Origin of the sequence: Pseudonocardia sp. HH130630-07 (genome assembly GCF_001698125.1) — a bacterium.
In the GTDB taxonomy this organism is placed as follows: domain Bacteria; phylum Actinomycetota; class Actinomycetes; order Mycobacteriales; family Pseudonocardiaceae; genus Pseudonocardia.
This window is the reverse complement of record NZ_CP013854.1, coordinates 57672-286229: the sequence shown is the minus strand read 5'-3', so window position 1 is coordinate 286229 and position 228558 is coordinate 57672. Positions and strand designations below refer to the sequence as shown.

At 74.6% G+C, this 228558-nt stretch carries 218 protein-coding genes, 8 tRNA genes and 3 pseudogenes (2 of these 229 running past the window's edge); 156 read left to right on the top strand and 73 right to left on the bottom strand.

The features are described from left to right. The 3 genes from AFB00_RS01415 to AFB00_RS01405 form a co-directional block, all read right to left on the bottom strand. Positions 1 to 18, bottom strand: partial view of an adenosylcobinamide-GDP ribazoletransferase gene (locus AFB00_RS01415; RefSeq protein WP_068795693.1) — the 5' end (the start) only. 807 nt of this gene lie to the left of the window's left edge; only the first 18 of its 825 coding nucleotides appear in the window; its start codon is at positions 16 to 18; its stop codon lies off the left edge, out of view. Further along, a complete protein-coding gene (locus tag AFB00_RS34465) occupies positions 15 to 1850 on the bottom strand; it encodes a bifunctional adenosylcobinamide kinase/adenosylcobinamide-phosphate guanylyltransferase (protein WP_231974155.1) in 1836 nt (611 codons plus the stop codon). The genes AFB00_RS01415 and AFB00_RS34465 overlap by 4 nt, the downstream gene beginning before the upstream one ends. Before the next feature lie 105 nt (positions 1851 to 1955). Next, the gene (locus AFB00_RS01405; protein WP_068795691.1) at positions 1956 to 2621 is read right to left on the bottom strand and encodes a DUF3043 domain-containing protein; all 666 of its coding nucleotides are present in this window, start codon (positions 2619 to 2621) and stop codon (positions 1956 to 1958) included. A gap of 38 nt (positions 2622 to 2659) precedes the next feature. On the opposite strand from AFB00_RS01405, the gene AFB00_RS01400 reads away from it, so the two are divergent. The 3 genes from AFB00_RS01400 (at position 2660) to AFB00_RS01390 (ending at position 5340) form a co-directional block, all read left to right on the top strand. Beyond that, positions 2660 to 3787: a glycerate kinase family protein gene (locus AFB00_RS01400; protein ID WP_068795690.1), complete on the top strand. Its 1128-nt coding sequence runs from the start codon at positions 2660 to 2662 to the stop codon at positions 3785 to 3787. A 121-nt stretch (positions 3788 to 3908) separates the two neighbouring features. Beyond that, positions 3909 to 4268 carry a HesB/IscA family protein gene (locus AFB00_RS01395; RefSeq protein WP_068795689.1) on the top strand — a complete coding sequence of 120 codons (360 nt, stop codon included), beginning with the start codon at positions 3909 to 3911 and terminating at the stop codon, positions 4266 to 4268. Between the two features lie 136 nt (positions 4269 to 4404). Further along, on the top strand, positions 4405 to 5340 hold the full coding sequence (locus tag AFB00_RS01390) for a carbohydrate kinase family protein (protein ID WP_197519871.1): 936 nt from the start codon (positions 4405 to 4407) through the stop codon (positions 5338 to 5340). Positions 5341 to 5428: 88 nt separating this feature from the next. On the opposite strand, the gene asnB is transcribed toward AFB00_RS01390, so the two are convergent. Next, positions 5429 to 7375 (bottom strand): asparagine synthase (glutamine-hydrolyzing), encoded by a 1947-nt coding sequence (gene asnB, locus AFB00_RS01385; RefSeq protein ID WP_068795687.1) that lies wholly within the window; start codon positions 7373 to 7375, stop codon positions 5429 to 5431. A 296-nt stretch (positions 7376 to 7671) separates the two neighbouring features. Between asnB and ctaC the strand changes: the two genes are divergently transcribed. Together ctaC and AFB00_RS01375 are read left to right on the top strand one after the other, a co-directional pair. Then, positions 7672 to 8622 (top strand): aa3-type cytochrome oxidase subunit II, encoded by a 951-nt coding sequence (ctaC, locus tag AFB00_RS01380; protein WP_068795686.1) that lies wholly within the window; start codon positions 7672 to 7674, stop codon positions 8620 to 8622. Positions 8623 to 8639: 17 nt separating this feature from the next. After that, on the top strand, positions 8640 to 9038 hold the full coding sequence (locus tag AFB00_RS01375; RefSeq protein ID WP_068795685.1) for a cytochrome c oxidase subunit 4: 399 nt from the start codon (positions 8640 to 8642) through the stop codon (positions 9036 to 9038). Between the two features lie 59 nt (positions 9039 to 9097). On the opposite strand, the gene AFB00_RS01370 is transcribed toward AFB00_RS01375, so the two are convergent. After that, positions 9098 to 10000 carry an NAD-dependent epimerase/dehydratase family protein gene (locus AFB00_RS01370; RefSeq protein ID WP_068795684.1) on the bottom strand — a complete coding sequence of 301 codons (903 nt, stop codon included), beginning with the start codon at positions 9998 to 10000 and terminating at the stop codon, positions 9098 to 9100. Positions 10001 to 10083: 83 nt separating this feature from the next. On the opposite strand from AFB00_RS01370, the gene AFB00_RS01365 reads away from it, so the two are divergent. Further along, a complete protein-coding gene (locus AFB00_RS01365) occupies positions 10084 to 10656 on the top strand; it encodes a TetR/AcrR family transcriptional regulator (RefSeq protein WP_068795683.1) in 573 nt (190 codons plus the stop codon). On the opposite strand, the gene AFB00_RS01360 is transcribed toward AFB00_RS01365, so the two are convergent. Beyond that, positions 10657 to 11814 (bottom strand): acyl-CoA dehydrogenase family protein, encoded by a 1158-nt coding sequence (locus AFB00_RS01360; protein ID WP_068795682.1) that lies wholly within the window; start codon positions 11812 to 11814, stop codon positions 10657 to 10659. 175 nt (positions 11815 to 11989) lie between these two features. Between AFB00_RS01360 and AFB00_RS01355 the strand changes: the two genes are divergently transcribed. Both AFB00_RS01355 and AFB00_RS01350 read left to right on the top strand, forming a co-directional pair. Next, the gene (locus AFB00_RS01355) at positions 11990 to 13450 is read left to right on the top strand and encodes a sensor histidine kinase (RefSeq protein ID WP_083275172.1); all 1461 of its coding nucleotides are present in this window, start codon (positions 11990 to 11992) and stop codon (positions 13448 to 13450) included. Positions 13451 to 13470: 20 nt separating this feature from the next. Further along, positions 13471 to 14112 (top strand): response regulator transcription factor, encoded by a 642-nt coding sequence (locus AFB00_RS01350; RefSeq protein ID WP_060714539.1) that lies wholly within the window; start codon positions 13471 to 13473, stop codon positions 14110 to 14112. Positions 14113 to 14124: 12 nt separating this feature from the next. On the opposite strand, the gene AFB00_RS01345 is transcribed toward AFB00_RS01350, so the two are convergent. Continuing rightward, complete coding sequence (locus AFB00_RS01345) at positions 14125 to 15015, bottom strand: S1 family peptidase (RefSeq protein WP_068795681.1); 891 nt, start codon at positions 15013 to 15015, stop codon at positions 14125 to 14127. A 42-nt stretch (positions 15016 to 15057) separates the two neighbouring features. Continuing rightward, positions 15058 to 16863 (bottom strand): NHL domain-containing thioredoxin family protein, encoded by a 1806-nt coding sequence (locus AFB00_RS01340; protein ID WP_068799904.1) that lies wholly within the window; start codon positions 16861 to 16863, stop codon positions 15058 to 15060. 72 nt (positions 16864 to 16935) lie between these two features. Here AFB00_RS01340 and AFB00_RS01335 point away from each other — a divergent pair, with 72 nt between their 5' ends. The 3 genes from AFB00_RS01335 (at position 16936) to AFB00_RS01325 (ending at position 19565) form a co-directional block, all read left to right on the top strand. Next, positions 16936 to 17742, top strand: a complete 807-nt coding sequence (locus AFB00_RS01335; RefSeq protein WP_068799903.1) for an Fpg/Nei family DNA glycosylase — start codon at positions 16936 to 16938, stop codon at positions 17740 to 17742. A 151-nt stretch (positions 17743 to 17893) separates the two neighbouring features. Further along, positions 17894 to 18964, top strand: a complete 1071-nt coding sequence (locus AFB00_RS01330) for a DICT sensory domain-containing protein (RefSeq protein ID WP_197519714.1) — start codon at positions 17894 to 17896, stop codon at positions 18962 to 18964. Positions 18965 to 18998: 34 nt separating this feature from the next. Continuing rightward, positions 18999 to 19565, top strand: coding sequence for a hypothetical protein (locus AFB00_RS01325; RefSeq protein ID WP_156819322.1), 567 nt, complete (start codon positions 18999 to 19001; stop codon positions 19563 to 19565). Between the two features lie 91 nt (positions 19566 to 19656). Here the strand turns inward: AFB00_RS01325 and AFB00_RS01320 are convergent, their stop codons facing one another. Together AFB00_RS01320 and pgi are read right to left on the bottom strand one after the other, a co-directional pair. Next, positions 19657 to 20343 (bottom strand): phosphatase PAP2 family protein, encoded by a 687-nt coding sequence (locus tag AFB00_RS01320; protein ID WP_068795678.1) that lies wholly within the window; start codon positions 20341 to 20343, stop codon positions 19657 to 19659. A 43-nt stretch (positions 20344 to 20386) separates the two neighbouring features. Then, positions 20387 to 22072: a glucose-6-phosphate isomerase gene (gene pgi / locus AFB00_RS01315; protein ID WP_068799902.1), complete on the bottom strand. Its 1686-nt coding sequence runs from the start codon at positions 22070 to 22072 to the stop codon at positions 20387 to 20389. 507 nt (positions 22073 to 22579) lie between these two features. Here pgi and AFB00_RS01310 point away from each other — a divergent pair. The 3 genes from AFB00_RS01310 to AFB00_RS01300 all read left to right on the top strand — a co-directional run bounded on the left by AFB00_RS01310 (position 22580) and on the right by AFB00_RS01300 (position 24452). After that, on the top strand, positions 22580 to 23047 hold the full coding sequence (locus AFB00_RS01310; RefSeq protein WP_068795677.1) for a DoxX family protein: 468 nt from the start codon (positions 22580 to 22582) through the stop codon (positions 23045 to 23047). Positions 23048 to 23142: 95 nt separating this feature from the next. Further along, the gene (locus AFB00_RS01305; RefSeq protein ID WP_068795676.1) at positions 23143 to 24018 is read left to right on the top strand and encodes a HipA family kinase; all 876 of its coding nucleotides are present in this window, start codon (positions 23143 to 23145) and stop codon (positions 24016 to 24018) included. Next, complete coding sequence (locus AFB00_RS01300; RefSeq protein WP_068795675.1) at positions 24015 to 24452, top strand: DUF3037 domain-containing protein; 438 nt, start codon at positions 24015 to 24017, stop codon at positions 24450 to 24452. Before AFB00_RS01305 ends, AFB00_RS01300 begins: the two co-directional genes overlap by 4 nt. A gap of 38 nt (positions 24453 to 24490) precedes the next feature. On the opposite strand, the gene AFB00_RS01295 is transcribed toward AFB00_RS01300, so the two are convergent. Next, positions 24491 to 24964 (bottom strand): SRPBCC family protein, encoded by a 474-nt coding sequence (locus AFB00_RS01295; protein WP_083275171.1) that lies wholly within the window; start codon positions 24962 to 24964, stop codon positions 24491 to 24493. A 286-nt stretch (positions 24965 to 25250) separates the two neighbouring features. Between AFB00_RS01295 and AFB00_RS01290 the strand changes: the two genes are divergently transcribed. Further along, complete coding sequence (locus AFB00_RS01290; RefSeq protein WP_068795674.1) at positions 25251 to 25733, top strand: DUF6069 family protein; 483 nt, start codon at positions 25251 to 25253, stop codon at positions 25731 to 25733. 9 nt (positions 25734 to 25742) lie between these two features. On the opposite strand, the gene AFB00_RS01285 is transcribed toward AFB00_RS01290, so the two are convergent. Beyond that, on the bottom strand, positions 25743 to 27083 hold the full coding sequence (locus AFB00_RS01285; protein WP_231974154.1) for a cytochrome P450: 1341 nt from the start codon (positions 27081 to 27083) through the stop codon (positions 25743 to 25745). A gap of 118 nt (positions 27084 to 27201) precedes the next feature. Between AFB00_RS01285 and AFB00_RS01280 the strand changes: the two genes are divergently transcribed. Beyond that, positions 27202 to 28083, top strand: coding sequence for a metallophosphoesterase family protein (locus AFB00_RS01280; protein WP_068795673.1), 882 nt, complete (start codon positions 27202 to 27204; stop codon positions 28081 to 28083). Between the two features lie 57 nt (positions 28084 to 28140). After that, positions 28141 to 29469 (top strand): FAD-dependent oxidoreductase, encoded by a 1329-nt coding sequence (locus AFB00_RS01275; RefSeq protein WP_231974153.1) that lies wholly within the window; start codon positions 28141 to 28143, stop codon positions 29467 to 29469. Positions 29470 to 29564: 95 nt separating this feature from the next. Here the strand turns inward: AFB00_RS01275 and AFB00_RS01270 are convergent, their stop codons facing one another. The 3 genes from AFB00_RS01270 to AFB00_RS01260 form a co-directional block, all read right to left on the bottom strand. Further along, positions 29565 to 29852, bottom strand: a complete 288-nt coding sequence (locus tag AFB00_RS01270; protein WP_156819321.1) for a hypothetical protein — start codon at positions 29850 to 29852, stop codon at positions 29565 to 29567. 28 nt (positions 29853 to 29880) lie between these two features. Then, positions 29881 to 30132: a type B 50S ribosomal protein L31 gene (locus tag AFB00_RS01265; RefSeq protein ID WP_068795671.1), complete on the bottom strand. Its 252-nt coding sequence runs from the start codon at positions 30130 to 30132 to the stop codon at positions 29881 to 29883. Positions 30133 to 30208: 76 nt separating this feature from the next. After that, positions 30209 to 30700 (bottom strand): pyridoxamine 5'-phosphate oxidase family protein, encoded by a 492-nt coding sequence (locus AFB00_RS01260; RefSeq protein ID WP_068795670.1) that lies wholly within the window; start codon positions 30698 to 30700, stop codon positions 30209 to 30211. A 64-nt stretch (positions 30701 to 30764) separates the two neighbouring features. Here AFB00_RS01260 and AFB00_RS01255 point away from each other — a divergent pair, with 64 nt between their 5' ends. Beyond that, positions 30765 to 31586 (top strand): SDR family oxidoreductase, encoded by an 822-nt coding sequence (locus AFB00_RS01255; protein WP_068795669.1) that lies wholly within the window; start codon positions 30765 to 30767, stop codon positions 31584 to 31586. A 10-nt stretch (positions 31587 to 31596) separates the two neighbouring features. Here AFB00_RS01255 and AFB00_RS01250 read toward each other — a convergent pair whose 3' ends face one another. The 10 genes from AFB00_RS01250 to AFB00_RS01205 form a co-directional block, all read right to left on the bottom strand. Beyond that, complete coding sequence (locus tag AFB00_RS01250; RefSeq protein ID WP_068795668.1) at positions 31597 to 32016, bottom strand: NUDIX hydrolase; 420 nt, start codon at positions 32014 to 32016, stop codon at positions 31597 to 31599. Positions 32017 to 32069: 53 nt separating this feature from the next. After that, positions 32070 to 32145: transfer RNA gene (locus tag AFB00_RS01245), tRNA-Gly, on the bottom strand. Positions 32146 to 32214: 69 nt separating this feature from the next. Next, positions 32215 to 32658, bottom strand: a complete 444-nt coding sequence (locus AFB00_RS01240) for a hypothetical protein (protein ID WP_068795667.1) — start codon at positions 32656 to 32658, stop codon at positions 32215 to 32217. Positions 32659 to 33243: 585 nt separating this feature from the next. Further along, positions 33244 to 33318, bottom strand: a tRNA-Val gene (locus AFB00_RS01235). 1 nt (position 33319) lies between these two features. Continuing rightward, positions 33320 to 33391, bottom strand: a tRNA-Cys gene (locus tag AFB00_RS01230). A 32-nt stretch (positions 33392 to 33423) separates the two neighbouring features. After that, a tRNA-Gly gene (locus tag AFB00_RS01225) sits at positions 33424 to 33496 on the bottom strand. 167 nt (positions 33497 to 33663) lie between these two features. Then, a tRNA-Val gene (locus AFB00_RS01220) sits at positions 33664 to 33738 on the bottom strand. Between the two features lies 1 nt (position 33739). Beyond that, positions 33740 to 33811: transfer RNA gene (locus AFB00_RS01215), tRNA-Cys, on the bottom strand. Positions 33812 to 33861: 50 nt separating this feature from the next. Then, positions 33862 to 33934: transfer RNA gene (locus AFB00_RS01210), tRNA-Gly, on the bottom strand. A gap of 152 nt (positions 33935 to 34086) precedes the next feature. Then, the gene (locus AFB00_RS01205; RefSeq protein WP_068795666.1) at positions 34087 to 34515 is read right to left on the bottom strand and encodes an SsgA family sporulation/cell division regulator; all 429 of its coding nucleotides are present in this window, start codon (positions 34513 to 34515) and stop codon (positions 34087 to 34089) included. Positions 34516 to 34913: 398 nt separating this feature from the next. Here AFB00_RS01205 and AFB00_RS01200 point away from each other — a divergent pair, with 398 nt between their 5' ends. The 9 genes and pseudogenes from AFB00_RS01200 to AFB00_RS01160 all read left to right on the top strand — a co-directional run bounded on the left by AFB00_RS01200 (position 34914) and on the right by AFB00_RS01160 (position 41719). Further along, entirely contained in the window at positions 34914 to 35468 is a 555-nt protein-coding gene (locus AFB00_RS01200; RefSeq protein ID WP_231974152.1) for an RNA polymerase sigma factor, read from the top strand. Positions 35469 to 35494: 26 nt separating this feature from the next. Further along, positions 35495 to 36340: an anti-sigma factor gene (locus AFB00_RS01195; protein WP_068795664.1), complete on the top strand. Its 846-nt coding sequence runs from the start codon at positions 35495 to 35497 to the stop codon at positions 36338 to 36340. Between the two features lie 80 nt (positions 36341 to 36420). Then, entirely contained in the window at positions 36421 to 36891 is a 471-nt protein-coding gene (locus AFB00_RS01190; protein ID WP_068795663.1) for a TIGR02611 family protein, read from the top strand. A gap of 67 nt (positions 36892 to 36958) precedes the next feature. Then, a tRNA-Val gene (locus AFB00_RS01185) sits at positions 36959 to 37030 on the top strand. A 99-nt stretch (positions 37031 to 37129) separates the two neighbouring features. After that, a complete protein-coding gene (locus tag AFB00_RS01180) occupies positions 37130 to 37783 on the top strand; it encodes a hypothetical protein (protein WP_068795662.1) in 654 nt (217 codons plus the stop codon). 646 nt (positions 37784 to 38429) lie between these two features. Further along, positions 38430 to 39223: pseudogene (locus AFB00_RS35915) on the top strand (transporter substrate-binding domain-containing protein). Continuing rightward, the gene (locus AFB00_RS01170; RefSeq protein ID WP_068795661.1) at positions 39224 to 39892 is read left to right on the top strand and encodes an amino acid ABC transporter permease; all 669 of its coding nucleotides are present in this window, start codon (positions 39224 to 39226) and stop codon (positions 39890 to 39892) included. Beyond that, positions 39889 to 40635 carry an amino acid ABC transporter ATP-binding protein gene (locus AFB00_RS01165; protein ID WP_068795660.1) on the top strand — a complete coding sequence of 249 codons (747 nt, stop codon included), beginning with the start codon at positions 39889 to 39891 and terminating at the stop codon, positions 40633 to 40635. Before AFB00_RS01170 ends, AFB00_RS01165 begins: the two co-directional genes overlap by 4 nt. Positions 40636 to 41245: 610 nt before the next feature. Beyond that, positions 41246 to 41719 (top strand): NUDIX domain-containing protein, encoded by a 474-nt coding sequence (locus tag AFB00_RS01160; RefSeq protein ID WP_068795659.1) that lies wholly within the window; start codon positions 41246 to 41248, stop codon positions 41717 to 41719. Here the strand turns inward: AFB00_RS01160 and AFB00_RS01155 are convergent. Beyond that, positions 41707 to 42267 (bottom strand): HD domain-containing protein, encoded by a 561-nt coding sequence (locus tag AFB00_RS01155; protein WP_068795658.1) that lies wholly within the window; start codon positions 42265 to 42267, stop codon positions 41707 to 41709. The two genes, AFB00_RS01160 and AFB00_RS01155, sit on opposite strands and share 13 nt — an antisense overlap. 43 nt (positions 42268 to 42310) lie before the next feature. Between AFB00_RS01155 and AFB00_RS01150 the strand changes: the two genes are divergently transcribed. From AFB00_RS01150 to AFB00_RS01140, 3 genes are all read left to right on the top strand, one after another. Next, complete coding sequence (locus tag AFB00_RS01150) at positions 42311 to 42847, top strand: GNAT family N-acetyltransferase (protein ID WP_231974149.1); 537 nt, start codon at positions 42311 to 42313, stop codon at positions 42845 to 42847. 117 nt (positions 42848 to 42964) lie between these two features. Next, positions 42965 to 43402, top strand: a complete 438-nt coding sequence (locus AFB00_RS01145; RefSeq protein ID WP_231974148.1) for a YdeI/OmpD-associated family protein — start codon at positions 42965 to 42967, stop codon at positions 43400 to 43402. Positions 43403 to 43418: 16 nt separating this feature from the next. Next, complete coding sequence (locus AFB00_RS01140; protein ID WP_068795657.1) at positions 43419 to 43916, top strand: HIT family protein; 498 nt, start codon at positions 43419 to 43421, stop codon at positions 43914 to 43916. Here AFB00_RS01140 and AFB00_RS01135 read toward each other — a convergent pair. After that, the gene (locus AFB00_RS01135; protein WP_068795656.1) at positions 43895 to 44842 is read right to left on the bottom strand and encodes an AraC family transcriptional regulator; all 948 of its coding nucleotides are present in this window, start codon (positions 44840 to 44842) and stop codon (positions 43895 to 43897) included. The genes AFB00_RS01140 and AFB00_RS01135 overlap by 22 nt on opposite strands. 73 nt (positions 44843 to 44915) lie before the next feature. Here AFB00_RS01135 and AFB00_RS35710 point away from each other — a divergent pair, with 73 nt between their 5' ends. Both AFB00_RS35710 and AFB00_RS35705 read left to right on the top strand, forming a co-directional pair. Then, positions 44916 to 45386 carry an SDR family NAD(P)-dependent oxidoreductase gene (locus AFB00_RS35710; RefSeq protein ID WP_335726554.1) on the top strand — a complete coding sequence of 157 codons (471 nt, stop codon included), beginning with the start codon at positions 44916 to 44918 and terminating at the stop codon, positions 45384 to 45386. Beyond that, positions 45374 to 45949: a hypothetical protein gene (locus AFB00_RS35705; RefSeq protein ID WP_335726553.1), complete on the top strand. Its 576-nt coding sequence runs from the start codon at positions 45374 to 45376 to the stop codon at positions 45947 to 45949. Before AFB00_RS35710 ends, AFB00_RS35705 begins: the two co-directional genes overlap by 13 nt. 74 nt (positions 45950 to 46023) lie before the next feature. Here the strand turns inward: AFB00_RS35705 and map are convergent, their stop codons facing one another. Next, positions 46024 to 46827 (bottom strand): type I methionyl aminopeptidase, encoded by an 804-nt coding sequence (gene map, locus AFB00_RS01125; protein WP_068795655.1) that lies wholly within the window; start codon positions 46825 to 46827, stop codon positions 46024 to 46026. Between the two features lie 72 nt (positions 46828 to 46899). On the opposite strand from map, the gene AFB00_RS01120 reads away from it, so the two are divergent. Further along, positions 46900 to 47508 carry a phosphotransferase-like protein gene (locus AFB00_RS01120; RefSeq protein ID WP_068795654.1) on the top strand — a complete coding sequence of 203 codons (609 nt, stop codon included), beginning with the start codon at positions 46900 to 46902 and terminating at the stop codon, positions 47506 to 47508. 6 nt (positions 47509 to 47514) lie between these two features. On the opposite strand, the gene AFB00_RS01115 is transcribed toward AFB00_RS01120, so the two are convergent. Then, a complete protein-coding gene (locus AFB00_RS01115; RefSeq protein WP_197519712.1) occupies positions 47515 to 48093 on the bottom strand; it encodes an AAA family ATPase in 579 nt (192 codons plus the stop codon). Positions 48094 to 48125: 32 nt separating this feature from the next. Here AFB00_RS01115 and AFB00_RS01110 point away from each other — a divergent pair, with 32 nt between their 5' ends. Together AFB00_RS01110 and AFB00_RS01105 are read left to right on the top strand one after the other, a co-directional pair. Beyond that, positions 48126 to 48515 (top strand): GNAT family N-acetyltransferase, encoded by a 390-nt coding sequence (locus AFB00_RS01110; RefSeq protein ID WP_068795653.1) that lies wholly within the window; start codon positions 48126 to 48128, stop codon positions 48513 to 48515. A gap of 82 nt (positions 48516 to 48597) precedes the next feature. Beyond that, the gene (locus AFB00_RS01105) at positions 48598 to 49218 is read left to right on the top strand and encodes a GyrI-like domain-containing protein (RefSeq protein WP_068795652.1); all 621 of its coding nucleotides are present in this window, start codon (positions 48598 to 48600) and stop codon (positions 49216 to 49218) included. Here AFB00_RS01105 and AFB00_RS01100 read toward each other — a convergent pair. Further along, the gene (locus tag AFB00_RS01100; protein ID WP_068795651.1) at positions 49208 to 49594 is read right to left on the bottom strand and encodes a winged helix-turn-helix transcriptional regulator; all 387 of its coding nucleotides are present in this window, start codon (positions 49592 to 49594) and stop codon (positions 49208 to 49210) included. The two genes, AFB00_RS01105 and AFB00_RS01100, sit on opposite strands and share 11 nt — an antisense overlap. 78 nt (positions 49595 to 49672) lie before the next feature. Between AFB00_RS01100 and AFB00_RS01095 the strand changes: the two genes are divergently transcribed. Then, entirely contained in the window at positions 49673 to 50083 is a 411-nt protein-coding gene (locus AFB00_RS01095) for a RidA family protein (protein ID WP_068795650.1), read from the top strand. A 13-nt stretch (positions 50084 to 50096) separates the two neighbouring features. On the opposite strand, the gene AFB00_RS01090 is transcribed toward AFB00_RS01095, so the two are convergent. Continuing rightward, the gene (locus tag AFB00_RS01090) at positions 50097 to 51134 is read right to left on the bottom strand and encodes a YdcF family protein (protein WP_083275166.1); all 1038 of its coding nucleotides are present in this window, start codon (positions 51132 to 51134) and stop codon (positions 50097 to 50099) included. 302 nt (positions 51135 to 51436) lie between these two features. Here AFB00_RS01090 and AFB00_RS01085 point away from each other — a divergent pair, with 302 nt between their 5' ends. Then, the gene (locus tag AFB00_RS01085) at positions 51437 to 53929 is read left to right on the top strand and encodes an ATP-binding cassette domain-containing protein (RefSeq protein WP_068795649.1); all 2493 of its coding nucleotides are present in this window, start codon (positions 51437 to 51439) and stop codon (positions 53927 to 53929) included. Here the strand turns inward: AFB00_RS01085 and AFB00_RS01080 are convergent. Next, the gene (locus AFB00_RS01080; protein WP_083275165.1) at positions 53914 to 54903 is read right to left on the bottom strand and encodes a phosphotransferase; all 990 of its coding nucleotides are present in this window, start codon (positions 54901 to 54903) and stop codon (positions 53914 to 53916) included. The genes AFB00_RS01085 and AFB00_RS01080 overlap by 16 nt on opposite strands. A 61-nt stretch (positions 54904 to 54964) precedes the next feature. Continuing rightward, positions 54965 to 55216: a hypothetical protein gene (locus tag AFB00_RS33795; protein WP_068795648.1), complete on the bottom strand. Its 252-nt coding sequence runs from the start codon at positions 55214 to 55216 to the stop codon at positions 54965 to 54967. Between the two features lie 129 nt (positions 55217 to 55345). On the opposite strand from AFB00_RS33795, the gene AFB00_RS33790 reads away from it, so the two are divergent. The 5 genes from AFB00_RS33790 (at position 55346) to AFB00_RS01050 (ending at position 60319) form a co-directional block, all read left to right on the top strand. Next, complete coding sequence (locus tag AFB00_RS33790; RefSeq protein WP_068795647.1) at positions 55346 to 56008, top strand: GOLPH3/VPS74 family protein; 663 nt, start codon at positions 55346 to 55348, stop codon at positions 56006 to 56008. Positions 56009 to 56177: 169 nt separating this feature from the next. Next, positions 56178 to 57332, top strand: coding sequence for a sensor histidine kinase (locus AFB00_RS01065; protein WP_083275163.1), 1155 nt, complete (start codon positions 56178 to 56180; stop codon positions 57330 to 57332). Next, entirely contained in the window at positions 57329 to 58036 is a 708-nt protein-coding gene (locus AFB00_RS01060; RefSeq protein ID WP_068795646.1) for a response regulator, read from the top strand. The genes AFB00_RS01065 and AFB00_RS01060 overlap by 4 nt, the downstream gene beginning before the upstream one ends. Before the next feature lie 46 nt (positions 58037 to 58082). Continuing rightward, positions 58083 to 59183, top strand: coding sequence for a DUF3500 domain-containing protein (locus tag AFB00_RS01055; protein ID WP_231974147.1), 1101 nt, complete (start codon positions 58083 to 58085; stop codon positions 59181 to 59183). Beyond that, entirely contained in the window at positions 59180 to 60319 is a 1140-nt protein-coding gene (locus AFB00_RS01050; protein WP_068795645.1) for a DUF3500 domain-containing protein, read from the top strand. The genes AFB00_RS01055 and AFB00_RS01050 overlap by 4 nt, the downstream gene beginning before the upstream one ends. A 1-nt stretch (position 60320) precedes the next feature. Here the strand turns inward: AFB00_RS01050 and AFB00_RS01045 are convergent, their stop codons facing one another. From AFB00_RS01045 to AFB00_RS01035, 3 genes are all read right to left on the bottom strand, one after another. Then, positions 60321 to 60821, bottom strand: coding sequence for an Lrp/AsnC family transcriptional regulator (locus AFB00_RS01045; protein ID WP_156819320.1), 501 nt, complete (start codon positions 60819 to 60821; stop codon positions 60321 to 60323). Between the two features lie 38 nt (positions 60822 to 60859). Further along, on the bottom strand, positions 60860 to 62122 hold the full coding sequence (locus tag AFB00_RS01040; protein ID WP_068799890.1) for an FAD-dependent oxidoreductase: 1263 nt from the start codon (positions 62120 to 62122) through the stop codon (positions 60860 to 60862). Between the two features lie 134 nt (positions 62123 to 62256). After that, positions 62257 to 63081 (bottom strand): SAM-dependent methyltransferase, encoded by an 825-nt coding sequence (locus tag AFB00_RS01035; protein WP_068795644.1) that lies wholly within the window; start codon positions 63079 to 63081, stop codon positions 62257 to 62259. A gap of 273 nt (positions 63082 to 63354) precedes the next feature. Between AFB00_RS01035 and AFB00_RS01030 the strand changes: the two genes are divergently transcribed. The 3 genes from AFB00_RS01030 (at position 63355) to AFB00_RS01020 (ending at position 65934) form a co-directional block, all read left to right on the top strand. After that, complete coding sequence (locus tag AFB00_RS01030; protein ID WP_068799889.1) at positions 63355 to 64248, top strand: helix-turn-helix domain-containing protein; 894 nt, start codon at positions 63355 to 63357, stop codon at positions 64246 to 64248. Between the two features lie 260 nt (positions 64249 to 64508). Beyond that, positions 64509 to 64736, top strand: a complete 228-nt coding sequence (locus tag AFB00_RS01025) for a DUF397 domain-containing protein (protein ID WP_068795643.1) — start codon at positions 64509 to 64511, stop codon at positions 64734 to 64736. Positions 64737 to 64881: 145 nt separating this feature from the next. Beyond that, a complete protein-coding gene (locus AFB00_RS01020) occupies positions 64882 to 65934 on the top strand; it encodes a class I SAM-dependent methyltransferase (protein WP_068795642.1) in 1053 nt (350 codons plus the stop codon). 8 nt (positions 65935 to 65942) lie between these two features. Here the strand turns inward: AFB00_RS01020 and AFB00_RS01015 are convergent, their stop codons facing one another. Further along, positions 65943 to 66848, bottom strand: coding sequence for an ABC transporter substrate-binding protein (locus AFB00_RS01015; RefSeq protein ID WP_068795641.1), 906 nt, complete (start codon positions 66846 to 66848; stop codon positions 65943 to 65945). 134 nt (positions 66849 to 66982) lie between these two features. Here AFB00_RS01015 and AFB00_RS34450 point away from each other — a divergent pair, with 134 nt between their 5' ends. The 6 genes from AFB00_RS34450 (at position 66983) to AFB00_RS00995 (ending at position 71747) form a co-directional block, all read left to right on the top strand. After that, on the top strand, positions 66983 to 67150 hold the full coding sequence (locus AFB00_RS34450; RefSeq protein ID WP_231974146.1) for a hypothetical protein: 168 nt from the start codon (positions 66983 to 66985) through the stop codon (positions 67148 to 67150). Then, the gene (locus AFB00_RS01010; RefSeq protein WP_231974145.1) at positions 67147 to 67743 is read left to right on the top strand and encodes a phytanoyl-CoA dioxygenase family protein; all 597 of its coding nucleotides are present in this window, start codon (positions 67147 to 67149) and stop codon (positions 67741 to 67743) included. Before AFB00_RS34450 ends, AFB00_RS01010 begins: the two co-directional genes overlap by 4 nt. Continuing rightward, positions 67722 to 68330, top strand: coding sequence for an AraC family transcriptional regulator (locus AFB00_RS31195; protein WP_335726552.1), 609 nt, complete (start codon positions 67722 to 67724; stop codon positions 68328 to 68330). The genes AFB00_RS01010 and AFB00_RS31195 overlap by 22 nt, the downstream gene beginning before the upstream one ends. Next, positions 68219 to 68626: a VOC family protein gene (locus AFB00_RS01005; RefSeq protein WP_231974520.1), complete on the top strand. Its 408-nt coding sequence runs from the start codon at positions 68219 to 68221 to the stop codon at positions 68624 to 68626. The genes AFB00_RS31195 and AFB00_RS01005 overlap by 112 nt, the downstream gene beginning before the upstream one ends. A gap of 51 nt (positions 68627 to 68677) precedes the next feature. Beyond that, the gene (locus AFB00_RS01000) at positions 68678 to 69298 is read left to right on the top strand and encodes an L-threonylcarbamoyladenylate synthase (RefSeq protein ID WP_068795639.1); all 621 of its coding nucleotides are present in this window, start codon (positions 68678 to 68680) and stop codon (positions 69296 to 69298) included. Between the two features lie 262 nt (positions 69299 to 69560). Next, complete coding sequence (locus AFB00_RS00995; RefSeq protein ID WP_068795638.1) at positions 69561 to 71747, top strand: hypothetical protein; 2187 nt, start codon at positions 69561 to 69563, stop codon at positions 71745 to 71747. A 9-nt stretch (positions 71748 to 71756) separates the two neighbouring features. Here the strand turns inward: AFB00_RS00995 and AFB00_RS00990 are convergent, their stop codons facing one another. Next, the gene (locus tag AFB00_RS00990; RefSeq protein WP_068795637.1) at positions 71757 to 72746 is read right to left on the bottom strand and encodes a pseudouridine synthase; all 990 of its coding nucleotides are present in this window, start codon (positions 72744 to 72746) and stop codon (positions 71757 to 71759) included. Positions 72747 to 72784: 38 nt separating this feature from the next. On the opposite strand from AFB00_RS00990, the gene AFB00_RS00985 reads away from it, so the two are divergent. The 6 genes from AFB00_RS00985 (at position 72785) to AFB00_RS00960 (ending at position 78888) form a co-directional block, all read left to right on the top strand. Then, entirely contained in the window at positions 72785 to 73405 is a 621-nt protein-coding gene (locus AFB00_RS00985) for a LysE family translocator (RefSeq protein WP_068795636.1), read from the top strand. A 3-nt stretch (positions 73406 to 73408) separates the two neighbouring features. Next, positions 73409 to 74194, top strand: coding sequence for a hypothetical protein (locus AFB00_RS00980; protein WP_068795635.1), 786 nt, complete (start codon positions 73409 to 73411; stop codon positions 74192 to 74194). Positions 74195 to 74275: 81 nt separating this feature from the next. Next, complete coding sequence (locus AFB00_RS00975) at positions 74276 to 75796, top strand: GntP family permease (RefSeq protein WP_068795634.1); 1521 nt, start codon at positions 74276 to 74278, stop codon at positions 75794 to 75796. Positions 75797 to 75809: 13 nt separating this feature from the next. Continuing rightward, on the top strand, positions 75810 to 77054 hold the full coding sequence (locus tag AFB00_RS00970) for a CaiB/BaiF CoA transferase family protein (RefSeq protein WP_068795633.1): 1245 nt from the start codon (positions 75810 to 75812) through the stop codon (positions 77052 to 77054). After that, on the top strand, positions 77055 to 77975 hold the full coding sequence (locus AFB00_RS00965) for a hydroxymethylglutaryl-CoA lyase (protein ID WP_068795632.1): 921 nt from the start codon (positions 77055 to 77057) through the stop codon (positions 77973 to 77975). A gap of 64 nt (positions 77976 to 78039) precedes the next feature. Continuing rightward, positions 78040 to 78888 carry a MerR family transcriptional regulator gene (locus AFB00_RS00960; protein WP_068795631.1) on the top strand — a complete coding sequence of 283 codons (849 nt, stop codon included), beginning with the start codon at positions 78040 to 78042 and terminating at the stop codon, positions 78886 to 78888. A 16-nt stretch (positions 78889 to 78904) separates the two neighbouring features. Here the strand turns inward: AFB00_RS00960 and AFB00_RS00955 are convergent, their stop codons facing one another. After that, positions 78905 to 79996 (bottom strand): Gfo/Idh/MocA family protein, encoded by a 1092-nt coding sequence (locus tag AFB00_RS00955; RefSeq protein ID WP_068795630.1) that lies wholly within the window; start codon positions 79994 to 79996, stop codon positions 78905 to 78907. Between the two features lie 54 nt (positions 79997 to 80050). Beyond that, a complete protein-coding gene (locus AFB00_RS00950; RefSeq protein ID WP_068795629.1) occupies positions 80051 to 81022 on the bottom strand; it encodes an aldo/keto reductase in 972 nt (323 codons plus the stop codon). A gap of 89 nt (positions 81023 to 81111) precedes the next feature. On the opposite strand from AFB00_RS00950, the gene AFB00_RS00945 reads away from it, so the two are divergent. Beyond that, positions 81112 to 81636, top strand: coding sequence for a MarR family winged helix-turn-helix transcriptional regulator (locus AFB00_RS00945; protein WP_068795628.1), 525 nt, complete (start codon positions 81112 to 81114; stop codon positions 81634 to 81636). A gap of 71 nt (positions 81637 to 81707) precedes the next feature. Continuing rightward, complete coding sequence (locus AFB00_RS35635) at positions 81708 to 82901, top strand: glycosyltransferase family 4 protein (RefSeq protein ID WP_083275159.1); 1194 nt, start codon at positions 81708 to 81710, stop codon at positions 82899 to 82901. Positions 82902 to 82919: 18 nt separating this feature from the next. Here AFB00_RS35635 and AFB00_RS00935 read toward each other — a convergent pair whose 3' ends face one another. Continuing rightward, complete coding sequence (locus AFB00_RS00935; RefSeq protein WP_068795627.1) at positions 82920 to 84755, bottom strand: AMP-dependent synthetase/ligase; 1836 nt, start codon at positions 84753 to 84755, stop codon at positions 82920 to 82922. Positions 84756 to 84933: 178 nt separating this feature from the next. Here AFB00_RS00935 and AFB00_RS00930 point away from each other — a divergent pair, with 178 nt between their 5' ends. The 10 genes from AFB00_RS00930 (at position 84934) to AFB00_RS00885 (ending at position 94162) form a co-directional block, all read left to right on the top strand. After that, entirely contained in the window at positions 84934 to 85338 is a 405-nt protein-coding gene (locus AFB00_RS00930) for a polyketide cyclase / dehydrase and lipid transport (protein WP_068799888.1), read from the top strand. 3 nt (positions 85339 to 85341) lie between these two features. After that, the gene (locus AFB00_RS00925) at positions 85342 to 86136 is read left to right on the top strand and encodes a metallophosphoesterase family protein (protein WP_068795626.1); all 795 of its coding nucleotides are present in this window, start codon (positions 85342 to 85344) and stop codon (positions 86134 to 86136) included. A gap of 20 nt (positions 86137 to 86156) precedes the next feature. Then, positions 86157 to 86594 (top strand): SRPBCC family protein, encoded by a 438-nt coding sequence (locus tag AFB00_RS00920; RefSeq protein ID WP_068795625.1) that lies wholly within the window; start codon positions 86157 to 86159, stop codon positions 86592 to 86594. A 71-nt stretch (positions 86595 to 86665) separates the two neighbouring features. Then, on the top strand, positions 86666 to 87913 hold the full coding sequence (locus AFB00_RS00915; protein ID WP_197519710.1) for an ArsA family ATPase: 1248 nt from the start codon (positions 86666 to 86668) through the stop codon (positions 87911 to 87913). Then, positions 87910 to 88296, top strand: a complete 387-nt coding sequence (locus AFB00_RS00910) for a hypothetical protein (protein WP_068795624.1) — start codon at positions 87910 to 87912, stop codon at positions 88294 to 88296. The genes AFB00_RS00915 and AFB00_RS00910 overlap by 4 nt, the downstream gene beginning before the upstream one ends. After that, positions 88293 to 89270: an ROK family glucokinase gene (locus tag AFB00_RS00905; protein WP_083275158.1), complete on the top strand. Its 978-nt coding sequence runs from the start codon at positions 88293 to 88295 to the stop codon at positions 89268 to 89270. The genes AFB00_RS00910 and AFB00_RS00905 overlap by 4 nt, the downstream gene beginning before the upstream one ends. A gap of 275 nt (positions 89271 to 89545) precedes the next feature. Then, positions 89546 to 90592: an ABC transporter permease gene (locus AFB00_RS00900; protein ID WP_197519709.1), complete on the top strand. Its 1047-nt coding sequence runs from the start codon at positions 89546 to 89548 to the stop codon at positions 90590 to 90592. Next, positions 90589 to 91479, top strand: coding sequence for a carbohydrate ABC transporter permease (locus tag AFB00_RS00895; RefSeq protein ID WP_068795623.1), 891 nt, complete (start codon positions 90589 to 90591; stop codon positions 91477 to 91479). Before AFB00_RS00900 ends, AFB00_RS00895 begins: the two co-directional genes overlap by 4 nt. Further along, positions 91476 to 93107 carry a hypothetical protein gene (locus AFB00_RS00890; protein WP_156819317.1) on the top strand — a complete coding sequence of 544 codons (1632 nt, stop codon included), beginning with the start codon at positions 91476 to 91478 and terminating at the stop codon, positions 93105 to 93107. The genes AFB00_RS00895 and AFB00_RS00890 overlap by 4 nt, the downstream gene beginning before the upstream one ends. Beyond that, positions 93104 to 94162: a glycoside hydrolase family 130 protein gene (locus AFB00_RS00885; protein WP_068795621.1), complete on the top strand. Its 1059-nt coding sequence runs from the start codon at positions 93104 to 93106 to the stop codon at positions 94160 to 94162. Before AFB00_RS00890 ends, AFB00_RS00885 begins: the two co-directional genes overlap by 4 nt. 11 nt (positions 94163 to 94173) lie before the next feature. On the opposite strand, the gene AFB00_RS00880 is transcribed toward AFB00_RS00885, so the two are convergent. Then, positions 94174 to 94638, bottom strand: coding sequence for a hypothetical protein (locus AFB00_RS00880; protein WP_068795620.1), 465 nt, complete (start codon positions 94636 to 94638; stop codon positions 94174 to 94176). Positions 94639 to 94766: 128 nt separating this feature from the next. Between AFB00_RS00880 and AFB00_RS00875 the strand changes: the two genes are divergently transcribed. From AFB00_RS00875 to AFB00_RS00865, 3 genes are all read left to right on the top strand, one after another. After that, the gene (locus AFB00_RS00875; protein WP_068795619.1) at positions 94767 to 95522 is read left to right on the top strand and encodes a lysophospholipid acyltransferase family protein; all 756 of its coding nucleotides are present in this window, start codon (positions 94767 to 94769) and stop codon (positions 95520 to 95522) included. A 166-nt stretch (positions 95523 to 95688) separates the two neighbouring features. Then, positions 95689 to 96207 (top strand): polyadenylate-specific 3'-exoribonuclease AS, encoded by a 519-nt coding sequence (locus tag AFB00_RS00870; RefSeq protein ID WP_068795618.1) that lies wholly within the window; start codon positions 95689 to 95691, stop codon positions 96205 to 96207. Positions 96208 to 96217: 10 nt separating this feature from the next. Beyond that, complete coding sequence (locus AFB00_RS00865) at positions 96218 to 97624, top strand: class II 3-deoxy-7-phosphoheptulonate synthase (RefSeq protein ID WP_068795617.1); 1407 nt, start codon at positions 96218 to 96220, stop codon at positions 97622 to 97624. A gap of 6 nt (positions 97625 to 97630) precedes the next feature. On the opposite strand, the gene AFB00_RS00860 is transcribed toward AFB00_RS00865, so the two are convergent. After that, on the bottom strand, positions 97631 to 98659 hold the full coding sequence (locus AFB00_RS00860; RefSeq protein ID WP_068795616.1) for a LacI family DNA-binding transcriptional regulator: 1029 nt from the start codon (positions 98657 to 98659) through the stop codon (positions 97631 to 97633). Positions 98660 to 98762: 103 nt separating this feature from the next. Here AFB00_RS00860 and AFB00_RS00855 point away from each other — a divergent pair, with 103 nt between their 5' ends. Beyond that, positions 98763 to 99623 carry a ribokinase gene (locus AFB00_RS00855; RefSeq protein WP_068795615.1) on the top strand — a complete coding sequence of 287 codons (861 nt, stop codon included), beginning with the start codon at positions 98763 to 98765 and terminating at the stop codon, positions 99621 to 99623. Here AFB00_RS00855 and pknB read toward each other — a convergent pair. Beyond that, positions 99620 to 101467, bottom strand: a complete 1848-nt coding sequence (gene pknB, locus AFB00_RS00850) for a Stk1 family PASTA domain-containing Ser/Thr kinase (RefSeq protein ID WP_231974144.1) — start codon at positions 101465 to 101467, stop codon at positions 99620 to 99622. The genes AFB00_RS00855 and pknB overlap by 4 nt on opposite strands. A 163-nt stretch (positions 101468 to 101630) precedes the next feature. Here pknB and AFB00_RS34445 point away from each other — a divergent pair, with 163 nt between their 5' ends. Beyond that, on the top strand, positions 101631 to 101984 hold the full coding sequence (locus AFB00_RS34445; RefSeq protein WP_068795613.1) for an Rv2175c family DNA-binding protein: 354 nt from the start codon (positions 101631 to 101633) through the stop codon (positions 101982 to 101984). On the opposite strand, the gene AFB00_RS00840 is transcribed toward AFB00_RS34445, so the two are convergent. From AFB00_RS00840 to AFB00_RS00825, 4 genes are all read right to left on the bottom strand, one after another. Continuing rightward, the gene (locus AFB00_RS00840; RefSeq protein WP_068795612.1) at positions 101953 to 102984 is read right to left on the bottom strand and encodes a phytoene/squalene synthase family protein; all 1032 of its coding nucleotides are present in this window, start codon (positions 102982 to 102984) and stop codon (positions 101953 to 101955) included. The two genes, AFB00_RS34445 and AFB00_RS00840, sit on opposite strands and share 32 nt — an antisense overlap. Then, positions 102965 to 104569, bottom strand: a complete 1605-nt coding sequence (gene mptB / locus AFB00_RS00835; RefSeq protein ID WP_083275157.1) for a polyprenol phosphomannose-dependent alpha 1,6 mannosyltransferase MptB — start codon at positions 104567 to 104569, stop codon at positions 102965 to 102967. The genes AFB00_RS00840 and mptB overlap by 20 nt, the downstream gene beginning before the upstream one ends. Positions 104570 to 104690: 121 nt before the next feature. Further along, on the bottom strand, positions 104691 to 106259 hold the full coding sequence (crtI, locus tag AFB00_RS00830) for a phytoene desaturase family protein (RefSeq protein WP_068795611.1): 1569 nt from the start codon (positions 106257 to 106259) through the stop codon (positions 104691 to 104693). Beyond that, complete coding sequence (locus AFB00_RS00825) at positions 106256 to 107332, bottom strand: polyprenyl synthetase family protein (RefSeq protein ID WP_068799883.1); 1077 nt, start codon at positions 107330 to 107332, stop codon at positions 106256 to 106258. Before AFB00_RS00825 ends, crtI begins: the two co-directional genes overlap by 4 nt. A 238-nt stretch (positions 107333 to 107570) precedes the next feature. On the opposite strand from AFB00_RS00825, the gene AFB00_RS00820 reads away from it, so the two are divergent. Further along, positions 107571 to 108485 (top strand): methylenetetrahydrofolate reductase, encoded by a 915-nt coding sequence (locus tag AFB00_RS00820; RefSeq protein ID WP_197519707.1) that lies wholly within the window; start codon positions 107571 to 107573, stop codon positions 108483 to 108485. Positions 108486 to 108506: 21 nt separating this feature from the next. Here the strand turns inward: AFB00_RS00820 and AFB00_RS00815 are convergent, their stop codons facing one another. Together AFB00_RS00815 and AFB00_RS00810 are read right to left on the bottom strand one after the other, a co-directional pair. Continuing rightward, positions 108507 to 109193: a DUF3153 domain-containing protein gene (locus tag AFB00_RS00815; RefSeq protein ID WP_068795609.1), complete on the bottom strand. Its 687-nt coding sequence runs from the start codon at positions 109191 to 109193 to the stop codon at positions 108507 to 108509. 38 nt (positions 109194 to 109231) lie between these two features. Continuing rightward, entirely contained in the window at positions 109232 to 109855 is a 624-nt protein-coding gene (locus AFB00_RS00810) for a GNAT family N-acetyltransferase (RefSeq protein ID WP_068799882.1), read from the bottom strand. Positions 109856 to 110210: 355 nt separating this feature from the next. On the opposite strand from AFB00_RS00810, the gene AFB00_RS00805 reads away from it, so the two are divergent. Both AFB00_RS00805 and AFB00_RS00800 read left to right on the top strand, forming a co-directional pair. Further along, positions 110211 to 110477, top strand: a complete 267-nt coding sequence (locus AFB00_RS00805; protein WP_231974143.1) for a hypothetical protein — start codon at positions 110211 to 110213, stop codon at positions 110475 to 110477. A gap of 15 nt (positions 110478 to 110492) precedes the next feature. Beyond that, entirely contained in the window at positions 110493 to 111086 is a 594-nt protein-coding gene (locus AFB00_RS00800; RefSeq protein ID WP_231974142.1) for an SAV_6107 family HEPN domain-containing protein, read from the top strand. A gap of 3 nt (positions 111087 to 111089) precedes the next feature. On the opposite strand, the gene AFB00_RS00795 is transcribed toward AFB00_RS00800, so the two are convergent. Further along, positions 111090 to 111935, bottom strand: coding sequence for a ParA family protein (locus AFB00_RS00795; RefSeq protein ID WP_068795607.1), 846 nt, complete (start codon positions 111933 to 111935; stop codon positions 111090 to 111092). A gap of 140 nt (positions 111936 to 112075) precedes the next feature. Here AFB00_RS00795 and AFB00_RS00790 point away from each other — a divergent pair, with 140 nt between their 5' ends. Continuing rightward, the gene (locus AFB00_RS00790; protein ID WP_068799880.1) at positions 112076 to 112834 is read left to right on the top strand and encodes a class I SAM-dependent methyltransferase; all 759 of its coding nucleotides are present in this window, start codon (positions 112076 to 112078) and stop codon (positions 112832 to 112834) included. A 333-nt stretch (positions 112835 to 113167) separates the two neighbouring features. Further along, positions 113168 to 113578, top strand: coding sequence for a DUF3040 domain-containing protein (locus AFB00_RS00785; protein WP_068795606.1), 411 nt, complete (start codon positions 113168 to 113170; stop codon positions 113576 to 113578). A 246-nt stretch (positions 113579 to 113824) separates the two neighbouring features. On the opposite strand, the gene AFB00_RS00780 is transcribed toward AFB00_RS00785, so the two are convergent. Genes AFB00_RS00780 through AFB00_RS00770 form a run of 3 tightly spaced genes read right to left on the bottom strand, consistent with a single transcriptional unit; the run spans position 113825 to position 118435 of the window. Then, a complete protein-coding gene (locus AFB00_RS00780) occupies positions 113825 to 116137 on the bottom strand; it encodes a transglutaminase TgpA family protein (RefSeq protein WP_068795605.1) in 2313 nt (770 codons plus the stop codon). Next, the gene (locus AFB00_RS00775) at positions 116134 to 117453 is read right to left on the bottom strand and encodes a DUF58 domain-containing protein (RefSeq protein WP_083275155.1); all 1320 of its coding nucleotides are present in this window, start codon (positions 117451 to 117453) and stop codon (positions 116134 to 116136) included. Before AFB00_RS00775 ends, AFB00_RS00780 begins: the two co-directional genes overlap by 4 nt. 1 nt (position 117454) lies before the next feature. Continuing rightward, positions 117455 to 118435 carry an AAA family ATPase gene (locus AFB00_RS00770; protein WP_156819771.1) on the bottom strand — a complete coding sequence of 327 codons (981 nt, stop codon included), beginning with the start codon at positions 118433 to 118435 and terminating at the stop codon, positions 117455 to 117457. Between the two features lie 937 nt (positions 118436 to 119372). On the opposite strand from AFB00_RS00770, the gene mraZ reads away from it, so the two are divergent. The 9 genes from mraZ (at position 119373) to ftsW (ending at position 130953) form a co-directional block, all read left to right on the top strand. After that, a complete protein-coding gene (gene mraZ / locus AFB00_RS00765; protein WP_068799877.1) occupies positions 119373 to 119804 on the top strand; it encodes a division/cell wall cluster transcriptional repressor MraZ in 432 nt (143 codons plus the stop codon). Between the two features lie 348 nt (positions 119805 to 120152). Further along, a complete protein-coding gene (gene rsmH, locus AFB00_RS00760; RefSeq protein WP_068795604.1) occupies positions 120153 to 121151 on the top strand; it encodes a 16S rRNA (cytosine(1402)-N(4))-methyltransferase RsmH in 999 nt (332 codons plus the stop codon). Next, positions 121148 to 121789, top strand: a complete 642-nt coding sequence (locus AFB00_RS32855) for a hypothetical protein (RefSeq protein ID WP_068795603.1) — start codon at positions 121148 to 121150, stop codon at positions 121787 to 121789. The genes rsmH and AFB00_RS32855 overlap by 4 nt, the downstream gene beginning before the upstream one ends. Further along, positions 121789 to 123630 carry a peptidoglycan D,D-transpeptidase FtsI family protein gene (locus AFB00_RS00750; protein ID WP_156819315.1) on the top strand — a complete coding sequence of 614 codons (1842 nt, stop codon included), beginning with the start codon at positions 121789 to 121791 and terminating at the stop codon, positions 123628 to 123630. The genes AFB00_RS32855 and AFB00_RS00750 overlap by 1 nt, the downstream gene beginning before the upstream one ends. A gap of 332 nt (positions 123631 to 123962) precedes the next feature. After that, a complete protein-coding gene (locus AFB00_RS00745; RefSeq protein ID WP_068799875.1) occupies positions 123963 to 125573 on the top strand; it encodes a UDP-N-acetylmuramoyl-L-alanyl-D-glutamate--2,6-diaminopimelate ligase in 1611 nt (536 codons plus the stop codon). Between the two features lie 55 nt (positions 125574 to 125628). Next, positions 125629 to 127140 carry a UDP-N-acetylmuramoyl-tripeptide--D-alanyl-D-alanine ligase gene (locus AFB00_RS00740; protein WP_068795602.1) on the top strand — a complete coding sequence of 504 codons (1512 nt, stop codon included), beginning with the start codon at positions 125629 to 125631 and terminating at the stop codon, positions 127138 to 127140. Then, positions 127137 to 128207, top strand: a complete 1071-nt coding sequence (mraY, locus tag AFB00_RS00735; protein ID WP_068795601.1) for a phospho-N-acetylmuramoyl-pentapeptide-transferase — start codon at positions 127137 to 127139, stop codon at positions 128205 to 128207. Before AFB00_RS00740 ends, mraY begins: the two co-directional genes overlap by 4 nt. Then, entirely contained in the window at positions 128180 to 129673 is a 1494-nt protein-coding gene (gene murD / locus AFB00_RS00730; RefSeq protein WP_068795600.1) for a UDP-N-acetylmuramoyl-L-alanine--D-glutamate ligase, read from the top strand. Before mraY ends, murD begins: the two co-directional genes overlap by 28 nt. After that, positions 129670 to 130953, top strand: coding sequence for a putative lipid II flippase FtsW (ftsW, locus tag AFB00_RS00725; protein WP_068795599.1), 1284 nt, complete (start codon positions 129670 to 129672; stop codon positions 130951 to 130953). Before murD ends, ftsW begins: the two co-directional genes overlap by 4 nt. On the opposite strand, the gene AFB00_RS35570 is transcribed toward ftsW, so the two are convergent. Continuing rightward, entirely contained in the window at positions 130933 to 133320 is a 2388-nt protein-coding gene (locus AFB00_RS35570; RefSeq protein WP_261340661.1) for a hypothetical protein, read from the bottom strand. The genes ftsW and AFB00_RS35570 overlap by 21 nt on opposite strands. Between AFB00_RS35570 and murG the strand changes: the two genes are divergently transcribed. From murG to dnaE, 17 genes are all read left to right on the top strand, one after another. After that, complete coding sequence (murG, locus tag AFB00_RS34435; RefSeq protein ID WP_442965839.1) at positions 133312 to 134520, top strand: undecaprenyldiphospho-muramoylpentapeptide beta-N-acetylglucosaminyltransferase; 1209 nt, start codon at positions 133312 to 133314, stop codon at positions 134518 to 134520. The two genes, AFB00_RS35570 and murG, sit on opposite strands and share 9 nt — an antisense overlap. Beyond that, positions 134517 to 135950, top strand: a complete 1434-nt coding sequence (gene murC / locus AFB00_RS00710; protein ID WP_068795597.1) for a UDP-N-acetylmuramate--L-alanine ligase — start codon at positions 134517 to 134519, stop codon at positions 135948 to 135950. Before murG ends, murC begins: the two co-directional genes overlap by 4 nt. Before the next feature lie 81 nt (positions 135951 to 136031). After that, positions 136032 to 136958, top strand: a complete 927-nt coding sequence (locus AFB00_RS00705; RefSeq protein ID WP_083275154.1) for a cell division protein FtsQ/DivIB — start codon at positions 136032 to 136034, stop codon at positions 136956 to 136958. 304 nt (positions 136959 to 137262) lie between these two features. Beyond that, the gene (ftsZ, locus tag AFB00_RS00700; RefSeq protein WP_068795596.1) at positions 137263 to 138654 is read left to right on the top strand and encodes a cell division protein FtsZ; all 1392 of its coding nucleotides are present in this window, start codon (positions 137263 to 137265) and stop codon (positions 138652 to 138654) included. 51 nt (positions 138655 to 138705) lie between these two features. Further along, on the top strand, positions 138706 to 139449 hold the full coding sequence (gene pgeF / locus AFB00_RS00695; RefSeq protein WP_068799872.1) for a peptidoglycan editing factor PgeF: 744 nt from the start codon (positions 138706 to 138708) through the stop codon (positions 139447 to 139449). 4 nt (positions 139450 to 139453) lie between these two features. Next, positions 139454 to 140197, top strand: coding sequence for a YggS family pyridoxal phosphate-dependent enzyme (locus tag AFB00_RS00690; RefSeq protein ID WP_068799871.1), 744 nt, complete (start codon positions 139454 to 139456; stop codon positions 140195 to 140197). Positions 140198 to 140300: 103 nt separating this feature from the next. Next, complete coding sequence (locus tag AFB00_RS00685) at positions 140301 to 141050, top strand: cell division protein SepF (protein ID WP_068795595.1); 750 nt, start codon at positions 140301 to 140303, stop codon at positions 141048 to 141050. A 3-nt stretch (positions 141051 to 141053) separates the two neighbouring features. Next, positions 141054 to 141350 carry a YggT family protein gene (locus AFB00_RS00680; RefSeq protein WP_068795594.1) on the top strand — a complete coding sequence of 99 codons (297 nt, stop codon included), beginning with the start codon at positions 141054 to 141056 and terminating at the stop codon, positions 141348 to 141350. A gap of 47 nt (positions 141351 to 141397) precedes the next feature. Next, positions 141398 to 142258, top strand: a complete 861-nt coding sequence (wag31, locus tag AFB00_RS00675; RefSeq protein WP_068795593.1) for a DivIVA-like cell division protein Wag31 — start codon at positions 141398 to 141400, stop codon at positions 142256 to 142258. An 82-nt stretch (positions 142259 to 142340) separates the two neighbouring features. Continuing rightward, positions 142341 to 143639, top strand: a complete 1299-nt coding sequence (locus AFB00_RS00670; RefSeq protein ID WP_068795592.1) for a hypothetical protein — start codon at positions 142341 to 142343, stop codon at positions 143637 to 143639. Positions 143640 to 143915: 276 nt separating this feature from the next. Then, positions 143916 to 147125 (top strand): isoleucine--tRNA ligase, encoded by a 3210-nt coding sequence (gene ileS, locus AFB00_RS00665; RefSeq protein ID WP_068799870.1) that lies wholly within the window; start codon positions 143916 to 143918, stop codon positions 147123 to 147125. A gap of 42 nt (positions 147126 to 147167) precedes the next feature. Next, positions 147168 to 147971, top strand: a complete 804-nt coding sequence (locus tag AFB00_RS00660) for a class I SAM-dependent methyltransferase (protein WP_068795591.1) — start codon at positions 147168 to 147170, stop codon at positions 147969 to 147971. 13 nt (positions 147972 to 147984) lie between these two features. Next, positions 147985 to 149466 carry a potassium/proton antiporter gene (locus AFB00_RS00655; protein WP_068795590.1) on the top strand — a complete coding sequence of 494 codons (1482 nt, stop codon included), beginning with the start codon at positions 147985 to 147987 and terminating at the stop codon, positions 149464 to 149466. A 26-nt stretch (positions 149467 to 149492) separates the two neighbouring features. Further along, complete coding sequence (lspA, locus tag AFB00_RS00650) at positions 149493 to 150017, top strand: signal peptidase II (RefSeq protein ID WP_231974141.1); 525 nt, start codon at positions 149493 to 149495, stop codon at positions 150015 to 150017. Positions 150018 to 150019: 2 nt separating this feature from the next. Beyond that, positions 150020 to 150952: an RluA family pseudouridine synthase gene (locus tag AFB00_RS00645; RefSeq protein ID WP_068795588.1), complete on the top strand. Its 933-nt coding sequence runs from the start codon at positions 150020 to 150022 to the stop codon at positions 150950 to 150952. Between the two features lie 28 nt (positions 150953 to 150980). Then, the gene (locus AFB00_RS00640; RefSeq protein ID WP_068795587.1) at positions 150981 to 151706 is read left to right on the top strand and encodes a hypothetical protein; all 726 of its coding nucleotides are present in this window, start codon (positions 150981 to 150983) and stop codon (positions 151704 to 151706) included. A gap of 683 nt (positions 151707 to 152389) precedes the next feature. Next, positions 152390 to 155941, top strand: a complete 3552-nt coding sequence (gene dnaE, locus AFB00_RS00635) for a DNA polymerase III subunit alpha (protein ID WP_068795586.1) — start codon at positions 152390 to 152392, stop codon at positions 155939 to 155941. Positions 155942 to 156016: 75 nt separating this feature from the next. Here dnaE and AFB00_RS00630 read toward each other — a convergent pair whose 3' ends face one another. After that, positions 156017 to 156946, bottom strand: coding sequence for a PaaX family transcriptional regulator (locus AFB00_RS00630; protein ID WP_068795585.1), 930 nt, complete (start codon positions 156944 to 156946; stop codon positions 156017 to 156019). Positions 156947 to 157126: 180 nt separating this feature from the next. Between AFB00_RS00630 and AFB00_RS00625 the strand changes: the two genes are divergently transcribed. The 7 genes from AFB00_RS00625 to bsaP all read left to right on the top strand — a co-directional run bounded on the left by AFB00_RS00625 (position 157127) and on the right by bsaP (position 164641). Continuing rightward, positions 157127 to 158455: an adenosylmethionine--8-amino-7-oxononanoate transaminase gene (locus AFB00_RS00625; protein ID WP_083275153.1), complete on the top strand. Its 1329-nt coding sequence runs from the start codon at positions 157127 to 157129 to the stop codon at positions 158453 to 158455. Positions 158456 to 158709: 254 nt separating this feature from the next. Further along, positions 158710 to 161025: a SulP family inorganic anion transporter gene (locus AFB00_RS00620; protein WP_068795584.1), complete on the top strand. Its 2316-nt coding sequence runs from the start codon at positions 158710 to 158712 to the stop codon at positions 161023 to 161025. Positions 161026 to 161075: 50 nt separating this feature from the next. Beyond that, on the top strand, positions 161076 to 161468 hold the full coding sequence (gene trxA / locus AFB00_RS00615) for a thioredoxin (RefSeq protein ID WP_068795583.1): 393 nt from the start codon (positions 161076 to 161078) through the stop codon (positions 161466 to 161468). Between the two features lie 80 nt (positions 161469 to 161548). Beyond that, positions 161549 to 162721: an 8-amino-7-oxononanoate synthase gene (locus AFB00_RS00610; RefSeq protein ID WP_083275921.1), complete on the top strand. Its 1173-nt coding sequence runs from the start codon at positions 161549 to 161551 to the stop codon at positions 162719 to 162721. Next, a complete protein-coding gene (bioD, locus tag AFB00_RS00605; RefSeq protein WP_068795582.1) occupies positions 162718 to 163431 on the top strand; it encodes a dethiobiotin synthase in 714 nt (237 codons plus the stop codon). Before AFB00_RS00610 ends, bioD begins: the two co-directional genes overlap by 4 nt. Next, a complete protein-coding gene (bioB, locus tag AFB00_RS00600; RefSeq protein WP_068795581.1) occupies positions 163428 to 164435 on the top strand; it encodes a biotin synthase BioB in 1008 nt (335 codons plus the stop codon). Before bioD ends, bioB begins: the two co-directional genes overlap by 4 nt. Continuing rightward, positions 164432 to 164641, top strand: a complete 210-nt coding sequence (gene bsaP, locus AFB00_RS00595) for a biotin synthase auxiliary protein BsaP (RefSeq protein WP_068795580.1) — start codon at positions 164432 to 164434, stop codon at positions 164639 to 164641. Before bioB ends, bsaP begins: the two co-directional genes overlap by 4 nt. A 12-nt stretch (positions 164642 to 164653) precedes the next feature. On the opposite strand, the gene AFB00_RS00590 is transcribed toward bsaP, so the two are convergent. Then, positions 164654 to 165691, bottom strand: a complete 1038-nt coding sequence (locus AFB00_RS00590; protein WP_068795579.1) for a zinc-dependent alcohol dehydrogenase family protein — start codon at positions 165689 to 165691, stop codon at positions 164654 to 164656. 255 nt (positions 165692 to 165946) lie between these two features. Between AFB00_RS00590 and AFB00_RS00585 the strand changes: the two genes are divergently transcribed. Continuing rightward, positions 165947 to 166456, top strand: a complete 510-nt coding sequence (locus tag AFB00_RS00585) for a type II toxin-antitoxin system PemK/MazF family toxin (protein ID WP_068795578.1) — start codon at positions 165947 to 165949, stop codon at positions 166454 to 166456. A 136-nt stretch (positions 166457 to 166592) separates the two neighbouring features. After that, positions 166593 to 168230, top strand: a complete 1638-nt coding sequence (locus tag AFB00_RS00580; RefSeq protein WP_083275152.1) for an ABC-F family ATP-binding cassette domain-containing protein — start codon at positions 166593 to 166595, stop codon at positions 168228 to 168230. Between the two features lie 6 nt (positions 168231 to 168236). On the opposite strand, the gene AFB00_RS00575 is transcribed toward AFB00_RS00580, so the two are convergent. Both AFB00_RS00575 and AFB00_RS00570 read right to left on the bottom strand, forming a co-directional pair. Continuing rightward, positions 168237 to 168914 carry an LON peptidase substrate-binding domain-containing protein gene (locus tag AFB00_RS00575; protein ID WP_083275920.1) on the bottom strand — a complete coding sequence of 226 codons (678 nt, stop codon included), beginning with the start codon at positions 168912 to 168914 and terminating at the stop codon, positions 168237 to 168239. A 19-nt stretch (positions 168915 to 168933) separates the two neighbouring features. After that, positions 168934 to 169635 carry an NUDIX hydrolase gene (locus tag AFB00_RS00570; protein WP_068799867.1) on the bottom strand — a complete coding sequence of 234 codons (702 nt, stop codon included), beginning with the start codon at positions 169633 to 169635 and terminating at the stop codon, positions 168934 to 168936. Between the two features lie 276 nt (positions 169636 to 169911). On the opposite strand from AFB00_RS00570, the gene nadA reads away from it, so the two are divergent. From nadA to nadC, 3 genes and pseudogenes are all read left to right on the top strand, one after another. Further along, the gene (gene nadA, locus AFB00_RS00565; RefSeq protein WP_068795576.1) at positions 169912 to 170910 is read left to right on the top strand and encodes a quinolinate synthase NadA; all 999 of its coding nucleotides are present in this window, start codon (positions 169912 to 169914) and stop codon (positions 170908 to 170910) included. Further along, positions 170907 to 172500, top strand: a pseudogene (locus AFB00_RS00560) (L-aspartate oxidase). Before nadA ends, AFB00_RS00560 begins: the two are co-directional and overlap by 4 nt. Then, positions 172497 to 173420 (top strand): carboxylating nicotinate-nucleotide diphosphorylase, encoded by a 924-nt coding sequence (gene nadC, locus AFB00_RS00555; protein WP_083275150.1) that lies wholly within the window; start codon positions 172497 to 172499, stop codon positions 173418 to 173420. Before AFB00_RS00560 ends, nadC begins: the two are co-directional and overlap by 4 nt. On the opposite strand, the gene AFB00_RS00550 is transcribed toward nadC, so the two are convergent. Continuing rightward, positions 173374 to 174615: a winged helix DNA-binding domain-containing protein gene (locus tag AFB00_RS00550; RefSeq protein WP_197519706.1), complete on the bottom strand. Its 1242-nt coding sequence runs from the start codon at positions 174613 to 174615 to the stop codon at positions 173374 to 173376. The two genes, nadC and AFB00_RS00550, sit on opposite strands and share 47 nt — an antisense overlap. 89 nt (positions 174616 to 174704) lie before the next feature. Here AFB00_RS00550 and hisD point away from each other — a divergent pair, with 89 nt between their 5' ends. From hisD to hisB, 3 genes are read left to right on the top strand one after another with little or no spacing between them, the layout of a single operon-like run. Next, on the top strand, positions 174705 to 176048 hold the full coding sequence (gene hisD / locus AFB00_RS00545) for a histidinol dehydrogenase (RefSeq protein WP_068795574.1): 1344 nt from the start codon (positions 174705 to 174707) through the stop codon (positions 176046 to 176048). Continuing rightward, positions 176045 to 177166: a histidinol-phosphate transaminase gene (locus AFB00_RS00540; protein WP_068795573.1), complete on the top strand. Its 1122-nt coding sequence runs from the start codon at positions 176045 to 176047 to the stop codon at positions 177164 to 177166. Before hisD ends, AFB00_RS00540 begins: the two co-directional genes overlap by 4 nt. Continuing rightward, on the top strand, positions 177163 to 177762 hold the full coding sequence (hisB, locus tag AFB00_RS00535; RefSeq protein ID WP_068795572.1) for an imidazoleglycerol-phosphate dehydratase HisB: 600 nt from the start codon (positions 177163 to 177165) through the stop codon (positions 177760 to 177762). Before AFB00_RS00540 ends, hisB begins: the two co-directional genes overlap by 4 nt. Here the strand turns inward: hisB and AFB00_RS00530 are convergent. After that, on the bottom strand, positions 177759 to 178421 hold the full coding sequence (locus tag AFB00_RS00530; protein WP_083275149.1) for a response regulator transcription factor: 663 nt from the start codon (positions 178419 to 178421) through the stop codon (positions 177759 to 177761). The two genes, hisB and AFB00_RS00530, sit on opposite strands and share 4 nt — an antisense overlap. Next, positions 178412 to 179605 carry a sensor histidine kinase gene (locus tag AFB00_RS00525; RefSeq protein WP_068795571.1) on the bottom strand — a complete coding sequence of 398 codons (1194 nt, stop codon included), beginning with the start codon at positions 179603 to 179605 and terminating at the stop codon, positions 178412 to 178414. The genes AFB00_RS00530 and AFB00_RS00525 overlap by 10 nt, the downstream gene beginning before the upstream one ends. A gap of 109 nt (positions 179606 to 179714) precedes the next feature. Between AFB00_RS00525 and AFB00_RS00520 the strand changes: the two genes are divergently transcribed. The 6 genes from AFB00_RS00520 to hisI are packed head-to-tail and all read left to right on the top strand — an operon-like array spanning position 179715 to position 185441. Further along, positions 179715 to 180527 (top strand): ABC transporter ATP-binding protein, encoded by an 813-nt coding sequence (locus AFB00_RS00520; RefSeq protein ID WP_068795570.1) that lies wholly within the window; start codon positions 179715 to 179717, stop codon positions 180525 to 180527. Further along, positions 180524 to 182866, top strand: a complete 2343-nt coding sequence (locus AFB00_RS00515) for an ABC transporter permease (RefSeq protein WP_083275148.1) — start codon at positions 180524 to 180526, stop codon at positions 182864 to 182866. Before AFB00_RS00520 ends, AFB00_RS00515 begins: the two co-directional genes overlap by 4 nt. Position 182867: 1 nt before the next feature. Further along, entirely contained in the window at positions 182868 to 183500 is a 633-nt protein-coding gene (gene hisH, locus AFB00_RS00510) for an imidazole glycerol phosphate synthase subunit HisH (protein ID WP_068795569.1), read from the top strand. Positions 183501 to 183559: 59 nt separating this feature from the next. Further along, positions 183560 to 184309 (top strand): bifunctional 1-(5-phosphoribosyl)-5-((5-phosphoribosylamino)methylideneamino)imidazole-4-carboxamide isomerase/phosphoribosylanthranilate isomerase PriA, encoded by a 750-nt coding sequence (gene priA, locus AFB00_RS00505; RefSeq protein ID WP_068795568.1) that lies wholly within the window; start codon positions 183560 to 183562, stop codon positions 184307 to 184309. After that, the gene (gene hisF / locus AFB00_RS00500) at positions 184309 to 185082 is read left to right on the top strand and encodes an imidazole glycerol phosphate synthase subunit HisF (RefSeq protein ID WP_068795567.1); all 774 of its coding nucleotides are present in this window, start codon (positions 184309 to 184311) and stop codon (positions 185080 to 185082) included. The genes priA and hisF overlap by 1 nt, the downstream gene beginning before the upstream one ends. Beyond that, positions 185079 to 185441, top strand: coding sequence for a phosphoribosyl-AMP cyclohydrolase (gene hisI / locus AFB00_RS00495; RefSeq protein ID WP_068795566.1), 363 nt, complete (start codon positions 185079 to 185081; stop codon positions 185439 to 185441). Before hisF ends, hisI begins: the two co-directional genes overlap by 4 nt. Before the next feature lie 7 nt (positions 185442 to 185448). On the opposite strand, the gene AFB00_RS00490 is transcribed toward hisI, so the two are convergent. Both AFB00_RS00490 and AFB00_RS00485 read right to left on the bottom strand, forming a co-directional pair. Continuing rightward, positions 185449 to 186372 (bottom strand): oxygenase MpaB family protein, encoded by a 924-nt coding sequence (locus tag AFB00_RS00490; RefSeq protein ID WP_068799862.1) that lies wholly within the window; start codon positions 186370 to 186372, stop codon positions 185449 to 185451. Next, on the bottom strand, positions 186372 to 187325 hold the full coding sequence (locus AFB00_RS00485; protein WP_068795565.1) for a hypothetical protein: 954 nt from the start codon (positions 187323 to 187325) through the stop codon (positions 186372 to 186374). Before AFB00_RS00485 ends, AFB00_RS00490 begins: the two co-directional genes overlap by 1 nt. Positions 187326 to 187433: 108 nt before the next feature. Here AFB00_RS00485 and AFB00_RS00480 point away from each other — a divergent pair, with 108 nt between their 5' ends. Both AFB00_RS00480 and AFB00_RS00475 read left to right on the top strand, forming a co-directional pair. Then, a complete protein-coding gene (locus AFB00_RS00480; protein ID WP_068795564.1) occupies positions 187434 to 188753 on the top strand; it encodes a sensor histidine kinase in 1320 nt (439 codons plus the stop codon). Continuing rightward, positions 188750 to 189406: a response regulator transcription factor gene (locus tag AFB00_RS00475; RefSeq protein WP_068795563.1), complete on the top strand. Its 657-nt coding sequence runs from the start codon at positions 188750 to 188752 to the stop codon at positions 189404 to 189406. The genes AFB00_RS00480 and AFB00_RS00475 overlap by 4 nt, the downstream gene beginning before the upstream one ends. Here AFB00_RS00475 and AFB00_RS00470 read toward each other — a convergent pair. Then, positions 189364 to 190023, bottom strand: a complete 660-nt coding sequence (locus AFB00_RS00470; RefSeq protein WP_068799861.1) for a TetR/AcrR family transcriptional regulator — start codon at positions 190021 to 190023, stop codon at positions 189364 to 189366. The two genes, AFB00_RS00475 and AFB00_RS00470, sit on opposite strands and share 43 nt — an antisense overlap. A 48-nt stretch (positions 190024 to 190071) precedes the next feature. Here AFB00_RS00470 and AFB00_RS00465 point away from each other — a divergent pair, with 48 nt between their 5' ends. From AFB00_RS00465 to AFB00_RS00440, 6 genes are all read left to right on the top strand, one after another. Next, positions 190072 to 191649 carry an anthranilate synthase component I gene (locus tag AFB00_RS00465; protein WP_068799860.1) on the top strand — a complete coding sequence of 526 codons (1578 nt, stop codon included), beginning with the start codon at positions 190072 to 190074 and terminating at the stop codon, positions 191647 to 191649. Positions 191650 to 191741: 92 nt separating this feature from the next. Beyond that, positions 191742 to 192362, top strand: a complete 621-nt coding sequence (locus tag AFB00_RS00460) for a Trp biosynthesis-associated membrane protein (RefSeq protein WP_197519705.1) — start codon at positions 191742 to 191744, stop codon at positions 192360 to 192362. A 1-nt stretch (position 192363) separates the two neighbouring features. Beyond that, the gene (trpC, locus tag AFB00_RS00455; protein ID WP_231974139.1) at positions 192364 to 193269 is read left to right on the top strand and encodes an indole-3-glycerol phosphate synthase TrpC; all 906 of its coding nucleotides are present in this window, start codon (positions 192364 to 192366) and stop codon (positions 193267 to 193269) included. A 3-nt stretch (positions 193270 to 193272) separates the two neighbouring features. Then, positions 193273 to 194268, top strand: coding sequence for a prolipoprotein diacylglyceryl transferase (gene lgt / locus AFB00_RS00450; protein ID WP_083275147.1), 996 nt, complete (start codon positions 193273 to 193275; stop codon positions 194266 to 194268). Beyond that, positions 194265 to 194909 (top strand): DUF2461 domain-containing protein, encoded by a 645-nt coding sequence (locus AFB00_RS00445; RefSeq protein WP_068795561.1) that lies wholly within the window; start codon positions 194265 to 194267, stop codon positions 194907 to 194909. Before lgt ends, AFB00_RS00445 begins: the two co-directional genes overlap by 4 nt. Before the next feature lie 108 nt (positions 194910 to 195017). Continuing rightward, complete coding sequence (locus AFB00_RS00440; protein ID WP_083275146.1) at positions 195018 to 196040, top strand: M20/M25/M40 family metallo-hydrolase; 1023 nt, start codon at positions 195018 to 195020, stop codon at positions 196038 to 196040. Positions 196041 to 196062: 22 nt separating this feature from the next. Here the strand turns inward: AFB00_RS00440 and AFB00_RS00435 are convergent, their stop codons facing one another. Further along, the gene (locus tag AFB00_RS00435) at positions 196063 to 196425 is read right to left on the bottom strand and encodes a VanZ family protein (protein ID WP_231974138.1); all 363 of its coding nucleotides are present in this window, start codon (positions 196423 to 196425) and stop codon (positions 196063 to 196065) included. Positions 196426 to 196541: 116 nt separating this feature from the next. On the opposite strand from AFB00_RS00435, the gene pyk reads away from it, so the two are divergent. The 14 genes and pseudogenes from pyk (at position 196542) to AFB00_RS00365 (ending at position 208037) form a co-directional block, all read left to right on the top strand. Then, positions 196542 to 197966 (top strand): pyruvate kinase, encoded by a 1425-nt coding sequence (pyk, locus tag AFB00_RS00430; RefSeq protein WP_068795559.1) that lies wholly within the window; start codon positions 196542 to 196544, stop codon positions 197964 to 197966. A 22-nt stretch (positions 197967 to 197988) separates the two neighbouring features. Next, on the top strand, positions 197989 to 198885 hold the full coding sequence (locus AFB00_RS00425) for an acyl-CoA thioesterase (RefSeq protein ID WP_068795558.1): 897 nt from the start codon (positions 197989 to 197991) through the stop codon (positions 198883 to 198885). A 59-nt stretch (positions 198886 to 198944) separates the two neighbouring features. Beyond that, the gene (locus tag AFB00_RS00420; protein WP_068795557.1) at positions 198945 to 200255 is read left to right on the top strand and encodes an O-acetylhomoserine aminocarboxypropyltransferase/cysteine synthase family protein; all 1311 of its coding nucleotides are present in this window, start codon (positions 198945 to 198947) and stop codon (positions 200253 to 200255) included. After that, positions 200252 to 200731, top strand: a complete 480-nt coding sequence (locus AFB00_RS00415; RefSeq protein WP_068795556.1) for a CoA-binding protein — start codon at positions 200252 to 200254, stop codon at positions 200729 to 200731. Before AFB00_RS00420 ends, AFB00_RS00415 begins: the two co-directional genes overlap by 4 nt. 463 nt (positions 200732 to 201194) lie before the next feature. Continuing rightward, complete coding sequence (locus tag AFB00_RS00410) at positions 201195 to 201968, top strand: hypothetical protein (RefSeq protein WP_156819313.1); 774 nt, start codon at positions 201195 to 201197, stop codon at positions 201966 to 201968. Continuing rightward, positions 201961 to 203265 (top strand): SRPBCC family protein, encoded by a 1305-nt coding sequence (locus AFB00_RS00405; protein WP_068795554.1) that lies wholly within the window; start codon positions 201961 to 201963, stop codon positions 203263 to 203265. Before AFB00_RS00410 ends, AFB00_RS00405 begins: the two co-directional genes overlap by 8 nt. Positions 203266 to 203320: 55 nt before the next feature. Beyond that, on the top strand, positions 203321 to 203698 hold the full coding sequence (gene gvpJ, locus AFB00_RS00400; RefSeq protein ID WP_068795553.1) for a gas vesicle protein GvpJ: 378 nt from the start codon (positions 203321 to 203323) through the stop codon (positions 203696 to 203698). Next, positions 203695 to 204465, top strand: coding sequence for a GvpL/GvpF family gas vesicle protein (locus tag AFB00_RS00395; protein WP_068795552.1), 771 nt, complete (start codon positions 203695 to 203697; stop codon positions 204463 to 204465). The genes gvpJ and AFB00_RS00395 overlap by 4 nt, the downstream gene beginning before the upstream one ends. A 1-nt stretch (position 204466) precedes the next feature. Next, a complete protein-coding gene (locus AFB00_RS00390) occupies positions 204467 to 204709 on the top strand; it encodes a gas vesicle protein GvpG (protein ID WP_068795551.1) in 243 nt (80 codons plus the stop codon). Continuing rightward, complete coding sequence (locus AFB00_RS34430) at positions 204702 to 206066, top strand: gas vesicle protein GvpO (RefSeq protein ID WP_156819312.1); 1365 nt, start codon at positions 204702 to 204704, stop codon at positions 206064 to 206066. Before AFB00_RS00390 ends, AFB00_RS34430 begins: the two co-directional genes overlap by 8 nt. Positions 206067 to 206106: 40 nt before the next feature. Continuing rightward, a pseudogene (locus AFB00_RS33775) lies at positions 206107 to 206490 on the top strand (gas vesicle protein); the annotation flags it as partial. Between the two features lie 205 nt (positions 206491 to 206695). Beyond that, a complete protein-coding gene (locus tag AFB00_RS00375; protein ID WP_068795549.1) occupies positions 206696 to 207472 on the top strand; it encodes a GvpL/GvpF family gas vesicle protein in 777 nt (258 codons plus the stop codon). After that, entirely contained in the window at positions 207469 to 207729 is a 261-nt protein-coding gene (locus AFB00_RS34425) for a gas vesicle protein (RefSeq protein WP_068795548.1), read from the top strand. The genes AFB00_RS00375 and AFB00_RS34425 overlap by 4 nt, the downstream gene beginning before the upstream one ends. Beyond that, positions 207726 to 208037: a gas vesicle protein K gene (locus AFB00_RS00365; RefSeq protein WP_068795547.1), complete on the top strand. Its 312-nt coding sequence runs from the start codon at positions 207726 to 207728 to the stop codon at positions 208035 to 208037. The genes AFB00_RS34425 and AFB00_RS00365 overlap by 4 nt, the downstream gene beginning before the upstream one ends. A 3-nt stretch (positions 208038 to 208040) precedes the next feature. On the opposite strand, the gene AFB00_RS00360 is transcribed toward AFB00_RS00365, so the two are convergent. After that, positions 208041 to 208253: a hypothetical protein gene (locus tag AFB00_RS00360; protein ID WP_068795546.1), complete on the bottom strand. Its 213-nt coding sequence runs from the start codon at positions 208251 to 208253 to the stop codon at positions 208041 to 208043. A 161-nt stretch (positions 208254 to 208414) separates the two neighbouring features. Between AFB00_RS00360 and AFB00_RS00355 the strand changes: the two genes are divergently transcribed. Further along, a complete protein-coding gene (locus AFB00_RS00355; protein WP_068795545.1) occupies positions 208415 to 209401 on the top strand; it encodes a malate dehydrogenase in 987 nt (328 codons plus the stop codon). Between the two features lie 583 nt (positions 209402 to 209984). On the opposite strand, the gene treZ is transcribed toward AFB00_RS00355, so the two are convergent. The 4 genes from treZ to AFB00_RS00335 all read right to left on the bottom strand — a co-directional run bounded on the left by treZ (position 209985) and on the right by AFB00_RS00335 (position 217010). After that, complete coding sequence (gene treZ, locus AFB00_RS00350; RefSeq protein WP_068795544.1) at positions 209985 to 211730, bottom strand: malto-oligosyltrehalose trehalohydrolase; 1746 nt, start codon at positions 211728 to 211730, stop codon at positions 209985 to 209987. 87 nt (positions 211731 to 211817) lie between these two features. Continuing rightward, entirely contained in the window at positions 211818 to 214196 is a 2379-nt protein-coding gene (gene treY, locus AFB00_RS00345; protein WP_068795543.1) for a malto-oligosyltrehalose synthase, read from the bottom strand. A gap of 11 nt (positions 214197 to 214207) precedes the next feature. Beyond that, positions 214208 to 216376 (bottom strand): glycogen debranching protein GlgX, encoded by a 2169-nt coding sequence (gene glgX / locus AFB00_RS00340; protein ID WP_068795542.1) that lies wholly within the window; start codon positions 216374 to 216376, stop codon positions 214208 to 214210. A gap of 166 nt (positions 216377 to 216542) precedes the next feature. Beyond that, a complete protein-coding gene (locus tag AFB00_RS00335; protein ID WP_068795541.1) occupies positions 216543 to 217010 on the bottom strand; it encodes a PPOX class F420-dependent oxidoreductase in 468 nt (155 codons plus the stop codon). Positions 217011 to 217066: 56 nt separating this feature from the next. Between AFB00_RS00335 and AFB00_RS00330 the strand changes: the two genes are divergently transcribed. The 3 genes from AFB00_RS00330 (at position 217067) to AFB00_RS00315 (ending at position 219873) form a co-directional block, all read left to right on the top strand. Beyond that, complete coding sequence (locus AFB00_RS00330; RefSeq protein WP_068799857.1) at positions 217067 to 217516, top strand: HIT family protein; 450 nt, start codon at positions 217067 to 217069, stop codon at positions 217514 to 217516. A gap of 1 nt (position 217517) precedes the next feature. Beyond that, positions 217518 to 218114 (top strand): histidine phosphatase family protein, encoded by a 597-nt coding sequence (locus AFB00_RS00325; RefSeq protein ID WP_068795540.1) that lies wholly within the window; start codon positions 217518 to 217520, stop codon positions 218112 to 218114. Between the two features lie 451 nt (positions 218115 to 218565). Beyond that, positions 218566 to 219873: a GGDEF domain-containing protein gene (locus AFB00_RS00315; protein ID WP_156819311.1), complete on the top strand. Its 1308-nt coding sequence runs from the start codon at positions 218566 to 218568 to the stop codon at positions 219871 to 219873. 40 nt (positions 219874 to 219913) lie between these two features. Here AFB00_RS00315 and AFB00_RS00310 read toward each other — a convergent pair whose 3' ends face one another. Further along, a complete protein-coding gene (locus tag AFB00_RS00310) occupies positions 219914 to 221269 on the bottom strand; it encodes a GGDEF domain-containing protein (protein WP_083275144.1) in 1356 nt (451 codons plus the stop codon). Positions 221270 to 221443: 174 nt separating this feature from the next. Between AFB00_RS00310 and AFB00_RS00305 the strand changes: the two genes are divergently transcribed. From AFB00_RS00305 to AFB00_RS00290, 4 genes are all read left to right on the top strand, one after another. Continuing rightward, complete coding sequence (locus tag AFB00_RS00305; RefSeq protein ID WP_068795538.1) at positions 221444 to 222796, top strand: IS1380 family transposase; 1353 nt, start codon at positions 221444 to 221446, stop codon at positions 222794 to 222796. Positions 222797 to 223582: 786 nt separating this feature from the next. Beyond that, positions 223583 to 225529 (top strand): 1-deoxy-D-xylulose-5-phosphate synthase, encoded by a 1947-nt coding sequence (gene dxs / locus AFB00_RS00300; protein ID WP_068795537.1) that lies wholly within the window; start codon positions 223583 to 223585, stop codon positions 225527 to 225529. Next, a complete protein-coding gene (locus AFB00_RS00295; RefSeq protein WP_068795536.1) occupies positions 225529 to 226218 on the top strand; it encodes a response regulator transcription factor in 690 nt (229 codons plus the stop codon). Before dxs ends, AFB00_RS00295 begins: the two co-directional genes overlap by 1 nt. A gap of 4 nt (positions 226219 to 226222) precedes the next feature. Then, positions 226223 to 227380, top strand: coding sequence for a sensor histidine kinase (locus AFB00_RS00290; RefSeq protein ID WP_068795535.1), 1158 nt, complete (start codon positions 226223 to 226225; stop codon positions 227378 to 227380). A 10-nt stretch (positions 227381 to 227390) separates the two neighbouring features. Here AFB00_RS00290 and AFB00_RS00285 read toward each other — a convergent pair whose 3' ends face one another. Then, on the bottom strand, positions 227391 to 228558 hold the 3' portion of the coding sequence (locus AFB00_RS00285) for an HRDC domain-containing protein (protein WP_231974517.1). 8 nt of this gene lie beyond the right edge of the window; 1168 of the gene's 1176 nt are visible here — the last part of the coding sequence; its start codon lies beyond the right edge, outside the window; the stop codon is at positions 227391 to 227393.

Sequence of the window (228558 nt, the reverse complement as noted above, 5' to 3'; positions counted from 1 at the left end):
GGGCCGGTCCGCGGTCACGATCCGGTGCCGGCCGCCACCCCGCCGGGCGCGACCCCGGTGTCGGCCGCGGTACCGGTCTCGGCGAGCAGCCGGGCCGCCGACGCCAGCAGCGGCAGCACGGCGACCGCCGCGGTGCCGTCCTCGGTGCGCACCGCGAGATCGAGCACCGGGGTGAGCGACAGGTGCTCGACGACCAGCGCGGCCGCCGGCTCCGAGGACGGCTGGGCGAGCAGCCACCACTCCTTGGCACCCGGAGCGAGCTCCTCGGCCAGCATCGCCGCCGTGACGACGGCGAGGCCGTCGAGCACGGCGGGGACCTTCCGTTCGGCGGCCCGGGCGAGGAACCCGGCGAGTACGACGAGATCGGTGCCCCCGACGGTCCGCAGCAGTGCCAGCGGGTCGCGCACGTGCGGGCGGGCCCGGCGCAGCGCGTCGCGGATCACGACGGCCTTGCGCATCCAGGCCCGGTCGTCGATCCCCGACGCCCGCCCGACGACGGCCACCGGCTCGGTCCCGGTCAGGGCCGCGACCAGGGTGGCGGCCGGCGTGGTGACCCCGACCGAGAGCGTGGCCGGGACGAGGAGATCGGCCCCGGCCTCGATCTCGGAGTCGGCGAGCCGGGCACCGGCCCGCCACGCGGCGTCGACCTCGTCGGGGGTGAGGGCGTCCTCGCGGTCGATCCGGCCGCTGGTCCCGGTGACGGTGTAGCCGGACTCGGCGCCGTCCGCCGGGCGTTCCAGTCCGACGTCGACGGTCCGGACCGCGGCCCCGGCGGCGCGGGCCGCGACGGTGACCGGCAGGCGTCCGGCGGCCGCGGCGCTCGCCCGGGCCGCGGAGACCCCGGCCGGGTAGGCGGAGACCCCGGACGCGGTGACCCCGTGGTCGGCCGCGACGAGCACGACCCGGGCGTCGAGCGGCGGGCGCGGCGGGCAGGTGCCCTGGCAGGCCGCGAGCCACACGCCGAGCTCACCGAGCCGGCCGAGCCCCCCGGTGGGGACGGCGAGCCCCTCGACCAGTGCGACGGCCTCCCGGCGGGTCCGCGGATCGGGCCGTCCGACGGCGGCCACCTCGATCGGGTCGCCCGCAGCGGCGGTGCCGGCGGCCGGCCCGGCGGCGCGGACGGGCGCCGCCGGTGCGGGTGTCGCGTCGGCGGCCGGGGCGGGCCCGGCGGCCGGCTCCGCCGCGGCCGTCGCCCCGGTCCCGGTGGCGGTCCGCGGCGTCGCGCCGTTGCGGGCGGCCGCGGGGACGACGGTGGGGGCGGCGTCGGCGGGCGTGGCGCTCCCGGTGGGCGTGGTGGCTCCGGTGGGCGTGGCCGCCCCGGCCGGGAGGGTGAGGGCCCGGCCCGCGACCACGAGGACCACGGTCCCGCAGACCGCGGCGACGGCGGCGTTCAGCTCGCCCAGCCGGTCCCGGAACATCCGCCCGGCCCGTGACTCGGGCACGACCCCGAGCCCCGTCTCCGCCGACACCAGCACCACCGGACCCCGGGCCGCCGCGACGGCCGCGACCAGGGCGGCGACGAGGTCGTCCACCTCGGGCAGGTCCCCGGTCCGCTCCCAGGCACCGGCGTCGTCGAGCACTCCGGTCAGCCAGGTGCCGAGATCGTCGACCAGTACCGGCCCGGTACCGGCGAGCGCGGCCACGAGCTGCGGTCCCGAACCGATCTCCTCGGTCGTCCAGTCCGCGGGCCGCCGGGCCGCGTGGGCGGCGATCCGGGCGTCCCACTCGGCGTCACCGGCGGTGCGCCGGCCGGTCGCGAGGTAGCGGACCGGGGTGCCGCCGCCGAGGAGTTCCTCCGCGTACCGGGACTTGCCGGATCGGGTCCCACCGAGGACGAGCGTCGCGTTCACACCGCCCATCGTGTCGCACGCCCCACCGGCGCCGTCCGGAAGGTGCTCGAAACCCGGCGCCGCGGCGGTCGCCGGGCCCCGGTACCGGGACCCGGCACCGCCGGATCAGACCGTGGCGCCGCGCTTCACCCGCGGCTTCGGCACCCGCATCCGGCGGGGCTGGGTGGCCCGGGAGAAGGCGTACCAGCCGGTCGGGAGGCCCTTGATCTCCTCGTCCGGGAACTTGGCCCGCGCCCGGCGCAGCACCTGCATCCCCAGCAGCGTGCCCTCCACGATCATGACGAGCAGCATCAGGAACGTGAACAGCGTGACGTACTGCTGGATCACCGGGTTCTGCAGCAGCGCGCCGACGAGTACGAGGGCCGCCAGCGGCAGGAACAGGCCGATGACGTGCGGCCGGGAGTCGACGACGTCGCGCACGTGCGCGCGCACCTTGCCGCGGTCGCGGGGCAGGAGCACCCGGTCGTCGCCGGCGTCCATCCGGCGGCGCCGCTCGGCCGCCTTCGCCCGCCGCTCGTCCTTCGACGGGCGGTTGGCCCTGGCCAGCTTCGACGCCTCCCGCTGGGTACGGGGCGGGGGCGGCGCGGGGCCACGACGCTTGCCCTCGGCGTCACGGCGCTTCGGCGTCGCCCGGCCCTTGCCGGCGGTGGTGCGGGCGCCCGGACGACCGCCGGTGCCCTCCTCCGTGCCCTCCGCGTCCGTGCCCGCCGAGACGTCGACCGCCGACGGGGCGGCCGGGTCGGAACTCTCGGAACGGCGCAGGAACCTCACAGGTGGTCACACTACGGGCCGCGGCTAACCTCACCCGCATGCGGATCGTGGTGGCTCCCGACTCCTTCGGCGGAACGCTCAGCGCACGGGAGGCCGCCGAGGCGATCGCAGCCGGGTGGCGCCGGGCGGTCCCCGGCGACGACGTGCGGATCGTCCCCCTCGCCGACGGCGGGACCGGCTTCGCCGAGGTGCTGCACACCGCGCTCGGCGGGACCGTGCACACCCGCGAGGTGGTCGGCCCGCTCGGCGACCCGGTCACCGGCTCCTGGCTGGAGGTCGACGGCACCGCCTACCTGGAGTGCGCCGCCGCCTGCGGGCTGCACCACGTCGGGCGCGCGGACCGGGTACCCGGCGCGGCCCGCAGCGCGACCTCCTACGGCGTCGGCCAGCTGCTCGCCGACGCCCGGTCCGCGGGGGTCCGGCGGATCGTCGTCGGGCTGGGCGGGTCGGCCACGACCGACGGCGGCGCCGGGATGCTCGCGGCGCTGGGCCTGGTCCCGGTCGACGAGGACGGTCTCGAACTCCCGTACGGCGGGGCGGCGCTGGCGACCTGCGCCCGGCTCGACGGGGACGCCGACCTCGGCGGGATCGAGATCGTGGCCGCCTCCGACGTCGACAACCCGCTGCTCGGCCCGCACGGCGCCGCGGCCGTGTTCGGGCCGCAGAAGGGCGCCGACGACGCCGCCGTCGCGGAGCTGGACGCGGCGCTCGGCGTCTTCGCCGGCGTCCTCGCGACGTTCGCCGGGCGGGAGGTCCGTGACGAGGCGGCGGCGGGTGCGGCCGGCGGGCTGGGCGCGGCCCTGCTGGCCCTCGGCGCCGGCGTCGTGTCCGGCGCCGGGCTGGTGCGCGAGCTGGTCGGACTGGACACCGAGCTGGACGCGGCCGCGGCCGGCGGGGGCCCGGCGATCACGGGGGAGGGGAGCTTCGACTGGCAGTCGCTGCGCGGCAAGCTCATCACCGCGGTCGCGCGCGGTGCCGCCGACCGGGGCATCCCGTGTGTCGTGCTGGCCGGTCAGGTGAGCGTCGGCCGCCGTGAGGCGGCCGCGGCCGGCGTCGACTCGGCGCACGGGGTCGCCGACGAGTTCGGGCTGGAGGCCTCGATGGCCGACCCCGCCGGGACGCTGGCCGAGCTGGCCGCCACGGTCGCGCCGCGCTGGGGCCGGTGACGCGGGCCACCCGCCCGCGCGCCGAACGGGGGATCACCGGGACCCCGTCCGGCCCGGAGCGTCGTAGGATGGGCCTCGTCCGCCGGGAATGCGGCGGAACACGCACGTCGTTGGGAGAGTCATGACCGTTGATAACGCTGCGACCACGGAGCAGACCCACGGCGTGGAGCTGTCCGACGCCGCGGCCGTCAAGGCGCGCACCCTGCTGGAGCAGGAGGGCCGCGACGACATGCACCTGCGCATCGCCGTCCAGCCCGGTGGCTGTGCAGGCCTGCGCTACCAGCTGTTCTTCGACGACCGCTCGCTGGACGGCGACCTGTTCCGCGACTTCCACGGCCTGAAGGTGGGCGTGGACCGGATGAGCGCGCCGTACCTGCAGGGCGCCACGATCGACTTCGTCGACACCATCGAGAAGCAGGGCTTCACGATCGACAACCCGAACGCCGGGGGCTCCTGCGCCTGCGGTGACTCGTTCAACTGATCTCCGGTTCCCCGCAGGTCGGAGTCCCGGGCGGGCCTCGTACTGATCATTCCGGTCGGTACGGGGCCCGTTCGTGTGTCGTAGGGTGCCTGTCGTGCCTATTGCCGTGACGGGATCCATCGCCTCCGACCACCTGATGCACTTCCCCGGGAAGTTCTCCGAGCAGATCCTCGCCGAGCAGCTCGACCGCATCTCGGTGAGCTTCCTCGTGGACGACCTGACGGTCCGCCGGGGCGGGGTCGCCGGGAACATCGCGTTCGCGCTCGGGGTGCTCGGTCAGAACCCGGTCCTCATCGGCGCGGTCGGCGCGGACTTCGCCGAGTACCGCGCGGTGCTCGACGCCCGCGGTGTCGACACCTCCGGCGTGCAGGTCCACGACGACGTGCACACCGCCCGCTTCGTGTGCACCACCGACGACGAGATGCGGCAGATCGCGTCGTTCTACACCGGTGCGATGGCCAAGTCGTCGGAGATCGAGCTGGCGCCGGTCGCCGAGCGGGTCGGCGGGTTCGACCTCGTGCTGATCGGGGCGAGCGACCCGGACGCGATGATCCGGCACACCGAGGAGTGCCGGGACAAGGGCTACCCGTTCCTGGCCGACCCGTCCCAGCAGCTGGCCCGGATGGAGGGCCCCGAGGTCCGGCGGCTGATCGAGGGTGCGACCTACCTCGTCACCAACGACTACGAGTACGAGCTGCTGCTGCGCAAGTCCGGCTGGACGGCCGAGGAGGTCGCGGCGAAGGTCGGCACCCGGATCACCACCTACGGGGAGAAGGGCGCGGTGATCGTGGAGTCGGACGGCACCGAGACCTGGATCGACGTCGTCCCGCCGACCGAGCTCGTCGACCCCACCGGCGTCGGCGACGCGTGGCGTGCCGGCTTCCTCACGGCGCTGGGTGGCGGTCTCTCCCTGGAGCGGTCCGCCCAGCTGGGCGCGCTCATCGCGACCTACGTGCTGGAGTCCGACGGCCCGCAGGAGTGGACCTGGGACGCCGAGGCCGCCCTGACCCGCCTGCGCGACGCCTTCGGTGACACCGCCGCCGACGAGATCCGCACCGTCCTCCCGGCCTGACCCGGCCCACCCCGCTCGTCCCACTCATGGAGCTTCGGCCTCGTCCGGCGAGGCCGAAGCTCCATGAGTGCGTCCGGGGCCGGGTGGGTCAGATCTTGACCGGGTAGGTCGGGGTCGGCACGTCCGGGACGATGCGCTTCTCCACGAAGATCCCGTGCCAGATCAGGAACACCAGCACCGCCCAGATGCGGCGGGAGTGGTCGACCGGGCCCTCCCGGTGTGCGTCCAGCATCCGGTGCACGGCCTGCAGGTCGATCAGGTGGCCGGCACCCGAGTTCTGCAGGATGTCGCGCGCCCAGGCGTACATCTCGTCGCGCAGCCAGTGCCGGATCGGGACCGGGAAGCCCAGCTTCGGCCGGTTGAGCACGTGCGGCGGGATGATCCCCTCGCAGGCCCGGCGCAGCGCGTACTTGGTGGTGCCGTTCGCGCCGTGGGTGATCTTCTGCGACTGCGGCAGCGACGACGCGATGTCGAAGACCTCGGGGTCCAGGAACGGCACCCGCAGCTCCAGCGAGTGCGCCATCGTCATCTTGTCCGCCTTGACCAGGATGTCGCCGCGCAGCCAGGTGAACAGGTCCACGTGCTGCATCCGGGCGACCTGGTCCCAGTCGTGGCTGGCGAAGTAGTGCGGCGCCGTGACGTCCTGGTGCGAGATGCGCGGGTCGTAGCCGCGCAGCACCTCGTGCAGCTGGTCGTCCCGGAAGATCCGGGCGTTGCCGTAGTAGCGCTGCTCCAGCGAGAGCGAGCCGCGGCGGAGCAGGTCCTTGCCGCGCATGCCCTCCGGCATCCGGCGCGACGCCCGGCGCATGATCGGCTTGAGCGTGCCCGGCACCTTCTCGAACGGCGCCAGCGACAGCGGCTCGCGGTAGATGGAGTAGCCGCCGAAGAGCTCGTCGGCGCCCTCCCCGGAGAGCACCACCTTCACGTGCTCGCGGGCCTCGCGGGCGATGAACCACAGCGGGACCAGCGCCGGGTCGGCGACCGGGTCGTCCAGGTACCAGACGATGAGCGGCAGCGCCTCCATCATCTCGTCCGGCTTGACCGTGCGGACCACGTGCCGCACGCCGATGGCGGCGGCCGACTCCGCCGCCACGTCGACCTCGGAGTAGCCCTCCCGCTCGAACCCGGTGGTGAAGGTGATCAGGTTCGGGTTGTGCTCCTTGGCCAGCGCCGCGATCGCGGTCGAGTCGATGCCGCCGGAGAGGAAGGCGCCGACCGTGACGTCCGCGCGCATGTGCTTGGCCACCGAGTCGCGCAGCACGTCGGCGATCTCGCCGTGCACGATCGCCTCGGCCTCGGCGCTGGCCGGCGCGTGCGACGGCAGCGAGATGAACTTCGGCGTGAAGTAGCGCTGGTGCAGCGGTTCGGCCCCGGGCCGGACGGTGACGTGCGTCCCCGACTCCACGCGCGAGATCATCCGGTGCAGCGACAGCGGCTCCGGGACGTACTGCAGCGTCAGGTAGTGCTGCAGCGCGGCCGGCTCCAGGTCCATGCCCAGACCGAGCCCGCCGGCCATCTCCAGGATGGCCTTCTTCTCGCTGGCGAACACGGTGCCCGCCGCGGTGGTGGCGAGGAACAGTGGCTTGATGCCGAACGGGTCGCGGGCGACGAACAGCTCGCGCTCGACGGCGTCCCAGATCGCGAACGCGAACATGCCGCGCAGCCGCTGCACGGCGTCGGGGCCCCAGTAGTGGAAGGCCGCGACGATCACCTCGCCGTCGCCCTCGGTGGCGAACGCGGCGTCGTAGGTCTCGATCAGCTCCTCGCGGAGCTCGGGGTAGTTGTAGACCTCCCCGTTGAAGACGATGGTGTACCGCGTGTCCTCACCCGGCACCGGTCCCCAGTGCAGGGGCTGGTGCGAGTGGTCCACGTCGATGATGGACAGCCGGTTGAACCCGAGCACGAGGTCGTGGTCGTTCCACGTCGCGCTCTCGTCGGGCCCGCGGTGCCGCGCACAGCGCAGCGCGTCGGCGATCGGCTCGACCCGGGTCGCGGCGTCCGCCCCGGCGGTCAGCATTCCCAGCAGTCCGCACACAACGGCCAGTATGACGAGTCATCCGGACGGGGCTCGCGCGCCCCGGTGCGAAACCGACTTTGTCCTGCGAGACTGCCGGTTTCGCACCGCTGCGGCCGGTCCGCGACGGCCCCGGCACCCGAACCCCGGGGGGCGCACGGCGCCGGGGGTTCGTCTAGTCTCTACGCGAGGTCGAAGACGGTGCTCCGTTCGAGTGGTGCGCGGTCGTTGTCGGCCGTCCCGTGGTGACCGGCGGAGCTAGGAAGAACGTGCAGGCAGTGCGGCTGACGCAGGACGAGACAGGAAGGCGGCACGCAGTGGCCCGAACCGAAGGCCGCTCCCGGCTCGCCCGGGCGGCGAAGCTGGGCGTGGTGGGCGTGCTGGCGGTGCCGGCGCTGACCGGCTGCTCGGTCGAGGAGGTCCTCCGTTTCGGCTGGCCGGTCGGGGTCACTCCCGAGGCCGAGGCGATGCGGAACCTCTGGACCTGGTCGGCCGTCGCGGCGCTCGTCGTGGGCGTCATCACCTGGGCCGTGATGTTCTGGTCGATGATCTTCCACCGCAGGCGCAAGGACGACGACGGCTCGCTGCCGCGCCAGACGCAGTACAACCTGCCGGTCGAGATCATCTTCACCGCGATCCCGGCGGTGATCGTCGCCGTGCTGTTCGGCTTCACCGTCAACGTGCAGAACTACGTCGACAAGGCCGAGGCGAGTGCCGGTGGCCCCGCCGACCTGCGCGTCGACATCGTCGGGTTCCAGTGGAACTGGGAGTTCTCCTACCCGGACGAGACCGGCGCCGACGGCAACCGGATCTCCACGCTGGGTGACAGCGAGACGATCCCGATCATGGTCCTGCCGACCGACCGGTCGATCGAGTTCACCCAGCGCTCCCCGGACGTGATCCACTCCTTCTACGTCCCGGAGTTCCTCTTCAAGCGCGACGTGTTCCCGTTCCCGGAGCGCAACGAGCAGGACAACACCTACGTGATCGACCGGATCGACCGTGAGGGCGCGTTCGTCGGGCGGTGCGCCGAGCTCTGCGGCTCCTACCACTCGCAGATGAACTTCGAGGTGCGTGCCCTCGAGCCCGCGCTGTTCGACCGCTACATCCAGCTCCGCAAGGAGACGAACCCGCAGACCGGCCAGCCGAACACGACCGGTGAGGCGCTGCAGGCGCTGAACTGCGGTGAGTGGTGCGCGCCCGAGGCCGTCAGCACCAAGCCGTTCTCGACCGACCGCGGCCAGCTGGCCGCGCAGGTCACGGGCTGAGGGAGGACAGGACCACCATGAAGATCGAGTCCCGGATCTTCGAGATCTGCACCGGCTTCTTCATCCTGTGCGCGCTCGCCTACATGTTCATCGCCGGCGAGGTCGTCGGGGTCACCGCGCTGTGGCTCACCGCCGGGCTGTCGCTGATCGTCGGCACCTACTTCCGGTTCGTCTCCCGGCGGCTCGAGGAGCGTCCGGAGGACAACCCCGACGCCGAGGTCTCCGACGGCGCCGGTGAGGTCGGCTTCTTCTCCCCGGGCAGCTACTGGCCGCTCGGCCTGGCCGCGGCCGCCGCGTTCACCGGTGTCGGCCTGGCGTTCTTCTACGCCTGGATGATCGTGGTCGGCGGCACCCTGGTCCTGATCGCCGTGGGCGGTCTGGTCTTCGAGTACCACCGGGGTCCGGCCCACCACTGACCCGGCGCGACGACGGCCCCGCTCCTCGACGAGGAGCGGGGCCGTTCGCCGTCCGGGGCTCAGCGGGCGGCCGGGACGGTGAAGTAGTGCCGCCCGAGGTCATCGAGCAGCCCCGGCCCGGCCGGTTCCCAGCCGAGCAGCTGCCGGGTCCGCTCGCTGCGGGCGATCACGTCGAGCCCGGCGAACGCCCCCAGCCAGCCGAAGTGCTCCGGCTCGACCGACCGCACCGGGACGTCCAGGTACCGGCCGATCACGCCGGCGATCTCCCGCATCGCCACCCCCTGCTCGGCGGCGGCGTGCAGCACCGTCCCGGCCGGTGCGGACTCGCAGCCGAGCCGGAACAGCCGGGCCGCGTCCGTGACGTGCACGGCGGGCCAGTGGTTCCCGCCGTCACCGACGTGCCCCGCGACCCCGGTCCGGCGCGCGACGTCGACGAACGTCGAGATCAGGCCGTGGTCGCCCGCGCCGTGCACGGTCGGTGCCAGCCGCACGCTCACCGTGCGCACCCCGGAGGCCGCCAGGCCGAGCACCTCCTGCTCGGTCCGCATCCGCCCGGTCGTCCCGGAGTCCGTGAACGGAGCGTCGGTCTCCTCGACGGCGACCCCGCCGGAGTGCCCGGCCAGCCCGGACGCGACGACCAGCGGCCGCCCGGTCCCGGCCAGCGGTGCCGCCAGCGCGGTGATCGCCGCCCGGTCGGCGGCCACGGCCGCCGGGAAGTCGCCGCCGAACGCCACGTCGTGCTTGAAGGCGAGATGGACGACGCCGTCGGACCGGCCGGCGGCGTCGGACAGGAGGTCGAGGTCGTCCAGCGAACCCCGGACGACCGCGGCACCGGTCGCGGCCAGCGCCGCGGCCGAGGCGTCGGACCGGGCGAGCCCGGACACCCGGTGCCCGGCGCCGAGCAGCTCCGGGACGACCGCGGAGCCGACCCAGCCGGTCGCTCCCGTGACGAGGACGTGCATGGCGTGCCCTTCGTTTGATGTCATCTGGTGACATCAACCGTAGCACGATGATGGCACCTGGTGTCATCACGTAGGGTCGGCACATGCCTCGATGGGAGCCCGACTCGCCCGGCCGGCTGTACGAGGCCGCGCTGGACCTGTTCTCCGAGCGCGGCTACGACGCCACGACGGTGGAGGAGATCGCCTCCCGGGCCGGGGTCACCAAGCGGACGTTCTTCCGGCACTACGCGGACAAGCGCGAGGTGCTCTTCGGGGGGCCCGGGGAGGCGTTCGTCGGTCTCTTCACCGCCGAACTGGCCGCGGCGGACCCCGCCGAGTCGCCCGCGTCGGCACTGCTCGGGACCCTGGACCGGGTGGCCTCGCGGTTCGCCGGACGGCACGAACCGTCCCGGCGCAGGCAGCGGGTCCTCGCGGCGAACGCGTCGCTGCGCGAGCGGGAGCTGGTCAAGATGGCGACCGTGGCGGAGGCGCTCGGCGCCGGCCTGCGCGAGCGCGGGGTCGGCGAGCCGGGCGCCGCGGTCGCGGCCGAGACCGCGGTCGCGGTGTTCCGGACGGCGTTCGTCCGCTGGGTCGGGCCACCGCGGGAGGAGCGCGATCTCGCCGCGCACGTCGGCGAGGTGGCCGGAGCGCTCCGCGCGGTGCTGGGGGAGCGGTGATCAGTCCCGGGCGGCGCTGCCCAGCGCGTCCCTGGCGATGATGACCTGCTGGATCTGGCTGGTCCCCTCGTAGATGCGGAACAGCCGGGCGTCGCGGAAGAACCGTTCCACCGCGACCCCGCGCATGTAGCCGGCGCCGCCGTGCACCTGCACCGCGCGGTCGGCGACCCGCCCGACCATCTCCGAGCAGAAGTACTTGGCCGCGGCCGGGCCGGAGACCCGGTCGCTGCCGTCGTCGAAGCTGCGGGCGGCGTCGAGGACCAGTCCGCGCCCGGCCCTGGCGTCGGTCACCGAGTCCGCGACGAGGCCCTGCACGAGCTGGAACCGGGCGATCGGCCGGCCGCCCTGCTCCCGGGTGCGGGCGTACCCGACGGTCTCGTGGACCAGCCGGTCGGCCATCCCGACACAGACCGCCCCGATGTGCAGCCGCCCGTGGGCCAGGCACTTCGCCGCGATCCGGAACCCCTGGTCCACGCCCTCCTCGCCGCCGACGAGGTGCCTGGCGGGGACCCGGACGTCGTCGAGGTGCACGTCGGCGGTCCAGGCGCCGAACTGCCCCATCTTGTGGTCCTTCGGCCCGATCGACAGGCCCGGGGTGTCCCGGGGGACCAGGAACGTCGAGATGCCGCGGTTGCCGGGTGCGTCCGGGTCGGTCCGGGCGAACACCATGACGACGTCGGCGACGGGGGAGTTGGTGATGTAGCGCTTGGAGCCGTTGAGCACCCAGTCCTCGCCGTCGCGGACCGCCCGGGTGGTCAGCGACGACGGGTCCGACCCGGCCTCGGCCTCGGTCAGCCCGAACGACGCCGTCACCTCGCCGGAGGCCAGCCGGGGCAGCCACTCGGACTTCTGCTCGTCCGTGCCGCCCTCTAGCAGGACGTGCCCGGCGATGCCGTTGTTGGTGCCGAACAGCGACCGCAGTGCCGGCGTGGTCCAGCCCAGCTCGAAGGCCAGCCGCACCTCCTCGGACGCGGTCAGGCCCAGCCCGCCGTACTGCTCGGGGATGGTGAAGCCGTAGAGGCCCATCTCCTTGCACTGGGCGACGATGCGCTCGGGGACGGCGTCCTCGGCGTCGATCGTCTCCTCCAGCGGTACGACCTCGCTGCGGACGAAGTCCCGCACGGACTCCAGGACGTCGGTCAGGTCGGAGGGATCCACCGGGCGTGCTCCTCACCTCGTCGTGATCCGGTGCTACCGGCGGGTAGCCCGGGGGTCAGCTCACCACGCCGGGACCGCCGGCGCGAGATCGGTGCCCGGATTCACCCGGGTCCGGCCGCCACCGGTGCCGGACTATCCTCGGACCCGGGACCACCGACCCGGAAGGCCGACCGTGATGCCGGAGCAGCCGCGCACCGCCGGGGACCGGCCGGTGCGGACACCCCCCGACGACGCAGCGGGCACCCCGCTGGATCCGCACCTCGTCCGGGCGATGGAGGGCTGGGGGCACGGCGCGCTGCGCGAGTACGTGCTGCGCAACGGGGCGCCACCCCCGCAGGTCGCCATCGGGTCGACGGGCTGGCCGTACGGCTGGCCGGGGCGGACCCGGCTCGGTGCCCAGATGGCGTACCTGCTCACCGGGCTCCCGCTGGCCATCGTGTGCGGTGTCGTCGTCCTCGTCGGGCTGGTCCTGGGCGCCGGGACGTTCGTGGTCTGGATCGGGCTCCCGATCACCGTCGGCACGCTGGCCGCCGCGCGCGGGTTCGCCGAGTTCGAGCGGCGGGCGACCGAGGCCGCGACCGGGCGCCCGCTGCCGCCGCACCACTACCGCCCGAACCGCGGCCGGCGGTTGATGGGCCGGTTGTTCCGCGCGCTGGCCGACCCGCAGAGCTGGCGCGACGTCGCACACGCCGTGGCGGCGCTGCCGCTGCGGGCGGTCACCGCCGCCGTCGCACTCGCCTGGTCGGTCACCGGGCTCGGCGGCCTGTTCTACGTCTTCTGGCAGTGGTCGCTGCCGCGCGGCGAGGACGTCTGGACGCTCTTCGAGTCGGTCACCGGCATCCACTCCACGGCCGGCGACATCGCGCTCAACACCGGTCTCGGCGTGCTCCTGCTGGTGACGCTGCCGACGGTGGTCCGCTGGCTGACCGACGTCCGGGCGCTGCTCGCCCGTGGCCTGCTCACGAACCAGACCGCGGCGCTGCGGGCCAGGGCGCAGGCGCTGGCGTCGGGTCGCCGCGCGGCCGTCGCCGCGGAGGCGCAGACGCTGCGCCGGCTGGAGCGCGACATCCACGACGGCCCGCAGCAGCGGCTGGTGCGGCTGGGCATGGACCTCGAGGCGGCCGTCCGCCGGCTCGACGACGCCCCGGAGAAGGCCCGTCCGCTGCTGCACGAGGCGCTGGAGCAGAGCCGCGAGGCGCTGTCGGAGCTGCGGGCGCTGTCCCGCGGGATCGCCCCGCCGATCCTCGCCGACCGGGGACTCGGTCCCGCGCTGGCGGCTGCGGCCGGGCGCAGCCCGGTCCCGGTCGACCTGGACGTCGGGCTCGATCCCGGCTCCCGGCTGCCCGCGCTGGTGGAGAACACCGCGTACTTCGTGGTGTCCGAGGCGCTGACCAACATCGCCAAGCACGCGGAGGCGTCGACGGCGACGGTCACCGTGACCGTCGACGACACCCTGCTGCGGATCGTGGTGACCGACGACGGCCGCGGCGGGGCCCACCTGGGGAAGGGGCACGGTCTGGCCGGGCTCGCGGACCGGCTGGAGATCGTCGAGGGCCGGCTGGACGTCCGCAGCCCGGCCGGCGGTCCCACCGAGCTGACCGCGGAGGTACCGGTCGCCGGGCTGGGCGAGGCGTGACCGAGGATGGCTCCATGACGATGCGCGTGGTGCTCGCGGAGGACTCGATGCTGCTGCGCGAGGGCCTCGTCCGGTTGCTGGAGGAGGCCGGGGCGACCGTCGTGTCGGCCGTCGGTGACGGTGAGGCGCTGGTCGCGACGGTGGCCGAGCACGAACCGGAGGTCGCCGTCGTCGACGTGCGGATGCCGCCGTCGTTCACCGACGAGGGGCTGCGGGCCGCGCTGGAGATCCGGCGGTCGCACCCCGGCGTCGGGATCCTGGTGCTGTCGCAGTACGTCGAGGAGTCCTACGCGACCGACCTGCTGGAGGCCGGTGGCGGGGTCGGCTACCTGCTCAAGGACCGGGTGTCCAAACTGGCGGACCTGTCCGACGCGCTGACCCGGGTGGCGGCGGGGGGCACGGTCCTGGACCCGGAGGTGGTGTCGGCACTGCTGACCAACCGCCGTCGCCGGGACCCGCTGGCGGTGCTGTCCCCGCGCGAGCGGGAGGTGCTGGAGCTGATGGCGCAGGGCCGCACCAACACCGCGATCGGGCGGCTGATGGTGATCACCCAGGGCGCGGTCGAGAAGCACATCTCGTCGATCTTCACCAAGCTCGGGCTGCCCCCGTCGTCGGACGACCACCGCCGGGTCATGGCGGTGCTCGCCTGGCTGGAGAGCTGAGCCGGGGCGGCGTCAGGGGAACCGGCCGGTCCGCCCGGCCGCGTCGAGCAGCCGGGTCAGCCCGGCCGCGTAGGTCGCGACCCGGGCGTGGAAGTCGGGGACGGCCGGGTCCGGGTCCGGGCCCCAGGCGTTGACCCCGGCGAGCCGCCCGCCGACGACGACCGGGGCCCCGCTGTCGGTGGGGCGGTGCGGGGCCATCGGCGTCCCCGGCCCCGGCGCGGCCGTGCCCGCGGTACAGAGGTAGTCCGCCGGGTCGTAGCTCCACCCGTGGGCCACCGGCGGGACGACGCTGCGGGCGTCGCGGGCGGCTGCGGTGCAGACGGCGTCGTCGAGCACGACCTCCGGGGACTGCCAGAGCACCGGTTCGTCCTGCGGGGACACCCGCCAGCCGAGGTAGCGTGCCGGGCTGCCGGCCGGCGGTCCGGTCCCGGCCATCGGCAGCGGGGCGACTCCGGCCGGCGAGTCCAGCAGCACCAGGCCGATGTCCGGGGGTGAGGTGCGGGGCCGGACGAGGCCGGTGAGGACGCCGTCGCCGCCGGCCGGGACGCCGTCCGGCGGGGTCCACAGGTCCGCCACTCCGACCTCGGTCCCGGCCCCGGTGCGCAGATCGGCCCGGCCCACGAGCACGACCATCGCGGACGGCTCGCGCCGGGCCACGCAGTGCCCGGCGGTGACCACGGCGCGCGGGGCCACGAGCGTCCCGGCACACTGCTTGACCGGCGGGCCGCCGCCGTCGGGCCGGTCGGCGAGCGCCACCACCCACGGCGCGTCGGCGGCGCGGACCGGGCCGTTCCCGGGCACCGGCGGCGGGACCGGACGGGGCCGGTAGGTCCAGACAGCGAGCCCGCCCACCAGCACGACGACGGCGAGCACGGCGAGCGGCCACCGGCGGCGTCGGGCCATGCGGACGGGTATACCCGCCGGACGCCTGCCGGGCAACGGGTGTCAGACCGAGCGCAGGTCCAGCTCCAGCGCCTGCGGTCCGTCCGCCTCGACCAGCACCGGGATCCCCCAGTCCTGCTGGTACCGGTGACACGCCGCGAAGGTGTCCCCGGCGTCGTCGCAGGCCGCCGCGGCCACGGCGATCTGCAGCACGCCGGAGCCGACCGCCGGGTCGAGGCGCAGCACCCGCCGCAGCCCGGTCGCCGTCCCCGATCCGGCGAGCAGCAGCTCGGGCGGGTCCGCGGTGACGGTGAGCGACGTCGGATCGCCGAACCGGTCGTCGAGGTGCTGGCCGGTAGGCGGCACGAACCCGATCCGCAGCTCCGGTTCGGCCCCCAGCTCCAGCGGGGTGCGGCGGACCGCGTGGGCGGCCCCCGAGACCAGCGTCCCGGCCGGGACCGGGATGCGCACCAGCCGGTGCGCCGCGGACTCGACGACGATCAGGGTGTCACCGGCGGCACCGCCGGCGCGGTCCAGGAGCAGGTCCGACGGCTCGGCCAGCCCGTCGGCCAGTGTGGACACCGTGTCCGACGACGGGTCGTAGCGCCGGATCGCCCCGTTGTAGGTGTCGGCGACGGCGACCGAGCCGTCGGGCAGGACGGCCACGCCCAGCGGGTGCTGGAGCAGCGCCTGCGCGGCCGGGCCGTCCCGGTGCCCGAACTCGAACAGCCCCTGCCCGGTGGCGGTGGCGACCTGCGCCCCGGCCCCGGGGTCGGTCCGCACCCGGCGGAGGGCCGACACCTCGGAGTCGGCGACCCAGAGCGTGCCGTCCGGGCCGGTCGCCACTCCCGAGGGCTGGGCGAGGAACGCCTCGCCGAACGCCCCGTCGCGCAGGCCCTCGGTCGTCGTCCCGGCCAGGACCGTGGCCTCGCCGGTGTCCGGGTCGACGGTCCAGAGCTGGTGCGACCCGGCCATGGCGACGACGACCCGCCCCTCCCACGTCGCGAGGTCCCACGGCGAGGACAGCGCGTGGCCGACCGACCCCGGCTCGACGCGTTCGCGCAGCTGGGACCCGGTGCCGGCGAGGGTGCGCACGGCGCCGTCCGGCCAGGAGACCCGGCGGACCGTGTGGTTCGCGGTGTCGGCGACCAGCACCGTCCGGTCGTCGAGCACCAGCACGCCCTGGGGCTCGGCGAACCGGGCGGCCGGTGCCGGTCCGTCGGTCGCGCCGCGCTCGCCGCTGCCGATCCGGCGGATCTCGGTGACGAGGTCGGGACCCAGCTCGACGAGCTGGTGGTGTGCGGTGTCCGACACCAGGAACGTCCCGCCGGGCAGGGCGGCGACCTTGCCGGGGAACCGGAGCGCGGTGTCCGGCGCGGGCGGGGCGACGTAGGGCCCGCTGCCGCGGCGCAACCGGTCACCGCCCGCGGCGATCAGCTCCCGGACCAGCGCGGCCAGGCCGGGCCCGTGCCCCTCACCCGCCATCCGGGCGACGACGACGCCGTCCGGGTCGATCACCGCGAGCGTCGGCCAGGCCCGGGCACCGTAGGCGTCCCAGGTGGTCAGCTCGGGATCGTCGAGGACGGGGTGCTCGACGCCGTAGCGTTCGACGGCGGCCTCGACGGCTGCCGGGTCCGCCTCGTGCACGAACTTGGGGGAGTGCACGCCGATGACGGTCAGCACGCCGTCCGGGCCGCCGAACTCCCGCTCGACCTCCCGCAGCTCGTCGAGCGCGTGCAGGCAGTTCACGCAGCAGAAGGTCCAGAAGTCCAGCACCACGATCCGGCCGCGCAGCTCCGCCAGCGTGAGATCCCGGCCGCCGGTGTTGAGCCATCGCCGTCCGCGCAGCTCGGGCGCGCGCACCCGCATCCTCTCGTCCACACAGACGTCCAACGTCCCGTCCCCGCGCGGGTGTTCCGGGGCCGGGCCAGACTGACCGGCATGCCCGAACTTCCCGAGGTGGAGAACGCACGGACGGTGCTGGCACAGGCCACCGGACGTGTCATCGCCGAGATCGACGACCGCGACGACTGGGTGTGCCGGCCGCACCGTCCCGGCGACATCGCCACCGCGCTCGAGGGCGGGACGCTCACCACGGCGCGCCGGATCGGCAAGACGATGTGGTGCGACACCCGGACCGCCGACGGGGCCGACGGCCCAGCGCTCGGCGTGCACCTGGGCATGGGCGGGCGGATCGTCGTCACGGACTCCGGGGGCGAGCGGATCGGCGGTGGCCCGGCCCGCCCGGACCGGCAGCCGCGCAAGACCGAGTGGGACCGGTTCACCGTCGCCTTCGCCGACGGCGGCGAGTTCCGGCTGTTCGACAAGCGCCGGCTGGGCCGGATCCGGCTCGACCCGGATCTCTCGGGGCTCGGCCCGGACGCCGAGAACATGAAGCCGGCCGAGTTCCGGGACCGGCTGGCGGCCGGCCGCTCGGCGGTGAAGGCGCGGTTGCTGGACCAGTCGGTGCTCGCCGGCGTCGGGAACCTGCTGGCCGACGAGACCCTGTGGCAGGCCCGGATCGATCCGCGGACCCCGGTCCGCGACCTGACCCGGACCGATCTCGACCGGCTGCACCGCAACCTGGACCGGGCCCTGGAGCGCGCGATCGCGAACGGCGGGGTGCACACCGGCGAGGTGATCGAGCACCGTCACCCCGGTGGGCACTGCCCGCGCTGCGGGACCGAGATGGTGCACGGGACCGTCGGCGGCCGGTCGACGTGGTGGTGCCCGAAGGAACAGGAGTGATCGTGTGCCGGGTGATCTTGTGCTGATCCCGTGACGTGCCCGTGACCCGCTGATCTCCGGTATATCCACCCCCTGTGTTCGATCGACTACGGCGAGTCCGCGATACTGCCTCGCAGCGATCCCGAAGGAGGGAGGCGATATGCCGGAACGGGTGTCCGTGAGCAAGCGGCTGTTGGTGGCGCTCTCGCACGCGATCGAGCGCTTCGCGCTGGCCGGCGCGGACGACCAGCCGACGCTCGTCATCGCGATGTTCCAGCGCCTGAGCTACTTCGAGCGCGAGGTCGAGATGTACCGGCGGATCGCCGGGCAGGGCACGGTGACGGTGGTGGGGCTGGTCGAGGACCTGCCGCCCGCGCTCCCGCCGGGGATCGACCACGTGCTGCTCGACGAGACCGATCCGCTCGCCCGCGAGTGGAGCGTCACCGTGCTCAGCCCCCGGTCCGGCGCCTGCCTGGTCGCGCTGGACACCGAGACCGTCTTCGAGGACTCGCCGACGCTGGAGGCGGGCCGCCGGTTCGAGGGATCGTGGTCCTTCCGCCGGGAGGACGCATACCACGAGGTCCTGCGGCTGCGGCGGGCCATGGCCGGGCGCACCGCGACGTCCACGCTGGACCGGATCGACGAGGTCCTCCGCGCGGTCGTCGCCAGCCCGCACGACGGCGGCGACTCCCGGCTGGAGGCGTCGATGCGCTTCGTCACCGACCAGATGGAGCGCGCGCTGCGCGGCGAGGCGCGCAACGACCGGCAGCTCGACGACGCGCGCGAGGACGACCGCGACCGCGCGACCGGCGCCCGTACCCCGGCGTTCCTGCACCGGTGGACCGCCGGTGGCACCAGCGGGACGCTGCCGATGGGTCTGCTCGGGCTCCGGGTGCCGGAGATCGAGAGCATGCGCCGGTCGCTGGGCATGCGGGCCGAGTACGCCGCGCTGGAGGCCATCGGGCAGAGCCTGCGCCAGGTACTGCCCCAGCGGGCCGACCGCGCGATCCGGATCGGCGCGGGCGACTTCCTGCTGCTGTTCCCGGCCCGGCACGCCGCCGACCTGGCCCGATACCACGACCAGGTGCAGGGCCACCTGCGCCGGTGCGAGACGCGCTACCCGTTCGTCCCGCTGCACGGCACGGCCGCGGCGGCGGTGACCCGGAACCGGCCGCTCCCGGTGGACGAGGTCATGTCCGCCGCCCGGTACAGCGCACCCCAGCACCTGCCGATCCTCGCCTGACCGGCCCGGCGGCGGGGTGGTGCACAATCACCCGATGCCGGACGAGTCGGACACCGCCCTGCTGTACGTCGACCGCGGACTCGTGCGCGCCGACCAGGGCCCGCCCGACCGGGCGGCGCAGCAACGGGCGCACTCCAGGGCCCGGCTGCTCCGGGCGCTGCGGTGGTCGCTGCCGATGACGGTGCTCCTGGTCGCGCTCGTCCTGCTGCTGCCGGGCCCGGCCGGTACCGGTCTGCTGGTCGCGGCGCCCCTGCTGGTGCTCCTGGTGGCGCTGGCGGTCCTCGTCGCGGCGCGCTCCGCCCGGACCGCGCAGGCGGTCGCGGGGCTGCCGGTGCCGATCGAGATCACCGGCCGGATCGCCCCGTCGATGCGCTCGATACTGGCGATGAGCCGGGCGATCGGGGCGCAGCCGGTCCTGCGCCGCTCCCGCACGGCCGCCGAGGGCGTGGTCCTCGTCCGCCGCTGGTCCGCCTCGGCGGAGGGGCTGCGGGAGGCGTGGCTGCGGGGCGACGTCGCCGCCTGGCACGAACACGCCCTCTCCCTGGCCGCCGCCGGCGAACGCGCGGAGCGGGTCCGCGCCGAGGTGGAGACGGGCCACTGACCCGCCCCGGTCCCACTCATGGAGCTTCAGCCCGGTGCCGCCGGGCCGAAGCTCCATGAGTGGCGGAGCCGCGGCACGCCCCCGGTGCGACTCATGGAGCTTCGGCCTCGTGAGGCGAGGCCGAAGCTCCATGAGTGGAACCGGGGGAGGGGGGCGGGGCGGCGAGCAACAGGAGGGTCAGGCCGGTGAATGCCAGACCGGCGCCCAGGGCCCAGCCGGCCAGGACGTCGGACAGCCAGTGCACGCCCAGGTAGATCCGGGTGAAGCCGACGGCCGCGACCCACACCGCCGCGCACGCCACCAGGGTGGTCCGGCCGCGACGGGCGAGGAACGGCCACAGCGCGAGCACCACACCGGTCCAGACCGCCGCCACCATCGTCGCGTGCCCGGACGGCAGCGACTCGTTCGCCACCGACATGAACTGCAGCTCCTCCGGCGGGCGGGCCCGGTCCAGCACCCGCTTGAGCCCGCTGAAGACCAGGCTCGCGACCAGCGGCAGCGCGGCCAGGTACAGCCCCCGCGCCCGGTGCCCGCGCCAGGCGAGCACGGCCCCGGTGACGAGCGCGACCACCGCGCTGCCCGCGGTGTTGCCGATCTCGGTGACGACCAGGGCCGCGCCCACCGGGCCCGGTTCCCGCTCGGCGGCGAACCCGGCCGCGGTCGACAGGTCCCGGTGCAGCCCGCCGCTGCCGCCGATCAGCAGCAGCGAGACCGCGGTGACCAGGAGCAGGGCGGCGACGATCCCCGTCGTCCGCGGGTCGGGCCGGTGATCGTCCACCGGACCAGTGTGCCCGGCCGTGCCCGCGGACGCCGGGGCGTGCTCAGCGGCCGCGCCAGGCCCGGTACCGCGCCACCAGCGCCGCGGTGGACGCGTCCAGACCGGCCTCGGCGGCGTCCGGCGGGTCGGCCGCGTAGAGCGCCGGGCCGAACTGCCGGGCCATGACCTTGCCGAGCTCGACGCCCCACTGGTCGAACGAGTCGACGCCCCAGATCACGCCCTCGACGAACGTGACGTGCTCGTAGAACGCGACGAGCTGGCCCAGCACCGCCGGGGTGAGCCGCTCCGCGAGGATGGTCGACGACGGCCGGTTCCCGGGCATCACCTTGTGCGGCACGATGCCGGCCGGCGTGCCCTCGTCGGCGATCTCCCCGGCCGTGCGCCCGAAGGCCAGCGCGGCGGTCTGGGCGAACAGGTTCGCCATGAACAGGTCGTGCATGTCCGCCGGCCCCTCGCCGGGCAGGTCGTGGTGCGGGCGGGCGAAGCCGATGAAGTCGGCGGGCACGATCCGGGTGCCCTGGTGCAGCAGCTGGTAGAACGCGTGCTGGCCGTTGGTGCCCGGCTCGCCCCAGAAGATCTCGCCGGTCGTCGTGGTCACGCCGGTGCCGTCGCCGCGGACGGACTTGCCGTTGGACTCCATCGTCAGCTGCTGCAGGTAGGCGGGCAGCCGGTGCAGGTACTGGGAGTAGGGCAGGACCGCGCGGGTCTCGGTACCGAAGAAGTTGGAGTACCAGACGCCCAGCAGGCCGGCGATCACCGGCAGGTTCTGCTCCAGCGGGGTCTCGCGGAAGTGCACGTCCATGGCGTGCATGCCGGAGAGGAACCCGGCGAAGTGCTCCCGTCCGATCGCGCACATGAGGGACAGGCCGATCGCGGAGTCGACCGAGTAGCGGCCGCCGACCCAGTCCCAGAAACCGAACATGTTGTCGGTGGAGATGCCGAACTCGGCGACCTTCTCGGCGTTGGTCGACACCGCCGCGAAGTGCCGCGCGATGGCCGCGGTGTCGGTCGTGCCCAGCCCGTCGAGCAGCCAGGTCCGCGCGTTGCGGGCGTTGGTCAGCGTCTCCTGGGTGGTGAAGGTCTTCGACGAGACGACGAACAGCGTCGTCGCCGGGTCGAGGTCACGGGTCTTCTCGTACAGGTCGGTCGGGTCGATGTTGGACACGAACCGGCATTCCAGGTCGCGCTGCGCGTAGTCGCGCAACGCCTCGTAGGCCATGACCGGCCCCAGGTCGGACCCGCCGATCCCGATGTTGACGACGGTCCGGATCCGCTCCCCGGTGAACCCGGTCCAGCCGCCGGAGCGCACCGCGTCGGTGAACGCGCCCATCCGGTCGAGGACGGCGTGCACGTCGGCCACGACGTCCTGCCCGTCGACGACCAGCGAGGCCTCCCGCGGCAGGCGCAGCGCGGTGTGCAGGACGGCCCGGTCCTCGGAGGTGTTGACGTGCTCGCCGGTGAACATCGCCTCGGTGCGCTCCGGGAGCCCGGCGGCCCTGGCCAGCCCGGCCAGCAGGCCGATCGTCTCCCGGGTGATGCGGTGCTTGGAGTAGTCGAGGACGAGATCCGCACCGACGGCGGTCAGCGCGGCCGCCCGGTCCGGATCGGACTCGAACAGCGCACGGAGATGGCGCGGTTCGACCTCCGCCGCGTGCTCGGTCAGCGCCGTCCACTCGGGGGTCGCGGTGATGTCTCTGCCGGTGACGTTCGTGTCGGACACGGTGCGCATCATTCCGCAGTACGGCGCCCGGCGTCATGCGACATCGTGTCCCGTCGCCCGCGTCCGGGCCGGAGGGACGGCCGCCGGGCGGCTGCGCCGCACGGGGGAACCGTTCGTCGCGTCCGGCGGCGCACGGGACGAACGGTGTGTCGCGACCGTTGGACAGCCCGTCCCGGGAGACGTTCCGTGACGTGCTGTCCCATTACCCGGGACGGCTGCTCCGGTCGGGTGTCCGGTGTCGACGTTCCGCCACGGAACGTGTCGATGAGCTGGGCGGACGCGTCGCGGGGCGGACCGCTCGCCCGGTCGTGCCGCGAGACGGGCCGGTCGTGGCGCGCGGACGCGACAGGGACACGGTCCGGTGTGAGCCGAGCGACTCTCATCGCGGCGTGGAGTCATCTTATCGCTCAGAGTCGCTGAACCGGGTGGAGGAACGGCCTGGTGCTCCTAGGGTCATGTGCATTGCGTGGTGAGGGGCTCACCCGAAGTGATCATGCTCGTGACGGAGGAACCACCGTGTACCGCTCCCTGACCGGAACCCCGCGGGACGTCGTGCTGCTCGCCGGCCGCATCCTGCTCGCCTACATCCTGATCATGCACGCCTGGAAGAAGATCGACGCGGGACTGTTCGACACCGCGGCGGTGTTCGCCGGCTTCGGCATCCCGCTGGCGATCGCGGCCGCGTCGTTCACGATCGTCGTCGAGGTGGTGGCGTCGACGTCGCTGCTGCTCGGCCTGCGCATGGTCGTGCCGGCCGGTCTGATGACCTTCGTCATGGCCGGGGCCATCTTCTTCGTGCACGGCCAGAACGGCCTGTTCATGGCGGACAACGGCTGGGCGCTGGTCGGTGTGATCATCTGTGGGCTGCTCGCGTTCATGGCCGCCGGGCCGGGCCGCTTCAGCGTGGACGCCGTGCTGGCCCGGGGCGCCGAGCGCCGGATGGAGCAGACCCAGTCGATCCCGCGGCAGACGATCTCGGTCTGACCCACGGGCGGTCGCGCGACCACGGCCCGCACCCGGTACCCCGGGTGCGGGCCGTCCGCGTCCCGGCCGCCGGACCGCCCGGATAACCTCCCCGGGTGTCGTCCCCACCGGGGTGGGACGGGCGCGCGCTGCGCCACGTCACCGCCATCCGCTACGTGACCCCGCTGCGCGAGGGCGGTTCACTGCCCGGCCTGATGGAGGCCGACGACCTCGGCAGCTACGCGGTCAAGTTCACCGGCGCCGGCCAGGGTCCCGCGGTGCTCGCGAACGAGATCGTCGCCGGGGAGCTGGCCAGGGGGCTCGGACTGCCGGTCCCCGAGCTCGCGACGATCGACGTCGACCCGGCGCTCGCCCGCACCGAGCCGGACCAGGAGGTGCAGGAGCTGCTCGCCGCCTCGGCCGGGCTGAACCTGGCCGTGGACTTCCTCCCGGGGGCGCTCGACCTCGATCCGCTCGCGTTCGACGTCGGCCCGGAGTTCGCCGGACGGGTGCTCTGGTTCGACGCGCTGGTGGGCAACGTCGACCGGTCCTGGCGGAACGCGAACATGCTGCTCTGGCACCGGAGCCCGTACCTGATCGACCACGGCGCGACGCTCACGTTCGCCCACGACTGGGCCGCGGCGGAGCGTTTCGGGACCCGCCCGTTCGACGCGGGCGACCACGTCCTGCTCGGCGCCCGCCCGGACCTCGACGCCGCCGACGAGCTGCTGGCCCCGCTGGTCACCGCCGACCTGCTCGCCGGGGTGCTGGCCCTGGTCCCCGACGCCTGGCTGACGGCCGGACGCGGCCCCGGCCTGGACTCGCCCGCCGCCGCCCGGGACGCCTACGTCGCGGCGCTGCTGGAGCGGGTGCGCCGGCGCCCGGAGTGGCTGCCCGCGGTCCGGGAGCAGGTCGCGGCCGGGCGCGAACGCCCGGTGCAGCGGGCCCCGCGGCACCCGTCCTGGCTGCGGATCGGCGGTGCAGGCCGGTGAGCGGGCGGGTGGTCTACGAGTACGCGCTGCTGCAGGTGGTCCCGCGGATCGACCGCGGCGAGTGCGTCAACGCCGGTGTGCTGCTGCACTGCCGGCGGCTCGACGTCCTCGCCGTCCGGGTGCACCTCGACCGGGCCCGGCTCGCCGCGCTCGACCCGCACTGCGACGCCGACGCGGTCGACGACGCGCTCGCCACGATCGCGGCCGTCGCGGGCGTGCCGGAGCCGCCGCGCTCGGACCGGCACGCGACCGGGGCGCTGGCGGCCCGCGGTCCGGGGGCGGGGGAGGACATCGGCCGGCGGTTCCGGCGGCTCACCACCGCGCGGAGCACGGTCGTCCGCCCCGGTCCGGTGCACACCGGGCTGACGGCGGACCCGCGCTCCGAGGCCGACCGGCTGCTGACCCGGCTGGTCCTGCCACCGGCGCCGCGCTGAGCCGCGGGCGGCCCCCGGCGCGCGGGGGCCGCCGGGGATCAGGACGCCGCGCGCCCGGCCTTCTCGATGGAGTCGGCCAGCTGCTCCTCGGTCAGCAGCGGCAGCAGCCCGCGGAAGCCCTGGTCGGTCACCGCACTCCAGTCGTAGACCTGGGTGACCCGGGTGCCGGAGCCCTCGGGCTCCAGGTGCCAGGTGTAGGAGTGGCCCTCGACCCGGGTCTCGCCGAGCTTGTCGGTGTACCCGTCGATCGGGTGCAGGTTCGGCGCCCAGCCGATGACCCGGTCCGGCTCGTAGGCGGTGATGGTGTTGTTGATCTTGTAGTCGCCGAGCAGGTCGTTCGCCATGTTCATGACGAACGTGTCGCCGACGCCCGAGACCGTGCCGGCCCCCTCGACCCCACGCAGCATCGACGAACCGTCGATCTCCTGGTGCCGCCCCGGGTCGGACAGCAGCGCGAACATCTGCGACGGCGTCGCGTCCACGCTGCGGGTCACGGTGATGGTGTCGCTCACGGAAGGCCTCCTGACCGATGGTCGCCGCCCGCTCGCCGGACGTGACGACGGGCGCTCCGCGCCGGATCCTGCACCACCCGGTCGTGTCCTGCACGCCGGATGGTCTGACCTGCTATGACACCGGACCGGACGGACCACCCGTGCGGTGGACTTCTCCGGCGCGGCCGGTTCCCGTGGTGGACGCGCGTGGCGTAGCGTCCCGGGTACACCGGGTGATCACCGCTGCGTGCCGGTGGGGCACGGTGCGGTGCCGCCCGTGACGGCGGCGAGAACGGGGGATCCGACGATGTCCGAGGCCGACGACCGGACCCGGGAGCTGGGCCGCAGCGCCCGGCCCGCACGCGGCTCGACGGTGCAGGCGAGCCGGCTGTGGGCCGGCGGTGTCGCCACCGCCGTGATCGCCGCGCTGATCGCGCTGGTCGGCTTCCTCATCGTGCGGGTGCTGCTGCAGATCCCGTACCTCGCGCCGATCCGTCCGGACACCGTCGGCGGCTGGGACGGTGCGGTCCAGCTGGCGATCGTCGCCGCGCTGGCCGCACTCGCCGCGACCGGGCTGGCCTGGCTCCTGCTGCTGGCGGTGCCCAGTCCGATGGCCTACTTCGGCTGGATCGCCGGGCTGCTCACCGCCGTCGCCACGGTCTACCCGCTGGCGTTCTCCACCGACCCGATGACCGTGCGGATCGCCACCGCGGTCATCCACCTGGTGATCGGTACGTCGATCATCAGCCTGGTGACGACGACCGTCACCAGCTCCTCGACCCGCGGCTGAGGGCCGGCCTCAGGCGGTGGCGGGGACGCGGGCGTCGCCGAGCCGGACCGGCAGCCGCCGGTAGCCGCGCAGCACCCGGGTGCCACGCAGCTCGGCGGGCCCGTCCGAGCGCAGCCCGGGATACCGGTCGAACAGCGCGCGGAGGCCGACCTCGCCCTCCATCCGGGCCAGCGCGGCGCCGAGGCAGTAGTGGATGCCCTGGCTGAACGCGACGTGGCGGTCCGCGCCGTCGCGGCCGACGTCGAACCGGTCGGGCTCGGGGAACACCGCGGGATCGCGGTTGGCGCCGCCGAGATGGGTGAGCACCAGCGCGCCGCGCGGGACGCGGTACCCGCACACCTCGGTGTCGCGTGCGGCCATCCGCCCGGTGCGCTGCACGGGGGAGTCGAACCGCAGGACCTCGTCGACGGCGTTCGGCCACAGCGCCGGCTCGCTCTGCAGCCGGTCGAGCTGCTCCGGGTGGGCCAGCAGCAGCTTGGTGCCGTTGCCGATGAGGTTGACCGTGGTCTCGAAGCCGGCGGCGAGCAGGAGCAGGGCGAGCGAGAGCAGTTCGTCGTGGGTGAGCCGGCCCTCCTCGGAGTCGTAGGCGTGCACCAGCGAGGACAGGATGCTGTCGTTCGGGTGCGCGCGCAGGTGCTCGAAGTGCCCGGACATCCAGTCCGCCATCGCGTCGATGTCGGACTCCGAGCGCCGGAACGTCGAGTAGGGCAGCCCCATGTCCAGCGAGTACGCGCCGCCCTCGCCCCACTGCAGGAACTGCTCGCGCATCCCGACCGGTGCGCCCAGCATCTCGGCGATCACCGTCGCCGGGAGCAGCGCGGCGTAGTCGGCGATGACGTCGGCCCGCCGGTCGCCGCCGGTCCTGGTCTCCATCTCGTCGAGCAGCGCCGCCGCGACCTCCTCCGTGCGCGTGCGCAGCCGGGAGATGGCCTTCGCGCTGAACGAGCGGGTGACCAGCTTGCGGATCCGGTTGTGGTCCGGCGGGTCGATCGAGAGCAGCGACGGGGGCTCGGCGGGCCCGAGCGGCCAGCTCCCGCCCGCCCTGAGCAGCGCGGTGAGCAGACCGGGGGCGTTCTCCGGCATCCGCATCCCGACGCAGAAGTCGGGGCTGCGCAGCACCGCGGTCGCGATCTCGTGGTCCACCGTGGTGTGGCTGAGCGAGGACCGGACCAGCCGGCCCTGCGCCCGGATCTCCTCGTAGGCGGGGTAGGGGTCGCGCACCGCGTCCGGGTGCACGATCAGCTGCGCGCCGAGGTCGCCCTTCCTCGACTGCCGGGACACCTCCCGCCGTACGGCGCCGTGCCGCAGCATCCACCGGATCCAGCGCCGTGCGCCGCGTGTCCCCGCCATGTCGACCTCCCGCGTCGTCGTCCGCCCCCGAACCTACTCCGGGTAACCTACCGCCGGTAACCAACTTTCGGCCATCCCTGGGGCGGTGCCCGTCCGGCGGGCGGGTACTACTGGTGAGGTGTCCGCCCCCGACGGCCCGCGCCTGCTCGCGGTCAGCGACCTGCACGTGCGTCACGCCGAGAACCGTGAGATCGCCGACGCGCTGGTGCTGGGCCACCCGGGCGACTGGCTGATCGTCGCCGGCGACGTCGACGAGCGGATCGACAGCGTGATCACCACGCTCGCCGCGCTGCGGTCCCGGTTCGCGGTCGTGCTGTGGGTGCCCGGCAACCACGAGCTCTGGACCAGGGCGAAGAACGCCAGGGCCGAGGACCCCGACAGCCGTGAACAGCTGGCCGGGGTCGCCCGCTACGACGAGCTCGTCCGGCGCTGCCGCGAGATCGACGTGCGGACCCCGGAGGACGACTACCCGGTGTGGGAGGGCGCGGGTGGCCCGGTGGTGGTCGCTCCGCTGTTCGTGCCCTACGACTACTCGTTCCTGCCCGCCGGGACCTCGACGCCCGAGGAGGGACTGGCCGCCGCGCACGCCGCCGGGGTGGTGTGCACCGACGAGTACCTGCTGCACCCCGACCCGTACCCGAGCCGGCCGGCCTGGAGCGCGGACCGGGTGGCGACGACGAGGGCCCGGCTCGACGCGATCGACCCGGCGCTGCCGACGGTGCTGGTGAACCACTGGCCGCTCGTCCGCACGCCGTGCGACGTGCTCTGGTACCCGGAGTTCGCGCTCTGGTGCGGGACGACGGCCACCGCGGACTGGCACCTCCGCTACCGGGCCCGCGCCGTCGTGCACGGTCACCTGCACATCCCCCGCACCGTCGTGGTCAACGAGGTCCCGTTCGTCGAGGTGTCGCTGGGCTACCCGCGCGAGTGGCGACGGCACTCCGAACGGCTCGGCTCCCACTTCCCGGACGAGTTGCCGCGCACGGTGTTAGGGAGCTAACACTAAGGTAAGGCTTACCTTCATATAGCCTCGGGGGTCGTCGACCCGAGGAGAACGATGACTGCGCTGCGCGTGGCGGTGGTGGGTGCCGGACCGGCCGGGATCTACGCCGCCGACACCCTGCTCAAGTCCGACGCCGACGTCGCCGTCGACCTGTTCGAGAAGCTCCCCGCCCCGTTCGGGCTGGTGCGCTACGGAGTGGCGCCGGACCACCCGCGGATCAAGCAGATCGTGCACGCCCTGCACCGGGTGCTCGACAACCCGGCCGTGCGGTTGTTCGGCAACGTTCACTACGGCACCGACATCACCCTTGCGGACCTGCGCGAGCACTACGACGGCGTGATCGTCGCGACCGGCTGCGAGCGGGACCGGGACCTGGAGGTCCCGGGCATCGACCTGCCCGGCAGCCACGGCGCCGCCGAGTTCGTGCGGTGGTACGACGGTCACCCCGACGTCGGCCGCGAGTGGGCGCTCGACGCGTCGTCGGTCGCCGTGATCGGCGCCGGCAACGTCGCGCTCGACGTCGCGCGGGTGCTCGCGAAGTCCGCCGAGGACATGAGCAGCACCGAGATCCCCGACTCGGTGCATGCCGGTCTGGCCGTGAACCCCGCCACCGACGTGCACGTGTTCGCCCGGCGCGGGCTCGCCCAGGCGAAGTTCAGCCCGATGGAGCTGCGCGAGCTCGACCACGTGCCGGGTCTCGAGGTGATCGTCGACCCGGAGGACGTCGAGTTCGACGACGGCTCGATGGAGCAGATCCGCGCCACCAAGCACGTCCAGATGGTCGTCAAGATCATGCAGGACTGGGCGCTGCGTGACCGTCGCGGCGACCCGCGCCGGGTCCACCTGCACTTCTTCGCCCGGCCGGACCGGGTGCTGGGCACCGACCGCGTCGAGGGGCTGCGGGTCGAGCGCACCGAGTACACCGGCGACGGGAACGTCCGCGGCACCGGCGTGTTCACCGAGTACCCGGTCGGCGCGGTGTACCGGGCCGTCGGCTACACCGGATCCGAGCTGGCCGAGCTGCCGTTCGACGCGGCCCGCGGGGTCGTCCCGCACCGGGCGGGCCGGGTCGACGGGATGCCCGGCGTGTACGCCGTCGGCTGGATCAAGCGTGGCCCGGTCGGCCTGATCGGGCACACGAAGGGGTGCGCGCTGGAGACCGTCGGGAGCCTGCTGGCCGACGCGCCGGACCTGCCCCGGGCCTCGCAGCGCGACCCCGGGGCCGTGCCCTCGGTGCTCGACGCCCGCGGCGTCGCGTTCACGACCTGGGACGGCTGGCTCGCCCTCGACAAGCACGAGCGCGGCCTCGGCGAGGAGCGCGGCCGGGAGCGGACGAAGGTCGTCCCGCGCGAGGAGATGGTGGGGGTCAGCCGCGCCGGCTGACCCCCGACGACCACCCGGCAGCGACGACGCCGGGACACCGGGACGGGCGGTCGCGGAGATCCGTGGCCGCCCGTCCGTCCGCGGTCGGATCGGGGTCAGGCCGGCGGCAGCGACCGTGGCGGGCGACCGTCGACGGGGCGCCGCCGCCCGGCGGTGCGGCGCGGCACGAACAGCCACCACAGGATCCAGACGCCGGGGCCGCTGGTCAGCAGGATCGCCGTGGCCAGCCAGCCGTCCCGCCAGAACAGCCCGGAGACGACCCAGCCGATGATCCAGACGACCATCGCGACCAGCCGGATCCGGATCCGCCTGCCGTGCTCGACCGCGAGCGGTTCGCGCAGGTCGGTGACGACCTGCACCGGTTCGCGACGGCGTCGGCGCACCGCACCGACGCTACGCCGCGCCCCGGGCTCAGCGCTGCCGCTCGCCGAACCGCCTGCGGAACTTCTCGACCTGGCCCGCGGCGTCGAGCACCCGGCTGTTGCCGGTCCAGAACGGGTGCGACGCCGAGGTCATGTCGACCTTGATCAGCGGGTAGGTGCGGCCGTCGGTCCACTCGACGGTCTCGGACGAGGTCTCGGTCGACCGGGTCAGGAACTGGTCCCCGGTCGAGGCGTCCCGGTAGACGACCGGGCCGTACGGGGGATGGATTCCGGGCTTCACGGGCTTCCTCCTGCGTGGTCGGTACCGCACGAGTCTAAACGACAACGATTGCGATTTGCAGAAGGTGGATTCCGGGTCAGCGCTTGCGGATCGTCTCCTCGGCGCCCGACCCGCGCCACACGGTGACGTCGAGGTGTCCGTCCCGGCGCCGGACGCAGGAACCGCCGAGGATCTCGGCGACCGGGAAGAAGCCGAACGGCTGCCCGCGCACGTCCAGCCCGACCCGGTCGAACAGCATGTCGGCGAACCGGCGGTGCAGCTCCGGGTCCCGGACGTCACGGACCCGGCCCCACAGCTTGGCGTCCCCGTCGGAGACGAACCGGTCCGTGGTCGCGGTGTGCAGGGTGAACCGCGGGTCCCGGCGGAGGTCGTCGAACTTGCGGGTGCCGGGCATGCCCCCGACGACGAGCTCGCCCTCGAACAGGCGCGGCTCCAGCGGGCAGATCCGCGGGAAGCCGTCGGCGCGCAGCGTTCCGAGCAGGCAGAGCTCGTCGTTCGCGGCGTGCCGGCTCCGGAAGACGCCGGCGACGACCGGCGCGGCGGCGGCGAACTCGTTCCACGTCGTCATGGCGGGTGATGGTAGGCGCGGAAACCCCTCGCGCCGGCATCGTCGCTCCCGTTGGGTACGCGGTATGGACCTGCGCCGTGATCCTCTCCCGCTGCGTGGCCGGACCGCGCTCGTCACCGGTGGCGGCCGTCGCGGGGGCATCGGGCACGCCACGGCGTGCCGGCTCGCGGCGTACGGCGCGAGCGTGGTCGTGCACCACTTCGCCCCGCACGACGCGACCCAGGACTGGGGGGCCGACGACGTCTCCGCCGCCGTCGGCGAGGTCCGCGACCACCTGGCGGCCGACGGGGCGGTGGTCGCCGACCTGCACGCCGATCTCGCCGACCCGGCCGAACTGGCCCGGGTGGTCGAGCGGGCCGGGGAGCTGGCCGGCCCGCTCGACGTGCTCGTCGCGAACCAGGCGCTGTCGGGCTCGGACGGGCCGCTGGGGGAGCTGGGCGACGAGCTGGACCGGCACTGGGCGGTCGACGCGCGGGCGTCGATCCTGCTCGCCCAGGCCTACGCGAACGCCCACGACGACGCCCGCCCCGGCGGCACCCTGGTGATGCTCACGTCGGGCCAGGCGCTGGGGCCGATGCCGGGGGAGGTCGCCTACGCGGCGGCGAAGGCGGCCGTCGCCGGGATCACGCTCACCCTCGCCGACCAGCTGGCCGACCGCCGGATCCGGGTCAACACGGTCAATCCGGGCCCGGTGGACACCGGCTACCTGGGCGCGGCGGCGTTCCGGGCGATGGCGGAGATGTTCCCGTTCGGCCGGTTCGGTGAGCCCGACGACCCGGCCCGGCTGATCGCCTGGCTCTGCACCGACGAGGCGTACTGGATCACCGGCCGGGTGCTCGACTCCGAAGGCGGGTTCGCCCGGCACCGCAACGGATGGCGGCCCTGAGTCAGCGCAGTCAGAGCAGAGCGTGGCCGTCGTGTGCCCGCGAGGCCGGTGGCCCGCCGGCGAGCGCGTCGGTCACCCGGGCGGCGAGGACCGGCGGCATCCGGCGCACCGCCTCCTCCGGGGTGATCCACTCGACGGCGCTGGTCTCCTCCCGGGGACCGGGCGTGCCGCCGACCGGTGAGCACCGGTAGACGAGGACGACGACGTCGCGCAGCAGGTTCTTGTAGACGCCGGTCAACCGCTCCACCCGGACGTCGAGCCCGGTCTCCTCATGGATCTCGCGGGCCACGCCGTCCTCGAACCGTTCGCCGGCCTCCAGGATCCCGCCGGGGGGTTCCCACCGGCCGTCGTCGCGGCGGCGGGCGGCGAGGACACGGCCGTCGGGGGAGACGACCACGCCGACCACCGCGACCGGGTGGACTCGCTGCACGCCCCCATCATGCGCGAGAGCCCCGGCCGGTGTGGCCGGGGCTCTCGACGACGTGGAGCGGACGACGGGACTCGAACCCGCGACGCTCACCTTGGCAAGGTGATGCGCTACCAGCTGCGCTACGTCCGCAGTCGCACCGTTCGGTGCGTGCGGGAGGACGCTATCGCATCGGGGCCCGACCGTCGGTGACCGGGCCGGTCACCGCAGCGACCAGGTCCCGTCCGCCTCGACGACCACCATGAGTCGCCCACCGTCGTCGGGCAGCATGACGGTCCCGGTGTAGTCACCGATCTCGTTCACGACGAGGTCGCTGTCGCTACTGCTGACGGCCCAGACCGCGAAGTTGCCCGTTCCGTCGTGGGTGAGGGTCGCGACGTCGGCCGGATCGTCGATCAGAAGTACCTGGTCACCGGTACCGTCGACAGGTGGCGCGGCCACCTGGCGGGCGGTGTCGACCCCGCCGACGGTCAGCGTCCAGTCGGCGTCGGCGTTGATCTGCAGCCGGGTGAGCGGCGTCGTGGCGGACGCCCCGGACAGCCCGTAGAACGTGGACCCCGAGTAGCGGCCGATCTCGTTCACCAGGAGGGCCTCGTCGGCCTTCACCACGACGTTGCCCGAACACTGCGGGCACTCGAAGGCCACGACGGCGATGTCCCGCGGGACATCGAGCCGGACGACTTGGTCGCCGGTTCCCTGGAAGTTCTGGGGGGCGGGCTCGGGTGCGGGTGCGGGTGGTCGTGTCCGGAGCGGTGGTGCCCGGTGCGGCCGGTGCGGCGGCTGCGGTCCCGGCCGCCTCCGTTCCCTGAGCGGGCACGGCCCGGCCGCCGGACGACGTGGCCACGAGCACCCCGGCCACGGCCAGCACCAGTACCAGGGAGCCGGTGACCGGGAGGCCCCATCGAGGAAGTGGCGAGCGGTGCGCGGACACCGGAGCAGGCGACGGTCCTTGCTGTGGGAGCTCCCACCACGGAGCCGGACCGGACGGTGGCCGGCGTTGCACCGGAACCACCGGGTACGCCGGTCGGCGTCGTTCGCGTTGCGGCGGAACGGTCATGGCACTCCTCCGATCGTCGGGCTCACCGTGGCGATCGAGGGGCGACGGGACCGTCGTTAGCCGCCGTCAGCCGGGATCGGCAGAACTGATGACGCACGACGTCGAGGATCTGAGCTCACGGCCCCGGAACGACGGAATCCCCGGCCCGCTGTGCGGACCGGGGATTCCGGTGGTGGTGCGCGATACTGGGATTGAACCAGTGACCCCTACCGTGTCAAGGTAGTGCTCTCCCGCTGAGCTAATCGCGCGAGGCGGCGGCGGGAATCGAACCCGCGTACAGGGCTTTGCAGGCCCTTGCCTAAGCCACTCGGCCACGCCGCCGGATGCCCGGCTCGTGAACGAGGGCCCGGCAGAGCGGACGACGGGACTCGAACCCGCGACCCTCACCTTGGCAAGGTGATGCGCTACCAGCTGCGCTACGTCCGCATTCCGTACCGTTCCCGGAGTGTTCCCACCCGTTCCCGGTGCGTTGGGAGAACAGTAGCGTACGGTCCGTGGTCCCCGACGAGGGGGGTCCATGATCCGTTGCGCTGCACGGACGGGGCCCGGAACGACGGAATCCCGGCCCGCTGCGCGGACCGGGATTCCGGTGGTGGTGCGCGATACTGGGATTGAACCAGTGACCCCTACCGTGTCAAGGTAGTGCTCTCCCGCTGAGCTAATCGCGCGAGGCGGAGGCGGGAATCGAACCCGCGTACAGGGCTTTGCAGGCCCTTGCCTAAGCCACTCGGCCACTCCGCCAGAGCCTGACCGGCCCTGCTGGAAGTCCTCGGCTCAGGTCCGATCCTCCGAGCGGACGACGGGACTCGAACCCGCGACCCTCACCTTGGCAAGGTGATGCGCTACCAGCTGCGCTACGTCCGCACGAGCACCGCGATCCGGACTGACGCTCGCCCGCGGTGCGATGAGAGAACACTAGCACCCGCCCCGGGGGCGGAGTCGTCCGCCCCCATCTCCACCACCGGATGTCCTCTCACCTGCGGAGATCAACTCCGCCCGGCGGTGGTGTGGCCGGATCAGTCCCGGGCGGTGGTGTCGAGCAGGTCGGAGAGGGCGGCGTCGAAGTCGAGCCAGGAGTACTCGGACGCGGCCGGGACGGCGTCGTAGGTCGCCTGCAGGAACTCCGACAGGGACTGGGCCGAGGTGGTGAACAGGGCGTGGCCCGACGGGGAGGTCAGCTCCAGCTCGATCCGGGACGGGTCCTCGCTCATCGGCTGCACCCGGACGTCGCCGGTGCCGGCCGAGTCGATCAGGCCGTCGGCGAGCAGGTCGCGGGCGAAGACCCAGTCGACGGTGCTGTCGTGCCCGGTCCGGAACGAGGCCTGCACCGCGTAGGGGTCGCGGCTCGAGTAGGACAGCTCGACCTTCACGGGTACGACCGGCGCGTCCGGAGCGATGAGCTCGAACATGGCCGTCGCCCGGATCGTCTTGGACTCGTCGCGCATCGGTCATCCTCTTTCTGGGGGGCGTTGCGTGGGGCGTCAGTCGGGAGAACGAGCCAGCAGGCCTCGGGGTGACGGGTTCGATCCGCATCAACATGGATCACCGGTCCGACGACCCCCGATCGAGTCACAGCGGTGTAACTCGCTGCGCCGGTCGGGCGGCCGAACGGGCCGTCGGCGATCCTTGTGTGTGAGCTGACCGACGCTCGGCGACTACTCTCGTCGGGACCCGAACCGATCGGGTGCAGGCGTCGAACGATATGAACGTGAGGACAACGCTGGTGGCAGGTATCGCCGACCCACCGGACCGACCTGAGCCCGGGCCGGCCGGTGACGGCTCTGTGCGTCGCCGGTTCCCGCGGCGGGACGACTCCGCCGACGCGCGGATCGTGCAACGGATCGTGAGTGGGGACTCCACCGCCCTGGGTGATCTGTACGACCGCTTCGGGCGACAGGCCTACTCGCTGGCGCGACGGATCTGCGTGGACGAGGGCCTGGCCGAGGACGTCGTGCAGGAGGTCTTCCTGGCCTTCTGGCGCGACCCGTCGCGCTTCGACCCCGAGCGCGGGAAGTTCGGTACCTGGCTGCTGACCCTCGTGCACCACAAGTCGGTCGACGCCGTCCGGCGGGAGAGCGCGATCCGCCGCCGCACCGTCCCGGCCAGCGACGACGAGACCGAGTGGAACGCCCCGGCCGGGCCCGGCGCCGACGAGGGCGCACTCGGCGCCGTCGTCGCCGGTCACGTGCGGGAGGCGCTGGGTGAACTGCCCGCCGAGCAGCGTCAGGTCCTCGCGCTGGCGTACTACGGCGGCTACACCCAGCGCGAGGTCGCCGCGATGACCGGGGTGCCGCTGGGCACCGTGAAGTCCCGGATGTTCACCGGGGTGGCTCGGCTCCGGAACCTGCTGGGGCCGCTGATGGAAGCCGGTGGAGAGCCGGCGGGAGGCATGACGTGAACGGGAACGAGGGGAGGCACTGCCCTATGAACGAGCAGACGGTCGGCTGGGCGCTGCACGCCCTCGAGCCTGACGAGGAGTTCGAGGTGATCGAGCATCTGGACACGTGTGCCGAGTGCCGGGCACTGGTCGACGACGTGTCCGGAGTCACGGCCGAGCTGGCGGCTGCGTTGCCCCAGCACGAGCCGCCGCCCGGTCTGCGGGACGCGATCCTCGAGGAGGCCCGGCGCACGCCGCAGCAGACCCCGCAGCAGACGGGGTCCCGGCGGCCCGCGCCGGAGAAGGCCGACGCCCCGGCCCCGCCTCCCGCACGCACCGACCGGCCGCTGCGCAGCGTGCCCGGCGGCGCCGCCGGGGCGCCCGCACGCCGGCGCGGACCGGCCCGGGTGCTGATGACGGCCGCGGCCGCCGCCGCGGCGGTCGTCGTGATCGCCGGTGGTGGGGTCATGGTCGGGCAGCTGGGCGAGATGCGTGCCGAGCGGGACGCGAGCGTCGCCCAGGCGCAGCAGATGCAGGACGCGCTGGGCGCGATCGCCCGTCCGGGCACGACGCACGCCTTCCTCGCCGCACCGGCGGACCCGGCCCGGCCGGTGGCCGCGGTCGTCGTCGGGGCGGGGGAGCGGGAGATCGTGCCGATGGGTCTGGCGCCCAACTCGACCGAGGACCAGACCTACGTCCTGTGGGGCATCGAGGGTGACGCCGCCCCGAAGGCCGTCGGAACGTTCGACGTCCGGACGGGATCTGCGGGTCCGATGTCCGTACCATCGGCCGAGAGCGGGACGTTCGGGACATACGCCGTGTCGCTCGAGAACGGTCGGCAGGCGCCCGCGTCGCCGTCGGCAGTAGTCGCGACTGGGCAGGTGGGGACCTGAGTACGACCGAGCAGAACGACACCGGTGCACCGGCGGCGGCCGCCCCTGCGCCCCGGCGGCGCCGGTACTCGGCGTTGCGCATGTGGTTCCGCAAGACCAAGGTGCGCTACCGGGTGTTCCGCGCCGGTGTGGCGCGCAACCCGGTGCTGGACCTGACCTACCGGATCACGGCCGGGGTGCTGGGCACCGCGATCGTCATCATCGGGATCATCGCGCTGCCCGCCCCCGGGCCCGGCTGGGCGATCATCTTCCTCGGCCTCGGGGTGCTCGCGGCCGAGTTCAGCTGGGCCAAGCGGCTGCTGCACTGGGTCCGGGTCCGGTACGACGCCTGGGTCGACTGGATGGGCCGGCAGACCCGCGTGGTCCAGCTACTGGTGATGACGGCGATCCTCGGCACCGTCGCGGTGTGTGCGTGGGCCATGGGGGTCTTCGAGACCGTCGGCGGCTGGGTCGGGATCGAGTGGGCATGGCTGAAGTCGCCGCTGCTGCCGATGCTGCAGCCGCCTCCGCCGCCGGCCGGGATCCCGGGGTCGTCGGTGGTCACGCCGTAATCGTGATCATGGGGACCCCGGTGTGGGGTGGCGGGGCCGGGCTGTGTAGTGTTCGGGACACCGCTGAGGGCGATTAGCTCAGGGGGAGAGCGCTTCGTTCACACCGAAGAGGTCACTGGTTCGATCCCAGTATCGCCCACAGTTTCACGAAGAGGCCCGGTCGCCGACCGGGCCTTTTCTCGTGTGCGCGTCTCCACGAGCGGTACGAGGACTGCCGATCCGGGTCTAGCCTCCACCGGTGGAGGAGCGAGCCGGCACCGAGTTCGGTGCGGACGAGTTGGCTGCCCGGTGGGGACACTCGCTCTCCCCGGCCGCGGTGGCCGGGCGCCTCGCCGGGGTGCGAACGCCGTGGTGTGTCGCGGCCGGCTGGGCGATCGAGCTGTTCACCGGCCGGTCGCGCCCGCACGGCGACATCGAGATCGCCGTGCCCGGCGCTGGCCACGCCGAGGTGATCGCCCGGTTCGAGGACTGCGAGCTGGACGCGCCGATCGACGGTCGGGTGTGGCGGTGCGCGACCCCCGAGGAGTTCGCCTCGACCCATCAGACGTGGGTGCGCGACCCGGTCACCGACCACTACCTCGTCGACGTCTTCCGCGAGCCGCACGACGGCGACACCTGGATCTGCCGGCGGGACGACCGGATCCGGCGGCCGTACACGGAGGTCGTCCACCGGACCGCCGGCGGCGTGCCGTTCCTCGTGGCCGAGGTGGTACTGCTCTTCAAGGCGAAGGCAGCCCGGGAGAAGGACGAGATCGACTTCGCCGCCGCGCTGCCGTTGCTGGGGGCCGAGCAGCGCGCGACCCTCGCCGGGTGGCTGCGGCTGGTGCATCCGGGTCATCCCTGGATCTCCCGACTCGACTCCGACGGCGTCACCCGCGGATGTCACCGGTGAGGTGTGGTGGGCGCTCCCGCGCAGAGGTCCGGCGTGACGCGCCCCGCACGGAAGGTGCGGCACGCCGGAGCCGGGCCCGGGATGGCCGTGCGGGTGTGCGGCCGGACCGTCCGGCGCGGATATCGTCGGTTTCCGCGGGCTCGGTCGACGACGCCGTGCAGGACCGGCCTCGGTGACCGGCGTAGAAGAGAAGGAATGCGGCGCGCATCGTGCGCGGTCTGCGCCGAGATGCCCGTGAGCGGGCCCCGAGAGCCGATCCGGCCCCCTGACGTGCACCTCGGCGCAGCCGACCGCGCAGGTCCGGTGTCCGGCCCCGGCGATCGCGGCGGGCCTCGTCGCCGTGGTCGTCGTGGCGTCGGAGCCCGACCGGTCGCACCACCCACCCGCTGCTGTCGGCTCCGGGCGACAGGCCGGGAGCGTCGATCTTGACATGGTCAGGTGGTCGATTAGCCTGACACCTCCTCGGTCGGCCTCGGTGGGACACATGGTGCGGGTAGTGCGGGTCGTGCTCACGGCGTTGCCGTGGAGCCGTCGTCACGTCGACCTCTGCCGTACCCAGGCTGCGCTCTGTAGCTGAGCTGCCGGCTTCGTCGGTGTCCATCCGCCCCCGTCCCTCTCCGGCCTGAACGGCCGGTCTCTGCGGTCCATGCACATCCCGGACCGCCTTCCGAAGGAGACATCCGTGCGTCGCACGTTCCTCACCGCAGCCGTCGCGCTGCTGGCTTCCCTGTCGATCGTCGCCTGCAGCGGCGGCGGTGCCGACTCGTCCACCCTGCGGGTCGGCACGGAGGGCACCTACAGCCCGTTCAGCTTCCAGGGGCCCGACGGCGAGCTCACCGGGTACGACATCGAGGTCGTGCAGGCGGTCGGGGTGAAGCTGGGCAAGGAGGTCGAGTTCGTCCAGACGCCGTTCGACTCGATCTTCGCGGGCTCGAGGCGCAGCGCTTCGACATCATCGCCAACCAGGTGACGGTCAACGACGCCCGCAAGGCCAAGTACGACCTCTCGGAGCCCTACACGGTCTCGGAGGGCGTGATCGTCACCCGCGCCGACGACACCGCCATCACCGACCTCGCGGCGCTCAGGGGCAGGACCACCGCCCAGTCCTCGACGAGCAACTGGGCCGAGGTCGCCCGCAACGCCGGTGCGAACGTCGAGGCGGTCGAAGGCTTCGTGCAGGCCGTGCAGCTGCTGAAGCAGGGCCGGGTCGACGCGCTGGTCAACGACACCCTCGCGGTCGGCGAGTACCAGAAGACCACGGGCGACCCCGGCATCAAGGTCGCCGGCACCACCGGTGACACCAGTGAGCAGGCGATGGCGCTGCTGAAGGACAGCCCCCTCACCCCGCAGGTGAACACGGCGCTCGACCAGCTGCGCGCGGACGGCACCCTGACGAGGATCTCGGAGAAGTACTTCGGCTCCGACGTGAGCGGGAAGTAGGTGGATCCCGCCACCTGGGAGCTGATCGCGCGGAACCTGTGGCCGATGCTGACGGCCACGGTCACCCAGACCATCCCGCTGACGGCGATCAGCTTCGTGTTCGGGCTGGTGATCGCGCTGTTCGTCGCGCTCGCCCGGCTGTCGAGCATCAAGCCGCTCTCGTGGCTCGCCCGCGTCTACATCTCCCTGATCCGCGGCACGCCGCTGCTCGTGCAGCTGTTCATCGTGTTCTACGCACTGCCGCAGCTCGGGGTCACGATCGACCCGTTCCCGTCGGCGGTGTTCGCGTTCAGCCTCAACGTCGGCGGCTATGCGGCCGAAGTGATCAGGGCGGCGATCCTGAGCATCCCGAAGGGGCAGTGGGAGGCGGCCGAGACCATCGGCATGGGCTACTCCAGGACCCTGCAGCGGGTGATCCTCCCGCAGGCCGCACGCACCGCCGTCCCGCCGCTGTCGAACACGCTGATCTCCCTGGTCAAGGACACGTCGCTGGCGTCGACGATCCTGGTCACGGAGCTGCTGCGGGTGGCCCAGCTGGCGGCCGCGCCGACGTTCGACTTCTTCGCCCTCTACGGGGTGGCGGCCGTCTACTACTGGGTTGTCTGCCTGGTCCTGTCGTTCGCGCAGGTCAGGCTGGAAGGCCGACTCGAGAGGTACGTGGCGCGATGACCGACGGCGGAAAGACCGACCTGCTGACGGTGCAGGGCGTGCGCAAGGCGTTCGGCACGCTCGAGGTGCTCGAGGACATCGCGTTCGACGTGCCCGCGGGCACGGTGACGGCCGTGATCGGGCCGTCGGGCTCGGGCAAGACGACAGTCCTGCGCACCCTCAACGCCCTCGACCGCGCCGACGCCGGCGTGATCGGCATCGGGGACGTCTCGATCGATTTCGGGGAGCCGGTCGAGCGAGCCGCGCTGGCCCGCTTCCGCGCCCAGAGCGCGATGGTGTTCCAGTCGCACAACCTGTTCCCGCACAAGACGGTGCTGCAGAACGTGATCGAGGGCCCCGTCGTCGTGCAGAAGCGCGCGAAGGCCGAGGCGATCGAGGACGCGAGGAGCCTGCTCACGCAGGTCGGGCTGGCGGAGAAGGCCGACCAGTACCCGTACCAGCTCTCGGGCGGGCAGCAGCAGCGCGTCGGCATCGCCCGCGCGCTGGCGCTGCGACCCGAGCTGATGCTGTTCGACGAGCCGACGTCGGCACTGGACCCGGAGCTCGTCGGGGACGTCCTGCGGGTGATCAAGGACCTGGCCGCCGAGGGCTGGACGATGGTGATCGTCACCCACGAGATCCGTTTCGCCCAGCAGGTGGCCGACCAGGTGCTGTTCATCGAGGGCGGCGTCGTCCTCGAGTCGGGCCCGCCCGGCCAGGTGCTGGGGGCGCCGTCGCAGCCGCGCACGCGGCAGTTCCTGTAGCGCATCCTGGACCCGATCTGACGGGGCGGCGGTCCGGGCGCTGATCGGACGGACACTGCTGGTGCACCCGGGTTATTCCTGGACCCCCGCTGTCCTGCGACGGCGTCGCCCGCGGATCCCGCCCGGGAGGTGCGGCTGCGCAGCCGAGGCAGCGCACCGTGCGGACATCGACCCACCGTCGGGCGTGGCACCCGGTGCAGGTTCCGCGACGGAGTCGATGACGTCGCACGCAGCTCTTGGTGAACACGTGCCAGACGATGGCGCGATCCCCGGGACCGCTTTACCGCGGGCACGGACATTCCAGGACGTCCTGGAGTCCGGGGGAACGTCCTCTGGTTTCGGTCGTCCGATTTCTCCGTCGTCGTAGTGTTCGGCTCGTCACAAGAGCGACGTACTCGTCTACGCCGGAACCTTCCTCGTCGAACAACACGACGTGGCCGAGGAGTTGCTCGTCAACGGGCACGTGCACGGTGCCCCGGCCGGGAAGTCCCCGGTCATGCACCTTCGTCGGGTACCCGGGGGACGGATATGGAGGCATTAATGCGGTCCTTCGACGATGTATGGGGCACCGGAATTCCCATCGACGAGTGACCGTGCGCCATCCTGGGGTATGGCCCGTATCGATTACCTGTATGACCCCGACGCCCCGGCGGCGAACAGTGTCGTGCCGTCCACCACCGTCGCCGTCCGCGACGGCCGAGGCCGGTTGCTCGTGATCCACAAGATCGACAACGACAAGTGGGCCCTGCCCGGCGGCGGCATGGAACTCGGCGAGTCCATCTCCGACGCCGCCGTCCGTGAGGTCGCCGAGGAGACGGGACTGACGGTGGAGATCACCGGGTTGGTCGGCATCGACACCGATCCGGGCCACGTCATGGCCTACGACGACGGCGAGGTCCGGCAGGAGGTCTCGGTCTGCTTCCACGCACGTCCCACCGGGGGAACGCTGCGCGAGGACGGGACCGAGACGAGGGCCGTGCGGTGGATCGAGCCCACCGGCCTCGCCGAGCTCACGGTCCACCCGTCGATGCGCCGCCGGATCGACGACGCCCTGGGCGGCGGCAGCACGCCTCAGATCCGCTGAGGACCCGCCAGCCGTGTCGCGGTGGCGGTGACCGCACGCTCGATCGAGCCGCGGGCCGCGAGCATCGCCCGAGCGACGACGGAATCCGGTTCGTAGCGTTCCAGGATCTCGTCGAGCCGCTCGGTGTGGGTCATCCGACGGCCGTCCGGTCCGGTCGTCATGTCGGCGGTCCAGAGTGCGTCGGTCACGGGTGAGCTCTCGTCCTCCCAGCGGGCGAGCCGGTCGGTGAGGCCGCGTTCGGCGATCTCGTAGGAGGCCGCCGAGTGGTGCGCGACCAGTGCACACAGCCGGTGCGGGTAGCCGCGCCGGGCGAGATGTTCTGCGCCGTCGATCTGGTGGCTGCCGGTGGCGCGCACGCCGGGGGCGTATCCGACGTCGTGCAGCCACGCGGCGACGACGAGCAGGTCACGGTCCTGTTCGGCGACCGCGGGGGCCAGCTCCCGGGCCCGCTCCGCCACCGCCTGCACGTGGATCCAGCGGCGGCCGAGCGGTTCGAGGAGCGGCCCGGCGAGGTGCCGGGCCTCCTCGGTGGTCGGTGTCCGCGGCATCGCCGAGGACTCTATGCCCGTTCGGCGTGGGACCGTTGCGATCGTGGCCGATGATGTGACGCCGGGCGGTGGAATCGTCCTGGGGACTCCCCGGCTGCTGCTCCGGCCGTGGCGGGTGACCGAGGCCGCCGTGCAGCGTGAGCTGTGGGCCGAGCGGGACCCACGGGTCCCGCCGCACCGCCGCATCGATGCCGACGGGCGCCCCACGGTCGCCGAGATCGAGGAGTCGATCCGGCTCTCCCCGGTGTGGTCGACCGGGCTTCCGGCCATCGAGCGGCGGTCCGCCCATGACGTCGTCGGCTACTGCGGTCTGATCGACAGCGAGGAGACGCCGGACGGGGAGCCGGAGCTGGCGTTCGAACTGTTGCGGCGGGTGTGGGGCCGGGGCTACGCCACCGAGGCCGGGCTGGCGATCCTGGAGCGGGCACGGTCGTCCGGGCACCGACGGCTGTGGGCGACGGTGTGGGGCTGGAACGTCGCCTCCTGCCGGGTGCTGGACAAGCTCGGGTTCGTCGAGACCGGGCGGAGAGAGGCCCACGTGGTTCACGGGGCGAACCTGGTCTTCTCGAGACGGCTCTGACGCTGTCGCCGGACCTCCGGGCGCGGAACGCCCGTCGACAGCGGTCCGGGCACGACGGTGCCGTCGGCGCGGCCATGGCGATACGGTATCCGGATCCGGGGCGGAAGGATGCTGACGATGATCCGTTTCAGGACGACGGTCGAGCTGGGTGGGAAGACGGCGACCGGCTTCCGGGTGCCCGGCTCGGTGATCGAGGAGCTGGCCGCGGGGCGGAGGCCGCCTGTGCGCGTGCACATCGCCGGGCACGTCTACCGCAGCACCGTCGCCGTCTACGGCGGTGTCCACATGCTCCCGCTCAGCGCGGTGAACCGGGAGTCCGCAGGGTGCGCAGCCGGTGACGAGGTCGAGGTCGGCCTCGAGCTCGACACCGGGGAACGAACCGTCGTCGTCCCCGACGACCTGGCCGCGGCGTTGGACGATGCGGGTCTGCGCGGTGTGTTCGACGGTCTGTCGCCCAGCAGGCGCCGGGCCCGGGCGGACGATGTCGTGACGGCCAGACTGGCGCAGACCCGGCGGCGGCGCATCGCGCGGATCGTCGAGGATCTGGGCTCGTGACACGGGATCGACCGGCGTGACCGGCTACCGCGCGTTCGACTTCGACGCCTACGCCCGGCGCGTCCGGCACGGCCCGTGCTTCGTCTGCGCGACGCGCGACGGACACCCCGACTACGTGCACGAGATCCTCCACGACGACGCCGACACGATCGCCTTCCTGGTCCGCTACCCGAGGTTGCTCGGACACTGCCTCGTCGCACCGAAACGGCACGTCGAGGACTGGGTGCACGAGCTGGACGAGTCGGAGTTCGTCGCGTTCCAGCTCGTCGTCCGGCGGATCGCGCGGGCGGTCGCGGCCGCGCTGCCGACCGAGCGGACGTACGCGCTGAGTCTCGGCAGCATGCAGGGCAACGCGCACGTGCACTGGCACGTCGCCCCGCTCCCGCCGGGCGTACCGTACGCCGAGCAGCAGTTCCACGCCCTCATGCTGGAGAACGGGGTGCTCGATCTGCCTCCGGGCTCGCACGCGCAGGTGGGGGAGCGGATCCGTCGTCAGCTCCGCGGATCCGGGTGAGCCGGTGCCGCGCGGACCCGGTCGCGGTAGTGCGCGGGAGCCTCACCGACGACGCGTTTGAACGCCGTGCTGAACGCGCTCTCCGACGCGTAGCCGAGCGTCGAGGCGAGGGCGCGGATCCCGGTGTCCCGGTCGCGCAGCGCCCGCCGGGCCAGCAGCATCCGCCAGCGGGCCAGGTAGGCCAGCGGCGGCATCCCGGCGGCGGCGCGGAACCGGTCGGCGAACGTCGTCCGGGACATCGCGGCCGCGGCGGCCAGCTCGTCGAGCCCCCATGCGCGGCCCGGTTCGGCGTGCATCCGGGACACGGCGGGCCGCAGACCCGGGTCGGTCAGCAGCCGCAGCCAGCCGGACGGCAGCCGGGCCTGCTCGGCGTAGGTACGCAGGACCTCCAGCGCCAGCAGGTGCCCGCGCTGCCGGATCGCGAACGCCGAACCCATCCGCCCGGCCGTCAGCTCGTCGACCACCCGGTCCAGCTCGTGGCGCAGCGTCGCCGCGGTGGGGGCCGACGCCCGCACCACCCCGGCCGGCGGCAGCGCCGGGAGGAGCAGGGCCCGCCCGGCGTCGTCGAGATCGATACGGCCGCCGATCAGCACGTTCCCGGCGCCGGCCCGTTCGGCACCCGCCGACAGCAGGAAGCGGGAGCCGAGCCCGTCGGTGATCGTGACGCGCGGACCCGTGCCGGTACCGCCGCGCAGCCGTAACCAGGAACGTTCGTTGAGGACGGCGACGTCACCGGGGCCGAGGTGCAGCGGCGGGCCGAGGCCGTCGGTGGTCAGCTCGACCCGGCCGGTGACCGAGGCGATGAGCTTCGTCGACTCCTGCAGCGGTTCGCGCATCTCCCAGCGGCCGCGCAGGGCGAAACCGTCGGAGAGCACGCCGCGGACCTCGACCAGGTCGAGAGCCTGGGAGAGCTGGTCGTCGGGCACCTCCGTACTCTCGCGCACGGATACCGGACCGGCAATGATTCCGCGTTCGGTGCAGCGGCCCGACGATGGACGCATGACGAACGAACAGCATCCGATGGGCTCCGGCTTCACCGCGGCGTCGACCGCGGATGAGGTACTGGCCGGCGTCGACCTGACGGGACGCCACGTCGTCGTGACGGGCGGGCACACCGGCCTCGGCGGGGAGACGACCAGGGCACTCGCCGGTGCGGGCGCCTCGGTCACCGTGGGAGCGCGCAGCCCCGAGCGGGCGGAGGAACTGCTGGCGGGTGTCGACGGCGTCGGGATCGACCGGCTGGACCTGGCCGATCCCGCGTCGGTCGAGGCCTTCGCCGGGCGCTACCTGGCGTCGGGACGGCCGCTGCACGTACTGGTCAACAACGCCGGCGTGATGGGCGGCCCGCTGGTCCACGACGCGCGCGGCCACGAGTCGCACCTCGCCGTCAACCATCTCGGGCACGCCCGGCTCACCCGTGCGCTCCTGCCCGCGCTCCTCGCCGCGGGGGAGCCCGGGTGGTCACCCTGACCTCCGGCGGGCACCGGCTGTCCGACATCCGGTGGGAGGACCCGGACTTCGCACGGGGTGGCTACGACGATCTGGGCCTCGTCGGCTACGGCCAGTCCAAGACCGCGAACATCCTGTTCACCGTGGAGCTGGACCGGCGCTACGCCGGCCGCGGGATCCGGGCCTTCGCGGTGCACCCGGGCGTCATCGCGGTCACCGGCCTCGGCCCGTTGCGTGCTCCGGGCGAACCGCTCGCCGGCGACGACGGGACGGTCCGTGCGTGGCGTTCCGCGGGACTGTTCGACGACGGGGGCGCGGCCGTCGTCGACCCCGCGAACGGCACGAAGACGATCCAGCAGGGCGCCTCGACCACGGTGTTCGCGGCCACCAGCCCGCTGCTCGACGGCCGCGGCGGGCTCTACCTGGCCGACAACGACGTCGCCCCGATCGACCCGGACGCCCTCGCCGACCCGATGGCGTCGGCGGACGTCGCCCCGCACGCGGTGGACCCCGGATCGGCCCGTCGCCTGTGGGAGATCACCGAGCGGATGCTGGACGACGACCGGGCGGAGGTAATTGGTTAAAAAGCCTTGTGAGCATTACTCGGGCCGGCTGGGTTCGGCGTCGGCGATCCCGTGCACCGATGCCGGGGGAGTCGTCAGTGCGCCGCCCGGACGCGGGCGGGCAGTGTGAGGATCTCCGGGCCGTCGGCGGTGACGGCGACGGTGTGCTCGATGTGGGCGGCGCGGGTCCAGTCGACGGTCCGCAGCGTCCAGCCGTCGGGGTCCTCGACGTAGGCGTCGGTGCCACCGGCGATGAGCATCGGCTCCAGCGCGAGGACCAGGCCCGGGCGCAACCGGAGGCCGCGGCCGGGGCGCCCCTCGTTGGCGACGTGCGGCGCCTCGTGCATCTCGCGCCCGATGCCGTGCCCGCCGTGGTTCTCCATGAGTCCGTACCCGGCGCCGCGGGCGACCCGGCCGATCGCGTGCCCGATGTCGCCGAGGCGGGCGCCGGGCACGGCGGCGGCGATGCCGGCGTCGAGCGCGGCCCGGGTGGTGGCGATCAGGTCCTCGTCACGGCGGGTCACCCCGGGTTCCGGGTGCTCGCCGACGACGAAGGAGACGGCCGCGTCGCTGCTCCACCCGTGCAGGCGGGCCCCGGTGTCGACCGAGAGCAGGTCGCCCGCGGCGAGTACGTGGTCGCCCGGGATGCCGTGCACGATGGCGTCGTTGACGCTGATGCAGGCCACCGCAGGGAAGGGTGTCGACGCCGGGCCCGGCCGGTAGCCGAGGAACAACGCCTCGGCGCCGGCGGCGGCGATGACGTCGGCGGCGACCGTGTCCAGGTCCTTCAGGCGGACGCCGGCCACCGCGGCCTCCCGGACGGCGGCCAGCGCGGCGGCGGTGACCGCACCGGCCGCGCGCATCAGCTCGATCTCGGCCGGGGTCTTCAGTTCGATCACCGGTGACGCTCCTCGGATTGGGATAACTATCCCGGTATTAGTATCACGGTCGATCGACGGGCGGGGGAGCGGATGGGGATCGCGATCGTCGTCAACGGGCCGTCGTCGGTGGGGAAGTCGACGCTCGTGTCGGGCCTGCAGGGCCGGTCGGCGGTCCCGCTCCTGCGGTTCGGGGTGGACGAGCTGTACCGGATGGTCCCGGCCGGCTGGGCGGGCGGGGAGCCGGATGCCCGGCACGGGGAGCGGGGGTTCCGCTACCTGCCGGACCCGGCGCACGGGCCCGGCGCCCGGCGCATCGTGAACGGTCCCGACGCCATGGCGATGCTCCGGGCGCACCACGCCGGTGTGCTCGGGATGCTGCGCGCCGGGCACCACGTCGTCGTCGACGGGCAGGCGTACGAACCGTCGCTGGACGCGGAGTTCCGCCGGGCCCTCTCGGGGGCGGCCGGGTGCGGGGTGGAGTCCAGTGTGGTCGAGCTGCGGGCGTCGGGGGAGACGCTGGCGGACCGGCAGGCGCGGCACGACCACCCGGCTGGCCTGGCGCTCGGGAACGCCGCACGGGCGGGCGCGTTCACCGCGCCGGATCTCCTGCTGGACACGAGTGGCCTGTCGGCCGACACCGTCCTCGACCGGGTGTGGGACCGGCTGGTGTCCCGGCACCCGGTCCTGCGTCCGGCCTGAACCCGCTCAGCCGGGTTCCGCGCCGACCGCGCGCCGGAGCGGACCGGCCAGCCAGTCCCGGACCTCGGGACCCGACCGCAGGCGCACGACGGGGAGGTCCGGATCCTCCGACCGCGCCCGGGTGACGTGCTCCGCCGGTGAACGGCGCGTCGACACCGCCCAGCGCACGATGTGCTCCCGATCGGTGAGGACCTGCCACAGCGGCGGCTCGATGTTGCCGTTCCAGAGGACCTCCCGGCGGACCCGGCGGCGCACGGTGCGGCGCACGACGCGCGGGAACGTCGTCGTCCAGAACGGCGGGTCGAGCCACACCAGCAGGTCCGCCCGCCGGGTGATGAGGGGCCGGGCGGTGGAGTACTGCCACTCGGTGACCCACGACGCCCGGGCCACCAGGTCCCGGACGTCGTCGAGGAACTCCGCCCGGCGCCGCCAGCCCGGTCCGTGGTGCAGGGCGTCGAGCTCGGTGTGCGGGACACCGGTGATCCTGGCGATCGCCCGCGCCGTGGTCGTCTTCCCCGATCCGGAGACCCCGGCGACCGTGATCCGGTACGGCCGCCGCGGCAGGGGGCTGTCGTGAGCGAGCACCGGCGGACCCTAACCGGCCCTACCCTCGCGCCATGGCGATCACCTACGAGTGGCGGGGCACCCTCGACGATACGTCCCTCGGTGAGCTGTTCACCGAGGCCGGCCATGCGACCGGTGGGACCGGCCGGGTCGCACGCCTGCACCGGCACAGCCTGGGCTGGGTCTGCGCCCGGGACGAGAGCGGGCTCGTCGGCTTCGTCAACGTCGCCTGGGACGGCGGGACGCACGCGTTCCTGCTCGACCCGGTGGTGCGGCCCGCGCGACGGCACGCCGGGATCGGCTCGGAGCTGGTGGGGGCCGCCGTGCGGGGTGCCGCCGCGGCGGGCTGCGCGTGGCTGCACGTCGACTTCGCCGAGGACCTGCGGCCGTTCTACCGCTCCTGCGGGTTCCGGCCGACGGAGGCGGGACTCGTGGCGCTGTGAGCGCCCGCGGAAAACCACTGAGCGACGGTCTGTCCTTTCTGTACCGTTCGTCCCTCATCGCGCGACCGAGGAGACCGAAACCATGGCGGGGTACGACGTCAAGAAGGACCACCCGGAGCTCTACGCCCCGAAGCCGGGTCGGATGGGCACCGTGCAGGTGCCGGAGTTCCGGTTCCTGCAGGTCGACGGGCACGGTGACCCGAACACCACGCAGGCCTACGCCGACGCCGTCGCCACGCTGTACGCGGTGTCCTACGCCGTGCGTGCGGTCGCCGGGCGCGAGCTGGACCGGGTGCACACGGTCGCTCCGCTCGAGGGGCTCTGGAGCGCCGCCGATCCCGAGGTGTTCGCCACGCGGGACAAGGCGCGGTGGGACTGGACGATGATGATCGGCCAGCCCGAGTGGATCACCGACGCGATCGTCGAGGAGGGCGTGGCCGCCGCCGCGAAGAAGGGGGTGGCCGCGCTCGACGGGCTGCGGTTCGCCCGCTACGCCGAGGGGCTCAGCGTCCAGGTGCTGCACCTGGGCTCCTACGACGACGAGGGGCCGGTCCTCGCCGAGATGCACGACGTCTACCTGCCCGGCAACGGCTACACGTGGAACGGCCGGCACCACGAGATCTACCTGTCCGACCCGCGCCGGACGGCGCCGGAGAAGCTGCGGACCGTGCTGCGTCAGCCGGTCCGGCCGGTCACCGGCTGAGCTCGGCCGCCTCGGCGGCGTCGAACCGGTCCCGTGCCCGTTCGATCCGCGGCATGGCCGTGCCGGCCCACGCGAGCAGCACCTCGACCGGGTGCCGGAGCGTCTTGCCCAGGGCGGTGATCCGGTACTCGACGGCGACCGGCCGCGAGCTGAGCAGGACGCGCTCGACGATCCCGTTGCGTTCGAGCCTGCGCAGCGTGGCGGTCAGGGACTTCTGGGTCACCACCGGGATCGCCCGCCGCAGCTCGTTGAACCGGCAGGGGCGTTCGCACAGCTCGTTGAGCACGGCCAGCGACCACTTGTCGAGGATCTGGTCGAGCAGCTCGCGGTGGGGCGGGGTGACCACGAGCGGGCTCGCGGCAGCGGTATCCGGCACGACACCTAGTCTCGTTGAAGTGTCCTCGATCCACCAGGTATCAGTGAGATACCTGTTCGATCCAGCCGAGGAGACACCATGGCCGTCCACCGCCTCACCCCCGACGGGCTGCTGCAGCCGACCCCGTACCACCACGTCGCCGTCGGCACCGGGACCCGGCACGTCCACGTCAGCGGGCAGATCGCCCGCCGGGCCGACGGGACGCCGGTGGCACCCGGTGACCTCGCCGGGCAGGTCGCCCACGCGTTGCGGAACACCGCGACCGGGCTGGCCGGCGCCGGCGCGACGTTCGACGACGTGCTGCGGCTGACCTTCTACGTCACCGGGTGGACGCCGGACCGGATCACCGAGTTCATGGCCGGGGTCGAGCAGGTCGCCGGGGAGATCGGCCTGCCGGTGCCGATGCCGCCCGCGTCCCTGATCGGTGTCGAGGTCCTCTTCGAGCCGGACGTGCTCGTGGAGGTCGAGGCCACCGCCGTCCTCGACTGAGCGCTTCCGGTCCTCAGGCGAACGCCACCAGCGCCGCGGGCAGCGGGACCGCGACGACCGCCAGCAGGACCGCGTTCGCCACCCGGTGCTCGCGCAGGATCGCGACGAACTCGCGCAGCACCGCGCTGGGCCAGTAGTAGCCGGCGGTCGGTGCGCCGACCGCCTGGGCGTCGATCCCGAGCCGCCGCGCCAGCATCGCGGCCCGGAAGGCGTGGTAGTTGCTGGTGACCATGAGCCCGGGGCCGGGCCCGCCCTCGGCCCGGACCAGCGCGTCGGTGAACCGCAGGTTCTCCTCGGTGTTGCGCGAGGCCGTCTCCGCACGTGCCGTCGCGGGATCGGCACCGTGCTCCAGAGCCCAGCGGCGCATCGCCTCGCCCTCGGCGAGGTGCTCGTCGCTGCCCTTGCCGCCGGACAGGACGAGCATCCGGGCGTCCCGGCGCCGGAACTCGGCGAGCCCGGTGCGGATCCGGGACGCCAGCAGCGGCGGCACCGTGCTGCCGTGCAGGCCGGAGCCGAGCACCACCACCCAGCCGGCGGGGCGGTCGCGGACCAGCCGGGCGTAGAGCTTGGCGTAGCCGAGGAAGGCGACGAACTGGAACGCGAGCACGTAGGCGCCGAGCGCGCAGACCAGCCACAGCGCCTTGAGCCAGATCGGGCCCGCGACCAGTACCGGGACCGCCGCCACCAGCAGGACGACCACCAGCAGCCCGGCGAGCAGGGACAGCGAGTTGCCCAGGCTGGCCCGCTCCCGTCGCAGCATGACGATGCCGTTGAGGATCAGGAACACCGCGAACACCAGCGCGAGCAGCGGTGAGGTGACGGTGACCAGCGCGATGAGCCCGAAGACCGGGTTGGCCCCGGCGACCCCCGGAGCGGCGACGACGTTCCCGAGCAGCAGTGCCGCGCCGAGCAGCCAGTAGGCGTTGCTCAGCCGCCGCGGCTCGCGCCGTACCCGCCGTAGGACCAGCACGATCCCGACGACGGTCAGGACGAGCGGCGCGACGACGAGCAGCAGGACGAGGGCGGCGACCGACAGGGCGGGGAAGGACACGCCGCCATCCTCTCCCGGCCACGTTCGGTAGCCGGAAGGACACGGAACGTCCTACCCGATCGTGCGGCCACGACCGGTCGTCCTGTGGCACCATCGCCGCCGTGACCAGCGGCGACGACCGGTGCCGGCGGGCCCCGCGCGACCGGTCAGGAATCGAGAAGCCCTCTCCGGTGATGCCGCCCTAGCGTGATCGCCGTGGCCGAGACCGCGGTCGACGTGGCCCGGACAGGCGCACGCGAAACGTTCTCGGTACGCCGTACGATGAAAGCGACGACCATCCCGCACCTCACCACGGAGAGTCGATGAGCACCTCTTCCTCCACCTCGCACGCCGCCGACACCCACGACCTCATCCGGGTGCACGGCGCGCGCGAGAACAACCTGTGTGACGTCAGCGTCGAGATCCCGAAGCGCCGGCTCACCGTCTTCACCGGGGTGTCCGGGTCGGGGAAGAGCTCGCTGGTGTTCGCGACGATCGCCGCCGAGTCCCAGCGGATGATCAACGAGACCTACAGCACCTTCGTCCAGGGGTTCATGCCGACGCTGGCCTGGCCGGACGTCGACCTGCTCGACGGCCTGACCACGGCGATCATCGTCGACCAGGAGCGGATGGGCGGCGACGTCCGCTCCACGGTCGGGACCGCCACCGACGTCGGGGCGCTGTTGCGGATCCTGTTCAGCCGGGTCGGGCAGCCGCACGTCGGCTCGGCGAAGGCGTTCTCGTTCAACGTCGCGTCGATCAGCGGGTCCGGCGCGGTGACGGTGGAGAAGCACGGCCGGCAGGTCAAGGAGCGGCGGGACTTCGAGATCGTCGGCGGGGCGTGCCCGCGCTGCGAGGGCCGCGGTGCCGTCTCCGACTTCGACCTGACCGCGCTGTTCGACGAGACCAAGTCGATCGTCGAGGGCGCGCTGACCATCCCGAACTACTCGGTCGACGGCTGGTACGGCCGGATCTTCGCCGGCTCCGGGTTCTTCCCCGGTGACAAGCCGATCAACACGTTCACCAAGCCGCAGATGGACGCCCTGCTCCACAAGGAGCCGACCCGGATCAAGGTCGACGGCATCAACGTCACCTTCGAGGGACTGATCCCGCGGATCCAGAAGTCCTTCCTGAGCAAGGACCGGGAGGCGATGCAGCCGCACATCCGTGCGTTCGTGGACCGGGCCATCGTGTTCCGGACCTGCCCGGACTGCGAGGGCACCCGGCTCTCCGAGCTGGCCCGGTCCTCGCGGATCGACGGCGTGAACATCGCCGAGGCGTGCGCGATGCAGATCTCGGACCTGGCCGGGTGGATCCGGGAGCTGGACGAACCGTCCGGAGACGGAGCGCAGCGGAGCTCGACCCTCGGCGCCGGAGACGGAGCGCAGCGGAGCTCGACCCTCGGCGCCGGAGACGGAGCGCAGCGGAGCTCGGCCGTGAGCGGAGTCTCGCCGCTGCTCGCCTCGCTGCGGGAGACCCTGGACTCGTTCGTCGAGATCGGGCTCGGCTACCTCTCGCTGGACCGCCCGTCCGGCTCGCTGTCCGGCGGCGAGGCCCAGCGCACCAAGATGATCCGGCACCTCGGCTCGTCGCTGACCGACGTCACCTACGTGTTCGACGAGCCCACCATCGGCCTGCACCCGCACGACATCACGCGGATGAACGACCTGCTGCTGCGGTTGCGGGACAAGGGCAACACCGTGCTCGTCGTCGAGCACAAGCCGGAGACGATCGTGATCGGCGACCACGTCGTCGACCTGGGTCCCGGGGCCGGGAGCGACGGCGGCCAGGTGGTCTACGAGGGCACGGTCGAGGGCCTGCGGGCCAGCGGGACCCGCACCGGGCGGCACCTCGACGACCGGGCGTCGCTGAAGGTGGACCTGCGGACCCCGACCGGTGCGCTGGAGGTGCGCGGGGCGAGCAGCCACAACCTGCGCGACGTCGACGTCGACATCCCGCTCGGCGTGCTGACGGTCGTCACCGGGGTGGCGGGATCGGGCAAGAGCTCGCTGATCCACGGCTCGGTCGCGGGCCGCGACGGCGTCGTCGTGGTCGACCAGGGCGCGATCAAGGGATCACGGCGCAGCAACCCGGCCACCTACACCGGGCTGCTGGAGCCGATCCGCAAGGCGTTCGCGAAGGCCAACGGGGTCAAGCCCGCCCTGTTCAGTGCGAACTCGGCGGGGGCCTGCCCGAACTGCAACGGCGCCGGGGTGATCTACACCGACCTGGCGATGATGGCGGGCGTCGCGACGACCTGCGAGGTGTGCGAGGGCCGCCGGTTCGACTCCTCGGTGCTGGAGTACCGCCTCGGGACCGGCGACGAGGCCAGGGACATCAGCGAGGTGCTGGCGATGTCGGTGGCCGAGGCCGAGAAGTTCTTCGGCGCCGGGGACACCCGGGTCCCGGCCGCGCACCGGATCCTGGAGCGGCTCGCCGACGTCGGCCTCGGTTACGTCAAGCTCGGCCAGCCGCTGACCACCCTGTCCGGCGGTGAGCGGCAGCGGCTCAAGCTCGCCGTCAACATGGGGGAGTCGGGTGGGATCTACGTCCTCGACGAGCCGACCACGGGGCTGCACCTGGCCGACGTCGAGCAGCTGCTCGCCCTGCTGGACCGGCTGGTCGACGGGGGGAAGTCGGTGATCGTCATCGAGCACCACCAGGCGGTGATGGCGCACGCGGACCGGATCATCGACCTGGGCCCCGGCGCCGGGCACGACGGTGGCCGGGTGGTGTTCGAGGGGACCCCGGCCGAGCTGGTCGCCTCCCGGGCCACCCTCACCGGCGAGCACCTCGCGGCCTATGTCGGCGGCTGAGACCCGGCCGCGAGGTCGGCGACCGTCTGCAGCAACCCCTCCCAGGCGGTCCGGCCGTCGGCGTCGTCGGCGTGCGGGGCGCGGAACCAGCGCAGGAACTCCCCGAGATCGGCCAACCGCCAGCGCAGCCGGTACAGCTCCAGGGCGTACGGGTCCGGCTCGGTGCCGGTCAGCGCGGTGTAGGCCGACAGGTCCCCGCCGACGACGGCGAGGTCCCGCTCCGGCACACCGAGACCGACCGTGTCCCAGTCGATCAGCAGGAAACCCTCGGGGGTGCCGAGCAGGTTGCCGGGGTGCGGCTCGCCGTGCGTCACCACCGTCGCCCGGCCCGAGTGCGCCAGCCGGTGGGCCAGTGCGTCGGCCTCGGCCAGCCGGGCCCGGATCGCACCCGCGTGCGTGACGACGGCCTGGCGTGCCGGTTCGGAGTACGGCCCGCCGCTCCACGAGACCTCCTGCTGCGCGAGCGCCCCGTCGATCACCGCCCGGTCCGGGACCTCGGGCACGTGGACCGGGACACCGGCCGGCGGGGACGCGGCGTGCAGCCGGGCGAGCAGCCCCAGCACGTCGTCCCGGTCGGACCGGCCGAGCTCGGTGAAGAAGTCGTGGTGGACGCCGTCGACGTGGGCGAACAGGGTCAGCGCCCAGCGGCCGTCCAGATCGGAGACCGGCTCGCCGTCCAGCGCCGGTTCCGCGGCGACGACGAAGGACAGGCCCGCGGCGCGCAGCGCCGACGCGGTGCCCACGGCGGCCCGGTAACCGGCGAGCGCCGTCGCCGGTGTCGGCCCGCACTGCGGCTTGTCGGCGAGGTCGGAGACCTTCACGAACCAGCGGCGGCCGTCGGCCCCGGTCGTCTCCCAGTGGTAGTCGCCGAAACCGACCGGGCGGTAGTGCAGCTCACCGGCCCGGACGCCGTGGTGGGCCGACAGCGCGGCGCGGACGTCGGCGTCGGTGAGGTCGGTGGGGCGGTGCTCCATGCGGGGGAGGATCTCGCGGGCGGGCGCCGAGGTCGAGCCCGATTCGGGCGCGGTGCCCGGTTCAGCGACGCAGTGCGTCCCGGATCTCCTGCAGTACCTCGGTCTGGTCGCGGACTGCGCCGATCAGGGCGGTGATCTGGTCGTCGCCGTGGCGCATCTCCTGGTAGAGGGCGCTGATGGCGTACGCGGTCGCGGCGGTGTGCCCGTCGGTCGCCTCGGCGTAGTCCCGGGCCCGGTCCGCGGACTCCAGCAGCTGCAGGGCGTGTTCGATGACGTGCTGACCGCTCTCGCGGTGGCTCTGCGGTTCGGGCATGCCCGGATGGTAATCATCCGGGTGACGAGTGGCGCCCCGACTTCCGTCGTGCATCGGACGACCTTCGCCGGGTGTGCGCCCACCGCGTCGTGGGCGAGGCTCGGTCCCGCAGGCGGCGGGGGAGGGTCCATGGACGACGATCGGGGCGCGCAGCCGGAGCGGGTGACGCTGCCGGAGCGGGTCGCCCTGGTGCTGCTCGACCCGGGCACCGGGCGGTTCGTCGTCGACCGCCAGCGCACCGAGCGCGCGTTCGCCGGGGCGGTGCTGCTCGATCTCGCCGCCCGCGGATGGCTGGAGACCGACGGCTACCGCCATCCCCGGCTGCGGCTGGTCGCGGGCGCCGGTGTGGACGTCGTGGCCGCCCGGGCGACCCGGCTGCCGGTCGGCTGGTTCCGCGCCCGGCGGGGGGTGACCCGGCTGGTCCCGGGACTGCGGTCGGCGGTGCTGGAGTCGCTCGTCGCGGGCGGGTACGTCGAGCGGGAGCCCCGCGGCCTCCTGCGCCCGGCCCGGTGGTGGCCCGACACCGGCCTGCGCGACACGCTGCGGGCCGGAGCGGCGGCCGCGTTGCGCGACGGCCACGCGGTCGACCCGGACGTGGCCGGGCTGGTCTCGCTGCTGCACGCCGTGCGCGCCGAGCACCGGGTGCTCGACGGCAGGCGGCGCGAGCTGCGCGACCGCGCCCGGATCGTCGCCGACGGCGACTGGGCCGGTCCGGCGGTCGCCGCGGCCGTCCGGGAGGTCCAGGCCGCCTCGGCGGCGATGACGACGGCTGCCGCCGGGAGCAGCTCGTGACGGCCCCCGGGGGGTGCCGGTCGTGTGGTGGGGTGGACCCGTGGGGGGCGTCCACGCCCGGGCGGGGGATGGGGAGATCCTGACCGCCACCACCGGCCCGGCGGGTGGGTCCGGTGTCCGTGACGGACATCGGACCCACCCGTTCCGGTGGCTGCCCTATGGTCGACGCGTGTTCCGCCCCGCCGTCATGTCGGTGGTCCTCGTGGTCCTCGTGGCAGCGGGCGGTCTCACGACGGGGGTGGCGCACCGGGTCGACGATCCCGGCCGGATCGCGCTGCTGCTGCTCGGCGTGGCCGCGCTCGCCTGCATCCCGCTGCGCTACCGGTACCCGTGGCCCTTCGCGGTCGGCGCGATCCTGGTGGGCACCGTCGCGCCGCTGGCCACCTACCTGCCGCTGGTCGCGGTGTTCGTCGTCGCGACCCGGCGCCGGGCCGGGGAGACCGTGCTCGTGCTGCTGCTGTCGGTCGGCGCGGCCGCGTACACCATCCTCGGCTCCGCTCCGGACCTGCGGCCGGCCTCGGTCCTGCTCGGCGGCGCCACCGGTTTCCTGGCCATCGCGGCGGTCGCCGGCCTGCTCACCGGCATCCGCCGGGCCGTCCTCGCCGATCTCCGGGAGCGGCTGGCCCGGGCGGAGACGGACCGGGCGGTGCGCGACGAGCAGGCCAGGGTGGCCGAGCGCCGCCGGATCGCCGGGGAGATGCACGACCGGCTCGGGCACCGGCTGGCGCTGCTCTCGGTGCACGCCGGCGCGCTGGCGCTGCGTGACGACCTGTCCGCCGAGACGGTGCGGGAGAGCGCCCGGGTGCTGCGCGACACCACGCACCGGGCGATGGAGGACCTGCGGACCATCGTGCAGGTGCTGCACGACACCCCGGGGGCGGGCGCTGCGGCCGACCCGGACGCCCCGGACGACACCGACGACCCGGACGACCTGGCCGGCGTCGAGCACCTGGTCGGGGAGGCGCGGGCCGCCGGGGCGGACGTGTCGCTGCGCTCGACCGCACTGCTGGTCGTGTCTCCGCCGGGGCGGCCGCTCGCCGGGGTCGCCTACCGGGTGGTGCGCGAGGGACTGACCAACGCGACCCGGCACGCGCCCGGCGCCCCGGTGGAGGTCGTCCTCGACGGGCGGCCCGGACGCGACCTGACCGTCACGGTCAGCTCCGGGTGGACCGGGGACCGGCCGGCCCCGGAGGGCGCGGGGACCGGTCTGGTGAGCCTGCGCGAGCGGGTGGAGACGCTGACCGGCGGCACGCTCGCGCACGGCCCGCTGCCCGACGGGTACCGGCTGCGGGCCGTGCTGCCGTGGACCAAGGAGCTGACATGACCGACGAGGCCGCCGACCCACCGGACATCCGGGTCCTGCTGGTGGACGACGACCCGCTGGTCCGGGCCGGGCTGCGGGTGATGCTCGACGGGCACGCGCTCACCGGCACCGGCTCCGGCCCGGGCCGGCGGATCCGGGTGGTCGGCGACGCCGGCGACGGTGACGAGGTGCCCGACGCCGTGCGCGCGGCGCGCCCGCACGTCGTGCTGATGGACCTGCGGATGCGGCGGGTCAACGGCGTGACGGCGACCCAGCGGCTGACCGCGGAGCCGGACGCGCCCACCGTCGTCGTCCTGACCACGTTCGACGCGGACGAGCACGTCGTGCGGGCGCTGCGGGCCGGTGCCGGCGGGTTCCTGCTGAAGGACGCCGCGCCGGAGGGCATCGTCGAGGCCGTCCGGGCCGCCGCGGACGGGGACGCCGTGCTCTCCCCGGCGATCACCCGGCGGCTGATCGGGATCGTCAAGGGCGGCGCCGGCCCGGTCGACCGGCGCCGGGCCGCCCGGTCCCGGCTGGAGCGGCTGGCGGAGCGCGAGCGCGACGTGGCGGAGGCGGTCGCCCGCGGCGGGTCCAACGCCGACATCGCCGAGGAACTGCACATGTCGGTCGCGACGGTGAAGTCCTACGTCTCGAAGCTGCTGCGGGAGCTGGGGCTGGACAACCGGGTGCAGATCGCGTTGCTGGTCCGCGACGCGGGCGACTGAGATCGACGCCGGTGATCATGGCCCGGCCGGACTACCGTGGCCGGACGTGACCACCCCCGACCCGACCGACACCGGCACCGCGATGCAGGCGGCGGCGCACGCCTGGCTCGACACCCTCGACCGGCCCGCCCGGGCGGCCGGGACCGGTGCCGCCCCCGGACCGGGCGCGCAGGACACCGAGCGGCGGCGCTGGTTCTACACCCCCACCGACCACGGCGGACTGACGCTGTTCGACCAGGACCAGGTCCAGCAGCAACGTGCGATGCAGCTCGTCTCGACCGGGCTGTCCGCGGCCGGGTACGCCACCGTCGCGACGATCATGGGCCTGGAGAACGTGCTGGACCGGGCCCAGGGCTGGCCGGTGCGGCCGGCCCGGAACCGGTTCCGCGACCCGGGGATGTACTACCTGCGGGTCTTCGGCGACCCCGGCCCGACGGGTGCGTGGGGCTGGCGCTTCGGCGGGCACCACGTGTCGCTCAACAACCTGGTCGTCGACGGGCGGGTGGTCGCGACCACGCCGTGCTTCCTCGGCGCGAACCCGGCGTCCACCCCGTTGCTCGGCGGCGGTGTGCTGCGCCCCCTCGGTGCGGCCGAGGACCTGGCCGGGGAGATCGTCCGCGGGATGCCGGCGGAGATCCTGGAGGCGGCCACGCTGAGCGAGACCGCCCCACCCGACCTGGTCACCGCCAACCGGCCGGTGGTCACGCCGGGGGACCGGCCGCTGCCGCCGTCGGCGATCCGCCGGGACCCGGCCCCCGGCGCGGAGCCGGTCGCCGGGACCGAGGACGTGGCGCTGGCCGCGTCCCCCAGCGGCGTCCCGGCCAGCGCGTTCGACGACCGGGCCCGCGACCTGCTGCGCCGGCTGCTGTCGGCCTACCTCGACCGCGCCCCGGTCGGCATCGCCCCGTCCGCCCGGTACGAGGACGACGCGGCCCTGGACGAGGTGCACCTGGCCTGGGCCGGCTCGACCGAGCCCGGCCGGCCGCACTACTACCGGCTGCAGGGACCTCGGCTGTTGCTGGAGTGGGACAACACGCAGGGCGGCGCCGACCACGCGCACTCGGTGTGGCGGGACCCGGAGTCCGACCTCGGCCTGGACGTGCTCGGCGAGCACCTCGCGCAGGACCACCGGACGGACGAGCGATGAGCACCCGGGAGACGGCCGCGGCCATGGCGGGAGCGGCGCGGGCGTGGCTGGACGCGCTCGACACCGGGCAGCGGGACCGGGCCACCGGCACCGCCCCGACCGGTGACGACACGCTCGACGCCGAGCGCCGCCGATGGTTCTACACCCCCACCGACCACGGCGGGCTGACCTTCCACGAGCAGCTCCCGCCACAGCAGCGGAAGGCGATGGAGCTGCTCGCGGCCGGCCTGTCGCCCGCCGGCTACGTCACGGTCGCGACCGTGATGGGCCTGGAGAACGTCCTCGACCGGACCGAGGGCTTCACGACCCTGTTCGACCGCACCCGGGGCCGCGACCCGCAGATGTACTACCTGCGGGTCTTCGGGACGCCGGGGGACACCGGGACCTGGGCGTGGCGGTTCGGCGGTCACCACGTCTCGGTCAACATGCTGGTGGCCGACGGCGAGGTCGTCGCCTGCACCCCGTGCTTCCTCGGCGCCGACCCGGCCACCTCGGAGCTGCTGGGCGGCGCGGCGCTGCGCCCGCTCGGCCCGGTCGAGGACCTCGCCCGCGACCTCGTCCGGTCGCTGCCGGGCGAGCTGCGGGAGCGGGCCGTCCTGCTGGACAAGGCCCCGCCGGACCTCCTCACGGCGAACCGCACCGACCCGGCCGACGGAGACGACTGGATCCCGCTCGCCGGCATCTGGCGCGACCGGTTCGCCGCGGAGTCCGAGCAGACCGCGCTGCAGCGGGCGAGCGACGGCATCGAGGAGCGCGCGTCCTTCACCGCGGCCGAGCGCGAACGGGTGCGGCTGCGTCGGGAGCCGAAGGGCGTCCCCGCCGCCGAACTCGACGCCGAGGGACGCGAGCTGCTGCGGGCGCTGGTGCGGACCTACCTGTGCCGGGTGCCCGACGCGCTCTCCCCGATCACCCGCTACGACGATCCCGCGGCACTCGACGCCGTGCACCTGGCCTGGGCCGGCTCGCTCGTCGACGGCGCCCCGAGCTACTACCGGCTGCAGGGCCCGCGGTTGCTCCTCGAGTGGGACAACACCCAGCGCGACGCCAACCACGCCCACTCGGTGTGGCGGGACCCGTCGGCCGACTTCGGTCTCGACGTGCTCGGCGCACACCGGTCGGCGCACCACCTGGCCTGACTCAGGAGCGGTAGGCCGGTGCCCGGCTCGGGGCCTCCCGGTGCCGGCTCTCCAGCAGCGGCCGCCACCGCGGCGCGACCAGGGTGGACAGCACGACGACGCTGGTCGACCGGGCCACCAGCGGTGACCGGCCCAGCGCGAGCAGGGTGTCCTGCAGGTCCTCGTGCGACGACGCGGCCAGCCGGCACATCACGTCCGACGAGCCGGTCGTCGCGTACGCCTCGGTGACCGACGGCAGCGCGGCCAGCGCCTCCGCGACGTCGGCCAGCTCGCCCTGGGCGATCTCCAGCGTCACGAACGCCTGCACCCCGTACCCGGCCGCCGGGAGGTCGACGTCCGGGCCGTAGCCGGTGATCACCCCGGCCCGCTCCATCCGGTCCAGCCGGGCCTGGACGGTGCCGCGGGCGACGGTCAGCACCCGGGACAGCTCCAGTGCCCCGGCCCGCGGCCGTTCCCGCAGCGCGGCCAGCAGGTCGACGTCCAGGGCGTCCAGCGACAGCACGGCCGCAGCGTAGTGCCCGATCGGTCCGTCGCGGGGGATCAGGCGTCGCTCGGGACGGCGTCGCGGCGGGCGAAGGCCGGCGCCCGCTCCGGGCGGAACCCGACCCCGACCAGGTAGGCCGGCACGATCTGCAGCCACGGCAGGCGCTGCACGGCCCGCAGCAGTGCCTCCGGCGGGCCGCTGGGGTCACCGGCCAGCGCCGGGCCCGCGACGGCGGCGTGCATGAGCCGCTGCAGTCCCTGGACCAGCATCGTCGGCACCCGGCGCCGGCCGCGGACCCGGGCGAGCTCGCGCGGGCCGGCGCCGCCGCGCTGCAGCGGGGCGGCCAGCAGGGTGGCGGTGGCGACGGCGTCCTGGATCGCCAGGTTGATCCCCACCCCGCCGATCGGGGACATCGCGTGGGCGGCGTCGCCGATGCAGAGCATGCCGTCGACGTGCCAGCGGTGCAGCCGGTTCAGCCGGACGTCGAGGTGCTTCACCTCGTCCATCGAGGCCAGCTCGTCGACGCGGTCGGCGAACTCGGGGATCAGCTCGGCGACGTCCGCCCGGAACGCCGCGATCCCGTCGGCCCGCAGCCGGTCGTCGCGGCCCTTGGGGGCCAGATAGCCGATCTGGTAGTACCCCTCGCGCGGGATGACGACGGCGAACCGGCCCGTCCCGATCCGGGGGACCAGCGCGGCCCGGGTCTCGTCGGCGTGCCGGGGGAGCCGGAACCACCAGGTGTCGAACGGCACCGGGTACTCGGTCGCGGGCAGCCCCGACCCGTCGCGCAGCACGGAGTGCCGGCCGTCGCAGGCGACCGTGAGGTCGGCCCGGATCTCGCCGTCGACGTGCTCCCCGGCACCGGTCGTCGTGCGGTAGCGCACGCCGACCACCCGGCCGTGCTCCCGGACGACCGAGGTCGCCCGGGTGTCCATCCGCAGCCGGAAGGTCGGCTCGGCGCGCCCGGCGTCGGCGAGCAGGTCCAGCAGGTCCCACTGGGGGACGAGCGCGACGTAGGGGTGCCGCACACCGACCCGGCCCAGCAGGTCGAAGTTCCCGACCCGGCGGGACCCGCCCGCGCCGTCGGGGAGCAGGACCTCGGTGACCCGGCTCTGCGGCAGCGCGGCGAAGCGCTCGCCGAGGCCCAGCGCGTCGAGCAGGTCGAGGGTGGACGGGTGCACGGTGTCGCCGCGGAAGTCCCGCAGGAAGTCGCCGTGCTTCTCCAGCACGGTCACCTCGACCCCGGCGCGGGCCAGCAGCAGCCCGAGCATCATCCCGGCCGGCCCGCCCCCGACCACGCAGCACGTCGTGCGCTCCATCCCGATCACCTCTTTTTCAACCGGCGTTGAATTAAGAGGAGTATGCGCCCGCGGTCCGCGCCGGCGCAACCCGCGCACGAGAGAGGCCCACGACGGCGGGGTGCCGTCGTGGGCCTCTGCGGGGCGCGCGCGAGTTACCTCTTGATGCCGATCCCGGCCACGATGCAGCGCTGGACCGGGTCCTCGGTGCGCAGCTGCGGGCCGTCCGGCCACCACTGGTAGCAGGGGACGATGCCGGGATTGATCATCTCCAGGCCGGGGAACAGGCCCTCGATCTCCGACCGCGTCCGGAACCGGCCGCTGCCCATCGGGCTGTGCACGAAGATCTGCTCCATCCGGCGGGCCAGGTCGCTGTCCTCGTTCTCCGGGTCGAAGAAGTGCGCGACCGCGAAGACCGAGCCGACCGGCAGCCGCTCGACGTAGCGCTGCATGACCTCCTGCGGGCGGTCGGAGTCGTCGAAGTGGTGGATGGTCCCGATCTGGAACAGCGCGACCGGCCGGTCGAGGTCGAGGAAGTCCTGCACCACCGGGTCGTCGAGCACCTCGTCGGGCCGGCGGATGTCGGCCGCGGTGAACCGGGTGAACTCGTTCTCCTCCAGCAGTGCCCGTCCGTGCGCGATGACCGTGGGGTCGTTGTCCACGTAGACGACGCGGGACTCGGGCTGCAGCCGCTGCACGACCTGGTGGGTGTTCTCCGCGGTGGGGAGCCCCGAGCCGCAGTCGAGGAACTGGGTGATCGAGGTCTGGGTGGAGAGGAACCGCGCCGCCCGGATGAGGAACGCGCGGTTGTCGACGGCCAGCTCGTTGACCTCCGGCGCGATCTTGCGGACCCGCTCGATCGTCTCGCGGTCGACGGCGTAGTTGTCCTTGCCGCCGAGCGCGTAGTCGTACACCCGGGCGATGCTGGCCTTCGAGGTGTCGATGTAGGCGGGGGTGGTTCCCTCGGACGGCTGGGACATCGGCGGGTCCTCACTGGAGTGGTCGCGGGGTCGGTGCCGAGCCATCGACGGTGGCGTCGATCACTGCGCACGTCACCGTAGCGGACCCGTCCGCCGGACACGGCCGGTGATGGGAATGATCTCCAGCGTGTCCGAGGGGGCTGGTCAGGACGCGTTCGATGTGTAATGTGGAACGCCGACCGGCACCACGTACCGCGTCCGGCGGGCTCCCCGAACCGCCCCCGGACCGGATCCGCCGGACCGAGCCGTACCGACCTGCAGGAGCCCGCCCCGGTGGTCCCGAGCCCGAACAACCCCGAGTCGACCTCGGGTGACCGCGGTCCGACCGCGCGGCGCATCGTGCTGGGCTCCCACCTGCGGAAGCTGCGCGAGCGGGCCGGGATCAAGCGCACCGACGCCGCGTACGAGATCCGCGGCTCGGACTCGAAGATGAGCCGGCTCGAGTCCGGCAAGGTCGGTTTCAAGAAGCGCGACGTCTCCGACCTGCTGACCCTCTACGGCGTCGGCCCGGGCCCGGAACGCGACAACGTGCTCTCGATGACCGACGAGAGCAACGAGAGCGGCTGGTGGGCCCGGTACAACGACGTCGTCCCCGGCTGGTTCGAGGACTTCGTCGGCCTGGAGAGCTCGGCGTCCCGGATCTCCAGCTACGAGCTGCTGTTCGTGCCGGGGCTGCTGCAGACCGAGGCCTACGCCCGGGCCGTGGTCAGCGGCGGGCACGCCGACCTCCCGCCGACCGAGCGGGCCGACGTCGAGAAGCGGCTCGAGGTGCGGATGCGGCGCCAGCGCGTCCTGCACCGCAAGGACGCCCCCACCCTGTGGGCCGTGCTCGACGAGTCGCTGCTGCACCGGCCGGTCGGCGGGCGCGCGGTGCACAAGGCCCAGCTGCAGTACCTGCTGGAGCTGTCGGCGCTGCCGAACGTGATCGTGCAGCTGCTCCCGTGGGAGCTGTCGGGGTACGGCGCCGAGCACGCGTTCTCGATGCTCCGTTTCGCCGAGCCCGAGCTGCCCGACCTGGTCTACCTGGAGGAGATGACCGGGTCGTCCTACCTGGACAAGCGGGCCGACGTGGAGCGCTACGGGCGGGCGATGGACCGCCTGACGGTCGACGCGCTCTCGCCCGACCGGACCAAGCAGGCCATCTCCGGGGCGATCGCCGACCGCTGAACGGCCCACCGGGCTGCGTCGTCCGGACGTCACCGGCTCCGGCGGACGGATCTCCGCGACGAGTGGTCGGTCGGTGCCGGACCGCCGTGACGTCGTCCGCCCGGCCGGGCTCGCTCGACCGCTGAAGGCCGGTAGTGCGCAACCGGGCGCGGTACGACGACCGCCGGGCGCTCGCGGACGTCCTCGCCGCGACGCAGTCTCGCGAACGCGCTAACTTCGTCGCACAGGAAAATGCACGTGCAGATGAGGTGAACGTTCGCATGGATCAGATGCATCTGTCCGGCCCCGCGTCGATCGACGCGCTGGCGTGGCGCAAGAGCGTCCGGAGCGGCTACCAGGGCAACTGCGTGGAACTCGCGGTGGCCGACGGCGATGTCGCGGTCCGCAACTCCCGCGACCCGCACGGCACGATCCTCGCCTTCCCCGCCTCCGGTATGGCGGCCTTCCTGTCGTCGATCAAGGGTGGCGAGCTGGACGACCTCGCCTGAGCGGCGAGCGTCCCCACGAACCTCCCGCGGGCGGCCGGCCCGACCCCGGCCGCCCGCGGTGAGTCCGAACCACCGCGGCGGCGAGTCCGGCCACATCGGACCGCAACGGGCCCGATCCGGGCCGGCCGCGGAGTAGTAAGAACGGGTGAGCCGACCCGACCAGGCAGCTGCCCCCTCCTACCGGGGAGCCAGCGCGCACTACCTCTCACCGGCCCGGCGTGATCCGGTCAAGATCCTGTCGGAGGAGCCGGTCACCCGGCGGGTCATCGCCGCGGCGCTCGCGGCCGTCGGCCGTGGCCCGGACGATCCGGTCCGGGTGCTCGACGTCGGGGCCGGGACGGCGGACGGGTGGAACCTGCTCACCGCCCCGGCCGCGGACGCGCCGGGGCTCGTCGATCCGGCCCGGCTCCGCTACGTCGGTCTCGACGTCGACCCGGAGATGGTGCGCACCGCCCGCCGGACGATCGACTCCGACTCCGCCACGTTCGTGCTCGGCGACGTGCGCGGTGCGCTGCCGGACGGGCCGTTCGACCTCTACCTGTCCTGCGGGGTCCCCTACTCGCACCTGACCCGCACCGAGTTCGTCGGTGCGCTGCGGTCGGTGCTCGCCGCCGTCGCGGGCCGTGGGCGGCGGGCGGCCGTCGTCGTCGACGTGCTCGGCCGCTACTCCGTGGAGTGGCGGCCCCGCTGGCACGCTGAGCGCTGGGACTACGCGATGAGCTTCTTCGCCGGGGGTGGCGCGACCATCTCCGAGCCGATGACGTTCTACGGCCGCGACCGGCTGGACGCCTGCGTGGACGCGGCGCTGCCGGGTACCGGTGCACGAGTCGTGTCCCGGACCGCCGTCGACCGCTCGGTGCTGGTCGGCAGGCACACCGCCACCGGGTCCTTCCACCCGGAGGTGCCCCGGTTCCGCACGCTGGTGAACGACCTCGTCCGCGCCCCGCACCGGGTGTGCCCGGACGACCTGGCCTTCGTCCCCGCGACCTCGGGCGCGCCCGCCGAGGTCCTGACCTGGCTGGCCGGCTTCGCGGACCGGTGGAATGCGGTGCTGCGGCCCTGGGCGGGAGCCCGCGGCCTCGACGACGCCGACGGTGCCCGGCTCGCGCACGCGCTGCTCGACCTGGAGCGCGCCGCCGGGCCGGGGCTCGGCGTCGGCCACTCGCTGACCATGACGCTGATCGTCGAGCCGGGGTGAGCGGTGCGTCAGCCGCCGAGAATGCGGTCGATGTCGTCGAGCACCCGGCGGCCGCCGAGCGGACCGACCCCGGTGATCCAGTACGACTGGTCGACCACGTGCAGGCGCGGGAACGCCTCGTCCCGCACGGCGGTGACCGACGGCGGGACCGCATCCGGAGCGGCCGGGTCCACCGCGGTCACCAGCACCTCGTCCGCCCGCGCCTGCAGGACCAGCTCGGGCGAGAGATCGACCGAGATCGAGCCCTCCCAGTCCCGCGGCGGGATGGTGAACCCCGCGCACTCCAGCGTCGCGCCGGCGAACGAGGTGGGGCCGTACAGGGTGAGCTGCCCGTCCCGGGGCCGGATCAGCTGCGCGGTGCGGCCTTCCGTGCCGTGCGCGCCGGCGACCTCGGCGCACCGGTCGGTGTAGTCCCGCAGCAGCTGGTCGGTCTCGGCCTCGCGCCCGACGGTCCGGCCGACGAAGCGGACGTTGTCCTGCCACGGATCGGCCTGCGAGGCCATGAAGGCGGTCGGGGCGATCGCGGCGAGCTGGTCGTAGAGCTGGGCGTGCCGGGACTCGGTGCCGAGCACGAGGTCGGGCTGCAGGGCCGCGATCCGCTCCAGGTCGGGTGCGGCGACGGTGCCGACCGTCGGCACCGCTGCGGCGGCCTCGCCCAGGTAGGCGGGCACCCCGGTGGACTCGGACAGCACGGCGGTCCCGACCGGGATCGCGCCGAGCGCGACCGCGGTGTCCAGCTGGACCGGTTCCAGCACGACGATCCGCTGCGGGGCCGCGGGCACCTCGGCGGTGCCCCGGGCGTGCGGGACCGGCCGGGTCGTGGCCTCGTCCGCCGGTGCGGCGGGTCCGGCGCAGGCGGTGAGCAGGCACAGCAGTACGGCCAGTGCGGGGAGCACGATCCGGGGGACGGGCACCGGTGGCCTCCTCTCGGTGAGCTCCCGTCGGCGCCGGGAGTGAGGTGAGCCTAGCTTCACAGTGACCCCCGGTGACGTCCGGTTCGCGTCATTCCGGTGTCGTCGTCCCCGCCGGTGGCCCACCATGGCCGGCGATGACCGAACGATTCGCCCGGGACGGCTACGTCCACCTGCCCGGCGCCTTCTCCCCGGAGCTGGCCGCCCGCTGCCGGGACCTGCTCGCCGCCCGGCTGCGTACCGGGGCGTCGACCTGGACGATCCCGCCACCTGGACCGGGCCCGTGGTCCGTGTGGAGTCCATGAGCGAGCCCGAGTTCACCGACTCGGCGGGAACGCCCGCACTGCGGGCGGCCTACGACGCACTCGTGGGCCCGGGCCGCTGGCGGCCGCGGATCGGGATGGGCAGCTTCCCGATCCGGTTCCCGCACACCGGGGCCCCGGGCGACGACGGCTGGCACGTGGAGGCGTCGTTCGCCGGGCCGGACGACGGCCCGCGGCTCTCGGTCCGCTCCCGCGGCCGGGCGCTGCTGCTGCTCGTCCTCTACACCGACGTGGGCCCGGACGACGCGCCCACCCTGCTCCGCCCGGGATCCCACCACGAGGTCGCCCGGCTGCTCGCCCCGCACGGCGACGACGGCGCGGACTGGGCGGAGCTGTGCCGGCGGGCGGTGCCCGCCACGGCGCACCTCCCGGAGGTCGCCGCGACCGGCCGGGCCGGTGACGTCTACCTGGTGCACCCGTTCGTCGTGCACCGCGCGCAGCCGATGGGTGCCGGAGCCCGCGGCCCGCGGATCATCGCCCAGCCGCCGCTGGAACCGGCGCGGGAGCACGCGTTCGACCTCGACGACCCGCGGTCACCGGCCGAGCGCGTCGTGTGCGAGGCGCTGGGCCGGTAGCCTCCACCCCCGTGCACCCGGTGCCGCTCGACCTGCTGCCCCACCTGCGGCGGGCGCACGACGAGATCGACCGCTGCTACGCGGAGCCACTGGACCTCGACCGGCTCTCGGCCGTCGCGGGGGTGTCGAAGTACCACTTCCTGCGGTGCTTCACCGCGGTCTACGGCCGCACCCCGGCCGCGACCCTGACCCGGCGCCGGATCGAGCGGGCCCAGGACCTCCTGCGCGCGACGGACCTGACCGTGACCGAGGTCTGCACGCTGGTCGGGTACTCCTCGCCGGGATCGTTCGGCTCGCGGTTCCGGCTGCTCGTCGGGACCGGCCCCGCGACCTATCGGGCCCGGTGGACCGCGCGCGGGGCGCCGGGGTCCCCGGGTGCTGGATGTTCATGCGGGGCCTGCCGGACACCGCAATCGAGGAGAGGCCCGCCGGACCGCGGCGTCGCTAGGTTCGGCGCATGCTCACCCACGTCTCGCTGGTCACGCTGTACGTCACCGACCAGGACGCCGCGAAAAGCTTCTACTGCGACGTCCTCGGGTTCGTCGAGGGCACCGACGTCGCGATGGAGGACGGCTACCGCTGGGTGACCGTCACCCTCCCGTCGCAGCCCGAGCTGCAGGTGACCCTGATGAAGCCCGGGCCGCCGCTGGACGACCAGATGGCCGATGCGGTCACCCGATCACTCGCCGCGGGCCGGATGGGTGGTTTCGGACTGACCACCGACGACTGCCGCGCCGAGTACTCCCGGCTCGCGGCACGTGGCGTCGAGTTCACCCAGCCGCCCGCGGAACGCCCGTACGGCATCGAGGCGGTGTTCCGGGACGACTTGGGGAACTGGCTGGTGCTGGTCGAACCCCGTCCCCACGACGGCTCGCCGTTCTGAGGCGCACCGCACCGGGGCGACACACGAAGATCATCGTGGCAGGCTGCGGGGATGGCGAGGTACTACGACGTGCACCCGGAGAACCCGCAGCCGCGCAGCATCGGCCAGGTCGCCGACCTGGTCCGGGAGGGCGGGCTGATCGCCTACCCGACGGACTCCTGCTTCGCACTCGGCTGCTCGCTGGGGAACCGGGAGGGGCTGGACCGCATCCGCCGGATCCGCAGGCTCGACGACAAGCACCACTTCACCCTCGTCTGTGCCGACTTCGCCCAGCTCGGGCAGTTCGTGCAGATCTCCAACTCCGTGTTCCGCGCGGTCAAGGCGTCCACGCCCGGCAGCTACACCTTCATCCTCCCCGCGACGATGGAGGTGCCGCGGCGGCTCCTGCACCCGAAGAAGAAGACGGTGGGTGTCCGGATCCCGGAGCACGCCACCACCCAGGCGCTGCTGGCGAACCTGGGGGAGCCGTTGCTGTCCTCGACCCTGCTGCTGCCCGACCACGAGGAGCCGATGACGCAGGGTTGGGAGATCAAGGAGGAGCTGGAGAACCAGGTCGACGCCGTGATCGACTCCGGCGACTGCGGCACCGAACCCACCACGGTCGTGGACCTGTCCGGCGCCGAGCCGGAGATCGTCCGGGTGGGCGCCGGTGATCCGGCGCGTTTCGAATGAGTCACGCTCCGTGACGACGGCGGGCGCGGCCGTCGCAGGTGGGCGGCCGCCGGTCGCGCACAGTGGCCCCGGCGGCCCGGCCGGGGCGGGAGTCGCGCCGCCCAGCCGTCCGGCGTCCACCGCCCACCGCAACGGGTGAGGGAGTCGCCCCGGCGCGAGTAGGGTCGGAGACCGAATCCTGCCCGGGCGGCTTCGGTGCCGATCCGGGCAGGTCCTGGCGCCCGGTACCGGGTGTCCTGCCAGCTGTTCGGAGGACGATCGCGTGGGGCGAGAAGACCCGCCGTACGGCCCGTCCGGCCCGGGACCGAACCCGGCTGCCGGTCCGGGCGATGGTGAGGACGGCGACGCCGTCCTGGCCGCCATCGCACACCGGCTCCGCGCGCGCTCCGAACGCCAGCAGCTCCTCACCGAGCGTCTCCGTACCGGCGAGCTGCGCCCGGGCGCGCTGGCCGACCTCGCCGAACTCGCCGGTGCCGCGCGCCGCGGCGTCCGCGACGGCGAGCACATCCTCGTCCTCGCCGGTGCCCCGCGCGGTCCTCGGCTGGCGGCGCCGCCCGCCCCGCTCGGCCAGACCCTGAACACGATCGTCGCGGCCAGCGAGGCCGCATCGCGCACCGTCGTGCCGCCGACGCCCAGCGTCTCGGTCTCCGCCGCGGCCGAGCCGGTGCTCGCCCAGATCCTCGCCGAGCTGCTCGCCCACGCCGCCGGGGCCACCCCGGCCGGTGAGCGGCTCGAACTGCAGACCCGCTGGGGCCCGGACGGCGGGGTGGTCGTCGAGCTGCAGTCCGCGACGCCGCCCCGGCTGCAGAGCCCGATCGACGAGCTGGACCGCGCGCTCGGCAGCGCCACGCCGGCCGGTCCGGTCGCCCCGCAGGAGATCGGCCTGCACGTCGCGGCCCGGCTCGCCAGGGCGATCGGCGCGCGCCTCGGCATCCGGGGCCCGGCCGGCAACACCGGGGTCACCCCGGTCGCGGTGCTGCACCTGCCGTCCTCGGTGGTCGGCGGTGGTCAGCAACCGGCCGCTGCGGACCCGCGCACCCAGGCCGTGCCCGCGCAGGAGGCCGCCGCGGCCGGATCCGACGGGGCCGACGCGGAGTCGCCGTGGCCGCCGCAGCCGGCCGGGGTCCGGGAGATCCCGGTCGCCGATCCCGAGCCCGCCTGGCCGCCGGCCGCGCAGGGCGGGGCCCAGCAGCCGGGCGACGCCCAGCGGCCCGCCGAACCGACCGGCAACGCGCCCGGTGGCGAGGCCGCCGCGGCGTCCTGGCCCGCCAGGAGCGCGGCCGGTCAGGACGGCGGCGGGCCCGGCCAGGACCGCGTGGCCGTACCGAACCGGCCGCAGCCGATGACCGGCCCCGGTCTGCAGCTGCCGACGTCCGGCCGCCGTCAGGACGTCGCGGCCCAGGGGCCGGAGCACCAGGGCTCCGGTCGTCCGGGCACCCCGGGGGCGCCCGGACCCGGCCAGCAGTTCCCCGGCGGCCCGAACCTCCCGGCCGGTCCCGGGGTGCCGGGGCCGGGTCAGCAGGTTCCGGGTCAGCAGGTCGCGAGTCAGCAGTTCCCCGGCCCGAACGGTCCCGGTCAGCACGGCCCGGGTCAGCAGGGCCCCGGGCACCAGGGCCAGTCTCAGCACGGTCCCGGTCAGCCGGGGTCCGCGCCGCCCGGTCGCCCCGGTCCGCACGAGCCGGATGCGGCGGGACAGTCCGGCGCCACCCAGGTCTCGTTCCCGCACGGTGGCCCGCCGCCGTCGGGGCCGGCGCAGCCGGGCACCGGCATACCCGGGCCGCCCCGCCAGGGTCCCGGCGAGCCCGGCCCGGGCCCGGGTGCGGGCCCGCCGACGCCTCCCGGACAATCGTCCGGAACACCTGCTCGCTCCGCGAGCGACGATGTGCCGCCGGCCACGGCGGCACTGCCCCTGTCCGGATCCGCCGACGCGACCCCACCGGTCGAGCTGTTCGGCCCTTTCGACTCGGAGGTACCGGTGCCGGTGGACGACGCCGACGACACCCCGATCTTCGCGTCGGTCGCGTCGGCCTGGTTCCGTGAGCCGGCCGCGCCGACCGCGCCGCCGGCGACCAACGGGGCGGCGACGCCCCGGGACGACTGGCGGACCCCCGGGGACGCCGAGTTCGACGCCGCGCGGATCCGGGCGGACCGGGTCGTCGACCTCCCGACGACCTCGCGTGGCCTGCCGCAGCGTCTGCCCGGGCAGGCCATGGTGCCGCCGCCGTGGCGGGAGACCGCCGGCGGTTCCCAGGCCGGCGCCTCCCGTGAGCGGCAGCCCGACCGGGTCCGCAACCGGCTCGCGAGCTACCAGCGCGGGCTGCGGGACGGCAGGCACCGGGCGGCCGAGGACCACGGTGCCGAGGCCGTCGGTGGTGCCCCCGCGGTCGTCAACGGGCACGGGTCCAACGGGCACCGGCTGAACGGCGAGGGCGGGCGCAACGCGGGGTGAGCCGCCGGCTCAGACCGGGTGGGTGCCCGCCGCCCACCCGTCCGGATCGCTCCATGCCTGCAGGACGCGGTCGCTGGCGAAGCGCCGCCGGACGCCGCTGACCGGGTCGTCGAACTCCAGGGACCGGGCCAGCAGCTGCAACGGCCGGGAGAAGTCGACGTCCGGACGCTGTCGCAGCTCGGGGTAGACGTCGTCGCCCAGGATGGGGACGCCGAGCCCGTTCAGGTGCACCCGTAGCTGGTGGGTCCGCCCGGTACGGGGGAACAGCCGGTAGCGGGCCAGGTCGCCCCGCCGGTCCGCCAGCTCGATCCGGGTCTCGGCGTTCGGCTCGCCCCGCTCGGTCACCGCGCCGAACGTGCCCCGGCGCTTCACGATCCGGGAGAGCTCGGTGCGCGGCAGCGCCAGTCCCGCGTCGTACGGCGCGACGGCCTCGTAGACCTTCTCGACCCGGCCGTCGGCGAACATCGTCTGGTAGGCGCCGCGCAGCTCCGGCCGGCACACCAGCAGCAGCACCCCGGCGGTGGCCCGGTCCAGCCGGTGCGCGGGACTCAGCTCCGGCAGGCCCAGCTCGTGCCGCAACCGCACCAGGACGGTCTGCCGGACGTGGCTCCCGCGCGGGATCGTGGCCAGGAGGTGCGGCTTGTCGGCGACCACGATGTCGGAGTCGGCGTACAGGATCCGGACCGGGAACGGCACCGTGGCCTCGTCGGGTTCCTCGCGGTGCAGCCACAGGGTCGTCGACGGGGCGAACGGCGAGTCCGGGGTGAGCGGCCCGTCGGCGGTGACGATCTCCCCGGCCGCCAGCATCGCGTCGATCCGCGCCGGATCGACGTGCGGCAGCCGGGCGACGAGGTGCGCGCGCATCGTCGTCGCACCGTCGCCGGTGGGCGGGGTGCGCAGGCGGGCCGGGGCGAGCCCGTCCCGTGCGGGGAGCGGGGGAGTCGCGCGGGCCGCGGCCCGGCGGCGGGCCGCGCGACCGCGGGCGGTGCGGGAAGTCACGAGCGATCACGGTACGGCGCGCCCTAGCATGGCCGGTCGTGAGCTGGGCGTCCTACGGTGCATATCTGTTGATCGTGGTCGGGCTGGTGCTGATGCCCGGTCCCGACACCTTCGTGTTGTTGCGGTCCTCGCTCGCCGGGGGCGGGCGGGCCGGTCTGCTGACCGTGACCGGCGTGTTCGTCGGGAACGCGGTGCAGGGGTCGGCGGCGGCGTTCGGGCTCGGCGTGCTGATCGCGCAGTCGCACACCGCCTTCACCGTGATCCGCTGGGCGGGCGTGTGCTATCTCTGCGTCCTGGGCGTGCAGGCGCTGCGGGCCGCGCGCCGTGGTGACTACGCCGACGTCGGGACGGCCGGGCCGCGGGTCGCGCCGCACCGGTCGCTGCTGATCGGGCTCGGGTCGAACCTCACCAACCCGAAGGTCCTGATCATGTACCTGTCGGTGCTGCCGCAGTTCCTGGTGCCCGGCGTGACGACCACCGCCGACGCCCTCCTGCTCGCGCTGACCGTCGCCGTGCTGGGCGGACTCTGGCAGCTCGGGCTGGTCGCGACGGTGCACCGGGCCAGGGCGTGGTTCTCGCGGCGCCGGGTGCGGCGCGCGGCCGACGGCCTCGCCGGCGTCGCGTTGCTCGGCTTCGGCGGGGCGCTGGCGGCGGGCTGAGGAGTGCGGATCCCGGCGCTCGTCCTCGTCCTGCTGGTCGGCGCCGTCGGCGTCGCCTGCACCGGGCCCCGGGACGACGCCGCCGGGCTCTCCGGCACCGTCATGCAGTACCGCTCGGACATCGCGGCCCGGGTCCTGACGGTCCGGCTGCGCGCCGAGCGGCCGACGACGGTGCAGCGGGTGGAGCTGGTCCCGGGCGGGTTCGGGCCGTCGCCGGCGGTCACCCCGGCGGCCGGGCTCGGTGCCGGGACCACGACCGACGTCCGGATCCCGCTCGGCGAGCCGGACTGCGCGGCCGGTCCCGGCCCGTCGACCGCGCGGATCACCGTCGGCGACGAGCCGGTCGTGATCGACCTGGACGACTCCTACGGCGCGATCGCGGCGTTGCACCGCGGCGAGTGCGCCGAGCGCGCCGTGCGCGACCGGTCCGACGTCGTGCTGCACGGTCCGTGGGTCCGGGCCGGGGACCGGTTGACCGGCTCGCTGCGCCTGCACCGCCGCGCGGGCACGGACCCGGTGGCGATCACCGAGCTCGGCGGCACGACGATCTTCGGGATGCGGCCCGGCGCCGGGGCCGTGCTCCCGCTGACGCTCGCGGCCGGGCCGGACGCGGTGCTGCCGGTCGAGATACTGGCGACCCGCTGCGATCCGCACGCGCTGGCGGAGAGCAAGCGTGCGACGGCGTTCGACGTCGTCGCGACGGTCGCGGCGGAGCCGCCCGTCCGGCTCACCGTCTCCCCGGACGACCGCGAGGCACTGCTCGGGTTCGCCACGGACGTCTGTCGCTGACCGACCCGCCTTGCCCGCATGGTGAGTGACGGTTCATGATGTGGGCGCGACATTGCCGTCGGACCGTGCAGGGAGCCCATCGTGTCGGAGACCGTGATCGTGGTGAACACGGTGGTTGCCGTGCTCGGCACCGTCATCCTGATCGTCAGATTCCGGCTGAACCCGGTGATCTCGCTGGTCATCGGGGCCGTCTACCTCGGGCTGACCGCCGGACTCGGCGTCGAGGGCACGGTCGGTGCGGTCACCGGCGGCTTCGGGGACATCCTGGCCGACGTCGGGCTGCTGATCGCGTTCGGTGTACTCACCGGCGCGATGCTGCACCGGGCGGGCGCCATCGAACGGCTGGTCTCGTCGCTGTTGCGGTTGTGCGGCCCGCGCGGGATGCCCTACGCCACCGCCGTCACCGTCGGCACCGTCCTGCAGTCGATCTTCGTGGACGTGCTGCTGGTCATCTCGGCGCCGCTGGCCCGGCGGATCGCGCCGCGGATCGGGGACAAGGGACTGCCGCGGATGGCCACGGCGCTGGCCATCGGCCTGGAGTGCGGGATCGTGTTCATGGTGCCGGGGGTCGGTGCCGTCGCGCTGGCCGGTGTGCTCGGCGTTCCCCTGGGGCAGATGCTGCTCGCCGGGCTGGCGGTGGTCGTGCCGACGGTCGTCATCGCGACCGGGATCATGACGTTCCTGTTCCGGCGCGGCTGGTGGTCCGAGGAGCGCGACGAGCAGGAGCCGACCTGGGCCGGGATGGCCGCTGGTCCGGACACCGCCACCACCCCGGGCCCGGACGGGCCCACACCCGGTGGGGCGGACGGAGCCACGTCCGGCGGTCCGGGCGGAACCCCACCGGCCGGCTCCGGGGACGGAGTCGCGGCCGCCGGGCACGGCGCCGCGTCCGGCGCGGTCGCGGCCGGTGCGGCCGGGTCCGGCGGTTCGCCGGTACCGGGGACCCGATCGCGCCGGGAGCTCCCGCTGGCGATGCTCTTCGCGCCGCTGCTCGGTGGCCTGCTCCTGATCGCCGCGGGCGCGGTGCTGGACGCCGCCGGGGTCTCCCAGCCCGTGCTCGTGTTCCTGGGCGAGCCGGTGATCGCCCTGCTGATCGCGCTGGTCGGGACGACCCTCGTGGTCGGGCTGACGCACGGCAGGGAGACCATCGACGCCGCGGTCGGTGACGGGTTCCGGGAGAGCGGCCAGATCCTGATCCTCACCGGCGTCGGCGGGTCGCTCGCCACCACGATCTCCGAGGCCGGGCTCGGCGAGATCCTCGGCCGGTACTTCTCGGCGAACACCGCCGTACCGCTGCTCATGGTGTGGCTGATCGCCGCTGTGCTGCACGTCGCGATCGGCTCGGTGACCATCTCGGCGATCACCGCGGCCGGGGTGCTGGCGCCGGTCGCGCCGGTGATCGGGCTGGCCCCGGTGCTGATCGCGCTCGCCGCCGGTGCCGGGGCGCTGTTCGCCGTGCACGTCACGTCGAACACGTTCTGGCTGCTGCAGTCCCTGCTCGGCCAGTCCGTGCGCGGGACGTTGAAGACCTGCTCGGTCGGGGTGTCGGTGGCCTCCGTCGTCGCGATCGTGCTGATCCTGCCGCTGTCACTCGTCTTCTAGGAGGGCTTCCGACGTGTCCGACGCTGTGTCCGGACCTGTGTCCGACCTGCCGCTCACCGGCATCCGGGTGCTGGAGCTGGGCAACTACATCGCGGCGCCGACCGCGGGCCGCCTGCTCGCCGACTTCGGCGCCGACGTGATCAAGGTGGAACGCCCCCGCACCGGTGACGAGCTGCGCAACTGGCGGCTCTACGCCGGTGACACCTCGATGCTCTACCGCACCCTGAACCGCAACAAGCGCTCCGTCACGCTGGACCTGCGCTCCGACGCGGGCCGCCGGGCCGTGCTCGATCTGGCTGCCCGGTCCGACGTCGTGCTGGAGAACTTCCGGCCCGGCACCCTGGAGCGGTGGGGGCTGGGCCCGGCCGAGCTGGACGCCGCCAACCCCGACGTCGTGCTCGTGCGGATCTCGGCGTTCGGGCAGACCGGGCCGCTGGCCGGGCGGCCCGGGTTCGCCGCGGTCGCCGAGGCGATGGGCGGGCTGCGCGCGCTGGTCGGCGAGGCCGACCGGCCGCCGTCGCGGACCGGGGTGTCGATCGGGGACTCGATCGCCGGGCTGTACGGGGCGTTCTCCGCCGTCATGGGTCTCTACCAGCGCGAGGCGTCCGGGGCGGCGCGGCCACCGCTGAACCGGCGCTCGATGGACGTCGCCCTCAACGAGGCGGTCTTCTCGATGATGGAGTCGCTGGTCCCCGACCACCTGGCCTACGGCGTCGAGCGGCACCGGGTCGGCGGGCGGATGGAGGGCATCGCGCCGTCGAACGCCTACGTCTGCGGCGACGGCGCGAGCGTGGTCGTCGCCGGGAACGGGGACTCGATCTTCGGTCGGCTCATGGAGGTCATCGGCCGCCCCGAGCTGGGGGCCGAGCCGGACCTGGCGGCCAACGCCGGCCGCTGGCTGCGCCGCGACGAGCTGGACGCGGCGATCGAGGCGTGGACCCGGTCGCTGCCCCGGGACGAGGTGCTGGCCCGGCTGGACGAGGCCGGGGTGCCGGCCGGTCCGATCCACACCGCGCCCGACATCGTCGCCGACGAGCAGTTCCGGGCCCGGGACATGGTCCAGTACTTCGACGTCGACACCGGGGGAGCCGGACCGGCCCGGGTCGGATTCCCCGGCGTCGTCCCGGTGCTCGACGGTGTCTCGGTCCCGGTCCGGCACGTCGGTCCCGACCTGGGCGCCGACACCGACGACGTGCTGGGCGGCCTGCTCGGCTACCCGGCCGACGCGGTGCGGGCCGCGTCCGGAGAGGAGTCCTGAATGGATGTCGTGCTGCGTGACGTGACGCTGCGGGACGGCCTGCAGCTCACCGGCAAGCCGCTGCCGACCACCCGGAAGGTGGAGCTGGTCCGCGCCCTGCTGGCGGCGGGCGTGCCGGAACTGGAGATCGGGTCGCTGGCCCGCGGGGACCTGGTGCCGCCGCTCGCGGACACCCTCGACGTGGTCGCCGCGCTGACCCCCGGGGAGTTGGAGCGGTGCTGGGTCTGGGTGGCGACACCGCGGCACGTGCAGCGCGCCGTGGCGGCCGGGGCGCGCAACGTGCAGTACTGCTTCTCGGTCTCCGACGCGCACAACAACGCCAACATCGGCCGCGACACCGAGGTCTCGCTCGCCGCGATGCCGGAGGCGGTCGGCCACGCCGTCGACGCGGGCGGCCGGATCCAGCTCTGCCTCGCGACCGCGTTCACCTGCCCGTTCGACGGACCGGTCGACCCGGACCGGGTGCTCGGGATCGTCGCCGATCCCCGCACCGCCGGGTCCTGCGACGTCGTCGTCTGCGACACCCTCGGTCAGGCGGTCCCGTCCGAGGTCGGGTCGCTCGTGGCCCGGGTCGCGGACGCGGCGGACGGGCGGCGCGTGGCGTTCCACGGGCACGACACCTGGGGCCAGGGCGTCGCGAACGGGCTGGCCGCCGTCGCGTCGGGCGCGACGCTGCTGGACGGGGCACTCGGCGGGCTGGGCGGCTGCCCGTTCGCGCCGGGGGCCAGCGGGAACACCGCCACCGAGGACCTGCTGTTCGCGCTGCGCCCGTCCTGGCTGACGCCGGAGGTGCTGGCCGGGCTCGTCACCGGGTCCGAGGACCTGCTCGCCGAGCTGGGGGAGCCGAACCGGTCCCGGGCGGCGCAGGGCGTCCGGTCGCGGGCCGCGGCGTTCCCGTGGACGGCGGGCCCGCGGGACTGACACCACGCCGGCCGGCGGATCCGGTCTTGCACCTCCCCGTGGGGGAGGCCGGACACTCGGTCGCATGCTCACGATCGGAGAGTTCGCCCACGCCACCGGGCTCACGGTGAAGGCACTGCGCCACTACGACGAGCGGGAGCTGCTGGTGCCCGCCGTCGTCGACCCGGTGAGCAGGCACCGCCGCTACAGCGGTGGGCAGCTGCACACCGCCGTCCTGGTCAAGGCGCTGCGGGCGGCCGGGATGCCGGTCGAGTCGGTGCGCCGTGCGACCCGGGACGGCGCGGACGTCCCCGCGGCGCTGGAGCACTTCCGCGGCGAGGTCGCCGCCGCACGCGCGGCGCAGGACCGCGCACTCGCGGCCGTCGCCCGGCTGGTCGAGGGCTTCGACGGCGCCGTGGAGATCTTCGAGCGCGACGTCCCGGCGACGCACACGGCCGCGGTCGTGCACCGGCTCCCGGCCGACGGGCAGGAGGCGGCCGCCCTCGCCGAGGAGGATCGGGCGATCGCCGCCCACCACGCGTTGTTCGCCGTGCTGACCCGGGCACACGTCCCACCCACCGGACCGGGCTGGACCCGGTTCGACGCCGTCGACGGCGATCCCGAGCGGATCGAGCTGAGCCTGTGCTGGGCGCTGCCCGGCCCGCCGCCGGAGCTTCCCGCCGACATCGACGGGATCGCGGTGCACACCGGGTCCCGGCCCGCCGTCCGCGAGCTGGTGGTGCGGATGGACTGCGGCGAGGACGCGCAGGCCCCCGACGACCTGCCGCACCCGGCGTTCGTGGCGCTGAGCGCCGAGCTGGCCCGCCGGGAGTCCCGCGGGGGTCCCGCCGGCGTCGACGCGGTCCGGCAGTTCGTGACGGCGGACGCGTCCGGGCGGCTGACCGTCGAGCTGGCGGTGCCGCTGGTGGCCTGACCGCCGGGGCGCGGTCCTACTGCCGCACGCCCGTCCGCGCGGCCAGCTCGACCCGCGCGACGAGCCGGCTGTTGTGGACGGCGTGCCCGAAGCCGGGGGTGTGCCGGGTCCCGTCGGTGATGTCGCGCGCCAGTGCGGCGTAGACCTCGCCGACGTTGATCGACGCCCCCGTCCAGATGTCGGCGGCGGTCGGGCCGGTCCCGGTCGCGACGGGTGCGTCGGGTGCGGTGAACTCCGCGCTCGAGGCCAGCGTCAGGTCCCCGACCTGCACGCCGGCCGGGTGGTCGCCGGTCAGCGTCAGCCAGCCGTCGGAACCGCGGATCTCGAAGCGGAAGCGGGCGTCGGGCACCGGGACCCCGGCCAGCACCTGGATCCCGACCGGAGCGCCGGACGCGGTCCCGGCGACGGCGTCGAGATGGTCGGGCACCTCCCGGACGACGGTCGTTCCGGTGTCGGTCAGCGTCACCTCGGGCCAGAGCAGCGCCGTGCGGGCGTCGACCTCGGTGATGTCGCCGAGGACCGCCTCCACCACGTCCAGGACGTGGCCCACGGCGATCGGCAGGAACCCGGCACCGGACGCGGCCTCGTCGAAGTAGGCGTAGGCGCTCACCGACTCCGGGCCGTTGCCGAACGTCGTCGCGGTGACCCGGGCCGAGAGCACCCGCCCGATCCGGCCGCCGGCGACGAGCTCGGCCGCCCGCCGGACGGCGGGGTTGTGCCTGCCCTGCAGGCCGATCGCGGTGGGCAGCGACCCAGCCGCCGCGGCCATCTCGACGGCCTGGTCCACGGTCGTCCCCAGCGGGGACTCCGAGTACACGGCCTTGCCCGCCGCGAGCGCGGCCAGGACGAGCTCGCGGTGCGCGGGGACCTTCACCGCGACCGTGACGAGGTCGATCCCCGGGTCGCGGACGAGTGCGTACGGGTCGGCGAACCAGCGTGCGGCACCGAAGGTCTCCGCGGCGCGGCGCGCGCTGTCCTCGTGCCGGGTCGCCACGGCGGCCAGGGCGAACCGCGGTTGCGCGGCGAGCGCCGGGACGTGCGACGCCCCGGCCCAGCTCGCCCGGGTGTCCGCGCCGATGATCCCGACGCGGATGGGGGTGGTCGTCATGACGGTCTGCTCCAGTCGTGGGGGGTGGTCGTCGGTGCTGCCGGTCGGCCCGGTTCAGCGCTCGATGTCGGCCATGTCGGCGGCGGCGTGGCGTTCACCGGACGCCGGGGTCAGCCGGTCCAGCCGGGCGAGCTGCGCCGCGGTGAGCCGGACGTCGGCGGCGGCGGTGTTCTCCTCCACCCGCTCGACCCGGGTGGTGCCGGGGATGGGTGCGACGTCGTCGCCCTGCGCGAGGAGCCAGGCCAGCGCGACCTGCGCCGGGGTGGCGCCGGCGTCGGCCGCGACCGCGCGGACCTCGTCGACGATGCGCAGGTTGCGGGTGAGGTTGTCCCCGGTGAACCGGGGGTTGGTGCGGCGCCAGTCGGTGGCGTCCAGACCGTCGAGCGAACGGATGCCGCCGGTCAGGAAGCCGTGCCCGAGCGGGGAGTAGGGGACGAGCCCGATGCCGAGCTCCCGCAGCGTCGGGAGGATGCGCGTCTCGGGTTCGCGGGTCCACAGCGAGTACTCGGTCTGGACGGCGGCCACCGGATGCACGGCGTGTGCCCGGCGGATGGTCCCGGGACCGGCCTCGGAGAGCCCGATGTGGCGCACCGTGCCGGCGGCGACCAGCTCGGCGAGCGCTCCGACTGTCTCCTCGACGGGCGTGCGGGGGTCGACCCGGTGCTGGTAGTAGAGGTCGATGTGGTCGACGCCGAGCCGGCGCAGCGACCCCTCCACCGCGGCCCGGACGCCGGCCGCGGTGCCGTCCGGCCCGGGACGCCCGGTGTGCGCGAGCAGCCCGAACTTCGTGGCGACGACGACCCGGTCCCGGCGGCCCCGGATCGCCCGGCCCACGAGCTCCTCGTTGGTGTGGGGCCCGTACACCTCGGCGGTGTCCAGGTGGGTGACGCCGAGGTCCAGGGCGCGGTGGACGGCGCGGACCGACCCGGCGTCGTCGCGACCGGCGCCGGTGTAGAACGCCGACATCCCCATGGTCCCGAGGCCGATACGGGACACCTCGAGTCCGCCGAGCGAGCTGGTCTCCATGACGGCTCCTTCCGGGTTCAGCTCGAACTTGATGCTTCAATAAGTACAGCGTTGGACTTGAAATGTCAACAAGTGGGTACGCTGCCGGCATGACGGAGGAGACCGCAGCGGATCCGGAACCGCGCTGGCTGAACGGTGAGGAGCGGGCCGCGTGGCTGGCCAACTCCGCGATCATGATCAGCCTCCCGGCCGCGCTGGACGCCCGGATGCAGCGCGAGACGGAGCTGACCTTCTTCGAGTACATGGTGCTGTCGGTGCTGTCCGAGGAGCCGGACCGCACGCTGCGGATGAGCGACCTGGCGGCGCGGACCGCGGCGTCGCTGTCGCGGTTGTCGCACGTCGCGGGCCGGTTGGAGAAGCGCGGCCTGCTCACCAGGGCCCGGGTCCCCGGATCCGGCCGGCGGACTGCGGCGACCCTGACCGCGGCCGGGTACGACGTCGTCGTCGCCGCGGCACCGGGGCACGTCGCCGCGGTGCGGGCGCTGCTCGTGGACGTGCTCGAACCGCACGAGCTGGCGACCCTGCGCCGGATCGGCACCGCGGTCGAGGCGGCCGTCCGGCGCGAGCAGCAGGCGCCGGGCGTCGCCGCGCGGGGCCGGGGCGGACCCGGCTGAGGGACGGTCCGCGGCCGTCACGCACCGGCCCGGCGGCGGACCCCGGCCGATCCCGGATACGCTCCCCGGCCGTGCCGCGCACGCTGCTGGTGACCAACGACTTCCCGCCCCGGCCCGGTGGGATCCAGAGCTACCTGCACGATCTCGCCGCCGGGCTGCCCGCGGGCGATCTCGTCGTCCTCGCTCCGGCCTGGCGGGGCGCCGCCGCGTTCGACGCCGCCCAGGCGTACCCCGTGCACCGGTACCGGTCGGCGACCGGGCTGCCGATGCTGCCCGGCCCGGCGGTGGCCGACGCCGCGACCCGGCTGGTCCGCGCCCACGGGATCGAGGCCGTCTGGTTCGGGGCGGCCGCCCCGCTCGGGCTGCTCGGCCCGCACCTGCGCCGGCGTGCGGGCGTCGAGCGGGTCGTCGCCTCCACGCACGGCCACGAGGTCGGCTGGTCGATGCTCCCCGGCGCCCGTGCGGCGGTCCGCCGGATCGGGGCCGACGCCGACGTCGTCACCACCGTCTCGCGCTGGACCCGGGACCGGATCGCGGCGGCGTTCGGGCCCGGCGCCGCCCTGGAACCACTGCCGCCGCCGGTCGACACCGGCCGGTTCGCCCCGGATCCCGCGGCCCGCGCGGCGCTGCGGGAGCGGTACCGGCTCGGGTCGGCACCGGTCGTCACGTGCGTGTCCCGGCTGGTGCCGCGCAAGGGTCAGGACGTCCTCGTCGCCGCGCTGCCCCGGATCCGGGCCCGGGTGCCCGGCGCCCGGTTGCTGCTCGTCGGCGCCGGCCCGGACCGGGACCGGCTGCGGCGGCTCGCGGTCCGGCACGGGGTCGGCGACGCCGTCGTGCTCACCGGCGGGGTCCCGGCAGCCGAGCTGCCCGCGCACCACGCGGTGGGCGACGTGTTCGCGCTGCCCTGCCGGACCCGGCTCGGCGGGCTGGACGTGGAGGGCCTCGGCATCGCGGCCCTGGAGGCGGCGGCGTGCGGGCTGCCGGTGGTCGTCGGCGACTCGGGCGGGGCGCCGGAGACGGTCGAGGACGGCGGCACCGGGTACGTGGTCCCCGGCCGGGACGTCACCGCCGTCGCCGGACGGGTCGTCGAGCTGCTCGCCGATCCCGCCCTGGCCGCCGCACTGGGCCGGGCCGGTCGCGCCCGGATCACCCGGACCGCGAGCGCCGCCACCTCCGCCGCCCGCCTGCACGCCTTCCTGCACCCCACCCGTCCCGGCGGCACTCATGGAGCTTCGGCCCGGTCGGACCGGGCCGAAGCTCCATGAGTGCGTTCCGGGGCGGGGTCAGGAGGCGGTGCCCGAGTAGAGGGCCTCGATGTCCTCGGAGTGGGACTGCAGGACGACGGCGCGCTTCACCTTCATCGTCGGGGTCAGCTCGCCCGCTGCCTCGGTGAAGTCGGCGGGCAGGATCCGGAACTTGCGGATCTGCTCGGCCCTCGACACCGCCTGGTTGGCCTCCTCGACCGCGGCCGCGACCTCGCCGCGCAGCTCCGGGTCGTCGACCAGGTCCGCGGCCGATCCGGCGTCGCCGGCCGGCTTGCCGTTGCGCTCCCGCCAGCCGGGCAGGGCCTCCGGATCGATCGTGACCAGCGCGGAGATGAACGGCTTCTGGTCACCGAGCACGATGCACTGGCCGACCAGCGGGTGCGCCCGCAGCCGGTCCTCCAGCACGGCCGGGGCGACGTTCTTCCCGCCCGCGGTCACGATGATCTCCTTCTTCCGGCCGGTGATCGTGACGAAGCCGGCGTCGTCGATCTCACCGATGTCGCCGGTGTGGAACCAGCCGTCCTGCTCGAGCGCCTCGCCGGACGCGGCCTCGTTGTGCCAGTAGCCGCGGAAGACGAGATCGCTGCGCAGCAGGATCTCCCCGTCCTCGGCGATCCGCGCCGCGCACCCGGGCATCGGACGGCCGACCGAACCGATCCGCTGGGCGTCGCGGGTGTTGATGGTGATGCCGGCCGAGGTCTCGGTGAGGCCGTAGCCCTCCAGCACGAGCAGGCCCGCGCCGCGGAAGAAGTGGCCGAGGCGGGCACCGAGCGGTGCGGAGCCGGAGACCGCCGCCCGGACCCGTCCGCCGACGGCCGCCCGCAGCTTGCCGTAGACCAGCGCGTCGAACAGTGCGTGCCGGGCCCGCAGCAGCAGCCCGGGACCGCCGGTGTCGAGCGCCTCGGAGTAGGCGATCGCGGTGTCCACGGCCGCGTCGAAGATCCGGCCCTTGCCGCCGTCGTGCGCCTTGAGCCGGGCGCCGTTGAAGACCTTCTCGAACACCCTGGGCACCGCGAGCAGGAACGTCGGCCGGAACTCCGCCAGGTCGGGGAGCAGGGTCTTCACGTCCGGGCTGTGCCCGACCGTGGTGCGGCTCATCAAGGAGCCGCACTGGATCGCCTTGCCGAAGACGTGCGCCAGTGGCAGGAACAGCAGCACCGAGCCGTCCGCGCTGAGCAGGTCCGGCAGCGTCGCCATCACCGTCCGGCACTCGGTGAGCAGGTTGCGGTGGGTGAGCTCGCAGCCCTTCGGACGGCCGGTGGTGCCGGAGGTGTAGATCAGCGTGCAGAGGTCGTCGGCCCGCACGGCGGTGCGCCGGGCGTGCACGGTCTCGTCGGTGGTGCCGGTGCCGAGCCCGCGCAGCTGCTCGACGCCCGACGGTGCGTCCGGGGCCGAGCCGGCGGGGTCGATCTGCCACACGTGGCGCAGGTCGGCCAGGTCGCCGCGGACCTTCTCCACGGACTCCGCGTGCTCGGCCGTCTCGACGACGATCGCGACCGCGCCCGAGTCCGACATGATCCAGGAGATCTGGTCCGGTGCGGACGTCTCGTAGATCGGGACGGTGACCGCGCCCGCGGTGAGGATCGCGTAGTCGAACAGCGTCCACTCGTACCGGGTCCGCGACAGCAGCGCGACCCGGTCGCCGGCCTGCACACCGGCGGCGACGAGGCCGGCGGCGAGCCGCAGCACCTGCTCGGCGAACTCCCGCGCCGGCACGTCGTCCCAGCTGCCCGAGGAGCCCTTGCGCCGGTACAGCACGTGGTCGGGGTACTCGGCCGCGGTCGAGAAGACGGCGTCGGCGAGCGACTCCTCGGCCCCAACGGACACGGTGGCGGGAACGCTGTACTCGCGCACGGGATCGACCTCCTGGCGGCCTCGACAGGGCTTCGGCGACGCACGGCCGGAACCGGGCCCGACCTGCTGGAGCCCGAACCTACCGGGTGGTAGGGGTCGAGTACATCGAATCGGGCATTACGGATGCGGAACGGTACCCGCGCCGGTGACCGGCCGGCGGGATGGCACGCTGGCCACCGTGCACCCCGTGCCCGCCGTGGACGTGATCGACGAGACGTTCCTGGCGGTCGCCCGGGAACGGGTGGCCGCCGAGTTCGCCGACCGGGCGCGCTGGGCGGCGTACTGGCCGGACCTGCGCCCGGAGATCGCCCACGACCGCGGCCCGGCCGGGATCCGGTGGACCGTCACCGGGGCGCTGACCGGGACGATGGAGGTCTGGTGCGAGGAGGTGCTCGACGGCACCGTCCTGCACTTCTTCCTGCGCGCCGAGCCGGGACCCGGCTCCCGTGCCGCCCGGTCGCGCCGGCTCGGCCGGGCCGAGTCCGTCCGCAGGCACCGGGAGTTCAAGGCGCACGCCTTCGCCCTCAAACGACGGCTGGAGGCCGGCCGCCCGGCCGGGGTCCCGCCGCTCGCGGGGGGCTGAGGGGTGCGGCTGCACGTCATCAGCGACGTCCACGGCAACGCCGGTGCCCTCGCCCGCGCCGCGGACGGGGCCGACGGCCTGATCGTGCTCGGGGACCTGCTGGAGTTCATCGACTACCGGGACCCGTCCAACGGCATCGTGGCCCGGCTGCTCGGGGAGCAGGTCTCCGCCGAGTTCGGCCGGCTGCGCCGGATCGGCGCGCCCCGGGCCGAGATGCTCGGCCTCCTGGAGCGGTCCTGGGCCCGGTTCGACGACCCGGCGGCCGCGGTCGAGGAGGCCGTGTCCGAGCAGTACGCCGAGCTGTTCGGCGTACTCGCCGGGCTCGGGGTGCCGGTGTGGGCGATCCCCGGCAACGTCGACCTGCCGCGGGCCTGGCCGGACGTCGACGGCGTCGTCGCCGCCGACGGCCGGGTCCTCACGATCGGCGGGGTGCGGATCGGGTTCCTCGGCGGCGTGCCGCTGCCACCCGGTGTGGACCCGCGGCGGACCGGGCCGTGGCAGCCCCACCTCCTCGCCCACGGGGACTGGTCCGACCGGCTCGCCGCGCTCGGCCCGGCCGACGTGCTGTGCACGCACGTCCCGCCCGCGCACGCCGGCCTGACCTACGACGTCGTCACCCGGCGGGCCGAGCTGGCCAGCGGGCCGCTGGCCGGGCGGATCGCCGCCGAGCAGCCGTCGCACGCGATGTTCGGGCACGTCCACCAGCCGCTGCACCGCCGGGCCCGGATCGGGCGCACCGAGTGCGTCAACGCCGGGCACTTCCGCGTGCTGGCGCGGCCCTACGTGCTGTACCTCTAGGCACCGGATAGCCTCCCGGCATGGCCGACGCGACCACCTCCTCGATCCACATCGACGCCCCGCCGGAGCGGGTGATGGCGGTCGTCGCGGACTTCGCGTCGTACCCGGAGTGGACCGACCAGATCACCGCGGTCGAGATCCTGGACCCGGGCGCCGGGGAGCGGGCCGAGCAGGTCCGCTTCTCGATGGACGCCGGCGCCATCAAGGACACCTACACCCTCGACTACGTCTGGGCCGCCGACGACCGCTCGGTGTCCTGGTCGCTGGCGAAGGGCGGGATCCAGAAGGCGCAGGACGGCGCCTACCGCCTGGACCCGGACGCCGGCGGCACCACCGTCACCTACGAGCTGTCGGTCGAGGTGAACTTCCCGATGATCGGGATGCTGCGCCGCAAGGCCGAGAAGGTGATCATCGACGCGGCGCTCAAGGGACTCAAGCGGCGCGTCGAGAAGGGCTGACGGCCCCGGCCCGCCCGGATCGGCCGGAGCCGGTCGGAGGTCACACCCCGGCGATCGTTACCCTCCGCTCCGTGCGCGTCGTGCTGTTCACCGGCAAGGGCGGGGTCGGCAAGACCACCCTGGCCGCGGCCACGGCCGCGCTGCTCGCCGGGTCCGGCCGGACCGCGCTCGTCGTGTCGACCGATCCCGCGCACTCGCTCGGCGACGCGCTCGGTACCGAGCTGGGCGCCGAGCCCACCCCGGTCGCGGAGAACCTGTGGGGCGCCCACATCGAGGCCCGGCACCTGGTGGAGGGCGCCTGGGGTGAACTGCAGGAGCACCTGCGCACGATGCTCGCCGGAGCCGGCGTCGACGAGCTGGTCGCCGACGAGCTGACCGTGCTGCCCGGAGTGGAGGACCTCCTCGCGCTGGTCGAGGTGCAGCGGTTCGCCGACTCGGGGGAGTACGACGTCGTCGTCGTCGACTGCGGGCCGACCGCGGAGACCCTGCGCCTGCTCACCCTGCCCGAGGCGTTGTCGGGCTACCTGGAGCGGCTGTTCCCGGCGCACCGCAGGGCGGTCCGGGGCCTGGTCGCGAACCTGGCGGGCGCCCGCGGCGACGTCGGCGGCTGGGAACGCACGGTCGCCGCACTCGGTGGGCTCGCCGACCAGCTGGCCGGGCTGCGCGCCCTGCTCGCCGACCGCACCCGCACCTCGATCCGGCTGGTCCTCACCCCGGAGCGGGTGGTCGCGGCGGAGACCCGGCGCACCCTGACCGCGCTGGCGCTGCACGAGCTGCGGGTGGACGCCCTGCTGGCCAACCGGGTGATGCCCGGCCCGCCGCCCTCGCTGCGCGGCCCGGCGGCCCGCTGGCTGCGCGAGCGTGCCGCGGAACAGCGGGCGGTGCTCGGCGAGCTGACCGAGCTCGGCGCCGACGTGCCGGTGACGGCGGTCCGCTACACCTCGGCCGAGCCGACCGGGGTGGAGTCGCTGCGCGAGCTGGCCCGGTCGGTCTACCGCGACGCCGATCCGGCGGGTGCGCCGGACGACGCGCCGCAGCGCCCGCTGATGGAGCTGCGCCGCACCGCGGGCCACGGCGTGTCCGCCGACACCGCGTTCGAGCTCGACGTCGCGCTGCCCGGGGCCCAGGAGGCGCCGCTGGACCTGGCCCGGATCGGCGACGACATGGTGGTCGGGATCGGGTTCTCCCGCCGGGTCGTCTCGCTCCCGTCGGTGCTGCGCCGCTGCGAGGCGACCGGGGCCCGGCTCGAGGGCACCGGTGCCGACGCCCGGCTGGTGATCAGCTTCGTACCCGACCCCGGCACCTGGATGACGTCGTGAGCACCGCGGGCTGCTGCGGGTCGCACGCCGGCGTCCCGGACGACCTGCGGGTGGCGGCCCGCCAGCTGCTGGAACGGCTGCGCGGCGCGCTGCAGGCGCCGGCGGCCGACCCGGGCCGGGCGGACGCGGGCCCGGCCTGCAACTCCTGCCCGGTGTGCGCGGTGCTCGCCGTGCTGCGCGGCGAGCGTGCCGATCTCCTGGCCGGTCTCGCGGAGCACGCCACCGGCCTGCTGACGGTGCTGCTGTCCGCGCTGGAGGACGGTGACCCGCCCGCCGGGCCCGCCACCGGCCGTCCGGCCGCCCCGCACCCCGCGTCCGGCGCGGCCGGGCCCCGCCCGCGCGGCGGCCGGTCGGTCCAGCGGATCGTGGTGCACCGGACGTGAGCCCGCGGACCCCCGAGGGGCTCACGATCGGGGTCGACGTCGGCGGGACCAGCGTCCGGGCCGGTGTGGTCGACGCCGACGGCGAGGTCCGCGACACCGTCAGCGTCCCGACCCCGCGGACCGACGACGCGCTGGAGGCCGCCATCGCCGGTGCGGCCGACGAGCTGCGCACCCGGCACCGGGTCGGCGCGGCCGGTCTCGCGCTGGCCGGGTTCGTCGACGCCCCGCGCGGCCTCGTCCGCTACGCCCCGCACCTGTCCTGGCGCGACGCCCCGGTCGCCGAGCGGATCTCGGCGCGGCTCGGCGGCCTGCCGGTCGTCGTCGAGCACGACGCCAACGCCGCCGCGCTCGCCGAGCGCCGGTTCGGGGCCGCGGCCGGGGCGTCCACCGTCGTCCTGATCGCGCTGGGCACCGGGATCGGCGGTGCCCTGCTGCTCGGCGGCGAGCTGTTCCGCGGCGCCCACGGTGTCGCTCCCGAGTTGGGGCACCTGCGGGTCGTCCCGGACGGCCGGGCCTGCCCGTGCGGCAAGCGCGGCTGCTGGGAGCGCTACTGCAGCGGGACGGCGCTGGCCACGACCGCGCTGGAGATGATCTCCGCAGTGGACGCGCCGGGACCGTCGGTGCTGGTCCGGGAGGCGGCCCGGGATCCCGGATCGATCACCGGGAAGCGGGTCGCGACCGCCGCCCGCGAGGGCGACCCGGTGGGCCGGGCCGCGGTCGCGGACATGGCGCGCTGGCTGGGGGAGGGCCTGTCGCTGGTCGCCGACCTGTTCGACCCGGACGTCGTCGTGATCGCCGGCGGCGTGTCGACCTCGGCCCCGCAGTTCCTCGACGCCGCCCGCGACCACTACGGCCGGATCCTCACCGGCGCCGGGAACCGCCCGCTCGCCCGCATCCGGACGGCCCAGCTGGGCGGCGCCGCGGCCGTGGTGGGTGCCGCGACGCTGGCCAGGGACGTCGCCCGCCGGGGCTGATCACCGGGCCGGGCCGTCCCGCGGCCGGTCTCCGGGCGTTCTCCGTTCCGTTACTTGACGGACATCGCCGCTCACGCTCTACTACGTTGTAAATCTCATACTACGATGTAAATCACATCTGGCGCAGCGACGCGCCGGTGGCCGGACGGACCGCGACGGGTCCGCCGTGCGGGTGCGCGGGACGCGCCACGCCACGGCGCGACCCGGCTCCGGCGCGCCCGCAGCACGACCCGAGCTGGACCCGCAAGGCATTGGTTACTCGACGAGGAGGGCTCGTGCCACCAGACCGCAACGCGACGGCCGACCGGGCCGGGCACCGGCCGCGACCGCCGTCCCGCCGGACCCCGCCACCCGGACCGGCGCGGCCACCGGCCGGCACACACGACCCGGCCGACGTCGGCCCGGTGCGCAGGCCGACCTGGCTCCAGATGATCCGCCGCGACCGGGTGCTGCTCGCGATGGCGGTACCCGGGCTCGCCCTGATCCTGACGTTCTCCTACCTGCCGCTGCTGGCGAACTTCATCGCCTTCCAGGAGTACCTGCCGTTCGTCCCGCTGGGGCAGAGCGCCTGGGTGGGGTGGGAGAACTTCGGCGTCGTCTTCGGCGGGGACCCGGCGTTCCTGCAGGCACTGCGCAACACCCTGGTGATCACGCTGGTGCAGGTCGTGTTCGCCTTCCCGGCGCCGATCCTGCTGGCACTGCTGCTCAACAGCCTGCTCTCGGACCGGCTCAAGCAGATCGTGCAGTCGATCCTCTACCTGCCGCACTTCCTGTCCTGGGTGATCGTGGTCGCCGTCTTCCAGCACATGCTCGGTGGCACCGGGATGCTCAACAACGCGCTGCGCGCCGCCGGCGGCACCCCGATCGACATCATGGGCAACCCGGACACCTTCGTCGCGCTGATCACCAGCCAGGTGATCTGGAAGGACACCGGCTGGGCCACCATCCTGTTCCTCGCGGTGCTCTCCCAGATCGACACCGCGCAGTACGAGGCCGCCGCGGTGGACGGCGCGTCGCGGCTGCGGCAGCTCTGGCACATCACGCTGCCGGGGCTGCGCGGGATCATCATCCTGCTGCTGATCCTGCGGCTCGGCGACTCGCTGACGGTCGGCTTCGAGCAGATCATCCTGCAGCAGGCCGGCGTCGGCATCGCCGCGAGCGAGGTGCTCGACACCTACGTCTACAACACCGGGATCCTCGGCGGGCAGTGGGGGATCGCCGCGGCCGTCGGGCTGTTCAAGGGAGTGATCGCGGTGATCCTCGTGGTCGGCGCCAACAAGATCGCACACGTCTTCGGTGAGGCGGGGGTGTACCGCAGATGACCACCGCGCGAGCGCCGCACCAGGCGCCCCCCTCGACGGCGGTCCGCGCGCTCAAGGGCGTGGTGCTGCTCGTGATCTGCGCGGTCGTGGTGGTGCCGTTCGTCGGCATCGTCTCGACCAGCCTGGCCACCCCCGAGCAGGTCACCGAGGCCGGCGGGTTCGTGCTGTGGCCCGAGGGTCTCGACCTGACCGCCTACCGCTCGATCCTCGCCGGTGGCGTGGTGACCAGGGCGCTGGTCGTCAGCATCGGGATCACCGTCATCGGCACGGTGCTCAGCCTGGTGGCCTCGGCGATGCTGGCCTACGCGCTGAGCAGGCCGGGGACCTTCGGCCGGCGGGCGATCCTCATGACCGTCCTGCTGACGATGTTCTTCGCGCCCGGCCTGATCCCGAACTACCTGGTGGTCAAGGAGCTCGGGCTGCTCGACTCGTACTGGGCGCTGATCCTGCCGACGGCGGTGAGCGCGTTCAACGTCGTCGTGCTGCGGGCGTTCTTCATGCAGATCCCGCAGGAGCTGATCGACAGCGCCCGGATCGACGGGGCGGGGGACTTCGCGGTGTTCGCCCGCGTCGTGCTGCCGCTGTCGCGGGCGGTGCTGGCGGTGGTCGGGCTGTTCTACGCCGTCGCCTACTGGAACGCGTTCTTCAACGCGCTGCTCTACCTCAACGACACCGCCAAGTGGCCGCTGCAGCTGGTGCTGCGCACCTACGTCGTCGACAACGCCCAGCTGGGCGGGTCCGATCTCGGGGCGGTCGACCAGCTACCGCCGCAGACGTCGATCCAGATGGCGATCCTAGTGGTGGCGATCGTCCCGATCCTGGTGGTCTACCCGTTCCTGCAGCGCCACTTCGCGAAGGGCGTGCTGACCGGGGCGGTGAAGGGATGACCCGCATGAACCGGCGCACCCTGCTGGGCGGCACGCTCGCCGTCCTCGCCGCACCCGGACTCGTCGGCTGCTCGACGGTCACCCGCTCGACCGACGTCGCCGCGATCAACGCACCGGTCGCGCTGCCGACCTACCGGCGCTTCGCCGGGCCGGCGCCGGACCTGCCGACCGTCGACCCGCGGATGCCGGACGCGTACCGGACGTTCCCCGCCGAGCGTCCGGTCGTGCTGGGCGGGCGCACCCCCGGCGACGGCACGCCGTTCACCGGGAGCACCCGCACCGTGTCCCCGATCCCGCCCACCCAGGACCGCAACGCCTACTGGCAGGAGCTGAACGCCCGGCTGGGGAGCCGGGTCGACGTCACGATCACCCCGGACGCGGACTACGCGAGCAAGTTCGCGACCTCGGTGGCGGGTGACGTGCTGGGCGACGTGTTCAACGTCGACGTCGACTTCCCGTACCTGCCGCAGTTCCTGGAGGCGCGGGCCCATGACCTCACCGAGTTCCTGTCCGGGGACGCGATCCTGGACTACCCGTTCCTGGCCAACATCCCGACCGAGTCCTGGCGGTCCTGCGTGTACTCCGGCGGGATCTACGCGGTGCCCGTCCCGCGCGGGGTGCTGAACACCGAGCAGCTGTTCTGCCGGGCCGACCTGTTCGCCGAGCGCGGGGTCGGTACGGACTTCGGCTCGGTGGACGACCTGATCGGGATGGCCCGCGAGCTGACCGACGTCCCGGCCAACCGCTGGGCCTTCTGCCAGGTCCCGGACATCGTGCTGTCCCGGATGCTCGGGCTGCCCAACACCTGGGCGCTGGACGGGCCGCGGTTCGTCTACTACCGGGAGCTGGACGGCTTCAAGGACGTGCTCGACATCGGCGCCCGGCTCATCCGCGAGGGGCTGGTGCACCCGGACAGCGTGAGCGTCTCCCGGGCCGACCTGAAGCTGTGGTTCAACGAGGGCTCCGGGCTGATGGCCCAGGACACCTTCCCCGGCCTCAACGCCTACTACCAGCAGAACGTCGCCGGGGACTCCTACGAGATCGCCCTGCCGGTGGTCCCTGGCCCGGACGGCGGTCCCGGCCCGCTGTGGGTCGGCCCGTCGAACCACTCGATCACCGCGCTGGACAAGGCCTCGCCCGAGCGGATCCGGACCATGCTGAGCCTGCTGAACTGGCTGGCCACACCGTTCGGGTCCGAGGAGTACCTGTTCCGCCGCTACGGGACCGAGGGCAGGCACTTCGCGTTCGAGGGCGGCCAGCCGGTGCAGAACGACCTCGGCGCCAGCGAGACGGCGCTGAGCGCGTTCCCGACGCAGTACCTCGTCGACTGCCCGATGCCGATCTACTACGCCGGGCACCCGGAGGCGACCGACATGGTCTACGACAACCTCGTGGCCTCGATGCCGGCCGCGGTCACGAACGCCACGAGCGGCCTGTACTCGCCGACGAAGTCCATCAAGGGCAAGTCGCTGTACAAGGCGCTCGACGACACCCGCAACCAGATCTTCCTCGGCCGGCTGCCGGTCTCGGCCTGGGACGAGGCGATCGCCGACTGGCGCCGCGGCGGTGGCGACCAGATGCGCGCGGAGTACGAACAGGCGCTCGCCGCACGGGGGCAGGAGGCATGAGCCCCGCCGTCGTGCGGCGCCACCCCGGCAACCCGGTGCTGACCGCGTCGGACGTCCCGTACCCGGCCGACTGCGTGTTCAACGCCGGTGTCGCGAAGATCGGCACCGGCTCCGGCGCGGAGTACGTCATGGTCTTCCGCGACGACCACGGTTACCGGGGCGGCGCCGACTTCGCGGGCAGCTGCCTGGGGCTCGCCCGCAGTCCCGACGGGGTGGACTGGACCGTCGACCCCCGGCCGGTGCTCACCGTGGAGCAGGCCCGCGAGTGGTGGCACGACCTGGCCGACCCGCGGTTCGGCCGGAGCGAGATCCGCCGGGTCTACGACCCGCGGATCACGGTGATCGACGACCGGATCCACCTGACCGCCGCCGTCGACACCGCGCACGGGATCCTCGGCGCCGTCCTCACCACCGACGATCTCGCCCGGTTCGAGCTGCACGGCACGACGGTGCCCGACAACCGGAACACGGTGCTGTTCCCGGAGCGGATCGACGGCGCCTACCACCGGCTGGAGCGCCCGTTCGCGAGCTACGGGCGGGCGGACCCGGAGAGCTTCGACATCTGGGCGTCGCGCTCCCCGGACCTGGTGCACTGGGGCGGCGCACGGTTGGTGCTGGGCAGCGAGGAGGTGCCCTACGGCGGCGCGAAGATCGGCCCGGCCGCCCCGCCGATCCGCACCCCGCAGGGCTGGCTGGCCGCGGTGCACGTGGTCGGCCGCTCGGACCGGCCGCTGTCCGCCTGGGGCGACCAGCACTGGACCAAGCGCTACCACGCCGGTCTGGTGCTGCTGGACCTCGACGACCCCGCCCGCGTCGTGGGGCTGGCACCGGAGCCGCTGCTCAGCCCGCGCGAGCACTACGAGACGACCGGTTTCCGCGGGGACGTGATCTTCCCGTGCGGCATGGTCGCCGAGCCGGACGGCGAGGTGAAGATCTACTACGGGGCGGCCGACACCTGCGTCGCACTGGCCGTGGCCGGCCTCGACGACCTGCTCGCCACGATCGTGCCGATCGGCGACCCGCGGTGGCGGGCGGGCGCCGCGGCCCGGCCGTGACCGGCGGACGGTCAGATCCGGGAGCCGTCGTCGTCGGGGTCGGGGGCGTCGTCGCCGTGGTCCGGGGTCCACAGCCGCAGGACCAGCCAGGTCAGCCCGGCGGCGACGAGCACCAGCCCGAGCGGGAGCGGCCAGGTGCCGCCGACGCCGAGCACGCTCGGCGCCACGCACAGCAGCACGCCGAACACGATGAGCCCGCCACCGACGACGGCGGGCGGCCCGGGCCGCGGCAGCGGCGGCGGGTCCGGCGGGTGGTAGTGCCCCTCGTCGGAGTCGATCTCCGCGGCCGGGCCGGGCCGGTGTCCCGGCCGCTCGCCCGGCTGGACGGCCGGTGCGGCGGGATCGGCGTGCGCGGTGGGCCCGGTGGATTCCCCGGGGTCCGGCCAGTCCGGCACCGAGCCCTCGTCGCGCCAGCCCGCGACGATGGACTCGAACTCGTCGTCCGGCCGATCGTCGCGGTCGCGTGCAGCGTCCATGCCCGTCCCTCCCGGCGCGTGCCGGTGCCATCCTGTCACGCCGCCGGTCGGTGACCACGGCCCCGTTGTGAGGAGCGCGGGGCGCTCCGTAGGCTGACGCCGCGAAGTCGGTAGGGAGGCAGCGCAGGGTGCTGTACTGGTGGTCCAAGTTCGTGCTGCTCGGTCCGTTGATGCGTCTGTTCTGCCGGCCCGAGGTCCGGGGCGCCGAGCACGTCCCCGAGGGGGCCGGCGCGATCCTCGCCAGCAACCACCTCGCCGTCGCCGACTCGTTCTTCCTACCGTTGATGCTGCCGCGCCGGGTCACGTTCCTGGCCAAGCGGGAGTACTTCACCGAGCCGGGACTGCGCGGCTGGCTCAAGAAGGTGTTCTTCACCGGCGTCGGCCAGGTGCCGGTGGACCGCTCCGGCGGCTCCGCGGCCCGGGCGGCCATGGACACCGCGGTGCGGCTGCTCGGGGAGGGCAAGCTGCTGGGCATCTACCCGGAGGGCACCCGCTCGCCCGACGGCAAGCTCTACAAGGGCAAGACCGGGGTGGCCCGGATGGCCCTGGAGGCCGGCGTGCCGGTGATCCCGGTCGCGATGGTCGGGACCGACCGGGTCAACCCGATCGGCTCGAAGATGTGGCGGCCGCGCAAGGTGCGGATCGTCATCGGGGAGCCGCTGGACTTCTCCCGCTACGAGGGCATGGCCGGGGACCGGTTCATCGAGCGGTCGATGACCGACGAGATCATGTACTCGCTGATGGAGCTGTCCGGGCAGACCTACGTCGACCGGTACGCGGCCTCGGTCAAGGAACGGGCCGCGGCGGGCGCGCCGCCGCCGGCGACGTCGCGCGGGGCGACCGGCCGGCCGGACGCGAACGTCCCCGACTCCCGGGCCAGCTGAGCCCGGTCCCCGGTGACGGCCGATCGGGAGGCCCGGCGGCCACATCCGGCCGGACGCCTGCCGGTCCGTGATCACGACGGCGCCCGGGCGCCCGTACGCGGGGTGGGTACCGTGGTCCGCCGGGCGGGGACACCCCCGCACGCGTCGGGCGGCAACCGGGACGGACATGCGCTTCTTCTACGACTGCGAGTTCATCGAGGACGGCACCACGATCGACCTGGTGTCGATCGGGATCGTCGCCGAGGACGGCCGCGAGTTCTACGCGGTCTCCACCGAGTTCGACCCGGACCGGGCCGGCAAGTGGGTCCGGGCGAACGTGCTGCCCAAGCTGCCCTCCCCGGCGGACCGTGCCTGGATGTCGCGGTCCCGGATCCGGGACGAGATCCTGGAGTTCTGCACCTCGGGCCCCGGTGACGTGGAGCTGTGGGCCTGGATCGCGGCCTACGACCACGTGGCGCTGTGCCAGCTCTGGGGGTCGATGCCGGCGCTGCCCCGGGCGATGCCCCGGTTCACCCGGGAGCTGCGCCAGCGCTGGGAGGACGCCGGTCGTCCCGCGCTGCCCCCGCCGCCCCGCGAGGCGCACGACGCGCTCGCCGACGCCCGGCACAACCTCCAGCGCTGGGAGGCCATCGAGGAGTTCCGCGCCGCGGGGGCCGGGCCCCGCCGGGAAAGCACCTCGGCCTAGGCTGGTCGTCGTGAACTGGTCCGTCGATGCGCCGATCGACGTCCTCCCGGAGCTGCCGCCGCTGCCCGCGGACCTGCGCTCCGCCCTGGACGACGCCCTGTCCCGCCCCGCAGCGCAGCAGCCCGAGTGGCCCGAGCCGGCCCGCGTCGGTGACGTGCGCACGGTCCTGGAGTCCGTGCCGCCGATCGTGCTGCCCCCCGAGGTCGACCGGCTGTCCCAGCGGCTCGCCGAGGTCGCGAACGGGCAGGCGTTCCTGCTCCAGGGCGGGGACTGTGCCGAGACCTTCGTCGACAACACCGAGCCGCACATCTGGGCGACCATCCGCACGCTGCTGCAGATGGCCGTCGTCCTCACCTACGGCGCCTCGCTGCCGGTGGTGAAGGTCGGGCGGATCGCCGGGCAGTACGCCAAGCCGCGCAGCTCCCCGACCGACGCGACCGGCCTGCCGTCCTACCGCGGGGACATCGTCAACGGGCTCCCCGCCGACCTGGCCGCCCGCACCCCGGACCCGTCGCGGATGATCCGGGCCTACGCCAACGCCTCGGCCGCGATGAACCTGGTCCGCGGGCTGACCGCGACCGGCCTGGCGGACCTGACGAAGGTGCACGACTGGAACAAGGACTTCGTCCGGACGTCGGCGGCCGGGGTGCGCTACGAGGCCGTCGCCGCGGAGATCGACCGCGCGGTCCGGTTCATGGACGCCTGCGGCGTGCAGGACCACAACCTGCACCAGGTCGAGTTCTACGCCAGCCACGAGGCACTGCTGCTCGACTACGAGCGCTCGCTGCTGCGCCTGGACCTCGAGCGCGACGGTGACCCGGTCTCCGGTTCGCCCCGGCTCTACGACCTGTCCACGCACTTCCTCTGGATCGGGGAGCGCACCCGCCAGCTCGACGGCGCGCACATCGCGTTCGCCGAGCTGCTGGCGAACCCGATCGGTCTCAAGATCGGCCCGGGGACGACGCCCGACCAGGCCGTCGAGTACGTGGAGCGGCTGGACCCGCACAACCGTCCGGGCCGGCTGTCGCTGATCTCCCGTATGGGCAACGACAAGGTCCGCGACGTGCTGCCGGCGATCGTCGAGAAGGTCACCGCCTCCGGGCACAAGGTGATCTGGCAGTGCGACCCGATGCACGGCAACACCCACGAGGCCTCCACCGGGTACAAGACCCGGCACTTCGACCGGATCGTCGACGAGGTGCAGGGCTTCTTCGAGGTGCACCGCTCGCTGGGCACCCACCCGGGCGGCATCCACGTCGAGGTCACCGGTGAGGACGTGACGGAGTGCCTGGGCGGCGCCCAGCGGATCTCCGACACCGATCTGGCCGGCCGTTACGAGACGGCGTGCGACCCGCGGCTGAACACCCAGCAGAGCCTGGAGCTGGCGTTCCTCGTCGCGGAGATGCTGCGCGGCTGAGCCCGCTCAGCCGGGGCCGGTGCTGCCCCGCACCGCCAGGCCGGTCGGCAACGGTCCGGTCGCCGCGGTGCGGTGGCCGCCGAGCAGGTCGGTGAGGCGTCGCGCGGCCGCCCGGCCGAGTTCCTCGGCGGGCAGCGCGACGCTGGTCAGCGCCGGTGCGGTCACCCGGGAGTAGGGCAGGTCGTCGAACCCGGCGACGGCGAGGTCGCCCGGCACCGCCAGCCCGGCCTCCCGGGCGGCGGCGAGCACGCCGTAGGCCAGGGTGTCCGCGGCGGCGACGACCGCCGTGACCCCGGCCGCCCGCCAGCCCGGGAGTGCCGCGGCGGCGGCGGTGGCCGCGGCGTCCAGGGTCAGCCCGGCCGCGACGGTGTCCGCCGGCCCGGTGCCGAGCACGGTGAGCCCGTGCTCCGCCCCGAGGTCGCGCAGCAGGCCACGGCGCAGGGTGAAGGTCGCCGACGGCGTCGACCCGTCCAGGTAGGCGATCCGCCGGTGCCCGGCGCCGGCCAGGTGCCGGACCAGCTCCCGCACCCCGGGGCGCAGGTCGAAGGTGACCGTGGCGGCCCGGTCGGCGAAGCCCGGCGCGTCGAGCAGCACCACCGGGGGCCCGCCCGGGTCGAGGTCGTCGAGGAAGTCCTCGGACGGGGCGTGCACCAGCAGCCCCGCCGGGCGGAACGCCGTCACCCGGCGGACGCTCCCCGCGGTCGGCTGCTCCCCGCCGGTGATGACCGACTGCATCAGCTGGTGGTGCTCCCCGAGCGCCTCGCGGATACCGGACACCACCCGCCCGAAGAACGGGTTGGTCAGGTCCGGGGCGAGCAGCACGACGAGATCGGTCGATCCCCTGGCCAGCGAGCTCGCCACGTGGTCGACGACGTAGCCGAGGTCGGCCACGGCGTCCCGGACGCGTTCGGTGATCACCGCGGACACCCGCCCCCGGGACTTCCCGTTGACCACGAGGGACACCGTCGAGACGCTGGTGCCCGCGCGCTCGGCCACCATCGCCGCGGTCACCCGCCGTGTCCCCGGTCCGGTCATCCGCCGAGACTACCGGGGTGCGCCGGGTACCCGGGCCGTTCCCATCACGCGCTTGACCCCCGGCGTGCGATCGTGCAGGGAACAGACCGGACGAGGAGGACGTGTGAACAGGGTGTTGGTCGTCGGATCGCTGAACGCCGACCTGGTGGTACGGACCGACCGGTTCCCCGCCGCCGGGGAGACGGTCGCCGGAGCGGACCTGGTGGTCGGTCCCGGCGGCAAGGGCGCCAACCAGGCGGTGGCGATGGCCCGGCTCGGTGGTGACGTGGCGATGGTCGGCGCGGTCGGTACGGACGGGCACGGCACCCTGGTCCGCGACGCCGTCGCCGCGGCGGGGGTGGACGTGTCCCGGGTCGCCGTCCGCCGGGGCCCCGCGACCGGCACCGCCGTGATCACCGTCGACGCGGCCGCGGACAACACGATCGTCGTCTCGCCGGGGGCCAACGCCACGCTGGCGGCCGCCGACCTGCCCTCGTTCGACGGCGTCGCGGTGCTCACGCTGTCCCTGGAGAGCCCGCTGGGCACCGTCCTCGCCGCCGCCACGGCCGCCCGCGCGGCCGGGACGACCGTGCTGCTGAACCTGTCGCCGTTCGGGCCGGTGCCCGACGGCCTGCTGGAGAGCACCGACGTGCTCGTCGTCAACGAGCACGAGGCGGCCCTGCTGGGGGAGCACCCGGTCGGGCGCACCGTCGTCACCCGCGGTGCGCAGGGCTGCGTGGTCACCGAGCACGGCGTCCGGACCCCGGTCGACGCGCTGGCGGTCGAGCCGGTCGACACGACCGGCTCCGGGGACGCCTTCCTCGCCGCGGTGGCCGTGCGGCTCGCGGCGGGCGACACGCTGCCCGACGCCGCCCGGTACGCCGTCCGGGTCGGTGCCTACGCGGTCACGGTCGACGGGGCCCAGCTGCCGGCGGTCACCGCGGACGCCGGGGAGCGGTTCGGTCTCGTGGCCGGGAGGAGCTAGAGGACGGTGAGGGTGACCGTGTCGCCCGGCTCGCCCGACCCGGCCGACGGGTCCTGGCCGACGACCTTCCCGTTCCGGCGCCCGAACGGGAAGCTGCGCTTGATGTCGACGTCGTAGCCCTGGGACTCGAGCAGTTCCTCGGCCTCGTCGGCGTCCATCCCGACCACGAACGGCACCGACTCCGCCGGGGTCTCCACGTCCGGTTCCGGCGCGGGCGCCGGCTCGGCACCGCTGCTCGTGACGAGGGTGACCGCCGCACCGCCCGGCACCCGGGTGCCGGCCGGCGGGTCGGTCCGGATGACGGCGCCGGAGGGGACCTCGGCGTCGTACTCCTGCGCGGCCGTCGAGCGGACCGGGGTGAGGCCGGCCTCCCGGATCGCGGTCTCGGCGTCGGCGACCGCGCTGCCCGCCGGGACGTCGGGTACGGCGGGACGCCCGGTGGAGACGAACAGGGTGACCGTCGAGCCGCGCAGCACCCGGGTGTCCGGCGCCGGGGCGACCTCGGCGACCAGGTCCGGCGCGACGTCGTCCTCGGCCCGTTCGGTGACCGTCGGGGTGAGGTCGGACTCGGCGATCAGCGCCGTCGCCCGCTCCCGGTCCAGCCCGGTGACCGACGGCATCGTGGTCCAGCGGCCGGACCCCAGCCACCACGCCCCGGTGCCGGCCAGCGCGGCGAGCAGCACCAGCAGGACCATCCAGACGGTGAACACGCGGCGGCTGCGTCGCCGGCCGGCCCCCAGCTCGGCACCGGACAACGCCTCCGGCTCGCCGGCCGGGGTGACGGCGGTGCCGTGCAGGCCCCGGGGCTGTACCCGGGTCCCCGGCGGGCGGGCGATCGCCTCGGCCCGCACCCGGTGCGGCCCGGCGGCGGGGAGGGTGGCGCCGTCGTCCGGCGGTGGGGGACCGGGCGGGCGCGGGACACCGGTGCGCGGCAGGCCGAGCCGGTCGGCGACCGCGACCAGCTCCCGGCGGAAGTGCTCGGCGTCGACCGGCCGCCGGTCGGGGTCGCGGGCGGTGGCCCGGCCGACCAGCTCGTCGACGGCGGGGGGCAGGCCCGGTGCGCGGAGCGACGGCGGGGGCACGTCCTCGTTCACGTGCCGGTAGGCGACCGACAGCGGGTTGTCCGCGGTGTAGGGCGGCTCGCCGGTGAGCATCTCGTAGAGGACGACCCCGGCCGCGTAGACGTCGCTGCGGCCGTCGGCCCGGCCGGAGACGACCTGCTCGGGGGAGAGGTAGGCCATCGTCCCGAGGATCATCCCGGCGTGGCTGACCCCGGCCTCCGCGGCCGCGGTGAGCAGCCCGAAGTCGGCCACCTTCACCTCGCCGCCCGCGGAGATGAGCACGTTCTCCGGCTTGACGTCGCGGTGCACCATGCCGAGCCGGTGTGCCCGGGCCAGCCCGGCCAGCACCGGTTCCAGCACCCCGGCCGCGGCGGGCAGCCCGAGCGCGCCGCGGGCCCGCAGCACGTCCCGCAGGGTGCCGCCGTCGACCAGCTCCATGACGACGAACAGGCTCGGTTCGCCCAGCGGGCCGGCCGGCACGGCACCGCGATCGTACACGGCGACGACGGACGGGTGGTCGATCCGGGCGGCGAGCCGCGCCTCCCGGTCGAACCGGGTCCGGAAGGCGTGGTCCCCGGCCATCCGGGGGTCCATCACCTTGATCGCGACCGCGCGCTCCAGCCGGGTGTCGGTGCCGTGGTAGACCGTGGACATCCCGCCACGCGCGAGGACCGGTCCCACGGCGTACCGCCCGTCGAGCAGGACGGGCCCGGGGCCGTCGGCCACCGTCCGCCCGGCCCCACCCGGTATGCCGGGATCGGCGGGTCCGGACGGTGCGCTCACGGGAGGTGAGGCTACTTCAGCGACCGGGGGCGCCGGTGCAGGTGGTCCGGGGCACGGATCGCTCCGGCGGAGGGTGACGGGTTCGTGGCCCCGCGTGCCGGCCGCCGGCGTACCGGCGTGGCCGGGGTGGCGTCCGCCGGCCGGTGTGGGAGAGTGTCCGGCTGTGAGCGAGACCCTCCCCGCGGCCGTCACCGCCGAGACGCTCAGCGTCTCCGACGTCGCCGCACGGCTGTCGATCCCTGCCTCCCGCGTCGCCCAGCTGGTCCGTGAGGGCCGGCTGCTGTCGCTACGCCACGACAAGGAGGTCGTGGTGCCCGCGTCGTTCCTGGACGGCGACGACGTCGTCCGTGGCCTGTCCGGCACCATCGTCGTGCTGCGCGACGGCGGCTACACCGACCACGAGATCCTGACCTGGCTGTTCACCGAGGACGAGACCCTGCCGGGCTCGCCGATCGGTGCGATCAAGGCCGGGCGGCACAAGGAGATCAAGCGCCGGGCCCAGGCGATGGCCTTCTGACCCCGGGTACCCCGGGGGCGCCGCCGGCGCGCTCCCGGGCCAGCTGCACGCCGCGGGCGGCCAGCGCCCGGCCCAGCCGGGGCAGCGCGACCGCGGCGCGGCGCCGGTCCGGCACGACGACCCGACGGCCGAGCACGTCGTACCCGGCGTCGGCGATCTCGTCCAGGATGGCGGCGTAGAGCGTCCGCGCCGCGCCGACACAGGCCCGGGACACCGGTTCCAGCATCCCGACGCCGGGGTCGGCGCGCCGGTAGGTCGCGCGGGTCCGGGCGACGAGGTGCGCGAGCGCGCGCCGGACCCGCGGATCGGTCCGTCCGGTCCGGCGGGACCACGCCAGCAGCTCACGGTCGACGCCGAACGCGGCCAGCTCGTCCGCCGGCAGGTAGACCCGCCCGCGGTCGAGGTCCTCCCCGACGTCGCGCAGGAAGTTCGTCATCTGGAACGCGACGCCGAGCAGCGCCGCGTACGGCTCGGCCTCGGCGCGGGGCGCGACCGTGCCGAGCACCGGCAGGGTCTGCAACCCGATCACGGCGGCGGAGCCGTGCACGTAGACGCCGAGCTCGGCGTCCGTGGCGTAGCCGGTGACGGTGAGGTCCATCCGCATCGACGTCAGGAAGTCCCGGAACAGCTGCGGGTCCAGGTCGTGCCGGCGGGCGGTCTCGGCGACGGCCAGCACCTCCGGGCGCCCGCCCGGCCGGGGCGCGCCGTCGAGCGCCGCATCCAGCTCGTCGCCCAGCCGGTCGAGCCGCTCGCCCGGCTCGCCGCCGCCGGCACCGTCCGGGTCGTCGACGATCTCGTCGGCGTACCGGGCGAACCCGTAGAGCGCGTGGATGTCGACCCGGCGCCCCGGCGGGAGCAGCCGGGTCGCGAGGAAGTACGTCCGGCCGTACTCGGCGTGCAGGTCACGGCAGGCGGCGTAGGCCGCGCGCAGTCCGGGGTCGCTCAGGCCGGCGGCGTCCAGCTCGACCCGCCCGGCCCGCTCAGCGGCGGGGGACCGCACCGTCGGACGCCACGGCGGGATCGGGCCGGGACCGCACGCGCAGCCCCAGCGGGTCGGGCCGGCGCAGCGAGACCGCCGCCAGCACGGCGGCCGCGGCGCACAGCGCGAGGAACGGCCAGGCGTAGAGCGCTGTCTCGCCGTTCGGGAAGTAGACGATCATCAGCCAGACCGAGCCCGCGATCACCCACTGCAGGCCGCGCTCGCTCCAGGCGGCCATCGCGAGCAGGCAGAACCCCCAGCTCAGGTACCAGGGGAGGGTGGTCGGCGAGAGGACGGCGGCGAACGCCATCGCGATCGCCGCGTTGCGGACCGCCGTCGTGCCGCCGTCGCGGGACCGCCACCACAGCGCCGCGATCAGCAGGGCGAGCAGCACGCCGCCGATCGCCCGGAAGACCTCGACGAAGGCCTGCATGGTGACCTCGTCGACGACGATCCGGGCGAGGCTCCCGGCGACCTGACCGGCGCCGGTGGACCAGGACAGCCAGTTGACGATCATCGACGGCGCGCTCAGCGCGGGCAGCCAGCCGAGACCGAGTCCGGTCAGCCAGGTGCTGCCGCCGAACACGATTAGGTACACCACGACCGACGGCGCACCGGCCCGGACGAGCCGCGCCCAGAACCCGCCGGTCAGCTTCGCCGCCCACACCAGCACCAGGAACGGGAGGATCAGCCCGGCCGAGGCCTTCACCGCCATCGCCAGGGAGGCGACCGCGACGGCGGCGACGAACCGGTCGCGCAGGGCGAGCAGCGCGGCGAGCGGGAGCAGCCCCACGACCAGCAGGTCGTTGTGCACCCCGCCGATCATGTGGACGATCATCACCGGGTTCGCGACGGCGATCCACAGCGCGACCGCGGGCCGCCCGCCGAGCAGCCGGGTCAGCGTCGGCAGCACCGCGACCAGCAGCAGCACCCCGGTGACCAGCGAGAGCCGCATGACGATCACGCCGAGCAGCACGTTCTGGCCGACCAGCCACGCGATCCCCTGCGCGAGCAGGATGAACAGCGGGCCGTAGGGCGCCGGGGTCTCCTGCCAGAAGAAGTGCACGTTGTCGGTGAGCACCCCGCCCATGGCGTCCGGCCCGAAGACGTACGGGTCGAACCCGGCCAGCGGCAGCGCGCCCTGGGCGAGGTAGCTGTACGGGTCCCGGGTGAACAGCGGCGGGGTCACCAGCATCGGCAGTGCCCACACCGCCGAGAGGGTGAGCACGGCCCGGCCCCCGAGCCGGTGTGCGAGCACCTCGCGGCCCAGCCGGACCCACGCCCAGACCATCAGCGTCAGGCCGCCGAGGATGACGATCGAGGCGAGCAGCTGACCGTGGCCGTACCGGACGAACGACAGCCACGAGTTGCCCAGCACCGGGTCCCGCATCGGGATGCCACCGCCGCCGGGTGCCCCGGCGAGCATCAGGAGGGTCCCGGCGAGGCCGAGCAGCAGGATGCCGCGCGGGGGCCGGCCGAGCCGGTCGGCGAGCCCTGCCCGCCACGCCGGTCGCGACGACGCCCGAGTGCCGGGCACGTCCCCGGCCGGGGCCTCGGGCACCGGGCCCGCGGGGCGGGGGAGCGGGGGCGATGGCTGCGCGGTCATGGTGCGATGGATGGTCCCACGGCGACCCTCACCGGCCCGCTCCGCCCCTGGACACAGCCCGTCCCGGACGGACCGCCGGAACCGGCCGGGGTCCGGGCGTGCCCGGCCGGACGTGCCCGGCTCAGTGCCGCGTCCGCGCCCCCGCGCCGGGCCCGATCCGGGTGCCCGGCCCGGGCCCGGTGATCCGCTCGGCCGCGAGCCGTCCGGAGATCAGCACCGGCGGGATGCCGACCCCCGGCGTCGTCCCGCACCCGGCGAGGACGGCGTTCGCGGTGCCGCGCACCAGGTTCCGCGGCCGGAACGGCCCGGTCTGGGCCAGCGTGTGCGAGGCCGAGAACGGGGTCCCGGCCGCCATGCCCTCCGCGGCCCAGTCCTGCGGGGTCCACCGCCGGGTCCAGCTCGGTTCGACGCCGGGGTCGACCAGCCCCCGCTCGGCCAGCACGCCGAACAGCTCCTCGGCGTACGCCGGTCCGACCCGGTCCCAGTCGATGCCCGGCGCCACCTCGGTGTTCGGGCACGGTGCCAGCACGCTCATCAGCTCGCGACCGCCGGGCTGCACGCCGGGATCGGTCACCCCGGGGCGGGTGACGAGCAGGGAGGGATCGGACATCAGCCGGCCGTCGTCGACGATCTCGCGGAACGTGCCCGACCACGCGGCCCCGAAGGAGATCGTGTGGTGGTGCTCGGGAACGGTCGCCGCGCCGGGGCGCGGGGCGGGCATCCCGGCGTGCACGACGACCGCGGACGGCGACCAGCGCACCCCGCCCGGCCGGCGCGGGGTGCGCCCGAGCAGGTCGTAGACGGCGGGGAGCTCGGGCGTGAGCACCACCGCGTCGCACGGGATCTCGGCTCCGTCGCCGCCGTCGGCAGCGGCGTGCCGCACGGCGGTGACCCGGTCACCGGATCGCACCAGGCCGGTGACCGTGCGGTCGTAGTGGATCTCCGCACCGGCGTCGGCGGCCGCACCGGCCAGCGCGTCGCCCAGCTCACGCATCCCGCCGCGCGGGAACCAGACCCCGGCGATGGTGTCCATGTAGGCGATGACGCCGTAGGCGCCGAGCGCGTCCTGCGGGGCGACCCCGGCGTAGAGCGCCTGGAACGAGAAGATCCGCTGCAGCCGCTCGTCGGGCAGGAACCGGGCGATCCGGCGGCCCAGCCTGCCGAACCCGCCGAGCGCGGCCAGCCGCGCGAGGTCGGGACCGAGCAGGGACAGCGGCGAGTCCATGTTGGCGCCGATGAAGGAGTCCATCTCGGCCCGGTACAGGTCGGTGAGCCAGCGCCGGAGCCGGCGGTAACCGGCCGCCGAACCGGGCCCGCACGTCTCGCGGATCTCGTGCTCCGTCGCCGCGGCGTCGGTGTGCACCGCGATCGCCGAGCCGTCGGCGAACTCCGCGCGGTAGGCCGGGTCGAGCCGGACGAGGTCGAGCCGGTCCGCCGTCGTCTCGCCGACCGCGGCGAGGGCCGAGTCGAGCAGTTCCGGCATGGTCAGCACGGTCGGGCCGGTGTCGAGGCGGTACGTGCCGTGGGCGTCGGTGACGTCGAGACGACCGGCCCGGCCGCCCGGTGCCGACGCCCGCTCGACGACGGTCACCCGCCGCCCGGCCCCGAGCAGGTGCAGCGCCGCGGACAGCCCGGCGAGCCCGGCCCCGACCACGACCACGTGGTCGGTGGGCCCGGTGACCCGCCTCACCAGGACCGCCGGGTGGCGCGCTCGGCGAGCTCGAACAGCCGGGCCCGGCCGGGCTCGGCGACCGGCGCGGAGTCCAGTGCGTCCAGCGCGGACCCGGTCAGGGCCGCGATCCGCTGTTCCACCGCCTGCACCGCGCCCAGCTCGGCCAGCGCCGAACGGGCGCGGTCCAGCGCCGCGTCCTCCAGGCCGGGGTCACCGAGGGCCGCCGTGATCGCCTCCTGCGCGGCCCGGTCGCCGCGCTGCTCGGCACGCTGCAGGCCGGCCGCGACGAGCAGTGTCCGCTTGCCCTCGCGCAGGTCGTCGCCCGCGGGCTTGCCGGTCACCTGCGGGTCGCCGAACACGCCGAGCAGGTCGTCGCGCAGCTGGAAGGCGATCCCGATGTCGGCGCCGTAGCGGCGGTAGGCGCTCACCAGCTGCGGGTGTGCACCGGCGATCGCCGCGCCGATGTGCAGCGGCCGCTCGACGGTGTAGGCCGCGGTCTTGAACCGGTCGATCCGCAGCGCGGTCGCCTCCGCGGTGTCCCCGGCGGCCTGGGCCAGCACGTCGAGGTACTGGCCGGCCAGTACCTCGGTCCGCATGGCCCGCCACGGCTCGGCGGCCCTGGCGTGCGCGCCGTCGGGCAGCGCCGCGGAGTGGAACATGTCGTCCGCCCAGACCTGGGCGAGGTCGCCCACCAGGATCGCGACGGCGGCACCGAACCGGGCCGGTGGGCCGGACCAGTCGTTCGCCGCGTGCGTGCGGGCGAACTCGACGTGCACGGTCGGGCGGCCGCGCCGGGTGGACGAGGCGTCCATCAGGTCGTCGTGCACCAGCGCGCACGCCTGGATCAGCTCCAGTGCGGAGATCGCGGTCAGCACGCCCTGCGCGTCACCGGAGTCGGGGTCGCCGCCGGCACCGCGCCAGCCCCACCAGGCGAACGTGGGCCGGAGCCGCTTGCCGCCGCCCAGCACGAACCCGGCCAGCGCGTCGGCGGCGCCGGCGACCGCCGGGTCGATGCCGAGCACCTCGGTGCGGCGCCGGTCGAGGTAGCCGGCCAGCACGCGCTCTACGTGCTGGGGCAGTGCGTCGTCCAGCGGGGCGGGCCAGGGGGCCGTGACGTCGGCCCGGCCGGACGGTGCGGACGGGGGAGCTGCGGGGTCGGCCACGGATCCAGGCTATCCGGGCAGACCGACACCCACCCGGCGACCGTGCCCGGTCCTGGTCACGGCGGCCCGACGGTCCGGCGGGACCCGGCGGTGCCGCTTCTCGCACCGACGGTCCGTGATCGGGCACGTAAGGTTCGTACCCGTGACGACGACCTCTGCATCCACGGTGACCGAACGGATCAGTGTCGACCGCCCCTTCTTCGCGGTGGAGTTCTTCCCGCCGCGCGACGACCGGGGCGAGGCAGAACTGTGGCGGGCCATCCGCCGGCTGGAGGTGCTCGACCCGGCCTACGTGTCGGTGACCTACGGCGCGGGCGGTTCCAGCCGGGACCGCACGGTGCGCACCGTCGAGCGGATCGCGACCGACACCACGCTCTGCTCGATGGCCCACCTCACGGCGGTCTCGCACTCGGTCGACGAGCTGCGCCACGTGATCGGGTCGCTGGCCGCGGCGGGCGTCCGCAACATCATGGCGCTGCGCGGCGACCCGCCCGGTGACCCGCTCGGTGAGTGGGTGAAGCACCCCGACGGTCTCGAGTACGCCGACGAGCTCGTCTCGCTGATCAAGCGGTCCGGACCGTTCTGCGTCGGCGTCGCCGCGTTCCCCTACGGTCACCCCCGCTCGGCGGACGTGGAGGCAGACACCGAGCGCCTGGTCGGCAAGTTCCGGGCGGGTGCGGAGTTCGCCGTGACCCAGCTCTTCCTGGAGCCCGACGGCTTCCTGAGGCTGCGCGACCGGGTCGCCGCCGCCGGGTTCGACCAGCCCGTCATCCCGGGCATCATGCCGTTGACCTCGGAGAAGACGTTCCACAAGGGGCCGGAGCTGTCCGGCTCGCCGTTGCCGCCCGCGCTGGTCGAGCGGCTGGCGCCCTACTCCGGTGACGCGGCGGCGTTCCGGGAGGCCGGGATGGAGGTCACCGGTGAGCTGTGCGAGCGGCTGCTCGCCGAGGGCGTGCCGGGCATCCACTTCTACTGCCTGAACCGGTCCACGGCGACGACCGAACTCGTCGACCGGCTCGGCCTGGGCACCGACCGCAGCGGTGCGGACGGCACCGCGGCGGCATCGGTCCTCTCCGCGTAGTCCCCGGCACCGGCGGGGCGCTCAGCCCCGCCGGATCGCCGGATTGCGGTCGCGCCGGGCCAGCAGCACCGTCGACCCGGCCGCCACGACGACGAGCCCGGCCAGCAGCAGCGACCAGGCCAGCACCGACGGCGCGTCCGGGTCGGTCGACACGACCGAGGCGTTGAGCTGGGAGACCTCGCCGGGGGCGAAGGTCCAGGTGACGGTGCCGCCGTCGGCCTCGCCGTCGGTCTCGGTCACCTCGCCGGGAAAGCTGATGGCGAGCCGGATGTCCGACCGGTCCACCGCCATCGTCGTGAGGTCGGCCCGCCCCTGCACCGCGATCCGCTCGCCGACCCGGCGCATCTCCAGGCCGGCCCGGCCGCCGGCGGAGCCGCCGAGCGCGCTCAGCTCGGAGACCTCGGCGAAGCTCAGGTCCGAGAACGAGGCCTGCGAGCCGACGAAACCGTCCTGGTCGTAGGGCGTGAGGTCGACCCGGTCGGCCAGGTCCGGCGGCACGGTGAGCTCGGGGCCGCTGCCGCCGGGCGCACCGTCCGGGGTGGCGATCACGACGGTGCCGTCGACCGTGTCGTCCGGCTGGACGGCCAGTGCCACCTGGACCCGGGTGCAGCCGGTCAGCGCGAGCAGCACGAGCACCGCGAGCAGACCGGCCGCCGACCGGGCCCGGAGACGGCGGCGCGGGGCGGGGGACGTGCGGTGCTGCGGCATGGCGGCCATCGTGCCACCCGGCCACGGGGGTGCCGGTGTCACTCCGGGTGTGTCGGGCGACGATCCGTGACCGTCGGCGGGGACAGCAACGGGAGTTCACGGCCGAGCACCGCGAACGGCCGCGGGTCGCCGGTGAACAGGTGCTCGCGCAGCACGTCACGGAAGCCGGCCCGCCGGTACAGCCGCCAGGCCCGGCCGGGCGTGTCCCCGCCGTACTCGGGGGTGGACAGGAGCATCCGGGCGCGCCCGGTGTCACGGGCCAGTGCGCGCAGGAGCTGCTCGCCGACCCCGCTGCCCTGGGTCTGCGGGTGCACGTGCAGCTCGGTGAGCTCGAAGTAGTCGGTGAGCCACTCGGGGCCGGCCGCGCCGGGGTCGCCGCGCCGGGACCGCAGGCCCCGCCGGACCTCCTCGAACCACCACTGGCCGGGCCCGCCCCAGTAGCCGTAGCCGATCCCGGTCAGGCGGTTCCGTTCGTCGAGCCAGCCGACGGCGCGCCAGCCGGGCCGGTAGGAGTGCTCGAGCCAGAGCGACCGGCGCTGGCGGGCCGTGGACCGCGGGTAGCCCATCGCGGTGACGTAGACCTCCACCGCCTCGCCCAGCCGGTCGGCGAAGTCGGTGCGATCGAGCCCGACCAGCCGGGGACGGACCGGGGCCGCGGTCACGGAGCGCACCGGCCGGTGTCGCGGCCGGCGCACGGGACGTCGCCGGTGTCCGGGTGCATGCCCCCATCACATCACGGCCGGGTGGGGCCCGCGGGCCGGGACCGCCGGGGTGCTCCGGGCGCCGGCGCCCGTGGACCGACTTGACGGCCCGGTCGAACACGCGTTCTACTGGGTGGTGTCGAACGCGCGTTCGACACTCGGGCGTCCGGTGCGGGGTGGGGGAAGCATCCCGCCACCGGGCGCCCCGGGACCGAGACCGGGGAGCGGGAGCCGAGGCCCGCCGACCGGGAAGGGGCGTGGTGGTGTGGGCGGCTTCTCGCGACTGTTCCGAGGGCGGCAGCCGGCGGCCATCGACGTGCGCTGGCAGAACGGGGAGCCCGTCGAGTTCCAGCGCCGGCCGTCGCGCCGTGGTGAGCACTACCTGGTCACCGGGGTGCGCGACCAGTGGATCGAGGAGTCGCCGTGGCCGTTCCCCTCGCCGATGCCGGTCGGCGGGGACCGGCTGAGCTGCTGGCGGGTCGTGGCGCGGTCGGTGGCGGAGCCGCACGAACCACCGCGCGAGGTGGTGCTGCGGATGCGGGCGGGCCCCGGGGTCTGGGACCTGACCAGGGTGGACGACTGAGCGCGGGAGGTACCGATGAGCGACACGATGGAACTGGAGCTGCAGCTCCCGATGCCGAGGAGGGCGTGCACCTCCGGCGTCCGGCCGGGCGGTGCCGCACCGGGCGCCCGCCGTGGCGCGGGGTCGACGGGCGCGGGGTCGACGGGCGCGAGGGGCGAAGCGTCCCCGGCACCGGCACCGGCCCCGGCGCCGCGGCCCGCGCGTGGTGGTGCCGGGCGGCCGGTGGCTCCCCGGCCGGTCCCGCCGTCCCGGGATGCGCTGGCGCTGCTCCGGCAGGCGGCCGGGCAGCTCGCCGAGGCCCACCGGGAACCGGAGCCGGTGCACCGCTACCCGATCGCGTATCTCGCCGCGCTCCGTGCGGGTGCCGCGGTGCTCGCGATGCGGGCCCGTCCGCGGCCGCGGCGCGGTGCCCCGCGCGACGTCTGGCGGTTGCTCGCCGAGGTGGCGCCGGAGCTGGAGGAGTGGGCGACGTTCTTCGCGTCGTGCTCGCGCACCCGGCTCGCCGCCGAGGCGGGCATCGACCGGCTCGTCGACCGGCGCAGTGCCGACGACCTGCTGCGTCAGGCCGAGCAGTTCGTCGCCCGGATGCAGGAGCTGCTGCCCCGCTGAGGATCAGGCCGACGCGGCCGGCGGCCGGTGCCGGGAGGCGCTGCGCAGCACCCGCCCAAGCAGTGAGCTGAACACGGCCGAGATGTCCCGGGCGCCGGGTGTGTCCCAGGCCTGGATCGGCAGGCAGGCACCCTGGGCCTGCTGCACGGCCGAGCGGTCCGGCAGCACGCTGTTGAAGACCAGGGGGCCGAACAGCTCGCGGAGCTCGGCGATCCGGAACTCGTGCTCGGTGTTGCGCGGACGTACCCGGTTCACCAGCACGCCCAGCGGCTGCAGCCGGTCGTTCGACCGTTCGCGTTCGGTCTGCACGGCGTCGAACGCCCGCTGGACCCCGGACACGGAGAACATCGTCGGGTCCGTGACCAGGATGGCCCGGTCCGCCGCGGACAGGGCGCTCCGCGTCAGCTGGCCGAGCGAGGGCGGGCAGTCCACGATCACCAGCCGGTAGCGCTCCTCGGCGAGCCCGCTGTCGTCGCCCGGTCCGTCACCGGAGATCAGCTCGCCGGCGAGGCGCTGCAGGGCCCGGTCCAGCCGGTAGAGCTGGGCGGCACCCGGATCGGGGTGGTTGTGCCGTTCGGTCTGCTCGGCCCCGACGAGCACGTCCAGGCCCTCGCCCCACGCCGAGGGGGCGATCGCCCGCTCCACGACGGCCCGGCGCGGCTCGTCGAGCACGTCGGCCACCGTGGCGGTGGTCGGCTCCGGATCCAGGGCCGTGGTGGCGTTGGCCTGCGGGTCGAGATCGACCACGAGAGTCGACACGCCGTGCCGCTGTGCCGCGCCGGCGAGACCCAGCGCCACCGTGGTCTTCCCGACGCCGCCCTTGAGACTGAGCGTGGCGACGACCTGCACACCGGCAATCTACCGTGCGGCGCCGGACAGCCGTCCCGCGGACCGCCGCCGTCCCCGCGACCGCCGGCGCGGCCGTGCCCGGCGGGCCGCGCCGGGTGTGGCGCGCGGTGCCCCGGCGGGGGAGCACTAGGCTGCGGGCCGTGGGATCGCCGACACGTGAGCAGGCCGGGGCGGCGCGCGGTGCCGCCGTTCTCCGGGCGCTGGACAGCGAGATCGAGCGGGTCCGCCGCGCGACCGGCAGCGCACCGGTGGTGCTCGACGTCGGTGGCGGCAGCGGAACCTGGGCCGTCCCGCTGGCCGGGGCGGGCTGCCGGGTGACCGTCGTCGACACCAGCCACGACGCGCTCGCCACCCTCGCCCGCCGGGCCGACGAGGCCGGTGTCACCGACCGCATCTCCCCGGTCAACGGCGACGTGGACGCGCTCGCCGACGTCGCTCCGGCCGACGGCGCCGACCTCGTGCTCGGGCACGGCCTGCTCGAGGTCGTCGACGACCCGGGCCGGGTGCTGTCCGGGCTCGCCGCGGCCGCCGCTCCCGGCGGCGCGGTGTCCGTGCTGACCGTCGGCCGCTACGGCGCCTTCGTCAACCGGGTCACGACCGGCCGGCTGGCCGAGGCCCGCCGGCTGCTCACCGACCCGGCCGGCCGGACCGGCCCGGACGACTCCCTGCTGCGCCGGTTCGACGCGCAGCAGCTGCGCGAGCTGGCCGTGGCCACCGGGCGGCTCGGCGTGGAGACGCTGCAGGGCGACGGGACGCTGGAGGCGTTGCTCCCCGGCCCCGGTCCGGAGGACGAGCAGTCCGGCCGGGAGGAGCGCGACGAGCTCGACGCGCTGGCGTCCGCGGTGCCCGCGCTGGGTGAGGTCGCCCCGAGGCTGCACCTGCTCGGCCGTCGGCACTGAGCAGCCCCTCCGCCCGCCCCCCGGGGCACGCCCGGCCGGATCGCCGCGCGCCCGCCGTAGGGGTGTCGTCGGTGACCGGTCGCCGGTCGTTCATCCCGGCGTCGATCTCCGGCCGGGTCGCTGCGAGAGGGTGTCGGTGAGCAACGACACGCCGCGCCACGCCGTCCGCTCGACGATCAGCCGTGCGGGTTCGGCGGTCCGGGTGGTCGCCGCACGATTCGCCTCGTACTCTTAGAGCAGACGCCCAGGTGGGGCGCCCGTCGTGTCGATCGGGGCCGGGAAACCCGGGTCGACGTGGCCTACCGTCCGATTACGTGTGCCGGAGGTGAAGGCATGCCGCTCTCCGAGCACGAGCAGCGCCTGCTCGAACAGATCGAACGGGCCCTCTACCAGGAGGACCCGAAGTTCGCCTCCTCGGTGAGCGGTGGTCGGATGAGCAAGCCTGCTCGCCGGCGCCGGATCCAGGGGGCCGTGGTCTTCGTGCTGGGCCTCGTCCTGCTCGTCGCCGGGATCCCGTTCCAGGCGCTGTACCTGGGTGACATCCCCGTGCTGAGCGTCGTCGGCTTCCTCGCGATGCTCGGCGGTGCGCTGCTGGCTGTCACCTCGATCGGTGCCCGTGGCGGGAAGGACGGGGAGCAGGCCGAGAGTGGCCCCGCCCCGGCGAAGGACAAGCCGAGCGGCGAGACCGGTGGTTTCACCGGCCGGATGGAGGAGCGCTTCCGGCGCCGCTTCGAGCAGGAGTGATCTGACCGGCCGTCCGGCCGGAGACATGACCACGGTGGGGCGGGACACGACGGTGTCCCGCCCCACCGTCGTGTCCGGGCCTCCTGCGCGGCGGACCCACGGTGTCCCGGAGACGGGCATCGGGCCCGGCCGGCGCCCGGGCCGAGTGGCTGCGGTCGGAACCACGGTGCGCGGGCGTTCGGCCGACGGCTCCGGAGCCGTCGTCCATCCAGCCCGGCCCGGCGGGTCGGGCCACGGGTGGGGCGGTCAGCCGCGGTCGGCGGGATCGGCCCCGGCGTGGGCGGCCGGCTCGGCGGTCGCCCGGTCGTCGTCCGGCTCGTCGCCGTCGTCCTTCTGACGCCGGGCCGGAGCCGGGACCACCGACGCCGGCAGCACCCGGGCCCGCAGCGACGGGCTGCCGTCGGCGATCGCCGTCCGCACCTCGTCGACGAGGCCGTCGAGGGTGCCGGCCGCGGGCAGCATCCCGCCGTACCAGCTCGCCTCGACCCGTTCGACGAGTTCGCGCAGGGCCTCGGCGGGACGGCCGTCGAGACCGTGCTGCTCCGCGATCCGGGCCGCCGCCCCGCGGACCGTGTCGCCCGGCGGGACCGTGACCCCGTGGTCACGGGAGGCCGCCAGGATCTCGTCCCACGCGGCCGTCGCGGCGCCCGAGCCGCCGGCCCGGGCGAGACCGGAGCGCCGGGTGTACTGGCGTCGCCGCCACAGTCCCGGGGCCAGCACCAGCGCGGCGAGACCGGCCAGGACGGCCGCACCGACCGCGAGCAGCACCCACCAGGAGCCGCCCGGACCGGGTGCGGGGTCGTCCTCCCCGGCGCCGGGCGGCGGCGGCTCCGGCGTCTGCCCGCCGCCGTCCGGCGGCGGGGGCGCCGCGGACGGCTCCGGAGCCGGCGGCTGCTGCTCCGCCGGGGCACCGCCGGCCTCCTCGCGGGCCTGCTGGACGTAGGCGGGCTCGACGGTCCGCCCGTCCGCCAGCGGGGTCGGGTCGAACGTCATCCAGCCCTGGCCGGGGAACCAGGCCTCCACCCAGGCGTGCGCGTCCTCGGTGGTGATCGTGCGCCCGTCCGGGCCCTCGTCACCGGCGGTGAACCCGACGGCGACCCGGGCCGGCACGCCGACCGCCCGCAGCATGACCGCCATCGCCGAGGCGTACTGCTCGCAGTAACCGGTCCGGCCACGGGTGAGGAAGTCGACGAGCGCGTCCCCGTTGCCGCCCGGCGCGGTGGCCAGGCTGTAGGTGAACGGCGACCCCGGCCCGGTGAAGTGGTTCTCCAGCGCCATCGCGCGGTCGAACGCGGAGGACGCCCCCGCGGTGACCTCCCGGGCGATCCCGGCCACCCGCGGATCGACGCCGGCGGTGTCGGTGTACGCGCCGTCCACGGTGACCGGCCCGGCCGCGGCCCGCAGCTGGTCGGCCGACGGCTCGGGCAGCCGCATCGACTGCGTCCACCCGTCCTCCGAACGGGGACGCTCGCTGTAGGCGATGCCGCCGGCGGCGTCGTAGGCCCAGCTCTCCGAGGCGATCCCGACCGCGGTCGGGTCCCCGAACAGCGGGAGCCAGTAGTCGCGGAAGCCGAGGTTCTCGACCTGCACGTCCTGCTCGGTGGCCGGCCCCGACGTCGACGGCGGCAGCGCACCGGTGAGCGGGACGCCGGGGGCCGGCCGCCCGGCCGTCCACCCCTCCTGCGGGACGTAGGTCTGCAGGGTGAGCGCCCGCAGATAGGTGGGCCGCTGCAGGCCCTGTACGCGGAACAGCTCACGCGGCTCGCTGCGGGTGAGCTGCCCGCGCAGCGAGGTGAACGGGTTCAGCCCGATCGAGCCGTCCGCACCGCCACCGGAGCCCAGGGCCGAGTCGAACCGGCCCGCGGTACCGACGGCCGTCGTCGCCGCACCGGCCAGGAGCGCACCGGCGACGGCCAGCGCGACCACCGCGGCGCCGCCCGGCGCCTGCCGCAGCCGGTCCGGGCGCAGCAGGAGCAGCAGGCCGAACCCGGCCGCCGCGGCGACCAGCGACCACCAGGGCAGCAGCTCGGACTGCAGCGCGGTCGGGACGGCGAACACCACCAGCAGCGGCACCCCGCCGGCCGCCGGGGCCCCGACGGTCACCGTGAGGCCGAAGACGGCGATCGCGAGCGTGCCGAACCCGAGGGTGACCAGCAGCAGGATCTCCGGGGTCGCGGCGACCGGCGGGATGCCGGTGTCGATCTGCACGCCGGCACCGCCGAGCAGCGCCCAGAGCTCACGGACGGCGTCCGGCCCGGGCACCACCACGAGGATCCCGCTCCGGGTGAACCAGCCGGTGGCCAGCAGGACGAGCGCGACGAGCTGGCCGGGAGCGGCCAGCCAGGGCCGGACGCGGACCAGCAGCGTGCCGGTCAGCACGACGGCGGCGACCGCGACCACGGCGTGCGCCAGCCATCCGGCGCCCTGCACGACGGCCGCGGTCGCCGAACCGGCGAGCAGCACCGAGAGGCCGGACGCGATCGGGGGGAGCAGGCTCGTCCAGCCCGGCCCGCCGGACGGCGTGGCCGCCGCGGGCGGGGCGGTCGTCGGTGCACTCACCCGACACCTCCGACGGACGTCGTGCCGCAGGCGTCGGCCCAGGCCCCGTGGACGCTGGTCCCGGCGCGCACGACCGTCGTCCGCCAGCCGGCCCGGCCCAGCGCGGCCGCGCCGGCCGCGGCCCGCCCGGCGGCGGTGCCCGAACCCCAGTCGTCGACGTCGAGGACGACGGCGTGCCCGCCCCGCGGCCAGGCCGCCACCAGGGCGGTCACGTCGTCGGGATCGAGCGCGCCGAGCACGGCGAGCACCCCGTCCGAGGTCGTCGAGCCGCTGCCACCGCCGTCGAACCCGGCGGTGGCCGACGGCCGGAGCACGGCGAGCGCCTCGAGTCGCTGCGGCACCTGGTCCTCCTCGGCCGTGGGGGAGGGGACACCGTCGTCGAGCGGCTCCCCGGACTCGTCGACCAGCGCGACGTTCTCCCCGCGGCGCAGCAGGTGCACCGCGACGCTGGCGGTGAACTCGACGGCCCACTCCAGGCTCGACCCGGCACCGTGGCCGCGGTGCGCGGCGTCCCGGCGGTCCAGCAGCAGCGTCACCCCGGTCGGGTCGGGACGGTCGTCGAGGCGGACCATCAGCTCGTCGCGCCGGGCGCTGGAACGCCAGTGCACCCGGCGCATCTCGTCACCCTGCAGGTAGGGCCGGATGAGGACGTCCGGGGTGCCGGGACCGGGGCGGCTGCCGCCCTCCGCGCCACGGCCGGCGGCGGTGGCGGCGAGCGGCGGACGCCCGGTCAGCGGGGTGACCCGGGGCAGGACCAGCCAGCGGTCGGCGGGCAGCAGGTCGTGCCGGAACTCGGCGAGCCCGAGCGGGTCGGTCCCGCGGCCGCGCAGCGGCCCGATCCGGTAGGCGCCCCGGACCTGCGGGCGCAGCGGGTACCCGACCCGCGCACCGCGACGGCCCAGCCGGTGCACGGTGAACCGGGACGGGTAACGGTCCGACGGTCCCGCCGCGTCGGGGACGTGGTCGGCGATCCGCAGCGCCCCGAGCAGCGCGCCGCCGGCGATGCGGAGCACCGCCGTCCCCGAGCCGCCCGCCTCGATCCGGACGGGCTCGAGCGAGCGTTCCACCTGCAGCGTCCGCCGGGACCGCAACGCGAGCAGCAGCGCCAGCAGCGGCAGCAGCACGACGAAGGCGCCGATCCGGACGAGGTCGCGCTCGTCGAGCACGACCGCGGAGACGACCATCGCGAGCCCCCCGGCGAGCAGGCACCGCCCGCGCACGGTCAGGCCGGCCCGGCGCTCCCGGCGCGCGGTGGCCGTGGGCGGCGCGCCCGTGCGGGCGGGAGCACCGGATCGCCGGGAGTCCGGCGCCGTCACGTCAGCCCCGGGGCGGCGACGGCACCGCCACCCGCCCGACGGCGGTGCGCACCAGGTCCGCGGCCGAACGGCGGGCGGCGACACCCTCGGGACCGAGCAGCAGCCGGTGGGCCAGCACCGGCACCGCGACGGCCTGGACGTCGTCGGGGACCACGTAGCCGCGGCCGGCGGTCACCGCCCAGGCCCGTGCCGCGCGCAGCAGGTGCAGCGTGGCCCGCGGCGACGCGCCCAGCCGGACCTCGGTCAACCGCCGGGTGGCGCCGACGACCTCGACGCAGTACCGGCGCACCTCGGCCGCGGTGTGCAGGCCGCGGGTCGCGGCGATCATCGCGCGCACGGTGCGCAGGTCGGTCACCGGCCGCATCCGGTCGAGGGGCTCGGACGCGCCGTGCTCGTCGAGCATCGCCAGCTCGGCCGCCGGGTCCGGGTAGCCGACCGAGATCCGGATGGTGAACCGGTCCCGCTGCGCCTCGGGCAGCGGGTAGGTGCCGTCCATCTCGACCGGGTTCTGGGTGGCGACCACGAAGAACGGGTCGCCGAGCGGGTAGGTGCCGCCGTCGACGGTCACCTGGTGCTCGGCCATGCACTCCAGCAGCGCCGACTGAGTCTTCGGGGAGGCCCGGTTGATCTCGTCGGCGATCACGACGTTCGCGAACAGCGGCCCGGGGCGGAACTCGAACTCCGAGGTCTGCCGGTTGTAGATCGAGCTGCCGGTGATGTCACCGGGCAGCAGGTCCGGGGTGAACTGGACCCGGCTGACCGCGCCGTCGACCGAACGGGCCACCGCCTTCGCGAGCGAGGTCTTGCCGACCCCGGGCACGTCCTCGACGAGCAGGTGCCCCTCGGACAGCAGCGCGACCAGCGCCAGGCGGACGGCGTCCGGCTTGCCCACGATCACCCGCTGCACCGCGGAGGCGATGCGGCCGGCGAGCTCGGCGACCGTGCCGGCGTCCATCGGTTCGGGAGCGGGCCCGGGGTTCATGCCGGTCGAGTCCGGGCGCCGGGCCGGGGAACCGGCCGACGGGGACGGCACGGACGGCGCAGAGGGTGCGCTCGACGACAACGGGCCTCCTCGGATGACGGCTCGGGCCCCTCCAGTCTGTCAAACCCGCCCCGGACGGGATCGGGGACCGGTGCCCGTGGCCTCCGGTTGCTCCGTCCGGCGGAACCGCTCGTCGCGTCCGGTCCCGCACCCGGCCGCGCCCGTCGCGTCCGTGGACGGTCCGGGCAGTCCTGCCCGGCGTGCCGCCCCTGCCCGGCGTGCCGCCGCGCCGGACCCACCCGCGCGGCTCGTCGCGCCGAGATGCAGCGCAGCGGGCCGCGATCGCTCCCGGGCCCCGCTCACGTGCATCTCGGCACGGCGATCCGGATCGGACGGATCCTGTAGGGCGTCGACCGGTGGGACCCGCCGCACGCACGCGCGCCGGGTCCTCCGCCCTGGCCGCGCACCTGCGGATCCCGCGCGCCTCGGGGGTACCGCGCCCGGCGCGCGGAGCGCGTCACATCTGGTGCCGCGGACCCGTGCGGCGGGCCCGGCACGCCGGTCCGCGGTCCGGTGCGGCGTGGCTGCGCGACGGGCGCCCCACACCCACCCACCGGATCCCCCACCTCGCCCCCACCTCGCCCCCACGACGCCCCCACCGCGCCCCACGGAGGAGCGCGCTGCACGGGCCGTGGTGCCGGGAATCCGGGGCTGAGCTGCGGAGACGCTGTGGCGGGGGAGAACGGGGTGTCGGGCGTCCCGTTGTCCCGCTACCGGGTGGCGCGGCGCGGCTCCCCACCGCGCCCCACCCCGTCCTACCTGCGAGAACATCCGGTGAACGGACGGTGCGACGGTCACCTCGGGTTGACGGTGGGTCGTTGTGGGGTAGTGTGGTGATCGCTGGGGCGAACAGGTGCCCCAGGTGGAGGTGGGGTCGGTGTTCCTCGGCACCTACACCCCGAAGCTGGACGACAAGGGGCGGCTCACGCTGCCCGCAAAATTCCGCGACGAGTTGCGAGGCGGTTGCATGATCACGAAAGGGCAGGACCACTGCCTCTACGTGTTCACCCGTGACGCCTTCACCGAGATGGCGCGCAAGGTCGCCGCGGCCCCGCTGACGAACGAGTCGGCGCGGGTGTTCCAGCGAAACCTCTTCTCGGGCACCGACGAGCAGAACCCCGACGGACAGGGCCGGATCGCGATCACGTCCGAGCTGCGGCGGTACGCCGGACTGACCAAGGACTGCGTGGTGATCGGCGCGTTCACGCGCGCCGAGATCTGGGACGCGCAGGCCTGGCAGGAGTACCAGGAGCGGCACGAGGACGAGTTCGCCAAGGCCCAGGACGAGGTTCTGCCCGGACTGTTCTGAGCGCCGCTGGAGGCGGCACGAGGAGCAGTGCACGACAACGGGCGACAACACCGTCGCCGCCCCGACCCGGGTGCCGTGATCGCCCGGCCCTGGCACACCTTCCCCGGTGCCAGGTCCGGTCGGCACGGTCCCCGGGTGGGGGCGGCGCCGGATCCACCCCGACTGGGGAGTTCGGGTGGAGCGCTGGCGCCCGGCGTCTTCGGACGTGCCGGAGCCGGCCGTGGGAGCCGGTGGCTCGCACGACCACGGACAGGTCCACACCGGTTCCGGCCCCCCAGGGGGCCGGGACCGGTACCACGGACCGCGACACCGACCACGGGGACGAACGACGGCACCGGGGGGTGGGACGTGGCGGAGAGCGAACCGGCCCAGCGGCACGTCCCGGTCCTCCTCGACCGGGTCGCCGCGCTGCTCGATCCCGCGCTGCGCGACCGGCCGGCCGTCTACGTGGACGCGACCCTGGGCATGGGCGGCCACGCCGCGGCCCTGCTCGCCGCGCACCCCCGGCTCACGGTCGTCGGGCTCGACCGGGACCCGCAGGCACTCGACCTCGCCGGTCGCAGGCTCACCGCCTACTCCGACCGGCTGCACCGGGTGCACGCCGTCTACGACCGGATCGGTGCGGCGCTCGACGAGGCCGGTACCGGCCCGGCCGACGCGATCCTGTTCGACCTGGGGGTCTCGTCCCTGCAGCTCGACGAGGTCGACCGCGGCTTCTCCTACTCCCGCGACGCCGACCTCGACATGCGGATGGACCCGACGACCGGACCGACCGCGGCCGACGTCCTCAACTCCTACTCCGCTCCCGACCTGCGCCGGATCCTGCGCGGGTACGGCGAGGAGCGGTTCGCCGGTCAGATCGCGAACGCGATCGTCCGCGCCAGGGCCACCACCCCGTTCACCCGCAGCGCCCAGCTGGTCGAGCTGCTGTACCGGGTGGTCCCCGCCGCGTCCCGGCGGACCGGGGGGCACCCGGCCAAGCGGACCTTCCAGGCCCTGCGGATCGAGGTCAACGCGGAGCTGGACGTCTGGGCGGCGGCACTGCCGGCGGCCCTGGACGCGCTCGCACCGCACGGCCGGATCGTCGTGCTGTCCTACCACTCGCTGGAGGACCGGATCACCAAGCGCGTGCTCGCCGAGCGGACCCGCTCGCGCACGCCGGTCGACCTCCCGGTCGAACTGCCGGGGCACGGGCCCGAGTTCCGGTCGCTGACCCGGGGCGCGGAGACCGCCTCGGACGAGGAGATCGCGGACAACCCGCGGGCCGCCCCGGTGCGGCTGCGGGCCGCCGAGCGGGTGGGCGGGGCGAGCAGTACAGGTACGGCGGAGAGGCAGGAACGGCGATGAGCACACCCGTCATCGAGCGCCCGGGGACGCCGGGCGGCGACCGGCCGCGTCCGCAGCACCGCCGGACGGCACCGTCGTCGCGGATCCCGGCGCAGCGCGGGCCGGGGGACTCCCGGCGGGCCCAGGACCAGCGGCGGCGCAGCGCGGCCCGGGAGAACACCGGCCGTGCGAAGTTCGTGATGGTCGTGATGGTGCTGCTGGTCGTCGGGCTGGTCGCGACGCTGTGGCTGTCGACCGCCGCCGCCGCGGACTCCTACGCGCTGCAGGAGGCCCGACAGCGCACGGGTGCGCTGACCGAGCAGTCCGAGGCGCTGCGCAAGGAGGTCTCGCGGTTGGAGAGCCCCGCGTCGCTCGCCCAGCGGGCCTCCGAGCAGGGCATGGTGCCGGTGCGCGACGTCGCCCGGCTGGTCGTCGCGCCGGACGGGCGGGTCGACGTCGTCGGGGAACCGCAGGCCGCACCGGCCGCGGCACCGCCGGCACCCCCCGCACCGGGTCCGGCCGACCCCGCGGGGGATGCACCGGCTCCGGAGGCGGCCGCCGGTGCGCCCGCTCCGCAGGCCGGTGAGCCGGACGCCGGGACCACCGAGGGTGCCGAGCGTGAGGTCCCGGCCGACGCACGGGCGGCGGGCCAGGACTGATGGCCTACGCCCCGCCCCGGCCCAGGCGCCCCGGCGGGGGGCCCGCACGACCCGGCGGCCCCCCGCGGCGCCGCCGTTCACCGGCCGACGACCCGCGTTTCCGGCTCCGGCTGGCCTGGGTGCTGCTGGCCGCGCTGTTGCTCGTGTCGGGCGCGAAGCTCGTCAGCATCCAGACGGTGCAGGCGGGCTCGCTCGCCGCCGACGCGGAGAAGCAGCGGGCCAGCCGGATCGTCGTCCCGGCCGAGCGCGGGGCGATCACCGACCGGGACGGGAACGTCCTGGCGTTCTCCACCGAGTCCAAGGCGCTGGTCACCAACCCTCGGCAGATCAACCAGATCAAGGGCGCCGAGGCCGTCGGCTACAAGAACGCGATGGCCGACGCGGTCGCCGCCGTCACCGGCGGCGACGCCGAGGAGCTGCGCCGTGCGCTGGCCGCCGACCGCGGCTACGTGGTGCTGGCGACGGCCGTCGACCCGGCCCCGGCCCGGGACCTGGGCGAACGCTTCCCCGAGATCGCCGAGGAGAGCCGCGAGGCCCGCCAGTACCCGGGCGGGACGCTCGCGTCGAACATCATCGGTGCGGCGACCTGGAGCGCCGACGCGCAGAAGCTGGTCGGCCGGATCGGCCTGGAGTCCTCCGACGACGACCTGCTCGCCGGGCGGGACGGGTTCCAGATCGCCGACACCGCGGAGGGCAGCGGCACCGTCATCCCGGGCAGCGTGCGCTCCGAGGAGCCCGCGGTGTCCGGCTCGGACGTCTCCCTGACCCTCGACTCCGACCTGCAGTTCCAGGTCCAGCGGATGCTCGCCGACGCCACGGCCCGCTCCGGGGCCCGCAGCGGCTCGGCGGTGGTGCTCGACCGGGCCACCGGCGAGGTCAGGGCGCTGGCCGACAACACCTCGTTCGACCCGGCGCAGCTGCTCACCTCGGACCCGGCGACGCTCGGGAACAAGGCCGTCACCACGCCGTTCGAGCCCGGCTCGGTCAACAAGGTCGTCACGATGGCCGCCGCGCTGGAGGCCGGTGCCGCCCGGCCGGAGGACGTCCTCGAGGTCCCCGGCAGCATCAAGGTCGCCGACCGGGAGATCCGTGACGCCTGGACGCACGGCCTCGACCGCTACACCCTCACCGGGGTGCTGGCGAAGTCCTCGAACGTCGGGACGTTGATGACGGCCCAGAAGGTCGGCGAGGACCGGTTCTCCGACATGCTCACGCGGATGGGCATCGGCCAGCGCACCGGGATCGGCCTGCCGGGTGAGAGCGCCGGCTCGGTGCCGCCGCGGGCGACCTGGTCGGGCTCGACGTTCGGCAACCTGCCGATCGGGCAGGGACTGTCCATGACCGTGCTGCAGATGGCCGGGATGTACCAGGCCATCGCCAACGACGGGGTCCGGATCCCGCCACGGGTGATCGCCTCGACCACCGGGCCGGACGGGGTGCGGGTCCCGACCGAGCCCGCGCAGCCGGTGCAGGTGATGTCCCCGCAGACCGCGCAGACCCTGCGCACCATGCTCACCGCCGTCACCCAGGACGAGCACCGGCAGGCCGGTACCGGCGCCCAGGCCGCGGTCGCGGGGTACGACGTCGCCGGGAAGACCGGCACCGCCCAGCAGGTCGACCCACAGACGGGTGCCTACTCGCGGTCCCAGTACTGGATCACCTTCGCCGGGATGCTGCCGGCGCAGGACCCGCGGTTCGTCGTCGGGATCATGCTCGACGCACCGCGGGGCGGGAAGGCGTCGATGGAGCTGTTCCACGACATCGCCTCCTACCTCGCCCAGCGCGACGGTGTCCCGGTGCGGACGCAGCCCGCTCCGGCGCAGACGCTGCAGATCCACTGACCCCGGCCGGTGCGACCGGGTGTCGCCGGTGTGCGTCGGGCGGTACCGGGCACCGTCCACCCGTCCGGGCTACCCCGTCCGGGACGGGCACCGGCACCGGCCCGCCGCCCACCGGGTGCGAGCCTGCGCCGGATGGACGTATCGGTGTCGTCGTACGGCCGTACGGTGACGCCGGTCCCACCGTCCGTCGCGACGCCGCCCGCGAGCGGTCGCCCGGCGGCCGGAACAGCGGAACCGGTGGCGGGTGCGACGCCCGCGGGTCGGTAATCTCCTGCGCTGTGCCCGACGTCCACGCTGCGTACGCCCCCGGCGCCGAGGACGGGACCCGGCCGATGACCCGCGACCGGCTCCCCGATCGACCGGAGGCGGTCCGTCCGGTCGACATCGCCCTGCTCGGGCGCTTCTCCGGTGCCCTGTTGAACCCACGCACGGCCGGTGCCGGCCCCGGTCCGCTGCTCGACGCCGCGACCGGCGGGCACACCGTGACCGGTGTCACCCTGCGGGCCGGTTCGGTCCGGCCGGGTGATCTCTTCGCGGCCGTCCCGGGTGCCCGCGTGCACGGGGCCGACTTCGCCGCGCAGGCGATCGCGGGGGGCGCCGCGGCCGTCCTCACCGACCCGGACGGCGCCGACCGCCCCGAGGTCCGGCACTCCCGGCTCCCGGTGCTGGTGCACCCGGACCCGCGCGAGGTGCTGGGCCCGGTGTCGGCGGCGGTCTACGGCGAGCCGACCGCCCGGCTGCGGGTGCTGGGCGTCACCGGCACCTCCGGGAAGACGACCGTCGGCCACCTCATCGAGGCGGGGCTGGCCGCCGCCGGGCGGGCCACCGGTCTGCTCGGCACGGTGCGGACCCGGGTGCGGGTCCCCGGCGCCGAGCCGCGGGCGCTGGCGAGCGCCTTCACCACCCCGGAGGCCCCCGACCTGCAGGCGCTGTTCGCGGTGATGGTCGAGGCCGGCGTCACCGACGTCGCGATGGAGGTGTCCAGCCACGCGCTCGCGATGGGCCGCGTCGGCGGGTCGCGGTTCGCGGTGGGCGCCTTCACCAACCTGTCCCAGGACCATCTGGACTTCCACCCGACGATGACCGACTACTTCGAGGCGAAGGCCCGGTTGTTCGGCGGTGGCGGGCGCGGTGTCGAGGCCGCCCGGCACGGCGTCGTCTGCGTCGACGACGAGTGGGGCCGCCGGCTCGCCGCCCGGCACCCGGACGCGGTCACGGTCAGCGCCGACCCGTCGGCGTCGGGCTCCCGGGCCACCTGGACGGTCCGCGAGCTCACCGCCCACCCGGACGGCACCCAGACCTTCACCGCGGTCGGCCCCGGTGGCCTGGCCCAGGCGGTCACGCTGGCCCTGCCCGGCCGGTACAACGTCGCGAACGCGCTCGTCGCGCTGGCCTGCCTGGACGCCGACGGCATCGGCCCGGAGACCGCGGCGGCCGGGTTCGCCCGGCTGTCCGTGCCGGGCCGGATGCAGCGCGTCGACGCCGGGCAGCCGTGGCTCGGCGTCGTCGACTACGCGCACAAGCCGGCCGCCGTCGCCGCGTTGCTGGACGCGTTGCGCGCCCAGGTCGAGCCGCACGCCCGGATCATCACCGTGCTGGGCTGCGGCGGGGACCGGGACACCGGCAAGCGCCCGCTGATGGGCGCCGCCGCCGCGGTCCGGTCCGACCTGCTCGTCGTGACCGACGACAACCCGCGCGGCGAGGAGCCGGGAGCGATCCGGCGCGCCGTGCTCGACGGGGCGCTGCAGGAGCCGGCCAGGGGGGACGTGGTCGAGGTCGGCGACCGCCGTAGTGCGATCGTGCACGCGGTGCGCTCGGCCCGCCCCGGTGACGCCGTCGTGATCGCGGGCAAGGGCCACGAGACCGGCCAGGAGGTACACGGCGTCAAGTACCCGTTCGACGACGCGGACGAGCTGGACACGGCGATCCGGGCGATCTCATGACGACCACACGCAGGACGGCGGGAGGACGGACGGACCCGGTGGAGGCGATCGGACGATGATCGAGATGACCCTGGCCGAGGTGGCCACGGTGACCGGCGGCCGGTTGCACCGGGTGCCCGGCCCCCCGCCGGCCGGCGCCGCGGACCCGTCCGGCGAGCCTGCTGAGGCCGCTGCGGCGACCGTCACGAGCGTCGAGTTCGACTCGCGGGCGGTCGGCCCGGGGGCCCTGTTCCTGGCGCTGCCGGGTGCCCGGGCCGACGGCCACGACTTCGCCGCCGCCGCGGTGGCCCGTGGCGCGACCGGGGTGCTGGCCGGGCGGGAGGTCGACGCACCCGCCGTCGTCGTCCCGCCGATCGAGCGCCGGGACTCCCACACCTACCTCGGCGCCGTCGACCCGGACGGCCGGGGCGCCGCGGTGCTCGCCGGGCTGGGCCGGCTGGCCCGGCACGTGCTGGGCGCGCTGCCGGGGCTGGCCGTGGTCGGGGTGACCGGCAGCGCCGGCAAGACCTCCACCAAGGACCTGCTGGCCGCCGTGCTGTCCCCGCTGGGCCGCACGGTCGCCCCGCCGGAGTCGTTCAACAACGAGCTCGGGACGCCGTGGACGGCGCTGCGGGCGGACGCGTCGACCCGGCACCTCGTGCTCGAGTTCTCCGCCCGCGGGGCCGGCCACATCGCCGACCTGTGCGCGGTGGCGCCGCCGCGGATCGGCGTCGTGCTCAACGTCGGCTCGGCGCACCTGGGTGAGTTCGGCTCCCGGGCCGGGATCGCCGCCGCGAAGGGCGAGCTGGTCGAGGCGCTGCCCCCCGGTGACTTGCCCAGCTACCCGTCCGGGCCGTCCCGCGGCGGGGTCGCCGTCCTCAACGCCGACGACGAGCTCGTCCTCGCCATGCGCAGCCGTACCCCGGCCCGGGTGGTCACGTTCGGGCGGTCGGCCGACGCCGACGTCCGGGCGTGCGACGAGACGCTGGTCGCGGGCCGTGCGACGTTCCGGCTGGTCACCCCGGCCGGATCGGCACCGGTCACGCTGCGGCTGGTCGGTGCGCACCAGGTCCCGAACGCGCTCGCCGCGGCGGCGGTCGCGCTGGAGCTGGGCGGGACGCCGGAGCAGATCGCGCGGGCGCTGTCGGCCGCGGAGCCGGCGTCGCGCTGGCGGATGGAGGTCACCGACCGGGCGGACGGCGTCACGGTCGTCAACGACGCCTACAACGCCAACCCCGAGGCCATGCGCGCCGCGCTGTCCGCACTCGTGTCGGTCGCCGGTCCGCAGCGCCGCACCTGGGCGGTGCTGGGCCCGATGGGGGAGATCGGTGCCGACGCCGACGCGGCCCACGCCGAGCTGGTCGACGTCGCGGACGCCGCGGGTGTCGGCCGGGTGGTGGCCGTCGGCAGTCCCGGCTACGGGCCGGGCGCCGAGCACGTCGACGACGTCGCGGCGGCGCTGGAACTCCTGCGCGGTGCGCTCGAACCCGGTGACGTCGTGCTCGTGAAGGCCTCGCGCGCGGCCGGGCTGGAGCGGGTCGCGGCCGGCCTGCTGGGCTCGGCGACCGAGGGGCTGGCCCGCCGGTGAGGGGACTGTTCATCGCCGCGGGCCTCGCGCTCTCGGTCTCCATCCTGCTCACGCCCTACCTGATCCGGTTCTTCGCCCGGCAGGGCTTCGGCCAGGAGATCCGGGAGGAGGGGCCGCAGAGCCACCAGTCCAAGCGGGGCACACCGACGATGGGCGGCGTCGCGATCCTCATCGCGATCTGGGTCGGCTACCTGGGATCGCACCTGCTGACCCCGGACCCGATGAGCGCCTCGGCGCTGCTGGTGCTGTTCCTGACCACCGCGCTCGGCGTCGTCGGCTTCCTGGACGACTTCCTCAAGATCCGGCGGCAGCGCAACCTCGGCCTGAACAAGACGTCGAAGATCGTCGGACAGGTGCTGACCGCGACCGTCTTCGGCGTCCTCGCGGTCCGCTTCGCCAACGAGCGCAACCTCAGCCCGGCCTCGGAGAGCCTGTCGTTCGTCCGGGACATCCCGGTGCTGGCGTTCGGGGTCGTCGGGTTCGTGCTGCTCTGCAACCTCATCGTCGCGGCCTGGTCGAACGCGGTGAACCTGACCGACGGTCTCGACGGTCTCGCGGCCGGCACCGCGGCGATGGTGCTCGGCACCTACGTGATCATCGCGTTCTGGCAGTTCCGCAACAACTGCGCGGTCGACGCGGCCGCCGGTTGCTACGAGGTCCGGGACCCGCTCGACGTCGGTGTGGTCGCCGCGGCCGCGATGGGCGGCTGCATCGGGTTCCTGTGGTGGAACGCCGCCCCGGCACGCATCTTCATGGGCGACACCGGGTCGCTCGCCCTCGGCGGCCTGCTCGCCGGGCTGTCGATGGTGACCAGGACCGAGCTGCTCCTGGTCGTGATCGGCGGGGTGTTCGTGGTCGAGGCGCTGTCGGTCTCGCTGCAGATCGTGGTGTTCCGCACCGCCCGCCGACGGCTGTTCCGGATGGCCCCCTTCCACCATCACTTCGAGCTGGCCGGATGGGCGGAGACGACCGTCATCATCCGGTTCTGGCTGCTGGCCGCGATCTGTGCGGCGATGGGGCTCGGGATCTTCTACAGCGAATGGCTCGCGGCATCGGGATCGCCGTGACGGGCCGGGACCCGGACGACCCCGCCGGCGTCGCGGGCCGGACGGTGCTCGTGGCCGGGGCGGGGATCTCCGGGATCGCGAGCGCCGTCGCCCTGCGCGACGCGGGCGCGTCGGTGCTGGTCTCCGACGACCGCCCGGCCGCGCTGGAGACGTTGCCCGACGGGGTCCGGCCGTGGCGTGAGGACGGACTGCCGGCCGGGGTCCGCACCGTCGTCACGTCGCCGGGGCGGCCGCCGGGGCACCCGCTGGTGTCCGCGGTCGCGGCCGCCGGTGGCGAGGTGATCGGGGAGCCGGAGCTGGCCTGGCGGCTCGCGGCGCGACGGCCGTCGCCGCCGGCGTGGCTGGTCGTCACCGGCACCAACGGCAAGACGACCACCACCGAGATGCTGGCGGCCGTGCTCGCCGCGGCCGGATCGCGCTCGGTCGCCTGCGGCAACATCGGCTACCCGGTCGTGAGCGCGGTGACCGAACCGGAACCCGGGCCCGAGGTGCTGGCCGTGGAGCTGTCGAGCTTCCAGCTGCACTGGTCGCCGTCGGTCCGGCCCGCCGCCGGTGTCGTGCTCAACGTCGCCGCGGACCATCTGGACTGGCACGGCGGCCCGGACGGCTACGCCGCGGCGAAGGCCCGCGCGCTGACCGGCGCGGTCGCGGTCGCGGGCGTCGACGATCCGGTCGCCGCCCGGCTGCTGGGCCGCAGCCCGGCCGCCCGCCGGGTCGGGATCACGCTCGGCGAGCCGGGGCCCGACCAGCTCGGCGTCGTCGACGGGATGCTCGTCGACCGGGCGTTCGGCCGCGGCGAGCTGCTCGCCGCCGACGCCGTCGTACCGGCGGGGCCACCGGGCGTCACCGACGCGCTGGCCGCCGCCGCGCTCGCCAGGGCCCACGGCGTCGCCCCCGTCCACATCGCGGCGGCGCTCGCGGGGTTCACCCCGGGCCCGCACCGCAGCGCCCCGGTCGGCGAGCACGCCGGTGTGACCTACCTCGACGACTCCAAGGCCACGAATCCGCACGCCGCGGACGCCGCACTGTCGGCGATCGCGGCCCGGCGTCCGGGTGCCCGCACGGTGTGGGTGGTCGGCGGCCTGTTCAAGGGGGTCGCGCCGGACGAGCTGGGCAGGCTCGCCGCGGCACACGCGTCCCGGCTCGCGGGGATCGTCGTCATCGGGGCCGAGCGGGCGCCGATCGTCGACGCGCTCGGCCGACACGCGCCCGGCCTCCCGGTCCGTGAGGTCGCCGCGGGTCACGATGGCCCGATGGTGTCCTCCGACCTGCAGGATCCCGCCCGGCCCGATCCGATGCCGCTCGCGGTCCGGTACGCGGCCGAGCTCGCCCGGCCCGGCGACGTCGTGCTCCTGGCACCGGCGGCCGCGTCGATGGACCAGTTCCGCGACTACGGGCACCGCGGCGACGCGTTCGCCGCGGCGGTCGCCGGGCTCGGTCCCGTTCCCGGCGGAGCCGGCCGATGAGCCCGGCGACGCCCGACCGCACCGCGGGCCAGGCCGCCGTGGCCGGCGTCCAGGGCGGGGTACGACGGCTGCGGCGCTGGCTGCGCCGCCCGCTCACCTCGCTGCACCTGGTCCTCGGCGTCTGGGGTCTGCTGACGCTGTTCGGGCTGGTCATGGTGCTGTCCGCGTCGTCGGTCTCGACCGGCTCGGCCTACTCGGTGTTCACCCGGCAGCTGATGTTTTGCGGGGTCGGGCTGGTGCTGTTCTACGTCGGGTTGCGGGTGCCGCCACGGGTGCTGCGGGCGTCCGCGCCCGCCCTGCTGATCGTGGGGCTCGTCGCGCTGGTCGCGGTGCTGATCCCGGGGATCGGCGCGGTCCGTGGCGGTGCCCGGTCCTGGTTCGCCCTCGGGCCGGTGTCGTTGCAGCCGTCGGAGATGGTGAAGATCGCGCTGACCCTGTGGGGCGCGCACGTCCTGGTCGCGCGCCGGGCGGTGATGCACCGCTGGAAGCACGCGCTGAGCCCGGTCGTCCCGGTCACGCTGGTGATCTTCACGTTGCTGGTGCTGCAGCCGGACCTGGGCATGACGATCTCGGTCGGCATCGTGATGCTGGCCCTGCTGTACTTCGGCGGGGCCCCGGTGAAGCTGCTCGCCCTGATCGCCGGCGGTGGCCTGGCCGGTGCGGTGCTGCTCGGCCTCACCGCGGGCTACCGGGCCAGCCGGATCACCGCGTTCCTCTCGCCCGCCACCGCCGACCCGCTGGGCCCGGCCTACCAGGCCACCCAGGCGCTCTACGCGCTGGCCGACGGCGGCCTGTTCGGCGTCGGTCTGGGGCAGGGCCGCGCCAAGTGGGACTACCTGCCGAACGCCCACAACGACTTCATCTTCGCCATCATCGGTGAGGAGCTGGGTCTGGTCGGGGCGTTCGCGGTGCTGGGCCTGTTCGCGACCCTGGCCTACACCGGCATGCGGATCGCGGCACGCAACACCGATCCGTGGCTGCGGATCGTGGTCGCGACCTCGGTCGCGGGCATGGTCATCCAGGCCTCGATCAACATCGGGTACGTCGTGGGGCTGCTGCCGGTGACCGGCCTGCAGCTGCCGTTGATCTCCTCCGGCGGTACGTCGCTGGTGGTGACGATGTTCCTGTTCGGGCTGCTGACGAACGCGGCCAGGCACGAACCGGAGGCGATCGCCGCACTCCGGAAACACGGGCAGGGGCGCGTGGCGAAGCTGCTGCGCCTGCCGCTGCCGCAGCCCTACCGGGCGCCGGGACCGGCGTCACGGTGGGCGGCGCGCTGAGGATGCTCCCGCGACGCGGGAGCGGATGAAGTCGGACGACGCGAGGGGCACGAGAGCGTGACGGGCACGGATCAGACCGGCGGCGCCGGTGGCACGGGTGACGGCGGCACCGGCCGCGACGGTCGTGCCGCCGGGCCGGGTGCGGGCGGCGGCCCCCGCCGGCCGACCATGGGTCCCGCGGCGTACGGGCGTTCCCCGGTGCAGCCGGAGGACGCCGTCCCCGGCACCCCGCAGGGCCACGCGCCCGGCCCCGGGGCGGAGCCGGGGTCCGCTGAGCCGGCAGTCCCGTCGTCCGGCGGCCCGCAGCGGCTGCCCGGCACCGGCTGGGACCCCTACACCCACGGCGGGCAGCCGGGACCGCGCCCGGTGCCGAACGGGACGTCGCGCAGCGGTGAGCCGGATGCCGGCCCGTCCGGCCCGGAGCCGGTGAACGGCGACCCGTCCGCGCACCGCGAGCCGCCCACCCGCAACGGCGGCGACCTGCCCCGGCGCGAGCCCGGCCGGACACCGTGGGCGGGGGACGGCGGCGGTTTCGGCAGCTTCGGAGGCCCCTCCGGCCCGGTCCCGCCGGGAGCGATGCCCCCCGGCAGCCTCTTCACCCCGAGCGGTCCGCGCGACCACGGCCCGGGCGGGGACGCGGCGCAGCCGGCGACGCCGCCCACCGGCGTCCCCGGCGGACCCGATCCGCAGCGCGGGACGCACCCCACCGACCCGCAGGCCCGTCCGGAGGCACCGGCTTCGCCCGGGGCCCGGGAGTCCGCGCCACAGGACGGTGCGGCCGGGCCCACCCCGCAGAACGGCCCGGCCCCGCAGGACGGCCCGTCTCCCCAGGACGAGGTCTCCGCGGCCGACTCCCCGGACTCTCCGGACGTCCGAGCCGATGCCGCGGCCGACGGGGCGCAGGTGTCCGCGGACGGACCGACGCCGTCCCGCGCCCCGGGCGAGCAGCCCGCCGAGGACGCCCCGGACGCCTCGCGAGAGGCGCGCGACCCCGGCGCGGCGTCCCCGGCGGACCGGACGACCGACCAGGATCCCGGCCAGGACCGGCCCGGTGCGGACCGCGGCACCGGGACCGGGACCGGGACCGAGGACACGACCAGGGTGCGGCCGCCCGCGGCCGAGGCAGCAGGCCCCGGCACCCCCGTACCGGACAGCCGGGACACCGCGGCCCTGTCCACAACCGGCCCCCGCGGACTCCCCGTCGCGCCGCCACCGCCCTACGGGGCGGTGCCCAACGGCGGTCTCGCCCACGGCGGCGGCCGCCCGGGCAACGGGCACCAGGACCCCGGTCACGACCGGGCCACCCCGGCCGCCGAGCAGCAGCCGCCTGCGGCGGACTCCCGGCCGGACGGCGCACCGGACCAGCACCGGCAGGGGGACCCGCAGCCGGGCCGTGCGGAGGGGACCGGCGCCCGCCCGGCCTCCGGGCCGGAGACCCCCGCACCGCAGAACCAGCCCCGGCACCCCGGTGCCGGGCCGCACCCGGGCCGGCAGCCCGGGCCGGGACAGGCCGGTGGGTCCGGTTCGCCGGGGCAGCCCGGTCCGGCCTGGCCGCTGCCCGGGCAGATGTCTCCCGGGCCGTTCCAGCCGGGTCCGGCGGAGCCGGGCCGGTCCGGCCCGCAGCAGCCTGCCCGGACGCCGGGCCAGTTCCAGCCGGGACAGGCTCCGACCCACCCCGGTGTGGCCCGTCCCGGACGCCCGGAGCAGCAGCACCCGGGCCAGGCCCGGCCGTTCCAGCCCGCTGCCGGTGCCCCGCCGCAGGCGGGTCAGCAGCCCGGCCCGGCCCAGGCCGGCCCGTCCTGGCCGGACCAGCCACAGCAGGGCAGGTTCTACCCGGGGCAGGCCCAGCCGGGGCAGTTCTACCCGCGGCAGCCGCAGCCGGGCCCGTTCCAGCCCGGCCCGTTCCAGCCGGGTCAGCCGCAGCCGGGCGAGGCGCACCAGGGCCAGGCTCAGCCGGGCCAGCCGCCGCAGTCCGGTCAGGCGCAGCAGCCGGGCCAGCCGCCGCAGCCCGGTCAGGCGCAGCAGCTTGGCCAGGCTCAGCAGCAGGGCCAACCGCAGCAGCAGGGCCAACCGCAGCAGCAGGGCCAACCTCAGCAGCCGGGTCAGGCGCAGCTGGGTCAGCCGCAGCAGGGTCAGTCCCAGCCGGGCCAGGGACAGCCGGGCCCGTTCCAGCCCGCCCAGTTCCAGCCGGGTCACGGACAGCCGGGTCAGGGACAGCCCGGTCCGGGGCAGCCCGCCCGGCCCGGCCAGTTCCAGCCCGGTCAGCCACAACCTGCCCAGTTCCAGCCGGGAGAGTCCCAGCCCGGCCAGCCCCAGCCAGGACAGGCCCAGCCCGGTCCCGGGGCCTGGTCCCCACCGGTGGCGCACCCGGGTGGCCCCGGCGGGCCCCAGCCTGCGGTCCCGGGCGGCCCCGGCGCACCGGATGCGCACGGGACGCGGGCGTTCCCGCCGGCCACGACCCGGCCGGCGGGGGAGCAGAGCCCCGCTCCGGTACCCGGCGGGCTGTCGGTCGTCGTGGCCGGTGGCGGCTCGGCCGGGCACATCGAGCCGGCACTGGCCGTCGCCGACGCGATCCGCAGGCTCGCTCCCGGCGCCCGGGTCACCGCGCTCGGCACCGAGAAGGGGCTCGACACGCAGTTGATCCCGGCCCGTGGCTACCCGCTGGAGCTGATCCCGCCGGTGCCGCTGCCGCGCAAGCCCAGCGCCGACATGCTGAAGCTGCCCGGCTCGGTCCGGGGCGCCGTGAAGCGGGTCCGCGAGGTGCTCGAGGCCGCCGAGGCCGACGTCGTCGTCGGATTCGGCGGGTTCGTCTCCCTGCCCGCCTATCTCGGGGCGCGCAACCGGGTCCCGATCGTCGTGCACGAGGCGAACGCACGGGCCGGACTGGCGAACAAGGTCGGCGCCCGGTTCGCCGCCGCGGTCTGCACCGCGGTCCCCGGCACCGGCCTGGCGAACGAGGAGGTGGTCGGCATGCCGCTGCGGCGCTCGATCACCACGCTCGACCGGGCCGCGCTGCGCCCGGAGGCACGGACACACTTCCACCTGCCCCCGCACGGCCCGGTGCTGCTGGTCTTCGGTGGCTCCCAGGGCTCGCGGACGCTGAACCAGGCGATCGCCGAGGCGCTGCCGGCGCTCACGGAGCGGGGCATCTCGGTCCTGCACGCCTACGGCAGGGACGGGACACCCGCCGACCCACGGCCCGGCTACGTGGCCCTGCCCTACATCGACCGGATGGATCTGGCGTACGCGTCGGCGGACGTCGTCCTCGGCCGTTCCGGGATGACCACGGTCGCCGAGCTCACCGCGGTCGGGCTGCCCGCCGTCTACGTGCCGCTGCCGCACGGCAACGGCGAGCAGGCGCTCAACGCCCGCCCGGTCGTCCAGGCCGGCGGCGGCAAGCTGGTGCCCGACGAGGACCTGGACGGCGAGCGCGCGCTCGACGAGCTGGTGCCGATGCTCACCGACCCGGACCTCGCGCTGGCCATGGGCCGCCGGGCACGGGCCGCCGGGCACGGCGAGGCCGACGAGCGGATCGCCCGGATCGTCATGGAGGTGGCGGGACGGTGACCGGTTCCGGCACGGCCCTCGGCAGCCACGTCCACCTGGTCGGGATCGGTGGGGCGGGGATGAGCGGGATCGCCCGGATCCTGCTGGCCCGCGGGACCACGGTCTCCGGGTCCGACGCCCGCGAGTCCCGCACCGTCACCGCGCTGCGCGCGCTCGGCGCCCGGATCGAGCTCGGGCACGACGCCACGCACCTGCGCCACGAGGGGGAGGACCCGCCGACCGTCGTCGTCTCCACCGCCATCAGGGAGAGCAACCCCGAGCTGGCCGCCGCCCGCGACCAGGGGCTGCAGGTCGTCCACCGGTCGGTGGCGCTCGCCGCACTCACCGGCGGACGGCGGCTGGTCGCGGTCGCCGGTACGCACGGCAAGACGTCGACGACCTCGATGGTCACGGTCGCGCTGCAGCACGCCGGGGCCGACCCGTCGTTCGCCATCGGCGGTGACCTCTCGGTCTCCGGCAGCGGGGCGCACCACGGCAGCGGGGACGTCTTCGTCGTCGAGGCCGACGAGAGCGACGGCTCGTTCACCGCGTTCGCGCCGTCGGTGGCCATCGTGACCAACGTCGAACCGGACCACCTGGACCACCACGGCGACGAGGCCACCTACCGGGCGGTCTTCGAACGGTTCCTGGACCGGCTCGTCCCCGGGGCGACGCTCGTCACCTGCGCCGACGACCCGGGCGCCGAGCTGGTGGCGGTACACGCCGAGCGCGCGGGCACCACCGTGGTCCGCTACGGCCGGGCCGCGGTCGGCCCGCGGGACGCGCGGCTGCTCGACTTCGCGCCGGACGGCGTGGGGTCGCGGTCCCGGTTCCGCTACGCCGGCACCGAGTACGAGCTCGCACTCGGCGTTCCCGGCGAGCACATGGCGCTGAACGCACTCGGCGCGTTCCTGGCCGGGACGGCCGTCGGGCAGCAGCCCGGCCCGCTGGTCGAGGGTCTCGCCGGGTTCGGCGGGGTGCAACGGCGGTTCGAGTTCAAGGGCCGGGTGCGCGGCGTCGCCGTCTACGACGACTACGCCCACCACCCGACCGAGGTCGCCGCCACGCTGCGCGCCGCCCGCGAGTCCGCCCCCGTGGTGCACGGCCGCCGCGGCCGGGTGCTGGTCGCCTTCCAGCCCCATCTGTACTCGCGTACCCGGATCTTCGCGGGGGAGTTCGGCGCGTCGCTGTCGCTCGCGGACGAGGTGATGGTCCTCGACGTCTACGGTGCCCGGGAGGACCCGGAACCCGGCGTCGGACCGGCACTGATCACCGACGAGGTACGGCTGCCGCCGGAGCGGGTGCACCGCGCGCCGTCGTGGGAGAAGACGCCCTCGGCGATCGCGGCGCTGGCCGCCGACGGGGACATGGTGATCACGATGGGTGCCGGTGACGTCACCGCACTCGGGCCGGAGATCCTCCGCGAGCTCGCCGGTTCCGGCGACGGCTGACCCCGGGCGCCCGGCGCGACGGGGACACCGGGAACGGGCCCGGCCGGGCGGGCACCGCGCGGCGAGACGGACGGGGACGGGATGACCGACAGCGAGCACCGGGACGGCGGGGACGACACCGGCCCCGGGACCGGCGACGACCCGGGCACGGAGAGCCGGCGCACCCCCGAGCAGGAGCAGCGGGCCGCCGAGCGGGCCCGCCGGATCCGGGAGCGCCGCGCCGCCGAGCGCTCCGGCGGCGCCCGGCGCTCCCCGGCCGCGGTCCGGGACCGGCCGGCGGTGCGCGCCGCGCAGCGGGCGCGCGCCGCCCGTGCACCGCACCGGCGGCGCCGGGTGGTCGCGGTGCTCGCCGTCGCCGCGGTCGTGCTGCTGGGGCTCTCCGCGGCCGGCTGGTGGGCGCTGGGCCGGTACGGCCCCGGCGTCGCCGCGGTCGAGGTCACCGGTGCGCGGCAGATCTCGGACCGGGACGTCGCCGACGCCGCGGGTGTCGACCCGGGGACGCCGCTCGCCGCCGTCGACACCGACGCCGTCGTGGCGCGGGTGTCGGCGCTGCCCGGGGTCGCGACCGTGGACGTCGACCGGTCCTGGCCGGACACCCTCGTCGTCGCCGTGACCGAGCGGACCCCGGCGGCGCTGGCCGACACACCCGACGGGCGGATGCTGGTCGACGTGAGCGGTTTCCCGTACCGGCCCGCGCCGCCGGAGGTCCGGCTGCCGGTCCTGACCCTCCCCACGGTGGCGCCGGACGACCCGGCGACGCTCGCCGCGGTCGGGGTGCTGCGGGCGCTGCCGCCGCCGGTGCGGGACCAGGTGGAGAGCCTCGGCCCGGGCGCCGGTGGATCGACCTTCGAGCTGGTCCTGACCGAGGGCCGCCGGGTGCTGTGGGGACCGTGGGGCGACCCGGCGACGACCGCACGGCGGGCCGCGGTGCTCGGGCCGCTGCTGGGGCGCGAGGGGGCCGTGTACGACGTCTCCAGCCCCGACCTGGTGACCGTCCGTCCGGGCTGAGCCCGGACACGAACGGGCACCCCGTACCGGTGACCGGCGGTCGTACGGTCGGCCGCGGCCGGTCCGGTCCACCGGGACGGCGGGCCCGTGCCGTGCGTTCCCGGCGGACGGTGACCGGGCGACGACGGTCCGCTTTTCACGTGACCGGAACCGCGAACCACCCGACCGGGGTGTTGTCGGCCCGCGGCGCGCCTGCTGGACCCGGGCCGTCGTTGCGACCTAGCGTTCGTACCGAAGGCCCGGGGCACCCGGAGCTTGACCCACCGAACCCCCCGGACCCCGAGCGAGACGGAAGGTGCCGCACATGACGCCCCCGCACAACTACCTGGCCGTGATCAAGGTCGTCGGCATCGGTGGCGGCGGCGTGAACGCCGTCAACCGCATGATCGAGGTCGGCCTCAAGGGCGTGGAGTTCATCGCGGTGAACACCGACGCCCAGGCGCTGCTGATGTCCGACGCCGACGTCAAGCTCGACATCGGCCGTGAACTCACCCGGGGTCTCGGCGCCGGCGCCAACCCCGAGGTCGGCGGCAAGGCCGCGGAGGACCACGCGGAGGAGATCGAGGAGGTCCTCAAGGGGGCCGACATGGTCTTCGTCACCGCGGGCGAGGGCGGCGGCACCGGCACCGGCGGCGCCCCGGTCGTCGCGTCGATTGCACGCAAGCTCGGCGCGCTGACCATCGGCGTCGTCACCCGCCCCTTCACCTTCGAGGGGCGCCGGCGCGCCGGCCAGGCCGAGGAGGGCATCCAGGGCCTGCGCAACGAGTGCGACACGCTCATCGTCATCCCGAACGACCGGCTGCTGCAGCTCGGCGACGTCGGGGTCTCGCTGATGGACGCCTTCCGCTCCGCCGACGAGGTGCTCCTCTCCGGTGTCCAGGGCATCACGAACCTGATCACCACCCCCGGCCTGATCAACCTGGACTTCGCGGACGTGAAGTCGGTGATGTCCGGTGCGGGCTCCGCGCTGATGGGCATCGGCTCCGCCCGCGGCGAGGGCCGGGCCGTGCAGGCCGCCGAGAAGGCGATCAACTCCCCGCTGCTGGAGGCGTCGATGGACGGCGCGCAGGGGGTGCTGCTGTCGATCGCGGGTGGCTCGGACCTCGGCCTGTTCGAGATCCACGAGTCGGCCTCGCTCGTGCAGGAGGCCGCCCACCCCGAGGCGAACATCATCTTCGGCACCGTGATCGACGACTCGCTCGGCGACGAGGTGCGCATCACCGTGATAGCGGCCGGCTTCGAGGGCGGCACGCCCACGCACAAGAAGCTGGAGCCCGCGGTGTTCCGCCAGGGTGCCCAGCGGGCCGCCGAGCCCGCACCGGCCCAGCAGCCCGCCGCGCCGGCACCGGCCCAGCAGCCCGCCGCGCCGCAGGTCCCGGCCACCGGCCAGGCCCGGCCGCCGGTCCAGCCGGAGGTCTCGGCCCCGCGCGGCCCCGTCGCCGACCGGACCGCACCGCACCTGCCGGCGTCGGTCCCGGCCACCGAGCGGACCGGCGTGCTGCCCCCGGCCCAGCCGGGTGCACCCGCGCCGCGGCAGCCGGAGCTGCGTGCCGAGCCGCCCGCGCCGGCCCACGACACGGCGCCCGGGCACCTGTCCGCGCCCCCGGCGCAGCCCGCGCCCGGTGCCGCGCGGCCGATGGCCGCCCCGGACCCGGTCGAGGACGAGGTGGACGTCCCGCCGTTCATGCGCCGCTGACCCGCGGTGCCCACCGGCGCGACACCGTCCGGACCGCGCATCCGCCGGGTCATGACGACCCGCGCCGGTGGCCGGTCCGCCGGGCCGTTCACCAGTTTCAACCTCTCCCGCGGCGTCGGTGACGACCCGGGTGCGGTCACCGCGAACCGGGCCCGGATCGTGCGCGAGCTCGGGCTCTCGGGCCTGGTGTTCCTCACCCAGGTTCACGGCACCGGGGTCGCGGTGCTCCGCGAACCACCCCGGGCCCGCCCCGGTACCGGCGGGGTGGCCGCGGACGTCCCGGACACCGACGCGGTCGTCACCGACGTCCCGCTGCTGGGTATCGCCGTGCTCGCCGCGGACTGCGTCCCGGTGCTGCTGGGCGACCCTGTGGCCGGTGTCGTCGGTGCCGCGCACGCCGGTCGGGTCGGTGCCGCGTCCGGTGTCCTGGACGCCGTCGTCGGGGAGATGGCCGCGCTCGGTGCGGAGCCCGGGCGGCTGGAGGTGCTGCTCGGCCCGGCCGTCTGCGGCCGCTGCTACGAGGTGCCCGCCGCGATGCGCGCCGAGGTCGAGGCCGTCCTGCCGGGCAGTGCGTCGACCACCCGTACCGGCACGGCCGGGCTCGACCTGCGGGCCGGGCTCACCCGGCGGCTGGCCGCGCTCGGTGTGACGAAGGTCGGCACCGACCCGCGCTGCACGATCGAGGACCCGGACCTGTTCAGCCACCGCCGGGAGGGGCGGTGCGGGCGGCAGGCCGCGATCACCTGGCTCGATCCCCGGGGTGCTCGCGACGGCGCCGCCGGCGCGGCACGATGACGGTGTGCCCGACGTCAATCCGCCCGACCGCACCGCCGAACTAGCCGAACGGTTGGGTACCGTTCGGGGCCGCCTCGACGCGGCCTGCCGGGCCGCGGGCCGCGACCCGGCGGAGGTCGCACTACTGGCGGTCACCAAGACCGTGCCCGCCGTCGACGTCGCCGATCTGGTCGACCTGGGTCTGACCGCGTTCGCCGAGAACCGGGCGCAGGAGGCGGCGGCGAAGGCCGCCGAGGTCGCCCGGCTCCGGCCGGACGCGGCCCTGCACTGGCACTTCGTGGGTGGCCTGCAGCGCAACAAGGTGCGCGCGGTGCTCCCGTGGGTGACGCGGATCGAGTCCGTCGACTCCGAGCGGCTGGCCAGGGCGATCGACAAGGAGGTCGCGAGGAGCCGGGACCGCGGCGAGCGGGACGGGCCGCTCCCGGTGCTCGTCCAGTACAGCGTGGACGGTGACCCCGAGCGCGGCGGTGTGCCCGACTCCGGGCTCGACGAGCTGACCGACCTGGTCGCGGGGCTGGCGGGGCTGGAACTGGCCGGCCTGATGGCCGTCGCACCGCTGGACCGGTCGCCGGACGCGGCGTTCGCCGCGATCGCCGGAGCGGCCCGGAGGACCCGCGAACGGCACCCCGGGGCGACCGTGCTGTCGGCCGGGATGAGCGGAGATCTCGAGGCCGCGGTCGATCACGGATCGACCGCGGTGCGTGTCGGTACGGCTCTTGTGGGGGAGCGACGGATAACCTCCGAGTAATCGCTGGTCGTTGCGGGTAAGGAGCCATCGGCGAGACCGTCGCCAGAACGCGGGGTGCGCCTGGCCGCGCACGGAGTCGAGCAGTACTGCGAGGGGACAGCGGATGAGCGCGATGTACCGGCTGAAGGCGTACTTCGGCATGGTCCCGGCCGATGAGATGGACTACGTGGACGAGCCGGACCACTACCGGGGCGGCCACGAGCAGCACGCCGGCCCGCGTGGCGACCGTTGGTCCTCCGGGGGAGGGCGGTTCGCCGACCCGGACGGCTACGACGACGACCGGTACGAGGGCTCCGGGAGCTACCAGGACGGATGGGGCGCCCGTGCGACACGGGAACCGCTCCGTGCGCCGCGCGCCGTGCGGCACGATCCTCGCGGTGAGCGGGACGCCGGTCCGCTGCCCAGCCCGATCGGTGGTGGCGCGGGAGCGGCCGTCCGCGGGGCGCTCGCGATGGACCCGGACGCCCTGCGCGGCCCGGCCCGGGAGGACCGGCGCGAGGAGCGACCGGCCCCGCTGGCGGCCGCCCCGGCGCCGTCGACGGTGCCGGAGCAGCGCGACCGCACGGCCGCCGGACCGGCGTCGATCACGACGCTGCACCCCCGCAGCTACAACGAGGCCCGCACGATCGGCGAGCGGTACCGGGACGGCGTGCCGGTCATCATGAACCTCACCGACCTCGACGGTGCCGCCGCGAAACGCCTGGTGGACTTCGCCGCCGGGCTGGCCTTCGCGCTGCGCGGCTCGATCGACAAGGTCACCGACCGGGTGTTCCTTCTCACCCCCGCCGACGTGGACGTCTCCGCGGACGACGCGCGGAGGCTCGCCGAGCGCGGAGCTTTCCGACAGGATTGAGCCGTGTCCACCGCGATCGGCTTCCTCGTCTACTACGTCCTGTTCTTCTTCTGGCTGCTGCTCGCGGCCCGGATCGTCGTCGAGATGGTCCGGTCGTTCGCGCGCCAGTGGCGACCCGCCGGGGCCCCCGCGGTGGCGCTCGAGGTCGTCTTCACCGTGACTGACCCTCCGGTCAAGTTGTTGCGGAGAGTAATTCCTGTGGTCCGTATCGGAGGCGTCGGACTGGACCTGTCGATTATGGTGCTGGTGCTGGCGGTGTTCATCGTGATGAGCATCGCCAGATCACAGCTCCTGGGATGAGCCCCAGTCACCCAGGAGTGCCGCCGAGGACCGCATGAGGTGATCCGATGCCGCTGACGCCCGCCGACGTGCACAACGTCGCGTTCAGCAAACCCCCGATCGGGAAACGGGGGTACAACGAGGACGAGGTCGACGCCTTCCTCGATCTGGTCGAGGCCGAGCTGGCCCGCCTGATCGGCGAGAACGACGACCTCCGCGACCAGGTCGCGCAGCTGGAGCAGCGCCTCGGCGATGCCGAGGCCGACCTGGAGGAGGCCCGTAGCCAGCCGGCTCCGGCCCAGACCCAGGCGCTGCAGGCCTCGCCGTCGCCGATGGGCCGTGGCGTGGGTGCTCCCGCGCCGCAGCTGGCCGGTGCCGTGGCCGCCGCCGACGCCGACGGTGGCGACCACCACGTGCAGGCCGCCAAGGTCCTGGGCCTCGCCCAGGAGATGGCCGACCGGCTGACCGCGGAGGCCAAGAACGAGGCCGACACGATGCTGTCGGACGCCCGGACCAAGTCCGAGCAGCTGCTCTCCGACGCCCGGACGAAGGCCGACGGCCTGGTCAACGACGCGCGTTCGCGTGCCGAGACCATGCTGAACGACGCCAGGACCCGGGCCGAGACGCTCGAGCGCCAGTCCCGGGACAAGGCCGCCGGCCTGGTCAGCGAGGCCGAGCGCAAGCAGAACGAGATCATGGGCGCGATCCAGCGCGACAAGTCCGTGCTCGAGAAGAAGATCGACGAGCTGCGGACCTTCGAGCGGGAGTACCGCACCAGGCTCAAGACCTACCTGGAGTCGCAGCTCCGTGACCTGGAAGGTCGTGGGTCGGCCGCTCCGTCGGACGGCTCCGGTGGTGGCACCCGGTTGAGTTCGAACGGTGGCTACGCCGCGTCCGGGTACGGCCAGCGGGCCGACACCGGGAGCTGACACCGGGTCCGGAGCAATCCGGGCACGACCGACGACGACGGGGTAGCGGACGGGTGCCGCTGCCGAAAGACGGAGTTCGCCGATGTTGGTGCTGGTCCTGATCCTCGTGGTCATCGCGCTGGTGCTGCTGCTCGCAGGATGGTTCCTGCACGTGGTGGCGCTGGCCTGGACCTCGGTGGCCATCAGCCTGATCGCAGGGCTCGCCCTGCTCTACGACTGGTGGCAGACCCGGTCCGCCGTGCGCGCCGGGGATCGCCGGGACACGGCGCAGGGTGCTCCGGCGGGGAACAACCCGTACGAGCACCCGCCGGCCGAGGCGCACTACGGCTCCGACCCGGAGCCGGCCACGCAGGTCCTGCCGGTCGTGCGGCCGCAGCAGCCCGCCGTGGGCCAGCAGGTCCCCGGCGGCGGTGCAGCGGCGGACAACGCGGCCGACGCGACGATCCAGATACCGTTCGTGCGGCCGCCCGGCTCAGCGGGGGCACCGCCCGTCGCTTCCCGTTCGAGTGGATCTCAGTCACCCTCCGTGACCGAATCCGGCGGGGACGGCACGGAAGGATCGACCGGGGGTCACCCCGCAGGCGCTCCCAGTGCGCCGGCGGCCGACGGTGGCCCGGAGCACCGGGACGATGCGGGTCGTGGCGGCGACCCGACGAGGACCGGGGACCCGGGCGGTGCGGTTCCGGCCGACGGACCCGCCGCGGCGGACGAGTCCACCGCCGGGCGGCGCGAGAACGGTGGCCCCGGGACGGGCGGGCCCGAGCGGTCCGCCGACCCCGCGGTCACGGGCGCGGCCGGTGCGACGGTCGTGGGTCTCGCGGCCGGCGGATCCGACCGGTCGCCGGACGCAGTCCGGTCCGGCGCCGACGACGGGCCGGGAACCGGTGGTGCCGACGCCACCCGGGCCGTGCAGACGGGATCACCGGCCGGTGCGACCGGCCGGGTCGAGGCCGCGACCACGGCCGTGCCGGCCGCGGGCGGCATGCCGGTCACCGGGAACGGGGCGGAGCAGCCGCCGGTGTCGTCCGGTGAGCCCGCCGGAGCAGGTGCCACCACCGCGCTCGGTGCCGCAGGCGCCGCGGGCGCCGACGCGGGCGTTCCCCCGGGCGGTGACGCCGCGGTGGACGCAGCGCAGGACGGTGCGGAGGCACCGGAGGAACCACGGGACCCGACGCTGGCGAACCTCGTCGCCCGGCTCCCGGACGAGGTGCTCGTCATCGACGAACACCCCCGCTACCACGTGGAGAGCTGCCGGACCCTGGCCGGCCGCCAGGTGATCCCGCTGCCGGTGAGCGAGGCCGTCGAGCTCGGGTTCACCCCGTGCGGCCAGTGCACACCGAACCGCACGCTCGGGGAACAGCACCCGGCGCAGGTCCGCTGAGCCGCCGGACCGGGCTGCGGTATATCCGGGTGGGCGTGCGCGCTACCCTGGTTCCACAGGCGCTGATCCGGCCATCACCGGGGAGCCTCCGGAAGAAAGGGCGGTCGGTTCCGCCCGAGTAGAACCGGACGGGTGCGGCCCGTGATCGCCGTCGAACGAGAGGCGTACCCGTCCCGGGTGCGCAAGCGGGGTGGTACCGCGGCCCGGTCCGGACGGACCGGCGTCGTCCCCGTGCGAGAGGCAGTCACCAGGCCACCGCACGAGGAGTCGGAGACGATGAGCGAGACCACCGCCGAGGGGACCGGGTATCCCGACGTCCCGGCCCACCCCACCTTCCCGGCACTCGAGCAGGACGTGCTCGCGAGCTGGGAGACCGACGCCACGTTCCGGGCGTCGGTCGAGCAGCGCCCGGCGGGCGTGGACGGGGCCGACGAGTACGTCTTCTACGACGGGCCGCCGTTCGCCAACGGCCTCCCGCACTACGGCCACCTGCTGACCGGGTACGTGAAGGACGTCGTCCCGCGCTACCGCACGATGCGCGGCAACCGGGTGGAGCGCCGGTTCGGCTGGGACACCCACGGCATGCCGGCCGAGGTGGAGACCGAGAACCAGCTCGGCATCAAGCACAAGTCCGAGATCGACGAGATGGGCGTCGCCGCGTTCAACGAGGCGTGCCGCACCTCCGTGCTGCGCTACACCGGCGAGTGGCGCGACTACGTCACCCGCCAGGCCCGCTGGGTCGACTTCGACAACGACTACAAGACGCTCGACCTGGACTACATGGAGTCCGTCATGTGGGCGTTCAAGTCGTTGTGGGACAAGGGTCTCGTCTACTCCGGCTTCCGGGTCCTCTGGTACTGCTGGCGGTGCGAGACGCCGCTGAGCGCCACCGAGACCAAGATGGACGACGTCTACCTCGACCGGCAGGACCCCGCGGTGACCGTGGGGCTGCGGCTCGCGACGCCGGACCGCCCGGAGACCGACGGCGCGCTGGCCCTGGTCTGGACGACCACCCCGTGGACGCTGCCGTCGAACCTCGCCGTCGCCGTCCACCCCGGCGTGGAGTACGTCGTGGTGGGCGCGAACGGCGAGCGCTGGCTGCTCGCCGCGGCCCGCGTCGCGGCCTACGCGCGTGAGCTGGGCGAGGAGCCGGAGGTGCTGGCCCGGCTCACCGGCTCCGACCTGCTCGGCGCGGCCTACACCCCGCCGTTCGACTTCTTCGCCGGCCGGGAGAACGCCCACCGCGTCCTGGCCGCGGACTACGTCACCACCGAGGACGGCACCGGTCTGGTGCACATCGCGCCCGCCTTCGGTGAGGAGGACAAGGAGGTCACCGACGCGGCCGGCATCGAGGCCGTCGTCCCGGTCGACTCCCGCGGCGAGTTCACCACCGAGGTCCCGCCGTACGCCGGCATGCAGGTGTTCGACGCGAACCCGCAGATCATCCGCGACCTGAAGGACGGCACGTCGGGGCACGTGCACGGCGTGCTCCTGCGGCACGAGACCTACGACCACCCGTACCCGCACTGCTGGCGGTGCGGCAACGCCCTGATCCAGCGCGCGGTGGACTCGTGGTTCGTCGAGGTCACCCGGTTCCGGGACCGGATGGTCGAGCTGAACCAGCAGATCGACTGGACGCCGTCGCACGTCCGGGACGGGCAGTTCGGCAAGTGGCTGGAGGGTGCCCGGGACTGGGGCATCTCCCGCAACCGCTACTGGGGCAGCCCGATCCCGGTGTGGCAGTCCGACGACCCGAACCACCCGCGGACCGACGTCTACGGCTCGCTCGACGAGCTGGAGCGGGACTTCGGCGTCCGGCCGACCGACCTGCACCGCCCGTACGTCGACGAGCTGACCCGGCCCAACCCGGACGACCCCACCGGGCGGAGCACCATGCGCCGGGTGCCGGAGGTCCTGGACTGCTGGTTCGAGTCCGGGTCGATGCCGTTCGCCCAGGTGCACTACCCGATGGAGAACGCGGACTGGTTCGAGCACCACTACCCGGGCGACTTCATCGTCGAGTACAACGGCCAGACCCGTGGCTGGTTCTACACGCTGCACGTGCTCGCCACGGCGCTGTTCGACCGGCCGGCGTTCCGCACCTGCGTGGCGCACGGCATCGTGCTCGGCGACGACGGCGCGAAGATGTCGAAGTCGCGGCGGAACTACCCCGACGTCAACGAGGTCTTCGAGCGGGACGGCTCGGACGCCATGCGCTGGTTCCTCATGTCGAGCCCGGTGCTGCGCGGCGGGAACCTGGTCGTCACCGAGCAGGGCATCCGGGAGGGCGTCCGGCAGGCGATCCTGCCGCTGTGGAACACCTGGTACTTCCTCTCGCTCTACGCGGGTGGCCGCCGGGGGACCTTCCGCACCGACTCTCCGCACGTCCTGGACCGCTACGTGCTGGCCAAGACCGCCGACCTGGTGGACGGCGTCACCACGGCGATGGACGGCTACGACATCGCCGGGGCCTGCGAGCGGATCCGCGAGCACGCCGAGACGCTGACCAACTGGTACGTCCGCCGGTCCCGGGAACGGTTCTGGTCCGAGGACGAGGCGGTGCGCCGCGACGCGGTCGACACCCTGCACACCGTGCTGGAGGTGACCTGCCGGGTCGCGGCCCCGCTGCTGCCCCTGACCACCGAGGCCATCTGGCGCGGTCTCACCGGCGAGCGGTCGGTGCACCTCACCGACTGGCCCGGCGGGACGGACCCGGCGGTGTCGCGGCGCCACGACGGCGCGGCACTCCCGCACGACGCCGCGCTGGTGGCCGGCATGGACCGGATCCGTCAGGTCGCGAGCGCGGCACTGTCGCTGCGGAAGTCGGCGAAGATCCGGGTGCGGCAGCCGCTGCCCGGCCTCACCGTCGCCGCGCAGGACGCCGACGTGCTCGCCCCGTTCACGGACCTGCTGCGTGACGAGGTCAACGTGCGCTCGGTCGAGCTGACCGGCGACGTCGCCGCGCACGGCCGGTTCGAGATCGCGGTCAACGCCCGGGTCGCCGGCCCGCGGCTGGGCTCGGACGTGCAGAAGTGCATCCGCGCGGTCAAGGCGGGGGAGTGGAGCCAGGAGGCCGACGGGAGCGTCGTCGCCGCCGGGATCACCCTGACCGACGGCGAGTTCACCGAGAAGCTCGTCGCCGCGGACCCGGAGCACACCCTGGCGCTGCCCGGCAACGCGGGGCTGGTCGTGCTCGACACCACCGTCACCCCCGAGCTGGCGGCCGAGGGCACGGCCCGCGACGTCGTCCGGGTGGTGCAGCAGGCACGCCGGGACGCCGGGCTCGCGGTCGCCGACCGGATCGCGCTGACCCTGGACGGGCCGGCCGGGGTGCTCGACGCGGTGCGGGCGCACGAGGGGTTCGTCGCCGGTGAGGTGCTCGCGACCGCGGTCACCTACACCGGCGCCGAGGGCGGCTCTACGGGGCAGGTCGTCGGCCCGGACGGGGCACCGGTCACGCTGACGGCGACCGTCGTGCGGGTCTGACCGCCGCGAAACCGTTGCGGGGCGCCGACTATCCTCACCGGTGTGGGTGACGCTGCGGCACGGTGGACGGTCGGCCAGGCCGCGCGCGGCATCCCGGAGGAGATCCGGCGCGCGGCGCCGGCCGACCCGTGGGTGCACGACCCGGCCGACCTCGCCCCGCCGCACGAACCGGCCGACTCGCCGTCGCACCGTGCCGGCCGCGCGCTCGCCGAGCGCGCGGCCGCGCGGACCTGCGCCGGGGCCTCCGTGCTCGACGTCGGCTGCGGCGGGGGGACGGCCGCGTTCGGCGTGGCCGGTCCCGACCCGTCACCGGTCGCCCGGGTCGTCGGGGTCGACCGGCAGGCGGACATGCTCGCGTCCTTCACCGCCGGTGCGCGGGCCCGCGGGATCCCGCACGGCACGGTGCACGGCTCCTGGCCGGATGCCGCGCCGGACGCGGGCCGGCACGACGTGGTGCTCTGCCACCACGTGCTGCACAACGTCGTCGACCTGGTGCCGTTCCTGGCCGCACTGACCGGCGCCGTGCGGTCCGACGGCGGTGGCGTGGTCCTCGAGATGTCCGAGGAACACCCGCTGACCTGGCTCGATCCGCTCTGGGAACGGTTCCACGGTCTGCGCAGGCGGGCCGGCGGGACCGCCGACGACGTGGTCGGCGTCCTGCGCGAGGAGCTGGGGACCGAGCCCGAGGTCCAGCGGTGGGACCGGCCGTCGCGGCTCCCGCACGGACCGGAGTGGGTCACCCGCCGGCTCTGCCTGCCCGCCGACCGGGTGCCGGAGGTCGCGACCGCGCTGCGGGACCTCCCGCCACGCCGGCCCGGCCTCGTCACCCTCGCCTGGGCGAGCTGAGCCCGGCGCCGCGATGAGTCTGGAACTGCTGCTCGGCGCCACCGCCGGTGTGTTGCTGCTCGGCGTGCTGGCCGTACGGGTGTCGGTCCGGCTGGGCCTGCCGTCGCTGCTGCTCTACCTGGGCATCGGCGTGCTGCTCGGGGAGTCCGTGCTGGGGATCCAGTTCTCCGACGCCGGTCTGACCGAGACGTTGGGGCTCGCCGCGCTCGTCCTCATCCTGGTCGAGGGCGGGCTGACCACCCGGTGGGAGGCGGTCCGGCCCGCGCTGGGGCTGGGACTGCTGCTGTCGACGCTGTCGGTCCTGGTGTCGATCGGGGTCGCCGCGGGCCTGTTGCACCTGCTGCTGGACCTGGAGTGGCGCACGGCGCTGCTCTGGGGCGCGGTGCTGTCCTCCACCGACGCCGCCGCGGTGTTCAGCGTGCTGCGCGGGGTCGCGGTACCGCGCCGGCTGGCCGGGACGCTGGAGCTCGAGTCCGGGATGAACGACGCGCCGGTGGTGATCGCCGTCGTCGTGTTCGCCTCGACGGACCCGATCGGCTGGTCCACCGCCGGGCTGGTCGTCTACGAGCTCGCCGCGGGCGCCCTGATCGGGGTGTTGCTGGGGGCGGGCGGGGCCTGGGCGCTGCGCCGGGCCGCACTGCCGTCGACCGGCCTGTACCCGCTCGCCGCGATCGCGGTGTGCCTGCTCGCCTACTCAGCCGGGCAGGGGGCGCACGCGTCGGGGCTGCTCGCGACCTACGTCGCGGCACTGGTGCTCGGCAACTCCCGGCTCCCGCACCGCAGCGGCGTCGTGTCCTTCGCCGAGGGCACCGGCTGGATCGCCCAGATCGGGCTGTTCGTGATGCTCGGCCTGTACTCGGTCCCCGAACGCCTGCCCGCGGCGGTCGTGCCGGCCCTGGTCTGTGCGGCGGTGGTGCTGCTGGCGGCGCGGCCGCTGTCGGTGCTGGCGGCCGGGCTGCCGTTCCGGGTGCCCTGGCGGGAGCAGGCCTTCCTGTCCTGGGCGGGACTGCGCGGCGCGGTGCCGATCGTGCTCGCGCTGGTCGCGCTCACCGAGGGCGGACCGCAGAACCAGATGCTGGTCGACGTCGTGTTCGTGCTGGTCGTGCTGCTCACCCTGGTGCAGGGGACGACACTGCCGTGGGTGGCGCGGCTGCTCGGTGTCGTCTCGCGGACCGAGACCCGCGAGGTCGAGGTCGACGCCGCCCCGCTGGACGAGGTCGACGCCGAGCTGCTCCAGGTGAAGGTCCCGAAGGGTTCCCGGCTGCACGGCGTCTACCTGCGGGAGCTGCGGCTGCCGGCCGGGGCGACGGTCAGCCTGGTGGTGCGGGACGCCGAGGCGTTCTCCCCGCTCGGGGAGACCCGGCTGCGCGAGGGGGACCAGTTCCTCGTCGTCAGCACCCGGGACGTGCGGGACGCGACCGAGCAGCGGATCCGCGACGTCGACCGGGGCGGCAAGCTGGTCCGCTGGCACGCCCGCGACGACCGCTCGTCATAATCGGGGGTGTGAGTGCCGATCCCCCCGTGAGCGAGACACCCGCCGACCCGGCGTTGCGACGGCGCGGGACGCTGCTCCTGGCCGGGATCGCCGGCGCCGTGCTGGCGCTCGACCTCGCCAGCAAGATCGCCGCCGTCGCGTTCCTGGAGGACCGCGAGCCGATCGCCGTGATCGACGGCCTCTTCTGGCTGACCGTGCTGCGCAACCCGGGCGCGGCCTGGTCGATGGCCACCGGCTACACCTGGATCCTCACGATCGTCGCGGTCGTCGTCGTCGGCGTCATCATCCGGATCGCGCGCCGGCTGGCGTCGACGGGCTGGGCGGTCGGCCTCGGCCTGGTGCTCGGCGGTGCGCTGGGCAACCTCGTCGACCGGTTCTTCCGGGCGCCCGGACCGATGCGCGGGCACGTCGTCGACATGCTCGCGGTGTTCGCCCCGGACGGCAGCATCTTCCCGGTGTTCAACCTCGCCGACTCCGGGATCGTGTGCGGCGGGATCCTGCTGGTACTGCTCGCGGTGCGCGGCATCGAGATCGACGGGACACGGGCCTGACCATGGGAGAGCTGCGGAGCATGCCCGTCCCGGACGGGCTCGACGGAATGCGGATCGACGCCGGGCTGTCCCGGCTGCTGGGCCTGTCCCGGACGGTGGTCGCCGGCCTGGCCGAGGCCGGCCGGGTCCGGCTGGACGGCCGCGACGCCGGGAAGTCCGACCGGTTGCCGGGCGGGTCCTGGCTGGAGGTCGAGCTGCCCGACGCGGCGGCGCCGACCGTCATCGAGGGGCCGGTCGAGGTGGTCGCCGGCCTGACCGTGCTGCACGAGGACGACGACATCGTGGTCGTCGACAAGCCGGTCGGGGTCGCCGCGCACGCGTCGCCGGGCTGGACCGGCCCGACCGTCACCGGCGGGCTCGCCGCGCTCGGGTACCGGCTCTCCACCTCCGGTGCCGCGGAACGCCAGGGGATCGTGCACCGGCTCGACGTCGGGACCACCGGCGTGATGGTCGTCGCGACCTCCGAGCACGCCTACACCGAGCTGAAGCGGGCGTTCAAGGAGCGCACCGTGGACAAGCGCTACCACGCGGTCGTCCAGGGGCACCCGGATCCGTCGTCGGGCACGATCGACGCGCCGATCGACCGGCACCCGCGGCACGACTACCGGTTCGCCGTGCTGCAGGGCGGCAAGCCGAGCATCACGCACTACGACACGATCGAGGCGTTCCGGTCGGCGAGCCTGCTCGACGTGCACCTGGAGACCGGGCGCACCCACCAGATCCGGGTGCACTTCTCCGCGCTGCGCCACCCCTGCGTCGGGGACCTGACCTACGGTGCGGACCCGACGCTGGCGAAGCGGGTCGGCCTGTCCCGGCAGTGGCTGCACGCCCGCACCCTCGGGTTCGCCCATCCCGCCGACGGCCGCCACGCCGAGTTCACCAGCCCCTATCCCGGCGACCTGGCCGCGGCGCTGGACACGCTGCGGGACCCGTGAGGGCGACCGGGCACCCGGGGCCACCGCGGTGACCGGACTGACCACCCGCGGGCTCTGGGTGGTCGTCGCGGTGCTCGCCGTGGTGCTGTTCGGCGCGGTGTGGGCGGCCGGATCCGGGCCGTCCGCCGGGCCCGCCGTCCCGACCGGGTCGGTGCGGCTGGGCCCCGACCCCGGCCAGGACGTCGCGGGCTACCTGTCGTCGCTGCCCGCGCAGCTGCCCCCGCCGGGGGAGCGGGTCCCCGCACTGGTGCAGCTGGGGCAGCCGCTCGACGCCCGCGCGGTGGCGGCACTCGGCGCTCCCGGCACCACGACGGCGGTCCTCCGGGTCCCGCTCGACCGGGTCCAGACCGCGCTGCGGTTCGAACCGGTGACCGGGACCGGGGACCCGGTGGCCGCGCTGGGGGTGGCCAGGGAACGCGCGGCGTTCGCGGCCGAGGCGGACGCCGACCGGGCCCGGCGTGCGGTCCCGGACGCGGCGACGCCGCAGGCCCGGGAGTCACTGACCCGGCGCGCCGCGGTCGCCGCCGCGGAACACCGGGCGCTGGCCGGCCCGGGCTGCCGCTGCGTGGTCGCGCTCGTGGTGAGCGCCGACCGGGCCGGGCTGGAGGCGCTGGCCGGCCGGGACGGCGTCCGGGCGGTCCAGGCCGCACCGCCCGGGACGCCCGGGCAGGCCCTGGCCCTGTCCCCGTTGCTGCCCGAGCAGACCACCGCCGCGACCCCACCCCCGGACGACGGCCCGGTCCCGCCCGGCTGAGGCTGGGACTCGGACTTCCGGCTCCCGGTTGCCGGATCCGGCTCCTGGTTCCCGGCCCCGCTGCCCGGGTGTCCGGGGGCTCCCGCCGCGCGACCCCGCGCCGCGTCCGGCGGGCCCGGTCCCGTCCCGCTGGGCCTGTCTCGTCCCGTCGTGCCGGGCACGGCCCGGACAGCGGGCGTCCGGACGGCGTGCCGGGACCCGCCGGGCGTGGCCCTGCACCGGTTCCGCGGCGCGTCCGGCTGCCCGGCCACGTGCGGATCAGAACCCCGGCACGGTGCCGCCGGACGGTCGAGAGCACCGTTCCCGCTCCCGGAGACTCCGGGGCACCGCCCGGAACCCGCCGACACGCCGGAGCCGGGGTCGCGCGGGGCGTGAGCAGGAACGACGCTGCGGGCGCGGCCGGGAGCCGCCGCCGTCGCCGGAACTGTCGGACCCCGGGGCTAGTGTGGGACCACACCGAACCGGTCGGCCCTCCCCCCGGGGCAGGAGCCCCCCGGCAGCCTCGTCCGGCCCCGCCAGGCCGCTCCCGGGGGTTGCCGTTCCGCCCCGTCGTCGGGGGTCGTCGCGGTCGGTGCAGAGCACGGCACGCACGCGTCCACGGTCCGCTCCGGGCCGCGGCGCGGCGCGTGCGGACCGGGGAGCACCGCGCCGCCCAGGGCGCGGGAGAGGAGTGCGGAACACACATGGCTGCCGGCGGCTCGGAGACGGGTTCCTTCGTCCATCTGCACACCCACACCGAGTTCTCGATGCTCGACGGGGCGGCCCGCCTCGACGACCTCTTCGCCGAGGCCGCGAAGTACGAGATGCCCGCGGTCGCGATGACCGACCACGGCAACGTCTACGGCGCCTTCGAGTTCTGGCGCAAGGCCAAGGCGCACGACATCAAGCCGATCATCGGCATGGAGGGCTACGTCGCCCCCGGCTCGCGGCACGAGCGCAAGCGGACCGCGCTCGGCAACGGCAGCGAGAACAACCCCGACCTCATGTACACCCACATGACGCTGCTCGCGGAGAACACGGAGGGGATGCACAACCTCTTCCGGCTCTCCTCGCTGGCCAGCCTCGAGGGGTACTACTACAAGCCCCGTATGGACCGCGAGCTGCTCGAGCAGTACGGCAAGGGCCTCATCGCGACGACCGGCTGCCCCTCCGGCGAGGTCGCGCGGCTGCTCCAGCAGAAGGACTTCGACGCCGCCTGCCAGGCCGCGAGCGACTACCGCGACATCTTCGGGAAGGACAACTTCTTCCTGGAGCTGATGGACCACGGCATCGGCATCGAGAAGCAGGTCCAGGAAGACCTGTTCGCGCTGAAGAAGAAGCTCGACCTGCCCGGTCTCGCCACCAACGACCTGCACTACACCTACCCGGACGACACCAAGGCGCACGAGGTGCTGCTGTGCGTCCAGACCGGCAAGACCCTCGCCGACCCGAACCGGTTCAAGTTCGACGCGCAGGACTTCTACCTCAAGTCCGCCCGCGAGATGCGCGACCTCTGGGACCCGGTCCACCCCGAGGCCTGCGACAACACGTTGCTGGTCGCCGAGCGCTGCAACATCGACTTCACCACCGGCCAGGACCTGCAGCCCAAGGCCCCGGTGCCCGAGGGCGAGACCGAGGAGTCCTGGCTGATCAAGGAGGTCGAGCGGGGACTGCACATGCGGTTCCCGAACGGCGTCACCGAGAGGTACCGCCAGCAGGCCAACTACGAGGTCGGCGTCATCATCAAGATGGGCTACCCCGGCTACTTCCTGGTGACCGCCGACCTCATCCAGCACGCCAAGTCCGTCGGCATCCGGTGCGGCCCCGGCCGTGGTTCCGCAGCCGGGTCGCTGGTCGCCTACGTCCTCGGGATCACCGACCTCGACCCGATCCGGCACAAGCTGATCTTCGAGCGGTTTCTCAACCCGGACCGCATCTCGATGCCCGACATCGACATGGACTTCGACGAGCGCCGGCGCGGCGAGATGATCCGCTACACCACGGAGAAGTACGGCGAGGACCGGATCGCCCAGATCATCACCTACTCCACGATCAAGGCGAAGGCCGCGATCAAGGACTCCGCGCGGGTGCTGTTCGGGCAGCCCGGCTACTCGGTCGCCGACCGCATCTCCAAGGCGATGCCGCCCGCGGTGATGGGCAAGGACATTCCGCTGTCCGGGGTCTTCGACCCCGCGCACAAGCGCTACTCCGAGGCCACCGAGGTGCGGGCCCTCTACGAGGCGGACCCGCAGGTCAAGGAGATCATCGACACCGCGCGGGGCCTGGAGGGCCTGAAGCGGCAGTGGGGTGTGCACGCGGCCGGCGTGATCATGTCCTCGACGCCGCTGCTCGACGTCATCCCGATCCAGCGCCGCGAGTCCGACGGCGCGATCATCACGCAGTTCGACATGGGCGTCTGCGAGACCATCGGGCTGCTCAAGATGGACTTCCTGGGGCTGCGCAACCTCACGATCCTCGACGACGCCCTGGAGAACATCGGGCTCAACGAGAAGGCCCCGGTCGACCTCGACCACCTGGAGCTCGACGACGCGAAGACCTACGAGCTGCTCTCCCGCGGCGACACGCTCGGGGTGTTCCAGCTCGACGGCGGCCCGATGCGGGACCTCCTGCGGCGGATGGCCCCGTCGGAGTTCGAGCACATCTCCGCGGTCGGCGCCCTGTACCGCCCCGGCCCGATGGGTGCGAACGCGCACAACGACTACGCCGACCGCAAGAACGGCCGCCAGGAGGTCACGCCGATCCACCCGGAGCTGGCCGAGCCCCTCAAGGACGTGCTCGGCGAGACCTTCGGCCTGATCATCTACCAGGAACAGGTCATGTCGATCGCGCAGACCCTGGCCGGGTACTCGCTCGGTCAGGCGGACCTGCTCCGCCGCGCGATGGGCAAGAAGAAGAAGGAGATCCTGGACAAGGAGTACGTCACCTTCGCCGGCGGGATGAAGGACAACGGCTACTCCGAGAACGCCGTCAAGACGCTCTGGGACATCCTGCTCCCGTTCTCCGACTACGCCTTCAACCGCGCGCACTCCGCCGCGTACGGCGTCGTGTCGTACTGGACGGCCTACCTGAAGGCGAACTACCCGGCCGAGTACATGGCCGCGGTGCTCACCTCCGTCCGGGACGACAAGGACAAGGCCGCCGTCTACCTGGCCGAGTGCCGCCGGATGGGGATCACCGTCCTCCCGCCGGACGTCAACGACTCGGTGCGCAACTTCGCCCCGGTCGGTTCCGACATCCGGTTCGGTCTCGGCGGTATCCGCAACGTCGGGCACAACGTCGTCGACGCGATCGTCGCGGCGCGCCGGGAGAAGGGCGACTTCGCCGACTTCTCCGACTTCCTGCGCAAGGTCGACGCGGTGGTCTGCAACAAGAAGGTCGTCGAGTCCCTGATCAAGGCGGGCGCGTTCGACTCGCTGGGCCACACCCGCAAGGGCCTGCTGCTCGTGCACGCCGACGCCATCGACGCGGTGATGAGCACGAAGAAGGCCGCGTCGATGGGCCAGTTCGACCTCTTCGGGTCGATGGACGGCAGCGCGGGCGACGACGGGGACGACGCGCTCGGCGGCATCTTCGACGTGAAGGTGCCGAGCGAGGAGTGGGACAGCAAGCACAAGCTCGCCGTCGAGCGGGAGATGCTGGGCCTCTACGTGTCCGGTCACCCGCTGCAGGGCCTCGAACAGGCGCTCGCGGCGAAGGCGGACACCTCGATCGCCGACATCGTCGAGGGGACCGTCGCCGAGGGCGGGCAGGTCACCGTCGGCGGCATCCTCGCCAACGTGAACCGCCGGGTGAACAAGAACGGCGAGCCCTGGGCGTCGGCGCAGATCGAGGACCTCGCCGGTGGGATCGAGGTCCTGTTCTTCCCGCGCGCCTACCAGGTCGTCGGGGTCGACGTGGCCGAGGACGCGATCGTGCTGGTCAAGGCCAGGGTCAACAAGCGCGACGACCGGATCTCGCTGATCGCCAACGACCTCGCGGTGCCCGAGCTGGCCGCCGCCGGTGAGGGCGGGCTCCCGATCCGGGTCAGCCTGCGCACCGACCAGTGCACCCCCGAGCGCGTGTCGAAGCTCAAGGAGGTGCTGACCCACCATCCGGGCACGTCCGAGGTGCACCTGTCCCTGGTCTACGGCAGCAAGATCACGGCTCTGCGGCTCGACGACTCGCTGAAGGTCATGCACACCTCGGCGCTGATGGGCGACCTGAAGGCGCTGCTCGGGCCGGGCTGCCTGGGCTGATCCGGCAGCCGGTGCGGTGTTCCGGGGCCCGGCCCCGGGGCGGCGCACCGGGGGCCGGGCGGCGGGGCCCGCCGGTCACGGCGTGCCGGCCAGCTCCGCCCAGGCGGCCCGGGCCGGTGCGTCCCACCGGTCGTGCAGGGTCCCGAACAGGTCCGCGGCGCGGGCACCGGCCCACCGGTCGGGCAGCAGCTCGGCCGGGAGCTCGGGGTCCAGGAACGGGAACCGCCGCCAGGCGTGCACCAGCCGGACCTGCCGGGCGAGCACGCCGGTGCCGACCCCCGCCCCCGGGGCCGGTGCGCCGGCCGCGGGCGTGAAGCAGTCGAGGAACTCCTGGTAGGCCAGCTCGACCCGGTCGAGGTCCCAGGCCTGGGCGACGACGTCGGCCGGCCGGCCGATCGCGCCGTACCGGCCGACGAACGAGCTGCTCATCCCGCGCAGCCCGAGCTCGTCGAGCACCTGCGCGACCTGCTCCTCCTTCGCGGGGTCGGGGGAGACCCACACCCCGGGGGCGGGTGAGCCGAGCCCGGCCCAGGCCAGCCGGGTCCGCAGCCGGTGCCGCAGCTGTCGCCGGGACTCCGGTACCGACGCCAGCAGCACCAGCCAGCGGCCGTCCCACCCGGTCGCGGTGGCACCGAACCCGTAGATCCGGGCCGCACCCTCCGACAGCAGCCGCCGCCCGGCCGTCGTCAGGGACCAGCGGACCCGGCGGCCGTCGCGGTCGGAGACCAGCAGCCCCTCGGCCGCGGTCCGGGCCAGCGCCTGGCGCGCCGACTTCGCCTCGATGCCGAGCGCGCCCATCGTCTCCAGCAGCGCCCGGGTCCAGACCGGTTCGTCCGCCGGGAGCACGAACTCGCCGAGCACGGTGAGCAGCAGCGACCGCGCCGAGGCCTGGCCGAGCTCGCGACGGCGGGTGACGGCGCCGCCCGCGGGGCCCGGCCCACCGGGCCGCGACGGCGGGGGCCCGCCGGTGGCGGCCGGACCGGGATCGGGGGACGGGGTGGCCATGGTCCGGTGAGCCTAGTGCCCGTGCGGAACCGGCCGGCGCCGAACTCGGTGGCCCCGCCGCCCGTGACGACGCGCCGACCGGCCGGGATCCCGGACCCGGTCGCGGGCCACCGCCGGAGCCCGCCGGGTCGATCACCGTTCCTACCGGGACGGTGGATCACGGTAGTACGGTCGGGAGCCGTGACCGTCCCCGATCCCGGCGCCCGGCCGGGGACCCCGGAGCCCCGCTCCGCCGCGCCGTACGGCACGGCGGAGCTGCTCGCCACCGACCGCGCCCACGTCTGGCACCCGTACGCCCCGATGCCGGCGACGGCGACGCCGCTGGTCGTCGAGTCCGCGCAGGGCGTGCGGCTGCGCCTGCCGGACGGCCGCGAGCTCGTCGACGGCATGTCCTCCTGGTGGTCGGCGATCCACGGCTACCGGCACCCGCGCCTCGACGCGGCGGTGACCGACCAGCTCGGCCGGATGAGCCACGTGATGTTCGGCGGGATCACCCACGGTCCGGCCGTCGACCTGGCCCGGCTCCTCGCGGAGATCACGCCGGACGGACTCGAGCACGTCTTCCTCGCCGACTCGGGATCGGTGTCGGTCGAGGTCGCGATCAAGATGTGCCTGCAGTACTGGCGCTCCCGCGGCCGGCCCGGCAAGCACCGGCTGCTGACCTGGCGGGGCGGCTACCACGGCGACACCTTCGGTGCGATGAGCGTGTGCGACCCCGACGGCGGGATGCACGCCCTGTGGTCGGACGTGCTGCCCCGGCAGGTCTTCGCCGACGAGCCGCCGCCGGAGTTCGAGCACGACTACGTGGCGCACCTGGCCGAGCTCGTCGAGACCCACGCCGACGAGCTGGCGGCGGTGGTCGTCGAACCGGTGGTGCAGGGCGCCGGTGGGATGCGCTTCCACGATCCCCGCTACCTGCACGTATTGCGCGAGCTGTGCCACGCCCACGACGTGCTGCTCGTGTTCGACGAGATCGCGACCGGCTTCGGCCGGACCGGTGAGCTCTTCGCCGCCGGGCACGCCGGTGTCGCCCCGGACGTCATGTGCGTCGGCAAGGCGCTGACCGGCGGATATCTCACGATGGCCGCGACCCTGTGCACCGGGCGGGTGGCCGCGGGCATCACCGGGGGCGAGGCCGGCGTGCTCATGCACGGCCCGACGTTCATGGGCAACCCGCTGGCGTCCGCCGTGGCGCACGCGTCGGTGTCGTTGCTGCTGGAGCGCGACTGGCGGCGCGAGATCAAGGACATCGCGGCCGGTCTGCGCACCGGGCTCGCCCCCGCCCGCTCCCTGCCCGGGGTGCGGGAGGTCCGGATCCTCGGCGCGATCGGTGTGATCGAGCTCGACCACGACGTCGACCTCCCGGCCGCGACGGCGGCCGCCGTGGTCGCCGGCGTGTGGCTGCGGCCGTTCCGCAACCTGGTCTACGCGATGCCGCCGTTCGTCAGCACCCGGGCGGACATCGCGCTCGTCACGGCCGGCATGCGGGCCGCGGCACTGGCGGGATAGCGACCGGGTCCCGCTTCCCGAGCCACCCGGCCGGGTGCATTCTACTGTGATGCTGATCACGTTACGCAGAGGTGAAACGGCCTGACCGGCTGTTTCGTAGCGCGCCATCGATTCGATGAGAAACCCTCTCATCAAGATCCGTTTCCGTTGGACACACGGCGCGGCCGGCGGCCAGGACGGCACGCCCCGCCCGATCTCGCGACCGCACTGCCGCGGTCCGGACAGCCCCCTACGGACCGACATCGGAGCCTCTCGTGTCAGCGCAGGATCACTCCAGTAACTCCCGTCACACCAGCACCCCGAGCTCGGGCCGGGCCACCCGCGACGAGCACGCTCCGGCCGAGTCCGGGCGCGGGGAGCACTCGCCGCCGGGCGGCGGCTGGTTCGGACGGACCTTCCCGCACGCCCGGGCCGACCTGTCGGCCTCGATCGTCGTCTTCCTCGTTGCGGTGCCGCTCTCGCTCGGCATCGCCGTCGCCTCCGGTGCCCCGATCCTCGCCGGCCTCGTCGCCGCCGTCGTGGGCGCGGTCGTCGCCGGGCTGCTCGGCGGCTCGAAACTCCAGGTCTCCGGCCCGGCCGCGGGCCTCACGGTGATCGTCGCCGAGCTGGTCAACACCTACGGCTGGCAGGTCACCACCCTGATCACCGCCGGTGCCGGTGTCCTGCAGATCGTCTTCGGCCTGACCAAGCTCTCCCGGTTCGCCCAGGCCATCCCGCCCGCCGTCGTGCACGGCATGCTCGCCGGCATCGGCGCGACCATCGCGCTCGGCCAGCTCAACGTCGTGCTCGGCGACCAGGCCCAGACCGGCGGCGTCGCGTCGATCGGCAACCTGCCGTCCGCCGTCGCGAACCTGTCCTGGCCCGCCCTGCTGCTCGGCGGCCTGGTCATCGCGATCATGCTCGGCTGGAGCCGGCTCCCGTCGAAGATCACCGTGGTGCCCGCCGCGCTGGTCGCCATCGTCGCCGCGACCGCCGTCTCGCTCGCCTTCACCGACGTCACCAGGGTCGAGCTGGGGGGCTCGTTGCTCGACGCCCTGTCGCTGCCGTCGCTGCCGGAGTCGAACTGGGGCGGTGTCCTGTTCGGCATGCTGACCGTGGCGCTGATCGCCAGCGTCGAGTCGCTGCTCTCGGCGGTCGCCATCGAGCGGATGAAGCCGGGTACCCGCACCGACACCGACCGCGAGCTGCTCGGCCAGGGCGCGGCCAACACCGTCTCCGGCATGATCGGCGGCCTGCCGATCACCGGCGTCATCGTGCGCTCCGCGGCCAACGTCAAGGCCGGTGCCGAGACCCGTGCCTCGGCGGTCATGCACGGCGTCTGGATCGCCCTGTTCGCGATCGTGCTGATCGGCGTCATCGAGCTCATCCCGATGGCCGCGCTGGCCGGCCTGCTGGTGATGATGGGGATCGGCCTGATCAAGCCGGCCGACATCCGCACCGCCCGCGCCCACGGCGAGCTCGCCATCTACGCCGTGACCCTCGCCGGCGTCGTGTTCCTGAACCTGCTGGAGGGCGTCGTCATCGGCCTGGTGCTGGCCGGGCTGATGCTGCTCTGGCGCGCCGTCCGGTCGCGTCCGCACCTGGACCAGGCCGCCGACGGCAGCTGCGAGCTGGTCATCGAGGGCTCGCTCAGCTTCCTCGCCGTGCCGCGGCTGTCCCGTGAGCTGAACGCGGTGCCGCACGGGGCCGACATCACCGTCCGGCTGGTCACCGACTACCTCGACCACGCCGCCTACGACCACCTGCTGGCCTGGAAGGCCCGCCACGAGGGCACCGGCGGTGTCGTCACCGTGATCGAGCCCGACGAGGCGCGCCGCAGCACCACGCCCGGTGCCCGCTTCCTGACCTGGGGCGAGTGGCAGTCCCGCGACGCCGAGCAGACGGCCGCCGAGCCGCTGATGGCGGGCGTCGCGGCCTACCACGAGAACACCTGCGACGCGATCCGCCCGACGATGTCGGAGCTGGCGGGCGGCCAGTCCCCGTCGGCCATGATGATCTCCTGCGCGGACTCCCGGGTGCTGCCGCACGTCATCACGCACAGCGGCCCCGGCGACGTCTTCACCGTGCAGAACGTCGGCAACCTCGCCTGCGGCCCGGGCACCGCGGCCGCGGTCGAGTTCGCCACCTCGGCGCTGAACGTCCCGCTGGTCGCCGTCTGCGGACACTCCGGCTGCGGCGCGATGAAGGGCCTGCGGGCCGGCGCGGCGGGCTCGGAGGGCGCGCTCGGCGCCTGGCTGCTGGAGGCCCGCCCGGTGCTGCGCGCCTTCGAGACCGGGCACCCGGTCGCCGAGGCGGCGGCGCGGGACGGCTTCGACGAGATCGACCAGCTGGCGATGGTCAACGTGGCGCTGCAGATGGAGATGCTGCGCGCCCAGGAGTCCGGCGCCGAGGTGATGGGCATGTTCTACGACATCCGTACCGCCCGGGTGCTGGTGCTCGACGAGCAGGCCCAGCGGTTCGTCGACGTCCGGCCGGACGCCGACGTCCCCGGCTCCGACCTGGACCGGATCGCCGCCGGTCACGGCCACGGTCTGGCGGCCACGGCCACGGTCCGCCCGGTCGAGGTCTGAGCCGGACCGGCGAGGGAACAACAGCGGGCCCCGGCGTCGTTGGAGGGCACATGGCCACCGTGGAACTGACCACCGACAACTTCAACGACGTCGTGGGCGCGCCCGGGGCGACCGTCCTGATCGACTTCTGGGCGTCCTGGTGCGGCCCGTGCAAGCAGTTCGCCCCCGTCTACGACGAGGCGTCCGACAAGCACGAGGACGTGACGTTCGGCAAGGTCGACACCGAGGCGCAGCAGGAGCTGGCCGGGGCGTTCGGGATCTCCTCGATCCCGACCGTCATGGCCGTGCGCGACGGCGTCGTCCTCTACTCCCAGCCCGGCGCGCTGCCGGCCGACGCCCTCGAGGACCTGATCGGCCAGGTCAAGTCCGTCGACATGGACGAGGTGAAGGCCGCCGTCGCCGAGCAGGAGCAGGAGGCGGGGCCGGGTACCACCCAGGCCTGACCCGTACGTCCCCGTACCCCGCGCCGGTCCGCCCGGCGCGGGGTACGCGTGTGCCGGGGCCCCGCCTAGGGTCGGTGACCGTGACCCGACCCGACCCGGCGGTGACGCCCGGCCACCCGCTCGCCTGGCTGGACGAGATCGCGACCGCCCGCACGGCCGACGGCCTGCGCCGCCGGTTGCGACCACGCGCCCCGGACGGTCCGGGCGCCCCGCTCGACCTGGCCGGCAACGACTACCTGGGGCTCGCCACCGACCCGCGGGTCGTCGCGGGCGGGGTGGCCGCCCTGCGGGCCTGGGGCGCGGGAGCGACCGGATCGCGGCTGGTCACCGGCAGCACCACGCTGCACGCCGAGCTGGAACGGGAGCTCGCGGGTTTCTGCGGGTTCGCCGACGCGCTCGTGTTCTCCTCCGGCTACGCCGCGAACCTCGGCGTCGTGTCCGCGCTGACCGGTCCCGGGGCGCTCGTCGTCTCCGACGCCGCGGTGCACGCCTCCCTGGTGGACGCCTGCCGGCTCTCCCGGGCCCGGGTGGTCGTCACCCCGCACGCCGACCCGGACGCGGTCGCCGCGGCGCTCGCCGACCGCCCGGAGTCCCGCGCGCTGGTCCTCACCGACAGCGTCGGGTCCGCGGACGGCGACCTCGCGCCGCTCCTCGCCCTGCACCGGGTCGCGCGGCGGCACGGGGCGGTCCTGGTCGCCGACGAGGCGCACGGCCTCGGTGTGCGCGGCCCCGGCGGGCGCGGGCTGCTCGCCGAGACCGGGCTCGCCGGGGAGCACGACGTGGTCGCGACGGTGACCCTGTCCAAGGCGCTCGGCAGCCAGGGCGGCGCGGTGCTCGGCCCGCCCGGGGTCGTGGCGCACCTCGTCGACACCGCCCGGAGCTTCATCTTCGACACCGGACTGGCCCCGGCCGCGGTGGGCTCGGCGCTGGCCGCGCTGCGGGTGCTGGCCACCGAGCCGGAGCGGTCCGCGGACGTGCTGCGGGTGGCGGGGGTCCTCGCGGCCGCGGTCGACGTGCCGGTGCCGGTGTCGGCGGTGGTGCCGGTGCTGCTCGGCGAGCCGGGGCCGGCGGTGGCCGCGGCGGCGGCCTGCCTGGAACGGGGCGTGCGGGTCGGGTGCTTCCGGCCGCCGTCGGTGCCGCCCGGTGGCTCCCGGCTGCGGCTCACCGCCCGGGCCGGGCTGACCGGGCCCGAACTGGACCACGCGGCGACCGTCCTCGCCGAGGTCGTCGCCGACGCCAGGGCCCGGGCATGAGCGGCGCGACCGGCCGCGTCGTGGTCGTCACCGGGACCGGCACCGGGGTCGGCAAGACCGTCGTGACCGCGGCACTCGCGGCCGTCGCCGTCGCGGCGGGGGAGCGGGTCGCGGTCCTCAAGCCCGCACAGACCGGCGTCGTCCCCGGCGAGCCGGGGGACGCGGACGCCGTCGCCGCCCTGGTACCCGGGGTGACGACCGCCGAGCTGGCCCGCTACCCGGATCCGCTGGCCCCGGCCACGGCCGCCCGCCGGGCCGGGCGGGATCCGGTCACCCCGCGCCACGCCGTCGACGCCGCCCGCGAGCTGGCCCGCACGCACGATCTCGTCCTCGTGGAGGGGGCGGGCGGCCTGCTCGTCCGGTTCGACGACGACGGCGGCACCCTCGCCGGGGTGGCCGCGGAACTCGGCGCGCCGGTGGTCGTCGTCGCGGCGGCCGGGCTCGGCACGCTCAACCACACCGGCCTCACCGTCGAGGCGCTCGCCGTCCGCGGGCTGGTCTGCGCGGGCGTCGTCGTCGGGGCCTGGCCGGAGAACCCCGATCTCGCCGCCCGGTGCAACCTCGCCGACCTGCCGTCGACCACCGGGGCACCGCTGCTGGGAGCGCTCCCGGCCGGGCTGGGGACGGCGGAACCGGCCCGGTTCGCGACGGTTGCGTCGCGCACACTGGGCCCGGATCCGTTGTCCCGCTGGCAGGATGCCAGATCATGACGACCGCACGGACCGACGTCCTCACCGTCGCCCGCGAGCAGGTCCTCGAACAGGGGACCGGCCTCACCACCGAGCAGGTACGCACGGTGCTCGACCTGCCCGACGACCGTCTCGACGACCTGCTCGGGCTGGCCCACGAGGTGCGCATGCGCTGGTGCGGACCCGACGTCGAGGTCGAGGGGATCATCTCGCTCAAGACCGGCGGCTGCCCGGAGGACTGCCACTTCTGCTCGCAGTCCGGCCTGTTCGCGACGCCGGTGCGGTCGGCGTGGCTGGACATCCCGATGCTGGTCGAGGCCGCGAAGCAGACCGCGAAGACCGGCGCGACGGAGTTCTGCATCGTCGCGGCCGTCCGCGGACCGGACGAGCGGCTCATGACCCAGGTCGCGGCGGGCATCGCGGCGATCCGGGACGCGGTCGACATCAACATCGCCTGCTCGCTGGGGATGCTGACCGCCGACCAGGTGGACGCGCTCGCCGCGATGGGCGTGCACCGCTACAACCACAACCTGGAGACCGCGCGCAGCCACTTCCCGAACGTCGTCACGACGCACACCTGGTCCGAGCGCTGGGACACCCTGCGGATGGTGCGGGAGGCCGGGATGGAGGTGTGCTGCGGCGGCATCGTCGGGATGGGCGAGTCGCTCGACCAGCGCGCCGAGTTCGCCGGGCAGCTCGCCGAGCTGGCCCCGGACGAGGTGCCGCTGAACTTCCTCAACCCGCGCCCCGGCACGCCGTTCGGCGACCTCGAGCCGATGTCCGGACCGGACGCGCTGCGGACGGTCGCGGCGTTCCGGCTGGCGTTGCCGCGCACCATCCTCCGCTTCGCCGGCGGCCGTGAGATCACCCTCGGCGACCTGGGGGCCCGGCGCGGCCTGCTCGGCGGGATCAACGCCGTGATCGTCGGCAACTACCTGACCACGCTGGGCCGGCCCGCCGAGTCCGACATCGACCTGCTCGGTGAGCTGGAGATGCCGATCAAGGCCCTGAACGAGACCCTGTGAGCACCGTCCACGCCCGGGAGGCGGGTGCGCCGTACTGCGAGCAGTGCGGCGTGCCCGGCTCCGAGCCGGGGCACGACCGGTGCGCGCAGCGGCGCGCGCTGGAGCCACCCCGGTACTGCCCGGACTGCGCCCGCCGGATGGTGGTGCAGATCCACCCGACCGGCTGGACGGCCCGGTGCAGCCGGCACGGCGAGCGCACCGGCTGAGCAGCAGCGGGATCAGGGGCGGATGAGCACCTTGAGGGCCTCCCGGTCGTTCATCGCGCGGTAGCCGTCCGGGACCTCGTCGAGACCGATGGTGCGGTCGAAGACCTTCCCCGGCTGGATCGTGCCGTCCAGGACGTCGGGCAGCAGTTCCTCGATGTAGGCCCTGGCCGGTGCGACACCGCCGTGCACGCCGACGTTGCGCATGAACGCGTCCTTGCCGAGCGGGATGTCGGTGTACTGCGAGACGCCGACCCGGCCGACCAGGCAGCCGTCCCTGGTGATCTCGACGGCGGTGCGGACCGCCTCGGTGAACCCGACGCACTCCAGGGCGGCGTCGACACCGTCGCCGCCGGTCAGCTCACGCACCCGGGCGATGCCCTCGTCGCCGCGTTCGGGCACCACGTCGGTCGCCCCGAACTCGCGGCCGAGGTCGGTGCGGTCGGTGTGCCGGCCCAGCAGCAGGATCCGCTCCGCGCCGAGCCGCTTCGCGGCCAGCACCGCGGACAGGCCCACGGCACCGTCGCCGATGACGGCGACGGTGTCCCCGCGGGCGACCCGGGCCGAGACGGCGGCGTGGTGACCGGTGGAGAACACGTCGGACAGGGTCAGCATCGAGGCGAGGAGCGCGTCGTCGGGTTCGCCGGGCATCGGGACGAGCGTGCCGTCGGCGAACGGCACCCGGACCGCCTCGCCCTGGCCGCCGTCGGTGCCGTCGGCGCCCCAGCCGCCGCCGTGCCGGCAGGAGGTCTGCCGGCCCTTGCGGCAGAAGTCGCAGGTGTTGTCGGCCCACACGAACGGGGCGACGACCAGCCGCCCCTTCTCGATGGTGCGTACCCCGGAGCCGACCTCCTCGACGACACCGAGGAACTCGTGGCCGATCCGCTCGCCCTCGGGGGAGTCCTCGGCCGAGTTGTACGGCCACAGGTCGCTGCCGCAGATGCAGGAGCGGAGCACGCGGACGATCGCGTCGGTGTCCTCGCGCAGCCGGGGGTCCGGCACGTCGCCGGAGACGCGGACGTCGTGCGTGCCGTGGATCAGGGTGGCCTTCATGGCTGCCGCGTTCCCGCATGCGCCGTCGTTCATGCGTGGCCCGTACGGCGTCACCTGTGCGCGACCCGCTGTGCCGCTGTTGCGCGACCCGCGCTGTGCCGCTGTTGCGCGACCCGCGCTGTGCCGCTGTTGCGCGACCCGCGCTGTGCCGCTGTTGCGCGACCCGCGCTGTGCCGCTGTTGCGCGACCCGCGCTGTGCCGCTGTTGCGCGACCCGCGCTGTGTCCCCGGTCGCACGTGCGGCAGGCTGGCCGCCATGGCGATCAACTGGGGCTCGGTGGTGCGCACCGCCGTGAAGGTGGCGACCAGGCTGCTGAAGGACTCGCAGCGGGGATCCGGCGGCGCTCCGCGCCCGGGGGCCGGCCCGGCCCGGGTCCGCACCGCGGCGACCGGGGACCGGGCCCGCGAGGTCGTCTACGCCCCGGAGCGGGACGGCGCCGCGGACCCGGGCGAGATCGTCTGGACCTGGGTGCCCTACGAGGAGGACCCGAAGCAGGGCAAGGACCGCCCGCTGCTGGTCGTCGGCCGCTCCGGCGGCGATCTGCTCGGTCTCATGCTGTCCAGCCAGGACCGGCGCGCGCACGACCCGGAATGGGTCGGGATCGGCTCCGGGGCCTGGGACCGGGAGGGCCGCGACTCCTACATCCGCCTGGACCGGGTGCTGGAGGTCGAGGAGCACGGCATCCGCCGCGAGGGCGCGATCCTCGACCGGGACCGCTTCGACCGGGTCGCCGAGCAGCTGCGGTCCCGGTACGGCTGGCACTGACGCCGTCCCGGATCCGGGTGGCGCGCCGATCGGGAGCCGGTTATTCTCCCGGTCATCATGAGGCACTGACGACCCCATCCGACTACCGAGCGGCACCTGCCCCGGCGGTCGTCCTCCGTTCCCCGGAGTCGTCGTCATGCCCTCTGCCACGGATCTGCAGGCCCTCACCGCGACCGGTCTGGTCCACACCTTCCCCGCCCGCGCCGGTCGCCCGCCCGTGCTCGACGGCGTCGATCTCGTCGCCGCTCCCGGCACCCGGATCGGGCTGATCGGTGAGAACGGCAGCGGGAAGTCGACGTTGCTGCGGCTCCTCGCCGGGGTCGACACCCCGGACTCCGGCGCGGTCAGCGCCCCCGCCGACCTGGTGTACCTGCCACAGGAGCCGGAGATCGGGCCGCACGGCACCGTCGGGGAGCTGCTCGACGCCGCGCTGCGTCCCCTGCACGACGCGGTCGCCGAACTGGAACGGCTGGCCACCGAGCTGGCGTCGTACCCCGACGGCCCCGCCGCCGCGGAGTACGACCGGACGCTGGCCTGGGCCGTGGCGCACGACGCCTGGGACGCCGACCGCCGGGCCGAGGTCACCGCCGGCACCCTCGGCGTCGCGGACCTGGACCGTGACCGGCGGGTCGCCACGCTGTCCGGCGGGCAGCGGACCCGGCTGGCGATGGCGGCGGCGCTGGTCCGCCGGCCGGCCGTGCTGCTGCTCGACGAACCGACCAACCACCTCGACGACTCCGCGCTCGACCTGCTGGAACGCTCGCTGACGGAGCTGCCGGGCGTCGTCGTCGCGGCCAGCCACGACCGCACCTTCCTCGACCGGGTGTGCACCGAGCTGCTCGATCTCGACGCCGGCGTGCTCGGCACCGACGGCCACGGCGGCCGCCGGTTCGGCGGGACGTTCACCGAGTACCTCGACGCGCAGGCGGCGAGCCGGGCGCGCTGGGAGGAGCGGTTCGCCGCCGAGCAGGAGGAGATCGACCGGCTCCGTGAGCGGACCCGCATCGGTACCTCCGCGATCGCGCCCGGCCGCGGCCCGCGTGACAACGACAAGTTCATCACCAAGTTCAAGGGGGCGAACGTCGAGCGCACCCGGGCCCGCCGGGTCAACGACGCCCGGCGCCGGCTGGAGACCGCCGAGCGCGAGGCGCTGCCGAAGCCGCCGCGTCCGCTCCGGTTCGCCGGGCGGCTCACCGGCGCCGGCACCGGCGCGCTGGCGGTGCAGCTGCGTGACCTGCGGGTGGAAGGTCGGCTCGCACTCGACGTCCTCGACCTGCCGGTGGGAGAGAAGCTGCTGGTCACCGGTCCGAACGGGTCGGGGAAGTCGACGTTGCTGGCGGTCCTGCACGGTGACCTCGCTCCGGCCGCGGGCAGTGTCGATGTCCGGGCCCGGCGGGTGGGGCTGCTCGCCCAGGACCCGGAGATCGGGCCGGCCGACCGGACCGCGCGGGACGCCTACGTCGCGTTGCTCGGCCCGGACCTCGCCGAGCGCGTCCCGCTCGGCGAGCTGGGACTGCTGCACCCGCGCGAGCACGGGACCGCGGTCGGGGCGCTCTCGCTGGGGCAGCGCCGCCGGCTCGCGCTCGCGGCGGCCGTGGCGGACGCGCCGGACCTGCTGCTGCTCGACGAGCCGACCAACCACGTCTCGCTGCGGCTGGCCGGCGAGCTGGAGGAGGCGCTGGGCTCGGCGCCGGGGACCGTCGTCGTCACCTCGCACGACCGGTGGCTGCGGGCGCGGTGGTCCGGGCCGCGGCTAGCGCTCGGTGCGGAGTAGGGCCGGTCAGTTCGGGCTCTGCTCCTCGCCGAACGTGCCCGGGCCGGCCGGGACCGCGCGCAGCCGGGAGAGCAGCCCGGTCTCGCGGGCCATCAGCCGCCGGATCTCGCGCAGCCGCTGCACCGGATCCGTCTCCTGGAGCAGGTCCTGGCGGTCGGTGAGCGGGAGCAGGCAGTCACCGGCGAGCAGGTGGGCCAGCTCGCCGGTGGGCGTCTCGTCGGCGGGCTCGGACCAGTCCCCGGTCCGCCACGCCGTGCGGCAGTAGCCGCGGTGTGCGGCCCGTGCGGCGCTCTCCAGCATCCGGACCAGGCGCGGGTCGTCCACTGGCCCGTCGTCGGGCAGGTACTCGACGTCACCGCACAGGTACTGCCGGGCGCCCGGGTCGACATCGAGCAGCCGGAACCGCCGCGCGCCGCGGGTGACGACGTCGTAGCGGCCGTCCGGCAGGCGCCGCGCGTCGAGCACCACCGCGGTGCAGCCGACGGCGTGCATCCCGGCCATCCCGTTCCGGTCCGGATGGTGTCCCTCGCGCACCGCGACGACCCCGAACTCCTTGTCCGGCACCGCCCCGGTGATCAGATCGACGGTCAGCTGCCGGTAGCGCGGCTCGAAGATGTGCAACGGGAGCGGGGCGCCCGGCATCAACACCGTTCCCAGCGGGAACAGCGGAATCGTCACGGACACCGGTTCACGGTAGTACGCCTCACGGCGCACCGCCCGGTCGCGGGCGGAGAGGGGGTCGCAGGGCCGCGAACGCGTCGGTCACCAGCAGGGACCGCTCGGTGAACCGGAACACCGCCGCCGGCCGTCCACCGGCGCGCCCCGGCGCCGCGGTCTCGCCGGTCGGGACGAGCAGGTCCCGCCGGGTCAGCACCCGTTGCAGGTTGGTCGCCGCGACCTCGTGCCCGAGCGCCGCGACGTAGTGCTCGCGCAGCGCCGAAATCGTGAACTCCGCCGGGGCCAGGGCGAACCCGAGGTTGGTGTAGGACAGCTTGGCCCGCAGCCGGTCCCGGGCGGCGTCGACGATGCCGGCGTGGTCGAAGGCGGTGACCGGGAGCGCGTCGATCTCGTGCCACGCCGTGTCGGCCGGCAGCGCGGGGTCGGCGTCGGACGGGACGAGCCCGAGGAACGCGGTCGCGATCGTCCGCGGGCCCGGGGTGCGTGCCGGGTCGGAGAACACCGACAGCTGCTCGACGTGCGCGATCTCGCGGACGTCGACCTTCTCGGCGAGCTGGCGGCGCACCGAGGTCTCGACGTCCTCGTTCCCGGCGAGCCGGCCGCCGGGCAGCGCCCACCGCCCGGCCGCGGGAGGCAGCGCACGCTGCCAGAGCAGGACGCACAACCGCCCGCCCCGGATCCCGAGCACGGCCGCGAGGACCTCGTGCAGGACCGGGAGGCTCGTCACGATCCACACCCTAGGGGTGCGCCGCACACCGCTCCCGCCCTGTCCCTCCCGCCCCGTCCCTGTCTCCCTGTCCCACTCATGGAGCTTCGGCCCGGTCTCACGAGGCCGAAGCTCCATGAGTGGGGCCGGGGGGCGGGATGGCGGTGGGGTGACGGTGGCGTGACGGCCGGGTGAGGTCCCGGTCACCGATCGGGTGCTCCCCGGCGTCCTCCGGTGCTACCATCCGGCAAGTGTCCGCTCACTAGGCGAAAACCTGATGCGGCCCGGGAGGGCGAGATGGTTCCGACGCTGACGGCACCCGAGCACACCACCGTCGACCCCGGATGGGCGGACGAGGTGCGCACGCTGGCCCACCGGCGGGACGCGGTCCTGCTCGCGCACAACTACCAGCGGCCGGAGATCCAGGACGTCGCCGATCACGTGGGTGACTCGCTGGCGCTGTCCCGGATCGCGGCGGCCTCGGACGCGTCGACGATCGTCTTCTGCGGGGTCCACTTCATGGCGGAGACGGCGAAGATCCTCGCGCCGGACAAGACCGTGCTGATCCCGGACGCAGCGGCCGGTTGCTCGCTCGCCGACTCGATCACCGCCGAGCAGCTGCGCGACTGGAAGGCCGAGCACCCGGGCGCCGTCGTCGTGTCCTACGTCAACACGACCGCCGCGGTGAAGGCCGAGACCGACGTGTGCTGCACCTCGTCCAACGCGGTCGAGGTCGTCGCCGCGATCCCGCGTGAGCGCGAGGTGCTGTTCCTGCCCGACCAGTTCCTCGGCGCGCACGTGCGCCGTGTCCTGGACCGGGCGGACATGCACGTGTGGGCGGGGGAGTGCCACGTGCACGCGGGCATCAACGGCAAGCAGCTCGCCGACCAGGCGCGGGCGCACCCGGAGGCGGACCTGTTCGTGCACCCCGAGTGCGGCTGCGCGACGTCGGCGCTCTACCTCGCCGGCACCGGTGCGGTGCCCGAGGACCAGGTCAAGATCCTCTCCACCGGCGGCATGATCGAGGCGGCCCGGGCCACCGGAGCGACCGAGGTGCTGGTCGCGACCGAGGTCGGCATGCTGCACCAGCTCCGCCGGGCCGCCCCCGAGATCGACTTCCGGGCGGTCAACGACCGGGCCTCCTGCGGCTACATGAAGATGATCACCCCCGAGGCGCTGCTCCGGTCCGTGCGCGACGGCACCGACGAGGTCCACGTGGACCCGGAGCTCGCCGCCCGCGGGCGGGCCGCGGTGCAGCGCATGATCGAGATCGGGAACCCGGGGGGCGGGGAGTGAGCGCCGGCTGGGAGACCGGCGTCGACCTGGTCGTCGTCGGGTCCGGGGTGGCGGGCCTGACCGCCGCCTTGGACGCGACCGCCGCCGGGCTGCGGACGGTCGTCGTGACCAAGGACGACATCGCCGAGGGATCGACCCGCTGGGCGCAGGGCGGTGTCGCGGTCGTCCTGGGCGACATCGCGGGGGACAGCCTCGACGCGCACGTGACCGACACGCTCGGGGCCGGGGGCGGGCTGAACGAGACCGCAGCGGTGGAACGGATCGTGCACGCCGGCCCGGAGGCCGTGGCGCGGCTGCGGGCCAGGGGTGCGCTGTTCGACGCGCACGGCCCGCGGCTGGACCGGACCCGCGAGGTCGGGCACTCGGCGCTGCGGGTGGTGCACGCCGGTGGGGACGCGACCGGCGCGGAGATCGAACGGTCGCTGGTCGCCGCGGCCCGCTCGGCCCGGCTGACGGTGCTCGCCGGGCACGTCGCGGTGGACGCGCTGCGCGACGTCACCGGCCGGGTGGTCGGCCTGTCCGTGCTCGACGACGCCGGCCGGCCCGGGCGGATCACCGCCCCCGCCGTGCTGGTCGCCACCGGCGGCTACGGCCAGCTGTACTCCTCGACCACGAACCCCTCGACCGCGACCGGTGACGGCGTCGCGCTCGCCCTGCGGGCCGGGGCGACCGCGGCGGACCTCGAGTTCGTCCAGTTCCACCCGACCGTGCTCTGGGCGGGCCCGGGCAGCGACACCGCGGGACGACGACCGCTGGTCACCGAGGCGGTGCGCGGCGAGGGAGCGGTGCTGCTCGACCGTTCCGGGGCCGCGTTCATGGCCGGGCTGCACCCGCTGGCCGATCTCGCCCCGCGGGACGTGGTCGCCGCGGCGATCACCCGGCGGATGGCCGAGACCGGCGCCGACCACGTCCAGCTCGACGCGAGCGGTCTGCCCGGGTTCGCCGACCGCTTCCCGACGGTGTACGCCGCCTGCCGCTCGGTCGGCGTCGATCCGCAGTCCGAACCGATCCCGGTGACCCCGGCCGCGCACTACGCCTGCGGCGGGATCGTCGCCGACACCGACGGCCGGACCGGCGTCCCCGGTCTGTAACGCCGCGGGCGAGGTGGCCCGGACCGGGCTGCACGGGGCGAACCGGCTCGCGTCGAACTCGCTGCTGGAGGGTCTGGTCGTCGGGGAGCGCGCGGTCCGCGCGATCCTGGCCGACCGGGGGCTGGTCGCCCTCTCCGCCCCGGCGGAGCCGTCGCCGGAGCTGCCGGTCGCCGACCGGCGGGTCGTGCAGCGCGCGATGACGACGTGCGCCGGCATCGGCCGCGACGCCACTGGGCTGGCGAACGCCTCGGACGCGATCGACGCCGCCACGACGACGGCGCAGCCGGTGGACCGGCGCGGGGTCGAGGACGCCGCGCTGACCCTGCTCGCCCAGGCGGTGCTCGCCGCGGCCGGGGAACGCCGGGAGAGCCGCGGTTGCCACGTGCGGACCGACTTCCCCGACCGCGACGACGTGTACCAGCGCGGCTCGCTGCCGGTCCGGCTCGACCGGGCGGGCCGTCCGGTCGTCGCCGGGAACGCCGTGGCGGGTGCGGCGTGACGGCGCGGGTGGCCGCCGGTGTCGGCGGGGCCAGCGCGATCGGCACCCCGGACCCGGACGATTTCGCCCGGGTGGTGCGCACGGCACTGGCCGAGGACCTCCGGTACGGCCCGGACGCGACGACGGCCGCGACGGTCCCGGCGGACGCGGTGGCGACCGCGGCGTTCACCCCGCGGGCGGACGGGGTGCTCGCCGGGGTCCCGGCCGCCCTCGCCGTGCTGGACGCGGTGTTCGGCACCGGTCCCGCGCGCACCGTCCTGTCGGCCGCGGCGGACGGGGACCGGCTGGTCGCCGGGACCCCGGCGCTCGTGGTGCGGGGCCCGGTCCGGGGTCTGCTCACCGCCGAGCGCACGGCGCTGAACCTGCTCTGCCACCTGTCCGGGATCGCGACCGCCACCCGGGCCTGGGCGGACGCCGTCGACGGCACCGGCGCGGGGATCCGTGACACCCGCAAGACGCTGCCCGGTCTGCGCCTGCTGGAGAAGTACGCGGTGCGCTGCGGGGGCGGGGTGAACCACCGGCTCGGCCTGGGCGACGCGGTGCTGGTCAAGGACAACCACGTCGCCGCGGCCGGCTCGGTCGCCGCGGCGCTGCGGGCCGCCAGGGCGGCGGCACCGGAGCTGCCGTGCGAGGTCGAGGTCGACTCGCTGGAGCAGCTCGACGAGGTCCTCGACCTGTCCGCCGAGCTGGTGCTGCTCGACAACTTCGGCCCGGCCGCGACCGCGGAGGCGGTCCGCCGCCGGGACGCGGCCGCTGCCGCGAGCGGGCACCGGGCGCTGCTGGAGTCCTCCGGCGGGCTGACGCTCGGTTCGGCCCGGTCCTACGCGGTGACCGGTGTCGACTTCCTCGCCGTCGGCGGGCTGACCCACTCGGTCACCGCGCTGGACCTGGGGCTGGACCTGCAGCCGGACCCGGTGTGAGCGGTGCGTCCAGCAGTTCGCGCTGGACGGGGGCCGGATAGCGGACCGAGAACCGGACGTCGCCGAGCAGCAGCCGGTGCCGCTCGGCGGCCTCCGCCACGGCCTGGCCGGCCTCCCGCCCGACGTCGGTGAACAGCCGGGTCGCGATCGCGCCGTCCGGTCGCTGCACCCAGGACCCGACGCTCCGGCCGTCCACCCAGATCGCCGGGCCGCCGTTGCCGTTGCGGTCGAACAGCCGGGCCGCCGCGCCGGGATCGAGGTGGTGGTGGCGGACCTTCCAGCCCATCGTCGTCGGGTCCAGGCCGGGCAGCAGCGCCACCGACGGGCCCGGGTCCGGCACCGGGTCCAGGTCGCCGGGAAGGAGGTGGCCGGTGCCGCCGTCGTCGAGGGTGACCTCGACGGCCCCGGTGTCGGCGAGCGCGGCCCGGGTCGTGGCCACCGTCCAGCCGGCCCACCAGCGCAGGTCCTCACGGGTCACCGGCCCGAAGGCGCGCAGGTAGGCACGGGCGAGCCCGGCCGCGGCGGCCCGGGGATCGGCGGGCCCGCCGAGGTCGCCGGGGGCACCACCCCCGCCGCCGAGCCAGCGTTCCGCGGCGGCCCACCGGTACTGGCCGTTGATCCAGGTCCCGGTCGGCCGCGCCCGCAGCACCCGGCCCTCGAAGCCGAGCACCAGCAGCACCCGGGTGTGCGCCGGATGCTCGCCGCCCTGGATCGGGACCCGCAGCCCGGCGATGTGCGGTAGCGCGGTACCGACCTCGCGGGCCGTGGTCGGGCCCCGCTCGGCGAGCAGCCCCAGCACCTCACGGGCCGCTCCGGCGTACCAGCCGGGTGGATCGGCCACCCCGGCGGCGGCGAGCTGGCGCATCAGGTCGCGGAGCTGCACCGCGGCGACGCCGCGGGTCGCGCCGTGGTGGGCGAGCGCGGCGTGCCGGCGGCCGAACACCCACAGGGTGCGGCGCATCGCGTGGTGGCGCAGCAGCGTGCGGTCGGTGTAGAGCGCCTCGTCGACCGCCCCGGTCCGCGGGTGAACCATCCGGGCGGCGGCGGACAGGTAGACGGTGACCGGGTCCGTCGAGTGCAGCGCCACCAGGTCGTCGGCGATCGCCACGACGTCGTCGGTGCGGGTGGACGGCACGAGCCGGTGCCGGAGTGTCAGCCGGTACCGGCGCTCGGCGTCGCTCACGTGGCGGGTCACACGGCGGAGCGTGCCACGGCCCACCGACAGCGACGGTGACCCCGGGATCGGCGGCGGGGTTGTCGGACCCCGGCCGTACCCTGGGGACCATGCTCCGCCGCCTCGACCTCCGCCCCGACGCGCGCAACGGTGCACCACTGCCCCGTCCGGCCGCACTGCGCGCGCTCATGCCGCGCGCCGAGCTGAACGTCGACGCCGCGGTGGGCGCGGTGCGCCCGCTGATCGACGACGTGCGGGAGCGGGGCGCGACCGCTGCGCTGGAGGCCACCGAACGCTTCGACCGGATCCGCCCGGAGACGGTGCGGGTGCCCGCCGCGGCGATCGCCGCGGCGGTGGCCGGTCTCGACCCGGACGTGCGGGCCGCGCTCGAGTTGTCGATCGAGCGCGCCAGGGCCGTGCACCTCGACCAGCGCCGGGCCGACGTGGTGACCCAGGTGGTGCCGGGCGGCACCGTGACCGAGCGGTTCGTCCCGGTCCGCCGGGTCGGTCTCTACGCCCCGGGCGGGCTGGCCGTCTACCCGTCGAGCGTGATCATGAACGTGGTCCCGGCGCAGGCCGCGGGCGTCGGGTCGCTCGTCGTCGCCTCCCCGCCGCAGGCGGAGTTCGGCGGCCTGCCGCACCCCACCATCCTGGCCGCGGCCGCGCTGCTCGGCGTGGACGAGGTGTGGGCCGTGGGCGGTGCCCAGTGCGTCGCGCTGCTCGCCTACGGCGGGACCGACACCGACGGTGCCGAGCTGGAGCCGGTCGACATGGTCACCGGCCCGGGCAACGTCTACGTGACCGCCGCGAAGCGGACGCTGCGCGGCACGGTCGGGATCGACGCCGAGGCCGGTACCACCGAGATCGCGATCCTCGCCGACGACACCGCCGACGCCGGGCACGTCGCCGCGGACCTGATCTCGCAGGCCGAGCACGACCCGAACGCGGCGTCGGTGCTGGTCACCGCGTCCGAGGAGCTCGCCGGGGCGGTCGAGGCCGAGCTGGCGGGGAGGGTCGGTGCGACCAGGCACTCCGAGCGGGTCCGGACCGCACTGACCGGGCCGCAGTCCGGCGTGATCCTGGTGTCGACGATCGACGACGGGATCGCCGTCGTCGACGCCTACGCCGCCGAGCACCTCGAGATCCAGACCGCGGACGCGGCCGCCGTCGCCGCCCGGGTCCGCAACGCCGGGGCGATCTTCGTCGGCGCCTACGCGCCGGTCTCGCTCGGTGACTACTGCGCCGGGTCCAACCACGTGCTGCCGACCGGCGGCTGCGCCCGGCACTCGGGCGGGCTGTCGACCGCGACGTTCCTGCGCGGCGTGCACGTGATCGACTACACCGAGCAGGCCCTGCGGGCGGCGGCGGGCGCGGTCGTCGCGCTGGCCGAGGCGGAGGACCTGCCCGCCCACGGCGAGGCCGTGACCGCCCGGTTCGAGGAGGTACGCCCGTGATCCCCGGTGAGGGAGTCCGGCTCGAGGACCTGCCGCTGCGCGAGGACCTGCGCGGGAAGAGCGCCTACGGCGCCCCGCAGCTCGACGTCGCGGTGCGGCTCAACACCAACGAGAACCCGTACCCACCGCCGCCCGAGCTGGTCGCCGACGTGACCGCGGCCTGCGAGTCGGCCGCCCGTGAGCTGCACCGCTACCCCGACCGCGACGCCGTCGGCCTGCGGACCGAGCTCGCCGCCTACCTGAGCACGCAGACCGGCGTGGAGCTGTCCGAGCGGAACCTCTGGGCGGCGAACGGCTCGAACGAGATCCTGCAGCAGCTGTTGCAGGCCTTCGGCGGCCCCGGCCGGACGGCGCTCGGGTTCGTGCCCAGCTACTCGATGCACCCGATCATCTCCTCCGGGACCCGCACCGAGTTCGTGCCCGTGCCCCGCCGCGCGGACTTCACGATCGACGTCGACGCCGCGGTCGCCACGCTCGCCGAGCGCTCGCCGGACATCACGTTCGTCACCAGCCCGAACAACCCGACCGGGCAGTCGATCGCCCCGGAGGACCTCGCCCGGCTGGTGGAGGCCGCACCCGGGATCGTGATCGTCGACGAGGCCTACGCCGAGTTCGCCGAGGCCACCGGCCGGCCGAGCGCGACCACCCTGCTCGCGACGCACGGCCACAAGCTGGTCGTGTCGCGGACGATGAGCAAGGCGTTCGCCTTCGCCGGCGGCCGGCTCGGCTACCTGGCCGCGGCCCCGGCGGTCGTCGAGGCGTTGCTGCTGGTGCGGCTGCCGTACCACCTGTCGGTGCTGTCCCAGGCCGCGGCGCGGGCCGCGCTGCGGCACGCCGGGGCGACCCTCGGCTCGGTGGCCCTGCTCGCCGCGGAGCGGGAACGGGTCTGCGGGGAGCTGGCCGCCGCCGGTTACGACGTGGTCCCCAGCGACGCCAACTTCGTCCTCTTCGGCCGGTTCGCCGACGCCGGGCGGGCCTGGAAGGGCTTCCTGGAACACGGTGTCCTCATCCGCGACGTCGGGATCCCGGAGCACCTGCGGGTCTCGATCGGCACGCCGGAGGAGAACGACACGTTCCTGCAGGCCGCCACCGAACTCGCCACCGAGGAGCTGCTGTGAGCCGGACCGCGCGCATCGAGCGCGTCACGAAGGAGACCCGGATCGCCGTCGAGATCGACCTCGACGGCACCGGGCGGACCGAGATCGACACGAAGGTGCCGTTCTACGACCACATGCTCGACGCGTTCGGCAAGCACGGCTCGTTCGACCTGTCCGTGCACGCCGACGGCGACATCGAGATCGACTCCCACCACACGGTGGAGGACGTCGCGATCGTGCTCGGCCAGGCGATCCGCCAGGCACTCGGCGACAAGACCGGGATCCGGCGGTTCGGCGACGCGTGGATCCCGATGGACGAGGCACTGGCCCACGCCGTCGTCGACGTCTCCGGCCGGCCGTACACGGTGTGCAGCGGCGAGCCGGAGATGATGCGCGGCTTCGTCGTCGGCGGGCACTACCCGACCGTGCTGAACCGGCACGTGTTCGAGTCGCTGGCCTTCCACGGCCACCTGGCGCTGCACGTGCGGGTGCTCGACGGCCGCGACCCGCACCACATCACCGAGGCCGAGTTCAAGGCGGTCGCCCGGGCGCTGCGTGCCGCCACCGAACCGGACCCGCGGGTCACCGGCGTGCCGTCGACGAAGGGCGCCCTCTAGGCACCCGACCGCAGCCAGGCCAGTACCGCGAGCACCCGCCGGTGCCCCGCGGTCTCGGCCGGCAGGTCCAGCTTCGTGAACACGGCCCGGACGTGCTTGTTGACGGCGGCGTCGGACAGCACCAGCGCCGCGGCGATCTCGCCGTTCGACCGGCCCTGGGCCATCAGGCCGAGGACCTCCCGCTCCCGCGGGGACAGCCGGGCGACGGGGTCGCGGCGCCGCCGCACCAGCCGCTGCACCACCTCCGGGTCCAGGACAGTGCCCCCGGCGACCACGCGCTCCGCCGCCGCGGCGAATCCGTGCACGTCGGCGACCCGGTCCTTGAGGAGGTAGCCGACTCCAGCCCCGTCGCCGGTGTCGAGCAGCGCCTCCGCCGCGACGGGCTCGACGTACTGGGACAGCACGAGCACCGGCAGCGCCGGATCGGCGTGGCGCAGCTCGACCGCGGCCCGCAGCCCACTGTCGGTTCCCCCCGCCCCGGCGCCACCCGGCGGCATCCGGACGTCGGTCAGCACCAGGTCCGGCCGCTCCCGGCGCACGGCCCCGACCAGCGCCGGAGCGTCCCCGACCGCGGCGAGCACGGTGTGCGAGAACCGTTCCAGCAGCCCGACGAGGCCCTCCCGCATGAGGACGGAGTCCTCGGCGACGATCACACGCACGGCAGCTCCACCCGCAGCAGCGTAGGTCCGCCCACCGGGCTCGACAGCCGGACCCGGCCACCGGCCAGCGCGACCCGCTCGGCGAGCCCGGCCAGCCCGGAACCGCCGGCCGGGTCGGCGCCGCCGCGGCCGTCGTCGCGGACCTCCAGCACGACCTGGTCGGCGTGGTGGCGACCGGTCACCGACGCCGCGCCGGCACCGCTGTGCCGGACCGTGTTCGTCAACGCCTCGGTCAGCACGAAGTAGGCGGTCGTCGCCACCTGCGGCGGGAGCCGGTCCGGCAGCTGCAGGTCGACCTCCACCGGGACGGGGCAGCGCGCCGCCTGATCGGCGACCGCCGCGGCGAGCCCGTGGTCGGCGAGCATCGACGGGTCGAGACCGCGCACGAGGTCCCGCAGCTCGGTGAGTGCGACGCCGAGCTGGTCGCGGGCCTCGTCGAGCCGGGTGGCGGCGGGATCGTCGCCGAGGTCCATCCGGATCAGCCCCAGGGTCACGCCGAGCGCGACGAGCCGCTGCTGCGCGCCGTCGTGCAGGTCCCGCTCGATCCGGGACCGCTCGGACTCGAACGCGCTGACCAGCCGCCGGGACTGGACGTCGGTGAGCCCGTGGGCGAGCTCGGTGCCCCGCGGCCCGAGCACGGTGCGGGTGAGCGCCGCCCGGGCTCCCGCCCACGCGGTCACCGTCCACGGTGCCGCCGCCAGGAGCACCACTCCGGCGATCGACAACGGCCACACCTCCGTCTCCGCGGCGGCCGAGCGGAACATCTCCACCGGGAGGACGAGCGACAGCCCCAGGACGCTCGCGTCGAGCCCGGCGAGGCCGGTCGCGGCGAGCGCGGCGAAGCCCACCTCCCGCCACGTCGAGGGGGCCCGCCACCGCGAGCCCGCGGGCCGCAGCGGCACCGGCAGCGGGGCGTCGTCCACCAGGCGCAGCCGGGCGCGTTCCAGCCCCGCCAGCGGTGGTCCGGTCACGACCAGCGCGCCGGCCAGGGCCAGCCCCGAGACGACGGCGAGCGGCACCCCACCGGCCGCGAGCCCGAACGCCGGGATGGCGAGGAGGAGCACCAGGACGATGCCGAGCGCGGCCCCGGTCACCAGGTACGCCAGCGACCGCCACGGCCAGCCGGTCAGCAGGAACCGCAGCGGCCGCTGGTCCATGGCCTGCCAGGCCGTCGCGATCCGCACCCGACGAACGGTAGGAGATCGCGCGCGGCTCCGCGGTAGTGCCAGGGCTACCCCGGACGTCCCCCGTGGGTGACCGCGCCGCACCGGGGCGCCGGTGTCGGATCGGGCCATGAGCACTCCACCCCTGCAACTGCGTGACCTGCGCCGGGTCCACCGGCGGGACCGCGGTCCCGCCGTCGCCGCGCTCGACGGCGTCGACCTGACACTGCGGCGCGGCACCTTCACCGCGGTGATGGGGCCGTCCGGGTCCGGGAAGTCGACCCTGCTGCACTGCGCCGCGGGTCTGGACACCCCGACGTCGGGCCGGGTCGTGCTCGACGGCACCGACCTCGCCCCGCTGTCCGAACGGCGGCGCACGCTGCTGCGCCGGGACCGGATCGGGTTCGTGTTCCAGGATTCCAACCTGGTCGCGTCACTGACGGCGGCGCAGAACGTGGCGCTGCCCGGACGGCTGGCCCGGCACCGGATCCCGGCCTCCGCGGTCGCCGCGGCGCTGGCCGAGGTCGGACTGGCGGACCGGGCGGGGCACCGGCCGGCGCAGCTGTCCGGCGGGCAGTGCCAGCGGGTCGCGATCGCCCGGGCGCTGCTCGGCCGGCCGGGGGTGGTGTTCGCCGACGAGCCGACCGGCGCGCTCGACTCGGCCGCGTCGGCGAGGGTGCTCGCGCTGCTGCGCCGGTGCACCGACGGCCCGGCCGCCGCGGCGACGCTGATGGTCACCCACGACCCGGTCGCGGCAGCCTGGGCGGACGAGGTGGTCGTCCTGGCCGACGGACGGGTGCGGGAACGGTTCGCGGTCCCCGGCGCCCCGGGTACCGCCGCACGCGCCGCAGAGATCGGCAACCGGCTCGTCGCGGAACCGGAACCGGAACCGGCGCCGGGACCGGAGCCGGAGTCGGAGTCGGTCGGGCGTGGTCACCGGTGATCGCCGCGTCGAACCTGGTCACCCGGTGGCGGGAGATGCTGGCCACGGTGCTGGCCGTCGCGACCGGGGTGGGTTTGCTGGGCGCGGTGCTGCTGACGGCGTCGGCCGCCCGGCCACCGGTGCAGGAACGGTTCGCCGCGACCTCGGCGCTCGTCGTTGGGCCGGAGGTGGCGGTGTCGCAGACCCCGCGCGGCGACGGCCGGGTCCCGTGGACGGCGGCGGCCGCCGACGCGCTCGCCGCGCGCCTGTCGGCGACGCCCGGCACGGTCGCGGTCCCCGACCGCTCGTTCCCGGCGGTGCCACTGCCCGGCGGGCGGCCGGTGGGGGACCCGGAGGACCGGGAGAACGGGCACGGCGTCGCGAGCCTCGTCCTCGGGGGCCACACGATCGGTTCCGGCACGGCGCCGACGCGTGCGGGGGAGGCCGTCGTCGGTGCGGATCTCGGCGTAGCGCCGGGCGGGGTGCTGCCGGTGCTGTTCGCCGACGCCGTCCGGGAGGTCCGGGTCACCGGGACGACCGGGGCACCGGGGGTGCGTGCGATCGGCGTGCTCGGCCCGGTCCCGGCTCCGCCGCCGGACACGACGGTCCTCACCGGTGACGCGCGCGGGTCCGTCGAGCCGGTGCAGGACTCCCGGATCCGGTTCCGCGGCGACCAGCTGCTCGCCGCGCTGGGGCTGCTCACCGGTGTGACGACGGTGGTGGTCGTCTCCGCGGCGCTGTCCACCGCGGTCGCCGGGCGGCGCCGTGAGCTGGGGCTGCTGCGCGCCGTCGGGGCCACCCCGGGGCAGGTCCGCCGGATCGTGCTCGGTGAGGCGGTGCTGACCGGCCTCGTCGGTGCGGTGCTCGGTGCGGTGCTCGCCACCGCGCTGGCCCCGGTGCTCCACCGTGCGCTCGTCGTCGCGGAGGCCGCCCGGCCGGCGGTGGTGACGGCCGAGCCCGGCCCGCTCGCGATCGCGTCGGTGGCCGGGGTGCTGCTCGCCGTCGCGGGCGGGACCGCGGCGTCCCGGCGGGCGGCACGGGCGGTGGCGCTCGACGTCGTCGTCGTCGGGCGGACGGACGCGGCGGGCCCGGGGCGGCCGCGGACGGTCGCGGGCGTGCTGACGGCCGTGCTCGGGGCGGCGACGGCGGTCCTGACCGCGGGTGCCGTCGGCGACGGGCGGGTCGGTCTGGCGTTGCTCACCGGATCGCTGCTGGTCGTCGCGGCCGCGCTGCTGGCCCCGGTGCTGATCGGGCTGCTCGGGGCGCGCCGGGGTCCGGCCGGGCCCGGCCCGGTACTGCGCAGCCCCACGGTGACCCTGGTCCGGGCCGAGCTGGCCGCCGCTCCCGGCCGGGCCGCCGCGGTGGCGGCACCGACGATCGTCGCCGTCGGGTTCGCGGTGCTGATCGGCGGGCTCGTCGCGACGACGGCCGTCGCCTACCCGGCCGAGCGCACCGCGGTGCTGGCCGGTTCCGTCGCCGTCGAGCAGGACGGCGCTCCCGGCCTGCCCGACACGGCGGCCCGGGCCCTCGACGTGCCCGGTGCCCGGCTGCCGCTGCCGACCGTGCTGGTCGTGCCGGGGCCGTCCGGACCGACGGCGCTCGACGCGGTCGGTACCGGCGACGCCGGGCTGGTGCGGCCCGGCACGGTGGTGCTGTCCGGGCCGGTCGCCGCCGGGCTCGGCCTGCGCGGCGGCGACACGCTGCCGGCCCGGTTCCCCGACGGCGAGACCGTCGAGCTGGCCGTGGCCCGGGTGCTCCCGCCCGACGAGCGGCGCGGCGACGTCGCCCTCGCCCGGGCCGACGTCCGCAGCCACGATCCGGGGGCGCTGACCGACACCGCGTTCCTGCCGGCCGGCGCCGTGCCGCCGGAGCCGCCGCCCGGCGTCGTCGTGCGGGACGCGCGGGCCTACGCCCTGGCCGAGTACGCCGTCGACGCCCGGCTGTCCGGTGCGCTGGCCGCGCTGCTCGTCGCGGTGTCGGCCGGGTACGGCGGCCTCGCGATCGCGAACGGGATCGTCTCGTCGGTCCGGTCCCGGCGGGCCGGGGACGCGGTGCTCGCCGCGGTCGGCGCGACCCGGCGCCGGCGGGTGCTGCTGGGCACGGTGGAGGCCGCGGCCGCCACGCTGGCCGGCACGGTGCTCGGGATCGCGGTGACGGTCCCGCCACTGGTCGCGGTCGCGTCCGGGCTGGCTCGGGCGACCGGCCGGCCGGTGCCACCGGTGCCCGACCCGGTCGCGACGGGAGCCGCCGTGGGCGTGTGCCTGCTGGTCGCGATGCTCTCCGCCGCGCTCGCCACCGGGCGGTCCGGGCCCCGGCCCGTCCGTCTCCGGACCGGATCGCGGTGGAGACTACGCTGGTGACGTGACACGGATCGTCGTCCTCGACTACGGCTCGGGGAACCTCCGCTCCGCCGAGCGGGCACTGGAACGCGTCGGGGCGGACGTCACCGTCACGTCGGACTTCGACGCCGCGGTCGAGGCCGACGGGCTCGTCGTCCCCGGTGTCGGTGCGTTCGCGGCCTGCATGGCCGGCCTGCACGGGGTCCGCGGACCGCAGATCATCGGCCGTCGCCTGGCCGGTGGGCGCCCGGTGCTCGGCATCTGCGTCGGGATGCAGGTGCTGTTCGACCGGGGTGTCGAGTTCGGCGAGGACACCGCGGGCTGCGGCGAGTGGCCCGGGACCGTGGAGCGGATCCGGGCCGACGTCCTGCCGCACATGGGCTGGAACACCGTCTCGGTGCCCGACGGGAGCACGCTGTTCGCCGGGCTCGCCGCGGACACGCGGTTCTACTTCGTGCACTCCTTCGGTGTGCGCCGCTGGGAGCTGCATGAGTCGCACGCCATCGCCCCGCCGAAGGTCACCTGGACCCGGCACGGGGAGGACGTGGTCGCCGCCGTCGAGAACGGGCCGCTCGCGGCGACCCAGTTCCACCCGGAGAAGTCCGGTGACGCGGGGGCCGCGGTCCTGGAGAACTGGCTCGCCTCGGTCGCCTGACCCGCTCCCGCTCGTCGGCCGCCACCGGGGGTGGCGGGCGGCGCCGATACCCTGGCGCGGTGAGCTTCACGTTGCTTCCCGCGGTGGACGTCGTCGACGGCCAGGCCGTCCGGCTGGTGCAGGGCGAGGCCGGGACCGAGACGGGATACGGATCGCCCCTCGACGCCGCGCTGACCTGGCAGCACGGCGGCGCCGAGTGGGTGCACCTGGTCGACCTGGACGCCGCGTTCGGGCGCGGCTCGAACGCCGAGCTGCTGGCCGAGGTCGTCGGGAAGCTCGACATCGCGGTGGAGCTGTCCGGCGGCATCCGCGACGACGAGTCCCTGCAGCGGGCGCTGTCCACCGGCGCGGCCCGGCTGAACCTGGGCACCGCGGCCCTGGAACGGCCCGACTGGTGCCGGCGCGTCCTCGCCGAGCACGGTGACCGGGTCGCCATCGGGCTCGACGTCAAGATGATCGACGGTCGGCGCCGGGTGGCCGGCCGCGGCTGGACCTCCGACGGCGGGGACCTCTGGGAGGTGCTGGAGCGGCTCGACCGCGACGGCGCCGCCCGCTACGTCGTCACCGACGTCTCGAAGGACGGCACGCTGCAGGGGCCCAACGTCGAGCTGCTGACCGAGGTCGCGACCGCGACGACGGCACCGGTCGTCGCCTCGGGCGGGATCTCCGAGGTGGCCGACCTGGTCCGGCTCGCCGAAGTCGCCGCCACCGGCGTCGGCATCGAGGGCTCGATCGTCGGCAAGGCGCTCTACGCCGGCCGGTTCACGCTGCCGGAGGCGCTCGCGGCGGTCCGGGCGGTGAGCGCCTGATGGGCGTCGCCGTCCGGGTGATCCCCTGCCTCGACGTCGACGCCGGCCGGGTGGTCAAGGGCGTCAACTTCCGGGAGCTGCGCGACGCCGGCGACCCGGTCGAGATGGCCCGCGTCTACGACGCCGAGGGCGCCGACGAGCTGACCTTCCTCGACGTCACCGCCTCCTCGGCGGAGCGCGGGACGATGATCGACGTCGTCCGGCGCACGGCCGAGCAGGTGTTCATCCCGCTCACCGTCGGCGGCGGCATCCGCACCTGCGAGGACGTCGACCGGATGCTCCGCGCCGGAGCCGACAAGGTCAGCGTCAACACCGCCGCGATCGCCCGGCCGGAGCTGCTGCACGAGATGTCGCGGCGGTTCGGCTCGCAGTGCATCGTGCTGTCGGTCGACGCCCGCCGGGTGCCCGGCGGCGAGGCGCCGCAGCCGTCCGGCTACGAGGTGACCACGCACGGCGGGCGCCGCTCCGCCGGGGTCGACGCCGTCGAGTGGGCCGAGCGCGGACAGGAGCTCGGCGTCGGGGAGATCCTGCTGAACTCGATGGACGCCGACGGCACCCGGGCCGGTTTCGACCTGGAGATGCTGTCCGCGGTGCGCAAGGTGGTCGACGTGCCGGTGATCGCCTCGGGCGGTGCGGGCGCGGTGGAGCACTTCACCCCGGCGGTACGGGCCGGCGCGGACGCGGTGCTGGCGGCCAGCGTGTTCCACTTCGGACAGCTGAGGATCGGCGAGGTGAAGGACGCGATGCGGGCCGCGGGGGTGGAGGTCCGATGACGGTGCGCGTGCAGGACTCGCAGCTGGACCCGGCGATCGCGGCCCGGCTCAAGCGCGACGCCGACGGGCTGGTCTGCGCGGTCGTGCAGTCCCGCGCCGGGGAGGTGCTGATGGTCGGCTGGATGGACGACGAGGCGCTGCACCGCACCCTGACGACCGGCCGCGGCACCTACTGGTCGCGCTCGCGGCAGGAGTACTGGGTCAAGGGCGACACCTCCGGGCACGTCCAGCACGTGCACGAGGTCCGGCTGGACTGCGACGGCGACGCGGTGCTCGTCGTCGTCGACCAGGAGGGCCCGGCCTGCCACACGGGGACCCGGACCTGCTTCGACACCGACGTCCTGCTCGCCGGGGGCTGACCGGCGCTCAGGGGTGCACGGGCGGCATCGGCGGCGGTGCCGGTTCCGGTGGGGCACCGGTCACCCAGCGGATCCCCGCGGTCACGGTGTGGCCCCCGGCCCGGACGACGGTCGCCTCGGCGACCGGGAACCAGGGCAGTCGCAGCGGCAGCCGCGCCCAGCGGGGCAGCAGGCCGACCGACGCGGCCGCGAGCACGCCGTAGGGGACCCGGGCCGACAGCGGGAGCGGCGGCTCCCACAGCAGGAACCGGGCCGCGTCCCGGGCCTCCGGGGTCCCCTGCAGCTCGGGCCGGTAGCCCGCGATCTGCGCGGTGAGTTCCGCGGCGGTCTCCGGCGGGTCGGGGACCCCGAGCGCGCGGGCGACGCGGGCGGTGTCGGCGACGTAGCCGTCCCGCCCGGCCGGGTCGAGCGGGGCGCTGCCGTAACGGTCGTGCGCGGTGAGGAAGCTGTCGATCTCGGCAATGTGCACCCACCGCAGCAGGTGCGGGTCCGAGGCGGAGTACGGACGACCGTCCGGGGCCGTCCCGCGGACCGGGGCGTGCGCCCGGCGGATCCGTGCGATCACGCGCTCGGCCTCGGCCGCCGGGCCGAACGTGGTGGCGGCGAGGAAGTACGACGTGCGCTGCAACCGGCCCCAGGGGTCGCCGCGGAACCCGGAGTGCCCGGCGACGCCGGCCATCGCGAGCGGGTGCAGCGACTGCAGCAGCAACGCCCGCAGCCCGCCGACGAACATCGACGCGTCGCCGTGCACCCGGCGGATCGGGGCGTCCTCGGCGAACCAGCGCGGGCCCTCGGCGCCGAGGACGCGGGCCCGCCGCCCCGAGCCCTCGTCGCCCGCCACCCGGGAGAACACGGCCGAACCGACCCGCGACCGCAGGGCCGCGAGCCGGTCGGTGACGGCGTCCGGGAGCCGCGTGGAGAGGTCCGCCATCACCCCAGTGTGCGGGCGGGTGCCGGGTGCGGCCACCGCACGCCCGTCCGGTCCGGGACGGGGACGGCGGCGGGACCGGCGGACCCGGAGGGGGACCCGGCGAGCGCGAGCAGCCCGGCGACGGCGAGCGCGAAGCCGGAGAGCAGGCTGCTGACCTGGGCCAGGCCCCAGGCCGCGGAGCCGGCCCCGCCGAGCGCCGTCGCCCCCATCGTGACGACGACGCCGTACAGCCCGCCGGCGAACGCCACCGCGCTGCCGGTCCAGGCGCCGAGCACGGCGACGGGACCGGACCGCCCGCCGGTGAGGCGCAGCGTCCCGGCGACCCCGGTCAGGACCAGGATCGCGGTCACGCCGGTGGCGACGAGGTCGATCGCCCGGCCGGACGGCGCCCCGGCGAGCACGTGCAGGCCGGCGGCGAGCACCCCGGTCACGGCACCGCCACCGGACAGCGCCCGCAGCAGCCCCCGGGCGGCCACCGGCACCGGCCCGGGCCCGGTGACCCGCCCCCACCAGCGCTCCCGCGCGTAGGCGGCGAACGAGCCGAGCAGGCACACCGCCTGAACGGTGAACCCGCCGTAGACCATCGGGTGCACCCACGGCGCCAGCCCGATCCCGGATCCCGGCGGCGCGGCCAGCGTCAGGGGCAGCGACACCAGGGCGATCGGGACGAGCAGACCGGTCGCCACCCAGGCCGGCAGCAGCACCGGCAGCGCGGGCAGCCGCAGCGCGGCCCGGGAGGCGAGCGCGACCGCGAGCGCGATCACGCACAGGTCGAGCAGGACGGTGGCGACGTTCATGGCGGGCATCCCGGCGCCGGCGACGAGTGCGGGATCGGTGACCCCCACCAGGTGGCCGGTGAGCCAGGACAGCTTCATCGTGACGTAGGGTAGCGTCGCGAGCGTGGCGACGCCGCCGAGGACGCGGCGCAGCCGCAGCGATCGGGTCGTGGTCATGCCGGAGAGCCTGCGCGGCTCCGGACCGCGGCGGCTCCCGCCCGCGGGGGGACCGGCTCCCCCGCGCGGGGGACCGGTGGTGGCCGGGACTCTGCGACGATCGTCGTCGTGACCGGACGGCTGCGGTGGACGACGGAGCCGGCGACCTACCGCCGGGTGCTCCACGTGCTGCTGGGCACGGTCGTCGCGCTGCCGTACCTGGCTGCGGGCTGGCTGCTCGCCCGCACCGCGGTGCAGGGGATCGGGACGGGCGCGGTGCTGCTGCTGGCCGGCGCGGCGGTCGTCGTCGGGATCGCGGTCACGGTGCTGCCCGGAGTGCGCGAGCTGCTGGTCGCCGCCGCCCGCACGCTGCTCGACGCGGACCTCCCGGACCCGCCCGGGCCCGGCGACCTCCTCGACCACCGGGTCCCGTTCGCCGACCGCTGCCGCGCCGCGGTGTGGCTGGGGCTGTGCGCGGCCACGGGGGTCGTGGCGGGGGCCGCGGTGCTCTACCTGCTGCCGGTGGCCGCGTCGATGCTGATCGCGCCGTGGCAGTCGCTGCCGCCACTGCCCACCGGTCCCGGCGCCTGGTGGACGCCGCCGGTGGGGCTGCTGCTGGTCCCCCTGCTGGCCGGCGGGCTCGCCGCGGCCGGTGCCGGGCAGGCCCGGCTCGCCCCGCGGCTGCTCGGGCCGGGGCCGCGGCAGCGGCAGGCGATCGCGCTGGCCGCCCGGCTGGAACACGCCCGGCGGCGGGCCGACCGGCAGGCCGAACGCGCCCGGCTGGCCCGGGAGCTGCACGACTCGGTCGGTCACGCGCTGACCGTCACCACCCTGCAGGCCGGAGCGGCGGCCGAGCTGCTGCACAGCGACCCGGAGTTCGCCCGCCGGGCACTCGCCGCGATCGCCGACACCGGCCGCGCCGCCCTCGACGATCTCGACCACGTCCTCGGCCTGCTGAACGACGACGAGGACCGCGCCGACGGACCGGACGACACCGGCGGCGGGGGCGGCCCGGGGCCGGTGCGCGATCTCGAGCACCTCGGTGGCCTGTTCGACGGCGCCCGGGCGGCCGGTCTCGACCTGCACGCCGAGACCGACCCGGCCCCCGGCCTGCCCGCGGTGGTCTCCCGGGAGGCGTACCGGCTGGTGCAGGAGTCCCTGACCAACGCGTTGCGGCACGCCGGACCGGGACCGGTGACGCTGCGGCTGCGGCGCACCCCGGACGGTCTGGACCTGACGGTCGTCAACACGGTCGCCCGCCGGGGCCGCGTCCGGCACGGGCGCGGCCTGACCGGCGCCCGGGAGCGGGTGTCCCTGCTCGGGGGCAGCTACACCGCGGGCCCGGACGGCGACGGGCGCTGGGTGGTCCGGGCGACGGTGCCCGGTGGGCCGCGGACCGGACCGGGGCCCGCCGGGACGGAACGGGAGAGGGGCGGGGCGCACGCATGACGGTCGGGGTGGTGCTGGTCGACGACGAGGAGCTGGTCCGGGCCGGACTGCGTGCGGTGCTCGGCGCCGACCCGGGCATCGACGTGCTCGGCGAGGCCGCGGACGGCGCCGAGGTGCCCGGCCTGGTCGCCCTGCACCGGCCGGACGTCGTGCTGATGGACGTCCGGATGCCCGCGGTCGACGGCATCACCGCCACCCGGGCGCTGCTGCGCCGCCCGGACCCGCCGCGGGTGCTGGTGCTGACCACGTTCGGTCACGACCGCTACGTCTACGACGCGCTGCGCACCGGGGCGTCGGGGTTCCTGCTCAAGCGCACCCCGCCGCGGGAGGTCGTGCGCGCCGTGCACACGATCGCTGCGGGGGAGTCGCTGCTGTTCCCGGCCGCGATCCGGGAGCTGGTCGCGGGGTTCGCCCCCGGCGGCGGCGACCGGCTCGCCGGGGCCGGGCTGACCGGCCGGGAGGACGAGGTGCTGCGGCTGATGGCCCGTGGGCTGTCCAACGCCGAGATCGCCGCCGAGCTGCACCTCGGGGTGGAGACGGTGAAGACCCACGTCGCCGGGATCCTGGCCAAGACCGGCTCGCGGGACCGGACCCAGGCCGTCGTCGCGGCCTACTCCTCCGGGTTCGTCGACCCGAGGTCCCCGGTGAGGTAACGCTGGACGGTCGGGCCGATCGTGGCGACCAGCTGCTCGCGGGACGCCGAGGCCACCGGCTCCATCCGCACCACGTACCGCATCATCCCGAGCCCGATCAGCTGCGACGCCACCAGCGCACCGCGCTCGGCCCGCCGGTCCGGGGAGAACCGGTCGGTGACCGGCACGAGGATCACCCGGGTGACGAACTCGCGCAGCATCCGGGCGGCGAAGTCGTGCCCGGCCACGCTGCGCAGCATCGCGGCCATCGCGCCGCCGTCGCCGGCGGAGTCCCACACCGTGAGGAAGCGGTGCACCACCCGCCCGCCGATGTCCGCGGCACCGCCGCTCAGCACGTCGGCCCGCACGGCGGCCGGGTCGACCTCCAGCTCCAGGGTGGCGACGAACAGGTTGTCCTTGCCGCCGAACCAGTGGTTGACCATGGCCGGGTCGACCCCGGCCCGGTCGGCGATCCGGCGCACGGTGGCCCGCTCGTAGCCGTGTTCGGCGAACTCGGTGCCGGCCGCCGCGAGCAACGCCGCGCGGGTGTCGGTGCCGCCCGAGCGGCGCCCCCGGCGCCGGGGCGGGCGGGCCGGTTCGGACGGGGCGTCGGCCGCGGGGTCGGTCACGGGGTCCATCTTCACCCGGGCGCCGGTGCCCGTCACATCTCGGGGAGAATGACCGTCATGACCGCAGTGCCCGGCACCACTCCCGCCCCGACGGCCGCCGCGCTCGGAGCGGTGAGCCCGAGTCGTGCGGAGTTCCGCGAACTCGCGCGTGCGCACCGGGTGATCCCGCTGACCCGCCGCCTGCTGGCCGACGACGAGACGCCGGTGGGCGTCTACCGCAAGCTGGCCGCCGGGCGTCCGGGGACGTTCCTGCTGGAGTCGGCGGAGAACGGGCGGTCCTGGTCGCGCTGGTCGTTCGTCGGGGCCCGCAGCGCCGCCGCGCTCACCGCGGTGGACGGCGAGCTGCGCTGGACCGGCGAGGTGCCCGAGGGCATGCCGACCGGCGGTGACCCGCTCGAGGCGCTGCGGACGGTCGTCACCGAGCTGCACTCCGAGCCGCTGCCCGGGCTGCCCCCGCTGACCGGCGGCATGGTCGGCTACCTGGGCTACGACGTCGTCCGCCGTGTCGAGCGGATCGCCGATCCCGACGACCCCGCCGTCGGCGACCTGGCCCTGCCCGAGCTGGTGATGCTGCTGGCGACCGATCTCGCCGCGCTCGACCACCACGAGGGCACGGTCACCCTCATCGCGAACGCGATCAACTGGGACGCCTCCGACGAGCGCGTCGACGCGGCCTACGACGACGCCGTCGCCCGGCTGGACCGGATGACCGCGGAGCTGGGCGCGGCGGCGCCGTCGTCGGTGGCGGTGTACCAGCCGGGCGAGCCGGAGTTCGTCCGGCGCCGCACGAAGGCCGAGCACCACGCCGCCATCGAGGACGCGAAGGAGCAGATCCGGGCCGGCGAGGCGTTCCAGATCGTGCTCTCGCAGCGGTTCGAGATGGCCTGCGACGCCGATCCGCTCGAGGTGTACCGGGTGCTGCGCACCACCAACCCGAGCCCGTACATGTACCTGCTCAGTCTCACCGACGCGGCCGGTGGCGCGCCGTTCTCCATCGTCGGGTCCAGCCCGGAGGCGCTGGTCACCGTGCTCGACGGCCGTGCGACCACGCACCCGATCGCCGGGACCCGCTGGCGCGGCGCGGACGAGGAGGAGGACCGGCAGCTGGAGAAGGACCTGCGCGGCGACGAGAAGGAGCGCGCGGAGCACCTCATGCTGGTCGACCTCGGCCGCAACGACCTCGGCCGGGTCTGCGAACCGGGCACCGTGACCGTGCGCGACTTCTTCGAGATCGAGCGCTACAGCCACGTCATGCACCTGGTGTCGACGGTCACCGGCCTGCTGCGCCGGGGCCGGACCGCGTTCGACGCCGTCCTCGCCTGCTTCCCGGCCGGGACCCTGTCCGGCGCGCCGAAGGTCCGTGCCATGCAGGTCATCGACCGGCTGGAGCCGACCCGCCGCGGGCAGTACGGCGGCATCGTGGGCTACCTCGACTTCGCCGGCAACGCCGACACCGCGATCGCCATCCGCACCGCGCTGATCCGCAACGGCACGGCGTACGTGCAGGCGGGCGGCGGGATCGTCGCCGACTCCGACCCCGACGCCGAGGACACCGAGTGCCTGAACAAGGCCCGCGCGGTGCTGTCCGCGGTGGCGGCGGCGGGGTCGCTGCGCCCGCCGGAGGACCACCGGTGACGGCGGAGCCGTCCGGGACAGCGGGGTCGGCGGAGCCGTCCGGGACTACGGGGTCGGCGGGGTCGGCGGACCCGGCCGGGACGCCGGTCCCGGTGGACGTGGCCGCCCGCACCGACCGGCGGGCGTTCGGCGTGGTCGTGGCCGGGCTGCTGGCCGCCGCGGCGGCGCTGTGGGGGTCCGGGTCGTCGGCGTGGTTCGTCGTCGACGTGCCGACCGCGACCCGGGGCACCGTGGAGGCGTCGGCGACCGGGGCCCAGCTGCAGCCGGTGGTGACGGCGGTCGCGGCGCTGCTGGTCGCGGCCGTCGCCGCGCTGGTGGCCCTGTCCGGGATCGCCCGCCGGCTGCTCGGCGGCGTGGTCGCGCTGGCCGGTGTGGCCGCGGCCGGGCTGACGCTGCGGCTGCTCGCCGTGCCGCCGACGCCGGTGGAGCTCGCCTCCGCCCGGGCCGGGCTGACCGCGCCGAACGCGCCGCAGGGCGCCGGGCCGGTGACGGCGACGGCGTGGCCGTGGCTCGCGGTGGCCGGCGGGATCGTCGCGCTGGCCGCGGCGGTCGTCCTGGTGGTCCGCGAGCGGCGGCTGCCCCGCCTGGGCGCCCGCTACTCGGCACCCGGTGCGCCGGGGCCGACCACCGAGCAGGATCCGGACCGGGCGGCCTGGGAACGTCTCGACGAGGGCGGCGACCCGACCGTCGGGCCACACGAGAGGGAGAACTAGCATGACCTCGACGAGCGACGACGCGCGAACCGGAGGGGGACGCGAGACGGTGGGCACGGCGGGCACTGCGGGACAGCAGAACGGGGCCGGTGGCACGCCGAGCGTCCTCGACTCCATCGTGGCGGGGGTCCGTGAGGACCTCGCCGAGCGCGAGAAGGCCGTCGACTTCACCGAGATCAAGCGGCGCGCCGCGGCCGCGGCGGCGCCCCGGGACGCGATGGCCGCGCTGCGCGAGCCGGGCGTCGGCGTGATCGCCGAGGTCAAGCGGTCCAGCCCGTCCAAGGGTGTGCTGGCCGACATCCCGGACCCGGCCGACCTGGCCGCGACCTACGCCGACGGCGGCGCCCGGGTGATCAGCGTGCTCACCGAGCAGCGGCGGTTCGGCGGCTCGCTCGCCGACTTCGACGCCGTCCGGGCCCGGGTCGACGTGCCGTTGCTGCGCAAGGACTTCATCGTCACCCCGTACCAGGTGCACGAGGCCAGGGCGCACGGTGCGGACGTCGTGCTGCTGATCGTCGCCGCGCTGGAGCAGCCGGTGCTCGCCTCGCTGCTCGACCGCGTCGAGTCCCTCGGGATGACGCCGCTGGTCGAGGTGCACACCGAGGAGGAGTGCGACCGCGCGCTGGAGGCCGGGGCCTCGCTGATCGGGGTCAACTCGCGCAACCTGCACACGCTCGAGGTCAACCGCTCGGTGTTCGGCGAGATCGCGCCGGGCCTGCCCTCGAACGTCATCAAGGTGGCGGAGTCCGGTGTCCGTGGTCCCGGTGACCTGCTGACCTACGCGGGCTGGGGCGCCGATGCGGTGCTCGTCGGCGAGGGGCTCGTCACCAGCGGTGACCCGGCGTCGGCGGTCCGCGGGCTGGTCGCGGCCGGATTCCACCCGTCCTGCAGCCGTTCCGGCGCCTGAGCCGTGCTCACCGCCTCCGTCGTCGCGTCGGCCGGCACCGCGCTCGCGGCGATCCCGAGCCCGGACCGCGGTGTCTGGCACCTCGGCCCGATCCCGATCCGGGCGTACGCGCTCTGCATCGTCGCCGGGATCGCGGTGGCGCTGTGGTGGGGTGAGAAGCGGCTGGTCGCCCGCGGCGGACGGCCGGGGACGGTGCTGGACGTCGCCGTCTGGGCGGTCCCGTTCGGTCTGCTCGGCGGGCGGCTCTACCACGTCGCGACCGACTGGCGGACCTACTTCGGGCCCGGCGGCGACCCGTGGGGCGCGCTGGAGATCTGGAACGGCGGCCTCGGCATCTGGGGCGCGGTCGCGCTCGGCGGGGTCGGCGCCTGGATCGGCTGCCGCCGCCTCGGCGTCCCGCTGCCGGTGTTCGCCGACGCGGTCGCGCCGGGCATCATCGTCGCGCAGGCGATCGGCCGGCTCGGCAACTGGTTCAACCAGGAGCTCTACGGCGGCCCGACCACGCTGCCGTGGGGCCTGGAGATCTACCGCCGGGTCGATCCGGCCACCGGCCTGGAGGACCCGATCGGCGGGGTCGTGCTCGACCCGACGCCGATCGCGGTGGTGCACCCGACGTTCCTGTACGAGCTGCTGTGGAACCTCGCGGTGGCCGTGGTCGTGGTGCTCGCCGACCGGTGGTTCCGGCTCGGGCACGGGCGTGCGTTCGCGGTCTACGTCGCGGGCTACACGCTGGGCCGGTTCTTCATCGAGCTGATGCGCACCGACCCGGCCACCCGGGTGTTCGGTGACCTGCGGATCAACGTCGTCGTCTCGGTCGTGGTCTTCCTCGCCGCCGTGGTCTACCTGGTGGTCGCCCCGAGGGGCCGGGAGGACTTCCAGCAGGCCGACCCGGACCCGGATCCCGGCCCGGCGGAGGCCGGGTCCGAGCCACCGCCGGACGCGGGGCCGACCCGGGACGGCGAGCCCACCGGCGATCCGGTACGCCGCGAGGACGCGTGAGCCGCAGCGCGTTCGGCGGCTTCGGTGACGCGGCCGTCGAGTTCTACGACGGCCTGCTCGCCGACAACTCCCGCGCCTACTGGACCGACAACCGCGAGACCTACGAGCGGGACGTCCGGGCGCCGATGCTCGCCCTGCTCGCCGATCTCGAACCGGAGTTCGGCCCGGGCAAGGTCTTCCGGCCGTACCGGGACGTGCGGTTCGCCGCGGACAAGACGCCGTACAAGACGCACTGCGGCGGCTTCGCGGCCCCGTTCTACGTCGAGGTCGGGCCGGACGGCCTGATGGCCGCCGCCGGCTACTACGTCATGGCGCCGGACCAGGTGGCCAGGTACCGCACCGCGGTCGACGACGAACGGCGCGGGGAGGACCTGCGCGAGCGCCTGGTCGCGGCGGGGGCGGACGGCCTGGAGGTCGCCGGCGAGACCCTCAAGACCCGCCCGCGCGGCACCGATCCGGACCATCCGCGGCTGGACCTGCTGCGGCACAAGGGCCTGTACGTGTCCCGGCGGTGGCCGCCGGACGACGTGCTGCACGGACCGCGGGCCCGGGACCGGGTGCGGACGGTGTGGCGGGCGGCGCGGCCGCTGGCCGAGTGGCTCGCCGACCACGTGGGGCCGAGCGAGCAGCCGCGCCGCTGACCGGCACCGACCGGCACCGACCGGCACTGAACCGGACGGCCACCGGCTGCGAACACACCTCGACCGGTGCACGGTGGGAGCCGGTACGTCGGACGGGGGGATCGCCGGATGGGATCGCAGCTGCGGCACAGGTTCGGCACGGCGCTCGCCGTGCTGGTCGTGACGGCGGTCGCCGGGTGCGGCGCGGCCGCGGCCCCGTCGTCCGCCCCGCCTCCGCCGGTCGGCGAGCTGGCCCGCCGGGTCGCGGTGGCGACCACCGAGCAGGGCACCACGGCACACCTGGACGCGCTGCAGCGCATCGCCGACGAGAACGGCGGGACCCGGGCCTCCGGCACCCCGGGCTACGACCGCTCGGTCGACTACGTCGCCGGTGTGCTCCGCGCCGCCGGCTACCAGGTCGACACCCCGGTCTACGACGCCGGGGACGGTCGCGAGCTGCGCAACGTCGTGGCGCGCACCCGGGGCGGGGACCCCGCGGCGATCGTGCTCGCCGGGGCGCACCTGGACTCGGTCCCGGAGGGCCCGGGCATCAACGACGACGGCACCGGCGTCGCGGCGCTGCTCGAGACCGCCGAGCGGCTCGGGTCCGAGCCGGGCACCCGCAACACCGTCGCCTTCGGGTTCTGGGGGTCGGAGGAGGACGACCTGCAGGGCTCGACGGGCTACGTCGAGGGCCTGTCCCGGACCGAGCGGGGCGCGCACCTGCTCTACCTCAACGCGGACATGCTGGGCTCGCCCAACGGCGGCTACTTCGTCCAGGGCGGCACCGGCGACGACGAGGAGGAGACCGGCCCGCCCGGTTCCGGGACGGTCGCCGCCGCGCTCGGTGAGGAGCTCGCACGGACCGGCGTGACGGCCGAGCGGGTGCCGTTCGTGGGCGACGACGACGCGCCGTTCGTCGAGGCCGGGATCCCGACCGCCGGCGCGGTCACCGGTGACGCCGACACCAAGACCGCGGCGCAGGCCGACGCCTGGGGCGGCACCGCCGGGGAGGTCTACGACGGCTGCTACCACTCGGCGTGCGACACCGTCGACAACGTCGACCGGGTCAAGCTGGGGCGCTACACCTCGGCGATCGCGGGCACCCTGGCCCGGTTCGCCGACGTCGCGGCCCGCCCCTCCGGGGACTGAGCCGCCCGCCGGCCCGGCCGGATCAGTCCAGCCGGGAGCGCCCGGCGCGCACGGCGGGACCGGTGCGCAGCCGCCCGGCCGCGGCGTACAGCCCGAGCCCGAGCAGGGCCCCCGCGACGTCGGTCAGGCCGTCGAGCACGTCCCCGCTGCGCCCGATCGGCAGCAGCGCCTGCAGGACCTCCGACGCGGCGGCGTAACCGACGAGCCCGGCCAGCAACGGCCACGGTCGCAGCCCCGCGGTCCGCCCGGTCCAGGCGAGCAGCGCGAACACCAGCAGGTGGACGACCTTGTCGGTCCCCGGCGGTGCGGTCGGCCCCCCGGAGGCGGGCGCGAACAACACCACCAGGCTCAGCAGGACCGCGAGGACGAACGGCTGGACGCGCACCCGTCCAGTGTCCTCCACCGCGGTTCGGCGCCCGCCCGGGGATCGCGGCCGAACCGTCACCGATTATCCGTGCGCCCGGAACCTGATCGTTCCAGTACGGCGTTACGCTGGGGCACGTGACACGTCGAACCAAGATCGTTTGCACCATCGGTCCGGCCACGGCGACTCCGGACCGGATCCGGGACCTCGTCGACGCCGGGATGGACGTGGCCCGGCTCAACTTCAGCCACGGGGACCGCGAGGACCACAAGCGGGTCTACGACATGGTGCGGGCCGCGGCCGACGCGACCGGGCGCGCCGTGGGCATCCTGGCCGACCTGCAGGGCCCCAAGATCCGGCTCGGCCGGTTCGCCGACGGTGCCTGCGAGTGGCGGACCGGTGAGGAGGTCCGGATCACCGTCGAGGACGTGCCCGGCACCCACGACCGGGTCTCGACCACCTACAAGGGCCTGGCCCGGGACGCGCGCGTCGACGACCGGATGCTGGTCGACGACGGCAAGGTCGGCCTGCGCGTGGTCGGGATCGAGGACGACGACGTCGTCTGCCGGGTCACCGAGGGCGGCCCGGTCTCGGACAACAAGGGCCTCTCGCTGCCCGGCATGAACATCTCGGTGCCCGCGCTGTCGGAGAAGGACGTCGCGGACCTGGAGTTCGCGATGTCGCTGCACGTCGACGTGGTGGCCCTGTCGTTCGTCCGCAGCCCCGCCGACATCGAGCTCGTCCACAAGATCATGGACGACTCCGGCTACGGCCGGGTGCCGGTCATCGCGAAGCTGGAGAAGCCGGAGGCGGTCGACAACCTGGAGGCCGTCGTCCTGGCGTTCGACGGGATCATGGTCGCCCGCGGGGACCTGGGCGTCGAGCTGCCGCTGCAGAACGTGCCGCTGGTGCAGAAGCGCGCGGTGCAGATCGCCCGTGAGAACGCCAAGCCGGTCATCGTCGCCACCCAGATGCTGGACTCGATGATCACCAGCTCGCGCCCGACCCGCGCCGAGGCGTCGGACGTGGCGAACGCGGTCCTCGACGGCACCGACGCCGTGATGCTCTCCGGCGAGACCAGCGTCGGCCAGTACCCGATCAAGACGGTCCGGACGATGGCCGAGATCGTCGAGGCGGTCGAGGCCGGGCCCGCGACGGTTCCCCCGCTCAACCACGTGCCCCGCACGAAGCGCGGCGTGCTGTCCTACGCCGCGCGCGACATCGGCGAGCGGCTCTCCGCCCGCGCGCTGGTCGCGTTCTCCCAGTCCGGTGACACCGTGCGCCGGCTCGCCCGGCTGCACACCCGGCTCCCGCTGCTGGCCTTCACCCCGGAGGCCGCGGTCCGCAGCCAGCTGGCGATGACCTGGGGCGTCGAGACGTTCCTGGTCGACAAGGTCGACTCGACCGACGCGATGGTCCGCCAGGTCGACCACGCGATCCTCTCGATCGGCCGGTTCAAGCCGGGCGACCTCGTCGTCATCGTGGCCGGTTCGCCCCCCGGGACGGTCGGTTCGACCAACCTGATCCGGGTGCACCGCCTGGGTGAGGACGATCTGACCTGAGCCGGTTCGGCATACTCCGGGCGTGAGCGCCGAACCCCTGCCGCAGACCGCCGCCGACGGTGAGCCGCGTGGCCAGGCCGTCCTCGACGACCTGGTCGCGCTGCTGGACCTGGAACGGCTGGAGGACAACCTCTTCCGGGGCGTGAGCCCGCCGGTCTCGCTGCCCAGGGTGTTCGGCGGCCAGGTCGCGGCCCAGGCGCTGGTCGCGGCGGGCCGGACGGTGCCGACCGACCGGCACGTGCACTCGTTGCACGCGTACTTCATCCGGGCCGGCGACCCGCGGATCCCGATCGTCTACGAGACCGAGCGGGTCCGCGACGGCCGGTCCTTCGCCACCCGGCGGGTGCTCGCCATCCAGCGCGGGGAGCCCATCTTCTCGCTGTCGGCGTCGTTCCAGCTGGAGCAGGACGGGCTGCGGCACTCCGAGCCGATGCCCGACGACGTCCCCGCCCCGGCCGACGTCGACGATCTCGGGACCCGGGCGGTCCGGGGCGACGGCGGCTGGATGGCCGGGCTGCCGCGGCCGCTGGACATCAGGTTGATCGACGAGCCGGTCTCCTCGACCCGCTGGAGCGGCCCGTCGGACGAGCCGATGCGGTTGTGGCTGCGGGCGGACGGGGCGCTGCCCGACCAGGACCTGCTGCACGTCTGCCTGCTCACCTACGCCAGCGACCTGACCCTGCTCGGCTCGGTGCTGGCCCGGCACGACGCCCCGGCGACCGGCGTGCAGATGGCCAGCCTGGACCACGCGATGTGGTTCCACGGCCCGTTCCGCGCCGACGAGTGGCTGCTCTACACCTGCTTCTCCCCGGCGGCGTCCGGCGGGCGCGGGCTGGCGACCGGGCGGTTCTTCACCGCCGACGGCCGGCTCGTCGCCACCACGATGCAGGAGGGCCTGGTCCGGGTCCGGCGACCCTGACGCGCATCCGGCACGCGCACCGTCCGGCTCCGCACCCCCGGCGGGGGCAGTATGGGGGTGTGAGCGACCACCAGCAGCAGGACCGGGCGTGGGGGTTCCGCACCCGCGCCGTGCACGCGGGCACGGTGCCGGACGCGGCCACCGGATCCCGGGCCGTACCGATCCACCAGACGACCAGCTACGTCTTCCGGGACACCGACGACGCCGCGGCGTTGTTCGCCCTGCAGAAGTACGGGCTGGTCTACTCCCGGATCGCCAACCCGACCGTGGCGGCCCTGGAGGAACGCCTCGCCAGCCTGGAGGGCGGCATCGGCGCGGTCGCCACGGCGAGCGGGCAGGCCGCGGAGTTCCTCACGTTCGCCGCACTCGCCGGCGCCGGGGACCACGCGGTCGCCGCGTCGGGCCTCTACGGCGGCACGATCACCCAGCTCGACGTGACCCTGCGCCGGTTCGGCGTCGACACCACGTTCGTGCCGGGCACCGACCCGGCCGACTACGCGGCCGCGATCACCGAACGCACGAGGTTCGTCTTCGCCGAGGTGATCTCGAACCCGGGCGGCGAGGTCACCGACATCGCCGGGCTCGCCGAGGTCGCGCACGCCCGCGGCATCCCGCTGATCATCGACGCCACGCTCGCGACGCCCTACCTGTGCCGCCCGCTGGAGCACGGTGCCGACATCGTCATCCACTCGGTGACCAAGTTCCTCGGCGGGCACGGCACGACGCTCGGCGGCGTGGTGATCGACGGCGGCACGTTCGACTGGGGGAACGGCACCTTCCCGCAGATGACCGAGCCGGTGCCGTCCTACGGCGGGCTGAGCTGGTGGGGGAACTTCGGGGAGCTGGGCTTCCTGACCAAGCTCCGGGCCGAACAGCTGCGCGACGTCGGCGCGACCCTGTCCGCGCACTCGGCGTTCCTGCTGCTGCAGGGCGTCGAGACGCTGCCGCAGCGGATGGACACCCACGTCGCGAACGCCCGGCGGGTCGCGCAGTGGCTGGCGGCCGACCCGCGCGTGGAGTACGTGACCCATCCGGAGCTGGCCTCGCACCCGCACCGTGAGCGGGCCGCGCGCTACCTGCCGGACGGGCCGGGCGCGGTGTTCGCGTTCGGCGTGACCGGCGGCCGGGCCGCCGGTACCCGGTTCATCGGGGCGGTGCAGCTGTGCAGCCACCTGGCGAACGTGGGGGACGCTCGCACGCTGGTCCTGCACCCGGCGTCGACGACGCACCAGCAGCTCACCCCCGACCAGCTCCGGGCGGCCGGGGTACCCGCCGACATGGTCCGGATCTCGGTCGGGCTGGAAGACCCCGACGACATCGTCTGGGACCTGGACCAGGCACTCACCGCGGCCGGCAAGGAGAGCGCATGACCTGGCAGAACCCGCCCGTCCTGCGGCGCAGGCAGATCCTGACCGGCACCCGGACGGTCGCGCTGGTCGGCGCGTCGCCGAACCCGGCGCGGGCCAGCAACTTCGTCGCGACCTACCTGCTGGCGTCCACCGGGTTCGAGGTGTACTTCGTGAACCCGAACGCGACGGCGATCCTCGGGCGTCCGGTGTACCCGTCGCTGGCCGAGCTGCCGGTCGTCCCGGACCTCGTCGACGTCTTCCGCCGCCCCGAGGACCTGCCCGGGGTGCTCGACGAGGTCCTCGCGCTCGCGCCGCGGCCGCGCACCCTGTGGCTCCAGTTCGGACTGTTCGACGCCGCGCTGGCCGCCCGGGCCGAACAGGCGGGTCTCGAGGTCGTGATGGACCGCTGCCTCAAGGTCGAGCACGCCCGGTTCGCCGGCGGTCTGCACCTGGCCGGCTTCGACACCGGGGTGATCAGCTCGCGGCGCCGGGACTGACCCCGGCCCCTCCCACACGTCCGCGGTGCCACCGAACGTTGCAGGTGGCACCGCGGACGTCGTTCTATGCTGCTCTCTTCGAGTGAATTACCGCCGATTCATTGGGGAGATCCAAATCGCACGCGCGACGATGGGTCCGGCGTGACCTTTCATGGAGGATCTCTCGGGAAGATCATGCGCCGAATTGATCGAGCGTGTTCCGTCCTCCGGTCCAGCGTTTCCCTTTGCATCAGGCCGTTCACGCTGCTGACGGCGTCCTTCTGCGGTTATCCGAGGTTGCGCCGAATGGAGGCGTACGGGGATTCCCTGATCGTTGTAACGTCGCGCCGCAACGCAACCCGTGCGACGCTCTGTGTGGAAGACCGCACGTGGTCTCGATGGGGGAGGCGTCCCGATAATTGTCGATCTCGACGACGCTCCGGTCGATCAAGATCGCATTCCCGGTTCGGAGGAGTGGTCATTCATGGGGTCGGCCGCAAAGGTGGGGCTCGCAGTGCTCGGGGGCTATGTCCTCGGGCGGACGAAGAAGATGAAGTTGGCGATCATGCTGGGCGGTGCACTCGCCGGCCGGAAGCTCGACCTGTCGCCGACGGAACTGCTGGGCAAGGGCGCGAAGCTGGCTGCCGGATCGGCCGACGTGACGCGGCTGCGTGAGGCCGTCAGCACCCGGCTGCTCGACGCCGGCAAGGAGGCCGCGCTGTCCGCGGCGGCCACCAGGATGGAGTCGCTGACCGACTCGCTGGTCGACCGGGTGGAGAACCTGGGCCGGCCGGTGCAGAAGGCGGCCGGCGCCGCGGGTGACACCGCGGGCGCCGGTGCCGAGGCCGTCGGTGACACCGCCGGCTCGGTCGCGGAGTCGACGGCCGGCGGGCTGGACCGGGCCCGGCGGTCCACCGGGAAGGCGGTGTCCGGCACCAGGTCCCGGCGCCGGTCCGGTTCGGACGACGCGGAGCAGGAGGAGACGGAACCGCGCTCCGACGCGGCCGGTGACGAGGACGCTCCGGCGCCGCGCCGCCGCAGCACCCGTAGCGCGTCGTCGTCGACGAGCAGCAAGAAGGACGGCGGGACGGCCACGCCGGCGCGTCGCCGGTCGTCGTCCTCGTCGTCGTCCGGCTCGTCCTCGTCGGGGACGACGCGGTCGCGGTCGCGCACCTCGTCCGAGCGGTCCGGCCAGTCGGGCACCCGGCGCGCCTCCCGCAGCAGCTCGCGCTCCACCCGTGGGGGCGAGGATGGCTGAGGCGACCGCGACCGAACAGGACGGGGCCCGGGACACGGGCCTGTCCCAGCTGCCGACCGACCGGCTCAAGGACGCGGCACAGATGTTGCTGCGCACGGTCACCGAGCGGGCGGTCGACCTGGCGCTCGACCGCGTCGACTCGCTGACCGACCGGCTCAGCGACGTCGCCGAGAACGGCGGCGTCGGGTTGGGTTCCGCGCTCGGCGGCGGCAAGGCGATGCTGGAGGGGAAGAACCCGGTCATGGGCGCGGTCAAGGGCGGCCTGTCGGCGGCCAAGGACAAGGTCCTCGGTGCGGTCGGACTGGGCGGCTCCAGCGGTTCCGGCGGCGGCTCGGGCGGCGGGCGCGGCAAGTTCAAGTTCATGAACATCGTCGAGGAGCTCGACGTCGGGGTCCCGATCCGGGTCGCCTACGACCAGTGGACCCAGTTCGCCGACTTCCCCAGCTTCATGAAGAAGGTGCACTCGGTCGAGCAGGAGTCCGACGAGAAGACGACCTGGCGGGCCCAGGTCTTCTGGTCGAAGCGGACCTGGAGCGCGACGATCATCGAGCAGGTCCCGGACAGCCACATCATCTGGCGTTCCGGCGGCGCGAAGGGCTACGTCAACGGCATCGTCTCGTTCCACGAGCTCGCGCCGCAGCTGACGAAGGTCCTGCTCGTCCTGGAGTACTACCCGGTCGGGCTGTTCGAGAAGACCGGCAACATCTGGCGGGCGGTCGGGCGCCGGGCGCGCCTGGAGTTCAAGCACTACCGGCGGCACGTGATGGTGGAGACGCTCGTGCACCGCGAGCAGCTCGAGGGCTGGCGCGGGGAGATCCGGGACAGCGAGGTCGTCCGGACCCACGAGGAGGCGCTGGAGGACGAGCGCGCCGCCGAGGAGTCCGACGAGGACGGCTACGAGGAGTACGACGAGTACGCCGACGAGGACTACGCCGAGGACGACGCCGACGCCGACGCCGACGACGCCGAGGACGAGGACCGCGACCTCGACGAGGACGGCGACGAGGTCGAGGACTACGCCGACGAGTACGCCGACGACCAGGACGACACCGACCCGGACGGGGTCGACGCCGAAGCCGACGACGACGAGGACCTCGACGACCGGGATCCCGACGCCCGCGACGACGAGGACCGTCCTGCCGCCGAGGAGGACTCCGACGTCGCCCCGGACGACTCGACCGACACCGACACCGACACCGACGCCGGGGACGGCGGGTCCGGCCGGAGCCGCAACGGGTCCGGGAACCGGCGCACCGGTCGGCCGGCTCCGCGCCGGCGCAAGGCCGGTGCCTCCTGACCGGGCTGCCGGACCGCTCCGTTCCACGACGCCGTACGAGAGGAGGTGGTGACGGGTGACCGTCAGCCGCCAGGAGGGCAGCCGGGTCTCCCGCGCCCCGCAGGGCGACCTCGCCCAGGTGATCGACCTGATCCTGGAGAAGGGTCTGGTCATCGACGTGTTCGTCAAGATCTCGCTGGTCGGGATCGAGCTCGTCACGATCGACGCCCGGATCGTCGTCGCGAGCGTCGACACCTATCTGCGTTTCGCCGAGGCCACGAACCGCCTCGACCTGCACCAGAAGGGTGGCAAGGACCTCGGGCAGGTCGTCGGCGGCCTCACCGAGAACGCCTACGAGGGCGGCGCCAAGGGCACCACCCGCGGTGTCCTCGAGGCCGGCAAGGAGAAGTTCGACGAGTTCCGCGGTGAGCGCAGGCAGGAGAAGCGCAAGTGAGCGACGGCGCAGGCAACGGCGTCTACGTGTACGGCGTGGTCGTCTCCGGGGCCCGCATCCCCGGTGAGCTGGAACCGGTGGGGGAGCAGGGCGGCGAGATCGGCCTGCTCGACCACCGGGACCTGGCCGCGGTGGTCAGCGACGTCCCGACGGACCGCAAGCTGGGCCGGCGGGCGGACCTGCTCGCGCACGAGCGGGTCGTCAACGCCGTCGCCGCCGAGGTGACGATGCTGCCGATGCGCTTCGGTGGGGTCGTCACCGACGACCAGGCCGTCGTCGACGAGCTGCTGGAGGACAACCATGACTTCTTCGTCGAGGCCCTGTCACGGCTCGACGGGTGCGTCCAGTTCGTGCTCTACGGCCGCTACGACCAGGACACCGTGCTCGGCTCGATCGTGGAGCAGGATCCCGCGATCGCCGAGCTGAGCAGGTCCCTGCGCGACACGGACCCGGACGCGACGCACTACGAGCGGATCAAGCTCGGCGAGCGGATCGCCTCGGCGATGGAGCGGGAGCGGACCGCCGACGCCGAGAAGGTCGTCGAGCTGCTGGAGCCGCTGAGCGAGGCCGTCGTGGTCAAGGCCGCCGGTGGCGAGGACGGCGCGGTGAACGTCGCGCTGCTCGTCCGGCGGGACCGGACGGCCGAGTTCGACACGGCGGTCGACGCGCTCGGTGACGAGTGGAGCGACCGGGTGGAGCTGCAGCTCATCGGTCGGGTGGCGCCGTTCGACTTCCTCCCGGAGCGCGACGGCGGAACGGAGGACTGAGATGGGTCTGGTCACCGGCCTGCTGACACTGCCGCTCGCCCCGGTCCGCGGGGTGATGTGGGTGGCGAAGCAGATCGAGGCCGAGGTCGACCGGGAGATGAACGACCCGGGTGTCCTGCGGCGCAAGATCGACGAGGCGGAGCAGGCGTTCGAGCGCGGTGAGATCGACGAGGCCGAGCGCGACGCACGCCAGGAGGAGCTGCTGGAACGGCTGATCGGCTCGGGAGGTGGCGGGGGTGTCTGAACGCCCACCGCGCCGCCGCGGCAGCGGGTCGGATCCGGACCGGTCGTCGTCGCGCCGTACCCCGGCGCGGCGCCGTCCGGCGGATGCACCGCCGCGCCGTCGTCGTCCGGACGCCGCCCGGGACGCGCCGGAGGACCGCGGGTCCGACGGCCGCGCCCCGACGCGGCGCCGTCGCGACGACGACGTCCCGCAGCGCCGGCGCCGGCGTGCGGAGCGACCGGACCCGGAGCCCGGGCCGGACACCGAGGAGCCCGGCCCGGCGCGGGACGAACGGCCCGGTGACGAGCCGGACGACCGCGCAGCGGGACCCGACGCCGAGGACGAGTTCGAGGACGACTTCGACGCCGAGGATGACGCCGACGACGAGTTCGAGGACGTCGTGGAGGACGAGGACGACGCGCCCGCCGACGAGTTCGACGACGATCCCGCGGAGGACGAGGACGAGGACGATCGTCCGGCGGACGACGTCGATGACGACCACGGATCCGTCGACGACGGGTTCGACGAGGACGACGAGTACCTCGACGAGGACGATCCCGGTTCCGAGGACGAGCAGCGAGCCGCCGCCGACGAGTTCGAGGACGACGCCGAGGACGACGCCGAGGACGACGCCGAGGACGACGCCGAGGACGACGCCGAGGACGACGCCGAGGACGACGCCGAGGACGACGCCGAGGACGACGCCGAGGACGACTTCGACATCGACGACGAGGACACCGCCGAGGACGACGACGTCGACGAGGACGACGAGGACGGCCCGGCTGACGAGTTCGACGACGACTTCGAGGACGACGAACCCGAGGACGAACCCGAGGACGAGGAGCCGGAACCGGCGTCGGGCCGCGGCCCCACCCGGTCCGGCGACGGGCCGGAACGGGACTCCGGGTCCGGCGGGCGTCGCCGGGACCGGCGGTCGTCCGGGCGCGAGGGCGACCGGCCCCGCCAGGGCCGCCGGTCCGGCGGGCCCCGGCGTACCGGCGAACCCCGCCGGGGCGGCGGAGCCCGCAGCCCCGGGCGGTCGCGGGAGACCCGGGAACCCGAGGGTTCCGGTGCTCCCGATCGGGCCGGCGGTGCGGACGAGGCGCCGTCGCCGCCCCGGCGGCCGGGTGCCCGCCTGGTCGCGCGGGCCGCGGCGGAGCAGATCGTCGAGATGACCGGGCGCAGCCCGGAGGGCGTCGTCTCGGTGTCGCGGCACGACGAGGGCTGGACGGTGGAGATCGAGGTCGTCGAGTCGCGGCGGATCCCGGACTCGGCGGACGTCCTCGGCGTCTACGAGGCCGAGCTCGATCCGGACGCCGAGCTCGTCTCCTACCGGCGGATCCGTCGCTACACCCGCGGGACCGGCGGCGACGCATGACCGACATCGGACCGGAGAGGGGGCACACGTGAGCGACACGGTGCGCTGGGACTCCGGGCAGCCGCGGCGCCAGGAGTCCCGCGGCGACGGCGCCAACCTGGCCGACATCCTGGAACGGGTGCTCGACAAGGGGATCGTCATCGCCGGTGACATCCAGGTGAACCTGCTCGACATCGAGCTCCTGACGATCAAGGTGCGCCTGGTCGTCGCCTCGGTCGACCGGGCCAAGGAGATGGGGATCGACTGGTGGGAGCGCGATCCGACGCTGTCCGCCGGCCGTCGCGACCTGGAGGACGAGAACGCCCGGCTGCGGGAGCGGGTCGAGGCGCTGGAGCGGTCCGGGCGGGGCGAGCTGCCCCCACCGGACGACCGCGCCGACGGCGACGTTCCGGCCCGCGGGGCGGAGGACCCCGAGCCGGAGGAGCCCGAGCCGGAGGACGAGATCGAGGATCCCGACCCCGACGACGAGATCGAGGACGGCGGTCCGGAGGAACCCGACGACGACCGGGCGTCGCGCCGGACCCGGGGCACGACCGCCCCGGCCCGCCGCCGGGCACCCGCGGCCCGCCGCACCCGCGACGACACCACCGATCGGCGGCGCAGCTCCGGCCGGGGCCGGAAGGACTGACATGACCGAGGGATCCAGCGGCGAACTCAGCTACGTCTACGCGGTGACCCGCGACGAACCGTCCGGGCTCGACACGCTCACCGGGGTGCTGGACGCCCCGGTGCGGCTGGTCACCGCAGCCGGGCTGCACGCCGTGGTCAGCCCGGTCCCGGCGGCCGAGTTCGCCCGGGAACGGATCGAGGAACGCTCCGAGGACCTCGACTGGCTCGCCGCGACGGCGCGGGCCCACCACCGCGTCGTCGACGGGGCCGGACGCTCGACCGCCGTCGCGCCGCTGGCGCTCGCGACCGTCTTCGCCGACGACGACCGGGTCCGGCAGGCGATCGGGGACCGCCGTGCGGAGTTCGACGCGGTGCTCGACCGGGTGCGGGACCGGGTCGAGTGGGGGATCAAGGCGTTCCTGCCGGAACGCCCCCCGCCGGCGGAGGTCCCCGCGGAGCGTCCGGCGTCGGGGGCGGAGTACCTGCGCCGGCGCCGGGCCGCGGTCGGAGCCGCCGAGGCACGTACGGACGAGGCGTTCCGCGCGGCGGAGGAGCTGCACGACACCGTCGCCGCGGCGTCGGTCGCGTCGCGCCGGCACCGGGTGCACGACGGGGCACTCACCGGGCGGACCGAGCAGATGGTCCTCAACGCCGCCTACCTCGTCGACGAGGCCGACACCGAGCAGTGGCGGGCGGTCGTCGGCTCGGCCGCGTCGCCCGGCCTGCTGGTGGAGGTCACGGGACCGTGGGCGCCGTACTCGTTCGCCGGGACCGCCCCGGACGGCGGTGCCCGGTGAGCGAACCCACCGGCCTGTTCGGGGACCGGGAGGTGGCACTCGTCGATCTGCTCGACCGTCTCCTCGCCGGTGGCGTGGTGCTCACCGGTGACGTGACGATCTCGCTGGCCGGGGTCGACCTGGTCCGGGTCTCGCTGCGGGCACTGATCACCTCGATCGCGCCGGCCGACTCCGGTGTCGTCGACGCCGGGGTCGCTCCGGCCCCGGTCCGCGGTGGGGACGGGGCACCGCTGCTGCCCGGGGGGAGTGCCGGATGAGCGCCGAGGAGCCCCGTGACCCCGCGCGTCCGGCCGGCCGGGTCGAGATCGACCGCGAGTCGGTGGAGCGCGACCTGATGAAGCTCGTCCTCACGATCGTGGAGCTGCTGCGCCAGCTGATGGAGAAGCAGGTCCTGCGGCGGATCGACCAGGGCGACCTGTCCGACGACCAGATCGAGGACCTCGGCATGTCGCTGATGCACCTGGAGTCGGCGATGACCGAGCTCACCGAGCGGTTCGGGCTCACCGCGGCCGATCTCAACATCGAGCTCGGCCCGTTGGGGCCGCTGCTGCCGCGGCAGCGCTGAGCCTCAGATCGGGTCGGTGATCTCCGCACGGACCTCGTCGATCGCCTGCTCGCGCTCGTCGGGCACGTCGTTCTCGGCCAGGACCTGCTCGGCCCGCTCGTCGGCCTCCTCCTGCTGGGCGTACTGCTCCTTGAGGCCGCAGCCGCAGTCGCAGCGGACGACCCACTTGTCCGCGACGTCGGCCATCAGGAGGACCTGGGGTTCGTGCTGGGCCACGGATGCTCCTCGGCCAGTGGAAGATCGACGATCCGCATCATTGCGTGTCGTTGCGCTTCCTGCCAGTCACGTGCGCCGAGAGGTGTGGTTCCTGCCACCTCGACCGATACCTGTGCTCCCCGTCGCGGTGCGCGTGCGCCGACAGGGCTAGGGTCCGGGGCGTGTCTGCTACCCCCGTCACCGTCACCGTCACCGGAGCCGCTGGCCAGATCGGTTACGCGCTGCTCTTCCGGATCGCCTCCGGGCAGCTGCTGGGGTCCGACACCCCGGTCAAGCTGAACCTCCTGGAGATCCCGCAGGCCGTGAAGGCCGCCGAGGGCACCGCGATGGAGCTCGACGACTGCGCGTTCCCGCTGCTGCGCGGCATCGACATCCACGACGACGCCACCGCCGCCTTCTCCGGCGCCAACGTCGCGCTGCTGGTCGGCGCCCGCCCCCGCACCAAGGGCATGGAGCGCGGCGACCTCCTCGAGGCGAACGGCGGCATCTTCGGCCCGCAGGGCAAGGCCATCAACGCCGGCGCCGCCGACGACATCCGCGTCCTCGCCGTCGGCAACCCGGCCAACACCAACGCCCTGATCGCCCAGGCCTCCGCGCCGGACGTCCCGGCCGAGCGGTTCACCGCGATGACCCGGCTCGACCACAACCGCGCGCTGGCCCAGCTGGCCAAGAAGCTGAACGTCGGCCTCGACGAGATCAGCAAGCTGACGATCTGGGGCAACCACTCCGCCACCCAGTACCCCGACCTGTTCCACGCCGAGGTCGGCGGCAAGATCGCCGCCGAGCAGGTCGAGCGCGAGTGGCTGGAGAACGACTTCATCCCGACCGTCGCCAAGCGTGGCGCCGCGATCATCGAGGCCCGGGGCGCGTCCTCGGCCGCGTCGGCCGCGAACGCCGCGATCGACCACGTGTACGACTGGGTCAACGGCACCCCGGCCGGCGACTGGACCTCGGCCGCGATCCCGTCCGACGGCTCCTACGGCGTGCCCGAGGGCATCATCTCCTCGTTCCCGGTCACCTCGGAGAACGGCGAGTGGAAGATCGTCCAGGGCCTGGAGATCGACGAGTTCTCCCGCGGCCGGATCGACGCCAGCGTCGCCGAGCTGGGCGAGGAGCGCGACGCGGTCCGCAAGCTCGGCCTCATCTGAGTCCGACCGGCACGTCCCACACGGCCGCGGCCACCTACGGGTGGTCGCGGCCGTGTCGTATCCGGCCCAGGGCACACCCGGGAGACCCGCGCCGACCTGCCCCGGCCCGCAGCACCTGCACACGCCTCTCCGAGGCGCACCGCCCCCAGGCATAGAGGCTCCCGACGGGGCGGCGCAGCTCCACGCTCACCGGACTGGTGCGCGCTCACGCGATTCCGCGAGCGTGTACGTAGCGCGTGAGCGTCCTCGGTGCAGAGGTGCGGCGGGACGGGTGCGGGTGCGGCGCCGGTTCGTGCCGCACCGCCGTGGGCAGGTCGCGCCCCGCTCCGGTGCGCCGCGTCCGTAGCGCGGGGCGCGGCATGCCCGAGGAGGGCGCGGATCGCGCTACGGGGTGCAGCGAGGCCCGTGCGGCGGCGACGGCCGGCACGCCGGCGTGCCCCGGGTGGACGGGTGGCCCGGTGCCTGGCCGCCTCGTGGAGTGCGCCACGTCCGGGAGGGGCAACCCGTCGAGCAGCACGCTGACGCCCGGCCGAGGGCAGGACCGTGCTGCTCGACGGGCGACGGGCGACGGGCGACGGGCCGGCTACCCGGCGACCCGGCAGATGGCGAAGGCCTCGGCGGGGACGGTGAAGGAGTCCTCGTCGCTCTGCGTCGGCTCCGAGGCGAGCAGGATCCGGGTGATCCGGGCGCCCAGCGACAGCGTCACCGGGGCCGGTCCGAGGTTCACCACGACCCGCATCGCCCCGCGGGCGACCACCAGGGTGCGCGCACTCTCGTGCACGTCGACGCCGACCCCGTCCAGCCACGGGTCGGACAGCTCCGGCCAGGCGCGGCGCAGCGCGATCAGCTCCTGGTGCATCCGCAGCAGGGTCGCGTGCGGCTCCTGCTCCGGCTCGGTCCAGTCCAGGGTCGAGTCGGTGAACGTGGACTCGGCGTTCGGGTCCGGCACGTCGGCGGCGTCGCCCCACCCGTGGTCGGCGAACTCCTTCGTCCGGCCCTCGCGGACCGCCCGCTGCAGGTCGGGGTTCTCGAAGCGGGAGAAGAACTGCCACGGGGTGCGGGCGCCCCACTCCTCGCCCATGAACAGCATCGGCGTGAACCCGGAGGTGAACAGCAGGGCCGCGCCGCAGGCCAGCAGGCCGGGGGTGACGGTCTGGGTGAGCCGGTCACCGGTGGCCCGGTTGCCGATCTGGTCGTGGTTCTGCAGGTAGGTGACCAGCCGCGAACCGGGGATCCGGGCGGTGTCGATCGGCGCGCCGTGGCTGCGCCCGCGGAACGACGACCAGGTTCCCTCGTGCAGGAACCCGCGGGTCAGCACGTGCGCGAGGCCGTGCAGGTCGGCCTCGGCGAAGTCGCCGTAGTAGCCCTGGCCCTCGCCGGTGAGCACCGTGTGCAGGCAGTGGTGCACGTCGTCGGCCCACTGGGCGTCCAGGCCGTAACCGCCGCCCTCCCGCGCGGTGATCAGCCGCGGGGCGTTGAGGTCGGACTCGGCGATCAGCGACAGCGGGCGGCCGACGTGCGCCTCCAGCGCGGTGACCTCGACCGCGAGCTGCTCCAGCACGTGCTGGGCGCGGGTGTCGCGCAGCGCGTGCACGGCGTCGATCCGCAGGCCGTCGACGTGGAAGTCGCGCAGCCACATCAGCGCGTTGTCGATCACGTAGCGCCGGACCTCGTCCGAGCCGTTCCCGTCGAGGTTCAGCGACGGGCCCCAGATGTTGGACCCGGCGAAGTACGGCGCGAAGCGGTCGAGGTAGGCCCCGGACGGTCCCAGGTGGTTGTAGACGACGTCGAGGACGACCCCGAGCCCGCGGGCGTGGCAGGCGTCGACGAACCGCTTGAAGGCGTCCGGGCCGCCGTAGTTGCCGGTGACGGCATACCAGCCGACGCCGTCGTAGCCCCAGTTCACCGGCCCGTCGACGGCGTTGACCGGCAGCACCTCGACCAGGTCGACGCCGAGGGAGACGAGATGGTCGAGCCGTTCGATGGCCGCGTCGAACGTGCCGCCGTCGGTGAACGTGCCGATGTGGCACTCGTAGAGCACCGAACCGGCCAGGGTGCGGCCGGTCCAGGCGTCGTCGGTCCACCAGAACGTCTCGTGGTCGTAGACCCGGGAGCGTTCGTGCACCCCGCCCGGCTGCCAGCGCGACCGCGGGTCGGGGAGCGGGGCGGGATCGTCGTCGAGCAGGAAGGCGTAGTCGGTGCCGTGCCCGTGGTCCGGCAGCTCGGTCCGCCACCACCCGCCGGGGGCGGGATCGAGCGCGACCCGGTCCTCACCCACCACGACGCTGACGCGGTTCCTGTCGGGGGCCCACACGGCGAACTCCGTCACGGACGACGATCCTTCCGTACCGGGCGGGTCCCCCGCGCGTCAGGACGGGGTGGGTCCGCTCACCCGCCCGCGGGCGGGTGAGCGGGATCAGGCCGGGCGGACCAGCAGCGCGACCGGGTACCGGTCCAGCAGCCCGGCCAGTGCGGGTGCGGGCCCGTCGACCGGGCGGTCGGCGATCATGTCGTGCCAGTCGTCGAAACCCCCGGGCAGGGGGAGCGTGGTGTCGCCCCATCCGCCGCGCCGGGCCAGGCCCTCGGGCAGCCGCGTGGCGACGGCGACGAGCGCCCCGCCGCCCCGGGAGAACGCGACGGCGTGCGCCGCGGCGGCCCCCTGCGCGTCGAGCCGTCCGTAGCCGGAGAACAGCTCCGGGCGGAACCGGCGCAGCCGGGCCGTCGCGCTCGTGACCAGCAGCTTCGCCGCGCCGTCGGCGTCGATCGGCGGCTGCCACCCGCCGTCGATCCGGGCCAGCAGGCGTTCCCGGGCCGCGAAGTCCACCGGCCGCCGGTTGTCCGGGTCGACCAGGGAGTACTCGAACAGCTCGGTGCCCTGGTAGACGTCGGGCACACCGGGCCCGGCCATCTGCAGGAGCTTCTGCCCGAGCGAGTTGGACCAGCCCGGACCGGAGATCCCGGCGACGAACGACGCGATCTCGGCGACCAGCTCCTCGTCGGCGAGCACCTCGGCCGGCCACGCGGCGATCCGCTCGTCGACCTCGGCCACCGCGTCGGTGTGCGAGGTGACGAGCTTGGCCTCCTTCGAGGCCTTGCCCAGGTACGACGCCAGCCGGTCGGCCGGGATCAGCCAGGCCCCGACCAGCGACTGCCAGGCGAGCAGCTCCAGCGACCGGTCCGGCAACGGGTGCCGGACCGACCAGCGGCGGACCAGGTCGGCCCATTCGGCGGGGCGCTCGGCCAGCACGGCGAGCCGGGCCCGGACGTCCTCCGAGCGCTTGGTGTCGTGGGTGGAGAGCGTGGTCATCGTCCGCGAGCGGCCGGACTCGCGGTGGGCGAGCCCGGCGTGGAACTCCGCGGGGGACACGCCGAACCGGGCCGGGTCGCCACCGACCTCGTTGAGCGCGACGAGGCGGTTGTAGCGGTAGAACGCGGTGTCCTCGACGCCCTTCGCCGTCACCATCCCGGAGGTCTGCTGCAGCCGGGTCGCGAACTCCGAGCCCGGGTCACCGACCAGGCCGGCGTGCAGCGCGGCGACGACGGCCCCCAGGTCCGGACGACGGGTGCGCGCGGCCGCGACGGCGGCGTCGGCCGCGGCCCGGCCCTCGGCGATCGCCGGGGTGAGGTAGGAGCGGTAGACCGGGAAGCCGCAGAGGAACTCCGCGACGGCGTCGGTCAGGTCGGTGGCGGTGACCCCGGTGAGGTCGAGCCCGGTGAGCCGGGAGTCCGCGCCGGGCCCGGCCCGGAACGCGTCGGCGATCCGGTGCACCTCGGCGACGAGGATCCGCTCCGCGACGAGATGCCGGCCGTCGTCCTCGACGGCGTGCGCGGACGGCTTCGTGCCGGTGTGCTCGGCGGCGAACTGGGTGAGCAGGCCCGCGCCGTCCGGGTCGACGAACACCCCGCACACCTCGCGCAGCGCCTCGTACCCGCTGGTGCCGTCGACCGGCCAGGACACCGGCAGGTCCTCGCCGACGCCGAGGATCTTCTCGACCAGCAGCCACTTCCACGGACCGATCTCGGCCCGCAGCCGCCGCGCGTAGCCGCCCGGGTCGGACAGGCCGTCCGGGTGGTCCACCCGCAGGCCGATGATCGTGTCGTCGGAGCGCAGCAGCTCCAGGACCTTCGCGTGGGTGTCCCGGAAGACCGCCGGGTCCTCGACCCGGACGGCGGCCAGGTCGGACACGTCGAAGAACCGCCGGTAGGTCAGCTCCGCCGCGCCACGCCGCCAGGACACGAGGCGGTAGTGCTGCCGGTCGTGCACCTCCTGCGGGGTGCCGCCCTCGGTGCCGGGGGCCACCGGGAACCGGTGCTCGTAGTAGCGGATCTCCGGGTCACCGGGCGCGCCGTCGATGCCCAGCGAGGCGAGCGCGGTCTCCTCGTCGGCGTCGAGCACCGGCAGCAGCAGCGGCCCGGCGCCCCAGTCGATGTCGAAGTGCTGCGCCCACCGCGACGACGGTCCGTGCGTCAGCACGTCCCACCACCACGGGTTCTCGTGCGGCACCGCCACACCGACGTGGTTCGGGACGATGTCGAGCAGCATCGTCAGACCGTGCTCGCGCAACGTCCCGAGCAGGGCCCGCAGCCCGTCCTCGCCGCCGCGCTCGGCCGAGATCCGGGTGGGGTCGACGACGTCGTAGCCGTGGTTCGACCCGGTCCCCGACGCCAGCAGGGGAGAGGCGTACAGCGCCCCGATCCCGAGCCGGTCGAGGTAGCCGGTGAGCGCCCGCGCGTCGGCGAACGTCCGGTCGCGGGAGAACTGCAGCCGGTAGGTGGATCCCGGAAGGCGGCTCATGCGGGTGCGCCTCAGCCCTTCGATCGCAGGACGAGCAGTGAACGTGCAGGCAGGGTGAGCACCGAGCCGGCGGACACCGGGTCGAGCTCGGTGCCGTTCTGGCCGGCCGGGGCCGGCGGGTGCACCTCGCCCGACTGCGTGTCGACGACGACCTCCCAGGCCGCGCCGAACTCCGACGGCGGGAGGGTCGCGTCGATGTCCTCCCAGTAGGAGTTGAAGCAGAGCAGGAACGAGTCGTCGGTGATCCGCTGGCCGCGCTGGTCCACGTCGGCGATGCCCTCGCCGTTGAGGAAGACGACGACGGCGCGCCCGAGCTCGTTGTCCCAGTCGTCCTCGGTCATCTCCCGCCCGGCCGGGGTGAACCAGCCGATGTCGGACACCGCGTCGCGCTGGCGGCGGCCGATCGGGCGCCCGGCGAAGAACCGGCGGCGCCGGAACACCGGGTGCGCGTGCCGCAGTGCCGTGACGCCCGCGGTGAAGGTGACCAGGTCCCGGCCCGCGTCCGACAGCTCCCAGTCCTGCCAGGAGATCTCGTTGTCCTGGCAGTACACGTTGTTGTTGCCGCCCTGGGTACGGCCGAGCTCGTCGCCGTGCAGCAGCATCGGGGTGCCCTGCGACAGCAGCAGGGTGGCCAGGAAGTTGCGCTGCTGACGGGCGCGCAGGTCCAGCACCGCCGGGTCGTCGGTGGGGCCCTCGACGCCGCAGTTCCAGGAGCGGTTGTGGCTCTCGCCGTCGTTGCCGCCCTCGCCGTTGGCGTCGTTGTGCTTCTCGTTGTAGGAGACGAGATCGGCCAGCGTGAAGCCGTCGTGCGCGGTGACGAAGTTGATCGAGGCGTACGGGCGGCGGCCGTCCTCCTGGTAGAGGTCCGAGCTGCCGGTGATCCGGGACGCGAACTCGCCGAGGGTGCCGGCCTCGCCGCGCCAGAAGTCGCGGACGGTGTCGCGGTACTTGCCGTTCCACTCCGTCCACAGCGGCGGGAAGTTGCCGACCTGGTACCCGCCGGGACCGACGTCCCACGGCTCCGCGATCAGCTTGACCTGCGAGATCACCGGGTCCTGCTGGACGAGGTCGAAGAACGTCGACAGCCGGTCGACGTCGTAGAACTCCCGGGCCAGGGTGGAGGCGAGGTCGAAGCGGAAACCGTCGACGTGCATCTCGGTGACCCAGTACCGCAGCGAGTCCATGATCAGCTGCAGGGTGTGCGGGTTCCGGACGTTCAGCGAGTTCCCGGTACCGGTGTAGTCCATGTAGTAGCGGGCGTCGTCGTCGACCAGCCGGTAGTAGGCGTGGTTGTCGATGCCGCGCATGGACAGGGTCGGGCCCATGTCCGAGCCCTCTGCCGTGTGGTTGTAGACGACGTCGAGGATCACCTCGATCCCCGCGGCGTGCAGGTCGCGGACCATCGCCTTGAACTCCGCGACCTGGGAGCCGGACCGGACCGAGCCCGAGGAGTAGGCGTGGTGCGGGGCCAGGAAGCCGATGGTGTTGTAGCCCCAGTAGTTCGACAGGCCCTTCTCGGTGAGGTGGTGGTCCTGCACGAACTCGTGCACCGGCATCAGCTCGACGGCGGTGATACCCAGCGTGCGGTAGTGCTCGATCATCGCCGGGTGCGCGACCCCGGAGTAGGTGCCCTGCAGCTCCTCCTCGACGAAGGGGTGGCGGGTGGTGAGCCCGCGGACGTGCGCCTCGTAGACGACCGTCTCGTTGTAGGGGATCTTCGGCGCGCGGTCCGAGCCCCAGTCGAAGAAGGGGTTGACCACGACCGACTTGGGCACGTGCGGCGCCGAGTCGGTGTCGTTGCGCGAGTCCGGATCGCCGAAGTTGTAGCCGAAGACGGCCTCGTCCCAGTCGACCGGGCCGTCGAGGGCCTTGGCGTAGGGGTCGATCACCAGCTTGTTCGGGTTGCAGCGCAGCCCCTGTGCCGGGTCGTACGGGCCGTGCACCCGGTAGCCGTAGCGCTGCCCGGGCTCGATGCCGGGCAGGTAGCCGTGCCACACGAACCCGTCGACCTCGGTGAGGCGCACCCGGGTCTCGGTCTGGCCGCCGCCGCTCTCGTCGGGGTCGAACAGGCACAGCTCGACGGACTCGGCGACCTCGGAGAACAGGGCGAAGTTGGTGCCGGTGCCGTCGTAGCTGGCGCCCAGCGGGTAGGCGTGCCCGGGCCAGGGCTGAGTGCTCACGTGTGGTCAGGGTCCTCTCGTCGCGCCCGGCCACCGGCCGGGTGCGGGCTCAACCTATCGGGGCAGGCACCGTTGCCGCAGACGCCGCAGATACTTTTCGGATACACGTCACTGAGCTCCGTGCGCATCGGTTCCGCACGGAGCCGTCGATCCTCCCAGGAGCGGCTCAGCCGTCGGCGAGCCGGGCGGGGAACCCGCCGGTCGCGACCGGGCTCCACCGGGTCGGGGTGATCCGGACGAGGGCCTTGCCCTGGTCCGACATCGCCTGCCGGTACTCGTCCCAGTCCGGGTGCTCACCGGAGATGGCCCGGAAGTAGTCGACGAGCGGCTCCAGCGCGTCCGGGAGCGTGATCAGCTCGGCGTCCCCGTCCACCTGGACCCACGCGCCGTCGAACTCGTCGGAGAGCACGACGACCGACGCGCGGCCGTGCCGGGCCACGTTGGAGGACTTCGCCCGCTCCGGGTAGGTGGAGATCACGATGCGGCCCTCGGTGTCGACCCCGCCGGTCACCGGCGAGGCCTGCACCCCGCCGTCGGAGCGGGTGGTCATGAGCACCATGTGGTGGCGCGGGCGGACGAACGCGATCAGCTCGTCGCGGTCGACCCGGTCGTTCGTGGCGATGGTGCGCGGCATGCGACCAGCGTATGGCCGCCCCGCCGATCCCGCCGGATGCCCTACTGTCGGAGGGCGTGAGCAGTGTCTTCACCAAGATCATCGACGGCGACATCCCCGGCCGCTTCGTCTGGGCCGACGACCGGTGCGTCGGCTTCCTGTCGATCAACCCGCTCGGGCCGGGGCACACGCTCGTCGTGCCGCGGGCCGAGATCGACCAGTGGGTCGACGCCGACGCCGAGCTGACCGCGCACCTCACCGAGGTCGCCAGGACGGTCGGCCTGGCCGTGCGGGAGATCTGGGCGCCGCCCCGGGTCGGCCTGCTCGTCGCCGGGTTCGAGGTGCCGCACCTGCACGTGCACGTGTTCCCGGCCTGGGACATGCGCGCGTTCGACTTCGCCAACGCCGCGGCCGAGATCGATCCCGCCGAGCAGGACCGGCACGCCGACGCCCTGCGCGACGCCCTGCGCGCCGCCGGGCACGGCGGCCGGGTGCCGGCCGATCGCGGTTCCGCCGGCCCCCGCTGAGGTGCAGCTGATCCTCGTCCGGCACGCGCTGCCCGAGCAGGTCGCCCACGACGACGGCACGCACGCCGACCCGGGCCTGACCGCGGACGGCCACGCCCAGGCCGGGCGCCTGGTGCCGGCGCTGGCCGGCGACCGGGTGGACGCCCTGTACACGAGCACGATGCGCCGGGCCGTGCAGACGGCGGCCCCGCTGGCCGCCGCCCGGGGACTCGACGCCGTCACCCGCGCGGAGCTGCGGGAGTTCGACGCCGAGCGCCCGGAGTACGTGCCGGTCGCGGAGCTGGCCCGGACCGATCCGGCCGCCTGGGCCCGGATGCGGGACGGGCACCTGCCCGGCCACGTCGACGCGGCGGGGTTCGCCGCGCGGGTGCACACCGCCGTCGAGACGATCGTCGCGGACCACCCGGGGCGCACCACCGTCGTCGTGGTGGCGCACGCCGGAGTCGTCAACGCGTACCTGGCCGCAGTGCTCGGGCTCGACCGGGGACTGCCGTTCCCGCTCGACTACGCCGGGATCACCCGGGTGCTCTGCGCCCGGGACGGCCTCCGGAAGGTCCGGACGGTGAACGAGCTCGCCCACGTCGCCGACCTGCTGTGATACCGCAGAGCCGCCGTTCGTCGCGGCTCCGCTGCCGTCCGGCGGCAGGGGGCCGCCGGTACCTGACGTTTGGGAGAGCCGTCCCTACCCTGGGACAGGACTCCGGTGATCTCCCGGACGCGGCACGCGCGGTGCGCGCGGCGGGCAGGGTGCCCGCCGGGCGTCGTCGTGACGTGGGAAGGGATCGGGTCCGGATGGCAGGGACCGGGACGGGCAAGGACTCGGCCGGGCAGACGCCCGTGGCCGCCGTCGTCCCCGGTCACATGTTGCCGAGGTGGGGTCACCAACCGCGGTTGTCCATGACGACACCTCCTGTCACCGGTCCTGCGGAAAACGTCACCGTGGGCGACATCGACGACGTCAGCGTACCCGTTCGGGTGACGATTCCGTGGGTGTTCCGGCAATTCGCGCGCGCAGATCTCACCCGGGGTAGGACGGCGGCGGCGATCCGGTGACGGAGCCCACAGCCGATGCCCCGACCGGCCGCGGAGCGTTCCGCGAGCTGCCGTCGCCGATGATCGCGGTGTTCGTCGTCGTCGTGGCCTCGGCCCTCGCACTGGTCGTCGGCGGCCTGGTCACGACGACCGCCGAGCCGTCCGTCGGCATCGCGGCGCTGGGCGCCCTCGGGCTGATCGCCCTCGGCGTGCTGCACACCGAGCTGGCCACCGGGATCGAGCGGGTCCGGCGGCGAGTGGCCCACGCGTCGTACTTCGACCTCTCCAGCGTGTGGACGTTCTCCGGGGCCCTGGTGCTCCCGCCGGCGCTGGCCGGGGTCGTCGTGATCGGCATCTACAGCCACCTCTGGTGGCGGGTGTGGCGCCCGGCGGGCGCTGCGCTCTACCGGCACGTCTACACGACGGCCACCGTGGTCCTGGCCGCCGGCGCCGCCGGGGTGATCGTCACACCGGAGCTGCTGACCGGGATCGCCGGTGTCGAGCCGCTGCTCCATGTCACCGGGTTCGGCGCGCTGCTGCTCGCCATGGCCGCGTACATGCTGGTCAACCAGATGCTCGTGGCGCTGGCCCTGTCGCTGACCTCCGGCCGGATCGTCGCCTGGCGCGCGGTACTCGGCGACGGGGACGACCTGGTCCTGGAGGGGGCGACGCTCTGCCTGGCGATGCTCACCGCGCTCACGGCCCTGCACCAGGTGGCGCTGGTGCCGCTGGTCCTCCCGCCGCTGCTCGTACTGCACCGCGCGGTGCTGATCCGGCAGCTCGAGGAGCGGGCCAACACCGACGCGAAGACCGGCCTGCTCACGGCCACGGCGTGGCGCGGGCGGGCGTTGCGGGCGGTGGCGCGCTCCCGGCGGCGGGACGAGGCGGTGGCCGTCCTCATCCTCGACCTCGACCACTTCAAGTCGGTCAACGACGGCTACGGCCACCTGGCGGGCGACGAGGTGCTGACCGCGGTGGCGGAGGCGGTCTCGGCCCAGGTGCGCGACGTCGATCCGGTCGGCCGCTTCGGCGGCGAGGAGTTCGTGGTGCTGCTGCCCGGGCTGCCCTACGGCGATCCCGGCTACGAGCTCGCCCACGCCGCGGGGGAGCGGATCCGGAGCACCGTGCGCGAGCTGGTCGTCGACGCCGAGGCCCCGGGCGGGCCGCTCACGATCACCGACCTGTCGGTGTCGGTCGGGGTCGCGCTCGCCGGGTCCGACGGGGACACGCTCGACGAGCTGCTGCAGATCGCCGACCACGCCCTCTACGCGGCCAAGCGGGGCGGGCGGAACCAGGTACGGCTGGGCCGCGCGCTCTCCGGCTGAGAGTGGACGGGTACCGCGCCGGGGCGGCCGGCGGAGCGGCTCAGGTGGGGTCCGGCGCCGGGAAGCGGAACGGCCGGGGCCCGATCCGCACGGCGTCCCGGCCCGCGTGCTTCGCGGCGTAGAGGGCGGTGTCGGCGATCTCGAGCAGGGTCGTCATGTCGGCGCCGTCGGACGGGAACAGCGCTCCGCCGATCGACACCGTCACCTCGTAGCTCTCCCGGACGGGCGGCGGTGTGTCCGTGCCGGCCCCGTCGTCGTGCGGCCCGCGGTCACCGGGGGCCGGGTTCCCGGCGATCCGGGCACGCAGCCGTTCGGCGACGTGGTGCAGTTCGTCGTAGCCGTCCGGTCCGGACACCCGGGGCAGCAGGACCACGAACTCCTCGCCACCGAACCGGCCGATCAGGTCGTGCTCCCGGAGCTCGCTGCGCAACGCCCGGGCGACGAATTCCAGTACCTCGTCGCCGTAGAGGTGACCGTGCCGGTCGTTGATCTCCTTGAAATGGTCGAGATCGAGAATGAGCAGGGCCGCCTGCCTGTTCTCGCGTTCGGCGCGCTGTAGTTCGTGCGCGCCGCGCACCTTCCATGCGGCGTGGTTGAGCAGACCGGTCTTCACGTCGGTGTCCGCCCGTTCGCGCAGGTGCCGGACCAGGATGCTCCGGTGCAGGGCGACGATCGGGGGGATCGCGAGCACGACGGCCCCCGGTCCCATCGTCTGCAGCCCCAGTGCGGTGAGCGCGCCGAGCGACAGCGTCGCGAGCTCCAGGGCCAGTTCGTCGCCGCCGAGGAGGATCCGGCCGATGCGCGCGTCCGGGTTGATGATCGCGACGGCTCCGAGGACCAGACAGGTGTTCACCACGGTGTAGACGAGCAACGTGAGCACGAGTGCCGCGGACGCGGGGACGCCCTCGTACAGCCCGCCGGGCCGGGTGGCGGCCACGACCGCCGCCGCCCCGTGCACGGCGACCACGACGGTGGCGGCGTTGAAGACCTCCCGGTAGGCGGGCCTGCGGTCGGGCAGCGGCACCGGTCGCAGCACCCGCCAGTGCAGATGGACGTACACCAGCACGACGAGCACGGCGGCGGCCGGTGCGGGCAGGAGCACCGCCGCGGCGAAGGTCCAGACCGAGGTCAGGTTCACGTGGTGGGTCTCGGCGCTGTAGCGGCGGACCCGCTCGATGCCGGCGACGATCTCGGTGTGCCCGATCGCGGACACCACCAGGATGGCGAACAGGACCGTCGTGGGCCGGTCGGGCGGCTCCGGCATCAGGGCGAGCCCGGAGACCGACAGCACCACGGCGAGCACCTCGACGGCCAGCATCGCGCCCAGCACGTTCGCGGGGAGCCGCCAGAGCTGCCACCGGGTGACCCGGTGCAGCGGCGCGGGAGGGGAGGTCATCGGCCTCCTCGCCCGACTGGCTCGTCCGTGCCGTTCACGTCGCCCGATCCTAGCCCGGGGCTTTCATCGCGGTTCGCCGAGCGGGGCGTGTCAGAAGGCTGGAGGGTGCCACTGACCAGCAAGGATGGGGATTGCTGAGGTCCCGTATCCGCGCGAATCAGGAGCACCCTCCAGGTGAAGAAGGCTATCGGGTTCTACTCGTGCCCGGACATCGACACGGCCGCGACAGCGGTGGTGTCGCATGCCGGGACGAGGCTGCTGACCGAGACCATCGGCAAGGTCGGGCTCGACCACGCTCTGTCGCAGGCGTTGGAACCGTGGCGGCCGCGGTTGGCGGTGCACGACCCGGCGAAGGTCCTGCTCGATCTCGCGTTGACGCTGGCCGCCGGCGGGGACTGCCTGTCCGACATCGCGCTGTTGCGTGCGGAGCCCGCTCTGTTCGGTCCGGTGGCCTCAGACCCGACGGTCTCCCGCACGGTAGATCGCCTCGCCGCCGACTCGACCGCGGTGTTGGCGGCGATCGATGCCGCCCGCGCCACGGCTCGGGCGAAGGTGTGGGCGCTGGCCGGTTCCGCCGCTCCCGACCACCAGACGGACGCGGCGAACCCGCTGGTCATCGACGTGGATGCCACCCTGATCACCGCCCACTCGGACAAGCAGGGCGCCGCACCGACGTTCAAGAAGGGCTTCGGGCACCATCCGTTGTGGGCGTTCTGCGACCACGGCGCGGCCGGGACCGGTGAGCCTCTCGCGGCGCTGCTACGCCCCGGGAACGCCGGGTCGAACACCGCCACCGACCACGTCACCGTCATCCGGGCGGCGCTGCGCCAGCTCCCCGACCACCGCCCGGGCAACCGTCCCGGCCGCAAAGTTCTGATCCGGGTCGACGGCGCAGGTGCCTCGCATGAGCTCCTCGACTGGCTGGCCGGGCAGCGTCTGTCCTATTCAGTCGGCTTCGGGCTGTCCCAGGCTCTGGTCGACCAGCTCGCCGCGCTCCCGGCCACGGACTGGCAGACCGCGCTCGATGCCGACCGCGAGCCCCGTCCCGGAGCCTGGGTCATCGAGGCGACCGGCCTGATGAACTTGACCTCCTGGCCGAAAGGGATGCGGGTGATCGTCCGCCGCGAGCGCCCGCACCCCGGCGCGCAGCTACGGATCACCGACCCGGACGGGTTGCGCTACACCGCATTCGCCACCAACACACACCCCGGTGGAGCGGGCCGCCAACTCGCCGACCTCGAGCTACGACACCGCCGCCGGGCCCGCGCCGAGGACCGCATCCGGGCGGCGAAGGACACCGGGCTGACCAACCTGCCCTTGCACGAGCTCGACCAGAACCGGATCTGGCAGGCCGTTGTCGCGCTCGCCTGCGAGGTCACCGCCTGGGCGCAGATGCTCGCCTACACCGACCACCCGGCGCGGCGCTGGGAACCGAAACGACTCCGGCTGCGGCTGTTCTCCCAGCCCGCACAGCGAGCCCGGCACGCCCGCCGAACCGTCCTGCACCTGCCCGCCCACGCACCCTGAGCCAGGCTGCTCTGCGAAGGCCTCGCCCGGCTGCGCGCACTCGCCGTCCCCGGCTGAGCCCGACCCCGCCGTCACGACGACCCAGGACCCCGACCGGACCAGTGGAAACCGGCGCCCACCCGAGCGACCTCGGCTGAACTGTCACACCCGCCAGGCAGAATCAGCGCCACCACACCGACGAGCACCGGTGTCGATCAAGCCGGGACTGCCCGACGAAAGATCCGGGCTAGAGGGCGTCCGGCCGTCGTGAATACGCGGTAGCGAGCATCACGACCTTCTGTGGCTCCGTGTGACGAACCAATCACACAAAGTGGCAGATGGTTCGGGTCCGGTGAGCGCAATGGTGGGCACACGATTGTTGTGAGCAGTCCCGGGCACGATTCTGGTATCAATCGCCGAACGGTCGTCGATACGCGGTTCGGGATGAGGGTTCCTCTGTCACCGTGCGGTCCGCGGTACCGGGGGGCCGCCGGTGAATCGTGAACGAGAACAGGGGGTCGAGATGCGTAACTGGGGCATCTGATCGTGATCCCGTCGCAGTGGCGGCGGTGCTTTCTTGCTGGACGTCGACGGTGAGACGGAGGTTGTCGTGCGTAACTGGGGTATCTGATCTTCTCGATGAATCCGTCGAACTCGACGTGCCGCGCACCGGGTGGCCCGACCTGCTCGGTGCGCACCGTCGCGCCCGCACGACGGTGTGCTCCGTAGAGTGGGGCCCACGAGTCGATGCCGGGCACGGTGGCGGTTCCCCGCCCGTAGGAGCACCCGGCGGCGAGGAGGCAGCACGTGACCACGAACCCGGGGCTCGCCGCGATCCGGCGACCGGCCGACCTGCGCGGACTCGGAGGCGACGAGCTCGGCGCGCTGGCGGCCGAGATCCGTGGCTTCCTGATCAGGGCGGTGTCGCGCACCGGCGGGCACCTCGGGCCCAACCTCGGCGTGGTCGAGCTGACCCTCGCGCTGCACCGGGTGTTCGACTCCCCGCGGGACACCCTGATCTGGGACACCGGGCACCAGGCCTACGTGCACAAGCTGCTCACCGGCCGGCAGGACGGCTGGGAGCGGCTGAAGAAGACCGGGGGCCTGTCCGGTTACCCGAGCCGTACCGAGTCCGAGCACGACCACGTCGAGTCCTCCCACGCGTCGTCCTCGCTGTCCTGGGCGGACGGGATCGCCAGGGCGAACGCGCTGACCGGGCGCGACCGGCACGTCGTCGCCGTCGTGGGGGACGGGGCGCTGACCGGGGGGATGGCCTGGGAGGCGCTGAACAACATCGCCGCCGGCACCGACCGCAACGTCGTGATCGTCGTCAACGACAACGGGCGGTCCTACTCCCCGACGATCGGCGGGCTCGCCGACCGGCTCGCCTCGCTGCGGCTGCAGCCGGGCTACGAGCGGATGCTGGAGGCCGGCAAGCGCACCGTGCGCGGCACCCCGGTGGTGGGCCCGGCGCTGTACGCCGGCCTGCACGCCTTCAAGGCGGGGGTCAAGGACGCGCTGAGCCCGCAGGAGCTGTTCTCCGACCTGGGGCTCAAGTACTTCGGACCGGTCGACGGGCACGACATCGCCCAGCTGGAGTCGGCGCTGAGCCGGGCCAAGCGGTTCGGCGGGCCGGTGATCGTGCACGCGGTGACCCGCAAGGGCAACGGCTACTCGCCGGCCGAGAACGACGAGGCCGAGCAGATGCACAGCCCGGCGGCGTTCGACCCGGAGACCGGGACGCCGACCGGCTCGCCGTCGACCGGCTGGACGGACGTGTTCTCCGCCGAGATCGTCGAGCTGGGCGCGCGCCGTACCGACGTCGTCGCGATCACCGCGGCGATGCTCGGCCCGACCGGGCTCGCCCCGTTCGCGGCGGCCTACCCGGACCGCCTGTTCGACGTCGGCATTGCCGAGCAGCACGCGCTGGCGACCGCGGCCGGGCTGTCGCGGGCCGGGCTGCACCCCGTCGTCGCCCTCTACTCGACGTTCCTCAACCGGGGTTTCGACCAGCTGCTCATGGACGTCGGCCTGCACCGGGAGCGGCTGACGCTGATGCTGGACCGTTCCGGGGTCACCGGCAGCGACGGGCCGTCGCACAACGGCATGTGGGACCTCTCGGTGCTCGGCATCGTCCCCGGCATGCGGGTCGCCGCGCCGCGGGACGAGCCGACGCTGCGCGAGGAGTTCGGCGAGGCGGTCGCGGTCGCCGACGGGCCGACCGCGCTGCGCTACCCGAAGGGCTCGGTGATCGCGTCCGTCCCGGCGGTCCGCCGGATCGAGGGGCCGGCCGGCGTCGACGTGCTGCACGAACCGGACGACCGGCGGGCCCAGGTCCTGCTGGTGTGCGTCGGCGTCTTCGGCAAGCTCGGCGTCGCGGTGGCGCGACGGCTGGCCGACCAGGGGGTCGACGTGACCGTCGTCGACCCGCGGTGGGTGCTGCCGGTGCCCCGGGAGCTGCTGACGCTGGCGGCCGACCACCAGCTCGTCGTCACGGTGTCGGACTGCGGGACGCACGGCGGGTTCGGGTCCGCGCTGTCGGACGCCCTGCGGGCCGCGGACATCGACGTCCGGCAGCGCGATCTCGCGCTGCCCCAGTCCTACCTCGAGCACGGTAGCCGGGACGACGTGCTGGCCACGGCCGGGCTGACCGAGCAGGACGTCGCCCGCCGGGTGACCGAGTGGGCCGCCGCGTCGGCGGGCGTCGGGGTCGACGCCGGCATGCCCCGGCCGGCCTCGGAACGCACCCTCTGATGCGCGTCATCGTCGTCGAGGACGAACCGGCCATGGCCGACGCGGTCGCGCGCGGCCTGCGCCGGGACGGGATGGCGGTCGACGTGGCCTACGACGGCGACGACGGTTCGGAGAAGCTGTCGGTCACCCGCTACGACGTGGCGGTCCTCGACCGTGACCTGCCGGGCCGCAGCGGCGACGAGCTGTGCGACGAGGTGCTCGCGGCCGGTGGCGTCACCCGGGTGCTCATGCTGACGGCCTCGGCGACGCTGGCCGACAAGGTGGAGGGACTGTCCCGCGGCGCGGACGACTACCTCGCCAAGCCGTTCGACTTCCCCGAGCTGGTGGCCCGGGTGCGGGCGCTCGGGCGCCGGGCCACGCCGGCCGTCCCGCCGACACTGGAGGCGGGGGACCTGGTGCTCGACCCGGCCCGCCGCACCGTGCGCCGCTCGGGCCGGCCGGTGGAGCTGACCCGCAAGGAGTTCGGGGTGCTGGAGGTGCTGCTGGCCGCCGGGGGCACCGTCGTGTCGTCGGAGGAGCTGCTGGAGCGGGTCTGGGACGAGAACGCGGACCCGTTCACCACCACGGTGCGGGTCACGGTGATGACCCTGCGCAAGAAGCTGGGCGAGCCGGCGCTGATCGACACCGTGGTCGGGGCGGGCTACCGGATCCCGACCGCCGCGCCGCGGTTCGGGACGGCGACGGGCTGACCCGGTGCACCGACTCCGGCCGCGGCTGACCCTGCTCGCCACGGTGCTGGTCGCCGTGGTGGCAGGGCTGCTGCTGTGGCTGGGCTGGATGCTGGTCGGTGCCGCCGTCGCGGGGACCCCGGTGCTGCCGGGCACCGTCGTGGTCGGGGGAGTGCCGGTGCCGGCCCAGACCGCCCGGGACGCCGTCGCCTCGGCCGCCAGGGCCGAGGTGCTGCGGGCGGGCCTGATCGCGTTCCCGCTGGTGGTGCTCGCGGGTGCGGTGACGGCGTGGGTGCTCGTCGGACGGGTGCTCGACCCACTGCACCGGGTCGTCGACACCGCCTCCCGGCTGTCGGCGTCGTCGCTGGACGAACGGGTGGCGCTCGGTGCTGCGCGCGGTGAGGTCGCGGAGCTCGCGACCGCCTTCGACGCCATGCTCGACCGGCTGCAGGGGGCGTTCGACGCCCAGCGCCGGTTCGTCGCGAACGCCGGGCACGAGCTGCGCACCCCGCTGGCCGTGCTCCGGACCGAGATCGACGTGACCCTGCAGGACCCGGCGGCCGACGCGACGGAGCTGCGGCGGATGGCGGAGGTCGTCCGCGACGCCGGCCGCCGTTGCGACGAGCTCGTGACCGGGCTGCTGCTGCTCGCCCGGACCGAGGCCTCCGGCCCGCTGGGCGGGGTGGACCGGGCCGCGGTCGACCTGGCCGTCGTCGTCGCCGCCGAGCTGGACGCCGTCGCCGGTGAGGCCGCGGCCCGCGGGCTCACCGTGCGGACCGACCCCCGCCCGGCCGTCGCGGGTGGCGACGAGGTGCTGCTGCACCGGCTGGTGGCGAACCTGCTGGAGAACGCGGTCCGGCACAACCGCGACGGCGGCTGGATCGACGTCGGGTGCGCGGTCGTGGGCCCGGAGGTGTCGTTGCGGGTCGCCTCGTCCGGCGCCGAGCTGGCCCCGGACCGGGTGGCGGAGCTGTTCGAGCCGTTCCGGCGGGGGCCGGTGGCCCGCACGGCACACACCCGCGGTTCGGGGCTGGGCCTGTCCATCGTGCGCGCGGTCGCCGCCGCGCACGACGGATCGGTCACCGCGGCGGCGGTCGACGGCGGTGGGCTGGACGTCCGCGTCGTCCTGCCGCAGCACCGTGCGGTGCCGGTGGCACTGGACGGGGTCGGCGCGACCTCCTGACCGCGTCCGGTCAGCCGCGGTCGAGCACCGGTTCCAGCAGCGGGGCGAGGAGTTCGATCTGCCACGGCCGGGCGCCGCCGGCGGCCAGTGCGCCGCGCACGTCGCCGTCGGTGGGCGGGGACCAGCACAGCCGGCGCAGCAGGTCGGGCTGCAGGAGGTTCTCCACCGGCACGTCGTGCTGCTCGGAGACCCCCGCGAGTGCGGCCCGGGCGTTCGTGAGCCGGGCGGCGGCGTCCGGGTCCCGGTCGGCCCAGCGCGACACCGGGGGCGGGCCGTCGGTCGGTGCCGACCCGCGCGGCAGTTCGGACTCGGGCAGCGCGGCGGCCCGGCGGACCGCGTCGAACCAGTAACCGGCCAGCCGCCGCTGCGCACGGCCGCGGTAGACCGGCAGCGCGACGAGCGCGTCCGCCGAGTCCGGGTTGCGGACGGCGGCGTCGACGATCGCGGCGTCGGGCAGCACCCGGCCGGGTGCGATGTCGCGCTCGACGGCCAGCGCGTCGCGCGCCTGCCACAGCTCCCGCACGGTGGCGAGCGGCCGGGGCCTGCGGACCTTGTGGATGCCCGAGGTGCGCCGCCACGGCTCGGCGCGCGGTGCCGCCGGCGGTGCCGTCCGGACGGCCTCGAACTCCTGCCGGGCCCACTCCAGCTTGCCCTGCTCGTGGAGCAGCCCGCTCAGCACGTCGCGGAGCTCGACGAGTACCTCGACGTCGAGCGCGGCGTAGACCAGCCAGTCCTCGGGCAGCGGGCGGCGCGACCAGTCGGCGGCGCCGTGCCCCTTCTCCAGGGACAGCCCCAGCAGGTTCTCCACCATCGGCCCGAGGCCGACCCGGGGGAGACCGGCCAGCCGCCCCGCCAGCTCGGTGTCGAACAACGCCGCTGGCCGCAGGTCCAGCTCGGCGAGGCAGGTCAGGTCCTGGGACGCGGCGTGCAGCACCCACTCCGGGCCGTCCAGCGCCGTCACCAGCGGACCGAGGTCGCCGTGCAGCGGGATCGGGTCGATCAGGGCGGTCCCGGCCCCGGCCCGGCGGAGCTGGACCAGGTAGGCACGCTGGGAGTAGCGGAAACCCGAGGCACGCTCGGCGTCGACGGCCACCGGGCCGGTACCGCCGGCGACGGCGGTGGCCACCGTGGCGAGATCAGCCGCGGTCGCCGTGATCGGCGGCAGACCGTCGGCCGGG

Excerpts from the sequence above, each read along its gene's own strand:
- AFB00_RS01400 (WP_068795690.1), top strand. The coding sequence starts at position 2,660 with ATGCGGATCGTGGTGGCTCCCGACTCCTTCGGCGGAACGCTCAGCGCA.
- AFB00_RS01395 (WP_068795689.1), top strand. The coding sequence starts at position 3,909 with ATGACCGTTGATAACGCTGCGACCACGGAGCAGACCCACGGCGTGGAG.
- AFB00_RS01390 (WP_197519871.1), top strand. The coding sequence starts at position 4,405 with ATGCACTTCCCCGGGAAGTTCTCCGAGCAGATCCTCGCCGAGCAGCTC.
- AFB00_RS01375 (WP_068795685.1), top strand. The coding sequence starts at position 8,640 with ATGAAGATCGAGTCCCGGATCTTCGAGATCTGCACCGGCTTCTTCATC.
- AFB00_RS01370 (WP_068795684.1), bottom strand. The coding sequence starts at position 10,000 with ATGCACGTCCTCGTCACGGGAGCGACCGGCTGGGTCGGCTCCGCGGTC.
- AFB00_RS01365 (WP_068795683.1), top strand. The coding sequence starts at position 10,084 with ATGCCTCGATGGGAGCCCGACTCGCCCGGCCGGCTGTACGAGGCCGCG.
- AFB00_RS01355 (WP_083275172.1), top strand. The coding sequence starts at position 11,990 with ATGCCGGAGCAGCCGCGCACCGCCGGGGACCGGCCGGTGCGGACACCC.
- AFB00_RS01350 (WP_060714539.1), top strand. The coding sequence starts at position 13,471 with ATGCGCGTGGTGCTCGCGGAGGACTCGATGCTGCTGCGCGAGGGCCTC.
- AFB00_RS01345 (WP_068795681.1), bottom strand. The coding sequence starts at position 15,015 with ATGGCCCGACGCCGCCGGTGGCCGCTCGCCGTGCTCGCCGTCGTCGTG.
- AFB00_RS01340 (WP_068799904.1), bottom strand. The coding sequence starts at position 16,863 with ATGCGGGTGCGCGCGCCCGAGCTGCGCGGACGGCGATGGCTCAACACC.
- AFB00_RS01335 (WP_068799903.1), top strand. The coding sequence starts at position 16,936 with ATGCCCGAACTTCCCGAGGTGGAGAACGCACGGACGGTGCTGGCACAG.
- AFB00_RS01325 (WP_156819322.1), top strand. The coding sequence starts at position 18,999 with ATGCCGGACGAGTCGGACACCGCCCTGCTGTACGTCGACCGCGGACTC.
- pgi (WP_068799902.1), bottom strand. The coding sequence starts at position 22,072 with ATGCGCACCGTGTCCGACACGAACGTCACCGGCAGAGACATCACCGCG.
- AFB00_RS01290 (WP_068795674.1), top strand. The coding sequence starts at position 25,251 with ATGTCCGAGGCCGACGACCGGACCCGGGAGCTGGGCCGCAGCGCCCGG.
- AFB00_RS01285 (WP_231974154.1), bottom strand. The coding sequence starts at position 27,083 with ATGGCGGGGACACGCGGCGCACGGCGCTGGATCCGGTGGATGCTGCGG.
- AFB00_RS01275 (WP_231974153.1), top strand. The coding sequence starts at position 28,141 with ATGACTGCGCTGCGCGTGGCGGTGGTGGGTGCCGGACCGGCCGGGATC.
- AFB00_RS01260 (WP_068795670.1), bottom strand. The coding sequence starts at position 30,700 with ATGACGACGTGGAACGAGTTCGCCGCCGCCGCGCCGGTCGTCGCCGGC.
- AFB00_RS01255 (WP_068795669.1), top strand. The coding sequence starts at position 30,765 with ATGGACCTGCGCCGTGATCCTCTCCCGCTGCGTGGCCGGACCGCGCTC.
- AFB00_RS01205 (WP_068795666.1), bottom strand. The coding sequence starts at position 34,515 with ATGCGCGACGAGTCCAAGACGATCCGGGCGACGGCCATGTTCGAGCTC.
- AFB00_RS01195 (WP_068795664.1), top strand. The coding sequence starts at position 35,495 with ATGAACGAGCAGACGGTCGGCTGGGCGCTGCACGCCCTCGAGCCTGAC.
- AFB00_RS01190 (WP_068795663.1), top strand. The coding sequence starts at position 36,421 with ATGTGGTTCCGCAAGACCAAGGTGCGCTACCGGGTGTTCCGCGCCGGT.
- AFB00_RS01165 (WP_068795660.1), top strand. The coding sequence starts at position 39,889 with ATGACCGACGGCGGAAAGACCGACCTGCTGACGGTGCAGGGCGTGCGC.
- AFB00_RS01160 (WP_068795659.1), top strand. The coding sequence starts at position 41,246 with ATGGCCCGTATCGATTACCTGTATGACCCCGACGCCCCGGCGGCGAAC.
- AFB00_RS01155 (WP_068795658.1), bottom strand. The coding sequence starts at position 42,267 with ATGCCGCGGACACCGACCACCGAGGAGGCCCGGCACCTCGCCGGGCCG.
- AFB00_RS01145 (WP_231974148.1), top strand. The coding sequence starts at position 42,965 with ATGATCCGTTTCAGGACGACGGTCGAGCTGGGTGGGAAGACGGCGACC.
- AFB00_RS35710 (WP_335726554.1), top strand. The coding sequence starts at position 44,916 with ATGACGAACGAACAGCATCCGATGGGCTCCGGCTTCACCGCGGCGTCG.
- AFB00_RS01120 (WP_068795654.1), top strand. The coding sequence starts at position 46,900 with ATGGGGATCGCGATCGTCGTCAACGGGCCGTCGTCGGTGGGGAAGTCG.
- AFB00_RS01110 (WP_068795653.1), top strand. The coding sequence starts at position 48,126 with ATGGCGATCACCTACGAGTGGCGGGGCACCCTCGACGATACGTCCCTC.
- AFB00_RS01105 (WP_068795652.1), top strand. The coding sequence starts at position 48,598 with ATGGCGGGGTACGACGTCAAGAAGGACCACCCGGAGCTCTACGCCCCG.
- AFB00_RS01095 (WP_068795650.1), top strand. The coding sequence starts at position 49,673 with ATGGCCGTCCACCGCCTCACCCCCGACGGGCTGCTGCAGCCGACCCCG.
- AFB00_RS01085 (WP_068795649.1), top strand. The coding sequence starts at position 51,437 with ATGAGCACCTCTTCCTCCACCTCGCACGCCGCCGACACCCACGACCTC.
- AFB00_RS01080 (WP_083275165.1), bottom strand. The coding sequence starts at position 54,903 with ATGGAGCACCGCCCCACCGACCTCACCGACGCCGACGTCCGCGCCGCG.
- AFB00_RS33795 (WP_068795648.1), bottom strand. The coding sequence starts at position 55,216 with ATGCCCGAACCGCAGAGCCACCGCGAGAGCGGTCAGCACGTCATCGAA.
- AFB00_RS33790 (WP_068795647.1), top strand. The coding sequence starts at position 55,346 with ATGGACGACGATCGGGGCGCGCAGCCGGAGCGGGTGACGCTGCCGGAG.
- AFB00_RS01060 (WP_068795646.1), top strand. The coding sequence starts at position 57,329 with ATGACCGACGAGGCCGCCGACCCACCGGACATCCGGGTCCTGCTGGTG.
- AFB00_RS01050 (WP_068795645.1), top strand. The coding sequence starts at position 59,180 with ATGAGCACCCGGGAGACGGCCGCGGCCATGGCGGGAGCGGCGCGGGCG.
- AFB00_RS01040 (WP_068799890.1), bottom strand. The coding sequence starts at position 62,122 with ATGGAGCGCACGACGTGCTGCGTGGTCGGGGGCGGGCCGGCCGGGATG.
- AFB00_RS01035 (WP_068795644.1), bottom strand. The coding sequence starts at position 63,081 with ATGTCCCAGCCGTCCGAGGGAACCACCCCCGCCTACATCGACACCTCG.
- AFB00_RS01025 (WP_068795643.1), top strand. The coding sequence starts at position 64,509 with ATGGATCAGATGCATCTGTCCGGCCCCGCGTCGATCGACGCGCTGGCG.
- AFB00_RS34450 (WP_231974146.1), top strand. The coding sequence starts at position 66,983 with ATGACCGAACGATTCGCCCGGGACGGCTACGTCCACCTGCCCGGCGCC.
- AFB00_RS01010 (WP_231974145.1), top strand. The coding sequence starts at position 67,147 with ATGAGCGAGCCCGAGTTCACCGACTCGGCGGGAACGCCCGCACTGCGG.
- AFB00_RS01000 (WP_068795639.1), top strand. The coding sequence starts at position 68,678 with ATGGCGAGGTACTACGACGTGCACCCGGAGAACCCGCAGCCGCGCAGC.
- AFB00_RS00965 (WP_068795632.1), top strand. The coding sequence starts at position 77,055 with ATGGATGTCGTGCTGCGTGACGTGACGCTGCGGGACGGCCTGCAGCTC.
- AFB00_RS00960 (WP_068795631.1), top strand. The coding sequence starts at position 78,040 with ATGCTCACGATCGGAGAGTTCGCCCACGCCACCGGGCTCACGGTGAAG.
- AFB00_RS00955 (WP_068795630.1), bottom strand. The coding sequence starts at position 79,996 with ATGACGACCACCCCCATCCGCGTCGGGATCATCGGCGCGGACACCCGG.
- AFB00_RS00950 (WP_068795629.1), bottom strand. The coding sequence starts at position 81,022 with ATGGAGACCAGCTCGCTCGGCGGACTCGAGGTGTCCCGTATCGGCCTC.
- AFB00_RS00945 (WP_068795628.1), top strand. The coding sequence starts at position 81,112 with ATGACGGAGGAGACCGCAGCGGATCCGGAACCGCGCTGGCTGAACGGT.
- AFB00_RS00920 (WP_068795625.1), top strand. The coding sequence starts at position 86,157 with ATGGCCGACGCGACCACCTCCTCGATCCACATCGACGCCCCGCCGGAG.
- AFB00_RS00895 (WP_068795623.1), top strand. The coding sequence starts at position 90,589 with ATGACCACCGCGCGAGCGCCGCACCAGGCGCCCCCCTCGACGGCGGTC.
- AFB00_RS00890 (WP_156819317.1), top strand. The coding sequence starts at position 91,476 with ATGACCCGCATGAACCGGCGCACCCTGCTGGGCGGCACGCTCGCCGTC.
- AFB00_RS00885 (WP_068795621.1), top strand. The coding sequence starts at position 93,104 with ATGAGCCCCGCCGTCGTGCGGCGCCACCCCGGCAACCCGGTGCTGACC.
- AFB00_RS00880 (WP_068795620.1), bottom strand. The coding sequence starts at position 94,638 with ATGGACGCTGCACGCGACCGCGACGATCGGCCGGACGACGAGTTCGAG.
- AFB00_RS00870 (WP_068795618.1), top strand. The coding sequence starts at position 95,689 with ATGCGCTTCTTCTACGACTGCGAGTTCATCGAGGACGGCACCACGATC.
- AFB00_RS00860 (WP_068795616.1), bottom strand. The coding sequence starts at position 98,659 with ATGACCGGACCGGGGACACGGCGGGTGACCGCGGCGATGGTGGCCGAG.
- mptB (WP_083275157.1), bottom strand. The coding sequence starts at position 104,569 with ATGACCGCGCAGCCATCGCCCCCGCTCCCCCGCCCCGCGGGCCCGGTG.
- AFB00_RS00815 (WP_068795609.1), bottom strand. The coding sequence starts at position 109,193 with ATGCCGCAGCACCGCACGTCCCCCGCCCCGCGCCGCCGTCTCCGGGCC.
- AFB00_RS00800 (WP_231974142.1), top strand. The coding sequence starts at position 110,493 with ATGAGCGACACGATGGAACTGGAGCTGCAGCTCCCGATGCCGAGGAGG.
- AFB00_RS00785 (WP_068795606.1), top strand. The coding sequence starts at position 113,168 with ATGCCGCTCTCCGAGCACGAGCAGCGCCTGCTCGAACAGATCGAACGG.
- AFB00_RS00770 (WP_156819771.1), bottom strand. The coding sequence starts at position 118,435 with ATGAACCCCGGGCCCGCTCCCGAACCGATGGACGCCGGCACGGTCGCC.
- AFB00_RS32855 (WP_068795603.1), top strand. The coding sequence starts at position 121,148 with ATGAGCACACCCGTCATCGAGCGCCCGGGGACGCCGGGCGGCGACCGG.
- AFB00_RS00750 (WP_156819315.1), top strand. The coding sequence starts at position 121,789 with ATGGCCTACGCCCCGCCCCGGCCCAGGCGCCCCGGCGGGGGGCCCGCA.
- AFB00_RS00745 (WP_068799875.1), top strand. The coding sequence starts at position 123,963 with ATGACCCGCGACCGGCTCCCCGATCGACCGGAGGCGGTCCGTCCGGTC.
- AFB00_RS00740 (WP_068795602.1), top strand. The coding sequence starts at position 125,629 with ATGATCGAGATGACCCTGGCCGAGGTGGCCACGGTGACCGGCGGCCGG.
- murD (WP_068795600.1), top strand. The coding sequence starts at position 128,180 with ATGGCTCGCGGCATCGGGATCGCCGTGACGGGCCGGGACCCGGACGAC.
- ftsW (WP_068795599.1), top strand. The coding sequence starts at position 129,670 with ATGAGCCCGGCGACGCCCGACCGCACCGCGGGCCAGGCCGCCGTGGCC.
- AFB00_RS00705 (WP_083275154.1), top strand. The coding sequence starts at position 136,032 with ATGACCGACAGCGAGCACCGGGACGGCGGGGACGACACCGGCCCCGGG.
- ftsZ (WP_068795596.1), top strand. The coding sequence starts at position 137,263 with ATGACGCCCCCGCACAACTACCTGGCCGTGATCAAGGTCGTCGGCATC.
- pgeF (WP_068799872.1), top strand. The coding sequence starts at position 138,706 with ATGACGACCCGCGCCGGTGGCCGGTCCGCCGGGCCGTTCACCAGTTTC.
- AFB00_RS00685 (WP_068795595.1), top strand. The coding sequence starts at position 140,301 with ATGAGCGCGATGTACCGGCTGAAGGCGTACTTCGGCATGGTCCCGGCC.
- wag31 (WP_068795593.1), top strand. The coding sequence starts at position 141,398 with ATGCCGCTGACGCCCGCCGACGTGCACAACGTCGCGTTCAGCAAACCC.
- AFB00_RS00670 (WP_068795592.1), top strand. The coding sequence starts at position 142,341 with ATGTTGGTGCTGGTCCTGATCCTCGTGGTCATCGCGCTGGTGCTGCTG.
- ileS (WP_068799870.1), top strand. The coding sequence starts at position 143,916 with ATGAGCGAGACCACCGCCGAGGGGACCGGGTATCCCGACGTCCCGGCC.
- AFB00_RS00655 (WP_068795590.1), top strand. The coding sequence starts at position 147,985 with ATGAGTCTGGAACTGCTGCTCGGCGCCACCGCCGGTGTGTTGCTGCTC.
- AFB00_RS00645 (WP_068795588.1), top strand. The coding sequence starts at position 150,020 with ATGGGAGAGCTGCGGAGCATGCCCGTCCCGGACGGGCTCGACGGAATG.
- dnaE (WP_068795586.1), top strand. The coding sequence starts at position 152,390 with ATGGCTGCCGGCGGCTCGGAGACGGGTTCCTTCGTCCATCTGCACACC.
- AFB00_RS00630 (WP_068795585.1), bottom strand. The coding sequence starts at position 156,946 with ATGGCCACCCCGTCCCCCGATCCCGGTCCGGCCGCCACCGGCGGGCCC.
- trxA (WP_068795583.1), top strand. The coding sequence starts at position 161,076 with ATGGCCACCGTGGAACTGACCACCGACAACTTCAACGACGTCGTGGGC.
- bioD (WP_068795582.1), top strand. The coding sequence starts at position 162,718 with ATGAGCGGCGCGACCGGCCGCGTCGTGGTCGTCACCGGGACCGGCACC.
- bioB (WP_068795581.1), top strand. The coding sequence starts at position 163,428 with ATGACGACCGCACGGACCGACGTCCTCACCGTCGCCCGCGAGCAGGTC.
- AFB00_RS00590 (WP_068795579.1), bottom strand. The coding sequence starts at position 165,691 with ATGAAGGCCACCCTGATCCACGGCACGCACGACGTCCGCGTCTCCGGC.
- AFB00_RS00585 (WP_068795578.1), top strand. The coding sequence starts at position 165,947 with ATGGCGATCAACTGGGGCTCGGTGGTGCGCACCGCCGTGAAGGTGGCG.
- AFB00_RS00580 (WP_083275152.1), top strand. The coding sequence starts at position 166,593 with ATGCCCTCTGCCACGGATCTGCAGGCCCTCACCGCGACCGGTCTGGTC.
- nadA (WP_068795576.1), top strand. The coding sequence starts at position 169,912 with ATGGTTCCGACGCTGACGGCACCCGAGCACACCACCGTCGACCCCGGA.
- hisD (WP_068795574.1), top strand. The coding sequence starts at position 174,705 with ATGCTCCGCCGCCTCGACCTCCGCCCCGACGCGCGCAACGGTGCACCA.
- AFB00_RS00520 (WP_068795570.1), top strand. The coding sequence starts at position 179,715 with ATGAGCACTCCACCCCTGCAACTGCGTGACCTGCGCCGGGTCCACCGG.
- hisF (WP_068795567.1), top strand. The coding sequence starts at position 184,309 with ATGGGCGTCGCCGTCCGGGTGATCCCCTGCCTCGACGTCGACGCCGGC.
- hisI (WP_068795566.1), top strand. The coding sequence starts at position 185,079 with ATGACGGTGCGCGTGCAGGACTCGCAGCTGGACCCGGCGATCGCGGCC.
- AFB00_RS00490 (WP_068799862.1), bottom strand. The coding sequence starts at position 186,372 with ATGGCGGACCTCTCCACGCGGCTCCCGGACGCCGTCACCGACCGGCTC.
- AFB00_RS00485 (WP_068795565.1), bottom strand. The coding sequence starts at position 187,325 with ATGACCACGACCCGATCGCTGCGGCTGCGCCGCGTCCTCGGCGGCGTC.
- AFB00_RS00475 (WP_068795563.1), top strand. The coding sequence starts at position 188,750 with ATGACGGTCGGGGTGGTGCTGGTCGACGACGAGGAGCTGGTCCGGGCC.
- AFB00_RS00470 (WP_068799861.1), bottom strand. The coding sequence starts at position 190,023 with ATGGACCCCGTGACCGACCCCGCGGCCGACGCCCCGTCCGAACCGGCC.
- AFB00_RS00465 (WP_068799860.1), top strand. The coding sequence starts at position 190,072 with ATGACCGCAGTGCCCGGCACCACTCCCGCCCCGACGGCCGCCGCGCTC.
- trpC (WP_231974139.1), top strand. The coding sequence starts at position 192,364 with ATGACCTCGACGAGCGACGACGCGCGAACCGGAGGGGGACGCGAGACG.
- AFB00_RS00440 (WP_083275146.1), top strand. The coding sequence starts at position 195,018 with ATGGGATCGCAGCTGCGGCACAGGTTCGGCACGGCGCTCGCCGTGCTG.
- AFB00_RS00415 (WP_068795556.1), top strand. The coding sequence starts at position 200,252 with ATGACCTGGCAGAACCCGCCCGTCCTGCGGCGCAGGCAGATCCTGACC.
- AFB00_RS00410 (WP_156819313.1), top strand. The coding sequence starts at position 201,195 with ATGGGGTCGGCCGCAAAGGTGGGGCTCGCAGTGCTCGGGGGCTATGTC.
- AFB00_RS00405 (WP_068795554.1), top strand. The coding sequence starts at position 201,961 with ATGGCTGAGGCGACCGCGACCGAACAGGACGGGGCCCGGGACACGGGC.
- AFB00_RS00390 (WP_068795551.1), top strand. The coding sequence starts at position 204,467 with ATGGGTCTGGTCACCGGCCTGCTGACACTGCCGCTCGCCCCGGTCCGC.
- AFB00_RS00375 (WP_068795549.1), top strand. The coding sequence starts at position 206,696 with ATGACCGAGGGATCCAGCGGCGAACTCAGCTACGTCTACGCGGTGACC.
- AFB00_RS00365 (WP_068795547.1), top strand. The coding sequence starts at position 207,726 with ATGAGCGCCGAGGAGCCCCGTGACCCCGCGCGTCCGGCCGGCCGGGTC.
- treY (WP_068795543.1), bottom strand. The coding sequence starts at position 214,196 with ATGAGCCGCCTTCCGGGATCCACCTACCGGCTGCAGTTCTCCCGCGAC.
- AFB00_RS00335 (WP_068795541.1), bottom strand. The coding sequence starts at position 217,010 with ATGCCGCGCACCATCGCCACGAACGACCGGGTCGACCGCGACGAGCTG.
- AFB00_RS00310 (WP_083275144.1), bottom strand. The coding sequence starts at position 221,269 with ATGACCTCCCCTCCCGCGCCGCTGCACCGGGTCACCCGGTGGCAGCTC.
- AFB00_RS00295 (WP_068795536.1), top strand. The coding sequence starts at position 225,529 with ATGCGCGTCATCGTCGTCGAGGACGAACCGGCCATGGCCGACGCGGTC.